This is a genomic window from Chelativorans sp. AA-79 (assembly GCF_029457495.1).
Lineage (GTDB): Bacteria > Pseudomonadota > Alphaproteobacteria > Rhizobiales > Rhizobiaceae > Chelativorans.
In genome coordinates this window covers 4907418-5134815 of the sequence record NZ_CP120361.1, presented here as the reverse complement: position 1 = coordinate 5134815, position 227398 = coordinate 4907418, and the positions used below count along the sequence as shown (strand labels likewise).

General features: G+C 63.0%; 206 protein-coding genes, 3 tRNA genes, 10 pseudogenes and 1 riboswitch (1 of these 220 running past the window's edge). Of the genes and pseudogenes, 106 read left to right on the top strand and 113 right to left on the bottom strand.

The genetic code is table 11. The features are described 5' to 3' along the window. The 4 genes from PVE73_RS24975 to PVE73_RS24960 all read left to right on the top strand — a co-directional run bounded on the left by PVE73_RS24975 (position 1) and on the right by PVE73_RS24960 (position 3984). Positions 1-537, top strand: a complete 537-nt coding sequence (locus tag PVE73_RS24975; RefSeq protein ID WP_277364820.1) for a thioredoxin family protein — start codon at positions 1-3, stop codon at positions 535-537. A gap of 184 nt (positions 538-721) precedes the next feature. Continuing rightward, positions 722-1330, top strand: coding sequence for a DsbA family protein (locus PVE73_RS24970; protein ID WP_277367572.1), 609 nt, complete (start codon positions 722-724; stop codon positions 1328-1330). Positions 1331-1364: 34 nt separating this feature from the next. Further along, positions 1365-3182 (top strand): protein-disulfide reductase DsbD, encoded by a 1818-nt coding sequence (gene dsbD / locus PVE73_RS24965; RefSeq protein WP_277364819.1) that lies wholly within the window; start codon positions 1365-1367, stop codon positions 3180-3182. A 1-nt stretch (position 3183) separates the two neighbouring features. Further along, complete coding sequence (locus PVE73_RS24960; protein ID WP_277364818.1) at positions 3184-3984, top strand: TlpA disulfide reductase family protein; 801 nt, start codon at positions 3184-3186, stop codon at positions 3982-3984. Between the two features lie 1374 nt (positions 3985-5358). Here the strand turns inward: PVE73_RS24960 and PVE73_RS24955 are convergent. From PVE73_RS24955 to PVE73_RS24945, 3 genes are read right to left on the bottom strand one after another with little or no spacing between them, the layout of a single operon-like run. Beyond that, positions 5359-5853 carry a DUF305 domain-containing protein gene (locus PVE73_RS24955; protein WP_277364817.1) on the bottom strand — a complete coding sequence of 165 codons (495 nt, stop codon included), beginning with the start codon at positions 5851-5853 and terminating at the stop codon, positions 5359-5361. Between the two features lie 22 nt (positions 5854-5875). Beyond that, positions 5876-6643 carry a glutaredoxin family protein gene (locus PVE73_RS24950; protein ID WP_277364816.1) on the bottom strand — a complete coding sequence of 256 codons (768 nt, stop codon included), beginning with the start codon at positions 6641-6643 and terminating at the stop codon, positions 5876-5878. Positions 6644-6660: 17 nt separating this feature from the next. Next, the gene (locus PVE73_RS24945; RefSeq protein WP_346772388.1) at positions 6661-6861 is read right to left on the bottom strand and encodes a metal-sensitive transcriptional regulator; all 201 of its coding nucleotides are present in this window, start codon (positions 6859-6861) and stop codon (positions 6661-6663) included. Positions 6862-7121: 260 nt separating this feature from the next. Here PVE73_RS24945 and PVE73_RS24940 point away from each other — a divergent pair, with 260 nt between their 5' ends. Continuing rightward, positions 7122-7385, top strand: a complete 264-nt coding sequence (locus PVE73_RS24940; protein ID WP_277364814.1) for a hypothetical protein — start codon at positions 7122-7124, stop codon at positions 7383-7385. 16 nt (positions 7386-7401) lie between these two features. Here the strand turns inward: PVE73_RS24940 and PVE73_RS24935 are convergent, their stop codons facing one another. Together PVE73_RS24935 and PVE73_RS24930 are read right to left on the bottom strand one after the other, a co-directional pair. Then, complete coding sequence (locus tag PVE73_RS24935) at positions 7402-7806, bottom strand: DUF305 domain-containing protein (RefSeq protein ID WP_277364813.1); 405 nt, start codon at positions 7804-7806, stop codon at positions 7402-7404. 14 nt (positions 7807-7820) lie between these two features. Next, complete coding sequence (locus tag PVE73_RS24930; protein ID WP_198475906.1) at positions 7821-8015, bottom strand: heavy-metal-associated domain-containing protein; 195 nt, start codon at positions 8013-8015, stop codon at positions 7821-7823. Positions 8016-8175: 160 nt separating this feature from the next. Between PVE73_RS24930 and PVE73_RS24925 the strand changes: the two genes are divergently transcribed. Genes PVE73_RS24925 through PVE73_RS24905 form a run of 5 tightly spaced genes read left to right on the top strand, consistent with a single transcriptional unit; the run spans position 8176 to position 12825 of the window. Continuing rightward, the gene (locus PVE73_RS24925) at positions 8176-10734 is read left to right on the top strand and encodes a heavy metal translocating P-type ATPase (protein WP_277364812.1); all 2559 of its coding nucleotides are present in this window, start codon (positions 8176-8178) and stop codon (positions 10732-10734) included. A 54-nt stretch (positions 10735-10788) separates the two neighbouring features. Beyond that, complete coding sequence (locus PVE73_RS24920; protein ID WP_277364811.1) at positions 10789-11052, top strand: glutaredoxin family protein; 264 nt, start codon at positions 10789-10791, stop codon at positions 11050-11052. 12 nt (positions 11053-11064) lie between these two features. Then, positions 11065-12081, top strand: coding sequence for a 2Fe-2S iron-sulfur cluster-binding protein (locus PVE73_RS24915; RefSeq protein ID WP_277364810.1), 1017 nt, complete (start codon positions 11065-11067; stop codon positions 12079-12081). Positions 12082-12100: 19 nt separating this feature from the next. Further along, entirely contained in the window at positions 12101-12616 is a 516-nt protein-coding gene (gene cueR, locus PVE73_RS24910) for a Cu(I)-responsive transcriptional regulator (protein ID WP_277364809.1), read from the top strand. 2 nt (positions 12617-12618) lie between these two features. After that, a complete protein-coding gene (locus PVE73_RS24905) occupies positions 12619-12825 on the top strand; it encodes a hypothetical protein (RefSeq protein ID WP_277364808.1) in 207 nt (68 codons plus the stop codon). A 114-nt stretch (positions 12826-12939) separates the two neighbouring features. On the opposite strand, the gene PVE73_RS24900 is transcribed toward PVE73_RS24905, so the two are convergent. Then, the gene (locus PVE73_RS24900; protein ID WP_277367571.1) at positions 12940-13335 is read right to left on the bottom strand and encodes a cytochrome c; all 396 of its coding nucleotides are present in this window, start codon (positions 13333-13335) and stop codon (positions 12940-12942) included. Between the two features lie 64 nt (positions 13336-13399). Between PVE73_RS24900 and PVE73_RS24895 the strand changes: the two genes are divergently transcribed. From PVE73_RS24895 to PVE73_RS24860, 8 genes are all read left to right on the top strand, one after another. Beyond that, positions 13400-13876 (top strand): hypothetical protein, encoded by a 477-nt coding sequence (locus PVE73_RS24895; RefSeq protein WP_277364807.1) that lies wholly within the window; start codon positions 13400-13402, stop codon positions 13874-13876. Positions 13877-13948: 72 nt separating this feature from the next. Then, a complete protein-coding gene (locus PVE73_RS24890; protein WP_277364806.1) occupies positions 13949-15460 on the top strand; it encodes a multicopper oxidase domain-containing protein in 1512 nt (503 codons plus the stop codon). Between the two features lie 62 nt (positions 15461-15522). Further along, positions 15523-16494, top strand: a complete 972-nt coding sequence (locus PVE73_RS24885) for a cation diffusion facilitator family transporter (protein ID WP_277364805.1) — start codon at positions 15523-15525, stop codon at positions 16492-16494. Positions 16495-16599: 105 nt separating this feature from the next. Next, positions 16600-19005, top strand: a complete 2406-nt coding sequence (locus tag PVE73_RS24880) for a heavy metal translocating P-type ATPase (RefSeq protein ID WP_277367570.1) — start codon at positions 16600-16602, stop codon at positions 19003-19005. Positions 19006-19106: 101 nt separating this feature from the next. Further along, the gene (locus PVE73_RS24875; protein WP_277364804.1) at positions 19107-19592 is read left to right on the top strand and encodes a DUF411 domain-containing protein; all 486 of its coding nucleotides are present in this window, start codon (positions 19107-19109) and stop codon (positions 19590-19592) included. A gap of 262 nt (positions 19593-19854) precedes the next feature. Further along, on the top strand, positions 19855-21357 hold the full coding sequence (locus PVE73_RS24870) for an MFS transporter (protein ID WP_277364803.1): 1503 nt from the start codon (positions 19855-19857) through the stop codon (positions 21355-21357). Between the two features lie 139 nt (positions 21358-21496). Next, positions 21497-21781, top strand: coding sequence for a hypothetical protein (locus PVE73_RS24865; RefSeq protein ID WP_277364802.1), 285 nt, complete (start codon positions 21497-21499; stop codon positions 21779-21781). 56 nt (positions 21782-21837) lie between these two features. Beyond that, on the top strand, positions 21838-22728 hold the full coding sequence (locus PVE73_RS24860; protein WP_346772387.1) for a LysR family transcriptional regulator: 891 nt from the start codon (positions 21838-21840) through the stop codon (positions 22726-22728). Here PVE73_RS24860 and PVE73_RS24855 read toward each other — a convergent pair. From PVE73_RS24855 to trbB, 11 genes are read right to left on the bottom strand one after another with little or no spacing between them, the layout of a single operon-like run. Continuing rightward, a complete protein-coding gene (locus PVE73_RS24855; protein ID WP_277364800.1) occupies positions 22682-22921 on the bottom strand; it encodes a DUF2274 domain-containing protein in 240 nt (79 codons plus the stop codon). The two genes, PVE73_RS24860 and PVE73_RS24855, sit on opposite strands and share 47 nt — an antisense overlap. A 2-nt stretch (positions 22922-22923) precedes the next feature. Continuing rightward, positions 22924-24051, bottom strand: coding sequence for a TrbI/VirB10 family protein (locus PVE73_RS24850; RefSeq protein WP_277364799.1), 1128 nt, complete (start codon positions 24049-24051; stop codon positions 22924-22926). Then, entirely contained in the window at positions 24048-25079 is a 1032-nt protein-coding gene (trbG, locus tag PVE73_RS24845) for a P-type conjugative transfer protein TrbG (protein ID WP_277364798.1), read from the bottom strand. The genes PVE73_RS24850 and trbG overlap by 4 nt, the downstream gene beginning before the upstream one ends. Then, a complete protein-coding gene (gene trbF / locus PVE73_RS24840) occupies positions 25076-25765 on the bottom strand; it encodes a conjugal transfer protein TrbF (RefSeq protein ID WP_277364797.1) in 690 nt (229 codons plus the stop codon). The genes trbG and trbF overlap by 4 nt, the downstream gene beginning before the upstream one ends. Continuing rightward, positions 25762-27120 carry a P-type conjugative transfer protein TrbL gene (gene trbL, locus PVE73_RS24835; protein ID WP_277364796.1) on the bottom strand — a complete coding sequence of 453 codons (1359 nt, stop codon included), beginning with the start codon at positions 27118-27120 and terminating at the stop codon, positions 25762-25764. The genes trbF and trbL overlap by 4 nt, the downstream gene beginning before the upstream one ends. A gap of 3 nt (positions 27121-27123) precedes the next feature. After that, positions 27124-27411 carry a putative entry exclusion protein TrbK-alt gene (gene trbK-alt / locus PVE73_RS24830; protein WP_277364795.1) on the bottom strand — a complete coding sequence of 96 codons (288 nt, stop codon included), beginning with the start codon at positions 27409-27411 and terminating at the stop codon, positions 27124-27126. 17 nt (positions 27412-27428) lie between these two features. Next, positions 27429-28211 (bottom strand): P-type conjugative transfer protein TrbJ, encoded by a 783-nt coding sequence (gene trbJ, locus PVE73_RS24825; RefSeq protein WP_277364794.1) that lies wholly within the window; start codon positions 28209-28211, stop codon positions 27429-27431. After that, positions 28208-30718, bottom strand: coding sequence for a conjugal transfer protein TrbE (gene trbE / locus PVE73_RS24820; protein ID WP_277364793.1), 2511 nt, complete (start codon positions 30716-30718; stop codon positions 28208-28210). Before trbE ends, trbJ begins: the two co-directional genes overlap by 4 nt. A gap of 10 nt (positions 30719-30728) precedes the next feature. Beyond that, positions 30729-31010, bottom strand: coding sequence for a VirB3 family type IV secretion system protein (locus PVE73_RS24815; protein WP_277364792.1), 282 nt, complete (start codon positions 31008-31010; stop codon positions 30729-30731). Beyond that, positions 31010-31339: a TrbC/VirB2 family protein gene (locus PVE73_RS24810; protein WP_277364791.1), complete on the bottom strand. Its 330-nt coding sequence runs from the start codon at positions 31337-31339 to the stop codon at positions 31010-31012. The genes PVE73_RS24815 and PVE73_RS24810 overlap by 1 nt, the downstream gene beginning before the upstream one ends. Further along, entirely contained in the window at positions 31336-32334 is a 999-nt protein-coding gene (gene trbB / locus PVE73_RS24805) for a P-type conjugative transfer ATPase TrbB (RefSeq protein ID WP_277364790.1), read from the bottom strand. Before trbB ends, PVE73_RS24810 begins: the two co-directional genes overlap by 4 nt. Before the next feature lie 207 nt (positions 32335-32541). Here trbB and PVE73_RS24800 point away from each other — a divergent pair, with 207 nt between their 5' ends. After that, positions 32542-33723 (top strand): IS110 family transposase, encoded by a 1182-nt coding sequence (locus tag PVE73_RS24800; RefSeq protein ID WP_277364789.1) that lies wholly within the window; start codon positions 32542-32544, stop codon positions 33721-33723. 503 nt (positions 33724-34226) lie between these two features. After that, positions 34227-35259: pseudogene (locus PVE73_RS24795) on the top strand (IS110 family transposase). A gap of 483 nt (positions 35260-35742) precedes the next feature. Here the strand turns inward: PVE73_RS24795 and PVE73_RS24790 are convergent. The 3 genes and pseudogenes from PVE73_RS24790 to PVE73_RS24780 form a co-directional block, all read right to left on the bottom strand. Then, positions 35743-36159: a helix-turn-helix domain-containing protein gene (locus tag PVE73_RS24790; protein WP_277364788.1), complete on the bottom strand. Its 417-nt coding sequence runs from the start codon at positions 36157-36159 to the stop codon at positions 35743-35745. A 70-nt stretch (positions 36160-36229) separates the two neighbouring features. Then, complete coding sequence (locus PVE73_RS24785; RefSeq protein ID WP_277364787.1) at positions 36230-36643, bottom strand: thioredoxin domain-containing protein; 414 nt, start codon at positions 36641-36643, stop codon at positions 36230-36232. 156 nt (positions 36644-36799) lie between these two features. Continuing rightward, positions 36800-37386: pseudogene (locus PVE73_RS24780) on the bottom strand (transposase); the annotation flags it as partial. A 251-nt stretch (positions 37387-37637) separates the two neighbouring features. Here PVE73_RS24780 and PVE73_RS24775 point away from each other — a divergent pair. The 7 genes from PVE73_RS24775 (at position 37638) to PVE73_RS24745 (ending at position 44112) form a co-directional block, all read left to right on the top strand. Continuing rightward, positions 37638-39770, top strand: a complete 2133-nt coding sequence (locus PVE73_RS24775; RefSeq protein ID WP_277367569.1) for a heavy metal translocating P-type ATPase — start codon at positions 37638-37640, stop codon at positions 39768-39770. Between the two features lie 66 nt (positions 39771-39836). Beyond that, positions 39837-40451, top strand: coding sequence for a cation transporter (locus tag PVE73_RS24770; RefSeq protein WP_277364786.1), 615 nt, complete (start codon positions 39837-39839; stop codon positions 40449-40451). Beyond that, entirely contained in the window at positions 40444-40947 is a 504-nt protein-coding gene (locus tag PVE73_RS24765) for a copper chaperone PCu(A)C (protein WP_277364785.1), read from the top strand. Before PVE73_RS24770 ends, PVE73_RS24765 begins: the two co-directional genes overlap by 8 nt. Further along, entirely contained in the window at positions 40944-41564 is a 621-nt protein-coding gene (locus tag PVE73_RS24760; protein WP_277364784.1) for an SCO family protein, read from the top strand. Before PVE73_RS24765 ends, PVE73_RS24760 begins: the two co-directional genes overlap by 4 nt. 107 nt (positions 41565-41671) lie before the next feature. Then, a complete protein-coding gene (locus tag PVE73_RS24755; RefSeq protein ID WP_277364783.1) occupies positions 41672-42415 on the top strand; it encodes a cytochrome c biogenesis protein CcdA in 744 nt (247 codons plus the stop codon). A gap of 2 nt (positions 42416-42417) precedes the next feature. Beyond that, complete coding sequence (lspA, locus tag PVE73_RS24750) at positions 42418-42891, top strand: signal peptidase II (RefSeq protein ID WP_127071609.1); 474 nt, start codon at positions 42418-42420, stop codon at positions 42889-42891. 105 nt (positions 42892-42996) lie between these two features. Then, positions 42997-44112: an NAD(P)-binding domain-containing protein gene (locus PVE73_RS24745; protein WP_277364782.1), complete on the top strand. Its 1116-nt coding sequence runs from the start codon at positions 42997-42999 to the stop codon at positions 44110-44112. 114 nt (positions 44113-44226) lie between these two features. Here the strand turns inward: PVE73_RS24745 and PVE73_RS24740 are convergent, their stop codons facing one another. From PVE73_RS24740 to PVE73_RS24500, 49 genes are all read right to left on the bottom strand, one after another. Continuing rightward, positions 44227-45420, bottom strand: coding sequence for an MFS transporter (locus PVE73_RS24740; RefSeq protein ID WP_277364781.1), 1194 nt, complete (start codon positions 45418-45420; stop codon positions 44227-44229). A 3-nt stretch (positions 45421-45423) separates the two neighbouring features. Then, positions 45424-46176: an arsenical resistance protein ArsH gene (arsH, locus tag PVE73_RS24735; RefSeq protein WP_277364780.1), complete on the bottom strand. Its 753-nt coding sequence runs from the start codon at positions 46174-46176 to the stop codon at positions 45424-45426. 11 nt (positions 46177-46187) lie between these two features. Next, positions 46188-47258 carry an ACR3 family arsenite efflux transporter gene (gene arsB, locus PVE73_RS24730; protein WP_277364779.1) on the bottom strand — a complete coding sequence of 357 codons (1071 nt, stop codon included), beginning with the start codon at positions 47256-47258 and terminating at the stop codon, positions 46188-46190. Positions 47259-47289: 31 nt separating this feature from the next. Beyond that, positions 47290-47715, bottom strand: a complete 426-nt coding sequence (gene arsC, locus PVE73_RS24725) for an arsenate reductase (glutaredoxin) (protein ID WP_277364778.1) — start codon at positions 47713-47715, stop codon at positions 47290-47292. A gap of 8 nt (positions 47716-47723) precedes the next feature. Next, positions 47724-48248 carry an arsenate reductase ArsC gene (locus PVE73_RS24720; RefSeq protein ID WP_277364777.1) on the bottom strand — a complete coding sequence of 175 codons (525 nt, stop codon included), beginning with the start codon at positions 48246-48248 and terminating at the stop codon, positions 47724-47726. After that, complete coding sequence (locus PVE73_RS24715; protein WP_277364776.1) at positions 48241-48597, bottom strand: metalloregulator ArsR/SmtB family transcription factor; 357 nt, start codon at positions 48595-48597, stop codon at positions 48241-48243. The genes PVE73_RS24720 and PVE73_RS24715 overlap by 8 nt, the downstream gene beginning before the upstream one ends. 189 nt (positions 48598-48786) lie before the next feature. Continuing rightward, positions 48787-49230 carry a CopG family transcriptional regulator gene (locus tag PVE73_RS24710; protein ID WP_277364775.1) on the bottom strand — a complete coding sequence of 148 codons (444 nt, stop codon included), beginning with the start codon at positions 49228-49230 and terminating at the stop codon, positions 48787-48789. A 4-nt stretch (positions 49231-49234) separates the two neighbouring features. Further along, entirely contained in the window at positions 49235-51220 is a 1986-nt protein-coding gene (locus PVE73_RS24705) for a conjugal transfer protein TraG (protein ID WP_277364774.1), read from the bottom strand. Between the two features lie 24 nt (positions 51221-51244). Further along, the gene (locus tag PVE73_RS24700) at positions 51245-52984 is read right to left on the bottom strand and encodes a VirD2 family relaxase/mobilization nuclease (protein ID WP_277364773.1); all 1740 of its coding nucleotides are present in this window, start codon (positions 52982-52984) and stop codon (positions 51245-51247) included. Between the two features lie 243 nt (positions 52985-53227). Then, a complete protein-coding gene (locus PVE73_RS24695; RefSeq protein WP_277364772.1) occupies positions 53228-53992 on the bottom strand; it encodes a lytic transglycosylase domain-containing protein in 765 nt (254 codons plus the stop codon). A gap of 2 nt (positions 53993-53994) precedes the next feature. Then, on the bottom strand, positions 53995-54330 hold the full coding sequence (locus PVE73_RS24690) for a DUF736 domain-containing protein (RefSeq protein WP_277364771.1): 336 nt from the start codon (positions 54328-54330) through the stop codon (positions 53995-53997). Between the two features lie 67 nt (positions 54331-54397). After that, positions 54398-54943 carry a S26 family signal peptidase gene (locus PVE73_RS24685; RefSeq protein WP_277364770.1) on the bottom strand — a complete coding sequence of 182 codons (546 nt, stop codon included), beginning with the start codon at positions 54941-54943 and terminating at the stop codon, positions 54398-54400. Next, a complete protein-coding gene (locus tag PVE73_RS24680) occupies positions 54940-55425 on the bottom strand; it encodes a DUF2840 domain-containing protein (RefSeq protein ID WP_277364769.1) in 486 nt (161 codons plus the stop codon). The genes PVE73_RS24685 and PVE73_RS24680 overlap by 4 nt, the downstream gene beginning before the upstream one ends. Continuing rightward, on the bottom strand, positions 55422-55676 hold the full coding sequence (locus PVE73_RS24675; protein ID WP_277364768.1) for a hypothetical protein: 255 nt from the start codon (positions 55674-55676) through the stop codon (positions 55422-55424). The genes PVE73_RS24680 and PVE73_RS24675 overlap by 4 nt, the downstream gene beginning before the upstream one ends. Next, a complete protein-coding gene (locus tag PVE73_RS24670; RefSeq protein WP_277364767.1) occupies positions 55673-56416 on the bottom strand; it encodes a site-specific DNA-methyltransferase in 744 nt (247 codons plus the stop codon). The genes PVE73_RS24675 and PVE73_RS24670 overlap by 4 nt, the downstream gene beginning before the upstream one ends. Next, positions 56413-57066 (bottom strand): ParA family partition ATPase, encoded by a 654-nt coding sequence (gene parA / locus PVE73_RS24665; RefSeq protein ID WP_277364766.1) that lies wholly within the window; start codon positions 57064-57066, stop codon positions 56413-56415. Before parA ends, PVE73_RS24670 begins: the two co-directional genes overlap by 4 nt. Further along, positions 57063-58238, bottom strand: coding sequence for a replication initiator protein A (locus PVE73_RS24660; protein ID WP_277364765.1), 1176 nt, complete (start codon positions 58236-58238; stop codon positions 57063-57065). The genes parA and PVE73_RS24660 overlap by 4 nt, the downstream gene beginning before the upstream one ends. A gap of 18 nt (positions 58239-58256) precedes the next feature. Beyond that, on the bottom strand, positions 58257-58541 hold the full coding sequence (locus PVE73_RS24655) for a helix-turn-helix domain-containing protein (protein ID WP_277364764.1): 285 nt from the start codon (positions 58539-58541) through the stop codon (positions 58257-58259). Positions 58542-58681: 140 nt separating this feature from the next. Then, positions 58682-58978 (bottom strand): DUF2285 domain-containing protein, encoded by a 297-nt coding sequence (locus tag PVE73_RS24650; protein WP_277367568.1) that lies wholly within the window; start codon positions 58976-58978, stop codon positions 58682-58684. A gap of 247 nt (positions 58979-59225) precedes the next feature. Beyond that, the gene (locus tag PVE73_RS24645) at positions 59226-59447 is read right to left on the bottom strand and encodes a DUF6499 domain-containing protein (protein WP_277364763.1); all 222 of its coding nucleotides are present in this window, start codon (positions 59445-59447) and stop codon (positions 59226-59228) included. 111 nt (positions 59448-59558) lie between these two features. Then, positions 59559-59834, bottom strand: coding sequence for a DUF2285 domain-containing protein (locus tag PVE73_RS24640; protein ID WP_277364762.1), 276 nt, complete (start codon positions 59832-59834; stop codon positions 59559-59561). Between the two features lie 96 nt (positions 59835-59930). Next, positions 59931-60179 (bottom strand): helix-turn-helix domain-containing protein, encoded by a 249-nt coding sequence (locus PVE73_RS24635; RefSeq protein ID WP_198475948.1) that lies wholly within the window; start codon positions 60177-60179, stop codon positions 59931-59933. Positions 60180-60632: 453 nt separating this feature from the next. Further along, positions 60633-61007 carry a hypothetical protein gene (locus PVE73_RS24630; protein WP_277364761.1) on the bottom strand — a complete coding sequence of 125 codons (375 nt, stop codon included), beginning with the start codon at positions 61005-61007 and terminating at the stop codon, positions 60633-60635. 421 nt (positions 61008-61428) lie between these two features. Further along, the gene (locus PVE73_RS24625; protein WP_277364760.1) at positions 61429-61830 is read right to left on the bottom strand and encodes a single-stranded DNA-binding protein; all 402 of its coding nucleotides are present in this window, start codon (positions 61828-61830) and stop codon (positions 61429-61431) included. Positions 61831-62540: 710 nt separating this feature from the next. Continuing rightward, entirely contained in the window at positions 62541-62957 is a 417-nt protein-coding gene (locus tag PVE73_RS24620; RefSeq protein ID WP_277364759.1) for a hypothetical protein, read from the bottom strand. A 161-nt stretch (positions 62958-63118) separates the two neighbouring features. Beyond that, positions 63119-64054, bottom strand: a complete 936-nt coding sequence (locus PVE73_RS24615; protein ID WP_277364758.1) for a DUF2493 domain-containing protein — start codon at positions 64052-64054, stop codon at positions 63119-63121. 338 nt (positions 64055-64392) lie between these two features. Further along, complete coding sequence (locus PVE73_RS24610) at positions 64393-65436, bottom strand: toprim domain-containing protein (RefSeq protein WP_277364757.1); 1044 nt, start codon at positions 65434-65436, stop codon at positions 64393-64395. Beyond that, entirely contained in the window at positions 65436-69785 is a 4350-nt protein-coding gene (locus PVE73_RS24605) for a strawberry notch-like NTP hydrolase domain-containing protein (protein WP_277364756.1), read from the bottom strand. Before PVE73_RS24605 ends, PVE73_RS24610 begins: the two co-directional genes overlap by 1 nt. 159 nt (positions 69786-69944) lie before the next feature. Next, positions 69945-70589: an antitoxin of toxin-antitoxin stability system gene (locus PVE73_RS24600; protein WP_277364755.1), complete on the bottom strand. Its 645-nt coding sequence runs from the start codon at positions 70587-70589 to the stop codon at positions 69945-69947. Then, positions 70582-70998 carry a hypothetical protein gene (locus tag PVE73_RS24595; protein ID WP_277364754.1) on the bottom strand — a complete coding sequence of 139 codons (417 nt, stop codon included), beginning with the start codon at positions 70996-70998 and terminating at the stop codon, positions 70582-70584. The genes PVE73_RS24600 and PVE73_RS24595 overlap by 8 nt, the downstream gene beginning before the upstream one ends. Positions 70999-71067: 69 nt before the next feature. Then, positions 71068-71625: a hypothetical protein gene (locus PVE73_RS24590; RefSeq protein ID WP_277364753.1), complete on the bottom strand. Its 558-nt coding sequence runs from the start codon at positions 71623-71625 to the stop codon at positions 71068-71070. 130 nt (positions 71626-71755) lie between these two features. Further along, positions 71756-72124, bottom strand: a complete 369-nt coding sequence (locus PVE73_RS24585; protein ID WP_277364752.1) for a thermonuclease family protein — start codon at positions 72122-72124, stop codon at positions 71756-71758. 176 nt (positions 72125-72300) lie between these two features. Further along, positions 72301-72465 (bottom strand): hypothetical protein, encoded by a 165-nt coding sequence (locus PVE73_RS24580; protein WP_254691898.1) that lies wholly within the window; start codon positions 72463-72465, stop codon positions 72301-72303. A gap of 421 nt (positions 72466-72886) precedes the next feature. Then, a complete protein-coding gene (locus PVE73_RS24575) occupies positions 72887-73183 on the bottom strand; it encodes a hypothetical protein (RefSeq protein WP_277364751.1) in 297 nt (98 codons plus the stop codon). Further along, positions 73180-73506: a hypothetical protein gene (locus tag PVE73_RS24570; RefSeq protein ID WP_277364750.1), complete on the bottom strand. Its 327-nt coding sequence runs from the start codon at positions 73504-73506 to the stop codon at positions 73180-73182. The genes PVE73_RS24575 and PVE73_RS24570 overlap by 4 nt, the downstream gene beginning before the upstream one ends. A 71-nt stretch (positions 73507-73577) precedes the next feature. After that, a complete protein-coding gene (locus PVE73_RS24565; protein WP_277364749.1) occupies positions 73578-74054 on the bottom strand; it encodes a hypothetical protein in 477 nt (158 codons plus the stop codon). Between the two features lie 101 nt (positions 74055-74155). Beyond that, positions 74156-76288 (bottom strand): chromosome partitioning protein ParB, encoded by a 2133-nt coding sequence (locus tag PVE73_RS24560; RefSeq protein WP_277364748.1) that lies wholly within the window; start codon positions 76286-76288, stop codon positions 74156-74158. Between the two features lie 106 nt (positions 76289-76394). Next, positions 76395-76736 carry a hypothetical protein gene (locus tag PVE73_RS24555; protein ID WP_277364747.1) on the bottom strand — a complete coding sequence of 114 codons (342 nt, stop codon included), beginning with the start codon at positions 76734-76736 and terminating at the stop codon, positions 76395-76397. Positions 76737-76813: 77 nt separating this feature from the next. Then, a complete protein-coding gene (locus PVE73_RS24550; RefSeq protein WP_277364746.1) occupies positions 76814-77212 on the bottom strand; it encodes a hypothetical protein in 399 nt (132 codons plus the stop codon). Beyond that, positions 77205-77603 carry a hypothetical protein gene (locus PVE73_RS24545; protein WP_277364745.1) on the bottom strand — a complete coding sequence of 133 codons (399 nt, stop codon included), beginning with the start codon at positions 77601-77603 and terminating at the stop codon, positions 77205-77207. The genes PVE73_RS24550 and PVE73_RS24545 overlap by 8 nt, the downstream gene beginning before the upstream one ends. A 203-nt stretch (positions 77604-77806) precedes the next feature. Further along, complete coding sequence (locus PVE73_RS24540; RefSeq protein ID WP_277364744.1) at positions 77807-78583, bottom strand: hypothetical protein; 777 nt, start codon at positions 78581-78583, stop codon at positions 77807-77809. After that, positions 78583-78954 (bottom strand): DUF2958 domain-containing protein, encoded by a 372-nt coding sequence (locus PVE73_RS24535; RefSeq protein ID WP_277364743.1) that lies wholly within the window; start codon positions 78952-78954, stop codon positions 78583-78585. Before PVE73_RS24535 ends, PVE73_RS24540 begins: the two co-directional genes overlap by 1 nt. After that, positions 78951-79910: a zincin-like metallopeptidase domain-containing protein gene (locus PVE73_RS24530; protein ID WP_277364742.1), complete on the bottom strand. Its 960-nt coding sequence runs from the start codon at positions 79908-79910 to the stop codon at positions 78951-78953. The genes PVE73_RS24535 and PVE73_RS24530 overlap by 4 nt, the downstream gene beginning before the upstream one ends. Positions 79911-80093: 183 nt before the next feature. Then, complete coding sequence (locus PVE73_RS24525) at positions 80094-80516, bottom strand: DUF5615 family PIN-like protein (protein ID WP_277364741.1); 423 nt, start codon at positions 80514-80516, stop codon at positions 80094-80096. After that, positions 80513-81163, bottom strand: a complete 651-nt coding sequence (locus PVE73_RS24520; protein WP_277364740.1) for a DUF433 domain-containing protein — start codon at positions 81161-81163, stop codon at positions 80513-80515. The genes PVE73_RS24525 and PVE73_RS24520 overlap by 4 nt, the downstream gene beginning before the upstream one ends. Before the next feature lie 103 nt (positions 81164-81266). Then, a complete protein-coding gene (locus tag PVE73_RS24515) occupies positions 81267-82622 on the bottom strand; it encodes a site-specific integrase (protein WP_277364739.1) in 1356 nt (451 codons plus the stop codon). Positions 82623-83482: 860 nt separating this feature from the next. After that, positions 83483-83764 carry an antibiotic biosynthesis monooxygenase gene (locus PVE73_RS24510; protein WP_277364738.1) on the bottom strand — a complete coding sequence of 94 codons (282 nt, stop codon included), beginning with the start codon at positions 83762-83764 and terminating at the stop codon, positions 83483-83485. A gap of 98 nt (positions 83765-83862) precedes the next feature. Further along, positions 83863-84228, bottom strand: coding sequence for a nuclear transport factor 2 family protein (locus PVE73_RS24505; protein WP_277364737.1), 366 nt, complete (start codon positions 84226-84228; stop codon positions 83863-83865). After that, positions 84218-84721, bottom strand: a complete 504-nt coding sequence (locus tag PVE73_RS24500) for a nuclear transport factor 2 family protein (RefSeq protein ID WP_346772386.1) — start codon at positions 84719-84721, stop codon at positions 84218-84220. Before PVE73_RS24500 ends, PVE73_RS24505 begins: the two co-directional genes overlap by 11 nt. A 65-nt stretch (positions 84722-84786) precedes the next feature. On the opposite strand from PVE73_RS24500, the gene PVE73_RS24495 reads away from it, so the two are divergent. Beyond that, positions 84787-85365 carry a TetR/AcrR family transcriptional regulator gene (locus PVE73_RS24495; RefSeq protein ID WP_277364736.1) on the top strand — a complete coding sequence of 193 codons (579 nt, stop codon included), beginning with the start codon at positions 84787-84789 and terminating at the stop codon, positions 85363-85365. Next, entirely contained in the window at positions 85362-86036 is a 675-nt protein-coding gene (locus tag PVE73_RS24490; RefSeq protein WP_277364735.1) for a hypothetical protein, read from the top strand. Before PVE73_RS24495 ends, PVE73_RS24490 begins: the two co-directional genes overlap by 4 nt. Positions 86037-86252: 216 nt before the next feature. Here PVE73_RS24490 and PVE73_RS24485 read toward each other — a convergent pair whose 3' ends face one another. After that, on the bottom strand, positions 86253-87170 hold the full coding sequence (locus tag PVE73_RS24485; RefSeq protein WP_277364734.1) for a LysR family transcriptional regulator: 918 nt from the start codon (positions 87168-87170) through the stop codon (positions 86253-86255). A 78-nt stretch (positions 87171-87248) separates the two neighbouring features. On the opposite strand from PVE73_RS24485, the gene PVE73_RS24480 reads away from it, so the two are divergent. Further along, positions 87249-88139: an NmrA family NAD(P)-binding protein gene (locus PVE73_RS24480; protein WP_277364733.1), complete on the top strand. Its 891-nt coding sequence runs from the start codon at positions 87249-87251 to the stop codon at positions 88137-88139. A 176-nt stretch (positions 88140-88315) separates the two neighbouring features. Here the strand turns inward: PVE73_RS24480 and PVE73_RS24475 are convergent. Together PVE73_RS24475 and PVE73_RS24470 are read right to left on the bottom strand one after the other, a co-directional pair. After that, positions 88316-88470, bottom strand: a pseudogene (locus PVE73_RS24475) (alpha/beta hydrolase); the annotation flags it as partial. A 648-nt stretch (positions 88471-89118) separates the two neighbouring features. Continuing rightward, positions 89119-90215 (bottom strand): IS3 family transposase gene (locus PVE73_RS24470; protein ID WP_277364732.1). Its coding sequence is split into 2 segments (ribosomal slippage): positions 89119-89954 and positions 89954-90215, totalling 1098 coding nucleotides; the frame shifts between segments, so codons are not numbered across the junction. A gap of 429 nt (positions 90216-90644) precedes the next feature. Here PVE73_RS24470 and PVE73_RS24465 point away from each other — a divergent pair. From PVE73_RS24465 to PVE73_RS24350, 23 genes and pseudogenes are all read left to right on the top strand, one after another. Further along, positions 90645-91424, top strand: a complete 780-nt coding sequence (locus PVE73_RS24465; protein ID WP_277364731.1) for an IclR family transcriptional regulator — start codon at positions 90645-90647, stop codon at positions 91422-91424. Then, positions 91424-93478, top strand: a complete 2055-nt coding sequence (locus tag PVE73_RS24460) for a hydantoinase/oxoprolinase family protein (RefSeq protein WP_277364730.1) — start codon at positions 91424-91426, stop codon at positions 93476-93478. Before PVE73_RS24465 ends, PVE73_RS24460 begins: the two co-directional genes overlap by 1 nt. Then, positions 93468-95477, top strand: coding sequence for a hydantoinase B/oxoprolinase family protein (locus PVE73_RS24455; RefSeq protein ID WP_277364729.1), 2010 nt, complete (start codon positions 93468-93470; stop codon positions 95475-95477). The genes PVE73_RS24460 and PVE73_RS24455 overlap by 11 nt, the downstream gene beginning before the upstream one ends. Continuing rightward, positions 95477-96229, top strand: coding sequence for an SDR family NAD(P)-dependent oxidoreductase (locus PVE73_RS24450; protein WP_277367567.1), 753 nt, complete (start codon positions 95477-95479; stop codon positions 96227-96229). Before PVE73_RS24455 ends, PVE73_RS24450 begins: the two co-directional genes overlap by 1 nt. A 25-nt stretch (positions 96230-96254) precedes the next feature. Then, entirely contained in the window at positions 96255-97148 is an 894-nt protein-coding gene (locus PVE73_RS24445) for a polysaccharide deacetylase (protein WP_277364728.1), read from the top strand. A gap of 67 nt (positions 97149-97215) precedes the next feature. Next, positions 97216-98772, top strand: a complete 1557-nt coding sequence (locus PVE73_RS24440) for an ABC transporter substrate-binding protein (protein ID WP_277364727.1) — start codon at positions 97216-97218, stop codon at positions 98770-98772. Between the two features lie 64 nt (positions 98773-98836). Then, positions 98837-99841: an ABC transporter permease gene (locus PVE73_RS24435; protein ID WP_277364726.1), complete on the top strand. Its 1005-nt coding sequence runs from the start codon at positions 98837-98839 to the stop codon at positions 99839-99841. Next, entirely contained in the window at positions 99838-100680 is an 843-nt protein-coding gene (locus PVE73_RS24430) for an ABC transporter permease (protein ID WP_277364725.1), read from the top strand. Before PVE73_RS24435 ends, PVE73_RS24430 begins: the two co-directional genes overlap by 4 nt. Then, the gene (locus tag PVE73_RS24425; RefSeq protein WP_277364724.1) at positions 100677-101735 is read left to right on the top strand and encodes an ABC transporter ATP-binding protein; all 1059 of its coding nucleotides are present in this window, start codon (positions 100677-100679) and stop codon (positions 101733-101735) included. Before PVE73_RS24430 ends, PVE73_RS24425 begins: the two co-directional genes overlap by 4 nt. After that, complete coding sequence (locus PVE73_RS24420; RefSeq protein WP_277364723.1) at positions 101732-102724, top strand: oligopeptide/dipeptide ABC transporter ATP-binding protein; 993 nt, start codon at positions 101732-101734, stop codon at positions 102722-102724. The genes PVE73_RS24425 and PVE73_RS24420 overlap by 4 nt, the downstream gene beginning before the upstream one ends. Then, positions 102721-103464: an SDR family NAD(P)-dependent oxidoreductase gene (locus PVE73_RS24415; protein WP_277364722.1), complete on the top strand. Its 744-nt coding sequence runs from the start codon at positions 102721-102723 to the stop codon at positions 103462-103464. The genes PVE73_RS24420 and PVE73_RS24415 overlap by 4 nt, the downstream gene beginning before the upstream one ends. A gap of 5 nt (positions 103465-103469) precedes the next feature. Further along, positions 103470-104717 carry an MFS transporter gene (locus tag PVE73_RS24410; protein ID WP_277364721.1) on the top strand — a complete coding sequence of 416 codons (1248 nt, stop codon included), beginning with the start codon at positions 103470-103472 and terminating at the stop codon, positions 104715-104717. Then, positions 104717-106288 (top strand): gamma-glutamyltransferase, encoded by a 1572-nt coding sequence (locus PVE73_RS24405; RefSeq protein WP_277364720.1) that lies wholly within the window; start codon positions 104717-104719, stop codon positions 106286-106288. Before PVE73_RS24410 ends, PVE73_RS24405 begins: the two co-directional genes overlap by 1 nt. Positions 106289-106398: 110 nt before the next feature. Then, positions 106399-106890 (top strand): DUF3363 domain-containing protein, encoded by a 492-nt coding sequence (locus PVE73_RS24400; RefSeq protein ID WP_277364719.1) that lies wholly within the window; start codon positions 106399-106401, stop codon positions 106888-106890. Between the two features lie 54 nt (positions 106891-106944). Then, positions 106945-107853 (top strand): annotated as a pseudogene (locus PVE73_RS28275) (tyrosine-type recombinase/integrase). 41 nt (positions 107854-107894) lie between these two features. Beyond that, positions 107895-108542, top strand: a pseudogene (locus PVE73_RS24385) (transposase); the annotation flags it as partial. Positions 108543-109647: 1105 nt separating this feature from the next. After that, entirely contained in the window at positions 109648-111066 is a 1419-nt protein-coding gene (locus tag PVE73_RS24380; protein ID WP_277364718.1) for a Xaa-Pro peptidase family protein, read from the top strand. A gap of 43 nt (positions 111067-111109) precedes the next feature. Next, a complete protein-coding gene (locus tag PVE73_RS24375; protein ID WP_277364717.1) occupies positions 111110-112342 on the top strand; it encodes an extracellular solute-binding protein in 1233 nt (410 codons plus the stop codon). Positions 112343-112372: 30 nt separating this feature from the next. Next, a complete protein-coding gene (locus PVE73_RS24370; RefSeq protein WP_277364716.1) occupies positions 112373-113317 on the top strand; it encodes a sugar ABC transporter permease in 945 nt (314 codons plus the stop codon). After that, positions 113314-114150 carry a carbohydrate ABC transporter permease gene (locus tag PVE73_RS24365; RefSeq protein ID WP_277364715.1) on the top strand — a complete coding sequence of 279 codons (837 nt, stop codon included), beginning with the start codon at positions 113314-113316 and terminating at the stop codon, positions 114148-114150. The genes PVE73_RS24370 and PVE73_RS24365 overlap by 4 nt, the downstream gene beginning before the upstream one ends. A 4-nt stretch (positions 114151-114154) precedes the next feature. After that, positions 114155-115336 carry an ABC transporter ATP-binding protein gene (locus tag PVE73_RS24360; protein ID WP_277364714.1) on the top strand — a complete coding sequence of 394 codons (1182 nt, stop codon included), beginning with the start codon at positions 114155-114157 and terminating at the stop codon, positions 115334-115336. Between the two features lie 3 nt (positions 115337-115339). Further along, positions 115340-116239 (top strand): ABC transporter substrate-binding protein, encoded by a 900-nt coding sequence (locus tag PVE73_RS24355; RefSeq protein ID WP_277364713.1) that lies wholly within the window; start codon positions 115340-115342, stop codon positions 116237-116239. 8 nt (positions 116240-116247) lie between these two features. Continuing rightward, positions 116248-116955 carry an aspartate/glutamate racemase family protein gene (locus PVE73_RS24350; RefSeq protein ID WP_277364712.1) on the top strand — a complete coding sequence of 236 codons (708 nt, stop codon included), beginning with the start codon at positions 116248-116250 and terminating at the stop codon, positions 116953-116955. Here PVE73_RS24350 and PVE73_RS24345 read toward each other — a convergent pair. From PVE73_RS24345 to PVE73_RS24330, 4 genes and pseudogenes are all read right to left on the bottom strand, one after another. Next, complete coding sequence (locus PVE73_RS24345; RefSeq protein WP_277364711.1) at positions 116952-117836, bottom strand: MurR/RpiR family transcriptional regulator; 885 nt, start codon at positions 117834-117836, stop codon at positions 116952-116954. The genes PVE73_RS24350 and PVE73_RS24345 overlap by 4 nt on opposite strands. 136 nt (positions 117837-117972) lie before the next feature. Then, a pseudogene (locus tag PVE73_RS24340) lies at positions 117973-118372 on the bottom strand (tyrosine-type recombinase/integrase); the annotation flags it as partial. Positions 118373-118379: 7 nt separating this feature from the next. Continuing rightward, entirely contained in the window at positions 118380-119138 is a 759-nt protein-coding gene (locus PVE73_RS24335; protein WP_277364710.1) for an IS5 family transposase, read from the bottom strand. Between the two features lie 667 nt (positions 119139-119805). Beyond that, positions 119806-119879, bottom strand: a tRNA-Gln gene (locus PVE73_RS24330). 417 nt (positions 119880-120296) lie between these two features. On the opposite strand from PVE73_RS24330, the gene PVE73_RS24325 reads away from it, so the two are divergent. Together PVE73_RS24325 and PVE73_RS24320 are read left to right on the top strand one after the other, a co-directional pair. Continuing rightward, positions 120297-121502: a Ppx/GppA phosphatase family protein gene (locus PVE73_RS24325; RefSeq protein WP_277367565.1), complete on the top strand. Its 1206-nt coding sequence runs from the start codon at positions 120297-120299 to the stop codon at positions 121500-121502. A 32-nt stretch (positions 121503-121534) separates the two neighbouring features. Beyond that, on the top strand, positions 121535-122218 hold the full coding sequence (locus tag PVE73_RS24320) for an RlmE family RNA methyltransferase (RefSeq protein WP_277367564.1): 684 nt from the start codon (positions 121535-121537) through the stop codon (positions 122216-122218). Positions 122219-122249: 31 nt separating this feature from the next. On the opposite strand, the gene PVE73_RS24315 is transcribed toward PVE73_RS24320, so the two are convergent. Continuing rightward, the gene (locus tag PVE73_RS24315; RefSeq protein ID WP_277364709.1) at positions 122250-123674 is read right to left on the bottom strand and encodes an MFS transporter; all 1425 of its coding nucleotides are present in this window, start codon (positions 123672-123674) and stop codon (positions 122250-122252) included. A gap of 174 nt (positions 123675-123848) precedes the next feature. On the opposite strand from PVE73_RS24315, the gene PVE73_RS24310 reads away from it, so the two are divergent. Together PVE73_RS24310 and guaB are read left to right on the top strand one after the other, a co-directional pair. After that, the gene (locus PVE73_RS24310) at positions 123849-124640 is read left to right on the top strand and encodes a DUF2243 domain-containing protein (protein ID WP_277364708.1); all 792 of its coding nucleotides are present in this window, start codon (positions 123849-123851) and stop codon (positions 124638-124640) included. A gap of 158 nt (positions 124641-124798) precedes the next feature. Further along, positions 124799-126301, top strand: coding sequence for an IMP dehydrogenase (guaB, locus tag PVE73_RS24305; protein ID WP_277364707.1), 1503 nt, complete (start codon positions 124799-124801; stop codon positions 126299-126301). A 63-nt stretch (positions 126302-126364) separates the two neighbouring features. Here guaB and PVE73_RS24300 read toward each other — a convergent pair whose 3' ends face one another. Both PVE73_RS24300 and PVE73_RS24295 read right to left on the bottom strand, forming a co-directional pair. Beyond that, positions 126365-127069: an MIP family channel protein gene (locus PVE73_RS24300; protein WP_277364706.1), complete on the bottom strand. Its 705-nt coding sequence runs from the start codon at positions 127067-127069 to the stop codon at positions 126365-126367. Positions 127070-127169: 100 nt separating this feature from the next. Further along, positions 127170-128072 (bottom strand): hydrogen peroxide-inducible genes activator, encoded by a 903-nt coding sequence (locus PVE73_RS24295; protein ID WP_277364705.1) that lies wholly within the window; start codon positions 128070-128072, stop codon positions 127170-127172. Between the two features lie 138 nt (positions 128073-128210). On the opposite strand from PVE73_RS24295, the gene katA reads away from it, so the two are divergent. The 4 genes from katA (at position 128211) to PVE73_RS24275 (ending at position 132362) form a co-directional block, all read left to right on the top strand. Further along, the gene (gene katA / locus PVE73_RS24290; protein WP_277364704.1) at positions 128211-129716 is read left to right on the top strand and encodes a catalase KatA; all 1506 of its coding nucleotides are present in this window, start codon (positions 128211-128213) and stop codon (positions 129714-129716) included. A gap of 116 nt (positions 129717-129832) precedes the next feature. Next, on the top strand, positions 129833-131116 hold the full coding sequence (locus PVE73_RS24285; RefSeq protein ID WP_277364703.1) for an RsmB/NOP family class I SAM-dependent RNA methyltransferase: 1284 nt from the start codon (positions 129833-129835) through the stop codon (positions 131114-131116). A 146-nt stretch (positions 131117-131262) separates the two neighbouring features. Beyond that, positions 131263-131724, top strand: a complete 462-nt coding sequence (locus PVE73_RS24280) for a PaaI family thioesterase (RefSeq protein ID WP_277364702.1) — start codon at positions 131263-131265, stop codon at positions 131722-131724. Next, positions 131721-132362 carry a 5'-methylthioadenosine/S-adenosylhomocysteine nucleosidase gene (locus PVE73_RS24275; protein ID WP_277364701.1) on the top strand — a complete coding sequence of 214 codons (642 nt, stop codon included), beginning with the start codon at positions 131721-131723 and terminating at the stop codon, positions 132360-132362. Before PVE73_RS24280 ends, PVE73_RS24275 begins: the two co-directional genes overlap by 4 nt. A 42-nt stretch (positions 132363-132404) precedes the next feature. On the opposite strand, the gene PVE73_RS24270 is transcribed toward PVE73_RS24275, so the two are convergent. After that, positions 132405-132896 carry a TetR/AcrR family transcriptional regulator gene (locus tag PVE73_RS24270; protein WP_346772385.1) on the bottom strand — a complete coding sequence of 164 codons (492 nt, stop codon included), beginning with the start codon at positions 132894-132896 and terminating at the stop codon, positions 132405-132407. Between the two features lie 258 nt (positions 132897-133154). Here PVE73_RS24270 and PVE73_RS24265 point away from each other — a divergent pair, with 258 nt between their 5' ends. Together PVE73_RS24265 and PVE73_RS24260 are read left to right on the top strand one after the other, a co-directional pair. Beyond that, positions 133155-133991: an NAD(P)H-binding protein gene (locus tag PVE73_RS24265; RefSeq protein ID WP_277364699.1), complete on the top strand. Its 837-nt coding sequence runs from the start codon at positions 133155-133157 to the stop codon at positions 133989-133991. A gap of 3 nt (positions 133992-133994) precedes the next feature. Continuing rightward, entirely contained in the window at positions 133995-134480 is a 486-nt protein-coding gene (locus PVE73_RS24260) for an anthrone oxygenase family protein (RefSeq protein ID WP_277364698.1), read from the top strand. A 56-nt stretch (positions 134481-134536) separates the two neighbouring features. Here PVE73_RS24260 and PVE73_RS24255 read toward each other — a convergent pair whose 3' ends face one another. Continuing rightward, positions 134537-135430 carry a LysR family transcriptional regulator gene (locus PVE73_RS24255; protein ID WP_277364697.1) on the bottom strand — a complete coding sequence of 298 codons (894 nt, stop codon included), beginning with the start codon at positions 135428-135430 and terminating at the stop codon, positions 134537-134539. 103 nt (positions 135431-135533) lie between these two features. Here PVE73_RS24255 and PVE73_RS24250 point away from each other — a divergent pair, with 103 nt between their 5' ends. Further along, positions 135534-135950, top strand: a complete 417-nt coding sequence (locus PVE73_RS24250; protein WP_277364696.1) for a VOC family protein — start codon at positions 135534-135536, stop codon at positions 135948-135950. 460 nt (positions 135951-136410) lie between these two features. Then, complete coding sequence (locus tag PVE73_RS24245; protein WP_277367563.1) at positions 136411-136512, top strand: epoxide hydrolase N-terminal domain-containing protein; 102 nt, start codon at positions 136411-136413, stop codon at positions 136510-136512. Positions 136513-136728: 216 nt separating this feature from the next. Here the strand turns inward: PVE73_RS24245 and PVE73_RS24240 are convergent, their stop codons facing one another. The 9 genes from PVE73_RS24240 to PVE73_RS24200 form a co-directional block, all read right to left on the bottom strand. Continuing rightward, positions 136729-137751 carry a dipeptide ABC transporter ATP-binding protein gene (locus tag PVE73_RS24240; protein ID WP_277364695.1) on the bottom strand — a complete coding sequence of 341 codons (1023 nt, stop codon included), beginning with the start codon at positions 137749-137751 and terminating at the stop codon, positions 136729-136731. Beyond that, positions 137748-138752 carry an ABC transporter ATP-binding protein gene (locus PVE73_RS24235; protein ID WP_277364694.1) on the bottom strand — a complete coding sequence of 335 codons (1005 nt, stop codon included), beginning with the start codon at positions 138750-138752 and terminating at the stop codon, positions 137748-137750. The genes PVE73_RS24240 and PVE73_RS24235 overlap by 4 nt, the downstream gene beginning before the upstream one ends. Then, positions 138752-139624 (bottom strand): ABC transporter permease, encoded by an 873-nt coding sequence (locus PVE73_RS24230; protein ID WP_277364693.1) that lies wholly within the window; start codon positions 139622-139624, stop codon positions 138752-138754. Before PVE73_RS24230 ends, PVE73_RS24235 begins: the two co-directional genes overlap by 1 nt. Continuing rightward, positions 139624-140559, bottom strand: a complete 936-nt coding sequence (locus PVE73_RS24225) for an ABC transporter permease (protein ID WP_277364692.1) — start codon at positions 140557-140559, stop codon at positions 139624-139626. The genes PVE73_RS24230 and PVE73_RS24225 overlap by 1 nt, the downstream gene beginning before the upstream one ends. Before the next feature lie 12 nt (positions 140560-140571). Continuing rightward, positions 140572-142101 carry an ABC transporter substrate-binding protein gene (locus PVE73_RS24220; RefSeq protein WP_277364691.1) on the bottom strand — a complete coding sequence of 510 codons (1530 nt, stop codon included), beginning with the start codon at positions 142099-142101 and terminating at the stop codon, positions 140572-140574. A gap of 87 nt (positions 142102-142188) precedes the next feature. Continuing rightward, positions 142189-143307, bottom strand: a complete 1119-nt coding sequence (locus PVE73_RS24215) for a mandelate racemase/muconate lactonizing enzyme family protein (RefSeq protein ID WP_277364690.1) — start codon at positions 143305-143307, stop codon at positions 142189-142191. 261 nt (positions 143308-143568) lie between these two features. Continuing rightward, positions 143569-144381 carry a MaoC family dehydratase gene (locus tag PVE73_RS24210; protein ID WP_277364689.1) on the bottom strand — a complete coding sequence of 271 codons (813 nt, stop codon included), beginning with the start codon at positions 144379-144381 and terminating at the stop codon, positions 143569-143571. Position 144382: 1 nt separating this feature from the next. After that, positions 144383-145639 carry a CoA transferase gene (locus PVE73_RS24205; protein WP_277367562.1) on the bottom strand — a complete coding sequence of 419 codons (1257 nt, stop codon included), beginning with the start codon at positions 145637-145639 and terminating at the stop codon, positions 144383-144385. Positions 145640-145641: 2 nt separating this feature from the next. After that, positions 145642-146703 carry a CoA transferase gene (locus PVE73_RS24200; RefSeq protein ID WP_277364688.1) on the bottom strand — a complete coding sequence of 354 codons (1062 nt, stop codon included), beginning with the start codon at positions 146701-146703 and terminating at the stop codon, positions 145642-145644. Between the two features lie 148 nt (positions 146704-146851). Here PVE73_RS24200 and PVE73_RS24195 point away from each other — a divergent pair, with 148 nt between their 5' ends. From PVE73_RS24195 to PVE73_RS24175, 5 genes are all read left to right on the top strand, one after another. Continuing rightward, entirely contained in the window at positions 146852-147856 is a 1005-nt protein-coding gene (locus PVE73_RS24195) for a LacI family DNA-binding transcriptional regulator (protein ID WP_277364687.1), read from the top strand. Between the two features lie 807 nt (positions 147857-148663). After that, positions 148664-150268, top strand: a complete 1605-nt coding sequence (locus PVE73_RS24190) for a peptide ABC transporter substrate-binding protein (RefSeq protein WP_277364686.1) — start codon at positions 148664-148666, stop codon at positions 150266-150268. A gap of 60 nt (positions 150269-150328) precedes the next feature. Next, positions 150329-151252: an oligopeptide ABC transporter permease OppB gene (oppB, locus tag PVE73_RS24185; protein ID WP_277364685.1), complete on the top strand. Its 924-nt coding sequence runs from the start codon at positions 150329-150331 to the stop codon at positions 151250-151252. Further along, positions 151245-152384, top strand: coding sequence for an ABC transporter permease subunit (locus PVE73_RS24180; protein WP_277364684.1), 1140 nt, complete (start codon positions 151245-151247; stop codon positions 152382-152384). Before oppB ends, PVE73_RS24180 begins: the two co-directional genes overlap by 8 nt. A 1-nt stretch (position 152385) precedes the next feature. Beyond that, positions 152386-154020, top strand: a complete 1635-nt coding sequence (locus tag PVE73_RS24175) for an ABC transporter ATP-binding protein (RefSeq protein ID WP_277364683.1) — start codon at positions 152386-152388, stop codon at positions 154018-154020. Between the two features lie 6 nt (positions 154021-154026). Here PVE73_RS24175 and PVE73_RS24170 read toward each other — a convergent pair. After that, positions 154027-154973 (bottom strand): IS630 family transposase gene (locus PVE73_RS24170; RefSeq protein ID WP_277364682.1). Its coding sequence is split into 2 segments (ribosomal slippage): positions 154027-154637 and positions 154637-154973, totalling 948 coding nucleotides; the frame shifts between segments, so codons are not numbered across the junction. A 115-nt stretch (positions 154974-155088) separates the two neighbouring features. Then, on the bottom strand, positions 155089-156087 hold the full coding sequence (dgcN, locus tag PVE73_RS24165) for an N-acetyltransferase DgcN (protein ID WP_277364681.1): 999 nt from the start codon (positions 156085-156087) through the stop codon (positions 155089-155091). A gap of 142 nt (positions 156088-156229) precedes the next feature. Here dgcN and PVE73_RS24160 point away from each other — a divergent pair, with 142 nt between their 5' ends. Beyond that, positions 156230-157246, top strand: a complete 1017-nt coding sequence (locus PVE73_RS24160; protein WP_277364680.1) for a hypothetical protein — start codon at positions 156230-156232, stop codon at positions 157244-157246. Between the two features lie 36 nt (positions 157247-157282). Here the strand turns inward: PVE73_RS24160 and PVE73_RS24155 are convergent, their stop codons facing one another. Then, the gene (locus PVE73_RS24155) at positions 157283-158920 is read right to left on the bottom strand and encodes a cisplatin damage response ATP-dependent DNA ligase (RefSeq protein ID WP_277364679.1); all 1638 of its coding nucleotides are present in this window, start codon (positions 158918-158920) and stop codon (positions 157283-157285) included. Beyond that, a complete protein-coding gene (locus tag PVE73_RS24150) occupies positions 158920-159924 on the bottom strand; it encodes a ligase-associated DNA damage response exonuclease (protein ID WP_277364678.1) in 1005 nt (334 codons plus the stop codon). Before PVE73_RS24150 ends, PVE73_RS24155 begins: the two co-directional genes overlap by 1 nt. A gap of 93 nt (positions 159925-160017) precedes the next feature. On the opposite strand from PVE73_RS24150, the pseudogene PVE73_RS24145 reads away from it, so the two are divergent. The 3 genes and pseudogenes from PVE73_RS24145 to pdeM all read left to right on the top strand — a co-directional run bounded on the left by PVE73_RS24145 (position 160018) and on the right by pdeM (position 164348). Then, a pseudogene (locus tag PVE73_RS24145) lies at positions 160018-160984 on the top strand (methyltransferase domain-containing protein). Positions 160985-161124: 140 nt separating this feature from the next. Continuing rightward, a complete protein-coding gene (locus PVE73_RS24140; RefSeq protein WP_277364677.1) occupies positions 161125-163647 on the top strand; it encodes a ligase-associated DNA damage response DEXH box helicase in 2523 nt (840 codons plus the stop codon). Beyond that, entirely contained in the window at positions 163644-164348 is a 705-nt protein-coding gene (gene pdeM / locus PVE73_RS24135; RefSeq protein ID WP_277364676.1) for a ligase-associated DNA damage response endonuclease PdeM, read from the top strand. The genes PVE73_RS24140 and pdeM overlap by 4 nt, the downstream gene beginning before the upstream one ends. 19 nt (positions 164349-164367) lie before the next feature. Here pdeM and PVE73_RS24130 read toward each other — a convergent pair whose 3' ends face one another. The 3 genes from PVE73_RS24130 to PVE73_RS24120 form a co-directional block, all read right to left on the bottom strand. Next, the gene (locus PVE73_RS24130) at positions 164368-165159 is read right to left on the bottom strand and encodes a TIGR02186 family protein (RefSeq protein WP_277364675.1); all 792 of its coding nucleotides are present in this window, start codon (positions 165157-165159) and stop codon (positions 164368-164370) included. Continuing rightward, positions 165159-166076 (bottom strand): sulfite exporter TauE/SafE family protein, encoded by a 918-nt coding sequence (locus PVE73_RS24125; RefSeq protein ID WP_277364674.1) that lies wholly within the window; start codon positions 166074-166076, stop codon positions 165159-165161. Before PVE73_RS24125 ends, PVE73_RS24130 begins: the two co-directional genes overlap by 1 nt. A 243-nt stretch (positions 166077-166319) precedes the next feature. After that, on the bottom strand, positions 166320-169979 hold the full coding sequence (locus tag PVE73_RS24120) for a peptidoglycan-binding protein (protein ID WP_277364673.1): 3660 nt from the start codon (positions 169977-169979) through the stop codon (positions 166320-166322). 348 nt (positions 169980-170327) lie between these two features. Between PVE73_RS24120 and PVE73_RS24115 the strand changes: the two genes are divergently transcribed. From PVE73_RS24115 to PVE73_RS24085, 7 genes are all read left to right on the top strand, one after another. Further along, complete coding sequence (locus PVE73_RS24115) at positions 170328-170813, top strand: MerR family DNA-binding transcriptional regulator (RefSeq protein ID WP_277364672.1); 486 nt, start codon at positions 170328-170330, stop codon at positions 170811-170813. A gap of 283 nt (positions 170814-171096) precedes the next feature. After that, positions 171097-172893 carry an acyl-CoA dehydrogenase C-terminal domain-containing protein gene (locus PVE73_RS24110; protein WP_277364671.1) on the top strand — a complete coding sequence of 599 codons (1797 nt, stop codon included), beginning with the start codon at positions 171097-171099 and terminating at the stop codon, positions 172891-172893. Between the two features lie 107 nt (positions 172894-173000). Further along, positions 173001-174209, top strand: a complete 1209-nt coding sequence (locus PVE73_RS24105; RefSeq protein ID WP_277364670.1) for an acetyl-CoA C-acetyltransferase — start codon at positions 173001-173003, stop codon at positions 174207-174209. Between the two features lie 18 nt (positions 174210-174227). Further along, entirely contained in the window at positions 174228-176450 is a 2223-nt protein-coding gene (locus PVE73_RS24100) for a 3-hydroxyacyl-CoA dehydrogenase NAD-binding domain-containing protein (RefSeq protein WP_277364669.1), read from the top strand. A gap of 60 nt (positions 176451-176510) precedes the next feature. Further along, complete coding sequence (locus tag PVE73_RS24095; RefSeq protein ID WP_277364668.1) at positions 176511-177056, top strand: thioesterase family protein; 546 nt, start codon at positions 176511-176513, stop codon at positions 177054-177056. Positions 177057-177115: 59 nt separating this feature from the next. Beyond that, a complete protein-coding gene (locus tag PVE73_RS24090; RefSeq protein WP_277364667.1) occupies positions 177116-177733 on the top strand; it encodes a 2-hydroxychromene-2-carboxylate isomerase in 618 nt (205 codons plus the stop codon). A gap of 100 nt (positions 177734-177833) precedes the next feature. Continuing rightward, positions 177834-178478, top strand: a complete 645-nt coding sequence (locus PVE73_RS24085; protein WP_277364666.1) for a helix-turn-helix transcriptional regulator — start codon at positions 177834-177836, stop codon at positions 178476-178478. Between the two features lie 31 nt (positions 178479-178509). On the opposite strand, the gene PVE73_RS24080 is transcribed toward PVE73_RS24085, so the two are convergent. Next, positions 178510-180171 carry a lysine--tRNA ligase gene (locus tag PVE73_RS24080; RefSeq protein ID WP_277364665.1) on the bottom strand — a complete coding sequence of 554 codons (1662 nt, stop codon included), beginning with the start codon at positions 180169-180171 and terminating at the stop codon, positions 178510-178512. Between the two features lie 181 nt (positions 180172-180352). Between PVE73_RS24080 and PVE73_RS24075 the strand changes: the two genes are divergently transcribed. Then, entirely contained in the window at positions 180353-180766 is a 414-nt protein-coding gene (locus PVE73_RS24075) for a tellurite resistance TerB family protein (protein WP_277364664.1), read from the top strand. Positions 180767-180773: 7 nt separating this feature from the next. Here PVE73_RS24075 and PVE73_RS24070 read toward each other — a convergent pair whose 3' ends face one another. Continuing rightward, complete coding sequence (locus tag PVE73_RS24070; RefSeq protein WP_277364663.1) at positions 180774-181607, bottom strand: transporter substrate-binding domain-containing protein; 834 nt, start codon at positions 181605-181607, stop codon at positions 180774-180776. Between the two features lie 404 nt (positions 181608-182011). Here PVE73_RS24070 and PVE73_RS24065 point away from each other — a divergent pair, with 404 nt between their 5' ends. Further along, positions 182012-183943 carry a glycosyltransferase gene (locus PVE73_RS24065; protein ID WP_277364662.1) on the top strand — a complete coding sequence of 644 codons (1932 nt, stop codon included), beginning with the start codon at positions 182012-182014 and terminating at the stop codon, positions 183941-183943. On the opposite strand, the gene ppk2 is transcribed toward PVE73_RS24065, so the two are convergent. Beyond that, on the bottom strand, positions 183940-184839 hold the full coding sequence (gene ppk2, locus PVE73_RS24060; protein WP_277364661.1) for a polyphosphate kinase 2: 900 nt from the start codon (positions 184837-184839) through the stop codon (positions 183940-183942). The genes PVE73_RS24065 and ppk2 overlap by 4 nt on opposite strands. Before the next feature lie 77 nt (positions 184840-184916). On the opposite strand from ppk2, the gene PVE73_RS24055 reads away from it, so the two are divergent. Then, positions 184917-186185, top strand: a complete 1269-nt coding sequence (locus PVE73_RS24055; protein ID WP_277364660.1) for an ATP-binding protein — start codon at positions 184917-184919, stop codon at positions 186183-186185. A 137-nt stretch (positions 186186-186322) separates the two neighbouring features. Continuing rightward, the gene (phoU, locus tag PVE73_RS24050; protein WP_277364659.1) at positions 186323-187054 is read left to right on the top strand and encodes a phosphate signaling complex protein PhoU; all 732 of its coding nucleotides are present in this window, start codon (positions 186323-186325) and stop codon (positions 187052-187054) included. A gap of 183 nt (positions 187055-187237) precedes the next feature. Here phoU and PVE73_RS24045 read toward each other — a convergent pair whose 3' ends face one another. Continuing rightward, entirely contained in the window at positions 187238-187783 is a 546-nt protein-coding gene (locus PVE73_RS24045) for a GcrA family cell cycle regulator (RefSeq protein ID WP_277364658.1), read from the bottom strand. A gap of 375 nt (positions 187784-188158) precedes the next feature. On the opposite strand from PVE73_RS24045, the gene PVE73_RS24040 reads away from it, so the two are divergent. Genes PVE73_RS24040 through PVE73_RS24030 form a run of 3 tightly spaced genes read left to right on the top strand, consistent with a single transcriptional unit; the run spans position 188159 to position 191261 of the window. Next, complete coding sequence (locus tag PVE73_RS24040; RefSeq protein ID WP_277364657.1) at positions 188159-189364, top strand: aspartate aminotransferase family protein; 1206 nt, start codon at positions 188159-188161, stop codon at positions 189362-189364. Beyond that, complete coding sequence (argF, locus tag PVE73_RS24035) at positions 189361-190278, top strand: ornithine carbamoyltransferase (protein ID WP_277364656.1); 918 nt, start codon at positions 189361-189363, stop codon at positions 190276-190278. The genes PVE73_RS24040 and argF overlap by 4 nt, the downstream gene beginning before the upstream one ends. Beyond that, on the top strand, positions 190275-191261 hold the full coding sequence (locus PVE73_RS24030; RefSeq protein WP_277364655.1) for an Hsp33 family molecular chaperone: 987 nt from the start codon (positions 190275-190277) through the stop codon (positions 191259-191261). The genes argF and PVE73_RS24030 overlap by 4 nt, the downstream gene beginning before the upstream one ends. Before the next feature lie 127 nt (positions 191262-191388). On the opposite strand, the gene apaG is transcribed toward PVE73_RS24030, so the two are convergent. Next, a complete protein-coding gene (gene apaG, locus PVE73_RS24025; protein WP_277364654.1) occupies positions 191389-191781 on the bottom strand; it encodes a Co2+/Mg2+ efflux protein ApaG in 393 nt (130 codons plus the stop codon). A 114-nt stretch (positions 191782-191895) separates the two neighbouring features. Between apaG and PVE73_RS24020 the strand changes: the two genes are divergently transcribed. After that, complete coding sequence (locus tag PVE73_RS24020) at positions 191896-192501, top strand: CDP-alcohol phosphatidyltransferase family protein (RefSeq protein ID WP_277367561.1); 606 nt, start codon at positions 191896-191898, stop codon at positions 192499-192501. Positions 192502-192600: 99 nt separating this feature from the next. On the opposite strand, the gene PVE73_RS24015 is transcribed toward PVE73_RS24020, so the two are convergent. Next, positions 192601-192675, bottom strand: a tRNA-Gly gene (locus PVE73_RS24015). A gap of 191 nt (positions 192676-192866) precedes the next feature. On the opposite strand from PVE73_RS24015, the gene PVE73_RS24010 reads away from it, so the two are divergent. Next, positions 192867-193667, top strand: coding sequence for a DUF2189 domain-containing protein (locus tag PVE73_RS24010; protein WP_277364653.1), 801 nt, complete (start codon positions 192867-192869; stop codon positions 193665-193667). Positions 193668-193684: 17 nt separating this feature from the next. Here the strand turns inward: PVE73_RS24010 and PVE73_RS24005 are convergent, their stop codons facing one another. Further along, on the bottom strand, positions 193685-194770 hold the full coding sequence (locus PVE73_RS24005; protein WP_277364652.1) for a 2'-deoxycytidine 5'-triphosphate deaminase: 1086 nt from the start codon (positions 194768-194770) through the stop codon (positions 193685-193687). A 77-nt stretch (positions 194771-194847) separates the two neighbouring features. Further along, a riboswitch (SAM riboswitch) is annotated at positions 194848-194925 on the top strand. Between the two features lie 38 nt (positions 194926-194963). Between PVE73_RS24005 and PVE73_RS24000 the strand changes: the two genes are divergently transcribed. Then, on the top strand, positions 194964-196154 hold the full coding sequence (locus PVE73_RS24000; protein ID WP_277364651.1) for an O-succinylhomoserine sulfhydrylase: 1191 nt from the start codon (positions 194964-194966) through the stop codon (positions 196152-196154). Positions 196155-196275: 121 nt separating this feature from the next. On the opposite strand, the gene PVE73_RS23995 is transcribed toward PVE73_RS24000, so the two are convergent. Further along, complete coding sequence (locus PVE73_RS23995) at positions 196276-197178, bottom strand: LysR family transcriptional regulator (RefSeq protein ID WP_277364650.1); 903 nt, start codon at positions 197176-197178, stop codon at positions 196276-196278. Between the two features lie 99 nt (positions 197179-197277). Here PVE73_RS23995 and PVE73_RS23990 point away from each other — a divergent pair, with 99 nt between their 5' ends. Beyond that, positions 197278-198126, top strand: coding sequence for an SDR family oxidoreductase (locus tag PVE73_RS23990; RefSeq protein WP_277364649.1), 849 nt, complete (start codon positions 197278-197280; stop codon positions 198124-198126). A gap of 117 nt (positions 198127-198243) precedes the next feature. Beyond that, complete coding sequence (locus PVE73_RS23985; protein WP_277364648.1) at positions 198244-198648, top strand: RidA family protein; 405 nt, start codon at positions 198244-198246, stop codon at positions 198646-198648. Positions 198649-198849: 201 nt separating this feature from the next. Here PVE73_RS23985 and PVE73_RS23980 read toward each other — a convergent pair whose 3' ends face one another. Then, the gene (locus tag PVE73_RS23980; protein WP_277364647.1) at positions 198850-200172 is read right to left on the bottom strand and encodes a DUF2254 domain-containing protein; all 1323 of its coding nucleotides are present in this window, start codon (positions 200170-200172) and stop codon (positions 198850-198852) included. Between the two features lie 447 nt (positions 200173-200619). Here PVE73_RS23980 and PVE73_RS23975 point away from each other — a divergent pair, with 447 nt between their 5' ends. The 3 genes from PVE73_RS23975 to PVE73_RS23965 all read left to right on the top strand — a co-directional run bounded on the left by PVE73_RS23975 (position 200620) and on the right by PVE73_RS23965 (position 205801). After that, positions 200620-201780: an efflux RND transporter periplasmic adaptor subunit gene (locus PVE73_RS23975; protein WP_277364646.1), complete on the top strand. Its 1161-nt coding sequence runs from the start codon at positions 200620-200622 to the stop codon at positions 201778-201780. Beyond that, entirely contained in the window at positions 201777-204839 is a 3063-nt protein-coding gene (locus tag PVE73_RS23970) for an efflux RND transporter permease subunit (RefSeq protein WP_277364645.1), read from the top strand. The genes PVE73_RS23975 and PVE73_RS23970 overlap by 4 nt, the downstream gene beginning before the upstream one ends. Positions 204840-205078: 239 nt before the next feature. Then, positions 205079-205801, top strand: a complete 723-nt coding sequence (locus tag PVE73_RS23965) for a response regulator transcription factor (RefSeq protein ID WP_277364644.1) — start codon at positions 205079-205081, stop codon at positions 205799-205801. 376 nt (positions 205802-206177) lie between these two features. Here the strand turns inward: PVE73_RS23965 and PVE73_RS23960 are convergent, their stop codons facing one another. Then, positions 206178-206975: a MipA/OmpV family protein gene (locus PVE73_RS23960; RefSeq protein ID WP_277364643.1), complete on the bottom strand. Its 798-nt coding sequence runs from the start codon at positions 206973-206975 to the stop codon at positions 206178-206180. A gap of 333 nt (positions 206976-207308) precedes the next feature. Between PVE73_RS23960 and PVE73_RS23955 the strand changes: the two genes are divergently transcribed. The 7 genes from PVE73_RS23955 to PVE73_RS23925 all read left to right on the top strand — a co-directional run bounded on the left by PVE73_RS23955 (position 207309) and on the right by PVE73_RS23925 (position 217010). Continuing rightward, on the top strand, positions 207309-208616 hold the full coding sequence (locus tag PVE73_RS23955) for an ATP-binding protein (RefSeq protein ID WP_277364642.1): 1308 nt from the start codon (positions 207309-207311) through the stop codon (positions 208614-208616). Positions 208617-209216: 600 nt separating this feature from the next. After that, a complete protein-coding gene (locus tag PVE73_RS23950; protein ID WP_277364641.1) occupies positions 209217-210614 on the top strand; it encodes a hypothetical protein in 1398 nt (465 codons plus the stop codon). After that, the gene (locus PVE73_RS23945; RefSeq protein WP_277364640.1) at positions 210614-211879 is read left to right on the top strand and encodes a glycosyltransferase; all 1266 of its coding nucleotides are present in this window, start codon (positions 210614-210616) and stop codon (positions 211877-211879) included. Before PVE73_RS23950 ends, PVE73_RS23945 begins: the two co-directional genes overlap by 1 nt. A 64-nt stretch (positions 211880-211943) precedes the next feature. Then, positions 211944-213194, top strand: a complete 1251-nt coding sequence (locus PVE73_RS23940) for a glycosyltransferase (RefSeq protein ID WP_277364639.1) — start codon at positions 211944-211946, stop codon at positions 213192-213194. Further along, positions 213194-214372: an HlyD family efflux transporter periplasmic adaptor subunit gene (locus PVE73_RS23935; RefSeq protein ID WP_277364638.1), complete on the top strand. Its 1179-nt coding sequence runs from the start codon at positions 213194-213196 to the stop codon at positions 214370-214372. The genes PVE73_RS23940 and PVE73_RS23935 overlap by 1 nt, the downstream gene beginning before the upstream one ends. Continuing rightward, entirely contained in the window at positions 214369-215370 is a 1002-nt protein-coding gene (locus tag PVE73_RS23930; RefSeq protein WP_277364637.1) for an NAD-dependent epimerase/dehydratase family protein, read from the top strand. Before PVE73_RS23935 ends, PVE73_RS23930 begins: the two co-directional genes overlap by 4 nt. Before the next feature lie 260 nt (positions 215371-215630). Beyond that, on the top strand, positions 215631-217010 hold the full coding sequence (locus PVE73_RS23925) for a nucleotide sugar dehydrogenase (protein WP_277364636.1): 1380 nt from the start codon (positions 215631-215633) through the stop codon (positions 217008-217010). A gap of 511 nt (positions 217011-217521) precedes the next feature. Here the strand turns inward: PVE73_RS23925 and PVE73_RS23920 are convergent. The 4 genes and pseudogenes from PVE73_RS23920 to PVE73_RS23905 all read right to left on the bottom strand — a co-directional run. Next, positions 217522-217620: pseudogene (locus PVE73_RS23920) on the bottom strand (peptidoglycan-binding domain-containing protein); the annotation flags it as partial. 799 nt (positions 217621-218419) lie between these two features. Beyond that, positions 218420-218976: pseudogene (locus tag PVE73_RS28270) on the bottom strand (ankyrin repeat domain-containing protein); the annotation flags it as partial. Between the two features lie 261 nt (positions 218977-219237). Further along, positions 219238-220470 carry a hypothetical protein gene (locus PVE73_RS23910; RefSeq protein WP_277364635.1) on the bottom strand — a complete coding sequence of 411 codons (1233 nt, stop codon included), beginning with the start codon at positions 220468-220470 and terminating at the stop codon, positions 219238-219240. Between the two features lie 251 nt (positions 220471-220721). Next, positions 220722-221507, bottom strand: coding sequence for a hypothetical protein (locus tag PVE73_RS23905; protein ID WP_277364634.1), 786 nt, complete (start codon positions 221505-221507; stop codon positions 220722-220724). A gap of 317 nt (positions 221508-221824) precedes the next feature. On the opposite strand from PVE73_RS23905, the pseudogene PVE73_RS23900 reads away from it, so the two are divergent. Continuing rightward, positions 221825-221995 (top strand): annotated as a pseudogene (locus PVE73_RS23900) (arsenate reductase (azurin) small subunit); the annotation flags it as partial. Positions 221996-222069: 74 nt separating this feature from the next. Here PVE73_RS23900 and PVE73_RS23895 read toward each other — a convergent pair. Continuing rightward, positions 222070-224400 (bottom strand): mechanosensitive ion channel domain-containing protein, encoded by a 2331-nt coding sequence (locus PVE73_RS23895; protein WP_277364633.1) that lies wholly within the window; start codon positions 224398-224400, stop codon positions 222070-222072. A 434-nt stretch (positions 224401-224834) separates the two neighbouring features. Here PVE73_RS23895 and PVE73_RS23890 point away from each other — a divergent pair, with 434 nt between their 5' ends. After that, positions 224835-226490 (top strand): alpha/beta-hydrolase family protein, encoded by a 1656-nt coding sequence (locus PVE73_RS23890; protein ID WP_277364632.1) that lies wholly within the window; start codon positions 224835-224837, stop codon positions 226488-226490. Between the two features lie 625 nt (positions 226491-227115). Beyond that, positions 227116-227202, top strand: a tRNA-Leu gene (locus tag PVE73_RS23885). Positions 227203-227360: 158 nt separating this feature from the next. Here the strand turns inward: PVE73_RS23885 and PVE73_RS23880 are convergent. After that, positions 227361-227398 carry the final stretch of a class I SAM-dependent methyltransferase gene (locus tag PVE73_RS23880; protein WP_277364631.1) on the bottom strand. It continues 1045 nt past the right edge of the window, so the window shows 38 of its 1083 coding nt (coding positions 1046-1083); the start codon falls outside the window, past its right edge; it ends in the stop codon at positions 227361-227363.

Sequence of the window (227398 nt, the reverse complement as noted above, 5' to 3'; positions counted from 1 at the left end):
ATGCGGACGCGACTTCCAACGAACGCGGTAGCGTCTACGGCCGATGTCGGATGCGGCATCGATGGTGATGCTCAACGGATGAATGGCCAATGGACCCGCCGCGGGCTTCTGCTGGGGGGGCTGGTGGGGCCGGTAGGATTGCTGACGGCTCCCATCGGAATGGCCATTGCCAATCCGGCTGCGATGGCCACTGACGTCGCCTCCTACCGGGAAAGGCTGGAGCAGGTCGCGCGAACGCACAGATTTGCGCTCATCGACATCCGTGCGGACTGGTGCGCGGTGTGTCACCGCATTGAGCGGGAAATCCTCGCCCATCCAGCCGTATTGCAACGTCTCCAGGCGGTCCCTCTCGTGAAGGTGGACGTGACCGTCATGGACGAGGGAAACCGCCAGCTCCTGTCCCACCTTCGAGCGAGCGGCCCGCCGACATTCTTCGTCGTGGAAGCGGTCACCGGCCGCGAGTATGATGGCACCCGTTCGGTCGGATCGTTCAGCAGGCGCGATCTCATGCGGCGGTTGCGACCGTTCATCCGATAATCCGGAGTCCAGGATAACCTGCCATCGATCTTCGGCTCGATGCGGTCCTTAAGGCTGCCTTAAGCTCGGGAGAGTGCGCTCGCTCCAATATCTACGACCTGGAGCTTTGACCATGCACGATCGGCGCCGCTGCACATCCACACCTCTTCCTTTTGCCATCGGTGGGCCGCCACTCCGCAGTGCAGTGAACCGGCGGACCTTGCTTTCGGGGTTGGCGGCGCTCGCTGCCGCCGGCCTTGCCATGCCCGTGCGTGCCGACGACATGTCAGCCGAGATGATCCTGAACGACCCTGAAGCGCCGGTCGGCGGCAATCCGAACGGCGACCTGATAATCGTCTCGTTCTTTGACTACAACTGCCCGTTCTGCAAGCGCACCGTCGAGCCGCTGAATATGGTGCTGGAATCGGACGGCAATGTGCGTCACGTCTACAAGGACTGGCCGATTCTCGCGCCGTCGTCGGTCTATGGCGCAAAGCTGGCGTTAGCGGCCAGGTATCAGAACCGCTACGAGGACGCCTATCTGGCGCTGATGGGTATCGAAGGCTCGCGGGTGCCGGAAGAGCGGATGCGGCAGGCACTGGAAGGCGCCGGCTTCGACACGGCAGATCTTGAGACCGAAGCCAATCGCCGCGACGCCGAGATCACCGCCTTGCTCCGGCGCAACAACGCGCAGGCTGAGGGGCTCGGCCTGCGCGGCACGCCCGTGTTTCTGATCGGTCGGTTTCTCGTCGCCTCCGCCCTCGACGAAGACGGCTTCCGCCAGGTTGTCGCCGACGCCCGCGAAGCGTCCTGATACATCCCCCGATCGCGACAATCCGAGCAATTTCATGTCCCCAACGCCCATCCTTCGCCTCCTTGCCGGCCTGTTCTTCGTCTTCCTGTCGCTGCCCGCCGCGGCGCAACAGAAGGATCTCCTGCAAGCCGAGGAAGCCTTCCGTTTCTCGGTTGAGCGGAATGCGGATCAGCAGATTCAGCTCCGTTGGGAGATCGAGGAAGGCTATTATCTCTATCGCGATCATCTGGAAGCGAAGGACGTCGCGACTGGCGAGGCGGTCCCGCTTTCGACTGGATCGGGCGTCGTGGAGACAGAGGATGCCAACTTCGGTCCTTCGGAGGTGTATTATCTCGAAGCGGTGGCACGTCTCGGCGCCGAAGCGCCCCGGCAGGTCGCAGTCACCTATCAGGGCTGCAAAAAGGATTCGATCTGTTATCCGCCGCTGACCCTGACGGTGAACACGGAAAACCTTCAGGTTTCCGAACCCGTCGTCGGCTTTGGCGTCGCTCCAGCTCCAGCCGCCCCTGCCGGAGGGACGGGAAGCGGCAGCTTCAACCTGGCCGAGGACACGCAGGGCGGCGGAATGGTCGGCTCGCTTCTCGCCAGCGGCGGTGCGACCTGGGTGATTGTGAGTTTCCTCGCCTTCGGGCTGCTGCTCGCCTTCACGCCCTGCGTGCTGCCCATGTATCCGATCCTCAGCGCGACCCTGGCGCGCGAGGGCGAGGCATTGACGGCGCGGCGCGGCTTCATCCTGTCTTCGGCCTATGTGCTGGCGATGGCCGCAGCGTTTGGCATGCTTGGCGTCGTCGCGGCATGGTCCGGCCAAAACCTCCAGATGGTGCTGCAATCGCCATACGCCATTGGCGCCGTCGCGGCGCTGTTCGTGGTGCTCGCGACGTCGATGTTCGGTTTCTTCGAGTTACAACTGCCAACCGTCTGGGTCAGCCGGATGTCGGGCGTACAAGCCGGCACGCGCGGCTCGGTGGGGGGAGCCGCCGGAATGGGTTTCCTTTCGGCACTGATCGTCGGCCCCTGTGTCACCGCACCGCTCGCGGCAGCACTTCTCTATATCGCACATACGGGCGATGCCTGGCTCGGCGCGGGTGCGCTGTTCGCCCTCGGGCTCGGCCAAGGCATTCCGCTGATCGCCTTTGGGACGATGGGCAGCCGCGCCCTGCCGCGGGCGGGGGCGTGGATGGTGCAGGTCAAATACGCGTTCGGCTTCGTCTTTCTCGGCGCGGCGATTTGGATGGCCTCCCGAATCCTGCCGCCGCAAGTGACGCTGGCGCTTTGGGCGGGTCTCCTCTTGATTGTTGCGGTCTTCATCGGCGTCGCTGATCGGCTCGTGGCCGATGCTGGCGCTTGGCTGCGCTTCCGTAAGGCCGCCGGCCTTGGGGTTTTCCTCGGCGGCGTCATCCTGGCAATCGGGGCGGCATCGGGCGGAACCGACCCGCTGCGCCCGCTCGCCCATTTCGTCACGCACGGTTCAGGCCAGCAGATCGCCCAGGCCGAGATGACATTCGTCGAGGCAAACTCGACGCCGCAGGTGGAGCAGGCAATTGCCTCTGCCAACGGACGTCCGACATTGGTCTATTTCACGGCCGACTGGTGCGTCATCTGTAAGACGATCGAACGCGATGTCTTTTCGAGCACGAACGTCATCGCCGCACTGGGCGATTTCCAGCGTGTCAAGGTGGACTTGACCGCACTGGATGCGGCCAGTCAGGGCCTGATGCGCGATCTTGCCGTGGTTGGTCCGCCGACCATGATCTTCTTCGACCGAAATGCCGCAGAGGCAAACGGCTCGCGCCTCATCGGAGATGTGACAACCGATACGCTGCTGACATCGGTCTCGCAGGCGAGGCAGTAAGATGAACGCAGTCGCCATCGGGCCTTTCGTCTTCGCGCCCGACCGCTTCGCCGCGATCCTCGCCATCGCCGCCTTCCTCCTGCTGAGCGAGGTCCTCACCCGCAAGGTCGATCAGCGGTTTTCGTCCTGGGCCTGGGGTGCGACCGTCGCCTTCGTGGTCGGCGCGCGCGCCGGGCATGTCGTCCAGCATGCGAGCAGTTTCCTCGCCGAGCCGTTGCGCGCATTCTACATCTGGCAGGGAGGCTTCATGATCGAAGCCGGCATTGCGCTGGCACTTGCCTACACGGTCTTTCGTTTCCGGCGTCAACTGAGGCTCACGCTGTGGACGGCCCTGCCGAGCGCGGCTGCGGCCTATGTGGCCTTTTTCGTGCTGCAGCTCACCGCCGGCGCGCCGGCGACCCCGCTGCCAACCGGCGGCATCTACCGCACGGTGGCCGGTGAACAATTCAACCCGGCCGACCTCGAAGGCCAACCTGTGGTCATCAACCTGTGGGCAACATGGTGCCCGCCCTGCCGCCGCGAAATGCCGATGATGGCGGACGTGGCCGCAAACACGGACAATGCCAAACTTGTCTTCGTCAACCAAGGTGAAGGCCAGGAGATCATTCAGCGCTACCTGACAGCCGAGAATCTTGAGCTTGAGCACGTCGTGCTCGACGGGCTCGGTGAGTTCGGTCGTCATTACGAGGTGCCGGGCCTGCCGGCTACGTTATTCCTCAAGAGCGACGGGACGCTGCAATCGGTACATATGGGCGAGATCTCAAGAGAGGCCCTCATGAGCGGCATTCAAAACCTCGAATAGCCGCCGCAGGTCTGGCACGGCAGGTATTCCCTGCGACTGAGACGAAGCTGCGACCATCGTCATGATGGCTGTCATGCAATCCTCATTGAACCTGCCAGTCGGAGAAGGCATTGAAAGGCCAGTAGACCTGTCGAACGATGTCACATTATCCAGAAATCTGCTGGTCTTCGTTGGCTCCATTCTTGACGCGCTATTGAGCAAGGCGAGAGATATTAGGACCTTTGATCAAGGCGAGCCTTAATTTGTCTCCATCTATCGATCTCGCTGCGCGGGGCCGCGATGATTTCTTCGCAAAGAGGCAGCAATTCAGCATCTCAGGCGTCGTCCTCGAAACCGGGGTAGTCATGCTCATCAAATATCTGTTTTCGCGCCGAACTGGCCTACGGAGCCGGTCAGGGCACATCCATCCGACTTGCCGCTAAGTCTGCCATGTAGTCTCCTGCTGGAACCCAACCTTGCCAATGCCGAGGACCACGAGCCGTATCATGCGGCGCTTATAATTGATTGTCACGCAAGGCTTATCTTGGTCGGAGTCGGCATCCAATGCTTTTCGGATCGGCCGAACGACGTCTCATTTTCGACCGATCCGTAAGCCGGGCGACATTCTGCTGAGTACGCCATCGCGCCTGATGCCATGCCCCAGGGCTGCGGCTAGGTGAAGACCGACAAGGACAAGTGTCACGTACCAGAGAGCTTTGTGACTCCATTCGGCCGGTGCCCAGAAATAGGCCACGATCACGCCGGTTACCGCTTGGGCTGCGAGGCTCCCGTAAAGGCCCCAGTGAATGGTCGCTGCGGCAAGGTCGCTAAAGTGGTTGATCCGACGCCGTTGCCGGAGCCGGAGGGCTATGCGCAAGAACACCAGCGCACCGATGCCCATGCCGCAGTAGTTATGGACCATATGCAGGAAAAGGTCCCATTCCCTGGCCGGGAGAAGTGGGTTATGGGTCCTCGGGATCGCGTCGGCAGTAGACCATTGGATAATGATCATGGCGACAACGACCCAATGGATTACTATCTGAAGGCTGGAATACTTGGGCATTGTCGACCACCGCAGGGTAATATATCTACTTTCGTCGCCTTCTTCCTCCCGAAATGAACAATATAAATTGTCGCTCCGCTTCGAATTCTGAGCCTCGATGGAAGAGGCGCACTTTCGTCGCAGTTCTCATGTTCGGTCCTGAGGTGGAACGCCGTAATTGCAGCACGGCTTAGGAACTTTTTTGCTTTAATTCGTCTCTATGAATCGGTCTGTCAATGGCACGTCTTGCGTCATTCGAGCTTTGGTTCGCTAAGCGGCATCTACGCCCATTATGGGTCGATCCATTGCGCGCCGCTTGCCCGTGCTTGATGCGTTTACAGCGAGGTCCCAGATTAGGGTCTTTGATCGAGGCGAGCCTTAATTGTCTCCATCTGCTCGATCTCGCTGCGCTGGGCCGCGACGATTTCTTCGCAGAGAGTTAGTAGTTCCGCATCGCGCAGATCCGCTTCCCTGCACATGAGGATCGCGCCCGAGTGGTGGGGGATCATCGAATCGATGAACTGCCTGTCACCGATCAGGGTTTGGCTGCGTGTGGCTGCGAATGAGGCGATTGTCAGGACGACGAACATAGCGTAAAGCGCAATGTTCAAGCTCTTTCTCGGGAACATGCCCGGCATTGTCCCCAGCATGAAGATTCCCATTGGCGCCCACATGGTCACGGCCATGTAGAACATGTTGAGATTGTTCCGGAAGTCGTGCAGGCCGTCGATCATCGTGAACATCACGACGTACATGACTATCAGGCCGAGCGCCATGTTGATCCAGAACATCAAATAGGGACGGCCTGCGCCGTGTTCGTGATGGCCGGTGTCGGAAGAATGGTCCATGTCGTGTCTCCGCAATGCAGGTTCAGTGACCCAACCCGATGCCCATCGGCTTGAGCATCATCCAGATCGCCATGCCGACCATCATCAGGTTCTCGGTCAGGGAGACGAAGCCGAGCGGCACATTGCTGTCGCCGCCGACGCAGGCGCATTTGAGTTCGCGCTTGTCGATATAGACCGCCTTGAAAACCGAGATGGCTCCGACGGTGCCGATAAAGAGGGCGACAGGGACCGACAGCCACATCAGCGCGCCGGCCATCATCAGGACGCCCGCCAGCGCTTCGCCGAATGGATAAATGTAGGAGTAGCGCACCCAACGCTGCGCCAAAAGGTCGTAGTTCAGGAACATGGTAGCGAAGCCCTCCACGTCCTTGAGCTTCTGCAGGGCAAGCAGACACATCGCAATCGCGATGAACCACTCCACCGTCGCGACGGTGAGAAGGTTCCCGAACGCGGCCCAACTCGCAGCCAGCGCCATCAGCGCCGCCATCGCGAAAAGCGCGATCACCGGCGTATAGGTGGTGGCGTCCTTGTCTTTCACCTCCTTGCCGAAGAAGGCGAGAAGATCGTCGTAGCCGCCGATGCGCTTGCCGCCGATGAAGGTCTGCGGCGTAGTGTCGACGCCGTGCTTATCCTTAAAGGCATCAACCTCGGCGCGCGACGTCAGCTTGTGGTCCTCGACCTGGTATCCCTCCCGTTGCAGGAGATCGAGCGATTTCAGTCCCCAGGGACAGGTATGCTCTGTCATGACCATTCGATGCAGTTCGGCATGTTTTGCGGTGGCGGCAGCCATTGCGGTTTCCTCCAGGTTCAAAGCTTGGCCTTGGCGAAGATCTCGACCAGCTCGTTGAACTTCTTGCGCTGCTCGGTGGCGTTGCCGGACGCGATCGCGTCTTCGACGCAGCAGGCGGCGTGGGATTTCAGGATTTCGGTCTCAACGATTGCCAGCGCGGCCTTGATGGCGTGGATCTGATGCAGGATGTCGATGCAATAGCGGCCGTCAGCGACCATCTGGCCGACGCCTCGGACTTGACCTTCGATCCGACTGAGCCTTGAGCGGAGAGCCTTGGTATTCTTCTGATCCATGAGCTGCCGATACCCTATACGGGTATATCCAACACTTCAGCGTGGGCTTGGTTCCTTTCGTTCGTCAGGATCTCTTTCCACTGTTGCGATTTCCCGAGGTTTCATCATCTTGAGATCATTTGTGTCGAGGTTGACCTTCCAACGGTTGGAACCCTCATCTTCGAGGCCAAGCGAAGGAGATCGACATGAAGATTAGAGCGGAAAACGTAGTCGCGGCAGTTGGAGAGCTTCGAATTGGGTTGCTTGCGGTCAGGGACCTGGCCGATACGCTACTGACCCTGGTCGACGCAGCGGGCTCATCACCATTGTCGAAACAGGATTCCGGACGTCGTTCAGCGTCCACGCGAGCCGTTTGCCTTGATCGAAGGCGCACCGACGGGGCGCTTGTCGCCTTCGCGGTGACAACGGCCATAGTGCTGATGACCGGCAAAGGAAAAGGGCGGAATTGATCCGCCCTTTTCCATGTCATTGACCACGCTTGGCCAACCATTCCTGCATCTGCGCGATTTCTGCCTCTTGAGCGGAGATGACCTCCTCAGCAAGCGCTCGCACCTCGGGGTCCGATCCGTGTTCGAGAACGACACGAGCCATGTCGATGGCGCCCTGGTGATGTGGGATCATGCCGCGCATGAAATCCTCGTCCGCATCGCCCGTAAATTCGATCGCCATATCGGCGTGCATCTTGTCGTTGACTTGCCTGTAGGCCCGAATGACAGGGTTGTCCGAAGGCGTGCTGGTGCCGTGCCCTACGTGTTCACCGTGATTCATGGTCGCTCCCTGTCCTTGCTCGTCCATCTGCGACTGCGCGTAGGCGAGTCCGCCGGCAACGACGAACGCGCTGGCAATGAAGATCGGGGTGAGCCTGTTCATGACGCAGCTCCTTATCAGTTTACGGTTGCAGGATAGCCGGCTTCTTCGAGAACCTCCTGAAGAGCCTCCGCGGTAGCCGTCGTCTCGACCTTGACCGCGCGTGCCTCCGGATTCGTTTCCACCCTGGCGCTGGGGTCGACTGACTGGATCGCCTTGGTCACGGATTTCGCGCAGCCGCCGCAGGTCATGTTCTCGATTCTGAGTTCCATGAGAATTCTCCTTGTTTCGGTCTCACACCGCCGAATGTGGGGCTTCCAACCATAGGAAGGTCAATAGCGATTTTTCGCTTTTCGACCTCTTGACCTTCCTATGGTTGGAAGCCCCATCTTCTGTCCGAACTGGAATTTCGGGACAAGAAAGGAGGCGGCTATGAATGCCCCCGTTCAAGCAACAGATTTGCATGGGACGATATCGCTCCCCATTGAAGGAATGACCTGCGCATCCTGCGTTGGTCGCGTCGAAAGAGCCCTCAAGGCCGTGCCTGGCGTCGCCGATGCCGTCGTCAACCTGGCGACGGAAAAGGCGAGCATCACCACGAAGGCTCCGGTCGATACCTCCACGCTCGTCAAGGCCGTGGAGGATGTGGGCTATGAGGTTTCGGCAAGTTTCTCCCCGCCGGCGGCTGCCACACTTGAACTGGCGGTCGAGGGCATGACCTGCGCGTCCTGCGTCGGTCGCGTCGAAAAGGCGCTCAAGGCCGTGCCCGGCGTCACCGATGCCGTCGTCAACCTCGCCACCGAAAAGGCCACGATCCAGGGCAGCGCCGATGCGGCAGCCCTGGTGGCGGCCATCGGGAACGCGGGATACGACGCCAGGGTGATCGCGGCAGCAACCGGGGCCAGCCAGGCCGAGACGGATGACCGTGCCGAGAAGAAGGAAGCGGAACGTCGTGAACTGACCCGCGATTTCACCGTCGCGGCGCTGCTGACGCTGCCGGTCTTCATCCTGGAAATGGGCTCGCACGTCATTCCGGGCATGCATGACCTCATCGCTTCAACCATCGGCATGCAGACCAACTGGTATCTCCAGTTCGTGTTGACGACCATCGTCCTGTTCGTTCCGGGCATCCGCTTTTACGACAAGGGGTTTCCGGCTCTGTGGCGGCTCGCCCCCGACATGAATTCGCTGGTCGCGGTCGGCACGATGGCGGCCTATGGCTACTCGCTGGTGGCGACCTTCGCGCCCGGTTTCCTGCCTGCCGGAACCGTGAACGTCTATTTCGAGGCCGCCGCCGTCATCGTAACGCTGATCCTGCTCGGCCGCCTGCTGGAGGCGCGCGCTAAGGGGCGCACCTCCGAGGCGATCAAGCGTCTTGTCGGCCTTCAAGCAAAAATGGCGCGCGTGCGCAGGGACGGCAAAACGGTCGAACTGCCGATCGATTCCGTGCTGGCCGGAGACATCGTCGAGGTTCGGCCCGGCGATCGCATCCCGGTGGATGGCGAGGTCATCGAAGGCGAAAGCTATGTCGACGAATCGATGATCACGGGAGAGCCGATCCCGGTCTCTAAGGCAAACGGCAGCGAGGTGGTGGCCGGAACGGTGAACCAGAAGGGCGCCTTCGCGATCCGTGCGACGGCTGTCGGCGGCAACACCGTGCTGTCGCAGATCATCCGCATGGTCGAGGAGGCCCAGGGATCGAAGCTGCCGATCCAGGCGCTGGTCGACAAGGTCACCATGTGGTTCGTGCCGGCGGTCTTCGTCGTCGCGGCCCTGACCTTTGCGGCGTGGCTCTGGTTCGGCCCCTCGCCGGCGCTGACCTTCGCTCTGGTCAATGCCGTCGCGGTTCTGATCATCGCCTGCCCGTGCGCCATGGGTCTGGCGACGCCGACCTCGATCATGGTGGGCACCGGCCGGGGTGCGGAACTGGGCGTGCTGTTCCGCAAGGGCGAGGCGCTGCAACTGCTCAAGGACGCCAGGGTCGTCGCCGTCGACAAGACGGGCACGCTGACCGAAGGAAAGCCCGCGCTCACCGATCTGGAACTGGCCATCGGTTTCGACCGGGCGGATGTCCTCGGTCTGGTGGCGGCCGTCGAGGCGAAGTCGGAGCATCCGATCGCCCGTGCGATCGTGGATGCGGCCGCTGGGGAGGACATCTCGCTGCCGGCCGTGTCGGACTTCGAATCGGTGACGGGTTTGGGCGTCAAGGCCCTGGCCGGCGGCAGCCAAGTCGAGATCGGTGCTGACCGCTACATGGCCGAACTCGGCCATGACGTGGCAGGCTTCGCCGAGGTTGCCGAACGCCTCGGCGACGAGGGTAAGTCGCCGCTTTATGCGGCGATCGACGGCAAGCTCGCGGCGATCATCGCCGTGGCCGATCCGATCAAGGAGACGACGCCTGCGGCGATCGAGGCGCTGCACGATCTCGGCCTCAAGGTCGCGATGATCACCGGCGACAACAAGCGTACGGCCGAAGCTATCGCCAAGCGCCTGGGGATCGACGAGGTGGTGGCCGAAGTGCTGCCTGACGGCAAGGTCGACGCGGTGCGCCGCCTCAAGACCGAGCATGGCAAGGTCGCCTTTGTCGGCGACGGCATCAACGACGCCCCGGCACTGGCCGAAGCGGATGTGGGCCTTGCCATCGGCACCGGCACGGACATTGCCATCGAGGCCGCCGACGTGGTGCTGATGTCGGGCAGCCTGCAAGGCGTGCCGAACGCGATCGCACTGTCCAAGGCGACGATCGGCAACATAAGGCAGAACCTGTTCTGGGCCTTTGCCTACAACACGGCTCTGATCCCCGTTGCCGCCGGTCTGCTCTATCCGGCCTACGGTATCCTGCTGTCGCCCGTCTTCGCCGCCGGCGCCATGGCTCTCTCGAGCGTATTCGTGCTCGGCAATGCGCTGAGGCTCAAGACCTTCCGCGCCCCCGCACAGGCTGAAAGCGGCGCCATCCGGCACCGTCAGCCGGAACTCGCCCCCGCGGAATGAGAACAGGCGAGCCTGCTGCGGCAGGCTCGCCACATCTGCAGAAGGAATGAAGCAATGACCAATACGGGAACTCCGTCGGTGGTGCTGTATACCACGCCAACCTGCCCCGATTGCCATGCCGTCAAGCGGTGGCTTGCAGATCAGGGTGTTCCGTTCGAAGAGCGGGACCTGTCAGATCCGCAGATCGCCGAAGAGGCGAAAGCGCGGACCGGCGTACGCGTTGCCCCGATCACCATCATCAATGAACAGGTCTTCTATGGAACCTTCGCCGACCAGAAACCCCGCCTCGCGGAGGCTCTGTCGTCGAACACCGCCTGAGGGGAGATTGCCATGGCAGGACGAATCGAAATCCGGCAGGCGGCGCGTACCATCGACGTGCCGGACGGCCGAACTATTCTGGAGACGGCGCTGGAAGAAGGGATCGCATACCCTCATGGATGCCGCTCGGGCCGTTGTGGCTCCTGCAAGTCCCGACTGCTAAGCGGCGAGGTTGACCTTCTGCCGCACACGCGCTTTTCCCTGACGGACGATGAACGAGCTCAGGGGTTGATCCTCGCATGCCGCGCGCAGCCGCTTACGGACTGCACGGTCGCATGGCTCGACGATGAGGAGGAACAGCTTGATCTTCCCGTCCGCACCTATCGGGCGCGGGTCGTCGCGATCGGCGACGCGACCCATGACATCCGGCAAATCAGACTGGAGGTCGAAACGGGAGAGGCCGTCGCGTTCAAGGCGGGCCAGTATGCGCAGGTGACGTTCGATGGTGTTCCGGCGCGCGACTATTCGATGGCGAACCAGCCGGGCCGAACCCATCTCGAATTCCACATAAGGCATGTGCCCGGCGGAGCGACGAGCGAACACGTCGCCAGGTCGCTCAAGGTCGGTGACGGGGTTTCGGTTCGCGGGCCGCTCGGCAACTCGTTTCTGCGCGAAGGGCATACGGGTCCGATTCTGGCGGTCGCCGGCGGATCGGGACTGGCGCCGATCAAGTCGATTGTCGAAACGGCGCTGATAAGTGGCCTGCGGCAGCCGATCCGACTCTATTTCGGGGCGCGGACAGAACGCGATCTCTATCTCGTCGACCATTTCAGTCTTCTGGCGGGCATCTACGACAACCTCACCTTCATACCCGTGCTTTCGGAGGTGAGCCGATCCGATCACTTCAGAACCGGCCTGGTAACGGATGCGATCGTGAGTGACGTGCAGGACCTCGATGGCTGGAAGGCATATATGGCCGGACCGCCTGCCATGATCGATGCTGCCGGCACCATGCTTCGCGAGCTGGGCTTGCGCGGCGAGGACATACATGCGGACGTATTTTTTACGCCCGAGGACGCGCCTATATAAGTAGATGAAAGGAACAGCAATGAACATCGGAAAAGCAGCGGCGGCATCGGGCGTTTCGGCCAAGATGATCCGCTACTACGAATCGATCGGATTGATCCCGGAAGCGTCGCGAACGGATAGCGGTTTCCGCGATTACTCCGACAAGGATGTGCATACGCTGCGCTTTATCAGGCGCGCGCGCGATCTCGGCTTCTCGGTTGAGAAAATGTCCGAACTGCTTGCCCTGTGGCGAGACAGGAGCCGGGCGAGTGCGGACGTCAAGCGCGTTGCGCTGGAGCATGTCGAGGAACTCGAACGGAAGTCGCGCGAACTCAGGGAGATGAGCATGACGCTCAAGCACCTGGCAGAAAACTGCCGGGGCAATGCCCGGCCGGACTGCCCAATCATCGACGAACTGTCGGCGACTGATGGCCCTGAGGCCAGCCCTGCGCGCACCCGCCGTCGTTCCGGGGCGACAGGAAACAGGTTCGAACATACAAGGCCCGTCGTGTCGGCGCAGACGAAACGGAGCGACCACGGCGCCAGGGAGCAATAGCCATGACTCTTGCCGGCGAAATTCTGCACCTGTTCAAACGAGCGTGTTCGGACGGCGACATGGAAGTTGCCGAGAAGCTGTTGCAGGCCCTTGAACTGATTGATGCGCGGGAGCCTGGCGCCACGGCTTCTCACAAGCCGTTTGCTCAAGCTTATCGGGCTATCGGCGAGCTTCCCGCGCCTCCGAGAAAGTTTCACCGGCCTCATTAAGATATCATCTGTTGAGTGGTCCAAGGACGGATGAGCCACCAATGCCGACTTCGCAGCACAATAACTGCGCGCCTAAGCGGCGGATCAACGATGCGGAGGCGGTGGACTCCGAACTCAGCGGCGTCGGGAAACCTCCTCCTGAAATCCGCGTTCTCGTTCCGGCCATGTACTCTTGATAAAGGCAAGGACAGCCCGGATCTCGGCGTCGCTCAGAGTATCGGCAAAACCAGGCATGTCGCTCTCATAGCTCCCCCCGACGATGGCGGCTGTACCCTCCTTGACGATGCGGAACAGCATCTCATCGGCATGGTGCCAGGTGTGGCCGCTCTCGTCGTGCGGCGGTGCGGGCAGCCGGCCAGAGGCGAGCGGCGTGCGCCAGTCCGGCTGTCCCTCCAGGTTCGCGCCATGGCACGACGCGCACTGAATCGCATAGACTTGTCGGCCCAGCTCTAGGACCTCCGTTGATGCCGCAACACTCGATCCGGAACGAACGTAATGCCATCCAGCCAATGTTGCCACGATCGCACCTCCAAGGAGCGACCCTAACCAGAAAGTATTTCGGAGATTCTTTCGCATGGCACACATGTTCAGCAGCCAGGAATTGCAACCTACGAGATGGTCAAGAAGATTTGCCAGAGGTGCGACGCCATCTGCAATAGACATTCCGGTGAGCAGTGCCTATCTTTCCAGCATGTTTGCGCGCGTTGTCTCCATACTTGCCATAGTCGGGGTCGCCGTCATGATGATGGCGTTCTCCGCGCACGCGGCACGCATGAGCATAACGTCGGATCACGCTGCGCATTTGAACGAGATGATGAACTCCGCAGCCGGCATCGAGCCTGCATGTAGCAGCGAACACTGCGGATCGGCAGGCATGGATGCGGGAACCTGTGAGGTGGTTTGTGCAGGTTTTTCGCTCTTTCTCATATCGCCGAGCGGCGATTCTGGAAACCAATACACGCCAGCCCGCCATGTCCTGCCGCCTGATGCAAGCACTGCCGGTCGGGCACCTGGACTGAACGAGCGTCCTCCGAAGATCCGTCTCCTCTGATCGCGCCCGGGCTTCGGCCCGCGGTCTTCCGACAGCTTTGAGGAACGGGACTGCTGTCCCGAGGAGACGACCATGAATACCCTTTCACGACGCGGCTTTCTCGCCGCAAGCGCGGCCATGCTGGCCTACGCTCATGTGCCCCGGATGGCGGCAGCGCAGGACGCCACGCCGCTGTCGCTTCGCGCCACCAGCCGGACGCTCGACATCGACGGACGCGCCGCCACTGTCTGGGGTCTTGCCGGGCCATCCGGACAGGGCCTGACCCTCGATCCCGGCATGCCGTTCAGGGTTGATCTAACAAACGAACTCGATACCGCCACACTGATTCATTGGCACGGACAGATTCCGCCCAATGCGCAGGATGGCGTGCCCGACATGCCCGCGCCGATGCTCGCCCCCGGTGAAACACGCGCCTATGACTTCGCACCGCTGTCCGGCACCTACTGGATGCACGCGCATGTACCGTTGCACGAGATGCGCCTTCTGGCCGCGCCACTGATCGTGCGCAGCGCCGAGGATGTCGCCGCCGATCGGCAGGAGGTGGTGCTGTTTCTGCATGACTTCTCGTTCAGGGCGCCTGAGGAGGTGATGGCCGAGATCAAGTCCGGCCATGGCGCGGGTGGTCACGGAAGCGGCGCAGGCGCAGGCGCAGACATGGGTGGAATGTCGGGTATGGACCACGGCGCGATGGGAAACATGCCGATGAATGGCATGGATCACGGTGCCATGGGTGGCATGATGGGAATGGGATCCATGGACGGTATGGCGATGGACCTCAACGACTACGATTGGGACGCCTATCTTGCCAACGATCGCACGCTCTCGGACCCGGAAGTGGTGCAGGTCGAGCGCGGCGGGCGTATCCGCCTACGCGTCATCAACGCCGCTGCGGCGACGGTGTTCTGGCTCGACACCGGCGAAGCGCAGGCCCGGCTCGTCGCGGTTGATGGCCATGCCGTTCAACCGCTCTCTGGCACGCGGTTCGGCCTGGCCATGGGCCAACGGCTTGACCTTGAGATCGATCTGCCGTCGCAGGGTGGTGCCTGGCCGATCCTCGCGCTGCGAGAAGGCGCGCGGGAGCGCACTGGTCTGATCCTTGCCACTCCGGGCGCCGAGATACGGCCCATCGATGTTTTGGCAGAGACCGACACACCGGCCTTTGACACCGACCTAGCACAAGAGACGCGCTTGATCGCCTCCGAAACCTTGCCGGATCGGCCGGTGGACCGCAGCCATATGCTAATGCTGGGCGGCTCGATGCAGCCCTATGTGTGGACGATCAACGGTGCCGTCTGGGGCCAGCATCGTCCAGTTGCCGCGAGGCGCGGCGAACGGATCGTGCTGTCCTTCCACAATATGTCGATGATGGGCCACCCGATGCATCTGCACGGGCATGTGTTCCAGGTTGTCGGGCTGAACGGACGTGCGGTCACGGGCGCGCGGCGGGACACGGTGTATGTGCCGCCAATGTCGATGGTCGACATCGCACTCGATGCCGGAGAAGCCGCGCGCTGGATGCTGCATTGCCATCACATGCCGCATCTTGAAACAGGCATGATGACCGAATTCGCGGTCAGCGCATAGGCGCGGGCTGGCAGGAGGACGCCGGCACCGGCGTCCTCCTGTGGCAACGAGGAGGTGAACCTATGTCAATGTCTCACGGCGGCCATGCCGGCCACATGCCCGCGAGTGGTGATCGCAAAGCGCTCGTCATTTCGGGGTGGCTCACTGGCCTTTATTTCATCGTGGAACTCGGGATCGGCATCTGGACGGGCTCGGTCGCCGTCATGTCGGATGCCTTCCACACCTTCTCGGCCGTAGGCGGCGTGCTCATTGCGCTGGTCGCCATGCGTCTGGGGGAGCGAAAGTCCAGCCCCGCGCGCACCTTCGGCTACATTCGGGCGGAGATCCTGGGAGCCCTCTTCAACGGCCTCTTCCTCGTCGCCATGGCCCTTTACGTACTGTGGATGGGCGCGATGCGCCTTATGGAGCCCATCGAACTGGCCACGACGCCGATGTTGATCGCGGCAGCGGGCGGCATCGCCACCGAGCTTGTCGCGCTCTGGCTCATGTATGAGCGCCAGAAGGGTAACCTGAACATGCGGGGTGCATACTGGCACATCCTGCAGACCTTCGTCGGCAGCTTCCTCATCATCGTCTCGGCGCTGGTAATCCGGTTCACGGGCTTTATGGCCATCGACCCGCTGCTTGGCATGGCCTTCGGGCTGGTGCTGCTCTGGGCCTCCTGGGGTATCCTGCGTGAGGCATTGCACATCCTGCTGCAGGGCACGCCCGAAGACCTCGATCTGGAGGCTGCCATCAAGGCCATCCGACAGCTAGAGGGGGTTACCGACGTGCATCACGTCCATGCCTGGAGTCTGACATCCGGGCGCAATGTATTTTCGAGCCACGTCTGCGTTGAGGACTGGCAGGAGGGCGAAAGGGTGCTGCGACAGGCAAGCAATCTCCTGCGCGAGCGTTTCAACATCTACTTCTCGACGATACAAATCGAGGAATACTGCCTCCACGGCGAGGACTCTGCGGCCGAGATTGACATCATGCAATCTCAGACGGGGTCAGAATGGTCCCGAGGCGGAAAGGCCCACGACAATCATTGACAGGCAGGATCTCGGGATTCCGATCACCACTTGACCTTCCAGCGGTTGGAAGGCGCAAAAAAGGCGAAACGCAAAATCAGGATCAAGCGCTGGGGAGGCGTGCAAATGACCAACAAACCCGAACACGATCATCAGAGTCATACTCACGATCATTCAGCCCACGGCCACGGCCACGGCCACGGCCACGGCCACGAGGCGGATGCCCCGGACGATGCCCACAAGGTCAAGGATCCGGTCTGCGGCATGATGGTCGATCCCCACACGACCGAGCACAAGGCCGAGCACGGCGGGCGGCCCTACTACTTCTGCTCGGCGGGATGTCGCTCGAAGTTTCTGGCCGACCCCGACCGCTACCTCGATCCGGCTACATCGGCCGCCGAGGCCGAGCCGGTTCCCGAGGGAACAACCTACACCTGCCCAATGCATCCGGAGATCCGGCAGATCGGCCCCGGATCATGCCCGATCTGCGGCATGGCGCTGGAGCCGGTGCTGGTCAGTCTTGAGGCAGAACCCAATGTCGAACTGATCGACATGACGCGCCGGTTTTGGATCGGCCTTGTTCTGACGATCCCGGTGTTCATTCTCGAGATGGGGGGGCATCTGTTCGGGCTGACCCACGCCATCGGCCAGCAGGTCTCGAACTGGCTGCAACTGACCCTCGCAACGCCGGTTGTTCTCTGGGCGGGCTGGCCGTTCTTCCAGCGTGGCTGGCAGTCGCTCGTCAACCGCAGCCTCAACATGTTCACACTGATCGCCATGGGCACCGGGACGGCGTGGATCTACAGTGTCGTTGCTACCCTTGCACCCGGCATCTTCCCGGACGCCTTCCGCCAGCACGACGGCTCGGTCGCGGTCTATTTCGAGGCGGCGGCGGTCATAACAGTGCTGGTGCTGCTGGGACAGGTGCTGGAGCTGCGGGCGCGAGAGAGCACCAGCGGCGCGATCCGGGCGCTGCTCGACCTCGCCCCCAAGACTGCCCGGATCATTCGGGACGATGGCACCGAGGAGGAGGTTCAACTCGACACCGTTCATGTCGGCGACCGTCTGCGGGTGCGTCCCGGCGAGAAGGTGCCTGTCGATGGCAAAGTTCTGGAAGGGCGCAGTGCTGTCGATGAATCGATGGTGACCGGCGAGTCGATGCCGGTCACCAAGGAGGCCGGCTCCAAAGCCATCGGCGGCACCATGAACCAGTCTGGCGCGCTGGTGATTGAGGCACGCAAGGTCGGGCGCGACACCTTGTTGTCGCAGATTGTCCAGCTCGTCGCCGAGGCGCAGCGCAGCCGTGCTCCGATCCAGCGGCTGGCCGACCAGGTTTCGGGATGGTTCGTGCCGGCGGTGATCGTCGTCGCGGTCCTTGCCTTCGTCGCCTGGTCGGTCTGGGGACCGGAGCCACGCTTCTCCTTCGGTCTGATCGCGGCGGTTTCGGTCCTGATCATCGCCTGTCCCTGTGCGCTGGGGCTTGCAACGCCGATGTCGATCATGGTCGGCGTCGGGCGTGGCGCACAGGCAGGCGTGCTGATCAAGAATGCCGAGGCGCTGGAGCACATGGAGAAGGTCAATACCATCATCGTCGACAAGACCGGTACCCTGACCGAGGGCCGGCCCGCGGTCACAGCGATCGTGCCGGCGCCTAGCTTTACCGAGGAGGAGGCTTTGCGGCTTGCCGCCAGTGTGGAGCGAGCCAGCGAGCATCCGCTGGCGCTCGCCATCGTGCGCGCGGCCGAGGAGCGCGGGATCGTGACCACACCAGTCGCGGATTTCGACTCGCCAACCGGCAAAGGCGCCTATGGCACGGTCGAGGGCAAGCGCATCCCCCTCGGCAATGCAAAGTTCCTGGCCGAGCAAGGCGTTGATGTCGCGCCGCTTGCCGATGAGGCCGACCGGCTCCGCGAGGACGGGGCAACCGCGATCTTCATGGGAGTTGAGGGTCAGGTTGCTGCCGTCTTCGCCATCGCCGATCCGGTCAAACCCTCGACGCCCGAGGCGCTTGCCGCGCTGAAGACGCACGGAATCCGCGTAGTCATGCTTACAGGTGACAACTGGACCACGGCCAAAGCGGTCGCCCGCCAGCTCGGCATCGACGAGGTCGAGGCCGAGGTCCTGCCCGATCAGAAAAGCGCGGTCGTGCAGCGCCACAAGGCGGCGGGCGAGGTTGTCGCGATGGCGGGCGACGGGGTGAACGACGCGCCGGCCCTGGCGGCCGCCGATGTCGGCATTGCCATGGGCACCGGTACCGATGTGGCGATGGAAAGCGCGGGGGTCACGTTGCTGAAGGGCGATCTGACCGGCATCGTCCGCGCCCGCCGGCTTTCGGAGGCGGTCATGGGGAACATCCGCCAGAACCTTTTCTTCGCCTTCATATACAACGCTCTGGGAGTGCCGGTCGCGGCGGGCGTATTGTACCCGTTCTTCGGCATCCTGCTGTCGCCAATCATCGCAGCGGCCGCAATGGCATTGTCGTCGGTCAGCGTCATCGCCAATGCCGCGCGTCTGCGGAGGGTGAAGCTGTGACGACGGGAACGCCGGGGACTGCGATTTGCTGCTCACCCCCTTCGTGCGCCGCACGCCAACCGTGACGGCGAGGCAATGAATCCATGAAACGAGGTTAGACGATGAGAAACGATCACCGCATCAGCCGGCGCGCCATTCTGACGGCTGCCGGCGCAATCCCACTGCTGATGCTCATTCCAGGGTGGGGACATGCCGAAGCGCTGCCTCTGGTGAGCGTCACCAAGGATCCGTCCTGCGGCTGCTGCGATGGCTGGGTCGCGCATATCGAGGCAGCGGGGTTCCCGGTGCGGGTTGTGGAATCCGTCGATATGGACGGCCTCAAGCGGCGACTCGGTGTGCCGGCCGAACTGGCGTCGTGCCACACCGCCGAGGTGGGCGGCTATGTGGTCGAGGGCCACGTGCCTGCCCCGGCAATCCGCCGCCTGCTGGCCGAACGACCTGACGCGAGGGGGCTTGCTGTCCCCGACATGCCTGCCGGGTCACCCGGCATGGATTTTCCCGGAGTCGATCCCGAACCATATGAAGCGTTCCTGTTCGGCCCGACCACCCGCACCTTCGGGCGCTTCATCGGGCCACGGGAAATCTAGGTCTGAGGCTCCGCATGACCGCTCGCCTCGCCAATGATCCGGGATCGTGTCAGCCGAGGTGACCTACCCTTGTCAATGAGGCTGTCGCCATTGCCTGATCGGCACTTCTCACATGCAAATGAGGGCGATGTGCAGGTTATTGGCACATTGATCGCGCTTCAGCGGATTTGAGAATCATTTTGTTCTTGACCTTCCCACGGTTGGAACGATTAGGGGTCTGCGACATCTGAACGACTCATTCCAAAATATCAGGAAAATCCGGATGTCTACGGCCTCTCAAATCCCGAAGCCCCCAGTGACTTCTTCACCTGCAAGCACGACTTTGCCGCTGGCCGTCATTGCGACGGCCCAGCTCATGGTGGTGCTTGACGATACCGTTGCGAACGTCGCCCTGCCAACACTCCAGAACGATCTCGGAATGTCGGTTGCTAACCTGCCCTGGGTAATCAACGCTTACATTCTCGCCTTTGGCGGGTTGCTGCTGTTCGGCGGCAGGCTCGGCGATCTTTATGGCCGCCGACGCATGTTGCAACTCGGCATGGCGATCTTCACCGTCGCCTCCCTGTTCGTCGGGCTGGCTCAGGACGGCGTGAGTGTGATCGCTTCGCGCGGCCTGCAGGGGATAGGCGCGGCACTGACCGCGCCGAATGCCCTGGCGCTGATCGCCACGACATTTCCCGAGGGCAAGGCCCGCAATGGGGCGATGGCCGTTTACGGGGCAATGTCGGGTCTTGGCATCATCGCCGGGCTGATCCTCGGCGGGTTGCTCACAGGGCTGCTCGGCTGGCGCTGGGCGTTTTTCATCAACATTCCCATCGGCCTCGCTGTACTGGCCGGATCGAGAACGCTTGTCGAGGCGGAACTGCACAAGGGTCGCCCTGATCTAGCGGGCGCGCTCACCAGCATCGTCGGCATGGCCGCGCTCGTCTACGGGATCACCCGTGGCGGCGAGCATGGTTGGACCGACAGCATCACGCTCGCCGCATTCGTCACCGCCGCGGTGCTATTGCCGCTGTTCCTGATCCTGCAGTCGCGCAGCAAGGATCCGCTTCTGCCGCCGCGCCTGTTCAAGGATCGCAACCGAGCCGGTTCTTACTTTGCCATGCTGCTGCTCGGCTTCGGTCCGATGGGCATGCTGTATCTGTTGACGCTCTATTTGCAGCATATCCTTGGCTACAGTCCGATTCTAACCGCTCTGGCGTTTCTGCCCTTCGGTGCGGGTATTATCCTTGGGGCCGTTGTCAGTTCCAAGCTCGTCACGCGGTTTGCGCCGCGTGAGGTGGCGGCACCGGCCGCACTGATCGGTGGTGCTGCCTTGTACTGGCTCTCCACGATCGGACAGGAACTCGACTATATCTGGCATTTCATGCCGGCTGCCTTTCTCACCGCTTTCGGTTTCGTGGGGGCGGTGATCGCGCTGGCGCTGACCGCCGTGAAGGGTGTGCAGGCACAGGAGACCGGCATCGCATCGGCGCTCTTCAATGCCTCGCAACAGATCGGCGTCGCCTTGGGGCTAGCCGTCCTTTCGACCATCGCTGTTTCGGTCACGGCCGGCCGATTTCCGGATGCTCTCGCCGCGCTCTATCGCGCACGGGAAGCCGGCGACGCCGAAATGGTGCAATCGGCCAGCGATGCACTGATCCATGGGTATGGTCTTGCGCTTGTGGGAGCTGGAGTCGCTCTCGTCGTCGCCGCCGTCATCGCGGCGGTGCTGGTAAATGCCAGGAGGGGAAAGGTCTCAACAGGCAGTATGCCTGTGCATTGAGCGGTTCCTCGCCCAAACTTCGGCGCGGTTCGTCTGGCCCGTTCCGCGCCGCCTGGCTTGAGGGGCGTCTTGACCTTCCAATGGTTGGAGGCCGCACGATCTCGCTTGATATCGGTTCCGTGAATGCAAGGTGGCAATAATGAAAGTTTCCACGAAAAACAGTTCGTCGGCCAAGATGCCATTCAGCCCGCTGATCTTGGAAGGGCGCGTTCATGCCGAAAATGCCTCCCTCCTCAAAGTTGGTGCCGATTGTGCGCATCTCCCCGAGGCGCAAATCGATGATGATCGCACCTTTCTCAGGGCCGTGTTAGCCCAGGCACTCGTTTTCGCCGTCGTTAGGCAATTTGTGAGTTACCTGTTAGCCGTCGCTAGCCTCTTCAAGCTCCTCCTCGTGTTGGCAACCAGAAGCAGGGTGGCCGTGTAATGCGGAAAGGGGGGACGCGTTGCGATTCAATTGAGCTTCGCCATCTCCGCTATTTCGTGGCTGTGGTCGAGCACGGCAGTTTTCGTAAAGCCGGAGTTGCGCTTGGGCGGTCGCAATCTGCGGTCAGTCGGTGCATTGCCAGGCTGGAAGACGAGATTGGCGCCTCCCTGTTTCACCGGCACACATGGGGCGTATCACCAACCTATGCCGCCCAGCGATTCCTAAAACACGCTCGCAGGGTCATCAGGACCGTGGGAGAGGGCGCTCAAGAGGCTGCCTCCGCAGGTCGTTCGGAAGAAGGAAGTGTCCGGATCGGTATCTATTCGTCAATCGCTTCAGGCTTTTTGGCGGAACTGCTGGCGAGGTACGGAAGACGCCACAGCGGGGTCAGGATCGAGATGGTTGACGGCAATCCCGTCGAGCATGTCGCGGCGATCCGGCAACTCGGTCTCGACGTCGCCTTCATCACGGGAACGCGGGATTGGCCGGACTGCGAGAGCGTCCTCTTGTGGTCGGAGCGTGTGTTCGTGGTCTTGCCTGACGATCATACCTTGGCCAATAAGGAGGAAGTCGTCTGGCGCGATCTGGCCGACGAGACTTTTATCGTCAGCGAGACCGCCCCAGGACAGGAAATCTATGATCATCTGGTGCGCCGGCTCGCAGATCTCGGCAGGCATCCCGAGATCCAGGTGCAATATGTCAGCCGAGATAATCTCGTACCGATGGTAGCCCTCGGCCAAGGTCTGACGCTGGTGAGCGAAGCCATGACCGTCGCGCAGTTTCCAGGTGTGGTTTACCGGCCGATCCTCGGCGAGATACTGCCGTTTTCGGCTGTCTGGTCGGCGAGTAACGACAATCCCGCCTTCCGTCGCTTTCTCAGTCTGGCGAAAGCAATGGCCATCAGACCTTCGACTTCGGAGGCTGGACGGAGCGCCGTGCTTTCGTGAACCCCCTGTCGGTGGCGATGAAGCGCTCCAGCATCGGCACGATCAGCCTGACCGGATCAGCGGCGAGCTGGCCCGTCTCGCGGGCCAGCACCTCGGCATAGGCAGCTAGATCGCGATGGAGCGGCCCCGGCAGCTCCACCGTGACCTTGACGGGCTTGTCCTCGACGATGGGACCGAGTTTCAGCTTGGTCATGTTCAACCTCCTGCGGATTCGAATACAAGGTCGCGGGTTACAATGATTCTGACCGGGAAGCCGGGCCGGATGGTCAGCGTCGGCGCGACCTGCAACTGGCGCTGAACGATCTGCTGCCCGGCCTGATTGACGGTATCCTGCGCACCGTCGCGGATCGCGCGGATCAGCCGGTCTTCGTCGCTGGTGGCCAGCTCTGTGCCTACCGCGAGCAGCGTGGAAAGCCCAGCCGCCTTCATCAGATCCCACCAGTGATAATCGACGCCATCCTCAAGCCCGGCATAGCCGGAAGCATCCGCTCCCGGCAGGCGCTCCAGAACGATGGAACGGCCGCCCGGCAGGATCAGGCGATTCCAGACAAGCAGGACGCGGCGCTGGCCGAAGGTCACGCCGTCGTCGTATTGGCCGATGATGCGGGTGCCCTGTGGGATCAGCAACAGCGAGCCGGTCGGGCTGTCATAGACGTTCTCCGTCACCTGCGCGGTGATCTGGCCCGGAAGGTCGGAGCGGATGCCGGTGATGAGCGCGGCCGGGATCACGGCCCCGGCCTGAAGGATGTAGGGCGATGCCGGCGGCGTGACGCGATCCGGCGCGACGGTCTGCCGGTCGACCGGGCCATTGAGGAAAGCCGTGTGCCTGTTCTGTCCTGTGCCGTCCGGCTGCAAGCCTATCCCGGCCATTCCGGGCATGGCAGTTTCCGCTGTACCGCCGGAACGAGGTCCGGTTTGGAAGAACACGTTGCTAAGCCGCGCGGCCTCTTCCTCGGCGCGGCGGCGTTCTTCCTCGGGATCGACGGCGGGCGTTGCGATGGCGGGCGCTGCAACCGGCTGGCCCCTTGTCTGCGCATCGAGGATCGGACGACCGAGGTCGCCGGGCAATGCCGGCCCCAGAATGGGGCCGCTATAGTCGCTCGGTAGGCCCGCCAGCCCATCGGCGGTTTGCCGGTTGCTGGTCGAATAGAGTTCTTCGCCGCCCGGTCCTGCGTCGCGGGTCTGGAGCGCGTATATCAGCGCGCCGCCGATGCCGAGCAAGGCGACAGCGCCGACGCCTGCCAGCATCTTGCGCGACAGGCGCGTGACACGGGGCGTTTCGGCGCGCAAGCGCATGGGGGCTGCGGTTTCGGTATCGCTCATGAGGACGATCCTTTCGCGGTCGCGCTGACCGGCTGCGCAGCGGCGGCCTGCGTCGGGTTGGTACGGACGATCCTGACGACCTGCTGGCGGTCGCCGCTGCCAAGGCGCAGCTCCGCCGCGCCGAACAGGCGGTCCACGATCAGGACATTCTGGTGGACGCGGCTGTTGACGATCTGCGTTTCTCCGTCCGACCCGATGACGAACAAGGGCGGCATTTCGCCCTGCACGATGCCGCGCGGGAAAACGACATAGACGCGCCGACCATCATCGAAGACGGAAACCGGCCGCCATGGCGGACTGTCGCCCCGCACCTGCAATCCGTAGCGATAGTTTCGGGCCGCCTCGGCCGGAATGATGGGCGCGGCGGGCGTGGTGACGCGGCTCCCTGCAGGCGGCGCGGGATAGGCCCATGCCACGGAAGGCATGTAGAGGGCTTCTCGTGCACGAAGCTCGATCATGTAAACACGCCGGTCGGTGGTGACGACGAGGTTGGTAGAGATGTCGTCGCGCGTCGGCTTGACAAGGATATGGACACGCCGGTTTGCACCCGAGCCGGATTCGGTGTCGCCGATGATCCATCGTGTCGTGTCACCGGCCGCAATCGGTCCCGCGCCGGTCAGGCTTTCGCCCGGCTCCAGCGCAATATTGGTGATCTGGCCGGGGGCGGCATAGACCTGATAGAGCGCGCCTTCCGACCACGGATATATCTGGATGGCGTTGTAGTAGCCCTCGCGGCGCGGCTCGACGCGGGCGGCGGCATTGGCGTTCTCGACGCGGCCGGTCGGTGTGCCGGCTGCGGTGCCGCCGCGTGCGACGGTCCATGCCGGGGGCACATGCAACGGACGGGGCGTGTCGTTGGTGACAGATGCCTGCACGGTCGGCAGCGGCGGCACATCGGCATCGTAGCTGAATTGCGGCGTCCGGTTGGTGGCGCAGCCTGCGAGCACGGTCGCGGAAAGCAGCAAAGCCGTAAAGCCAGGTTTACGGAAAACCGGAAGCCCGGCTTTACGGAAATTCGTGCGGGTCATTGGCTCATCTCCCGCGACCAGTTGATCGCGTTGACATAGATTCCCAACGGGTTGGCGCGCAGACGCTCGGCGTCGCGCGGGGGCTGGATCACGACGGTCAGGATCGCGGTCCATCGCTCGGTGGTGGAAAGCTGGCCGTTCTCGTAGTGCCGTTCGGTCCACGCGACACGGAAGCTGTCGGGCGAGGCCCGGATGACGCTGGACACCTCGACGGCGACCTGTTGGCGGCCGACCTTCGTGAAGGGATCGTTGGCGCGGGCATAGTCGTTGAGCGCCGTTGCGCCGCGATCCGTCGTGAACTCATAGGCGCGAAGCCAGTTCTGCCGGACGATGATGGCGTCGGCCGGGATCGCGCGGACCTGCTCGATGAAGCGGCCAAGGTGGAATGCGACCTGCGGATCGGTGGGGCGATAGTCGGCAACGGCCGGCGCAAGGGCCTGCGCTTGGCCGAGATTATCGACTTGCACCACCCAGGGCACCACGGTCCCGCGTGCCGATTGCCAGACGAGGGCGGCGGCAAAGCCGGCCGAGAGGATCAGGCAGCCGAAGGCCATATAGCGCCAGTTCCTCGCCTGCATGCGGGCCGAGCCGATGCGTTCGTCCCAGACCTGCGCGGCGCGCTGATAGGGCGTTTCGGGTTCCGGCACCTTGCCGTAATGGGTCGTCGGTCTCTTGAAGATATTCATATACGGTCACTTTCGGAAAGGCTGACGGAGGAGCCGCCGCCGTGGCTGTCGCCGGAACGGACGGCATGAGCGGCGGCAGTAACGCCGCGGCTCATGGCCCGGCCACGCCGCATCTGCTGCGCCCAGGCGGGCGGACTCTCGGTGGACGGCGGAACTGATGGGGCCGGAAATGCGCTTGCGCCGATCGTACCCATCGAGGAGCTGCCGCCGGACGCAGCGAACCCAGCTCTTGCACCGTCGGAATAGCTGGATTTCAGGCTGTCGGTGGCGCGGGAGGCGGCGCGTTTCAGGGGCGAGACGGTCGCGGCAGCACCTGCGCGGGCCACGCCGCCGAGGCCGGAAGCGACCCCTCCTGCGCCGGACTCGCCCATCGAGCCAAGGGTATAGGCCGACGAGGCCGCACCGGCGGCCGAGGCGCCGCCGCGAGCAAGGGCGGCCCCGCCCGAGAGTGCGGCTGCTCCACCGCGCGCGGCGAGCATGGTCGCGCCACCGGCTGCCATCGCTGCGCCCCCGACGGCGAGACCCGTGCCGACGGCGGCACCTGCGCTGAGCTGCGGGCCGCCCGAGACGAGGCCGGTGGCGATGCCTGGGCCGAAGATGCCGAGGCCGAGAAGAGAAAGGGCTGCCAGCACGACCGCCATGGCGTCGTCGATGGTCGGCGTCGCGCCGCCGAAGCCGGCGGTAAACTGGCCGAAGAGCGTGGAGCCAATGCCGATGATGACGGCGAGGACCAGCACCTTGATACCGCTGGAGATCACGTTGCCCAGAACCCGCTCGGCCATAAAGGCGGTCTTGCCGAAGAGGCCGAATGGGATGAGAACGAAACCGGCGAGCGTGGTGAGCTTGAACTCGATCAGGGTAACGAAAAGCTGGACCGCCAGAATGAAGAAGGCGAGGATGACCAGCACCCAGGCGAAGAACAGGCAGAGGATCTGCACGAGGTTCTCGAAGACCGCGATCCAGCCCATGAGGTCGGAGATGGATTCCAGAAGCGGCCGTCCTGCCTCCAGGCCGGTCTGGGCGACACGTCCTGGGCGCAGAAGATCGGCGGCGGAGAAGCCGGTGCCCGAGGCCATCAGGCCAAGGCCAGCGAAGCTTTCGAAGACGATCCGTGCGAGATTGTTCCAGTTCGAGATGATGTAGGCGAAGACGCCGACGAACAGGGTTTTCTTCACCAATCGCGCGATGATGTCGTCGTCCGCGCCCCAGGCCCAGAACAGGGCGGCGAGCGTCACGTCGATAACGATCAGGGTCGTGGCGATGAAGGCGACCTCGCCGCCGAGCAGGCCGAAACCGCTGTCGATATAAGAGGTGAATACCCCGAGAAAGTTGTCGATAACCCCCGTTCCGCCCATGGCTCATGGCCTCCCGGTCTGTTCGGGTGTCGCTGGCGCGGGTGTGCGGCCGAGGAACCGGTCGCGGGTCTCAGCCCAGGTGCGGAGGCAGTCGGCATCATTGGCCGCCGCCTCGCCCAATGCCTGGCAACGCCGCTGTTCCAGACGCAGCGGATCGGCCGGCGGTTGAAGCGAGGGGGCGGTGCCGACCGGCACGGGATCATCCTCGCGCGTCATCTCGATCACCGTTGCGGTGATGGCGATGGCAACGAACACGATGGCCGCGATCCGGGCCAGCACCTTTCCTTCCATGATCTTCCCTCCCGGCCTCAGTTGAACATCTGCGCGTTGCCGGGCTGGTAGCCGGAGCCGGGCGTCAGGAACCGTTCGCGCTGGATGCGGCCCTGCTCAGCGGCGGTGGCGCGCTCAGCCTCGGTCAGCGCATCGGCACGACCGTTCGCCGCGATGACCGCGATCAGATCGGAAAGCTGCTGCGACTGGAGGGCGAGAAGCTGATTGCCGGCCTGCGTGGCTTGCAGAGCGCCGGTCGCGCCCTGACTCTGGCCGACCAGCTCCGACATTTGCGTGCGATTGCTGTCGATGTTGCCGACGACGCCGGCCTGCACGCGCATGGCGTCCTGCAAGCCGCCGACCGTGTTTTCCCAGCGGTCGCGGGCATCGGCGATCATCTGGGTGTCGGTCGCGGTCAAGGAGAGCTTGCCGTAATCCTGCTGGAACATCTGATCGATGTTCTGGACGTCGAAGGCGATGTTCTGGGCCTGCCCGAGAAGCTGCTGGGTCCGCTGGACGTTCTGCTGGAGCTGCTGAAGCGATGAATGCGGCAGGCTGGCCAGATTACGGGCCTGGTTGATCAGCATCTGCGCCTCGTTCTGAAGCGAGGTGATCTGGTTGTTGATCTGCTCCAGCGTGCGGGCGGCGGTCAGCAGGTTCTCGGCGTGGTTGGTCGGGTCATAGACGATCCGACCGAACCCGCCGAGGAAGGCGTGGGCCGGGTTGGTGAAGACCGGCGCGAGCGCCAGCGGTGCGGCGAGCGCAAGGGCGAGCGCCGAAGCGCCGGCCATGCGGGACATCCGGGTCTTTGTGCGCGTCATGGGGTAATCTCCTCTTCTTCCAGGGTGAACTCGAATGCGTCCTCATCGAAGATGAAGGCCGGCAGGTCCTCGGTGTCGGTCGCGAGATTGCCGAGGTCCGGGATGAGGTCGGCAGCCCATTCGACGCCACGCGCCTTCAGCCAGGCGGCGAGGAATCCCTCGCGGCCATGCTCAATGAGGATTTCGCTGATCAGGGCCTGATCGGATTTGGCCGAGGCGGCGCAAAGCGCCAGCCCGACTTCCGACAAGCCGAGGTCGAACAGGCGGTTGCCGCGCCGCGACTGGCAGTAGTAGTCCCGCTTGGGCGTCGCCCGTGCGAGGATCTCGATCTGCCTGTCGTTGAGGCCGAAGCGGCGATAGATGTCCGTGATCTGCGGCTCGATGGCGCGCTCGTTCGGCAGCAACAGCCGCGTCGGGCAGCTTTCGATGATCGCCGGCGCGATGGCGGAATTGTCGATGTCACTGAGCGACTGGGTGGCAAAGATGACGCTGGCGTTCTTCTTGCGCAGGGTCTTGAGCCATTCCCGAAGCTGGTCTGCAAAGCCTTCGTCATCGAGCGCCAGCCAGCCCTCGTCGATGATGAGCAGCGTCGGCCGCCCGTCCAGCCGGTCGCCGATGCGATGAAACAGATAGGAGAGGACGGCGGGCGCCGCGCCGGTCCCGACCAGGCCCTCGATCTCGAACGCCTGCACGTCGGCCGATCCCAAATGCTCTGTCTCCGCATCGAGAAGGCGTCCGTAGGGACCACCGACGCAATAGGAACGCAGCGCCTGTTTCAGGTCATTGGACTGCAGCAGCACGGCAAGGCCGGTGATGGTGCGCTCCCCGACCGGAGCCGAAGCGAGCGAGGTCAGGGCCGTCCAGATGTGCTCCTTTACCTCCGGGGTGATCTGGATGTTCTCGCGCGTCAGGATCGCCACGATCCAGTCGGCGGCCCAGGCCCGTTCGGCCGTCTCGTGGATGCGCGCCAGGGGTTGCAGCGAAACGGACGTTTCGGAAGCGTCGGTCAACTCGCCGCCGAGATCGTGCCAGTCGCCACCCATGGCGAGCGCTGCCGCACGGATACTGCCGCCGAAGTCGAAGGCGAAGACCTGTGAGCGCGCGTAGCGCCGGAACTGCAAGGCCATCAGCGCCAGCAGCACCGACTTGCCGGCGCCGGTAGGACCGACCACGAGGGTATGGCCCACATCGCCGATATGAAGGGACAGCCGGAACGGGGTCGATCCTTCGGTCCTGCCGTAAAGCAGCGGGGGTGCGCCGAAGTGATCGTCCCGTTCCGGCCCCGCCCACACGGCGGACGAGGGGACCATGTGGGCAAGGTTGAGCGTCGAGACCGGCGGTTGCCGGACATTCGCATAGGCATGTCCGGGCAAGCTGCCGAGCCAGGCGTCGACGGCATTGACCGTCTCGACCATGACGCTGAAATCGCGGGACTGGATGATCTTTTCGACCAGCCGCAGCTTTTCGTCGGCGTGGCGGGCGTCTTCGTCCCAGACGGTGACGGTCGCGGTGACATAGGCCATTCCTGCCATGTCGGCGCCGAGTTCCTGCAAGGCCATATCGGCGTCGGCCGCCTTGTTCGCGGCATCGGTGTCCACCAGCGCGGATTGCTCGTTGGTCATCACCTCCTTGATGATCGCGGCGATGCTCTTGCGCTTGGCGAACCATTGCCGCCTGATCTTCGTCAGCAGCCGGGTCGCGTCGGTCTTGTCCATGAGGATGGCGCGGGTGGACCAGCGATAGGGAAAGGCCAGCCGGTTCATCTCATCGAGCAGGCCCGGCGTGGTCGTGCCGGGAAAGCCGGTGATCGTCAAGACGCGAAGGTGTTGATTACCGAGGCGCGGCTCCAGCCCGCCGGTCAGCGGCTGATCGGCCAGCAGCGCATCGAGATAGATCGGGGTTTCCGGCATGCAGACGCGGTGCTGGTTGGTCGAAATCGTTGAATGCAGGTAGGTCAGCGTGCCTGCGTCATCGAGCCAACGGCATTCCGGCATGAAGCCGTCGAGCAGCGCCAGCACGCGGTCGGTGCGGTCGATGAAGCCGCGCACCAGTTCCCATGGGTTCACGCCCGAGGTCTCGCGGCCCTCGTAAAGCCAGGACTCCGAGCGCGCGGCATCTTCTGCGGGCGGAAGCCACAGGAAGGTGAGAAAGTAGCCGGAGACGAAATGGCTGCCTTCCTCCTCGAAAGCGGCCTTGCGTTCGGCATCGACCAGCGCCGAGGCCGGATCGGGGAACTGGCTGTCGGGATAGGTCGCGGCTTCCGACCGCTGCGCCTCGACGAAGATGGCCCAGCCGGAGCCGAGACGGCGGAAGGCGTTGTTCAGCCGTCCGGCCACGGCGACCAGTTCGGCCGCGACGGCGGAATCCAGATCCGGCCCGCGAAACTTCGCCGTGCGTTGGAACGAGCCGTCCTTGTTGAGGACGACGCCCTCTCCGACCAGCGCCACCCAGGGCAGATAATCGGCGAGGCGCGATGCGGTGCGGCGGTATTCCGAAAGATTCATCATGGTTCTTGCCTCACACCGAAAGATGACCGGGAATGCGCAGATGGCGGCGCGCGACCTCGACGAAGAGCGGATCGCGCTTGGCGGCCCAGACGGCGGCGATGTGGCCGACCGCCCAGATCAGGATGCCAGCCAGCCAGAGCTGGAGGCCGAGGCCGACGGCACCGGCGAGCGTCCCGTTGAGGATCGCGACGGAGCGCGGTGCGCCGCCGAGCAGGATCGGCTCGGTCAGGGCGCGGTGAACGGGCACGCTGAAGCCGGGCACGGTATCGAGGGCCTCGAAGCTCACGGCCATCAGACCAGCGCCCCGCCGCCGAAGGAGAAGAACGACAGGAAGAAGCTCGACGCCGCGAAGGCGATTGAGATGCCGAAAACGATCTGGATCAGCCGGCGGAAGCCGCCGCCGGTATCGCCGAAGGCCAGCGTCAGCCCGGTGACGATGATGATGATCACCGCGACGATCTTGGCCACCGGGCCTTCGACGGATTGCAGAATGGATTCGAGCGGAGCCTCCCATGGCATGGAGGAGCCGGAGGCCCATGCCGGGGACGTCGCCAAGCTCAACCAGCCGAAGGCCGATGCGGTTGCGATATGGTGGCGGATGCGGAAGGCACGACGGATCATGCAGGTTCTCCAGTGTTGAGAGTGGCGTCGGTTTCTGAAAAGGCGGGAGAAATCCGGTAGTCGCCGTCCGGCCCAAGCCCTTCGACGCGGGCGAGTTCGGCAAGGCGGCGTGCGGAACCGCGACCGGCCAGGACAGCAACGAGGTCGATGGTTTCCGCGATCATCGCGCGCGGCACGGTGACGACGGCCTCCTGGATGAGCTGTTCGAGGCGGCGCAGCGCGCCGATGCCGGTTCCGGCGTGGATCGTGCCGATGCCGCCGGGATGGCCGGTACCCCAGGCTTTCAAAAGGTCGAGCGCTTCGGCGCCGCGTACCTCGCCGATGGGGATACGGTCGGGGCGCAGGCGCAGGGAGGAGCGGACGAGATCGGAGAGCGTGGCGACGCCATCCTTCGTGCGCATGGCGACGAGGTTGGGTGCCGCACATTGGAGTTCGCGGGTGTCTTCGATGATGACGACGCGATCGGCGGTCTTCGCCACCTCGGCGAGGAGCGCATTGGTCAGCGTGGTCTTGCCGGTCGAGGTGCCGCCAGCGACGAGGATATTGGCGCGGGCCGCGACGGCTTCGCGCAGCGTCACGGCCTGATCGGCGGTCATGATGCCGGCGCGCACATAGTCGTCGAGCGTGAAGACGGCGACGGCGGGTTTGCGGATGGCGAAGGCCGGTGCGGCCACGACCGGAGGAAGCAGCCCCTCGAAGCGCTCGCCGGTCTCGGGCAGTTCGGCCGAGACGCGGGGACTGCGGGTGTGGACTTCGACGCCGACATGATGGGCGACCAGGCGCACGATGCGCTCGCCGTCAGCGGCGGAAAGCATCTCGCCCGTGTCGGCCAGTCCTTCAGATAGCCGGTCGACCCAGATCCGACCGTCCGGGTTCAGCATGACCTCGACCACGGAAGAATCTTGCAACAGGGTTGAGATGGCAGGCCCGAGCGCCGTCCGGAGCATGCGCGCGCCGCGATCCACCGTTGCCTGTGTGTGGTTGATGCCTGCCATCTCGTCCCGTTCCACCGGGGCGGTGAGAGATGATCCCCGGATGGGGATGACTAAAAGAGACCCAAATCAGGTCGTTTCAACAAGTTTCGACCGTCGTAGTAGTGTGGGATAAAAATACAGATTCCATGGGGAAAATGTCGTGCTCTGGAAACAGCAGCGTGCTTTTGAGAACGTTTGCGAAGTTTATGCAGAAATAGGACTACCACTATGGAGAAGATTGCCAATTTTGTTTTCCCCAGGAGCGTTCCCGAGGCTGTTCTCGTTTCACTGGAATTGTCCCGATCCAAATGGTTGGTAACGGTGATTCGCCCCACTAACCACGCCCGAATGTCACGCTATTTGGTTGCCGGCGGAGATCTTGAAGACTTGTTGGTGAAGCTCTCGGAATTCCGCATGAAGGCCAGCCGGGAACTGGGGCACGATGTCCCGGTCATCTCCATTCAGGAAGCTGGATACGAAGGGTTTTGGCTCCACCGGGCATTGGAAGCTGCCGGAGTGCAAAGCCACATCGTCGATCCGGCGTCGATCGCCCAACCTCGACGGGCACGGAACGCGAAGACCGACAAGATCGACGGTGAGATGTTGCTCAGAACGCTGATGGCTTGGCTCCGCGGCGATCCGCGCGTCTGCTCGATGGTCAGGCCGATCAATCCCGGAGATGAGGATCGCCGCCGCCTGACCCGCGAGCGCCGCGAACTGATCGCCGAGCGCGTACGGCCCGTGAACCGGATGAAGGGCCTTCTGCTATCGCAGGGAATTCGTGACTATGAACCCATGCGGCCGAACAGACGTGAGCGTCTCACCGAACTGCGGACGGGAGACGGCCGTGCCCTTGGGCACAACCTGAAGCATCAGCTTGAACGCATGCTGGATCGTTTGGAACTGCTCCTCGCCCAGATGAAGGCGATCGAGGAAGCCCGGCTCGAGTTGGCCGAGCAGTGTGTCGCTCCAAGCGCCAGCGAAAATGCTACGGTTAGCACCGTAAACGCAGGTTCTTTGCTCATGAAGATCAGAGGGATCGGACCCGAGTTCGCCTCTGTCATGGTGGCCGAAGGCCTTTTCCGCAGATATGAGAACCGACGGCAGATTGCGTCGTATGCGGGACTGGCCCCGACCCCGTGGCGAAGTGGATCGATCAATCGGGAACAAGGCATCTCGCAGGCGGGCAACCCGCGCCTGCGCACGGCAATGATCGAACTCGCCTGGCTGTGGTTACGACATCAGCCCGAAAGCCGTCTTGCACGATGGTTCCACGCACGAACCGGCCCGCAAGGTGGTAGGCTGAAGAAGGTCATGATCGCCGCGCTGGCGCGAAAACTCCTCGTGGCGCTGTGGAAATACGTCACCCAAGGCGTGCTCCCCGACGGCGTCGTAATGAAAGCCGCGTGATTTTCCCTTTCTTCGTGGCCTGATCAGCGACGAAGAAATCGGGCTGACGGACCGTCCGTTCTCCTGGCCTGTATGCCGCAATGCAGAATGGTTCCGTCTCCCGAGCCCTGCCGCTGAAAGCGGAATGTTGGTGCAGCCGTTGATGACGGCGACCGGGATGTGAGGTTTGCGCGTGGAGCAAATGCGCGCATGACGATAAAGGCTCGCCCGAAATCCCGATGATCAGAGGCTACGAATGACCGCCATGAAGCAACGACCAAAACCACCTTGACCTACCTTTCCCCATGTGACGAGAACGGCGGTGGCGGTCCTCCCCGCCAAGTCCGAGCACGGACGACTGCCCCGATCCCATCTGACTGATTCGATGAGCGTGGCGACTTTATGGGACTTACTACCGTTCGCTAGGATGGCGACCGACGTCTGCTTTGGGGTGATGGGGTGAACGCCCCCCCGACGGCATCGATGTGCCAAAGTGGAGGTGTTGAACACTTGAGGAGGCGCCCATGTCGGAAGTTAGCACAATCGGTCTGGATATTGCGAAGAACGTGTTCCATGCGCATGGCGCAGACGCGAGCGGTCGAGCGCTGTTCAGCCGGAAGATCGGTCGCACAAAGTTGCTGGAGTTTTTCACTCGGCAGCCACGGTGCCTGGTAGCGTTGGAGGCCTGCGGCGGTGCGCATCACTGGGCCCGCGAACTCACCCAGATAGGTCACGAAGTGAAGCTGATCCCGCCTGCCTACGTGAAGCCCTTTGTGAAGCGGAACAAGAACGATGCGGTCGATGCCGAGGCCATCTGCGAGGCTGCCCAGCGCCCCAGCATGCGGTTCGTGGCGATCAAGAGCGAGGAGCAGCAGGCATCAGCCTTGGTGTTCCGAACCCGCGATCTTCTGGTGCGGCAGCGAACCCAGTTGATCAACGCCATCCGCGGGCATCTGACAGAGTATGGCTGGGTCGCACCAAAAGGTCCCTCGCATGTGGCAATGCTCAGCGACCTGCTCGAGGGCGCAATAGGCTCATCGCTTCCAGAGGCAGCCAGGCCCATGTTCCGCACGATGCTCGGCCTGCTGGAGGAGTTGAACTCAAAGATCGATGAACTGGACAAGGAGATCGCCCGGCGCGCCCGCGAGGACACGATCGCCAGACGGCTCATGACCATACCTGGCGTGGGTCCGATCACGGCCACCGCGATTGCCGCCCTGGCTCCGCCGGCCGAGACGTTCACCAGAGGAAGAGACTTCGCCGCCTGGTTGGGCCTGGCGCCACGGCAGCTCTCGACGGGAGGCAAGCAAAAGCTGGGGATCGATCACCAAGATGGGCGAACGAACGTTGCGGCGCCTTCTCATCATCGGCTGCAGTGCTGTCGTGCTTCAGGCGAGCAAACGAGGCGCGCCGGCCAGTTCATGGCTTGAGTAGATGATGGCTCGCAAGCCGCGTATGCTGGTCACGGTCGCACTGGCCAACAAGACGGCGCGGATCGTCTGGGCGCTGCTCATCAAGCAAGAGGATTACAAAGCTCCGGTCGCTGCTACGGCGTAAGCCAAGGCAGGCCAGAGGTCGTCGGAGACGGAGTCGGTCGAAAGAAGGTATGGCGCAACAGTCGGCGAGACCGGGCCGGAAAACCAGGGATTCCCACTGTGCCTTGAGCACGCTGTGGGTGATATGGATCCGGTCCGCGAACTCCCATACGGGCCCGCAGCCTCTGGTGCTGCATCAGAGGCCGGACAGATGGCAGCATCCGACTACGCAAACCTTCAAGAAACCGCTTGCGTCTTACGGGGTGTCCACAGATGGGAAGCTGACTGTCGGCTTGCAAGATGGATTAGCGAAGAGCCGACATTCTCTGCTCCGCGAAGGCGGGATGCACTTGCATGCGCCCAAGATGTTCGTGGCGGCACCCGGCCTGCTATCGGAAATTGCCGTGCCTGCCGCCTTCTCCGCCGTGATCCAGATGATTACGTCACCGATAGCCGCGAAGATCTTGGCAGCGAGAAGCCCGACTGCTGCAGGGAGCACAGGTCATTAGGTTCTCGCTGGCAGCGGAGACAGGCTCTCTATTATCTTGCAATCTGCGACCAGGCCGCATCCACACTGGTCAATCATCCTGTCCAGTTCGGACTTGAGCGCAACCAGGTCTTCGATTTTTCGCTCGACCTCCTTCCGATGTGCCTTAGCGATCGCATCGACGGCGGCGCAGGATTGCGAACGATCGTCAGCGAGGTTGAGGAATTCCCTGATCTGATCGAGCGAGAAGCCGAGCTCTCGTGCACGCCGGATGAAGCTCAGCCGATTAAGGTGATCCTGCTCGTAAGAGCGGTAGTTTCCCCCCGTGCGGGAAGGTTGCGGTAGGAGGCCATTTTTCTCGTAGAACCGGATCGTCTCTACTTTGGTGCCGGTTTGCCTTGCAAGGTGGCCTATCGTCAGAATGGATGAGTTCATGGTGTGACCCTGTAGCGAATACAGGGTCAACGTAGATTCGATGTGGGTGTTTGTCGATCTTGATCGCTCGCTATTGCGTTGCTCTGGCGGTCTCCACCTCTTCACGCACCAGATCGAAGAGTTGTTGCGGGCCGAAGGATTCCAGCGGTCTGCCATTAACGAAAAAAGTTGGCGTCTGGCGGACGTTGTTGCTTTGGACGTCGGCCAGGTCCTGCTCAAGAACGGCGTCGATCTCGGCCGAGGACATCTCACGCCGTGCCTGGTCGACGTCCAGTCCTGCCGCCCCTGCAATCTCCCAGGCTTTTTCGAGATCTGGCGCACCATGCACGGCCCATTCCGGCTGTTGCGCCAGCAGCGCTTCCAGAACGGGTTCGTAGCGGTCCTGAAGACGGGCCGCTTCCAGTATCCTGACGGCTTCCTCCGATCCCTCATGGAAGGGCGTGTATCGGATGACAAGGCGCGTTTCGTCAGGGAAATTCGCCATGATCTGCTTAACGGCTGGCTAGAAAGCCCTGCATGCTTCGCAGGACGGGTCAAGAAATTCCACGATCGTCACGGGAGCATTTGCTGGGCCGATGATCGGCGAATGTGCCCTGACCAACGCATCGCCTTGCGCCGCTGCAACCGGCTGTGCCGAATTGCCGCGGCGCCTGGGCCGCGCCCGTAAGGCATTGAGCCGCATCAACCGTTCGATCCGGTGAAGCCCGCAGGCCAGCCCTTCTTCCAGGACATCACGCCAGACGCGGCGCGCGCCATAGGTCCGGTCACTGGCCTTGAAGCTCGTCTCGATCGCTGTGACGAGCTTCGCGTCATGGATCTCGCGGGTGCTGGGAGGACGGCTGAGCCAGGCATGGAAGCCGGACCGCGAGACCTCCAGAACCTCGCAGAGCCAGCTGACCGGCCAGATGTGGCGGTGTTTGGCGATGAAGGCGAATCTCATATCGCCTCGCGCGCGAAAAAAGCCGCAGCTTTCTTCAGAATGTCACGCTCCGCACGCAGCCGCGCGACCTCTTTCTTCAAAGCTGCAATCTCGGACAGATCGGCCCGCATCTGCCCGTTCCCGGGGAATGCTGCGGCAGGGGTAGCGGTCAGTTCCCACATCCAGCGGCGCAGCACGCTATCCGCAACATCGAGATCACGGGCCGCCTGCGCTACCGCAACGCCACGGTCCGTTACCAGCCTGACCGCCTCGACTTTGAACTCACGGCTGAACTTTCGTCTCGTCATATCTGCACTCCAGTTCCTTGGTCACAATCTTATCTTCGTGTCCACGAAACCGGCAGCAGCTCACCAATCAACCTTGCGTGTGGAGCATTTCTGCACCCTATACCCACTACAGGGTCAAGTCTCTTTGCTTGAAGCTGTGCGGCGAATTCGCACACGGATCGTACGCAAGCGGAATAACAGGGTCGGCCCTTGACCCTGTAGTTGCTACAGGGTCTATCTGCGGTGTCACATCTAACGGTCGAGGTGACACCATGACGGCAGCGAGCCCTTATAGACTGCGTGTAGATGGCATGGACTGTGCATCTTGCGCGTTGAAAATCGAAACGGCCATGCAACGCCTGCCGGGCGTTAGCGACATCAATGTCAGCTACGCCAACGAGACGCTTGCATTGCGTCTTGACGAGGACCGCACGCCCCTCGCCGCTATTGAGCAAAAGATCCGGGCGCTCGGCTATACCCCAGTGATTGAGCAGGCCGAGCCAAAGGCGAGTCCGCCTCGGAAGCGCATCACAGAGGCATGGTGGAAAGGCAGCAAGAGTCGGCTTGTGCTCCTTACCGGCGCGCTGTTCGTCCTTGCCTTCGCTCTCGCACGTCTCCTGCCGGAATGGGAGCAATGGCTCTATTCAGGCGCGGCGTTGATCAGCGTCATCCCGTTCGCGAGGCGGGCGATCGCCGGCGCGATGTCTGGCTCGCCCTTCACCATCGAGACACTGATGACGGTGGCAGCACTGGGCGCGGTCGGCATCGGCGAGGCCGAAGAAGCGGCTGTCGTAATCTTCCTGTTCGCAGTGGGCGAACTGCTTGAAACCGTAGCGGCTGGCCGCGCGCGGGCAGGCATTGAGGCGCTGATCGATCTCGTGCCCCGAGTCGCTTTCCGCGAGCGTGATGGTGCCGTTGAGAAGGTCGCTGCCGAAGAGCTGGCCATCGGTGATGTCGTCGTTGTTCGGCCTGGAGACCGTGTGCCGTCTGACGGCACGGTGATCGACGGTGTATCGGAGGTCGATGAGGCTCCCGTGACAGGCGAATCCGTGCCCGTGCTGAAAGAATCCGGCGCAACTGTCTATGCCGGCAGCATCAATGCCAATGGCGAGCTGCGGGTGTCGATCAGCCATGTCGCGGCCGATAACACCATAGCCCGCATAATCCACATGGTGGAGGAAGCCCAGGAATCAAAGGCCCCCACGGCGCGCATGATCGACCGTTTCAGCCGGTGGTATACGCCAGGTGCGATGGTCGTGGCGGCTCTGATCGTTATCGTGCCGCCGCTCGCCTTCGATGGTGACTGGATGACATGGGTGTATCGCGGCCTCGCCACGCTGCTGATTGCGTGCCCCTGCGCGCTCGTGATCTCCACGCCCGCGGCCATCGCCTCCGGTCTTGCCGCCGGCGCGCGGCAGGGCCTGCTGATCAAGGGCGGCGCGGCGCTGGAAACACTTGGCAAGGTCATAACCGTTGCCTTCGACAAGACGGGAACGCTGACGCGCGGCCGTCCCCAGGTGACAGACATTGTGCCGATCACAGGTGACGAGAACTCCGTCCTTGCCATCGCGGCGGCTGTCGAGCGCAGCACCAGCCATCCGCTCGGGGTCGCAATCGTGGAGGCGGCAGAGGCGCGCGGGCTCGAATTGCCCGCCACCTTCGGAGGCGGCATGGCCACACCCGGCAAAGCCGTCACAGCGCGGTTGAAGGACGGATTCGCTTCGGTCGGGTCTCCCCGTCACGCCGCCGAACAGGCTGCCCTTGAAGAGAGCACCGCCAAGACGATCACCACGCTGGAAAGCCAGGGCAAGACGGTTGTCGTGCTTACAAAGGGCAAGACCGTCGAGGGATTGATCGGGTTGCGCGACGAGCCACGCGATGACTCTATCGAAGGTGTGAAGCGGCTGACGGATCGCGGTGTGCGCCCTCTGATGCTGACCGGCGACAACAAGCGCACGGCCGACGCCATCGCGGCTCATCTCGGTCTTGAGGCGAGAGCCGAACTACTGCCCGATGCCAAGCTTGCCGAAATCGGGCGATTAAAGGCTGAAGGGCCGATTGCCATGGTTGGAGACGGTATCAATGACGCGCCGGCGCTTGCTGCCGCTTCTGTTGGCGTTGCCATGGGCGCGGGCACCGACGTAGCGCTGGAAACCGCCGATGCGGCGCTGCTCAAAAACCGGGTGACGGGTATCGCCGATCTCATCGGGTTGTCGCAGGCGACGCTCGGCAATATCTGGCAGAACATCGCATTAGCCCTTGGACTGAAGGCGGTTTTCCTCGTGACGACTCTGTTGGGCGTTACCACGCTCTGGATGGCCATCCTTGCCGATACGGGCGCTACGGTCCTCGTCACGGCCAATGCGCTGCGCCTTCTCACGTGGCGCGGCACCCGCGACAAATGAGCTTAAACAATGAGCGCGTGCAGGTTGCGGCTTCTGCTTCCTGCCGAGAAAGCCGATGTGTAAATTATGAGTAGTCAGCCCCGGAAAGCAAAATCATCTGAGAAGAGCGAACAATGGGCGCTCGCATGGGTGCTTGCGATCAATACTGCCCAAGCGGCCATTGTAGGAGGCCTGGGTTGGTGGGCCCAGTCAACAGGACTGATGGGTTCCGCGCTCGATAATCTTGGCGACGCAGGTGTCTACGCCATCAGCCTTTTCGTTGTGGGGCGGGGATTGGCGGCGAAAGTTCGAGTTGCCCGGTTGTCGGGTGTCCTTCTGATGGTATTCGCCGGCCTCCTTCTGCTTGAAGTCGGCAGACGCTTCTTTACTGGCTCAGATCCAATAGGGCCGATCATGATTGCCGTGGCGATCGCGAGCGCTCTGACGAATATGGTCTGCATGTGGTTCCTGAAATCGCATCGCGAAGGCGGCGTGCATTTGCAGGCCTCATGGATTTTCACGACAAACGACATGCTCGTGAACTCGGCGATCGCTGTTTCGGGTCTTGCCGTGATCCTTTTCAGCTCGCCCTACCCGGATCTGATCATTGGCTTGGGCGTGGTTGTTGTCGTCGTCAGAAGCGGCCTCGAAATTCTTGAGAAAGCCGGGGAAGCTGGAGAAAAAGGAAAACAATATGATTAGTGCACGAGCCCTGTCCGCCGCCTTCCTTGCCCTGGCAGTAACGATCTCTCCTGCCGTGGGCCACGACTTCCAAGCCGGTTCGATCACCATCAATCATCCGTGGTCGCGCGCGACTCCGCCGGTCACGCCGGTAGCCGGTGGCTATCTGACGCTGACGAACGATGGCGACATAGCCGACCGCCTGGTGTCGATCTCATCACCCCTGTCAGAACGGGTGGAGATCCACGAGTCGGCCGTAAGCAATGGCGTTGCCAGCATGAGGCCTGTGCAAAATGGCGTCGTGATCGGGGCAGGCGAGACGGTCGAGCTCCAGCCTGGCGGAATGCACATCATGTTTATGAAGCCATCGCACCCTTTGAAGGAAGGGGAGCGGTTTGCCGCTAAACTTACGTTCGAGCGGGCCGGAACCGTCGAGGTCGAGTTTGTCGTGCAGGGCATGGGTGCAGGTCCGGCGACAACGAACGAGCATGACGGGCACGAGGAGCCGGCGCAATGAGCGGCATCAAACTCTTCCGTCTCGTTACCTGGATTGCCGTCGCCGTTGTCGGCGGGCTTGTCATCGGCCTGTCTGTGTCAAAGCCATGGCAACAGCAAACCGTGGCGATCGCGTCCTCGACAGGCACCGCAGCCATCGGCGGCCCGTTCCGTCTTACATCGCATCGAGGCGAGACGATTGACAATGCCGCGCTGGCGGGCAAGCCCTATCTCGCCTTCTTCGGTTTCACCCATTGTCCCGACGTGTGCCCGACGACGCTCTATGAACTGAGCGATCTCATGAACGAGCTCGGGCCTGTGGCGGACCAATTCAACGTACTGTTCTTCACCGTCGATCCCGAGCGGGACACCCAGGAACTGCTGGCTCAATACATGACAGCCTTTGATGATCGCATTTTCGCACTGCGGGGAAATCGACAAGAAACGGACGCCGTGGTGAAGGCCTTCGCGGCCTATGCGCGCAAAGTCCCTCTGGAAGGGGGCGAATATACGATGGATCACACCGCAGGCGTTTACATGATGGATTCCGAAGGCAAATTCGTCGGTACGCTCGACATGCACGAGCCACGCGAGATCAGATTGCAGAAGCTCCGGCGTCTGGCGGGGGGTAGCGCATGAACGATCATGTGATGATAACGCCCACTGTCAGAGGTGCCTTTGTGGCTTTTGCGATGCTCATCTCGGCGAACGCCGCGACAGCGGCGCAGCTAGACGCCCCGGAGTAGATGGATTTGGATTTCACGCTTGTCGGCCTACTAACGGTGTTTGCTGCGGGGGCGATCTCCTTTCTTTCGCCGTGCGTTTTGCCCCTTGTTCCCGGCTATATTTCGTTCGTCACAGGTGGCGCGCGCTTGGAGCCTGCTGTTCAAAATCGTCTGGGGGCAAACTGGCAGGCTCTCGTCAACAGTCTTTATTTTGTCCTCGGATTCACAACGATCTTCGTGTTGCTGGGGGCTACTGCAACTGCATTGGGGGCGTTATTCCGCTCCTACCTATACGAAGCCAACCTAATCGGTGGCGCGATCGTTATCATTTTCGGTGTGGTAACAACGGGTTTGGTGCCAATCCCGTGGTTCGATCGTGAAATGCGTTTTCATCCTCGGCCGCACGTTGCTGGCCCTTGGACGAGCTACCTGCTTGGATTGGCGTTCGCCTTTGGCTGGACCCCGTGCATTGGGCCGGTACTCGGCTCTATTCTAACTCTTTCAGCCGCAAATGCGACTGTCGGAGCCGGCGCAATCCTGTTGACTGTGTATTCTTTGGGGCTGGGAGTGCCCTTTATCTTGGCGGCTCTTTTCATGCAGCGTTTCATTGCCGGCATGCCAACCTTACGTTGGGCTGGCCGATACTTGCGAGTGTTAGCAGGTGTGATCATGATCATAATGGGATTGGCCATGATGACCGGTCAACTCTCGCGCTTCGCTATCTGGCTCCTGATAACTTTCCCCGCGTTGGGTCAGATAGGCTGACGATGCGCGGAGTTCTAAAATATACATCGCTCGCGGCCGCCGTCGCCTTCGGAGCTGACCAGCTATCCAAATGGTGGGTAATCCAAGTGATGAAAGACCATACGGAAATATCCGTAACGGGCTTCTTCAACTTGGTCCTAGGGCGCAACACGGGTGTCAGTTTCGGACTTTTCAACGAAGCGCCGGCATGGCTCCTTGTCGGAATCACCTTAGCAATCGTTCTTATGCTTTTGGTATGGGCGAGCCGGGAAAGACAATCGATAACGGGGGTCGCTCTGGGCCTCATAATTGGAGGTGCCTTGGGCAATATGCTCGACCGGCTACGTCATAGCGGCGTTACCGACTTCCTCGACTTTCATATCGGAGGAATTCATTGGCCTGCCTTCAACCTTGCTGACACGGCGATCGTGCTCGGGGTTTTGCTCTTATTATTCGATACATTCAGGAGAGAAATGCGGTTCCTGACACGCCCATAGTGGCTATGGCCGCCTAAAGTCATAGGCTCCGCGTCTGGCAGGCAACAAATAACCCGGAAGGTGCTCTGATGGTCCCGGCCACCAGGAGCGTGATTACAGGTATCCGTGACCCAAGCTTTGCAGGAAATAGACGTTCTGGTGATCGGCGCTGGTCAAGCGGGGCTCGCTGCCGGCTACCATCTTGCCAGAACAAAGCTTTCATACCTGATCGTAGATCGCCATGCCCGCATCGGCGACAGTTGGCGCTGTCGCTACGATTCCCTGACCCTGTTTACCCCGCGCGCATTTAGTACGCTGCCCGGTCTTACGCTCGACGGCGATCCGCAAGGCTATCCCGCGCGAGATGAGTTTGCGGACTATCTCGAAGCCTATGCCAGCCATTTCGACCTGCCCGTCCTCTCCGGAAATGGCGTGGTTCAGCTCGAACGTCGGACTGATGAGCGGTTCGTCGCGCAAATCGATGATGGCAGGCACATAGTCGCCAAGGCGGTGATCGTCGCGACGGGAGCGTTTCAGATACCCATTATCCCAACAATCGGTGCCGGCTTTGACAGTGCGGTTGCGCAACTGACGCCGGAGAGCTATCACAATTCCGGCGATGTCCGACCTGGAACGGTCCTTGTTGTCGGAGATGGAGCAAGCGGACGCGACATCGCAGCCGAATTGGTTTCGACCCATGAAGTGCTGCTTGCGGTTGGGCGCGGCCGCCGACTGTTTCCAGAACGCATTCTCGGCAGGAGCACATGGTGGTGGCTGCGCGCCCTGGGCTTGATGAAAGCAAGGCCTGGCTCGGCGATCGGATATCTGATGCGACGCGCCGACCCGTTTCCTGACAGGGGTCGCAGCCTTGGCGACCTGCAACGGATGGGCATGGCCATCTCAGGACGCTTGGTGTCAGCAAACGGCCGAACCGTTACCTTTTCCGATGGATCTAAACGGGTGGTCGATTCCGTCGTTTGGTGCATCGGATACAGAGACGACAGCGCGTGGCTCCAGATTCCAGGTAGCACGCATTCCAACGGAAGCTTTGTGCAAGAGGGCGGGGTTGCTCCAGTACCAGGACTTTTTCACCTAGGACGTCCATGGCAGCGGAATCGTGCTTCAGCTCTCGTCATGGGTGCCGGCGAAGATGCTTCCGTAGTTGTCACCTTATGCCTGCAATACTGCTTCGCGGCGATAGGGCCGAGGACGATGCCAGCTGAAAGGTCGCTTCAGGAGTGACGACTGACCACACGAGCGACTGGATGGGGTCGTGAGTCTACCTGACTGTCCCTCGGCGGCCGCTTCGTCTCTTTCGAACGGCGATGTTGGGGTGGAAAGCGGGAAAGACAGCTTTCAGCAATCAATCCTTCCAAGCGGACGTTGTCGAACGACCTGCCAAAGCATGCCGGCGATCAAGACGTTGAGCGTCGCCAATGCGGCTATGACGTGAAGCAGAGCGTCATAGCCGAGCCTGGAAATCAAAATCGCGCCGATCATGGGCGCAGCAGCTTGAGCAATAAGGCCGGGTCGGGCGAGCCGTCCCATGATTGGCGCATACTGCCCAGGACCGAAGAGACTCAGCGGAAGCGCCCCCCGCGCGATCGAAAAGATGCCGTTCCCTGCGCCGTAGAGGATCAACGCCAACCCGATAATTGGCAGCCCTGCCGCTAGCACGATCAATCCGCCAGCGCATAAAACAACCGCTGCACTTAGCGTCCACATTGGATGATGGCGACCGCGACCGAGCATTTCCAGAACCCGCGCGCCGACCTGAGCTGGCCCGATCAGCGCGCCGAGTGTGACCGCCTCGGTCAGGGATATGCCTCTGGCTTGCAGGAGCGTGAGCAGATGTACCGAGACGATCGTGACGAACAGGCCCGCGATGATCTGGATTGAGGCAAACAGCCAGAACATGGCTCGTTCGCGAGGGGGGAGCACGAGCGCAGCATTGGCGTAGTCGGCACTCGACTGTTTGGGCCGCCTTGGGGATTGCGGCACGATGGCGAGGATCAAGGGTAGACAAACACCAGCGAGGACAGCCGCATAAGCGAAGCACGCACCGCGCCAGCCGATTGCTTCGACCAGGGCGGCTGAAAGCGGCCAGCAAACCGTGCTTGCAAAGCCTCCCCACAGTGTCAGCGTCGTGATCGAGGGGCGGGCTTTCTCGCCATAGATCCCGCCGAGGGTCGAGAACGCAGCGTCGTAAAGCCCGGCGGCCATGCCAATGCCGAGAACCGCCCACCCGGCCATGAATATCGCAAGGTTGGGCGCGGCCGCAATCATCGCCAGGCCTAGCGCCATGATAAGACATCCGAGCGCCAGGATCGGCCGCCCGCCGTGTCTCGATATCGCATCCCCGATCGTTGGAGCGGAAAGCCCTGCGACCAGTAACCCGAGCGAAAGAGAACCGACCACCCATTCAAGAGGCCAACCCGTATCGGCGACGATCGGCGCGGCAAGAACGGCGATCAGATAGTAAGTGCTGCCCCAGGTGAAGATCATCACCACGCCAAGAGCGTGGACCGTCAGCCGATTCGCTCTGGCCATCGTCTATGCGGGCTGCTTTTGAGGTGCGCTGATTGCGCTTTTGTCGGTCGTTGGATCGTGCTTTAGCGCTGCCGCCTTTCGCTCCGAGTAGCGGTCGACGAGCTGACCGGCATGCGGTCGCGTCAGTATGGTGAACCGGACCAGTTCCTCCATAACGTCCACGATCCGGTCGTAATAGCTCGACGGCTTCATGCGGTCGTTTTCGTCGAATTCCTGATAAGCCTTGGCGACGCTCGACTGGTTCGGGATCGTAAACATGCGCATCCAGCGGCCGAGAAGCCGGAGCGTGTTGACGGCGTTGAAGCTCTGAGAGCCGCCCGATACCTGCATGACCGCGAGCGTCCGACCTTGCGTCGGCCGAACACTGCCGATCGAGAGCGGCAAATGATCGATCTGCGCTTTCATCAGGCCCGTGACCTGACCATGGCGTTCCGGCGAACACCAAACCATGCCTTCCGACCAAAGCGCATGCTTGCGCAGCTCATGGACGGCGGGGTGATCGTCCTTCGTCACCTGATCGGGAAATGGCAATTCGCTCGGATCGAAAATTCGGGTTTCCGCGCCGAAGAATTGCAGCAGTCGCGCGGCTTCTTCCGTCGCCAGCCGGGAGAAGGACCGAGGCCGGAGCGATCCGTAGAGCAGAAGGATGCGCGGCGGGTGATCCGCCGGACCCAAGCCAATTCCAGGCCGCTCGATTGCGAAACGCGGATCGAGAGCAGGCAGGTAATCGGGATCGATGAGTGTTCGTAGTGGCATGATGAGCTCTCCTATCGGACTGTCGCCGGTGCGGTCGCCGGAAACCAGCGACGGCCGAGACGCAGCGCGACGTGAACGAGCAGCACCAGCACAGGCACTTCGACCAGAGGACCGATGACGGCTGCAAAAGCGACCGGTGAAGCCAGGCCGAACGCGGCAATGGCAACGGCAATCGCCAGCTCGAAATTGTTACCGGCAGCGGTGAAGGCAATCGCGGTCGTACGGGGGTAGTCGGCTTCGATCAGCTTGCCCATGGCGAAGCTGATGACGAACTGGACCACGAAATAGATGGTCAGCGGGATCGCGATCATCACGGCGTCGAATGGCAGGCGCACCACGTCGCCGCCTTTCAGGCTGAACATTGCTACGATGGTGAAGAGCAGAGCGGCAAGCGTGATCGGGCCGATGCGCGGCAGGAACTCGCGTTCATACCAACCTTCCCCCTTGCGAGCGATCAGGATGCGCCGCGTCAGGAACCCGGCAAGAAAGGGGATGCCGAGATAGATCAACACCGCTTCGGTGATGGTCCAGAAGCCAACATCGACTATGCTGCCCTCTAAGCCAAAGAGCGGCGGCAGAACCGTTAGGAACAGCCATGCGTAGGTCGAGAAGAACAGGATCTGGAAAATCGAGTTGAAGGCGACGAGGCCGGCGACATACTGGTTGTCACCGCGCGCGAGCTGGTTCCAGACGAGTACCATGGCGATGCAGCGGGCCAGCCCGATCAGGATCAGCCCCGTCATGTATTCGGGGTAGTCGCGAAGGAAGATCACGGCCAGGACGAACATCAGGGTTGGGCCGATCAACCAATTCTGGATGAGCGAGAGGACCAGCACGCGCTTGTCTGCGAAGACCTGGTGCAGCTCTTCGTACTTCACCTTGGCAAGCGGCGGATACATCATGAGGATGAGGCCGATCGCGATCGGAATGTTGGTCGATCCGACCGACATGGCGTTGAGCGCCTGGGGCAGACCGGTGAACACCGTGCCGAGGACGACACCGAGGGCCATTGCCGCGAAAATCCAGACCGTCAAATAGCGGTCGAGAAACGACAGCCGGGATGCTGGCTCAGGGGAAGCCATGGGAACTCTCCAATACAATCGGGTATGAGGATCAGGCAGACGCGACCCGGCGGCCGTGCTGATCCACGACGCGCTCGCCGTCTTCTTTGACGAACTCCCCGCACTGGAGGGGCAAGAGGTCGAGCACGGCTTCGGACGGGCGGCAGAGTCGAACCCCGGCTGGCGTTACGACGATGGGCCGGTTGATGAGGATCGGGTGGGCCATCATCGCGTCGATGATGACATCGTCGCTCAGGCTAGGATCGCCTAACCCCAACTCGGCATAAGGTGTCCCCTTTTCCCGTAGAAGATCCCGGGGCGAGATACCCATGCGGTAAATGAGATCCGCGAGCCGCGCCCGTGTTGGCGGGCATTTGAGGTATTCGATGATATGAGGCTCGCTGCCCGAATTGCGTATCAAGCCGAGCGTGTTGCGGGAGGTCCCGCAGTCAGGGTTGTGGTAGATGATAATGTCCATTCTACCCCTCACGCCGCGCTGTTTCGGGGCTTGCTCGCGCCTTCGGCCTGCCCGATTTCGTTGAGCCGCACTTTGAGGGACGACTTATCGAGAGAAGCAACAGGTAGGGCAGTGAACGCCGAAATCCGGTTTTTGAGGTAGCGTAGAGCGGTGACGAAGGCCGTCCGTTGCTCGACCGGGTCGGCGATCGCCGCAGGGTCTTCAATACCCCAATGCGCCGTCATTGGGTGGCCCGGCCATATCGGGCACGCTTCACCGGCGGCGTTGTCGCAGACCGTAAAGACGAAATCCATGACTGGTGCCGATGGACCGGAAAATTCGTCCCAACTCTTTGATCGAAGCCCATCGATCGGAAAGTCGAAGTGTTGAAGCGTCTCGATCGCCATCGGGTGAACCCGTCCTTTGGGCTGGCTACCGGCTGAATAGGCCCGGAAACGGCCATTTCCCATGTGGTTCAAGATCGCTTCGGCAAGGATCGAGCGAGCGGAGTTGCCAGTGCAGAGAAACAGCACATTATAAATCGGGTCAGACATGGGCATCACTCTTGATTGGGTCACAGCAGGTCAGAGCTGCAACGGCTGGCTGGCACACTTCGGGATGACCTTGGCAGCAATCCCGCATCAGAAATTCGACGAGGCCAGATAGCGCCGGATAAGTGGCGCTATAGATGATCGATCGTCCCTCGCGGCGTGATTCAATCAGCCCCGCGTGCTCAAGGTGGCTCAGGTGAAACGACATGCGGGAGGATGAGGCATCCATCGCCTCGCCGATCGCGCCCGCGGCCATGCCATCGGGTCCGGCCGTCACTAGCAGCCGAACGATCCGAAGCCGCGTTTCCTGGGAAAGTGCAGCAAATCCACTGAGGGCTTGTTGTTCGTTCATCGTTATCTCAATGACTCAATGACCATTGAAATATAAAGCAGGTCTGAATGACTTGGCAACCTTAGGCGTCGCTCATGGCCGCTTTCGAATCCGCGCCGGTTGGTTCGGAACGTCCGCGAAGAAGTCGCAAGCGGACATCAGGAGGGAAACAGCCGCGTGGCAACAAAGGGGTTCAAACTTACGGCGCGTTCAGTTTGACCCTGCTGGCTGGTCTGACCCATCAACATCCTCAGAAACCTCCTGCCGTAGCTTCGGCCCCTGCGCGAGACGTCGGCCGAGTGCTGTGATGAATGATTCATAGCGCTCATTGGCTTTGGCCCGTGCCGCCTGTGCTGCGGGCTCGGGCAATGCCGGTGTCGTGTTGACCCAGAAGCGGATGAACACCGCCAGGCTTTCGACGGCGATACCGACGTCACGCTCCATCCGGGTGATGCGCCGGTCGATCTGATCGAGCCGCTTGGCGACGATCGCCTCTCGACGTTCGGCATCGTCGGGAGACAGGAATGAGGCGATGGCTGCCTCGCCGATCATCGACTGCGACTGATCCCGCCGCGCGGCAAACTCTGTCAGGGCTTTTTCGACATCGGGGTCCAGATAGACGGTGAGTTTTTTCTTCTTCCGACGATTGGCCATGGCGCTACAACTCCATGCCGTCGTTCGGGTCCATGGCAACCTGCCGGGCAATGCCCTGTACTTGCCGGACCATGCGCCGATTTTGCGTGGCTTCTTCCTCAACTTCGTCGGGCAGCGCGATCTCGAACTCGTTCTCGATGGGCTTTTTCTTCTGCACCGGCTTCACGCGGCTGAGTTCCGGCTGCAACCGGCGTTCGGATTCGGTCGGATCTTCGCTATCGGTTGCCTGGTCATCGTGGTCCGCAGCGGCTTCCGGTCGGGCCGGGATCGGAAGCGCAGTCCAGTCGTCGGCCCGCGTGTCTTCGGGACCTTTCAATTCAGGCGGTGACAGAACGCGCTCCCGAAACCGGGCATCCTCGTAATAGCGCGCCTTCGTCGCCCGGATCGGGGGGATGCCCGCCACCATGACGATCTCCTCGTGCGGCGGAAGCTGCATGATCTCGCCCGGCGTCAGCAACTGGCGAGCCGTCTCCGAGCGTGAGACCATGAGGTGCCCGAGCCAGGGCGACAGGCGGTGACCGGCGTAGTTTTTCATCGCTTTCATCTCGGTGGCGGTGCCGAGCGCGTCCGACACCCGTTTCGCGGTGCGCTCGTCGTTGGTGGCGAAGCTGACCCGCACATGGCAGTTGTCGAGGATCGAGTTGTTCGGCCCGTAGGCTTTCTCGATCTGGTTCAGCGACTGCGCGATCAGGAATGATTTCAGGCCGTAGCCGGCCATAAAGGCCAGCGCGGTCTCGAAGAAATCGAGCCTGCCCAACGCCGGAAACTCGTCGAGCATCAGGAGCAGCCGATGCCGCCCGGCATTCGCTTGCAGGTCCTCGGTCAAGCGGCGGCCGATCTGATTGAGCAGCAACCGCATCAGCGGCTTGGTGCGGTTGATGTCGGAAGGCGGCACGACGAGGTAAAGCGTGACCGGCTGATCGCCGCCCACGATATCGCTGATGCGCCAGTCGGAGCGCCGTGTGACCTCGGCCACGACCGGATCGCGATAGAGGCCGAGGAAGGACATCGCCGTCGACAACACGCCGCTGCGTTCGTTCTCGGACTTGTTGCGCAGCTCACGCGCGGCACTGGCGACGACGGGATGCGGCCCCGCTTCGCCGAGATGCGCGGTCTTCATCATGGCGCGCAACGTGGAATCCACGGGACGCTTGGGATCGGACAGGAACTTGGCGACGCCGGCCAGGGTCTTGTCCGGTTCGGCGTAAAGCACATGCAGGATGGCGCCGACGAGGAGGCTGTGGGAGGTCTTTTCCCAATGGTTGCGCTTGTCGAGACTGCCTTCCGGATCGACGAGGATGTCGGCGATGTTCTGGACGTCGCGCACCTCCCATTCACCACGGCGCACCTCGAGCAGCGGATTGTAGGCCGACGACTTTGGATTGGTCGGGTCGAAGAGCAGCACACGGCCGTGCTGCGAGCGGAAGCCGGAGGTGAGCTGCCAGTTCTCGCCCTTGATGTCGTGGACGATGGCTGACCCCGGCCAGGTCAGGAGCGAGGGCACGACCAGGCCGACGCCTTTACCGGAACGCGTCGGGGCAAAGCACAGCACATGCTCCGGGCCATCGTGCCGCAGATAGTCGCGCTCATAGCGGCCGAGCACGACCCCATCGGGATCGAGCAGGCCCGCCGCCCTGATCTCTCCTTTTCCGGCCCATCGCGCCGAGCCATAGGTGGCGACGTTTTTTGCCTCGCGCGCCCGCCAGACCGACATGCCGATGGCGACCGCGATGGCGATAAAGCCGCCTGACGCCGCGATGATCCCGCCCTTGGCGAAGATCGGCGGCGCATAGGCTTCATAGAAATACCACCACCAGAAGATCGCAGGCGGATAATAGATCGGGGTGCCGAACAACACGAACCAGGGCGGCCCGAGTTGCGCCTGATAGCCGAGGCTCCAGGCAACATACTGGGTCGCGCCCCAGGTGGTGGCGAGGACGATGAGGAAGACGATGGTGATCTGTCCCCAGAGAATCTTGGTGGCGGACATGGTGGTGGTCCTTTCCGATGGCGGTCAGAGGCCGAGGGAGCGCTTGCGCCCGAAGTCCCAATCGACGCCGCCATCGTCGCGGGCGACGCCGGAGACGTGACGGCCGATCTGCTTTTCGAGAGAGGGCGACCAGGGCACGAGCTGGAAGCCGAGGCCGTCGTCGATCATGGCGAAGCGGCCGGAGGCGAGCGCAAAACGCTGGCGATAGGAGCCGGCGACATATTCGCCGCTGGCGGCGCGCTCGAAGGACAAGCCGGTCTCAGCCGCCAGCTTCTCGCCGAGACTGTCGAGTTCGCGTTGGCGCAACGTGCCGAGCAGCCGGCGCGCGAAGACGACACGTCCGCCCTGCCGCTCGGCAAAGCCCTCGCCGATCAGATGCTCCGCGCGTTCGTCCAGGGCCTGACGGACCTCGGCGCCGAAGCCGCTGTCCGAAAGGGAGATGGGTTCGCGCGCCACGGCCTGCCGGTCGAGCCAGGTCGCGCCGGTGGCGCCGACCTGCGCACTGAGATCGAGATCGGCGCGGACGGCGAGCGCCACGCGGCGCTGCCCTTGCGGGTCCCCCCAGGATCGCAACTCGACGATCGAGCCGGGCGGACTGTCGCCGGCGGCATCGAGATGCGGCAGCTTGATATGATGGGTGCGACCGTCGACGCCGTCGACCACGGCATAGGCCGTGCCCTTCAGCTCGTCATCGAGGCCGCGCTCGACCAGGCGACCGATGACGGGAACGTCGAGGCTTTCCCCCGCAAGAACGTAGCTCGCCGAGCCGTGCTCGATGCCGCGCTCGGTGAGCGCGCGGTGCATGCGCTTGATGATGTCGCCGCGCTCGCCCATCTCGCGCAGCACAGTCTCGGCTTCGGGCTTGATGAACCATTGCGCGTGTCCGATCTGGCCTGCCAGCCCACGGATTTCCAGGGTGCGCAGCCGGCCAACCTTCAGCGCATGAAACTCGTCCGGCTGGCGGTCGGGAAGCGGGGCAAGGTCGATGATGCCGGACTTGCCGGCGTCGCGAACAAGCTGCCGGTCGAGTTGCGTCCAGCGTTCCGCCTCGACCTGCCGCTCCAGATTGCGGTGGATTTCCAGATCGGTGCGCAGGCCGAGTTCCTGCGTGACCAGATCCTGGGCACGGGCGCGCATGCCTTCCTTGATGTAATCGCGGGAAATCACCAGGTCCCGGCCGTCGTCGGCGCGGCCGCGCAGGATGATATGGATATGCGGATTGTCGGTGTTCCAATGATCGACCGCCACCCAGTCGAGGCGGGTGCCGAGATCCTTCTCCATCTGCCCCATCAGCTCGCGGGCGTGATCCTTGAGATCGGCCATGTCCACCGCGTCTTCGGGCGAGACGATGAAGCGGAAATGATGCCGGTCGTCCTGGCAGCGCTCGGCGAAGGCACGCACGTCCATGTCCTCGCCTTCCGGGCCGAACATCCGCGCCTTTTCCCCGTCGCGGGTCACGCCATCGCGACGCAGATAATTGAGGTGTGCGCCGAGCGGAGCGGAGCGCGCGGTGTGACGCACCACGCGGGTCTTGATGACGACGATGCGCGAGCGTCCAGTGAGGAGACGGTTGGCCTGGATGCTGGCGCGCTGACCGCGCCCGAAGCGTGAGCGGTTGCCCGATGTGATCTTGCCGGAGCGCGAGACACGCCCGCCGGCCTTCTGGGCGGCGGCGAGCGCCTGGGCCACGAAGGGTCGGGCCTGCTGCGCACGGGTCGAGCGGATGCGGCCCGGACGGATGCGGAACTCGCGCTCATCGGACATGGCGTTGCTCCGCACGGTGCAAATCATCATGGAAAATCAGGAAGAAGGGCGCGCAGCGCACGGTGCGCGCCAGCGCCGCACGGTGCGGAGCGCGCCGGAAAACCCCGCAAAAACAACCGCCCTCTTGAGCCGCACCGTGCGGCCTTTTATCTCGCCATCCTTCGGTCGTGGTGCCTGCCGCCACCCCCGGCACTCTCCATGACACGCCAGCGCACGATGGGATGCGAATTGCGTTGCCCCCGCTCATGGCCGGTCCCCACCGGCATTGCGGGCGACGAAGAGGCCCTCCGGTTGCAAGGCCGTGAGGGCGTCAGATGTCGCCGGAAGGGGTGAAGGGACGTCATCCGGCGCGTGATCGGGCAACGCCGGATCGGCGGCGGAAACATCGTCTTCGCGGACCACGAAGATCGCCGCCTCGCGCCAGTCGAGCGGGCGGGAAGCAACGGATGCGGAGCCCGAAGGCGCTTCTCCGAGCAAAACGGGCGCAAGCGAAGCGACATAGGCGCGCGTCTCGGCCGGCAGCGGGCGAGCCGCCGCGCGGTATTCGTCGTAGCGGCCGGGACCGGCATTGTAGGCGGCGAGCATCGCGGCCACATTGCCGTAGCGGTCCCACATCTCGCGCAGATAGGCGGTGCCTGCGAGGATGTTGTCGCGTGGATCATAGGGGTCGCGCCCGAGACGGTGGCGGATGCGCAGCTCCGCCCAGGTGTCGGGCATGACCTGCATCAGCCCCATTGCGCCCGCCGAAGAAACGGCGCGCACATCGCCCGCGCTTTCGGCCCGCATCACGGCGGCGATCCATGTCACCGGGATGCCGAAGCGCTGCGCCGCTTCGGCGATGTGGGCGGCGTGCGGATGCGCTGCGGCCGCGTGCGCCGGCACGATGGTCTGCGCCGGAACGGGTGGCGTGGCGATGGCCGGGATGAACAGGCCGGAAAGAAGGAGAAGGACGATGCGGCGGCGGACGCCGCATCTCCCCGAGGCGGGACGCGTGCAGGACATGATCATGATCAGTCCTGCTCGTCGCGCTTCTTCTGACGGGTCCAGTGCAGGCCCCAGTCGCGGCCGTCTTCGTCCGACTGGAACAAGCGGGCGCGGATCGGCTGCTCGAAGGCGGGATCGTCGAGCAGCACGGAGATGTAGGTGCCCGCGCGTTCGCCGGAGTGTTTCCAGCCCGCGCCGACCTCCGGCCCGTCATCATCGCCGAGATGAATGCGATAGGCGGGCGCCTTCTCGGCATCCGTGTTCTCGGTGGGAACGAATGTTAGTTCGATGTCCAGCGAGAGCGTGCGGACACGCCCGGAATAGCCGGACGGGGTGCGCGTGAATTGTCCGATCTGTGGCATTGAAGGTTCCTTCCTCAAGCGGTGGAGAAGACGCGGGCCGTTCGCACGCCCCGCTATGGACGCGCCGTCACCGCACCGGCGCGCGCCAGACGAAGCGGCCATCGCCGTCCTCGTCGGTGAAAAGCGGGGTGGCCCGGCCGATCACCGCCGATGCGGGGAACGGGCCGAAGTAGCGGCCGTCGAGGCTGTCGCCGACGTCGAGGTTCATCAGAAAGATTTCGCCCTCGGCGATGACCCGGCAGCCCTGCCAGACCGGCAGGTCGCGGCCCCGGCTGTCGCGGTCGCGGGCCTCGCCAAGCGGAATGGTATCGACCGTGATCGCAGGGCCATCGCGGCACAGCCGCTGTCCGGGCAGACCGAGGACATGCTTGAGGAGCGGCACGTCGCGGGCGACGTAGCCGCGTTCGACCATGAAGGAAGCGATGGGCTCGGGCGGCTGGACTGCGACCAGATCGGGCACCTCAAGCCGGTCCGCCGGCGCGATGGTGTAGAACCCGACCGGCACGCTGGCCGAAGCGTTCCAGACCAGCCTGGGCGCGGTCGGAACCAGTCCGGCAATGGCGATCCCGAGCGTGGCCGCCGCCGTCACGATGACATAGCCGGCGCGGTTCATTGCCCGATCTCCCGCCGCCGGAGCCATGCCTGATGGCGCTCAGTGGTATAGGGACGCGGCGTCTCGCCTGCGTTCATCCAGTGCGCGACATGGCGCCAGTGATCGGGATCGGCCTCGGCGGGATCGACGCCGAGGGCTTCGACCGCATCGACATGGCGCAGGACATCCTCGACCTTCGGCCAACTTTGTAGCTTCAGCAGGATTTCGCCGCCGGGACGCACGAAGGGCAGCGTCTGATAGGCGTTGCCCGGTGCGACGGTTCGCACGATGTCGATCCGCGAGATCACGGTGCCGTAGTCGTTCGCCGCCCAGCGGACGAATGCGAAGACAGCGCCGGGACGGAAAGAAACGATGCGGCGGTTGCGGTCAAGAATCTGCTCGCCAGTCGTGTGGCCGAACCTGATCCAGTATTCGATCTTCTTTTCCACCCACCTCAGCTCCACGCGGGTCAGATCGTCTTCATGGGCTGCGGCGCCGATCATGAGCGCTCTCCTGATGTGTCGGGAAATTCGCGCGCGAGCAGCTCGCGCAGCATGTCGGATACGGTGCCGCCGCGCCGGATCGCGGCGATCTTGATCCGCCCGCGAAGCTCGGGCGTGATGTCGATCGTCAGGCGGGCGGAATAGACCGCGGCATCGCCGCCGCACTCCGGCGGCGTGTCACCGGCCTTGATCCAGCCGTCGGGATCGGCAGGGCGCTGCGCGAAACCGCGCTTCTGCGCGCGCGCCGTCATGACGGGCCTCCGTCATGGAACGGCAGCACGGTGGCGATGCGCGTCCGCGCACGCTCGGCCATGTCGGGGTCGATCTCGCAGCCGAGATAGCGCCGGCCGGAAAGCCGGCAGGCTTCCCCGGCCGCGCCGGAACCGGCGAACCAGTCGCCGACCAGACCGCCTAGCGGGCAGCTCGTGCGGATCAGGATTTCCAGCAGCGCCGACGGCTTCTCGGTCGGATGGATGGCGCGGCCATGGCAGTTGCGCAGATAGATGACCGAGCGCATGAGGCGCGGCCCGCCGTCATGGCTGACATAGTGGCCGGCGTCGATCTGGCCGGTATGGGGCGGACGCTGCTTGCGCCGAACCGTCCGTGCCGTGGCATCCGGCGTGGTCTGGACGTCGTTGTAGATGTCGCGCCAGGCCGTCTCGGCCGGATAGAACTGGACGGCCAGTTCATGCACCCGCTTGAAGCGATCGGCATGAAAGCCGGTGCCATTCTGCTTCTCCCAGACGATCTCCTGCGCGATCCGCAAGCCGGCGTCGGCGAAGCGGTCGGCGGTTGCCATGAAGCTGCGCAATGAGCCGAAGACCCAGAGCGAGCCGGACGGTTTGAGGGCGGTCCGCGCCAGCGAAACCCAGCCCTCGACACGCCGATCCCAGGCAAGCGAAGTATCGCCGTAAGGCGGATCGGCGAGGATCATGTCGTAGGGTGCGTGCCAGGGCATTTCTTCACGGCAGTCGCCGGTGAGGACGCTCATCGTGCGGCCCTCCCGATGCTCAGCTCTTCGATCTCGGCGGTGAGCGCAGCGATCTCACGGGCGGCAGGAGATTGGCGGTCGATCTCGCTGGCGAGCCGCCCGGACTGCGCGGCGTCGGCAAAGACGACGCGCTGGCCGATGGCGCTGGCGAGAACTGGAGGATCGTGGTCCGCCAGCGTCTCGGCCGTCTCACGGGCGATGACGGTGCGCGCGCCGCAGCGGTTGAGCACGAAACGGGCGACAAGCTGGGGCCGGTAGATGCGGGCCTCCGACAGGAGGGACAGCATCTCGACCGAGGCCCAGCCGTCGAGCGGCGACGGCTGCACCGGGATCAGCACCAGGTCGGCGGCGAGGAGCGCGGAGCGCATGAGCCCGGCGACGCGTGGCGGGCCGTCGATGACGACGTGATCGACGTCGCGGGCGATCTCCGGCGCTTCACGATGCAGCGTATCGCGTGCCAGGCCGACGATGCCGAACAGGCGCGGCAGGCCCTCACGCGCGCGTTGCTGCGACCAGTCCAGTGCCGAGCCTTGTGGGTCGGCATCGATCAGGGTGACGCGCTGTCCTTCTCGCGCCAGTTCTCCGGCGAGATGCAGCGCCAGCGTCGTCTTGCCGACGCCGCCCTTCTGGTTGAGGAGCGCGATGATCATCGCCGGCCTCCCGGCGGATCGAGCGGAAGGCGGGGCGCATGGGAATCGTCGGCGGCCGACACCCCGTTCCGAGCGAAGGCTGATCGGGACGCCGGCGGGGCGGCAGATTCCCTCTTCTTCCCGGCTATGCTGAGGCTTTTCGCGGTGTCGCGGATGAGGTTTTCCACATCGCGCGCGCGCTCTTCAAGGTTAGAGTCTAGGTTAGACTCTAAGTTAGGGGCGCGATTTCGTGTTTCTGTGTCGGATGTTAGGGCCGGTTTCGGTTCCCCATAGCACGCGACCCCGGTTCCCGATGGCACGCCTTTGCGGGTTCCGGATGGCACGACGCCTTGCACAGCTTTTCCACAGGGCAGGATCGGCTCGAAGGCGAGCAGCGCGCGGCCGCCGAGTTCGATCTCCAGAAACAGGGTGTAGCCGGGCAGCGGCTGGCGGCGGATGATGTCGCGCAGTTCAAAGGCGAAGCGCTTGAACGGCGACAGGCTGCCGGATTTCTGGTGCAGGTGGCGGAAGTCGAAGCGCCAGCCTCTGCGCTGGCGTCCGCCATGCTTGCGGACGATCCGGTAGAGCCAGCGTTCAAGGCCGCCGGTCAGATCGAAATAGGTCCGGTCGATGGTGAGCACCAGCGCGTCATCGAGAACGGCCTGATAGAACCAGTCCGGCACGATCATCTCGATGCCGTCGGTCTTGCCGCAGCGATCGGTGCGCTCCTTCCATTCGTTGATCCAGGAGAAGCGGTGGCGGCGACCTTCCGCCGGCTGACGGATCGAGGTTGAAACGGTGGTGGACTGGAGCCGGTCAAGCGCGGCTTTCAGGCGTTTGTAATCGCGTACCGATGTGCCGCGCCCGATGAAGCGGAGGATTTCGTAAGGTGTGGCGACCATGAGCCGCGAGGTGCGAAGCCCGGCGTCGCGCGCCTCGACGATCTGGCTCGCCGCCCAGATCAGGATGTCGGCATCCCAGATCGTGGCCATGCCATGATCGGGAACGGCCTCGACGCGGATCGCGATATCACCGGCCGAGAAATCGATCGGTGCAATGCGATGGGTCTTGGAAAGGGAGAAAAAGGGATAGGCCATGAGATCCTGCGCGTCTCGTGGCGCGAAATCGCCGGGGAGCGCCCTGAACAGGTCGAGTTGCCCGCGCTCGGAAGGAGATCGATGTCGCACCGCCATGAAGGGAGCTGGCCGCGCTCAGCGCGCATAACGTCCGGCCCGCGGGCCGGACGGAAGAGACGCATGGCGCTTGGCGGGCAGAACGGAGCCACGCGGATCGGAGGTGGACGTCACAGCGCCGCGATCGGCCCAGCTTTCGAGATCGTCGATGGCGTAGACGACACGGCCGCCGAGCTTGCGATAGGCGGGTCCGGTTCCGTAGGTGCGGTGCTTTTCGAGGGTGCGTGCCGAGAGGCTGAGAAACTCGGCGGCTTCCTTGGTGCGCAGGAAGCGCGGCGGCAAAACGACGGGTTCGTGCGGCATGGAACGGGCCTCCGTGGTGTTGGGACGGCCGCTGCGGATCAGCGGCGGGCAACGACCACGGTGGCGAAGAAAAACCGGAGAGATGCAGGGCGAAGTTGGGGGGTATCGAAATCGCCCACCAACGGGAGCGCGGAATCGCGTTAACGTGGGTGGCGATGACGCAGGAGTTTTCGATAGCCGCCCGCGACCATGGCACGAGCGTCGCGCAGGAGCGTCTTGATGCGATGACGCGCCGACGAAGCCTGCCATTCGTCGCGGCCGAGATGCCCTATGTTGAAAAGGACTTCGGCGATTTCCTGCTGCGTCGCGCCAGTCCGTTCACCGTCGAAGGCGCGAACCATTCTGCGCTGACGGGCGCGCTGCTGACGCGTCAGGCGCGTGTCCGGCGGGATGGCGCGGCGGTGCAAGGCCGAGAGAAATCGATAGACCGATTCGATCCGGTCAAAGCCTTCGATGCCGAGAGGGATGACGGCAACCGCCTGCCCATCGATGGCGCAGTCGATGATCTGGAGACGTTGTCCGTTCCCGAGGGCGAAGCGGAATGCTGCCTCGTCATCGCCGATTGGCGTATCGTCTCGCCATGGCTCTACCGGCTCAGGAACAGGGCTTGTGTCGAGTTCCGGCGGGGCTTCCGTCAGGATGACGACGCTGGTGTCCTCTCGCGGGAGCCAGAAGACGGGCGCATCAGGAGGCGAGATCAGTGGATCGACGGGGAAATCGCAACCCCCACCGCTGCCGGATTTGTTCGGTCAGCGGTTCGGGGTCTCCATGGCCAGAGGCCACAGCTTCAAAATCTGCGTCATAGGCGTCGTTGCGACGGAGCCATTCCCAGGCCAGATCGGATGCGGTCAACGTATCCAGATGGTCATATTCCGAAGAACGCCAGGTCGATGCGTCGGGGGTCATCGCAGTCTCCCAAGTTTCAGCCCAGGAAGTTGGGATGTCTACGATTCCCGCTCGGGTTGAATTGGGGAAGTCAGGTGGAGGTCAACAGGCGATGCGTGCCGCGCATCACGATCACGCCTTCCGCTGGCTGTCGCGGACCAGTTCGCGATAGCCGTACTCCGTCATCCAATGCGCGCGGGAAAGATGCGCGTCATGGACGGAACGACAACGCTCGGGGTCCCGAGCGGGATCGAGGCCGAAGAGGATTCGCACCGCCTCACGCCAGTCAGCGCCGTCGCGCTCGGCATCAAGCAGCCGCATGTAGAGTTTCATGTGCTCGCGATCATAGGACGTCAGCGTCTGGCTGGACGGTGGTGCATCAAGAAATGTCTGTGTCGCGTGTCCCATCACTCGCTCACGTTCGGGTAACGTGTTTGTTAACCATCTCCGGTGAGAGATAGCCATTCTTTTTGACGAGAGCAGGTCAACGCCCAGGCCGCGACGCTACCTTTGGGCATCGATCCTGTCATGCAGGAGCAACACCCCTTCGCCCTTGTCCGTCGACAGGAGAACGATCCCGGCGGCCTCGAGTGCGCGGCGCACTTCATCGCGAGTGGACTCAAACACCTCAAGCCGGTTCTCGGATTCGAGGCGTTTAAGCGCGGTCAGCGATACTCGGGCCTTGTCAGCGAGCGTCTCCTGTGTCCAACCCAGCAACGCACGCGCGGCCCGTGATTGTCGGGCGGTGATCATACATGATCACCTCCCACCGAGACCTGCACGCACTCCAGAACTACGACTATTTTAGTCGTTCTTGGATCGAGCGCCACCCGGAATCGGGGCAGAACTGCCTTTTACAGCGAGATTTCCTCTCCTTGCCCGACATCTGATTCGGTCGCCGAAGATCCGCACATATTTCGCGCGGAGAAAGCGACACCGCAGGCTCAGGGAGAGGAGGATGGGTTTGGGAAGGAGGGCGAGGGAACCGTCGCCTCCTTCCCATGGGAGGGTTCAAGGGAGGGGCCTCGGCCCTTCCCTTGGGGAGGATGTTTGAAGGAGGGGCTTTGCCCTTCCTTCATGGGGAGAGTTTGAGAGGGGTGGCTTGCCCCCCTTTCATCAGCCCTGGTGGCCGGTCGATCCGGCCGCCAGGGCTGTTGCCAACGAAGCAAAGACGAGAGGCGGCTTTCGCCGCCTCTCGTCGCAGGCTCAGTCGGTATCCGGTCCCCAGAGCGGATTGCTCTCCGGGTCCTCGATGCCTCCCCAGTCTGGTTCCAGTGCCCGGATCACCGCCCCGATCTTATGTCCGCCAATGTGCGTGCGGCCTTGTGCGAGGAGGATGCTCACCGCGGTCGGGTCGGCCTCGATGGCCCGGATCGCGTCATCCATGTCATCGTGCGGACCGAGGTTCTCGATAGGGATCACATCGCCGTCCTCGTCGTAGCCTCCATGCAGATACATCGGTGCCTCGGCCAGTTCCTTCGCCACCAACTCGGCTTCGCGGATAAGCCCGAAGGCATGTCTGCGCTCACGCCAGTAAGCCGCGCTGCCGCCGTCGATGCTGATGTATTTGTATTTATTCATGTCATGCTCCTTTCTCTCGCTGACGAGAGGAGCGGACACCGTAGCCGCGAGGGGTCAGGGATCGCGGAGCGACCGCCAACGGCGGCGAGCGGGGGAGCCGATTTTCTGGCGACGCCCTATGGGCGGCGGCTGAAAATTGGGGGAACCGCGATGTCCTTGACGCCGGAGTGGCTGGTGTATGATCCGAAGTCAGTGAGAGAAGAGCCCGCGGCCCCGACCAGGGGCCGCGTCAATATCGGAATGGGGATGGTTTGGAAGGGGGTGTAACACCCCCTTCCATGGGAGGATGTTTGAAGGAGGGGCTTTGCCCTTCCTTCATGGGGAGAGTTTGAGAGGGGCGGCTTGCCCCCCTTCATCAAGCGATTCGGCGCGAACATGGGAAAACCCGGCGGCTTGCGCCGCCGGGTTCCGGACTTCCCGCTCAGAACGGGATGTCTTCGTCGTCGATGAACTTGCCGTCATCGTTCTCGGTCTGCTTCGCCCGGCTCAGGAAATCCACCGTCTCGGCGATGATCTCGCAGCCATAGCGGTCAACGCCCTGCTGATCGGTCCATTTCGTGTAGTGGATGCGGCCGCGAACCAGAACCTTCATGCCCTTGTCGCAATGCTGCTGGATCGTCTTGCCGAGGCCGTTGAAGCAGGTGATGCGGTGCCATTCCGTGTCCTGGACCCGATAGCCGTTCTCATCGCGGACGACACGGCCTTCCGAGTAGCGGGGGCGCGAGGTGGCCAGGGTGAAGTGGGTGATGCCGGTGCCGCCCTGGGTGGTGCGGGTTTCGGGGGCCTGACCGATGTTGCCGGCGAGGATGACGATGTTCTGCATTGTAAGTCTCCGTTGCTTCTCGGAGGGACCATCCCTCCGACGAGACCCGGCCAAGGCCGTCGGGAGACTCCCGCAACTGCCGCCCTGGCGGCAGCTTGCCCCTAAGGCCCCAGGTGGGGCGGGCAGCCGCGCTCCGCGCGGCAACACGGCTGGGAGCCGCGGGGGTTGCTGGTGGAAAGCGAACGGACTTAGGGGATCAGTCAGGCGGAGGGATTGGTGCCTTCGAGAGCAAAATGGGGATGCACAGCAGAGCCATCGTCCTTGCTGGCGACAGCGACCAGACAGCCCCCGAGACCCGGACCATTCGGCACAGCACCGGCCCACCCGCCTTCGCGTTCCGGGCCGCCCTCGCGCTTGCCGCAGGAAGGCGCGTCGTCCGGGATGAGAACGAAGCAGCTATCGGATTTCCGGGCGCGGCAGGGCATTGCCCCGGCTTCGACAGCGGAGGCCGGTCCCGCTGGATTGCGAGAGCGGCAATGAAGGTGTTCGTGGCTGAACTCCCGGAACGAAGCACCGATGCTGCGGGAGTCGAGCGCTACGGGTGTGGGATTCATGCTGCTGACCGATTTCCAAACCGGGCGAAGCAGACCGAGAACGATGGGGCCAGGACAGCGATGACATGGACGCCCGACGTTCGAGCGGACAGCCGGAACCTTGCGGCGCAAGCCGCCGGGTTTTCCCCACTGGAATCGACGATCACGGCCGCCGTTTCAGCGCGAGAACACGGACTCGCCGAGGGCGTTCAGATTGACGATGGCCGAGATGCCGATGACGAGGCCGCCCATGCCGCCGAGCAGATTGAGCAAAACAGTCGAGTCGATGGCGTTCTTCGTGATGCCATAGACCAGCGCATAGCCAGCGATGACGGCAGGCACGGCGAAAAGAGCAAGTGCGATCAGCCGCAGAACCGGATTCTTCGCGAAGCCGAGAACGACGATCACGAGAGCCACCGATAGCAATGCCGCTCCTATGGCGGCGAAGCCGGACATTAGAACGCCCGCTCCGGCACCCCAGGCATATTGCGCAGCGGTGATCGCGGCCATGACGGGCAAGGCATAGATCGCGAGATTCCAGGCGATCACGCAGGCCGTGATGGTCAAGGAGATGGCAAGCAGAATCAACGTCATGGAAACCTCCAGCAGAACGGTTGAGGATCACAACAGGCTACCGGGAGATACGCTCTGCCTGCGACTATGCTGCTTCGCCGGTTCTTCAAGGATGCTCCATCAAATGCCCGGCGTAGTTTTCTGTCAAGGTTCGGCGGCTGAAAGCCGCCGAACGGCGGGGCTTACGCCCCGCCGTCAAACTTCATGACCGGGATGCCGAGCTTGCGGGCCTTGTCCGCGAAGTTCTCTTGAATTCCGGTGCCGGGGAAGACGAGGACGCCGACCGGCAGCACGTCCAGCATGGCATCGTTGCGCTTGAAGGGCGCGGCCTTGCCATGCTTCGTCCAGTCGGGCCGGAAGGCGACCTGCGGCACCTTACGGTGATCGGCCCAGCGGGAGGCGATCAATTCCGCGCCCTTCGGCGAGCCGCCGTGCAGCAGCACCATCTCGGGGTGCTTGGCATGGACCTGATCGAGCTTCGCCCAGATCAGCCGGTGGTCGTTGAAGTCCGCGCCGCCGGTCACGGCCACCTTCGGGCCGGCGGGCAGCATCACCTCGGTCTCGGCCCGGCGCTTCGCCGCGAGGAAGTCGCGGCTGTCGATCATCGCGGCGGTCAGGTTGCGATGGTTGACCATCGAGCCGCTGCGCGGCCGCCAGGCACTGCCGGTGTGGTGCTCGAAAGCCTCGGCGGCGAGGTCGCGGAAGAGTTCCATGCTGGCGCGCCGCTCGATCAGGGTCTGCCCCTCGGCCGTGAGGCGTTCGAGTTCGACCGACTTCACCTCACTGCCGTCCTGTTCCCGCTGCATCCGGCGCTGCGCCTGCTCGTTATCGTCGAGATCGCGCTCCACCCGGCTGGTGGCGCGGTGGAAGAGATTGACGGTCCCCCAGAGCAGCTCTTCGAGATCGGGCTCGAGGCGGGTGTCACTGAGGGTCGCGACCAGGGCGTCGAAGATGTCTGTGACGGCCGCGGCGACGGTATTGCCCTCGGGCAGCGGCCGGGGATCGGGTTCGTCCTGGAAGGGACGCCAGCCGTAGAGCTGGAGCTCGGTGAGGGCGTGATCGGTCTGGGAGGAGGTGTGGACCGGCTCGGCCCCTGCATATTCGGTTTCGTTTTCCATCGGGAGCGTCCTTCGTCTGGAGACCGCGCCCATCGCGGCCTTCGCAGGCGTCGAAGCGCACGGGCGGGACGGGTTGGCAGCCCTCGCCCGCTCCGCGAGGGCCTTGATGGCCGGGGGTGGACTATTTTGACTTTCGCGATGCAAAGGCGGGGCTCGTCCCCGCCGGCGGAAAATAGTCCAAACCCGGCCATTGCCTGCCCGGCCCGTTTGTGCGCCGATCGCCCTCTCAGAAGGCCGTGGGCGCGGGACTCTCCGACGAAGGATGCTCCTGGCGATGACCTGAGACCGAAACCGGCAGGGGGCGAAGCTGGGCCGCGCCTCCGGGACCGATCATGGTGTCACCCCTCCATGAAACGGCGGACGTCTTCGGGATGAAGCTGGTTCTTCAGGGCCGCCCTGAGGGCATCGGCGCCGTGGCGTCGCAGATCATCGTTGAAATCGCCGTTGAGCGGCGTGAGCGATATCGCCTCGATCCCGAAGCTCGCTGCTCTGGCAACCAGGCCGTCTCTTGCACCGTCCCCGGCCGGGTCGCGGTCCCTGACGACATAGAGCCGGCGCAGGCTCAGTGGGAACAGGATGGCGGCGAGGTGAGCGGCCGAAAGCGCCGCCAGCATCGGCATATGGGGGAGAACCTGACGGGGCGACAGCACGGTCTCGATGCCCTCGCCGGCGGCGAGCACCTCAGCGGCGGTGCCGAAGCGGACAGCGTGGCCGAGAAGGTCGCCCATCGCCCGCCGCGGTGTTTCGACTGCCGCCTTGCCGGACCCGTCCGGGGCGAGCCAGGTGCGGTGCGCGCCGGTCTGACGGCCGGAGAGATCGGTGACGGCGGCAACGAGCGCCGGCCTGATCTCGGTGGGCGAATGCTCGTCGGGCCTGTAATAGCACCGGGGATGGTAACGCAGCGCGGCGGCGTCCGAGAGGGAGGTGATCCCCCGCCCGCGTAGGTAGATCTCCGCAAGGGTGCCGTGGATCGGCTGCGCCATGGCGAAGAGGCGGCGCGACGCTTCAGGCGAACCGGGCGCGCTGCTGGATGTGTTGCCGGTCGGCGTTCTCGTCTTTTCCGGTTCGGGATGCGGGAGGGCGAGGAAACGGCGCGCTTCCTCGGCCACGTCTCTGAAGTCGACCAGACCGAGCGCCTCGCGGATGACGTCGAGCAGATCGCCATGTTCCCCGGTGGCCATATCGGTCCATTTTCCTGCTGCGCCCTTGCCAGCTTCCGGTCCGGCGAGGCGGACGAACATGGAGCGCCCTGGCGTATTCTGCACATCGCCGACCAGCCAGTACCGCCCGGCGCGGTGGCCGGACGACAGATAGTGGCGGCAGACCGCCTCGGCCTCTCGGCCGAGACGGGTCGCCAGTTCAGATGCGTCGTGACGCGGCATCAGGCTGCCTCCCGCTCGCCGATGCGTTCGACCGGCCAGCGATCAAGCAGCTTGCCGAGGATCGCCGGGCCGCTGGCATCGACGGGCACGAACATGCGCAGCTTCCAGGAGATGATCTCGTGGAACAGGCCATAGGCCGTGAGCCGCTGGCGCATGGTGTCGGTGAAGCCGGAAAGCTCGATGCGGTTCACCCCCATGACGCGGACCCGGCGAAGCTGGAGGCCCTCAGCGAGATCGAGGATCGTCCTGCCTTCCATCAGCGCCGCGAAGGCATCCTCCGGCGTAACCTTGGTGATCCCGGTCGTGGTCGCGTTCGCGGCCCAGGCCGGGGAGACCTTGCGGCCAATGATGCGCTCGCCCGCGTCTGTCTGGAGCCGGTAGACGCGGGTGGAGTCGTTGGGCAGCCGCTTCCAGATCGGCAGCAAAAGGCCCGTCACCATATGCAGGGTGGAGTCGGCAAACTCGGGCACTTCTGCAACCTCGGCCTCCCAGGCCGCAGCGAAAGCGTCCCGGTCGGCCTCGACCCAATGGGTTTCGCCCATCATCCTGACCGGGACGTTCTGCGCCTCCATCGGCCGGATGAGGCGAACGCGGCGCTCGATCTCGCCATCGTCCAGCATCACGCTGGTCGTGGGGATCTGCACCGCCGCCCGGCCCGAGCGCTCGTTGATCAGCAGCTTCGCGCGCGGGTCATCGAGTTCGGCCAGGGCCGCATCGAGCGTCACCGGCCGGTTGCGCCTGCGCTCGGTAATGGTCAGCAGGCTGGTCTCGGCCCCGGTGCGGGGATGGGTGTAGATCACCTGCCGGTCGGTGACGACAAACGATTCTGCCCGCAAAGTCTCCAGCCCGGCGTCATAGGTGCCGGAGGCAATGGCGCCCTCGATCCGCGCCGTCAGAAGCTGCTCGAAGGCGGAGAAGAGCACGCCCTGAAGCTCGATGGTCAGCGCCAGCAGCCGGTTGAGGAAGGTCGTGATGGCGGGCAGATCGTCCTTAATGCCATTGCTGTCCATCAGCTTCAGGCCGGTGGCAGCCTCGAACCGCTCCAACGAGCATCCCTCGACCTTGCCGCGCACGAGCAGCAGGTAGAGTTGGCGCAGGGCGTCGCGCGCGTAGTGCGATTCCAGATTGTCCTCAGGCCGGAACAGGCCCTGGCCGCCGGTCTGGCGCTGGCCGCGCGTGATCGCGCCCAGCGTGTCGAGGCGGCGGGCGATGGTCGAGAGGAAACGCTTCTCGGCTTTCACGTTGGTCGAGATCGGCCTGAATAGCGGCGGCTGCGCCTGGTTGGTGCGGTGCGTCCGGCCGAGCCCCTGGATGGCGGCATCGGCCTTCCAGCCCGCTTCAAGCAGGTAATGGACGCGCAACCGGGTGTTCTTCGCCGACATTTCGGCGTGATACGACCGGCCCGTGCCGCCGGCGTCACTGAACACCAGCACGCGCTTGGCATCGTCCATGAAGGCTTGGGTTTCCGCGAGGTTCGCCGAACCCGCGCGGTTCTCCACCACCAAGCGGTCGATGGTGACGCTGCGCTTGCGTACGACGCGCCGCGAGCGCCCCGTCACCTCGGCCACCGTGTCGGTCCCGAAATGCTGGATGATCTGGTCCAGCGCGCCGGGGACCGGCGGCAGGCTGGCAAGGCTGGCGATCATCTCGTCCCGCCGGGCCACGGCCTCGCGGCTCTCGACCGGCTGGCCGTCGCGATAAACCGGGCGCGAGGACAGATTGCCCTCCGAATCCGTGAACGGCTCGTAGAGCTGGACCGGGAAGGAATGGGCGAGATAGTCCAGGACGTATTCGCGCGGCGACAGGTCCATTTTCAGATCGCTCCATTCCTCGGTGGGGATCTCCGCCAGCCGCCGTTCCATCAGCGCCTCGCCGGTCGAGACGATCTGGATGACGGAGGAATGTCCCGTCTCCAGATCGCTGGTGATCGAGCGGATCAGCGTCGGGGTTTTCATGGACGTGAGCAAATGGCCGAAAAACCGTTGCTTCGCGCTCTCGAAGGCCGAGCGCGCCGCAGATTTGGCCTGCCGGTTCAACGTGCCGGAACCGCCGTCGCTGCCGGTGATATTGGCGGCCTGCATCGCCGCATCGAGATTGTTGTGGATGACGCTGAAGGCATCGGCATAGCTGTCGTAGATGCGGACCTGCTCCGGCGTCAGTTCATGGTCGAGCAACTCGTATTCGACGCCTTTGAAGGACAGCGAGCGGGCGGTGTAGAGGCCAAGCGCGCGCAGGTCGCGGGCCAGAACCTCCATGGCCGCGACGCCGCCGGCCTCGATCGCCTCGACGAACTCGGCGCGGGTCGAGAACGGAAAATCCTCGCCGCCCCAGAGGCCGAGCCGCTGCGCATAGGCGAGGTTGTGGACGGTGGTGGCGCCGGTGGCCGAGACATAGACCACGCGGGCCTGCGGCAGGGCGTGCTGGAGGCGCAGCCCGGCACGGCCCTGCTGGCTGGCGGCGACATCGCCGCGTTCTCCCTTGCCGCCTGCCGCGTTGGCCATGGCATGCGCCTCGTCGAAAATGATCACTCCATCGAAATCGGAGCCTAACCATTCGACGATCTGCCTGACCCTGGAAACCCTTTCTCCGCGGTCGTCGGAGCGCAGCGTGGCATAGGTTAGAAATAGGATGCCTTCGTTCAGGGTGATCGGCTTGCCCTGCGGGAAACGCGACAGCGGCGTGACCAGCAGGCGCTCCATGCCGAGGGCCGACCAGTCGCGCTGCGCATCCTCCAGCAGCTTGTCGGATTTCGAGATCCAGACCGCCTTGCGCCGCCCCTGCATCCAGTTATCGAGGATGATGGCGGCGGATTCCCGGCCCTTGCCGACGCCGGTGCCGTCCCCGATCATGAACCCTTGGCGGAAACGGATGGCATTCGTGGCGTCCTCCGGCGCGGCGGAGAGATTGTCGAGCGTGTCATCGACCGTCCAGCCCCCGGCGAGGTATCCCGCATGGGCCTCGCCGGCATAGATCACGGTTTCCAACTGCGCCTCGGACAGCTTGCCGAGAATGTCCTTCGGCAGCATCGGCCGGTAGTTCGGCTTCGGCGGCGCGATGCTCGCCATCGAGGCCGACTGCACGAGCTGGGTCGGATGCGCCTGCGCCCCAGCGATGCGGATGGTCTGGAGACCGTATTCCTCATAGATCGCGTCGGAGAGGCGACCGTCCTCAGCCGGTTCCCAATCCACGGTCTCAAAGGCGAGCGGAACACCCTCCGGCTCGGACAGCGGCGCGGCGGGCGCGGATCGCGCGGCGCGGTTGACATAGCCGCGCACGGTGCGGGGCGCGGCAGGCCGTGCGGCCGGCACGGCCAGGCCGGGATCGACGGGAAGCCGGGCCGGAAGCTGCTCCGCCAGCCAGCCCACCAGGGTGGCGACATCCGACGCCACACCGGGCGCGGTCGGGAACACCGCCGCATCTTCGGCGGGCAGCTTGTCGATGACGGTCAGCCGTGTGTCGATGGTGGTGCCGTGCTTGGCATAGACCGAACCATCGACGGCAGCGGAGAAGACCACGCGGCCCCGTTCCTGCAACCGGGTCCAGGAGGCGGTCCATGCCGAATTATCGGAGGCAAAGCTCGCGCCCGTGATGGTCACGAGCCGCCCGCCGGGTGCGAGGCGCGCCAGCGCCGAGGCGACATGGCGGAAGGCGGCATCGGCCATCCGGCCCTCGACATTGGCCACGACCGAGAACGGCGGGTTCATCAGCACCACGGTCGGGACAAGGCCGGGATCGAGATGATCGTCGATCTGGGCCGCGTCGAAGCGGGTGACGGAAAGGGCCGGAAAGAGGGAAGACAAGAGACCGGCGCGGGTCTCCGCGAGTTCGTTGAGCAGCAAGGAGCCGCCGGCGATCTCGGCCAGGATGGCGAGGAGCCCGGTGCCGGCCGAGGGTTCCAGCACCCGGTCGGCGGGGGTGATCGCCGCCGCCGTCACTGCCGCGAAGCCGAGCGGGATCGGGGTGGAGAACTGCTGAAAGGTCTGGGCTTCCTCGGAACGCCGGGTGTGGGTCGGCAGGAGCCCGGCAATCTTGTCGAGCTGCGGCAGGATCGTGGCCGGAGATCCGGCTTTGCGGAAAAGCACGTTGCCGTATTTGCGCAGGAACAGGACCGTCGCAGCCTCGCAGGCGTCATAGGCGGTCTTCCAGGTCCATGCGCCGGTGGCATCGGACACGCCGAAACCCGCTTCCATGGCGCCGCGCAACGTGGCGGCATCGACGCGCTGGCCGCGTTCGAGATGCGGCAGCAGCAGACCGGCGGCGGCGAAGATGCAGGCTGCGGTCTCGGCGTCCTGGTCGCGCGAAAGCGGCGCGGTAGCGGATGCCGCCGCGGATGCGGAAATCATGTTCATCGGGGATTCCTCGGGAGAGCGGAAAGAGATCGAGCCTAAGCGGCGCTCTCTCTCGACCGCACCGGCTCAATTCCCTTCCGGCCCCACTCTCCCTCTCAATCCGAGGCGACAGCAGGCATGAAACAAGCGCCCGGCCGTCAGGCGGGGCGCTTGTCGAAATCAGCCGAAACGGCGTCCTGTCTCGGTGAAGGTGTAGTCGTTGGCGGCGATCGTCTCATCGACCGCCTCATCCGAGGTCAGGTATTCGTATTCGCGCTCAAGCTGGCGATAGAGCCAGCGGGCCAGATCGCGCAGCGCCTCGATGACGACTTCCTCGGCATCGGCGGTCATGTCCTGCCACGTCGGGCTGTCGCGCTCGACCGAGATCGCCATGCAATATTCGTGGTGGTAATGGCCGCGATGCGTAGCCTCGGCGCGAAGCTGGTAGAAATTGCGCCGCTGGACGCTCCGAAGGGCATCGGCGATGCCATGCAGAATCCTGTCCTGCGGCGCATAGGATCGGATCTCGGCCGTGGCGTTTTTCCGGTAAGAATAGTAGCCCTCGAAGCAGGCGCCATCGCCTTGCGACCAGAAGCCCGAGAAGAAGATGCGCGGCTCCTGACGCGACCCACCGCCCATAAGGCGAACGGTGCGGGTCTTGAAGCGGACACCCAGGATTTCCGCGATCTGCTGGAAATCCTCATAGACCGCATCATACCAGTCGTAGTCGAAGCCTCCCTCGCGATACCAAGCACGGGCCTTGTCCTTCGCCTCGTCGGAAAGCTCGTTGAGCCGATAGACGGTGGTTTCGATGATCTCAGGCATAGGGATCGCCTCCGTCCAGAACGATCTCCAGCCAACTGCCGCTGAAAATCCAGTCCACGGTCTCGCCGGTGGCGAGATCGAGGGCGTGCGCGCCGCCGCCGAAGGCGTTCACCCGCGCCTGCGAACAGGTGGTTGCGTATTGAAACCCCCAGAGTCCGGTCAACCCGAACGCGGCGGCGCAGCGTTTGACGAACTGGATGACATGCTCGGGATCGCCGGTTTCGTCGTCGCGCATCCAGAGTTGCGTGCCGCCGTGCTCGGGCTGGATTGAGAGCAGGAAACCTTCGGACGGAGGGTCTTCGGCGGCGTTTTGCTCGGACAGCGCGTTGTAGAGTTCGAGCGCGCGGGCGGCGTTCTCGGGCGTGCCCACATCGAGCAGGCAGGAGAAATGGGTGAAATAGTTGGCCATGTCAGGCTCCTGAAACGACAAAGCCCGGCGTGAGGCCGGGCGAGGATGGGTGGAAACTGGTTGGTGTGATCAGGCGGCTTGCGGCAGCCGCTGAAGTTCGGTGGCGGTCTCGCGCCAGAAGGGATCGACCAGTCGCGCCTCGAGCAGGCCGGCGCGGTAGCGGTAATCGCGCGCGGATACCGTGTCGCCGCGCCCGGATGCCGCGAAGGCCGTGCCGCGTAACCGGCTGGCTTCGGTGACGACACGGCGGGCCTCGGCATCGGACGCGACAGGTTGCTGCCAGAGAATGATCCGGGCGCGGACCTCTCCAGCAAGAACGAGGCCCCGGTCGCTGTCTTGAATGATCATGATGCGCGGGCGAAAGCGCAGCGTATCGTCCGAGCCGACGCGGACGTCGCCGCGCGCGACGCACTGGCTGGCGACGGTCATGGCGTCGTCGGGAGACGGGCACTCGCCGATGACGACCGTGCGGTCGAAACCATCGGCATCACTGAGACCATCGTAACGAGCCGTGCCGATGCAGGAGATACGCAGAGGCAGCCTCCGGGCGCGGTGCAGCCGGGGCAGCACCTGCCGCGCGACAATTTCACGAATAGGAGCGAACGTAGTTTGGCGGGATAGGGTCATGGGGAATACTCCGCGACGGGCGGCGGAAGCCTCTCTCCCGCCTGCAACCCGTCACGGCCAACCGGCCCGCACTCTCACTCTTCCTTCGCGATTGAGGATTGTTCCGGTCTGCGCCGGAATGATCCGACGCTCAGCACCAGGGCTCGCGCCGTCCAGCCCAGGTTCTCGCCAGCCCTTCGCCGACGAGAATATCGCCGACGTCGTGGCCTTCGACGCGGATCGCCGCCAGGGTCCGGCCATAGCGGTCCGTGCTCTGACGCAGGATTTCAACGCGCCGCCCATGCAGGAGATCGGCGAGCCTGGTCTTCGCTTGCAGCGCGAGATCGGATTCAGAGGCGCATTGCCCCTCGATCTCGGGGGCATCGATGTTGAAGATCCGAACCGCTTCCGCTTGCCGCGTTGGGCCCACGCGGATGGAATCTCCATCCCAGACCCGGACTTCGGCCGGTTCGCAGGTTGCCGTGCAGAGCAGGACGGAAACGACGATGTGGCTGAGCATGGCAAAAGGCTTTCATCTTGAAGGAGCGAAATCGGCGTGGTCGCCGCCCGTTCTTTCCGATGCGAGCCGGGATCGCAATGCGGACCGGCACGCAAGCGGCAATCGGCGGCGATTGACGGGAAGAAGGCCCGGCTGCGCCTGGGCAGCGGGCCGTCGGGGCGAGGTGCTTTCGCGCCTCAGCTCCATGGATCGAGTTCCAGCTCCACCATATCCTCGTCGCCGTCGAACTCGGCGGCGGGGCAAGCGCCGTGGGTTCCGTCCCCGGCCTGAAACACGACGATCTCGACCATCAGGGTGGTAGCGAGGCTGGCGGCGAAGGCGGTGGCATCTGCATAGGACATGGGTTCCGGCTCCTGTCTCTGGAGGCGGGGGACCATCCCCCGCGCGACAGGCGCCCGAAGTGTCCGGCCGGATCTGCAATCACCCTCGCGCGTTCGGGCATTTCCCGAATCCGCGAGGGCGGCACGCTTGCGTAAGCCGACCCCTCGTGGGTTGATTGACGAAGAGACGGACGGACCAAGGTTTGCGAATGGAAGCGGGGGTGGTGCCTTACCTCTGACAGGTGCCGGATACCCGCTGCGGATGCCTCGCCGCACCAGCCTGTTGCCGGGTGGATTTCCAGGACGTGATTCAGGCCGGGGACGGAACCCTTTCCTCCGCAACGACAAGCGGACTGCGCTATGGTGAAGCTGGAACTCAATCCATCGCTGCATGTGCAGCGATACCCGACGGCTCGGTGCTAGGTGCTGCTTTCAGAGCCGGTCAGTCCCAGAAACCATCGGCGATTTCGCGGGCGATCATGGTGCGGGCCTTCAGCATCATACCGTCGCCGGAGGTATCGATGTGACTGTAAAACCGCGTGCGGGGGCCATGGGCGCTCCAGTCGGCATAGCGGCAATATTCACGGGCATCGAGCCGGAAGGCGCGCATGTCCTCGGCCCAATGCGGCTTCGGTTCCACGACGACGGTGACGCCGCCGCGCGTTTCCTCCCACGGAAGCGAACGCTCCGAGGGAGGATTGCGGCGGTCGTCGGCGAAGATTTCATCGACCGTCATCATGCCGACCTTTCTGTGCCGGAGATCGAACCGAGATCCGCCGGATCGGTCGGGCGGTGATCGCCGGCTTCGACCTCGCACTGCATCGTCGAAAAGAACTCGTCGCGCTCCAGCATCCGCTCGAAATATGCCTCGCCGATTGCATCATCGGGCGGAGGATCGTCCTCGAAGGCATCGCTCCACCATTCCTTGGCCAAGCCTGTACGCCAGCACATGGCCTGGGCCTCATCGGCGAACACACGAACATCCGTGCCATGACGGTGCTCATAAATGGCAACATAAACCCTTTGCGGGGCTGGTCGGATGACTTTGGGTTCGGTCGGCATGGTCTTCTCCTGAAATGAAAATGGCCCGCAGTCCTTCGACGGCGGGCCAGGTGAATGAGAAAAGCGACAAGTCACGCGGCGGCGCGACCCTCGATGGCATCGGCGCCTACCTCGTCGGCGGTGATCTCCTCGAGACGCGCGCGGCTATGGCCGCTCCTGGCCAGCCAGAGCTCCGCGGCCTCGCGGTTCTCGGCGAGATGCAGCAACTCGGTGTTCTCGCCGACATCCTGCAGGACGCGGACCTGACCGATCTTCGGGCGTTCGATCACCCGGAACCGCAGATCGCTGTCGATGCCGTAGCTGCGCATGACGGTGATCAGGATGATGCCACCTCCGCCGAAATCACCCTCATGCAGGGTGAAGGATGGCGGGGTCGTATAGGTCGGACGCTCGCGGCCCGGCGTCTTGCGGACAAGACGGCCGACGCCATTGCGGGATTTCCACGCGGCCAGCTTTTTGGTGAAGCGCGCAGGCGGCTTCGGCTGGCCGTCGCTATAGGCGACAAGCGAGCCGAGTGGCGCGATGTCGAAGATGAGGGAAGCGGACATGAATCTGGTCTCCTGAAACGAAAACGGCCCGGCGAGATGTCGGGCCTTGAGGTGGAAGGGGATGGAAAGCGGGGCGACCGAGGCCGCCCCGCCGGTGCGGATTACTCGGCAGCGACGAGTGCGGCCGTCTCGGGGGCGGCCTCCTCGTCATCGGCGGCGAGAAAGTCCGGCAGCGCCACATCGTCCTCGTCCTGATCGACCGCGCCGTCCACGGCCTGCGCATCCGTGGCAGGGCGCAGAGGCTCCGGCAGCCAGCCAGTGTCGGCCAGAAGCCGTTCGGCCTCCTTCGCCATGTCGCCCTTCTTCAGATGCGCGATGAGATCGGCGGCCCGATCACCGGCGCCTTCGCGGACCGCTTCGAGGATGCGGGTCTTGGTCACGCGGCCCAGATAGTTCTCGACCGTGGGCCTCCAGCCCGCTTCGACGAGATCGAGGCCCGTGGCCTGCGCCAGCCGTTCGGTCTCGGCCATGCGGCGGTCGAGACCGTGCTGCGAGATACCGTTGCCCGAGTAGGGGTTCGGCCGCTCGTAAAGCGCGTTGACGCCGAAGCTGACGCAATGGGCCAGCAATGCGAGACGACTCGCATCGTCGAGGCCGTCGATCCAGTGCCAGAGGCGATCGTCATCGCCGGTGGGTATGTCGCCCCGCCAGGCATCCCCGCGTTCGTCGATCATCTTTGCCGCGGCGCTGTCGGCGAGCCCGGTCGCATCCGTGGGAAGATAGATATGACGCACGGCGGCATAGAGGCTCGTTCCCGAGGTGGCGGTGCGCTCGAAAGTATCGAGAACCAGCTTGTGCAGCAGGGCGGTCATGGCGACGTGCGGATTTTCGGCGAGCGCATTGCGCAATGCCAGCGTGCGCCAGGCGGTCAGATCCGTCACCAACCGCTCGGGCAGCGGCTTGACGGTATCTTCGTCCTCCTCCTCGCCATCGGGGACCGGCTCGCCGCCGACGGTGATGACCGCGCGCTGCACGGCATCGGGATCGGACGGGTCCGCATCCTCGCCGTCGACGGCCTCCGGCTGCTCGTCCTCGGGACGCACGTAGCCGCTGCTGACGATCAGCCCGCCCTCGCGGTCGAGGCTGACGAACACCCCGGCACGGGCGATATCCTCCGGCGCGAAGGTGACGGGCCGGTTCTCGAAAGCTTCCAGCTCAGCCTCGATCTCGGCAAGCCGCTGATCGACCTCATCGGGCAGATCGTCAGCTTCGGCATACTGCGATTCGAGTTCATCATACTCGTCGCGCAGGGCCTCGCGGGTGGCGCGCTCCTCGTCGGTCAGCTCCTGGGTCACGCCGACCAGCCTGCGCAGGCCGTTGGTGTGGCCGTAAGGAAGCTCGACCGCCGCGTCGATCCATTTCCAGCCCTGACCGGCGATCTCGTCGGCGACGGTGCGCAACTTCTCGTCGACCAGCCGGTCGAGAAGCGTGACGTCCTGCAACCAGCCGCCGTTCTCCTCGGAGAAGAGATCGCGCAGCACCGGGCCGCCCGCTGCCTCATAGGCGTCAATGCCGATGAAGCGGGCGCGCTTGTCGGCGGCCGGAACCGTGGTCTCGGTCAGCATGCTGCGGATCTGCCAGGGTTCCTTCTGCCAGGAATTGCTGACGCGCTCCCAGACCTGCTGCTGACGCTCGTGATCGGGGTTGACGGTGAAGGCTTCCAGCATCGCCAGCGTCATCTCGTTCTTCGCATAGGCGTCGAGCAGGGATGGCGCGACGGTCGCGAGGCGAAGACGCTGCATGATGTAGCGCGGCGTGGTCCGCCAGGCGTCGGCGATCTCCTCCTTCGACATGCCCATATCGAACATCCGCTTGAACGCCTTGAACTGGTCGAGCGGATGTAGGGCGAGGCGCAGCAGGTTCTCGGCCAGCGAGTCGTCGATGGCTGAGGTCTTGGCATCGGTCTTCTTGACGATGCAGGGAACGAGGCCGTCCTCGGGGAAGCGCCCAGCCTTGATCAGACGGCTGATCACCCGGAAGCGGCGACCGCCGGCCGGAGTCTCGAAATCGCCGGTCTCGTTGCCGTCCTCGTCGAGGATGGCGCGGACATTGATGCCCTGGATCAGATCCTCACGGCGCTCAATGTCATGGGCGAGATCGTCAAGGCCCGCCTCGATGTCGGTTTCGCGCACGTTGTCTGCGGACAGCCTGATCCGGTTGAACGGAATGTCCCGCGCCCGCGAGAATTCGATCATCGGGAGGGCGGGTTTCTTTTTCTTGGCAGCTCTTGCCATCGTGGTATCTCCGCGACGGACGCCGAAAGCCTCTCTCTCGACCCTAAATCCGTCACGAAAACTCCACCCCCTCTCTTCCTCTGAACCGCCGGCGGCAGGCACCGCGTCACCAGTCGAGGCGCCGCGGCCGCTCCTCGTTGACGCCATACTTCCGGCGCAGCGACTGGATGGCCGCCTCCTGCCGGTCGATCTTTCGCCGCAGCCTTTCGAGGTCAGGACCGACGGCGACCAGCAGGAAGTCGAGAATGCGCAGGTATTCCGCCTCGTCCGCGCCGGTCCAGCGGCTCATCCGGCGATGATAATATCGCGCCTTCGGCCGACGCTGGATCGTCGCTGTCTCGGCGCGCTTGCGAACGGCATGCTCTGCGCAGGCCAGGTTGCGTCGTGTCTCGGCAAGACCAGCCTCCATACGCGCGAGGGAGGCACGCAGCGTTTCGCGAGTCATCATGGTGATCTCCATGTCGATGGGACATCGGCCCGCTGAGCGGGCGCGGTATGGTTGCGGGAAAAGCGGCGTCCGCCCCGTCAGGATTCGGCGGGATCGTCGTCGTCGCGGAAGCGCGGCGGTATCTCGCCCTCCGGGCCTTGCCAGAGGACGCGATTGCCTCGCCAGATCGTGACGAAGCCGCCACCCTTTGGAGCTGGCTTCGGCGGCGCGGGCTCGAAGTTGCGGCAACTGAAATTCCCGGCCGTCGCCGAGAAGGCGGGGATCTTGGCATGGCCGAGCAGCACGCGGTCGCAGAAGCCCGCCGGCCGCTTGACGCGGCGGCGCGAAAGGCCGAGCCGGAACGCCTCGTAATCGCGTTCGAGGTTCTCCGGCGGCGGCTGCCAATGGCGGCAGTCGCGGCATCGGCCCGGCCGGTCGGGCGCGGGATCGTCGAGCGGCGGCCCGCCATTGTGGCCGGGCGGCGGGCGGTCAGCCATGGCGAACCTCCCCGGACGAAGCCGACAGCACCACGCGGAAGGCGTCTGGCAGGAACACGTTGGCGGGCGCTCCCGCGAACATCGGCGCGATCTGGTCCGGGCGATAGCCGGCCAGGCCGCAACCGATCGGCGTGACCTCGAAACGAAGGTCCGGCCGGTGGCGTGCATAGCCGAGGAAGTCCGCGACATGGCTGCGGATCACCGGCAGGGGCAAGACGCGCAGATGGCGATCCTTGGTCGGGATCGCGTAGGCATCGCCCTGCGGGCCGACGCCTCGGCCATAGATCGCGCCACGGTGGTGGCGCGCCCAGAGGGCCGCGCCCTTGCCGTGCCGGCCGGCGAGGTTGGACCCGAAGACGAAGACGGATGTGGGGGATGAGGGAACAGGCATGGAAACCTCCTGGCTGTTGCCGCTCGTCGTGAGCGGTAGGGTTCGCAAGGACCGCCGGAACCCCGGACAGTCACCGACCAGGGCGCCTGCGGGCGGCTGCGAAGGGGAACGGCTCGCCCGTTGACGGTTCGGGGGTAGCGGCGGCACGTCGGGAGAACACCGCGCATGGCGGGCGGGGACGGCCGATAGATGTGCCGGTTCCATCACACCGCCCTCCCGGTCTTGGTCCGGCCCGGTCGCGCGGCGCGTCTGTCCACGACGGGCCGCGTGTCGGCCGCCTGGGCGATGCGCTGGACCGTGGCGAGGTCCGCGTCCGGGCAATCGCCCGTCACCTCGATCTCGACGAAATGGCCGCCGCTGCCGACCTTGGAGTCGCGCAGGCGGTGGTTGGACGAGGTGTAGAAGCTCTCGTGCCGCTCGATGAGACGGACGCGCGAGCGCAGGAAGAGGATGCCGGAGCCGAGATTACCGCAGAACAGCAGCTCGTCGGCCTCGGTGGTCTTCGGCCCGCCGCCGATCTTGCGCTGGCCGATCTGGTGAAACGCCGCGTCGAAGCTCGTCGGGTCCGGCGTGATCCGCGCCTTCAGCGCCGGATGGAATTTCCAGGGCGGCCGGTGCGGATCGACGCGGCCGACGTCGATCTGATGCAGCAGGTCCGCGAAATAGGCCGGATCGGCCGGATAGGGACAGGTCCGCCAGATCTCGCGCACCGTGCGCCGCAAGGTGTCGGGCAGCGCGAAGAGACGGGCGCGGGCTTTGCGCCAGGTGGCCGCCCGCATCCGGCGGCGTTCGCGCTCGGCCTCGTCCCACCACACGGCACGGCGGGCCATTTCCTCGTCGACGCCGTGCTGTCGGGCGGCGATCTGCTCGGCGAAGAGGGGCAGCGCCTCGCGTTCGAGGCGCTGCTTACGATGGAACGCCGCGCGTTTGCGCGAAGTGTCGCGATAGGGTTCGGGCCGGTGCCAGCGACGGAAGCGCATCACACGCCCTCCCACAGGGACTGTCGGGCCGTGCGGATGATCCGTTCGGCCCGGCGGATGCTGCCGGTCTCCCGCGCGGCTTCGGCCCAGACCGAGATCGGGAAGTCGCCGGTAAAGAGGATGTCGCGTTCGATGCCGAGCCCGAAGGGCAAGCGCACCGAGGTCATTTCCTCCAGCGAGAAATAGCCCAGCTCCGGCTCGCCGAGATCGGCCAGCCCGAACAGCGTGTCGCCGTCGGCGGCCAACTCGGTCGCGAGCCACGCGCCCTCGCCAAGCGGGTTGAAGAATTTCACCACCGGCACATGGTCGGCATCGCTTTGGCGGCCATTGGCCAGAAGCTGCGCGCGCAACTCGTCGGTCAGGAGGATCATGCCGCCGTCCTGTCGATTGTGTCGGTGCTGGCGTCCGAAGGTTCGGCCTTTGGCAGATGGGCCAAAATCCAGTCGGCCGCCTTGCTCGCCTGCGAGGCGGCGCGCACGATGGCGCGGTTGTCCTCGCGCAGCACCTCCAGCCAGGAGCCGATGTAGTCGGCATGGCGCACTGTCGGCACGATGCCGAGCGAGGCGCAGCAGAACGCGGCGCTCATCTCGGCAACCAGTTCCTCGAAAGCGTATTTCCTGGTGCCGAAGCTGCCGGAGAAATCCCGGTTCAGCCGGGACGCATGGCCAGTGGCATGACCCAGTTCGTGCAGGGCCGTCCGATGCCAGTTGATCGGCTCGAAATAGGCTTGCGGCGGCGGCACGACCACATGGTCGAGGGCCGGGACATAGAAGGCGCGATCCCCGCCGATGCGGAAGTCGATGCCGGTGGCTTTGATAATGGCCTCGACCCTCGGCTCGATCAGGCCGGGCGGCGGGGGAGGCATGGCGACGGCAATGCCCTCGGGCAGCCCCTCGCATTGGGCAGCATTGAACACGGTGAACCGCTTCAAGAACGGGATCGTGCCCGGTTCCTCGCCGGTCTCTCTCGCCCGCCGCTTCTCGTCCTCGGGCGTGAAGCGATCGGCATAGACGACGGTGGTGCCGTGTTCGCCCTTGCGGACATTGCCGCCAAGGGCAGCCGCCTGGCGATAGGTGAGCCAGCCCTGTCCGGGGAAACCGTGCTGAACCACGGCGCCCCAAAGGATCAGGATATTGATGCCGCCGTAGGCGCGGCCGGTACTGGCGTTCTGCGGCAGGCCGAGCGGGGCCTTGGCGGTGGCCTTGCCCCATGGCTGGACCCAGGGAAAGCGCCCGGCCTCGAGTTCGGCGATGATCTTGCCGGTGATCTCGTCATAGAGGTTCGTCCGGTCCGAGCCGGAGCGTGGGGTGTGGTCATATCTCGACATCGCGGTTCTCCGCGACGGGCGCCGGAGACCTGCTCTCCAGCCCTCAACCCGTCACGGCAAACCCGGCCCGCGCTCTCACTCTAAAGGGGGAGTTGCGGGGGTGTCCCCCGCAGAAGGGGGTGCGCCGGCAACGCAGTGCCGGCCAGGGGGAAGGCTTTCCCCCAACAGAACCGAGCAGAAAATTCAATGATTCTCCGCAGGAAGCGCGTATCGAATGACGCGCAAATGGTCATCGTCATCCAGCGTGACTTCCAGAACCTGGTTCACGAGATCCGGATCAGCTTCAAGTTCACGCAGGGCCTGCTCGAACAGCTCCAACTGGAGACTGCGCATCATGGTATCGGGACCATTGAGGCAGATCAGGCCGGCATGCAGGTCGACGCGGGCATATTGCCCTTTCTCTCCGGGGCGCGAAGCGGCACCCCGGAAATCGACGGAATTGCGGGTGACGAATGTCCAGTCCCCGTCGATGATAAGGGGAAGCAGATCCCAGTCTTTCGCCCCGGAGCGGCCCAGCCAGACGACATGGGACGATTCCCCGTATCCTTTTTCATGCGCCAACTCGGTCAGCTTCGGGCTGAGGCACTCATCGACCAGAAACTTCATCCGGCCCGCCTGCGGGGGACACGGTGATCCGAGATGACGCGCGCTCCTCTGGGCAAGCTGGCGATGATCGGCTTCGGCCGCCCGCGAAGGGGATTGGCCTCAGCGTAGAGCATCGCAAGCTCCAGCTTGTCCTCGGTCAGGGACGGATAGTCCTCAAGGATCTCCCGCACCGGGACGCCTGCCGCCATCGCGGCCGCAACGTCATGAACGGGAATGCGCGTGCCGCCGATGACGGGGGTGCCACCCATGACGTCATCGGAGACCGTCACCACCTCACGGGCCGCATCCAGCCGCTCCAGCCGCTCGACGGAACGCTCGAAGAATGGCAGGAGGTCGATCGTCAGAAAGTCGTCGCGAACGGTCCAGTCAGCCTTCAGCATGGCCGCGGTCGCCGCACGGTTCCAGTGCCGCAAGCGCGGTTCGGCGGAACGGATGGCAAACAGGCGTTCCTCCGAGGTCAGCCGCCTAGCGCTCTCGAAATAGAAGGAGATCAGGGTGCAGGCGGCACCCAGCACGAAGCGGCCGTTATCGACCGAGATCAGCGTTTCCGGCAGGATGCGTTCGTCGATGACGCGATTGACGTCGCGCAGGCTCACGCGGGCGACCACGGCCGCTTCGGTCGCTTTCAGCATCTCGGTCGCGGACATGGGTGCCTCCAACATCAACAATTCATCCGATGCGTCGGAATATATATTGGAGGCGCTCCGGTTTCAAGGTTGAGCAACACTCGCCCGCCTGTGTCCGCCATGGTCAGGCGGCCAGGGGTTGCGCGACTTCGGAGGGGTTGTCGTTGCCGGTCGCCTTCTGAATGAAGCGCGCGAGCGATGTCTTCCGGGAGTCCCGATCCAGCGCATAAGCGGTCTGCTTGAACTCGATACCGTCCAGAAGGCCCTGAATGTAGCCCGCGATCGTGTCGGCCGCCATGATGAGAGCCGTATCGACCGTATGTATGTAATTGCTCGTGACGGATCCTTTTGCGTGTCCGACGAGGGCGGCGATGGTGATCTCGGTGAACCCGAGATCATTGGCCACGCTCGCGAAACTGTGGCGGAGAACGTGAGGGGTGATGTCGGCGAGAGGGGAGTCCGCGAAGATCTTCTTCCAGTGATTGGGGAAGGAGCCGAATGCCTTGTCGCCGTCTCGGCCGGGAAACACAAACTCGCCATCCGCGTCGGTCCGCCGCTTTTCGAGATACTCGACGACCGGCAATCCGACCGGACGGATGGAGCGACCCTCTTTGCTGTCCTTCAGCCGCAGGCAACTATATTCGGTGTCCGCTTCATCCCATTGCAATCCGACCATCTCGGCACGTCGGCATCCCGTGAGCGCGATCTGCCGGATGATGTCCGCCGTCATGCGGTAGGTTTCGTTCTCGGCAGCAGCCTGGAGCATTTCCCCGAGGACACGGTATTCCGCCTCGCTCAGCCGTCGGGCACGGACATTATCCTTCGGCCGCCGAACGCCGTGAGCGGGGTTCGCGTCAATGAGGCCGGCTTCCACGGCATAGGTGAGGATGCCACCGAAGAGCCCGATGGTTCGAGTCGCCGTGCCAACGCCACCTTTCACGATGGACTTGCCCCGGAGCTTTTCGGTCTTCGCGACCAAGCGCGTCTTGCCGGCCATGATGTCCTTCATGGCTTTGGTGATGTCGGCCTTGGTCAGGTCTTTCACCCGGCGCGTGCCGAGCAGGGGGATGATGTGGCGTTGAATCCGTCCGACGTCGGAAATGATGGTGCTGGGCTTTTTCGGCCTCCCGCCTTTCCCGAGGATCAGACCGGCTTGCAAATCCTTCTGGTAGAGAGTGCAGAGTTCCTTGACCGACATGGACTTGTGATCAAGCTGCTTTTCCTCGGCGGGATCTTCGCCGCGCGCGATCCTGCCGAGCTGCACCTTGGCCTCCTGGCGGGCAGTTTCTGGCGTCCAGATACCATGCAGGCCGATGGTGTAGCGCCGCGACCGTCCTCCCTGGCGATACTGGATCACATAGCTGCGCTTGCCTGATGTGAAGACACGGAGCCCAAAACCGGGTAGCTCATCGTCCCAGATCACGTAATCACTGCGACGGCTTTCCGCCGCATCGACGATTCGTTTTGTCAGTTTAGCCATGGACTTCCTCCGTCACATGCCCGAAAACTCGCGTAAGCACCACGTAAGCAGCAGGGCGAAAACCGTGGCGAATAGAAGGATAAGTCTGTCGGCGAAGGAAATCAAATTCCTTTTTATTTACAGTAACATAGCGCATCACGGCGTGCCCCTTTCGGTAATCGACGGAGCTAGTCGTAATCCCTCCGAAGGCAGAGGTCACAGGTTCGAATCCTGTCGGGTGCGCCATTTTCCAATGAAGATATCCCATGATTGAGCCGCCGCGGTTGTCGCATCGGCGTGCGACAATGCCCGAAAACATCTGGGATCGGGCTTGGCACCAATTGGCGGACTGCCTCGGCGAATTTCTCGACCTGGCGCACCATCTTGCTTCCAGAGAACGTAACGTCGATCGACCGCCGACTGGCGGTATTGGACGCGCCTGAAGGTGTAGGCAGGTTCAAATCAGGAGGGCGCGCCCATCATAACTTGCTGCCGGATGGCCAGCCCATGTTGCCGAAGTTGCCAAGCAAGTAAAGGTGGTTGCGGGGACATGCACAGATATTCACTTGCTGTTTGGAGTCAGCGGCATACCACCGAGCCTGTTAGATCCCGGTTTGGTTGTGAGCAGGGTCCTGACACTTCGGCAGCGGGCCGTTGTCGACGAACTCTCTCGAGCGAGCGGCCAGGATGTTCGTCGTGACTCCATCCTCGAACGATACGAAAGGTCGCGAAGCCGCCGTTTGGGGCCGGAAAATAATATGAGGGGCAACGATCAGATTCCGTCGATCGGAGACGATGGGAATCATTGGATTCCCCCTTGGCGGCTTCCGACACTTCGCGCCCGGTCGTCAGATCGGGCGGTGGGTCCGCGGGTCTCGTCCTCAGAAAGGCTTTTCGGCCTTCTCGCTGCGATAGAGGCTTACGGCGACCACTCGAGGTTTCACGCGCGGCCCCTTCGCGACCTTGCGCCAGGCGTTCAGCGCGATCTGGTCACGCCAGCATTCGAACAGATTGATACGCTCCGGATCGACCGCATCCGCGCTTATAGAGAAGTCGAGACAGCCGTCGTACGCCCTCGCGCGTTCGACCATGCCTCTGAAGGCTGCCACAGTGCCGTCCCGCCTCTCAGCGTCGGTGCGGGTGTAGCCGGCTATGATGATCATGGGTCTGCTCCTTCGGGCTGGTGCCCTGTTCCGGCGGCACACCGCCGTGCATGGTCTGGGATAGCGACCCGCGAGGATCGCCGGTTTGGATCGGAACGTCAGCCGCCCTTCACGTACCCCAAACCCTCGATGATCTTTCCGTCCCGAATGCGCATGATGTTGACGCCTCGAACCCGGTCTGCTTCGCGCTCGCTCCAGCGAAGCTGCCACCGGATGATCCCGCGGTCGTCCATCGCGGAGATTTCCTCAGCTTTGAAGACAAGGTTGGCCGACGACGCGACGCCCTTCCAGAAAGCGAGACACGCCTCACGCCCTTCGTAGCGCGCTCCATCTGGGACCGGCGCGGTATTTTCGAGAACACAGCCCACGCCGATGAGATCATCGAGGTCCTCCGGGCGATGCTTCTCAAATGCGTTGTGGAAACGTTCCATGATGTCACGGGTAACTTTGCTGTCACTGGTCATTTTCCCACCTCATTGAACGATGGAGCCGATTCCGCGTCTGGCCGGTTACTGACGAGGCTCCGGTTAAACAAGAAAGACGATGCTCGCGCCTCCCACTTGGCTTGTCTTCCTTGCCGCATTCAGGCAGAGGCGCCGACTCACCGGGTGTTTTGGCATAGGCTAAGGCTTCCACGATCCGGCCGTCGCGGACACGGATCAGGCTGACCCCGCGCACCGAGCCACCGTCGCCGAAATGGAAACGCCAGCGGACGTTGGCGCGGTCGCCCATCACAAAAGTCTCTTCCACCTCGAAGCGGTTGACGCGGTCAGCCGCCATAGCCTGCCAGAACGCCAGGTTGACCTCGTAGCCTTTGTAACGCGTGCCGTTCGGCGCCGGCTGGATCGTCTCCATGACGCAATCCGGCGCGACCAAGTCCTCGAAAATCGCAGGATCGTGTTTCTCGAACGCTTGGTTGAACCGGCGGATGACTTCGGCTGTGTCTCTCGCTTGCATGACGCACTCCACAGACAGGTCTGTCTTGGCTTGTAATAGACAGACCTGTCTGTTAGAGTCAAGCGATGAAGCAACAAAAGTCCGAAAGCCAGCCTGAAGCAGGTTCCGCACGCCGCCGTTTGCTCGATACCGCGACGCGGCTTTTCTACGAAGGTGGCATCCATGCTGTCGGCATCGACCGCATCATCGCGGAAGCCGGCGTGGCCAAAGCGACCTTCTACAATCACTTTCCCTCGAAGGACGACCTCGTCGTCACCTATCTCGAAGAGATAGACCGGCTCGGCCGGGCGGCAGTGGCCGCGCTTCCGAAGCAGCCTCCTCGGAAAATGATCTCGGCTATCATGGAGCGTATCAGCGAGGCTGTGACCGCGGGAGGCTGGCGGGGGTGTCCGTTCCTGAACGCGGCGGCCGAATATCCCGATCCAGCCAGCCCTGTGCGGCAGGCGATCAATGCGCGCCGCGTGTGGTACCACGAAAGCCTCGAGAACCTTCTCGCAGAGGACGGCGACCCAGCTCCGTCCGTTACCGCTTCCCTCCTCGTCGCGCTTTCGGACGGCCTGCTGGAAAGCGCCTATCTGGACGATGCCGACAGCGTCCCCGCCCTTGTCCACGAGGCCGTGACGAGGCTGCTGGACCGCCGATGAGCGCCGCTCGCCGACCAAGCAGCACCGGTCTGCGCCAATTCCTGGATCTCCAGCAGCAGCGCGGTTGGATGGAGGGCAAGACGATCCTGCGCGACGCCGACGAGCGCTCAGAGTCGCTTGAACTGCGTTTCAAATATGTCGCGCGGTTCGAGAAGCTGCTGCGCCGGCCGCAGGCGCGAGAGGTTCTGGAAATTCTCAGGCGCTACGGCCGCGACTGTATCCCGATCCCTCGCCGGACCGAGCGGCACTACTGGTCGGTTTCCTGTCTACCGTCGACCCCGGGCAAGGCGCTCGTTCGCGTCAATGCGAGTTGGATGGAGCTTTTCTCGCTCTATGCGGACGGCGACGGTATCCGCGCGCTCTTCGTGACGCATCTTTCCGATTTCACCACCGACCATTCACTCGATCACGGGCAGGTAGACGATGCTTTTCTTGAGCGCTGTGTCGTGAAGCCGAAAGACGTCAGTTACTTTGTTCCCCGAGGCGAGGACATTTTCGGCATCAAGGTTCGCGACTGCTCCTCGATCCGCAAATTCCTCGCGGTTCCCCGAGCGTTGTGGGCTATCCGGGCGTTCAACCTGACGCACATGAACCGGGGCCGGAACGCCTATCGGGCGAGCCACTGCTACAACCTTGCGGATCACATGCTAAGTGGTGGGAATGCTGAATAAGACCCAGGCGGAAGATGGCCGCGCGGGTCCATCTACACATACGAGATGTGAGCTGGGTCACCCTGGCCCAGGTGATTCGTGAGCGATGCATGCCTGTTGGGAACGCTTGCTCTTGAGCCGACGAACGGCTGTTCTCGCAATCTTCCAACTGAAAGCCGCCAATTGCCATAACAATATTGATGCGCTGGTCCCGCTTGTCAGCGGTGGCGGCAGGGATCACGACAGGCCAATGTCGGCAACGGCCGCGACGATCGTTCTGCGCAGCCAGACATGTTTTGGGGCATCCTGATGGCGGGCATGCCAGGCGAGGCTCATCACCACGCTGCCCAGGTCGAGCGGCGGCTGCGCCATCACGAAGCGCCGCATGTCAGCGGTCGTTCGGGCAAGGCTGGACGGCAGCGTCATGACCAGGTCGGAACGCGCGGCGATTTCGACTGCCGCGAAGAAGCTCGGGACCCGTACCTTCACCCGGCGTTGCCTGCCCAAACGAGCGAGGATTTCATCGACCCACGCTCGGCCGATCCCGGTGACGCTGACGACGACATGATCCAGCTCAAGGAACCGTTCCAACGTCAGCTTCCTGCCTGCGGCAGGATGCTCGGCGCGCATCAGTGTTACGAAGTGATCCTGGTAGAGTTTGCGTTTCCGGATCCCGGCAGGCGCCTCGTCGACGACGCCGATGAGGGCGTCGACCGCGTCGGCTTCAAGCGCCTCGATGGGCCGCAGCCCTGGCGGCACCATCTCGAGATCGATGGCCGGCGCTTGCTCCGCGAAACTGGCGATCAGCCGCGGGCCGAGTACTGCGGCTTCAAGATCCAGCATCAGCAGGCGCACGGAGCCGCCCGCCTGCATCGGATCGAATGCTCTGCCGGCGAGAAGTTCGCTGATGCCTGCCAGGGTGTTGCGCAGCAAAGGCCGCATCTCCTCCGCGCGCGCGGTAAGCAGGTAACCGCCCGGTCCGTCCACCAGAAGCGCATCCGAGAAAAGCACCCGCAGCCGCGCAAGCGCCCGACTGGCAGCGGGTTGGCTCATGCCGAGCCGCGTTGCGGCTCGGGTCACGCTCCGCTCGTCCAGCAACGCATCAAGCACAACCAACAGATTGAGATCGGCATTTCTCAAATCCACTTCACGCATGATTGGAATATAGTCCATGCATTGGACGCATGGCAACGCACGACTTAGTCTCCAAGACGTTAGCTAAGGAGAACTGACATGTACGTAGTGCTTGGAGCAAACGGGCGAGCCGGCAGCGAGACCGCCCACGCCTTGATTGAATCGGGTAAACCTGTCCGCGTCGTGCTGAGGCGACCGGAGCAGGCCGAAAAGTGGACGAAGCTGGGGGCTGATGTAGCGATAAGCAGCATTGAGGATGTGCCGAGCCTCGCCGCAGCATTGAGCGACGCATCGGGCGCCTTCCTGCTCTCTCCTCCGCCTGTCAGCGGCGATCCCTATAGACGCGCGGACGAGGTCGGCAGCGCACTTGCAGAAGCGGTGCGACAGGCCGGGCTGCCAAAGGTTGTCGCCCTTTCCTCCGTCGGTGCCCAGCACGAGACGGGCACAGGCGTCATCGCAACACTCAACAGGCTGGAGAAGCATCTTGAGACGGCAGCGCCGTCAACCACCTTCCTGCGACCGGGTTATTTCGTCGAGACTTGGGGCGAGGTAGCACCGGCAGTGATCGCCGACGGCGTGCTTCCGAGCTTTCTCGAACCCTCAAAGAAGATCCCGATGGTGAGCACAATCGACGTAGGGCGTACCGCCTCCCGGCTGCTCAGCGACGACTTCAGCGGCAAGCGGATCGTTGAACTGCGGGGTCCGCAGGACTGGAGCGCGAACGATGTCGCGACCGCATTCAGCAGTGTCCTCGGCCGCCCTGTGGAGACGGCATTCGTTCCTCCCGAGGCTCGTGCTGTGGTTCTCGCCCAGGAAGGAGTGCCCCCGGAGGTCGCCGATGCGCTGCTCGGGATGTATGATGGCATCGTCAGCGGCAGGGTCGAGTACGAAGAAGGAACTGAACAGGGCCGCGGCTCCGTTGCGTTGGCTGACGCGGTCGAACGAATTGTGCGGAGAATGGGAGGGGATGCTGGCGGTCTGGCTGCCTGAGGCGAATAACGCCCAAGCGAGAGATGGCCGCGCGGCCGACCTACACATACGAGATGATGCTTCTGTTTTGAAATAGTCCGAGGGAAGCATCATGACCAATCGCAGATCACGCGCAATTTAGTGGATCCACATATTCTGCGCCGGATTGGCATCGATGTGTCGGGGGGTGACGGCACGAGGAAGCCGCGGATCAGCGATATGACCTCATCAAGGTTGGTCTCGAGCAGCCGAGCAGCCGATGGCCGCAGTCGAGCAAGTGAAGCTCGGCGGCGGGCAAATCGCGCAGGTCGGCTCGCGCCGATTGCTCGGGCTTGTAGCGGTCGCGCGCCCCCTGTCTGAATGCATTCGCGTGCGGCGCGATGGCGATCGTTCCGCTAGGCGCCGATGATCCGCAGCCATATGCAAGCCTTGCAGGATTCGCGAATCCGAATTTAACGGGAATGGCACAGCATTGACCGCAGCGGCACGCCAGACGACCGCCAAGGGCCGCCGACCGGCGCCTACCCTGCAAGCGGTGCGAAGTTGACGTGGTCTTGCGGTGTGAGATCGTGCGCCCTGCGGGTGCATTACATGAATAGATCATGAGTCCGCGCCGCCGGTAGCGCAGCCGCGCAGAAAGAAACGCACGTTGGCCGTAAGAGCCTTTATCAATTCATCCTCATCCAGCCCATGCATGTCGTAGGTAACGAGCGCCAGGAACTGGCGTGCGGCGCGGTCGGGGTCTTCAAGCTTCCGAGTGAGCAGGCGCTATTTAAACAATCCCGCCAACACGTAAATAACTGTGATGCTAACCTAAGCTAGCTTAAATAGGCCCGTCGCTCTCGGTCAGTGCCGTTCGCACCTGACACCACAAGCTTGGCCTCGGTTCCAACCGCCATGACGTGCTCCCCGCTTTGTCCCGCCTATAGGTTAGCCCTGTTCACGTTTTGGGCCGCTCCCCAATGCGCCCTCGGCTGGCGCTAGAGTTTTCCGGCCTTGGTCAGCAACACGGGCTGGCTGCGTGTGCCGATTTCATGAGCGCGGCCGGGACATTGTTCCCGATCGCGCCGTGTGGCCGTTGCTCATTATAGTCTCTGCGCCAAGCCTCCAACTTTTCCGCCGCATCCGCAAGGCTCAAGAACCAGTGGGCGTTCAAACATTCCGCCCGCAACCGCGCATTGAATGCCTCGATGAAGGCGTTGTCGATGGGCTTCCCCGGCCGCGAGAAGTCGAGCGTGACGCCGCGCTGGTAAGCCCACAGGTCCAGGTCGCGGGAGATGAACTCGGAGCCCTGATCAACACGGATCGTCTTCGGATAGCCGGTTCGTGCGCACACCCGCTCCAGCGTGGCAACGACGTCCTCGCCGCGATAGCTGAACCTGGCATCCAGCGCCGGCGCGTAGCGCGAGAACGTGTCGACCACCGTCAGCACCCGTAGCTTGCGACCGGTCGCAAGCTGGTCGTGCACGACGTCCATGGCCCACACATCGTTCGGGCCGACGGCGCGGTCCTCGCGCAGCTTCGCTTTCACCCGTCGCTTCGGCGTCTTGTTCCTCAGCTGCATGCCCAATTCCTTGTAAAGCCTGTAGGTCTTCTTCTGATTGATCGCCCATCCCTCCCGCCGCAGCAGGACATGCACGCGCCGGTAGCCGAAGCGCACACGGGTCTGGCAAATCTCCTTGATCCGCTGTTCCAGAGCGGCCTGGCCGGGCCGGCGCGACTTGTACCGGCAGGTCTTCGGGTCGAACCGGATCGCCGCACAGGCGCGGCGGATCGAGATCGCCCATTCGACACGCATCGCGTCCACCAGCGCTCTCTTCCGGCCAGGCCTCAGAGCTTTCGCTTGATGACGTCCTGCAGCATCTCCCGATCGAGCGTCAGGTCCGCCACGATCTTCTTCAGCCGGGCATTCTCCTGCTCAAGCTCGCGCAGCCGCTTCATCTCCGACGGCATCATGCCGGAATACTTCTTCTTCCAGTTGAAGTAGGTCGCCTGGCTGATCCCCGCCTTCCGGCAGATCTCCGCCACCGGCGTCCCGTCCTCGCCCTGCTTGATGATGAACGCCTTCTGCGCGTCCGTGAACTGCGATGCCTTCATCGCTTCCGCTCCCTCTCCCAGCCAGGAAAATGGCGCGGAAAACTCTAACCCCATTCGAGGGCATTTAACGGAAGCTGACCACTGCGATACGGCAATCCGGTTAGCAGGTTGGAGCCCGCCGGTGCGGAGCGGGGAAAACACGGTGCTTGTCAAGGTCATGCTCCTGTCGTGGCTGCAAGTAGCTTTGGGAACAGCGTCGCCAACTTCTCTAAGCTCGCGCTGGTACATCGGCGCTACTCCGAAGAGCATCCGCAGGCCGTAGGCCCTGGAAGTCTTCAAGGACATCGCTCGCTGATCGCACCTGCGCCTACACGGCGTGATGGAACCAAACACTCTCCTGGCCGCCATGAACACAAAGTTGCTCAAGGCCGGTTGACATAAGCTACCGATACGTCATGCTAAACACAAATATGAATCGAGTTCACATACATGAACAATGTCAAGTCTGCGGAGCGGGTGTTGGACCTCTTGGAATTGCTGTCGATGAACCAGCGGCCAATGCGCTTCAACGAGATTGCTGTGTCGCTCGGCTACCCAAAGAGCAGCCTCCATGGCTTATTGGCTACGCTCGTGAACAGAAGCTATGTCGTGCGCGATGATGGTGATCGATATGCCTTGGTCGACTCCTTCCGAGACGGCTTCAACTGGATCGGAGGGTTCGAAGCTGTACTTCGGCGTCATGCGATTCCCATCATGACCGCTGCTCGTGATGCGAGCGGTGAAACGGTGTTCTTGTCGATACGTGACGCTAACCACGATGCTAGGCTGGTCCACAAAGTGGTTAGCCGACAACCTATTCGGTATGACTCGGGAAATGAGGCCCTTCCAGGCTATGCCTCTGTGATGGGGCGTGTACTTCTGGCCTATGCGTCGCCAGAGGAAGTAGATGCCTACTTTGAACGGACCGAACTTCGCCGGTTTACGGATAAGACTCTGACTGAGGAGTCTGCAATTCGCCTCGTCTTGGAGGATATCCGGCAACGGGGCTACGGCATCATCGAAGAAGAGTACACGATCGGTGGTTGTGGCATAGCTGCGCCTGTGCGCGATCGTGCCGGGAGGGTCGTCGCCGTTCTGGATATTGCGACGGTTACACAGCGCTATGAGCTACGCAAGTCCGAGATGCTCGCATGCGTGCTAGCGGCAGCAACAGAGCTTAGCGCCAAACTGGGATACGCGCCCGACACGAACATAGGGGCTAAGAAATAATGGGGTATCGTGTTGGTGTGGATATTGGCGGCACCTTCGCTGACTTCTGTGCATTCCACGAAGAAAGTGGGCGGATTGAAACCGTCAAGGTACTTTCGACACCTGCGACGCCGGGCCGAGAAGTGGTCGAGGGGCTGCGCGTCCTGAAAGAGCGTCACGGCATCGCGCCCGGCGACATCAGCTATTTCACGCATGGCACGACCGTCGGCATCAACTCCATCATCATGCGCAGGGGCATCCGGCTGTGCCTTTTGACGACCGAGAACTTCATCGACGTTCTGGAACTCGCCAGACTGAAGATGCCTGATCCCTACCACCTGCTGTCGGCCAGGCAAGAGCCTCTGGTTACGCGCGATCGCGTCTTCGGCGTCCGCGAGCGTCTCCGCACCGATGGTAGCGTCGACACGCCGCTCGATCACGAGAGCCTGAAATCTGCGATCGACAAGGTGCGGGCCGTTGGCGGCGAGGGCGTCGTGATCTCCTTTCTCCATTCCTACCGCAATCCTGTTCACGAGGCCGAAGCCGCCGAAGCCGTGCAGCGCATGGCGCCCGACCTTCACGTCTACTGCTCGCACCGGGTCCGACCGATCATCCGCGAATACGAGCGCACCTCCACTGCCGTTATCCACGGCTACGTCCAGCCGCGCGTCGCGCGCTATCTCGGCGCGCTGCAGGAGGCGCTGCGAGGGATTGGCGTCGCGCCGGAGGCGATGGTCACCAAGTCGAACGGCGGCGTGATGTCGGCCGAACTCGGTAAGTCGGCGTGCGTCGACATGCTTCTTTCGGGAACGGCCGCCGGGGTGATGGGCGCGGCCTATGTGGCCAAGGCCGCCGGGGCGCAGAGGGTCCTCAGCCTCGATATCGGCGGGACGAGCGCTGACGTTGCCATCATCGAGGACGGCGAGCCCGGGTTCGGCGCCGCCGAGATCATCGGCGACTTTCCGCTTTTCGTGCCCACGGTTTCTGTCACCTCGATCGGCGAGGGCGGCGGCTCGATTGCGCGCGTCGACGGCGCGGGCATGTTGCGGGTTGGGCCGGAAAGTGCAGGCTCCACGCCCGGGCCGGCTGCATATGGCCGCGGCGGCAGCGAGCCGACCATCACCGACGCCTTTGTCGCCATGGGCTTGGTCGACCTCGGCTCGGTCGGCTACGGAATGGTGCAGATCGACCGCGAAAAAGCGGTCGCGGCGATCGCGCCGCTCGCTGCGGAACTCGACCGCAGCGTCGAAGAGACGGCCGAAGGTATCGTCGGCATCGCGGTCTCGGGCATGTATCGCGAGGTCAGCAAGCTGTGTTCGCGCCGCGGCGTCGGCGAATCTGAATTCAGCCTGCTCGCCTTCGGCGGGGGCGGGCCGATGATGGCCTGCTTCCTGGCTAGGCAACTGGGTATCAACGAGGTCATCGTGCCGCCGGCGCCGGGCGTGCTGTCCGCGCTTGGGGGACTGACCGCGGACGTCCGCAACGACTTCACCTCGACGGCCTACTACGACCTGGCAGAAGAGAACATCGAACGCATGCAGGCCGAGCTCGCCCAACTCGAGGAGCGCGCACGCTGCTGGATCGAGGAGGAGCAACGCTATCGCGGCGAGCCATCCTTCCTGCCCTCCGCCGAGATGCGCTATCGCGGCCAGAGCTTCGAGATCGAGGTCGCGCTCGATCCCGCGTCGATAGCATTGGGCGATCTCGCCGCGATCAGGGCGGCCTTCGACGCGGAGCACCTGCGTCTTTACGGGCATGCCGACGAGAAGGCCGCTATCCAGATCATCGCGCTTAACATGGTCGTCAAGGGACAGTCGGCCAAGCCGGTCCTACCGGTGGCGCCTCTCGATGAGCGGCAGGTCGCGCCGGAGAGAATGATCCAGGTTCATCTCGACGGGCAAAGCCGACAGATCGCCCTTTATCACCGGGAGCAGTTGACCGCGGGCGCCCGCTTCGAGTGCCCCTGCGTCATCGCCCAAAACGACACGACCACCATCGTGCCGGAGGGGTTCGCCGGCCGCGTGGACGCTTTCGCGAACCTGATCCTGACCCGCGGAGCCTGGAATGCGCATTGACCCCGTCACGCTCAAGGTTCTGGAGAACCATGCGCAGGCGGTCGCCGAAAGCATGGCCTACACGCTGTTCCGCACGGCCCATTCGACCTTCGTCAAGGAAACGGAGGACTTCACGACCGGGCTCGTCACTCCGCAGGGGACGACCTTTGCCAGCCCGCGCGATCTCGGTGCGACCTGGTTCATCGGCCTCGACTATGCCGGGGCTCTGTCGCTGATCGATGAATATGAGGAGGGCGACATCTGCGTGACCAACGATCCCTATAGCGGGTTCGTCTGCACGCATACGCCCGACCTGCACATCTGGAAGCCGATCTTCTGGGCGGGCGAGATCGTCGCCTTTGCGGTCGGCCACATTCACAATACCGACATGGGTGGCGCCGTCCCCGCCTCGTTGTCACGCGCCAATACCGAGGTCCATCAGGAGGGGATCCGGTTCAGGCCGACGAAGCTCTATAGCCACGGCGTCCTCAATCAGCAGCTTGTGGACACGATGATGCTGAATGTCCGGATGCCCGATCAGAACTGGGGTGACCTCAAGGCGCAGATCGCGGCCGTCAATACCGGCGAGCGCAAGATGCACGAGATGATCCGCAAGTTCGGGATCGATGTCGTGCGCGACGGCATTCAGGATTTGCTCGACGTCGGTGAGGCCCGTGCCCGCCAGGTGATCTCCGGCCTCGAGAACGGCGACTACCGCTTTGTCGACTATCTCGACGAGGACGGACCGTCCGGAATCCCAGCCCGGCTGGAACTCACCCTGCGTATCCGTGGGGATCGGGTGATTATGGACTTCACCGGGTCCGATCCGCAACTGCAGTCGGCGCTCAACATGCCGACGGGAGGCAACCCGCGGCACATCCTCTTGATGGTGGGCTACAATTACTGCCTCTACACGCTCGACCCCAGCATCCCGCTAAATGGCGGCATCCTGCGTGCGGCCGAATGCGTCGTGCCTACCGGCACCATCCTCAACCCGCAGGAGCCCGCGGCGGTCGGGATGCGCTCGCTGACCTGCAACCGTCTGCAGGGCGTCATCATGGGCGCCTTCCACGCAGCCGCGCCTGATCGTCTGCCGGTCGGCCCGGCCGGCGGCGGCGGCATCGTCAACGTCAAGACCGTCGACAACAGGACCGGCAAGATCGCCATGGCCTCGATCAACCCCGTAGTCGGCGGGGCCGGCGGCTCGGCGCTCGGCGACGGGTCGGACGGGTCGGGTGCCAATAGCGCCTTCCTGAAGAACACGCCGGTGGAGATCAACGAAGCCGAAGTGCCGATCAAGATACACCGATACGGGCTGGTGCGCGACAGTGGCGGCGCCGGACTTGCCCGGGGCGGCCTGGCGACCGTCCTGGAATTCGAGGTCTTCGCGCCGGATTCGGTGGTGACTGCACGCAACCGGGATCGGTCGATCTTCGCGGCCTGGGGCGGCAGCGGCGGCAAGGCCGGACAGACCTCCAGTTTCACGCGCTATACGGCAGACGGCGAGACCGTCGACCTCGGCAACACCGATGTCGTGGTTGTCCAGCCGGGCGATCTCGTCAATCTGACCTCTGGCGGTGGCGCCGGTTTCGGCGATCCGCTGTCGCGGCCGCCGGAGATCGTCCTGCGCGACGTGTGCCGGGGCACGGTCTCGGCCGAGGCGGCGGCGACCGAATATGGCGTGGTGATCTCGAACGGAGAGGTCGACGACGTCGCGACGCGGTCGTTGCGGGCGTCGCGCCGCCAGGCGGAAACGTCCGCAGTTTATTCCTACAATGAGAGCCGCATGGCCTTCGAGCGCATCTGGACGGATGCGAACTATGCGGAACTCAATCGTGCCTTGTCGCAGATTCCCCTCAACTGGCGGCATTTCGTCAAGCGCGGTGTCTTCAAGCAGGTGGCCGGCATGGCGCCCGAGCAACGCCGTGGCGATGGATCGGAAGTGCGAGTCGCGCTCGACCACCTGACCGGCCAGCTTCCCCAACTCGCGAGCTACTACGCCAGGGAGGCGGCTGAGTGATGCGGATCGCCTTCGACGATCAGGTCGTGTTCGTCACCGGTGCCGCCAGGGGCATCGGCGCGGCGATCGTTGCCGGCTTCCTCGATGCCGGAGCGAAGGTGACGGCGGCGGACATTCTAGAAGAGGAACTCGAGGCGTTGGCACGGCTCCATCCAGACAAGCCGCTGATCACCGCGGCGCTGGACCTTGCCGACGACAGGGCGGTGCGGAAAGCCGTCGGCAGCCTTGCGCCCGATGTCGTGATCCATGTCGCCGGCGGAGTCCGCGGCCAGTCGCCGCGCCCGATCGAAGAGGTCACCGACGACGACTGGATGGCGATCTACGACAGCAACGTCATGAGCGCCCTGCATGTGGTGCGAGCTGTCGTTCCCTCGATGAAGGCCAGGGGATCAGGTCGCATCGTCACCATATCGTCCGGCGCGGGCCTGCGTCCCAGCTTGACCGGTATCCAGTCCTATTGTTCGGCCAAGCACGGGCTGATCGGCCTCACGCGCCAACTCGCGCTCGAATTGGGCCCGCACGGTATCACCTGCAATTCGGTCGCCCCGGGTTTCCTGCGCACGAGTCCCGACTACGAGCGGCAGTGGCAGTCCTACGGCTCGGAGCGGCAGAAACGCATGCTCGAAGGAATCGCCATGCGCCGCCTCGGCGAGCCGGAGGACATCGCATCGGCAGTGCTGTTTCTCTCCTCCAGTCAGGCGAGCTGGATAACGGGTCAGGTTCTCCCGGTAACGGGGCACCCCTTCCCCTGAGATCCCTGAAGCAATCGAGGAAGTCATGTCGGACGAGAAAAATCCTTGGGAGTGGAGCGAGGCCGAATGGCGGAGCAAGGTCGACCGTGTGAGGGCAGGGCGAAGCTATCGCCCGGCTTCTTGGCCCGGCGGTGCGCGCTGCGCGGTGGCGCTTTCCTTTGATGTCGATCATGAGACCAACGAGCTTCGCGACGGGGGCAAGTCGATCGGCGCCATGAGCCGCGGCCAGTACGGCAACCGCCAGGGCATTCCGCGTATCATGTCGCTGCTTGGCCGTCACGACATCAAGGCGAGCTTCTACGTGCCGGCCGTCGTTGCCCAGCTCTATCCCGATGAGACACGCTGCTTTGCAGATAACGGTCATGAGGTCGGCATCCACGGCTGGATCCACGAGCGCAACTCGATCCTGCCGGCCGATGTCGAGCGGGACCTGCAGATGCGGTCGGCCGATTGTCTGGAGAAGATCGCCGGGGTGCGCCCGGTCGGCATCCGCACGCCCTCGTGGGATTTCTCGCATGTGACGCTCGAGATCACGCGCGACATGGGTCTGATCTACGACAGCTCGCTGATGGCCGATATCGACTGTCACGCATTGCTGCTCGACGGGGAGGACACCGGCGTCGTGGAACTCCCCGTCGAGTGGATCCGCGACGACGCTGTCTACTTCAACATAAACCGCTTCAGCGCCTTGCGGCCCTACACGCCGCCCGAAGCCGTGCTCGACATTTTCCGGCGGGAATTTGACGCGGCCCATGCCGAGGGCGGGATTTTCCAGCTGACCATGCACCCGCATGTCATCGGCTACCGCTCGCGCATGTGGATTCTGGAGGTGCTGATCGACCACATCCGGGACAGGGGCGGTGCGTGGTTCGCCACCCATGCCGACATTGTCAGGCACGCCCGCACCGCATCGCAGTGAACTGGCACAGCGGCTGAGCTGCGCCCAACAAGAAGAAACTACAATCAACATCCAGAGGAGGATTACGATGAGATTATCAGTGATGGCCCTGATAGCGGCGTTGGCCTTCGGCACGGCGTCAGTTGCACTGGCGCAGGATCGATATGTGCGTGCCAACAACAGCGCGTATGACACGCTTGATCCCCACACGGTCAACGACGTGGCGCGGGTCGCCACGCGTCTGAATTTCTATGACGGGCTCTACCGCTGGGTCGACAATCCGCCCGAGCTCATCCCTTGGCTGGCCACGAGCCACAAGATTTCCGAGGACGGATTGACCTGGACGTTCAAGCTGCGCGACGATGTCCCGTTCCACGACGGTTCCATGATGACGGCCGACGACGTCGTCTATTCGGTCGAGCGTATGCTGGCGCTTGGCCGCGGCGCCGGCGCGCTGTTCCTGCCGGTCCTGGAGCCAGGCTCCACGAAGGCAATTGATGAGCATACGGTCGAATTCACGCTGAAGGAGCCTTCGGCAATCTTCGGCGCGATGGTCTCCGACATCTACGTCGTCAATTCCGACGTGGTGAAAGAGAACGAGGTCGACGGCGACTGGGGCCAAGCCTACCTAATCGACCACATTGCCGGCACGGGCTCGTTCACGTTGAAGCGCTATGATCCCGCGATCGGATTCGTCGGCGAGCGTTTCGAGGACCACTTCGCCGGCTGGGGTGAAAAGTATTTCGACGAGATCGAATTCCGCACGGTCGTGGAGACCAACACCCGCATCCAAGGCCTGCTGCGCGGCGACTATCACGGGCTCGACGGGTATCTCGCGCCCGACCAGGTGAAGCGCCTGCGCGAGGCAGACAATGTGAAGATCATAGAAGAGGAATCGATGCGCGTCTTCCACTTCGCCATGCACAACGGGCGCGCACCGTTCGACGACATCAAATTCCGCAAGGCGATGGCCCACGCCTTCGACTATGACGGCTATATCAGCGCCATCATGCAGGACACGGTGTCGCGCAATCCGACCATCGTGCCCAACAATATGTGGGGCGCGCCTGATGTCCCAGGCTACAGCTATGATCTGGCGAAGGCTAAGGAATATCTGGATGCCTACAAGGCCGCGCATCCGGGCGAAGAGATCCGCACGCTGAAGATCGGCACCTTGGCGGGCTTCAGCGAGACCGAGCAGGCGGCCGCTCTCCTGCAGAACTCGCTCAACCAGCTTGGATTGAAAGTCGAAATTCAGAACGACCCGTGGCCGGTCGTCAGCAGCAACATGCAGAACCCCGACACCATGTACGACATGGTGCCGTACTGGAAGAGCACCTACTACGCTGATCCCAACAACTGGATTGGCGAGCAGTACGGCTCGCGCTACGCCCCGACCCGCAACGTCTCCAGCTACCACAATCCAGAGGCGGACGCGCTGATTGAGGAGGCACTCAAGACCACCGATCAGGAGAAGCGCAAAGAGCTCTACGAGGAGGCGACACGCATCGTCTATGAGGATGCCGCCGGCATCTGGATCTACAATACGAAGTGGTACGGACCGTACTCGAATAGGGTCGAAGGGGTTCGCTTCAGCCCGATCGGCAACGGTCAGGACATGCGCTGGGCGTATTTCGCCGACTGAACCTGGTTCGACAACGCCAACCGGTCTGCGGCTTTGACGCCGCAGACCAAGCCTGAGGTGTGTCATGCGACGACTGGAGATAGTCGTATCCCGGCTCGTCTGGTTTGTGCCGACTTTGCTCGGTCTGATCGTCGTGGTCTTTCTGATCGCCAATGTCGTTCCGACCGATCCCGCACGCATCATCGCCGGAGAGAACGCGACGGAGGCCCAACTCGCCCAGTTACGGGCGCAACTCGGCCTGGATGAGCCACTTTATGTGCAGTTCGCCATCTATCTGGGCGATCTGGTGACGGGCGACATGGGCCGGAGCCTCTACACGCAGCGCGAGATTTCCGATGATCTCATGCGCCGCCTTCCCGCTACGCTCGAATTGACCCTGGGTTCGATCCTGCTGGCTATCGTGATCGGCGTTCCGCTGGGTGTAGTCTCGGCCGTGCGGGCCAATAGCTGGGTCGATCAGCTCCTGCGCGTTCTGTCCGTCTCCGGTCTCGCCGTGGCCAGCTTCTGGTTCGCCATGGAGCTGCAGATGTTCTTCGCGACCCGGCTCGGCTGGATGCCGCTCAACGGTCGCATCTCAGGGTTCGGTCCCGAGCACGTCACCGGCTTCTTCGTGATCGACAGTATCCTGACGGGCGACTGGGAGAGTCTGCGCCTCACCCTGTGGCACATGACCCTGCCGGCCCTGACGCTCGCACTGCCCGCCGCGGCGACGCTGCTGCGCTTCACGCGGGCCGGCGTGCTGGAGGTGATCAACAGCAATTACGTCCTCTACGAGACAGCGATGGGCTTCCCGCGAGCGGTGGTGATCTGGAAATATGTTCTGCGCAATGCGTTGATATCGACGGTCACCCAGATCGGCCTGATCTTCGGCGCACTCTTTGCCGGCGCCGTGGTGGTGGAGGCGGTCTTTGACTGGCCGGGCCTCGGCAGTTACGCCGTCCAGTCGATCCTCCAGTCCGACACCAAGGCCATCCTGGGCTTCAGCCTGCTGGTCGGCATCGTCTTCATCGGCATCAACCTGATCGTCGACGTCGTCCATACCTTCATCGATCCGAGGATCGTCAAATGAAAGTCGTCCGGATACTCCTGTCGGACCGGGCCGCGACCTTCGGTTCCGCGATCATCTTGTTCCTGGTGTTGGTGGCCATCTTTGCGCCATGGCTGGCGCCCCATCCGGAGGACGTCAGCCAGTTTCACCTTACCAACAGACTTCAGCCGCCGAGCGCGGAGAACCTGTTCGGCACCGACCGGATGGGCAGCGACATCTTCAGCAGACTCATGTTCGGGGCGCGCATCACGATCATGATCGCGGTCGTTGCGGTGGGAACGGCCGTGATCATCGGCGTGCCGATCGGCCTGATAGCCGGCTACTACGGCGGCTTTCTCGGCGGTCTCCTGATGCGCAGCTCGGATGTGTTCCTGGCGGTGCCGCAGATCGTTCTGGCGATCGCCATCGCGCAGACGCTCGGGCCTTCGATCGAGAATGTGATCCTGGCCTTATCGCTCACCTACTGGCCGTTCTGGGCGCGGCTTGTCTATGCCGAGACGCGTGCCCTGAAGGCCCAGACCTTCGTCGAGGCGGCCCAGGCGCTCGGTGCCTCCGATTTCCGTGTGATGGTGATGCACATCCTGCCGAACACGGCCTCGGCGATCATCGTGCGAACATCGATCGGCATGGGCGCGACCATCCTGACGGCCGCCGCGCTCGGCTTTCTGGGCCTGGGGGCGCCGCCGCCTACCCCCGAATGGGGCAGGACCATCGCGGAATCGCGTGAGTTCCTACCGGACGCCTGGTGGTATGCCACCGCACCGGGCCTGGCCATCTTCATGGTCGTGATGGGCTTCAACCTTCTCGGCGACGGCCTGCGCGACATTCTCGACCCCAAGACGAGGCGAGGAACGAAATGACCGCAGACCTGCTATCTGTCGACGATCTCAGCCTCGGATTTCACGGCGACGACGGTTTCGCTCATGTCCTGGACGGCGTCAAGCTGTCGATGGCCGAGGGCGAGATCATGGGCCTGGTCGGCGAGAGCGGCTGCGGCAAGACGACTCTTGCCCAGTCAATCTTGGGCGTCCTTCCGCGCAACACGCTGGAGGTGCGTTCGGGCACGATCCGGTTCGGCGATGCCGACATGCTGTCCTCGGGCAAGGCGTACCGGAGGCGACAGGACAATGTCCGCGGCAGGGCGATCACCTTTGTCCCGCAGGACCCTTTCACTAGCCTCAATCCTGTGCTGTCGATCGGCGAGCAGATCGACGACCTGATGAAGTGGAAATCGCCGCTCATCGAGGAGGAGGTTCCTGGTGCCTGGCCATCGCTGTTGATGCCCTATTCGCGGTCGCGCAGGCGCCGGGACCGCGAGCTTGTCATGGAAATGTTGACGGCCGTCCAGCTTCCACAGCCGGCCCAGATCCTCAAGAAGTATCCGCACGAGGTCTCCGGCGGGCAGCGACAGCGCCTGATGATCGCCATGGCGCTGCTGCCGCAGCCGCAGCTCATCATAGCCGACGAGCCGACCACTGCGCTCGACGTCACTATCCAGGCACAGATTCTCGGCCTCATTCGACGGCTTGCCAACGAACGCGGCGTGGCCATCCTCCTTACGACGCACGATCTCGGTTCCGCCTATGAGATCTGTGACAGCATCACGGTCATGTATGCCGGCCAGGATGTCGAGACCGCGCCCGTCGACAGCTTCTTCAACGCGCCCGCGCATCCCTATACAGGTAAGCTGCTGGCCAGCCGCCCCGACAGGTCGGGAAGCATGACCGGCATACCTGGCGAACTGCCGAGCTTCTACGCGCCACCGCCGGGCTGCCGTTTTGCCCCGCGATGCGACCGCGCCACATCCGAATGCCAGACACGGCCGGCTCGTGAGCCGTTCGCGCCCGGGCATCTCGCGCGCTGCTATCACCCCTTGGTCGAACCTCGGCTCGAACCGTCGGAGGCCCGGCAATGACGGATCCCATCCTGTCCATCAGCGATCTCAATGTTCGCTTCCCGGTTCGCGGCGCATTCGGCCGCACGCGGGGCGAAATCAGGGCGCTCGACGACGTGTCCTTCGATGTGAAAAAGGGCGAAATCTTCAGCCTAGTCGGCGAAAGTGGCTGCGGCAAGTCCACGCTCGGCAAAACAGTCATGGGCATCCAGAACCCGACGTCCGGCGACATCGTTTTCGAAGGCAACAATGTCGCCGGTCAAAGCCCAAGCGCGGCCAGAGCGCAGCGCAGCCGCCTGCAATACGCCTACCAGGATCCGGGTGCCTCTCTCGATCCGCGTTGGCGGATCGGTCGCTCTCTCGAGGAACCGTGGGTCATCCATACGAAGCTCGGCCGAGACGAACGCCGCGCCAAGGTCAAGGAGATCCTGGCGGCCGTCGGCCTGCCGGCAGGACACCTCAATTTGTTTCCGCACGAGATCTCCGGCGGCCAGCAACGTCGCGTCGGCTTGGCCCGGATATTGATGCTTAATCCGAGGGTCGTCATCCTCGACGAGCCGACCGCGGGGCTCGACGTCTCGGTGCAGGCTACGGTGCTGGCGCTATTCCTCAGCCTGCGTGAGCAGTTCGACCTGACCTACATCTTCATCAGCCACGATCTCTCGGTCGTGCAGTCGATGTGCCACCGGGTCGCGGTCATGTATCTCGGCCGCATCGTCGAGATCGGCGAGACGGACGCATTGTTCCGCAATCCGCTCCACCCCTACACGCAGTCGCTGCTCGCGGCGATACCCCGCATCAACGGCCCGCGTGTGACGGAGAGCTTCTGGCTCGAGGGCGAGCCGCCCGATGCCAGTAAGCTTCCTAAGGGCTGCCGGTTCCAGGGCCGGTGTCCTTATGCGCAACCGATATGCCGCAAGGACGACCCCATGCTCAACGAGGACGGCGGACATCCGGCGGCATGTCATTTCGCCGGAAACCTGCCGGCTCGAAAGGAAATGGCGGAATGACCAAGACCGCGTTGATTACCGGTGGTGGAAGAGGCATCGGCAGAGGTTGTGCCCTCGAACTCGCAGCGCGCGGCGTCGACGTTGTACTCGTTGACCTGATCGCTGAAGATCTCGAGACCACCAAAGGTGAGATTGAGGCGCTTGGCCGGCGTGCCCTCGTGTTCGAGGCTGATGTCGCAGAGCACCGTCTCGCCGGGGAAATCGTCTCGCGGGTGATTAACGAATGGGGTCGGATCGACATCCTCTTTAACAATGCTGGTAAGTCGAATGCAAAATCGATCCTTGAGATCACGGAGAACGAATTTGATCGCACCATTGCGATCAACTTGAAAGGTGCGTTCAATTATATCCATGCTGCGGCACCTCACATGAAGCAGGCTGGTGGCGGACGCATAATTATCATGTCCTCCCTCAACGCCCATACGGGCGGGGTGACGAGCGCAGTCAGTCATTTCTCTTACACAGCCGCCAAAGCTGGCCTTCTCGGCATGACGCGAGCTCTGGCCAAGGAGTTGGCACCCGATATTTTGGTCAACGCCATCTGTCCGGGTGTTATCAAGACCGAACGCAGCAACGACATGATCCGGGCCAGAGAGGCTGAACTAGTGCGCGGAATTGCTGCAGGTCGCGTCGGCACCCCAGCCGATGTGGCGCAAGTAGTCGCATTTCTTGCGCTATCCGAGCCCTGCTTTCTTACAGGACAAGACATAAAGATTGACGGCTTCCAGTGGGTCACCTGACGTCGATGGAGCCGACCGGGATAGGCGCTGACACTCAGCGGCCCTGGCGATCGATCCTTATTGCGATTACCTGCATTCAAGCCATTCTTGCGCTGACGACTCGAGTGTTGCCACTTTTCGCCATACCACTGACAACGGCGGCAGGAGTCTCGGCAACGTCTGCCGGACAGATGGCCGCTGCGACCAGCTTTGGAAGCATGATCTTCTTCTTGTGGGGCCCCCGACTTGTTTCACGTCTGTCCTCCCTGAGACAACTGCAGGTCGGAGCATTGTTGAGCGGCTTAGCGGTGCTGCTTTGCCTCAATGGTGAATGGACAATCATACTAGTGGCAGCCTTTTTCATTGGATTGGGCTACGGGCCTTCGGCTCCTGCTGGTAGCGACATCCTTATGAGAGCAACGCCTGAACGTCGGCGTGGGCTGGCGTTCTCGATCAAGCAGGCGGGTGTGCCACTTGGAGGGCTTGTCGCTGGCCTTGCGCTGCCCATGATCGCAATAAATTTCGGACTCCCATTGGCGCTTTGGATCGCCGCGGGAACTGCGGCCGCCGGTGCGCTCGGCCTCGCCTTGTGGCGAGGAAATTTCGAAGAAGCGATGACCTATCAGAACGCAACTGGTCGCAGAAAGCTGGTGCCGTTGATCATGGCTCCTGCCGCAATGCTTGAGCTTGTTGCGACCGATGCCAAGGTGCGGAGGCTTGTGGCTGTGAGTTTTGGTCTCGGTTCTGCTCAAGGCATCCTTCTAGCGTATTTCCCGGTCCTGCTCGGTGAACAGAAGGGCTACTCGGTCGCTTCGGCCGGTGCTGCCTTCGCTGTGCTACAGATCGGCGGCATTGTCGGGCGCGTCTTCGCAGGTTGGTTGGCCGACTGGCTGCGTGGGGGGATCGCCATGCTCCTATGGCTATGCATCTCTTCGGGCTTCGCCATGCTTGCCCTCTCCGCGATCGGTCCGACCACGTCGGCAGTCGTCATCATCGCGATCTCTGCAATTGCGGGCGCTACCGTTATTTCCTGGAATGGCGTCTTCATGTCTGAGCTCGCACGGATATCGCCGGTCGGCAGAGTTGTCGAAATGACGTCGGCAGCCACATTCGTACTGTTCGCCGGATATGTCGCCAGCCCCTTGATTGCCCAGTGGATTTTTTCGGTTGCCGGCTATGGATTCGGTCTGGCTGTCGCAGCCGCTATGCCATTTGCCGCCGCGCTTTTGCTGATCGTCGCTTCACCATTCACTAATTCTGAGAGGAAGGCTTGATGAACAATTTTTCCACCACCCAGATGGTGCGTAAGGAAGTAATTCCGACTGCTGGTGGGGTCGTAGCAGCTCAGCACAAGCTCGCCGCGATCGCAGGCGCTGAAGTTCTGCGAGCTGGCGGTGATGCAGTAGATGCCGCAATCGCAACTTCTTTTGCCATCGGTGTCGTTGAGCCATGGATGAGCGGGCCCCTGGGTGGTGGTATGATGATGGTCTGGCGGGCGAACGAAGGCCAGGCACATACAGTGCAATTCGGTATGCGCGCTCCATCAGGTCTGAGACTGGAGGACTATCCTCTGGATCCCAGTGGGAAGGCGTCGGACCTTTTCCCTTGGACGAAAGTCAAAGATGACTGCAACATTTTCGGTGGCACGGCTGTTGCGGTGCCGGGGACCGTCGATGGTATGTCTGTAGCACATGCGCACTTCGGCAGAATGCCTTGGCGCGAGCTTCTTCAGCCTGGCATTGCTCTTGCTCGAAAAGGCATGTTGATCGATTGGTACGCGTCGCTCATCATTGCATCAGCAACACGCCAACTCTCACGCGACCCAGATGCGGCCGACCTCTTCCTCATCGACGGGAAGTGGCCAAACGTTTCTGGCTGGACCACCCTGTCGCAGGCGAGGCTCAATCAGGAAAGGATGGCTGATACGCTAGACCGACTTGCTCAAGCTGGCGGCCGTGACTTCTATGATGGCGATGTCGCAGCTGCTATGGTGAAAGACCTCAACGCCAAAGGCAGCCGCATCGAACGCGATGATTTCGCACGGTATCGTGCTGGCTTTATCCCAACGATCTCCTCCACTTACCGGGGTGGGACGGTGCATGCGCCAGGCGGTCTTTCGGCGGGTCCAGACCTTGCTTATACGCTTAGCCTAATGGAAAATGGTTTCTCGCCCGGCGGTGAGCCGGATGCGAAAAGCTATTCGGTGTTGGCAGATAGTCTGACGAAGGCTTATCGAAGACGTTTCGCAAATGCCGGAGATACAGCTCATCCCGCAAACGCACCGACGTCGACTACCCATTTCAGCGTTGTCGATCGGCACGGAAACATGGTGGCGGTCACGCAGACTTTGCTCTCGATCTTTGGCTCGCACATCGTGTCTCCATCGACGGGGTTCCTCGCTAACAACGGCATCATGTGGTTTGACCCGGAGCCTGGCAAAGTCAATTCTCTGATGCCGGGCAAGCAGTGTCTCATGAATGTCTGCCCCACTATCGGCGAGAAGAACGGACGACGTTTTGCGATCGGTGCGTCGGGGGGGCGGAAGATCATGCCTGCCGTCGCCAACTTGCTGTCGTTCCTCATGGACTACGATATGAGCCTCGAAGATGCCTTCCACCATCCACGGATTGACAACTCGGGTGCAGGATTAGTTGTTGCCGACGAAAATCTGCCCGTCGATGTGCTGGAAGAGTTGGCGCGCCAATGTCCGATGCAGACTGCAAAGCGGAGCGTCTTTCCGTACGCTTTTGCGGTACCGGCGGGCGTGATGCGAGAAGGCGTCTCGAATAGCGGCTGTACAGAGATCATGACACCTTGGGGCGATGCTGCCCATGAGATGTCTTAACGGGTAAGGATCGTCACCAGGATGCGGGTTTCCACAGTGTCCAGACTGTCACCGCTTTCTCTGGAAGACAGTCACCATACTACGTCTCCGGCACGAACACGCTGCCGGAGGTGGGATTCGGCCGCAAGGTCAAGGAGGCGATCGACCGGCGCGGACAGAGCCTCGCGGACATGAGCTACGCCACCCGGCTGCCCGACGGCTCTGTGCGCGCGCCGCGCGACATTCTCCAGCGCCTGGAGCGGACCGAGACCGTGCGCGTGGGTCGTGCGATGGCGGCCGAGCGGGGCCTCACCTTCATCGAAGCCAAACCGGGCGAGTATGTCAGCGGCCGGCTCGCCGGCGCTGCCAACCTCGCCTCCGGTCGCTTTGCTATGCTCGACAACGGTCTCGGGTTCCAGCTCGTGCCCTGGCAGCCTGTGCTGAACCGCATCGGGCGGCATATCGGGTGTCATGTGCGACGGGGGTGGGATCGAGTGGAGCTTCGGCAGAAAGCGCGGGCTTGGTCTGTAGATTCCAAATCGGCCTATACCCGAGGAGCCTGCGCGGGAGGGCGCCTGCGGTTGGAGGTAGAGAGCACAGGCCGGTCGTCGCGCTTGCATTGAGCGTCGTGCGGCGGGGGCAGAGCATGACAGGCTTCTTCAACAAGGAGCCCGACCATGCCCCATCCCGTTCTTGATGCCCCTGTCAGCCGCTGCGCCAGCGGCTGATCGACGACATGAACATGCGGCGTTTCTCAGAGGAGACGCAGCGCAACTATCTCCGCGATATCGGACGCCTGGCGACATTCCTTGGGCGCCCACCGGATACGGCGACTGCCGACGACCTGCGCCGGTTCCAGATCGAGCAGCAGGAAGACGGCGTTCCCGTTCCGACCATGAACAGCATCGTGTCGGTGCTGCGCTTCTTCTTCACGCATACGGTCGATCGTCCCGATCTGGCGCGCAGGCTGGTCCGGCTCGCGCACCCGCGCAAGCTGCCCGTGGTCTTGAGCCGCGACGAGGTCGTCCGCCTCCTCAACGCCACCACCTGCTTGAAGCACCAGGCGGCGCTGTCGGTCGCCTATGGCGCGGGGTTACGCGTCGCCGAGGTGTCGACGCTGAAGGTCGCCGACGTTGACAGCGAGCGCATGCTGCTCAGGGTCGAGCGCGGCAAGGGCGGGCGCTATCGCAACGCCATGCTGTCGCCGGACCTGCTGACGCTTCTGCGTGAGTGGTGGAAGGTCGGACGGTCAGCAAGGCGTGATGCACCGCGACGGCTGGCTGTTCCCTGGTCAGCATCCGATGAAGCCGATCAGCACGCGGCAGCTCCATCGGATCGTCGTCGAGGCGGCGCAGGCCGCCGACATCGCCAAACGGGTCGGGCCGCACACGCTGCGCCACAGCTTCGCGACCCACCTGCTGGAGGACGGCACCGATATCCGGATCATCCAGGTCCTGCTCGGGCACGCCAAGCTGAACAGCACCGCCTTCTACGCCAAGGTCGCGACCCGGACGGTGCGCACGGTAACGAGCCAGTTCGACAAGCTCGGCCTGTTCAAGCCGGGAGAGAACTCGCCCGACGGCTGAGCCGTGCGCGCCTCGATCGAGGTCGCCGACATTGCCTTCCACACAAGGCGCTCGTCTACGACCTGCTGTTCAAGGCGGCGTCGCAGACGATGCTGACGATCGCCGCCGATCCCAGGCACCTCGGAGCCAGGTTTGGTATCACCGCCGTGCTTCACACCTGGGGCTCGGCGATGACGCACCATCCGCACGTGCACATGATCGTGCCGGGCGGCGGCATCACCCCCGACGGAAGCCGCTGGATATCTTCGCGGCCGGCTTTCCTGCTTCCGGTGCGCGTGCTCGGCAAGCTGTTCCGCCGCCTGTTCCTCACCCGGCTGCTCGCGCTGCACGATGCGGGGCGGCTCGCCTTCTTCGGATCAATGGCGCATCTGGCCGAACGCCGGGCATTCCTGCGCCACCTGCCGCCCGTCAGGAAGAAGCGCTGGGTGGTCTACGCCAAGGCACCGTTTGCCGGGCCGGAAGCGGTGCTGGCTTATCTGTCGCGCTACACACATCGGGTCGCGATCTCGAGCAGCCGCCTGATCGCCTTCGACGCGAGCGGCGTCACCTTCCGCTACAAGGACTACCGCCGCGACGGCGCCGACCGGCGGCAAGTGATGACGCTCGCCACCGACGAGTTCATCCGCCGCTTCCTGCTGCATGTCCTGCCGCACGGCTTCCATCGCATCCGGCACTACGGCCTGCTCGCCGGCTCCGCCCCGCAAGGCCAGCCTCGCGCTGGCGCGCGAACTGCTGAGCGTCGCCGCGCCGACAGGGGGGTGTCCGGAGCAGCACCGGGCCGACACCATCGCGCGGAGGCGCAACGAAGCGGCCTGTCCGCATTCATACCGGTGCTTGCCGCTGGCGGCTACGCCATCCCCGACATCAGCCGCAGATCGAAATCTCCATAGCCGTCGACGGTGGCCCGCGGGTTCCTTCCTCGGGGACTTTCGTACGCCTGCCGGCGCCCGAAACTCTTCACGGATGCAGACTGGCCGCTTTCGGCATCTTAGATTGGCAAGCGGCCATTCGGCTGAGCGGGGCACGGTCGTCAGCCCCCCGGCAAGTCGAACCGCGGTGGAGACGGTTGATCTACCTTGACAGCCCGCCACTTGCGTGGCGTGCAGCAGCGACCGATTGGAAGAGGTGGCCGACTGAGCCATCGCAAGGTTACCGGTCCATTGCGAGAGGTTGAGCGGTCATCCGGCTGGACAACATGTTGCTGGGCCTTCGCCAGCTCAACCATAGGCTGAACCACCCATCCGAAGATACGGGCAAGACAGGTCAGCATTGCCGCCGCCATTCTCTGGCTTCGCTGGTGGCGGATCTCCGAAATTCGCGATTTTGATTTACGACGTGATCGCGGTCTGAAACTCCATGCCGCCCTCTACCCTTCGCGAACACACTTGCTGAAGTCGCGATGCAGTCTGTTGCGAGAAAACCGGTCGTCGCGCGTGGCACTCGCCAAGCCCAGTCGCGTTTGCAGAGATTGTGTCATCACAAGAACTCGTCCGTCATGCTCCATCTGCTTTTGGAGGCGTTTCCCCAGGCTATGGCAGAATCAAGCGAATGTCTTGAAAAAAAAGTTTCATATGGTTCCTCATTTTTCCTACAACTGGAAAGCAGATCGGGAATCAGAAAAAGAGCAAGCTTTGCATATCCATATTGCCAATCCATGGTGCTTTGCACATGTAGAGAAAAGTAGCAGTCCCCCTTATAAATTTTCATGTCGATTGCCTCGTCCTGCCCATGAGTGAAATTTTTATTGCAGAGACGGTGGATTGTCGCCTTAATTGCGCAAAATCGGAGCTAATGATGCTGACGAAATCCAACAGCCTGGATCTCAACTCCTCTCCAGAGGCTTTGCTCGACGGCTTCCGACCGAGCTTCGAGTTCGAGCCGGTCAATCCGCTGCCGGAGGACGAGTTCACCGAAAGGCTGCGCCGCATCCGCCGTGAAGCGACCGTCGCCGGGCACGACCTCATACTTGTTCACGCCGATTCCATTGGTTCCTATCGCGTCTCCAACTCTTACCTGCGCTATATATGCGACTGGATGCGGGAAGGCGTGCTGGTCATTCCGACCGACGACGACAAGTCGCTCGCCCTTTTCTCCTTCTTCAGCAGTTCGGTCTTGTTGCCGCCGGCGGGCGAGCCGGTGCTGGTGGACGAAATATGGCAGGTCGGCACCTGGGGCCGCGAGACATACAATCGGCCGGGGCGCGGCGTGGACCGCGTGGTGGAGGCAGTCGCGGCGCATCTCGAGCGCAACGGCATGGCAAGCAGCCAGATCGGGCTCTTCGGCGATGCGACATCCGCGCCTTACTGGGATGGGTTGAAGACCCGCCTTGGCCGCAGCCGCTTTGTGGCGGATGCCGGCATCATCGAGCGCATGCAGCGCCGGCGGACCAAGCGCGAGCAGGCGATCGTGCGCGCGGCGGCGCAGCTGGCCGACATCGGCATCCAGGCCGCCTATCACGTGACCCGTCCTGGCGTCACCGATCACGAGATCTATGCGGCCTTCACCTACGCCCAGATGTCGCGCGGCGGCGAGTGGGGCGACGGCTACCAGATCGGCATCAACCGCTACGGCACGCATTGCGGCAAGCCTTACGGCCATGTCGTGCGGGCGGGCGACCTGATCAACCTCTACATTTCGAGTGTCAGCTACCACGGCTACTCGGCGCAGATTGCGCGGATGATCGCGGTCGGGGACATCACCGATACCCAGGAAGAAGTCCTTCAGATGTGTGTGGAGGGTGTAGAGGCTGCCGCGGCGCTCGTCCGCCCGGGCGAGTTCGTCTCGAATGTCGCAAACGCTTCCTTTGAGCCCTACATCCGCCGCGGCTACCTGTCGTCCGCCGATAGCCGCACGATGCCCTACAATTGGGAGGCGAATGAGGACGGCTCTCCACGCCTCCTCCAGCGACGCCATGTCCCCGACGAGGACTGGGAGCGGCAGGGCCGGAAGCTGATGCACGTCTATCCCGCCGCCAAAGGGCCGCATAACCCGAATGTCGGGCATTCAGTATCGATGGCGAAGTTCATTCCCTACAACATCGCCTCCAACAACCACGACCGACTTGAGGAGGGCATGACCTTTGTTCTGCACTCGCAGTGGCTGGAGCCGATGGTGGCCGGCTGCAATGTCGGCAACTGCTATCTCGTGACCGACAACGGCTGCGAGAACTTGAGCTGCAACACTCCCTTGGAGCCGTATCGGGTCAAGGCTTGAAAACAAGAAGAAAGTATTGGTCAAACAACAGAGGTGAACAGATATGAAACGGATTTCGATTTTGCCCGGCTTCGTCGCCGTAGCGCTCGCCTGCGCCGCCACGATTTCGGCCCATGCGCAAGACAAGGTGACACTGGTCATCTCCAATTCGCAATGGTTGGACGCTCTGCGCGGCGAGGCCTTGTGGAACGCGGTGAAGGCTTATGAAAAGCAGGCTCCCAATGTGGAGTTGAAGGCGCTTGGTATTCCTTCGAAGGATTATGGCGACCGCCTGATGACCGAGATCGGAGCGGGCGCGGGCCCGGACGTCGCCATCATACAGGAAGGCGTGTTCTATGCGCTGGCCGATGCCGGCCGGCTGGTGGATGTCAGCACCGCGACCGAAGGCGTGACGATGAACGTGACCAAGGACAATGGCATCGTCGGTGGCCAAACGCTTGGCGTGCCGTGGCAGCGTGCCGCCTATGCGCTCATCTACAACGGCAAGATCACCGAAGCTGCCGGTGCCAAGGTTCCCGCATCTGTCGACGAGCTGATCGCCAGCGCCAAGGCTGTGCAGGAAAAGTCTCCGGGCGCCATCGGCTTCACCTCGCGCCACCAGATCAGCGACTTCTCCGGCTTCTACATGGATTTCCAGAGCTGGGCCTACGGCTACGGCGTCAACTGGGTCGATTCCGCTGGCGAGCTTACCATCAACACGCCTGAGGCGGTCGCCGCCGTCACCGCATTCAAGAAAGTGTACGATGCCGAGATCATCCCGACCGGCGACGACATGCCCACCCAGCGTACACGTTTCAAGGAAGGGCAGGTTGGCTACAGCATCGATAATTCCGGCGGTACGCTGAACATCGCGTCCGGCGGCGCCCTCAAGGGATCCGACATCTACGCCGCACCCCTTCCGTTCCCAAATCCTGGCGCGCATCAACAGATCTACGCCGCGGTCAACGCCAACAGCGAACATCCGGACGAGGCGATCGCCTTCTTGAAGTGGCTGGTCAGTCCAGAGGGGCAGGCGCAGTTGCGCAAGGCATCCGGGCCGGACATGCTGGCGACCGACGTGCCGCTCGACCCTGACTTCGTGAAGGCAAATCCGTGGGGCAAGATCTTCGCGGATGTCGCGACCGAGAGCCGGTCGGTGCTCATCCCGGGCTATGAGATGGAAACAACCCAAATCATGAGGCCGGTCATGGAAGCTGTCGAGGAAGTGCTCATCAGCGGAATCGATCCCGCCGCCGCACTTGCCAAGGCGCAGGAACGCGTGGACGGGATGTTCTGAGGAGCGTTCGCTCTCGCCAGGGGACTACCGATGTTCGATCAAGCGCTGCTGCAACGGTTTCCAACCGTTGCAGCGACAGGCAAGAAGGCCAGATCCAGCAAGCTCGCGCGTCTGCTGCCATATGCCTTCGTCATACCGCCCGCCGCCTACCTGCTGGTGTTCATGTTCTGGCCGCTCGCCCGGCAGGTTTATCTCAGCCTGACACGGACGCGGCTGGCGAACCCCAATCGCAGCACATTCATCGGCACCGGCAACTATGAGCGGCTCTTCGGCAATCCAGAATTTTACACCGTTCTGAAGATCACCCTGACCTATTCCATCATGGCGGTGGTGCTCGGCGTTGCGGTGGGGCTCGTCGCGGCGCTCGCCCTCAACCGGCCGTTCCGCGGCCGTACCTTGGTGCGTAGCATACTCCTGTTCGGCTGGGCAGTGCCGAGCGTGGCGGCCGCGCTCGTCTGGCTCTGGATCTTCAACGAACGCTCCGGCGTCCTCAATACGATTGTGACGAGCCTCGGCCTGGAGCGCGTCTCCTGGCTCACCAGCACCGAGATGGCGCTGCCCTCCATCTTGTTGGTAACGGTTTGGCAGGTAGCTCCCTTCGTCATGCTGGTGATGCTGGCCGCGCTGCAGTCCGTTCCCGAAGAGGTCAAGGAAGCCGCCGTTGTCGATGGTGCGGACAAGCTCAGTGTTTTTCGCGCCGTCACCCTGCCGCACATCCTGCCAACACTACAGCTTGTTTCGCTGCTCGTGATGGTCTGGTCGATCCGCCGGTTCGATATCATCTACTTGCTCACCGGCGGCGGCCCTGTCGGCAGCACGAGCACGCTCATCGTCAAACTGCGGCAGGTGGCGTTCGAGAACCACGATCTCGGCATGTCCAGCGCCTACGGCGTCGTTGGCCTGATGCTTGCTCTCATGGTCGCCGCGATCCACGCCCTGTTCAACGTCCGTCGTCAGAGGCAAAACTCAAGATGACACCGTTCCCGAAAGTTGTGACGCATCTCCTGCGTCTTCTGCTGATACTGGCGCTGGTGGTGTTTGGCGGCTTTCCGATCTACTGGATGGCCACAACAGCGTTGTCGCTCAACTCGGAACTCTACAATACCGGACAGGTACCGTGGCCGCAGATTGGCAACCTGCCGGGGATGATCGCTGGCCTCGGCAAACTGCCGCTGCTGCGCTGGCTGGTGAACACCGGCATTGTCGCGGTCGGCACCACGACCCTCAGCCTGATGCTTGGTGCGCTGGCCGGCTATGCACTGAGCCGCTTCCGCTTTCATGGCAAGGGCATATTGGGCTTCCTGATGTTCATGACACAGGTCGTGCCCGAGGCGCTCATCCTGGTGCCGCTCTATGCGATGTTCATTACGTTCGGACTGCTCAACAGCCTGTTCGGACTGGTGCTTGCAAATGTTGGCTTCTCGCTGCCCGTGGCCGCCTTCATCATCAAGGGCGCGATTGACGCGGTGCCCTACGAGATAGAAGAATCCGCCGTCATCGACAATTGCCCGCGCATCAGCGTACTGACCATGATCGTGCTTCCGATCATCGCTCCGTCGCTGGCCGCGGCTGCCGTCATCTCCTTCTTCGCCGGCTGGAACGAGTACCTTTTCGCGGCGACATTCCTGATGGACCGGGAATTGTGGCCCGCGAGCGTCGGTCTCGCCTCCTTCATCGGTCAGTACGAGACCCCGCTTTCCGCTGTCATGGGCGCGGCGCTGATCTTCAGCCTGCCGGCGGTGGCCTTCTTCCTGCTGATCCAACGCAAGATCGTCGCCGGCATCACGGCCGGCGCAGTCAAGGGATAAACCCATGCCCGATATCGAACTCAAGAGCGTGAGCAAGCGTTTCGGCGACACCACGGTCATCCCGCGCTTCGACGCCTCCATCGCCGACGGCGAGTTCCTCGTCCTGCTCGGTCCGTCCGGCTGCGGCAAGTCGACCTTGCTGCGCATGATCGCCGGCCTGACGGAGATCAGCAGCGGCGCGGTGACTTTCGACGGACAGGAAGTCAACGACTGGTCGCCCAGCCGGCGCGGCGTCGCCTTCGTGTTCCAGTCCTATGCGCTTTACCCGCACATGACGGTGCGCGAGAATATCGCCTTCCCTCTGCTGATGGATGCATTCCGCAAATGGCATCATATACCGATCGTGAGCAGCATCGTCCGCTGGAAGCTGATGCGTCGCCCCGACATCGCCTCGCGCGTGAATGAGATCGCCGAGCAGCTGGAGCTCACGCCCCTGATGGATCGGCGCCCCGCCAGCCTTTCGGGCGGCCAGCGGCAGCGCGTGGCGCTTGGGCGCTCGCTGGTCCGCAATCCCTCGCTCTACCTGTTGGACGAGCCGCTCTCCAATCTCGATGCCAAGCTGCGGACGCAGATGCGCTCGGAAATCTCCACGTTGCATCAGCGCGTCCGCAAGACCTTCATCTATGTGACGCATGATCAGGTCGAGGCCATGACGATGGCCACCAAGATCATCGTCATGAACAGGGGCGAGATCCAGCAGATCGGAACACCCGACGAGATCTATGAGCGGCCCGAAAACACCTTCGTGGCCCGCTTCGTCGGCGCGCCGCCGATGAACCTGCTTAACGTCCGGCACTCCGGCTCGCAGCTGACGCTCGAAGAGGGTGCCAGCTGGCAGCATCCCGGTCCGGTTCCGGCTAAGGAGAGGTTGATCCTCGGCCTGCGCCCGGAACGGCTGAAGCTGCAGCCGGAGGGGCAGCCGGGCATCCCGGCGGAAGTTGTCGTCGTCGAAAGGCTTGGCGCCGAGGTTGTGCTTGGCTGTGGCATCGTATCGCAGCACGGGCGGACCGCTGGCGACCTCGTGCGCCAGGACCTTGTTTTCGTCCGCATGGCCGGCAATCCGCGCGTCGCGTCGGGCGCCAGGGTCTCGCTCGGATATGATGCGGATGCGGCGATCTGGTATTCGGCCGAGACCGAGCAAGCCTTGCCGGAGCCCCGGCCCGCCGCGCTCGCCGCCGGAGCTTGAGAGATGATCAGCTTTCACATCTCCGCGACGGGCCACAGCCTGAACTACCTGCCGGAATATGTGGCCGTGTGGCAGGGCTATTTTGAAGAGGAGGGTCTCAAGGTAACGGCCGATGTGCCCAGGCCTTGGGACCTGGTGCTCACCGCGCTGCGGGAAGGGACAGCGCAGGCCGCCCTGGGTGGTATCTGGGTGCCGTCCATGTATCTCGGCCGAAGCACGCGCTTCACCCCCTTTGCGCAAGTCGCCGCGCGCGCCCCGCTGGCAATCGTCGGGCGCGAGGACCCAGTGGCTTTCCGCTGGGACACATTGCCCGGCAAGGTAGTTCTGATGAAGGGCAGCAACGGCGCCAGCGTCGGCCTGTTCTTCAAGCTCTGCCTGCGCGAGCAGGGTGTGGATCCCCAGGCTGCCCGTTACATCCAAGACCTCGACGGCGCCATGCTATCGGAACTCTTTTCGGGCGGCATGGGTGACTATCTCGTCATCGACTATCCGAACGCCCTGCGCATGGAAGCCGATGGCAGGGGGCAGGTCGTCCAGGCACTTCCCGTCACCGGTGGCAATGTGCCGTGGAGCGTCTACTATGCCGAAGGCGAAAGCGATCCGGACCGTCGGAAGGTTCAGTCACGCTTCGCGGCCGCGCTGAATCGCGCGATGCAATGGGTCCGGGGAAGGGACCCCGAAGACTATGCGGATTTCCTTGCCGCCACCTTTCCCGGCCTTCCGATTGAAATATCGATCGCCGCCGTGCGCACCTATGTCGCCCACGGCATGTGGACGACGCCCCGTATCGATCCGGAAGCCTATACGCGCTGGCAGCGAGGCATCGCCGACGGGCACCTCGTGACCGCTCCCATTCCCTATGACCGGCTGATCGATCCCGTTCCGACCAGCGGCTGGCAATAGGCCCGGCTATGAAAATCTCCATCGTCAATCCCAACACCTCCGTCGCGATGACCGGCGAGATAGGCGCGGCGGCCACGCGGTCCGCATCGCCCGACACGGAATTGCTGGTGCGCCGGTCACTGCATGGTCCAGAGGCGATCGAAGGGCCGTTCGACGGAGCCCTCTGCGTGCCCGGCCTCTTGAAAGCGATCCGGCAAGCCGAAGAGGATGGTGCGATGGCACATGTCATCGCCTGCTTCGATGATACCGGCCTTGATGCCGCGCGCGCCTTGTCGCGCCGTCCGGTGGTTGGCGTCGGCGAAGCGGCGCTGCACATGGCGAGCCTCGTTGCGCAGGAATTCTGTGTCGTAACGACGCTTTCCCGCTCCGTCCCGACGCTCAGGATGAACATCCTGCGTTGTGGCTTCGAGCGTCGCTGCCCTCAGGTATTGGCGAGCGATATCCCGGTGCTGGAGCTGCACCGTCCTGAAAGCGGTGCTTGGGAGAAACTTTCGACGCTTATTGTGCGGGCGTTGGAAAACGGCGCAGAAGCCGCGGTTCTGGGCTGTGCCGGCATGGCGGATTTCTCCGCAGAACTGCAGGCTCGGCTCGGCGTTCCGGTAATCGACGGCGTGGATGCCGCCGTCCGAATGGCGGAAATGCTGGCCAGATCCGGCCTTTCGCCGTCAAAGCGCGGCGGCTGGGCCTATCCCTCACGGGCAAATCTCTTGGGCTAACTCTTGTCGCGCTTCGGCGTGGCGACGTCGTCCATCAGTTCGACCATGCGGTCAATGCGGCGGAAGCGTTCCATGCTCGTTTCCCCAAGCCGTGCGGCGGCATTCCATGAAAGATAGTCGATGATGGTCGCCGCCGCGGTGAAGGAATTGAAGGGAGCCAGCGAGTGGCAGCGGCATCGCACCACATGGTCCGCCGCCCTCGCGCTCTCGGAAGCGCTGATGTCGGTGATGAGCGTGGCGATAGCCCCCGCGGCCCGGATCTCCGTCAGCAACAGAGGCAATTTGCGCGGCCTGCGCCGGAACGCGAAACAGATGACGTGATCGCCTTTGCCGATGGCCGACAATTCGTGCGCCATGGAGGTGCCGGTCGCCGGCAATACCCGGACATCATCCTTAATCAGGCCGAAAAAATGCGCGGCATAGTGCGCAAGGCCGAAGCCGTTGCGCAGGCCGACCAGGAAGATGCGGTCGGCCGCAACGCAGGCATCGACGATCGCCGCCAGCGTCTGCGGCGGGATGCCATCGGCGGTCGCCCGGATGTTGTCGATATTGGTCTGGACGACGGAAGCGAGTGTCGGCGTTGTTACCGGATCCTGCGGTTTGTCGATCGCGCCGCCCTGCGGCGAGCCCCAATGGCTGGCCTCGCGGATCTGGCGTTTGGCCTCTGGATAAGAAGGATAGCCCAGCGTCCTGATCAGGCGTGCCGCCGTCGCCGTGGAGACACCGGCCTCGCGTGCCAATTCGCTTGCCGTATAAAGTGCCAAATCCATCTGGTGCTGCAACATCACGTCGGCTAGCCGTCGCTCTGACGGTGCCAATTGCGCGTAAACTGCATAGATGCGCGATTCTAGTGATCGCGCGGATGAGGGAGAGGCATTCATATCCAGCGTTTCCCTGTGGCCCGTATAGCCTTATAATTGTGCGAGCGAATCTAACCCTCACGTAAGGGATCACATCGAACGGGCGCCCGTCACCACCACGAGCGCTTATGTGATGATTTTTTATCACCGATTGTTCAATCGCATCGCGTCGCGTCTGTCGATCCAGCGTGTAGGTGTTGCGCCTGAACTCGGCCCCTTCAAGCAAGGCCTTCACGTAGCCGGACACGGTGTCCGCGACCATGATCAGCGTGGAGTCGAGCATGTGGACATACTTGCTGGTCACAGACCCCTTCGCATGTCCAATCAGCGCGGCGATCGTGATTTCGGTGAACCCCAGATCGTTGGCTATGCTCGCGAAGCTGTACCGCAGTACGTGAGGCGTCACGTCCCAGAGCTGCGTGTCCTGAACAGTTTTTTCCAACTCTGCGGGAAGTTGCCGACTGCGTTGTCGATGCCCTGGCCGGGAAAGACGTACGTTCCGGTTCTGTGCGGTCGTTCCTTCTCCAGATATTCACGACCGGAAGGCCTAGGATGGGGGCTCATTCATATCCAGGTGCTGATTGCCGCGACGAGAGCGAGGGCGGATAGGTAGTTGGCTGCGAGGCGGTCGTATCTGGTTGCAATGCGCCGCCAGTTCTTGAGCTTGCAAAAGAGGCGCTCGATGACGTTTCGCCGTCTGTAAGCCTTGCGGTCTAGGGGATAGGGCGTTCTTCGCGCTGCCGAGGATGGGATGACGGCCTTGATCTTCGCTCCTGAAAGCCACTGTCGCAAACTGTCGGCGTCATAGGCCTTGTCGGCGATCAGCCGTTTGGTCGGGCGCGCTATTTCCAGCAGCGGGATCGCCATCCTGATGTCGGCGATGTTGCCAGGTGTCAGGGCAAAGGCGACCGGTCGGCCGCGATCATCGGCCAGACAATGGATTTTGCTTGTTCTTCCGCCACGCGACGTGCCAATCGCTTGCGCCCACGCCCCCTTTTGAGCCTTGGGCGGAGCGGTGCGCCTTGACGTGGGTACTGTCGATGGAAAGCTCTTCCGGCACAGGGCCAACTGCCGCCATCTTCTCGAAGATGCGATGCCAGATGCGGCGCTGGGACCAGCGGTGGTAGCGGTTATAGATGGTCTTTGCGGGGCCGTACTCAGGGGGAACGTCCGCCAGCGGCACCCAACCTTCAGCACATGGAGAATGCCGGATATGACCCTGCGGTCATCGACACGAGGCTTGCCGGGCTGTCCGTGTGGCAGATGAGGCTCAAGCGCAGCCCATGCCTCATCCGACAGCCAAAACAAGGACTGCTTTGCCATTCTTCGCCTCCGATCCTCAAATCGCAGACGAAGAACCTAATAATTTCAAGCAAATCTATAGGTCCCCTTCCTAGCCTTTTAGGTCTGGCCGGCTTCATGGGTATGCGCGTCTTAAGCTGATGACCATATCTCGACACGAAGCATCGAAAGCTGAAACCGCTCAGCTTACTACGACTTCTGGCGAGATGGTTCTATCAACCAATCCTCTCCGCAACTGCGCGAATGTCTCGTTGAGGCTAGCCATGTTGTTTCGATAGCGCGTGACACGCAATAGCCGTATAGTCCCCGAAATGTCATTGAACTCGCCGCATTTTGGCAGTTGAAGCGGGTCTCTTGAGACACCGAAGCATAGTAAAAATCGAGCCTGTTCTCACACTCGCCAGACTTTGCTATTGATGGTTATCATAGCCATCGGTGTCGGGCTTCTTGGTCCTCGAACCGGCAGCGATGCTTATTCGGCCTTCTTGATCACATCGGACAGCAAACGTCGCCTGCCCTCCGCAATGAGCTATCTTTGTGAAATCATCGCTATAGGCTGCCATCGCGCTCCCTCAACCGGCGGCAATTATCCCGGTGAGTCGCAATGTGCCGGTTCCGTGCACCGAAAAAGTGTTCCGGTTGCGATTTTGGCTTTAGGCTAAAATGATTGTTTTTGGCAAAAGGGAATTGGCTGGGGAACCTGGATTCGAACCAGGACTAACGGAGTCAGAGTCCGCTGGTCTACCGTTAACCTATTCCCCAGCATGGTCACGGGCCGGCAGGCGGTGCGCGTCACCGCTATTTAACCATGCCTCCTTAATAGTCAACCCCGGCGCCGGTTTCAAACCCCAGATGCTTTTTGCCGCTTCGGAACAGGCCGCGCGTAAATACCGGTATCGCGCGGCGCGCGCGCGGCCGTTCGCGCCGAATGCTATCCTTACGGAAGATTTCATGCCGTCTGCTCTTGGTGGTTTTGCCCTTGGCTGCTAATCTGTTCTCAACATGACGGATCAAGCGCCTGATGCGCGCCTTCGGGTGCTGCGCGGCGCGGAAGGATAGACGGTGGACGACCACGGAGAAGGTGACGCGCCACCGGTCGCGGAGTTCCTTCGCGATCACGCGTCGGCCGAAGGCGGCGTGGGCACCGGGCGGGAGCCGGGTTTCGCTCCCGCAGCGGATATGGCCGATGCTGCTCCGCCGAAGCGCAGGCGCAGAAGAAGACGCCGGCGCGGCGTGTTCGTGCGTGATTCCGAGCCGCGCCCCGTGCGGAAGGATCTGCCGCCAGGGCCGGTTTCCCTCACCCCGCCGCCTTTGTCGACCGAACTCCTTTTGCGCCGCGGCAGAGCCTATGCGGCAAGGATCGCCCGCGCCCACGAATCGGAGTCGTTCTACGCCGCGCTTGATCTCGGCACCAACAATTGCCGGCTACTGGTGGCCGCGCCCGGCCGGCCCGGCCGTTTCCGCGTCGTCGACGCGTTCTCCCGCATCGTGCGGCTGGGCGAGGGGCTGGCGACCAGCGGACGCCTGAGCGAGGCTGCCATGGAGCGCGCCGTCGAAGCGCTTGCCGTCTGCGCGCAGAAGCTCGATGGCCGGAGGCTCGCGGGCGCACGCATGATTGCCACCGAGGCCTGCCGCGCCGCCGAAAATGGCGCCCACTTCCTCGAACGGGTGCGACGGGAAACGGGACTGGAGCTTGAGATCATCGACCGGCAGACGGAGGCGCGTCTCGCCGTCTCCGGCTGCGGCTCGCTCGTCTCGCGCGAGACCGATGGCGTCGTGCTCTTCGATATCGGCGGCGGCTCTTCCGAGATCGCGCTCATCGATCTTTCCCGCCATCGCACGCCCAAGCTCGCCGATCACATCGTTTCCTGGACCTCGCTTCCTACGGGCGTCGTCTCGCTTGCCGAGCGTTTCGGCGGCCGCCATGTCACACCGGAAAGCTTCGAGGCGATGGTGGTCCACGTTGGAGAGATGCTCGCCCGCTTCGACGGTGGCGGGCTGCTTGCCCATGTGGCCGGCACCGGCCGGTTCCATCTCCTCGGCACGTCAGGTACGGTGACCACGCTTGCGGGCGTGCATCTCGGGCTCAAGCGTTACGACCGCCGGCGCGTCGACGGCCTGTGGATGGATCGCGAGAGCGTGGATCGCATCATGGATATGATCCTCGGCTGGAGCTTCGACGAGCGCAAGGCCAATCCCTGCATCGGCTCGGAGCGGGCCGACCTCGTTCTCGCAGGCTGCGCCATCCTGGAAGCCATCCGCCGCCACTGGCCGGCAGAGCGCCTGCGCGTCGCCGACCGCGGCCTGCGCGAAGGCATGCTCAACGAGATGATGGCGCGCGACGGGGTCTGGCGGCGCAGGAGAAGCGGAGCCTGCCCGGCGTGACAAGGGAGAAGAAGACCGGCGGCAGCCCGCGCATGCTGAAGACGCGGGTGAAGAAGAAGAGCGGGCTCAAGAACTCCTCCCGCCGCTGGCTCGAGCGCCATCTCAACGATCCCTATGTCCGCCGTGCCACCGCCGAAGGCATGCGTTCGCGTGCCGCCTACAAGCTGATCGAGATCGACGACCGCCGCCGCATCCTCGCTCCGGGCATGAAGGTGATCGATCTTGGGGCGGCACCCGGCGGCTGGTGCCAGGTGGCCGCGGAGCGCGTGAAGTCCGACCCCGGGCATCCGAGCGTGGTCGGCATCGACTATCTGGAAATGGACCCGGTGCCCGGTGCCGCCGTCCTTCAGATGGATTTCCTGGACAATGCCGCGCCCGGCCGCCTGCTGGAAGTGCTGGGCGGGCCACCCGATGTGGTGCTGTCCGACATGGCCGCGCCGACCACCGGCCATCGCCGCACGGACCATCTGCGCACCATGCAGCTCTGCGAGACGGCGGCCGATTTCGCAATCTCGGTGTTGAAACCGGGTGGGCATTTCCTGGCAAAGACCTTCCAAGGCGGCACGGAGGCCGAGCTGCTGACGCGGCTCAAGCGGAACTTCCGCTCCATCCATCACGTCAAGCCGCCCGCCTCGCGCGACGAATCCGTGGAGCTCTATCTCCTCGCAAAGGGCTTCAAGGGCCGCGATGAGTGGGATGGTGGTTCCGGCGCTTGAGCGCCGTCTTCCTGCTCACCCGTAATGGCGTTCAGGTGCTGCGTTCCGCCGCCATCGCCTGCTCCTGTTCCTCCGCGCGCTTCTGTCGGTGGCCGGACACCGCGCTGCCGGTGTCGGCGGGCAGCCTCAGGAAAGGCACGATGGCGAGCGCGGAGACGAAGGCCACAATCAGGAAGGCGCTGACGAAGGCGCCGGGGCCGAGGACGGTCCCCGTGATATAGCCCGCCGCCTCCAGAATGCCGCCGCCGACCGCCACCCCCATCGCGATGCTGATCTGCTGACCGGCGGCGGAGATGGCTGTCGCCTGCGCCGCTTCGCGGTTGCCGATCTCCGCGAAGACGAGCGCGTTGTTCGAGGTGAAGAAGAGCGAGCGGAAGAACCCCGCCGCCACCAGCACGACAAAGATGGTTCCGTGCGGCGTGGCCGGCGTGAAGAACGCGTTGGCCGCGATCAGCATGCTGCCCAGGACGGCCGCACAGATAAGCGTGTAGCGGAAGCCCACAGCGCGCAGGGCGGTGCTGGCGGCGAACTTCATGGCGATCGCTCCGAGCGCCGAGGCGAAAGTGAGCAGGCCCGATTGGAAAGGCGTCATCCCGAAGCGGAGTTGAAGCATCAGCGGCAGCAGAAACGGCACCGCGCCCACGCCGATACGGAACAGCGAGCCGCCGATGATCGCGGCGCGAAAGGCCTGGTTGGAGAAAAGCCGCAGATCGAGCACCGGGGCCGCGGCGGCGCGTGCATGGCGCACATAGAGCCATCCAATCAGCACGCCGAAAACAGCGGTGGCAACGCCGACCGAGGGCGGCAGCGCGGGAAGGCTGATGACCGAGAGGCCGAAGACGAGGCCGGAGGCCGCCAGTCCCGAAAGCACGAAGCCCTTGAGGTCGAGCTTCGTGCCCGGCTCCGGTTCGATCTCGGGCAGAACGCGGCCGGATAGCAGGATACCGGCAAGCCCGATGGGCAGGTTGATCAGGAAGATCCAGTGCCAGGAGAAATAGGTGGTGATGAAGCCGCCGAGGGGCGGTCCGGCGACCGGGCCGACGAGAGCCGGCACGGTCAGCCACGCCATGGCGGAAATGAGCTGGTTCTTCGGGGTTGCCCGTACAAGCACCAGGCGGGCGACCGGCGTCATCATTGCGCCGCCCATCCCCTGCAGGAAGCGGGCCAGCACGAACGCCAGGAGCGAGTCCGAGGCGGCGCAGGCCACCGAACCGAGCACGAACACGCCGATGGCGATGCGGAAAAGGCGTTTGGCGCCGAACCGGTCCGCCATCCAACCGCTCACGGGAATGAAGACGGCAAGCGCCACCAGGTAAGTGGTGAGCGCCAGTTTCAGGGTCACGGGACTGGTGCCGATGTCCTCCGCGATCGCCGGCAGCGAGGTGGCGATCACGGTGGAATCCATGTGCTCCATGAAAAGAGCGACGGCGAGGACGAGCGGCAGGGTACGGTTCAAGGCGGACTCTGTAGCGGTAGAGCGGCACGGGCGCCGCATGCCGGATTGGTATGGTGGACTTATCACTTTCGGCGCCCGTTGTGCAGAGGGCTGGCAGTGAAGCTCGCCCTCCCGCGATGAAGATGGAACCTAGGGAAGCGGTCCTTGTTCGGCAATGACGGAGGAGGAGCGGGATTGAGCAGCCAGTCAGAAAAGGGATCGATCGGATTCCCCGCCGAATATCACTGGGCGGGCTACCTGCTTGGTTTTGCAATCGGTGGCTTCTTCGATGGCATTCTGCTTCATCAAGTCCTGCAGTGGCACCACTTGCTCTCAGGGCTTCAGGGCGGGCGCTTTGGCGATCTCCGTTTCCAGATCCTTTCCGACGGCCTTTTCCATCTGATGATGTATCTGATGGCTCTGGCCGGGCTCTTTCTCCTCTGGTGGTCGCGCGGTGTCTTCGCCCGCCCGAACGCGGACAGGCTGATCATCGCCGATGCGCTGATCGGCTTTGGTGCCTGGCACATGCTCGACGGCGTGGTCTCGCACTGGCTTCTGGGAATCCATCGTATCCGGATGGATTCCGGGATTCCGCTCTTTTGGGACCTGTCTTGGTTCTTGCTGTTCGGCGTAGCCTTTGTGGCCGCGGGATTGTTTCTGCGGTCGCGCGGTGGCTCCGGCGACGGCGTGCGCGCGGGGCCGGCTGCGTTGACCCTGCTCGCCCTTGTCATGGGCGGCGGCGCGGCCTTGCCGCCGCCCCGCGATGCAGAGCTCCTGGTCGTCTTCCGGCCAGGGCTCTCTCCTGCCGATGCACTGTCTGCGGTGGCCAGGGTGGAGGGGCGCCTGGTCTGGACCGATCCTTCCGACCAGGTTTGGGCTATCGTCTTGCCGGAACAAGCCCGCCTGCTCGATCTTTACCGGAACGGCGCGCTTCTCGTGAGCGGCTCTCCGGTGGTGGCCGGTTGCCTCAACTGGGTCCGGCGATAGCTCGATCGACAAAGCCTTGCATCTCGCTTCGACCTGCCATCTTTTCAACCTCGGCCAGACGTGGTACCAGCCACCGCCAATCCTGAAAGGGAATCACATCCGGGACCGTCCTCCAGCCGGGAGGGAGGGCCGGGCATTTCTATTCCAAAGGATCGGCCATGGCGAAGATCATCGAGACCCCCACCGGCGCGGAAGCGCTCACCTTCGACGACGTGCTCCTGCAGCCCGGCCATTCGGAGGTCATGCCCGGCCAGACCGATGTGAGCACGCGGATCGCGGGCGATATCGAGCTCAACATCCCCATCCTTTCCGCCGCCATGGACACGGTCACCGAGGCGCGGTTGGCGATCGCCGTGGCGCAGGCCGGCGGCATCGGCGTCATCCATCGCAACCTGTCTCCTTCCGAACAGGCTGAGGAGGTGCGGCAAGTCAAGAAGTTCGAGTCGGGCATGGTGGTCAACCCGGTCACGATCGGCCCGAACGCCACACTCGCCGACGCCCACGCGCTGATGAGCGCGCATCGCATCTCCGGCATTCCGGTCGTGGAGAACGGCGGTATTGGCGGCCACACGGTCGGCAAGCTCGTCGGCATCCTCACCAACCGCGACGTGCGTTTCGCCTCTGATCCGGCGCAGCCGGTGCGTGAGTTGATGACGGATGATCGGCTGATCACGGTCAGGGAGGGCGTCAGCCAGGACGAGGCGAAGCGTATTCTCCACCAGCACCGCATCGAGAAGCTGCTCGTGGTGGATGACGCGGGCAACTGCGTGGGCCTGATCACCGTCAAGGACATCGAGAAGTCGCAACTCAATCCCCATGCCTGCAAGGATGCGCAGGGCCGCCTGCGCGTTGCTGCGGCGACCAGCGTCGGCGAGGACGGATTCGAGCGGGCCGAGCGGCTGATCGATGCCGGCGTTGACCTTCTGGTGATCGACACCGCCCACGGCCATTCCCAGCGCGTGCTCGATGCGGTTGCCCGCGCCAAGACGCTGTCCAATGCCGTGCGCATCGTCGCCGGCAATGTGGCGACGAGCGACGGCACCAAGGCGCTGATCGACGCCGGTGCGGATGCGGTGAAGGTGGGCATTGGCCCAGGCTCCATTTGCACCACCCGCGTGGTGGCGGGCGTCGGCATGCCGCAGCTCTCCGCGATCATGTCCGCAGTCGAGGCGGCGCAGAAGGCGGGCGTCTCGGTGATCGCCGACGGCGGCATCAAATATTCCGGCGACCTCGCCAAGGCGCTCGCCGCCGGCGCCACCGCCGCCATGATAGGCTCGCTGCTCGCCGGCACCGATGAAAGCCCCGGCGAGGTATTCCTCTATCAGGGCCGCTCCTTCAAGGCCTATCGCGGCATGGGCTCGGTTGGCGCGATGGCGCGCGGCTCCGCGGATCGCTATTTCCAGGCGGAGGTGCGCGATACGCTGAAGCTCGTGCCCGAGGGCATCGAAGGCCAGGTGCCCTACAAAGGGCCGGCCGCAGGCGTCCTGCACCAGCTCACCGGAGGCTTGAGGGCGGCTATGGGCTATGTGGGTGCGCGCAATCTGTCGGAGTTTCAGGAGAGGGCCGCCTTTGTGCGGATCTCCAGTGCCGGGCTGCGCGAAAGCCACCCGCACGATGTCACGATCACGCGAGAAAGCCCCAACTATCCCGGCGCGTCCTGATCGCCCAAAGGAAAAGCGCCCAGCTAGGCCGGGCGCTTTTCCTATCCAGCGAAATATCTCTGTTCAAGCTTGGGCCTTCTTCAGAAGGTCGGTCTCGGTGTTCTCGAGTGCGCGCGATTTGTAGACCAGCCCCGCCAGCGCGCCGCCGATGAGCGGAGCGACGATGAAGAGCCAGAGCTGCGAGATCGCCGCCCCGCCGGAGAACAGCGCCGGGCCGATCGAGCGGGCGGGGTTCACTGACGTGCCGGTGACGGCGATAAAGACGATGTGGATGGCGGTGAGCGTCAAGCCGATGACGAGGCCTGCGACTACCGTGCTATGCCGCTCGGAGGTGACGCCCAGGATGACCATCACAAAGATGAAGGTCGCCACCACCTCGCCGATGAAGGCAGCACTCGTGGAATAGGTGCTCCACCCGTTTGCCCCCAGGCTGGACGGCGCGCCGGCGGTCGAGCCAGAGGCAATGATCCACAGCACCAGGGCGCCCAGGATGCCGCCCGCCACCTGCGCGATCATGTAGGGTGCGACCTCCTTGGCCGGCAGGCGCCCGGCAAGGAAGGCACCCAGCGTGACGGCAGGGTTGAGATGGGCGCCCGAGACTGGCCCCACGGCATAGGCCATCGCCACCACGGCGACGCCGAAGGCGAGCGCGATGCCAAGCGCTCCCCCCGTTGGGATGAGCGGGCCGAAGCCGCCGAGCACGACGCTCCCGCAACCGATGAACACAAGACAAAATGTTCCGAATACTTCCGCGATATAGGCTTTCATGGCCGAATCATCCCCACAATTGCGATGCTGGAGAATCATCCTACAACTTATTGATGAAGGCAAGAATCCGCCGCAATTTGACCGGGGGATAAGCCGGGTTCTACTGATTTTTTTGATATAGATCCTTGATGGTTTTACTTAGGGCAGAGAAGTCTGTGCCCCGCGGGTTTGTCTTGCGCCAGGCGAGGCAGATCGTGCGCGAGGGCGCGGGCGCCCGGAAGGGAAGGACGCGCACCCCGTGCTGCATCTCCGCCGATTCGCGCGCCATCTCGGGGATCAGCGTTACGCCGAAGCCATGCGCGACCAGTTGCAGGAGCGTCATGAGGCTGGTCGCTCCGAAGCTCGCCATGGTGACGGGCTTGACCATGCCGCAGACGGCGAGCGCCTGGGCGCGCATGCAGTGGCCGTCCTCCAGCAGCATCAGCCGCTCCAGCGCCACGCTCTCCTGGGTGACCGGGGGCGCGATGCGCCGCGCATCCGCCTCAGGCACGGCGAGGTAGAACGGATCGTCGAAGAGCGTCTCGCATTTGAGCTGCGGCGCGTCGATCGGGGCGGCGGCGATCATCCCGTCGAGCCGTCCGCCGTTCGTCTCCTCGATCAGCGCGGCCGTCACGGCCTCGCGGATCTCCAGCCTCAGGGCCGGGAAGTCCAGTTTTAGCCTTGGCAGAAGGCGCGGCAGCAGGAATGGCGCCACCGTGGGGATGACGCCGAGCCGGAACCGGTCCTCCAGAGCATTCCTGTCGCGCCTTGCGACCTGCTCCAGGTCCTCCACCTCGGCGAGGATGCGCTCGATCCGCGGGCGCAGTTCCTGGGCCTCCTGCGTCAGCCGCACCGTGCCGCCGCCACGCTCGAACAGCCGGAAGCCGAGTTGCGCCTCCATTTCGGAGATTTGTGCCGAGAGTGCCGGCTGGGTGACGCCACACGCTGACGCAGCCCGGCCGAAATGCAGGAGTTCGGCCAAGCGCTGGAAATACTGCATCTGGCGAAGTGTGAGGCGCGTCATAAGAAGAATTTATCGTCGCGACTAGCAAAGGCAATTAGCCTTTATCACGAACCGCGGATAGTTTGGAATTGTTCCAATCACCCAGCCGACGGCCCGCGCGGACAGGTCGCAGTCCCGTGCGCAAGCAAGGAGAGCAACATGGTCGATAAACCGAAACTGACGACGACCGCCGGTGCACCCATCCCCGACAACCAGAATTCGCTCACGGCGGGTGAGCGCGGCCCGGTCCTGCTGCAGGACTACCAGCTCATCGAGAAGCTGGCGCACCAGAACCGTGAGCGCATTCCCGAGCGGGTGGTCCACGCCAAGGGCTGGGGCGCCTACGGCACGCTCAAGATCACCGGCGACATCTCCAAATACACACGCGCCAAGGCCTTGCAGCCGGGTGCGGAGACGCCGCTCATCCTGCGCTTTTCCACCGTGGCGGGCGAGCTCGGCGCTGCGGACGCCGAGCGCGATGTGCGCGGCTTCGCCATCAAGTTCTATACGGAAGAGGGCAACTGGGACCTCGTCGGCAACAACACGCCGGTCTTCTTCGTGCGTGATCCCTACAAGTTCCCGGACTTCATCCACACGCAGAAGCGCCATCCCAAGACCAATCTGCGCTCGCCCACAGCGATGTGGGATTTCTGGTCGCTGAGCCCCGAATCGCTGCACCAGGTCACCATCCTGATGTCCGACCGCGGCCTGCCGGTGGCGCCCATGTTCATGAACGGCTATGGCTCCCACACCTACTCCTTCTGGAACGATGCCGGCGAGCGCTTCTGGGTGAAGTTCCATTTCAAGACCATGCAGGGCCACAAGTTCCACACCAACGAAGAGGCCGAGCAGGTCGTCGGCAAGACCCGTGAAAGCTATCAGGAGGCGCTTTTCGGCGCCATCGAGCGCGGCGAGGGCCCCAAGTGGAAGGTGCAGGTGCAGATCATGCCCGAACTCGATGCGGAGAAGACGCCCTACAACCCCTTCGACTTGACCAAGGTCTGGCCGCATGGCGACTATCCGCCGGTCGACATCGGCGTTCTGGAACTGAACCGCAACCCCGAGAACTACTTCGCCGAGATCGAGCAGGTGGCCTTCTCGCCGTCCAACATCGTGCCCGGCATTGGTTATTCGCCCGACAAGATGCTGCAGGCCCGCGTCTTCTCCTATGCGGATGCGCATCGCTACCGCCTCGGCACCCATTACGAGGCGCTGCCTGTCAACGCGCCGCGCTGTCCCGTTCACCACTACCATAAGGACGGACAGATGAACTTCTTCGGCCAGCGGACCGGTCATGTGGACGCCTATTACGAGCCGAACAGCGTTGCCGGCGCGGCCGTGGAGCAGCCCTCGGCCAAGGAGCCGCCGCTCCGCATCTCCGGTGATGCCGACCGCTACAATCATCGCATCGGCAATGACGACTATTCGCAGCCGCGTGCCCTCTTCAACCTGTTCGATGCGGAGCAGAAGGCACGGCTCTTCAACAACATCGCCGCCGCCATGGCCGGCGTGCCTGGCGAGATCATCGAGCGTCAGCTCGTCCATTTCGACCGTATCCACCCGGATTACGGCAACGGCGTGCGCGCTGCGCTGAAGGAGCAGCACGGCTACGAGGCGAATGCGATCCCGGTGACGGGCGCGACGCCGCAGGCCGCCGCCGAGTAAGCGCCCGGAAAAGGGGCGGCAGGCGGGCGCGGAGCGATCCGTGCCCGTTTTGCTTGCGTGCAGCACCGCAAGCGCCTAGCAAGAAGCCCAGACGGGTTTACCGGAAGGACTTCACCATGCGCCTCGGCGGGCGGCTCGCAGCAGCCATCGAGATTCTCCAGGACATCGAAACGCGCCATCGCCCCGCGGCGGATGCCATGCGGGACTGGGGCCTTTCGCACCGTTTCGCCGGCGCCGGCGACCGCGCGGCCATCGGCAATTTCGTCTATGACGGGCTGCGTCGCCGCCGCGCCGCCAGCTTCATCTTCGATGCCGATACGCCCCGCGCCCTGGTCTTGGGCGGCTACCTCATGGAGAACGGCGCCCTCCCTGAAGCGCTCAACCGCGCCATCGCCGACGATCATTTCGCGCCGCCCGCGCTCGGCGAGGCGGATCTGTCAATCCTCGAGGCGCGGCTCTCGCAAGGGTTGCCCCCATCCGCGCGCGCCAACGCGCCGGAATGGTGCGAGCCTTTGATGCAGGCGGCCTTCGGCGACGCCTGGGCAGAGGAGGGTGCTGCGCTCGCCGCCCGCCCGCCGCTCGACATGCGCGCCAACCGGCTGAAGGCATCGCGCGAAAAGGTGCTTGCAAGCCTCGCTCGTGCGGGTGCCGAGCCGACCGCCCTTGCGCCCAGCGGCCTGCGCATCGCGCCGATCTCGGGCGATGGCCGCCATCCGAACGTGCAGTCGGAGCCCGCCTTCCACAAGGGCTGGTTCGAGGTGCAGGACGAAGGCTCCCAGATCGTCGCCGAACTCGCGTCCGCCGCGCCCGGCGAACAGGTGCTCGATTTCTGCGCCGGCGCGGGCGGCAAGACGCTTGCTTTTTCCGCCATGATGGACAATCGCGGCCAAGTCCACGCCTATGATACGGACAGGCAGCGCCTTGCCCCCATCTTCGAGCGGCTCAAGCGGGCGGGTTGCCGCAATGTGCAGGTGGTGGCGGAGGAGCAGCAACTTGGCCGCTTGGAAGGCCAGATGGACCTTGTCGTGGTTGATGCGCCCTGCACGGGCTCGGGCACGTGGCGCCGGCGCCCCGACGCAAAATGGCGCCTGACGCCGCAGCAGCTCGAAGTTCGCCGGGCCGAGCAGACGGCGATCCTCGACGCGGCGAGCCTTTATGTCAGGCCGGGCGGCCGGCTCGCCTACATCACCTGCTCGATCTTTCATGAGGAGAACGCCGAGCAGGCCGCCGCCTTCCTCGCCCGGTCCCCGCAATTCAGCTCCGTGGATTTCGACGCTCTCTGGCGGCAGCGCTTTCCTGCGGTAGATGCAGAACCGCGCCTGAATGGCGGCATCACGCTCACGCCTGCCACGACGGGCACCGACGGTTTCTACTTCGCCTGCTTTGAGCGAATGGGATAGGGTTTGGCGATTTGCAAAAGCGCGGGGGGCAGGCTTCTCCTGCGTTGGCCGGTCTGAAGAGCCCCACGGCTCATGAGCCTCTACAATCTGCCGATTGCCCTGCCGGTGGCGCTTTGCCATAACGGGCAAAAGCAGGGAAAGAGCGAATGGCGGATCGACGGGTCGTGGCGGAGGGGGATTTCGAGGCGCGGGTGCGCGCGAGCTTCGCCCGCCAGAAGGCGATGGCCACCATCGGCGCCGAGCTGACCCTGGTCACACCGGGCACCGTCGAGATCGAGATGCCCCATTCCGAAAGCTTCACGCAGCAGCATGGTTTCCTCCACGCAGGCGTGATCTCCATGGCGCTGGACGCCGCCTGCGGCTACGCCGCCTATTCCCTGATGCCCGCCGATGCGGGCGTGCTCACCATCGAGTTCAAGGTCAATCTTCTGGCGCCGGGCCGGGGCGAGCGCTTCCTGTTCCGTGGCTCGGTCACCAAGCCCGGCCGCACCATCATCGTCGCCGACGGCCAAGCCTATGCCTATGACCGGGAGGGAGAGGCGAAGCTGATTGCCACCATGACCGGCACCATGATGACCGTCGTCGGCCGCCAGGGGATCGCAGGATGAGGGAGACCCCGCTCTCGCGCCTTGCCGGCCGGACCGTGCTCTTCGTCATGGCCGCGGAGGCGGAGTACGGCCTGCATCTGAGAGAGCGCTTCCGGCCGTTCATGACGGGCGTCGGACCCGTCGAGGCGGCGGTGGAGCTCACGGCGGCGCTGTCGCATCTGAAGAGCCGGGGGACGCCTCCCCAGTTGGTGGTCTCGCTCGGCTCCGCCGGCAGCCGCACGCTCGAGCAGACGGAGGTCTATCAGGCGGTTTCGGTGTCCTACCGCGACATGGATGCCTCGCCGCTCGGTTTCGAGAAGGGCGTCACCCCCTTCCTCGATTTGCCGAGAGAAGTGCCGCTGCCCGTCCGCATTCCCGGAATTGCGGAGGCCACGCTCTCCACCGGGGGCAGCATCGTCAGCGGCACTGCCTATGACGGCATCATCGCCGACATGGTGGATATGGAAACCTATGCATGCCTTCGCGCATGCCAGCGCCTCGACGTGCCTCTCGTTGCCCTCCGCGGCATCTCGGATGGCGCCGCAGACCTGCGTCACGGGGGCGACTGGATGCAGTATCTTCACGTCATAGACCAAAAACTTGCCGCAGCCGTCGACCGTCTGGAGGCGGCGATCGGAGACGGTGCGATCGCGTTATAGCGGCCGCGGCAGGTCCCTATGGACACGGCTCCGACTGCCGAGCTACTTGGACGTGAGCTCTTTCAGCGCCATGCGCTTATAGGTTTCCACGATCAGGCGGCCTTCTTCAGGCGTGACGGAAATCGCCAGACGCATGGTGGCCTCGCCCAATGACATGACAAGGAAAGCCCTGGTGGCGAGTGCTTTTTTATCCGCTGCGGGCATCAGCCTGGCCAACGTGTCGGCGACGAGGTCGCCGTTTTCCCTGCTGTTCAGGAGCTCGATATCCAGCAAGGTCTTGTCGGCTTGTGTGCCGGACCACACGTCCCGCATGGCGGGCTCGCCGAGGAAGAGCCGGAAATAGATCTCTATCAGCTCGGCAAAGGCCTGCCGGAACTCATCGAGGGTTTCCACTTCCGACAGCGCCTCGCCTATGCACGCCCGGCTGGTCTCGTGGTAGCGGTCTGCCAATGCGGCGATGATCGCCCGCTTGTCGGGAAAATACTGATACAGCGACCCGATCGAGATGCCGCTACGTTCGGCCACCTCGCTCATCCGCATGGCGTCGCTTCCGGTCGCGGCGATGAGTTCCGTAGCCACACCCAGGATGCGCTCCATCCGCTCGCGGCTGCGCTTTTGCGTGGGCGTGACACGCGAGCGCCTGTTCGTGTCTTGATGCTCCGCGCCGGCTTTTGAACTCGATTGCCGCCTGGTCATTTATGAGAAACCCTCACATTTTCCTTGACAACAATAATATGAGGATTTATCGCTTTTGTAAATATGAGATAGACTCACATTTGTAGGGAGAACCAAATGAGCATCACCGTTCATGACCCCGTTCTTGTCATCGGCGGCAAAGGAAAGGTCGGGCGCCGCGTCGCAGACCGCCTCACTTCGCGGGCTTTCAACGTTCGCATCGGATCGCGTTCGGCAAACCCGCGCTTCGACTGGAACGACGCCGATACCTGGGGCGCGGCGATCGACGGCGTGCAAGCCGCCTACATCTCATACTATCCGGATCTCGCTCTGCCGGGTGCGGACGAGGCAATCCGCGCCTTCACCTCTCTTGCCGTGCAAAAGGGCCTGAAGCGCCTGGTGCTGCTTTCAGGCCGCGGCGAGGACGAGGCGCAGGAGGCCGAACAGGTCCTCGTGGCTTCGGGTGCGGACTGGACCGTGGTCCGCCCCAGCTGGTTCGCCCAGAACTTCTCCGAGAGTTTCTTCCTTGATGGCATCCTGGCCGGGGAGGTGGCCTTCCCACGCGATGGCGTTCTGGAGCCGTTCATCGATGCGGAAGACATTGCCGACGTAGTGGTCGCGGCGCTGACGGATGACCGCCACATCGGACAACTCTACGAACTGACGGGTCCGCGCCTGCTGACCTTCCGCGAGGCCATTGCCGAGATTGCTGCAGCCGCCGGCCGTGACATCCGCTTCATTCCGCTATCGGTCGAGGACTACGCGGTTGAACTCGATAAGCAGGAAAATATTCCGGCGGAATTTGTCGGGCTTTTGAAGCGCTTGACCCGCGAAGTGCTGGACGGGCGGAATGAACACGTCACGGACGGCGTCCAAAAGGCGCTGGGCCGCGCACCGCGCGATTTCTCGGACTATGTTCGCGCGGCGGTGGAAACCGGCGTGTGGAGGACCTGAGTCATGAGCCAGCACCTCATATCGGCCCTGCTGTGGTTTACCGTCGTCGGTTGTGGATTGCTTGCGGGTGTCTACTTCGCATTCTCGGCGTTCATCATGGCGGCGCTTGGCCGCGTCGACCAGGTGGCGGGTGTCGCTGTCATGAACACTATTAATGTGGTGATCTATCGTTCACTGTTCATGCCGTTCTTCTTCGGCACCACTCTCGCGGCTGCCGCACTCGTCTTTCTCGCCCTGTTCCGGCTTGGCGAGCCCGGTGCGATCGCGACGCTCGCCGGTGGCGTCATGTACGTGCTCGGCATGTTCGTCGTCACGATCGCCTTCAATGTGCCGCTTAACGACGCGCTGGCGCGCGTCGATACGGTCTCCGCGCAGGCGGCCGATGTCTGGGCGCGCTTTCTTCAGGACTGGACGTTCTGGAACCACGTCCGGACGATCTCGTCGGCCGCGGCGCTGACATGTTTCGTCATGGCTCTCGCCGCCGAGTGAGCAGAGCTGTGGCAAGGTGGTGGGTACGCCTCGCTGGCGCCGCTGTCGTGGAGCGTTTAGAGCCGCGCGTTCTTCAAACGACGGGCGAGGACATCGATGAAGAGCCTCGTTTTCGCCGGCATCAGCTTGCCGCCTTGCCAGACGACGTGGATCGGAACAGGAGGGGGCTCATTGTCAACGAGAATGAGTTCTACCCGCCCTTCGTCGACGAGCTGACGTATCTGCCACAACGGCGTGAAGCCGATCCCCAGGCCGGCAGCCACCGCTGCATACATGGACGCGCCGTGATCCGCCCGGAAGCGGCCCGACACCCGGACGGATTTGATTGTATCTCCATCCTTGTACGGCCATCGGGAATCGCTGGGCGATACGGACCGCACGACGCATTGATGCTCGATGAGCGCGGCGGGGTGATCCGGCCGGCCATGCGCCTCGAAATAGGCTGGCGCACCGAAGAAAACGCGGCGCAGCGCGCCGAACCGCCTCGCCTTCAACTCGGCGTCAGGGAGATCCCCTATTCTGATCGCCAGATCGAGCTGCTCTTCGACAATATCGACAAACTTGTCGGACAGTTTCAGGTCCAATTCGACCCGAGGGTGACGCGCCATGTATTCGACGGCGGCGGGCACGATATAGGCGGGAGCGAAGAACACCGGGGCGCCGATGCGCAAAAGGCCCGTGGCTTCGATGCGGCGATTGCCCGCCTGATGCCGCGCCTCTTCTATTTCCGCCACCGCGGGTTTCACACGGTTGTAGAAGGTAAGCCCGGCTTCTGTCGGGCTCATCCGGCGCGTCGTCCGGCGCGCGAGTTCGACGCCGAGATCCCGCTCCAACACGGAGAGCGACCGGCTCACCGACTGGAGCGGACGCCGCAGCCGCTTCGCGGCGGCCGTCAGGCTGCCGCTTTCGACGATCGCGATGAACGTCTCCAGATCTTCAAGCCGGGCCATTCCATTATCCCAATTTCCTGGAGAGTATATAGCGTATTGGAGGGATTATTCGCAATATTGAGAAATGCTATGCGAGAGGGGCCAAACTCAAAGGAGACCGACAATGCCCAAGATGATTTTCGTGAACCTGCCGGTGAAGGATCTCGCCGCTTCGATCCGCTTCTACGAGGCGATCGGGTGCAGGAAGAACGAGCAGTTCAGCGACGAGAACGCAGCCTCGATGGTCTGGTCCGACACGATCACCTTCCAGCTGCTGACGCACGACTACTTCAAGACCTTCACGGCGAAGCCAATCGCGAACCCGCGGGAGGCGACCGGCATGCTGTTCGCCCTCTCGCGCGACAGCCGTGAAGAGGTGGACGCCATCACCGAGGCCGCGGCGGCCGCCGGCGGCAAGGTTGACATCCGCGACAGGCAGGACATGGGCTTCATGTATGTCCGCACCTTCGAGGATCCCGACGGTCATGTCTTCGAGCCCATGTGGATGGACATGGAAGCGGCATCCGGCATGGACGAATAGCCGCCATGCAGGCCGACGAAAATCGCCATCGCCGGCGGGCTGTGCGCCTGCCGGCCAACGGAGGCGCAGATCGCTTCTCAGGACGAGGACAACCGGCTGAAGAATATCCTCGCCGATCGGAGCTTCGACAAGATTGAGTAGGCCGCCGAGACGCGCGTGCGCTACGGCTATCGGCACGTGCATGTATTGTTGCGGGCTGGAACGTGAATGCCAAACGGATCTGCTGCCTGTACAAGGAGATGGCCTTCAGCCAGGAACAAGGCGCTGAAGCGAAGGGTGAAAGCCGCGCGAGGACCGATCGGCCGCCATGCCTATCGATCAGAGGACCAGGCTGCATGCGCCCATTTAGAATCCATATCTCAAACGATCAAATCAATGATCTGCAGCGGCGACTGCGCGGTGCCAGGCTCCCGGCGCCATTTTCCGAAGCGATGCCGAGGACGGGATCAGCTTGCCGTTCATGCACCGCCTGCTCGATTACTGGCGCGACGGGTTCGACTGGCGCGCACAGGAACGCCGGCTGAACCGGCTTCCACAGGTCACCGCGACCGTCGGTGGTTAGGAAATCCATTTTATCCACGCCGGGGGTAAGGGGTCCAAAGACATCGGCGCCGCGTTCGAGCCGGGAAACCGTGGCTAACGAAATATGCGGAGGGCGGCATGGAACAGGGCCAGATCGAAGGCTTACGTTTTGGTGGGAAACCGGAACGTCTCGCTTGTTTCGTAGCGTCCCGCGTCTTTTCCCCACTTTGTAGGTGATCGGGCACGCTCCTGGCGGCTATTGTGCCGCCGTTCTTTCCGGCAGGGTTTCGACCGGAATCGGATTGGGCGTTGCAAAATGGCAGGCGGCGGCCTGCCCTCCCGCCACATCCCGGAGCGGTGGCCGCTCGCGCCGGCAGATGTCCTGGGCGATGGGACAGCGGGTATGGAAGCTGCAGCCTGGTGGCACCTTGCGCGGGCTGGGAACGTCGCCTTGCAATACAATACGCCGGCGCGGCTTGTTCAGCGTCGCCTCGGGCGCCGCCGAAAGCAGCGCCTGCGTATAGGGATGCTGCGGCGCCTCGTAGATCTGCTTCTTGCTTCCGAGCTCGACGATGCGCCCAAGATACATGACGGCAACGCGGTGTGCAATGTGCCGCACGACGGCAAGGTCGTGGGCGATGAACATGAAGGAAAACTGCTTCTCCTTCTGGAGATCCTGCATCAGGTTGATGACCTGCGCCTGGATCGACACGTCCAGCGCCGACACGGGCTCGTCGGCTACGATGAAGCTCGGGTCGACCGAGATGGCGCGCGCGATGCATATGCGCTGGCGCTGCCCGCCGGAAAACTGGCGCGGATGCCGGTCCATCACGCCGGTGGGCAATCCTACCTGCGTGAGAAGATCGGCGACCTTCTCCCGCCTCTCTCTGCGGCTCCTGACGAGACCGAAGACCTCCAAGGGTTCGGCGATGATCTGCGCGACGCTCCTACGCGGGCTAAGCGAACCATAAGGGTCCTGGAACACGATCTGCGCCTTGCGGCGAAACTGCCGCATCTCGGCCACCGAAAGCCCGGTGATCTCGGTGCCCTCGAGAAAGACCTGCCCCTCCGACGGCTCGATAAGGCGGAGGAGGAGCCGGCCCAGGGTGGATTTACCGCAACCCGATTCGCCCACAACCGCAAGCGTTTCGCCACGGGCGATCTCTAGGCTGACGCCGTCCACCGCCTTGACCCCGCCTTCGGGCTTTCCGAACAAAAGCCCTCCACGGTCGGCGAAGAGCTTGCCCAGATTGTCCGCGCGAATGATGGGCGTCTTCATGAAGCCGCTTCCCTCGCTGGTGCCGGTGTATCGGTCTCTTGCGTGACCCAGCACGCCGCGCTGTGCCGCGGCGAACGTCTGGTCATAGGCGGCATCTTCTCCGCGCAGATATCGCGGCGCAGCCCGCAGCGCGGATGGAAGGGGCAGCCCTTGCGGATGGTGCCGGCCTGGGGAACAGAACCGGGGATCTGGTAGAGCCGGTCGCGCTCGTCCGTGAGCGAGGGCACCGCCGCCAGCAGCCCACGCGTATAGGGGTGCTGCGGCCGCTCGAACAGCGAAGCGAGGTCCGCATCCTCCACGACATGGCCCGCATACATCACCACCACACGTTCGCAGAGTTCGGCCACGACACCGAGATCGTGGGAAATCAACAGCACGGCCGTATTCAGCTTGCTGCGGAGCTGGCGCATCAGGTCGAGAACCTGGGCCTGGATCGTCACGTCGAGGGCCGTGGTCGGCTCGTCCGCGATCAGAAGCTTGGGATCGCAGGCAAGCGCCATGGCGATCATCACGCGCTGGCGCATACCACCGGAGAACTGGTGCGGATAGTCCCTCAGCCGCTCCTCCGCGTCGGGAATGCCGACCAGGCTCATCAGCTCTATGGCTCGTGCCCGGCGCTCGGCCTTGCTCATGGGCTGGTGCAGCATCAGGGCTTCCGAGATCTGCGCCTCGACGGTCATGACGGGATTGAGCGAGCTCATCGGCTCCTGGAATATCATTGCGATGTCGCGCCCACGGATCGCCGGCATGGCGGACTTCGGCAAGGCCAGGAGATCCCTGCCCTGGAATTCGATCCGCCCGCCGGTGATCCGCGCCGGTGGCTCCGACAGAAGGCGGAGCACGGATAGCGACGTGATCGATTTTCCCGATCCCGATTCGCCAACGAGCCCCACCGCCTCGCCGACGCCGACGGTCATGTTCACCCCGTTCAGCACCTGAATCGGGCCACTGCGTTGGCCGAACTCGACTGTCAGGTTCTCGATCTTGAGCAGTGGCTGCATCAGTTGATCTCTGGGTCGAGGATGTCGCGCATCGTATCGCCGATCACGCTGATCGCCATGACCACAATGGTTATGGCGAGGCCCGCCGACAGGATCGGCCAGGATGTCGCGAACAGGTTGGATAGGCCCTCCCGGATGATGTTGCCCCAGCTCGGCGCAGGCGGCTGGGTGCCGATGCCCAGGAAGCTGAGCGTCGCTTCCAGGCGAATAGCGGAAGCCGTCCAGAGCGTCAGGAGCACGACGATCGGTGCGGCAATGTTTGGAACGACATGCCTGACGATGATCAGGGGTGTGCGTACGCCGGAGGCGATCGCCGCCTCCACATATGGCTCTTCCTTCACCGAAAGCGTGGAGGCGCGCGCCACGCGGGCGAACCCCGGGGTGAAGGCGACTGTCAGCACAGCGACGACGTTCCAGAACCCGCCGCCGAGGGCGGCGGCGATGAGTATCGCCAGAAGCAGTTCGGGGAATGCCATCAGCATGTCGATCACGCGCGTGACCACGCGGTCGAGGATGCCTCCGAAATAGCCGGCCGTCACGCCCAGTGTCGCACCGATCAGTGCGGCGAAGACCGGAGAAAGGAAGCCGATGATCAGCGAATTGCGCGAGCCGTATATCATGCGCGACAGCACGTCCCGGCCGAACTGGTCGGTACCCAGAAGATGTTCCGCCGAAGGCTGGGCGTTGATGGCAAGGAAGCTCTGCGCCATCGGATCGTGCGGCGCAAGCCACGGCGCGAAGATCGCCACCAGCACGAAGAACAGCACCACAATCGCCGAGATCAGACCCGCCGGCTGCAGCAGAACCGATTGCAGGAAGGTGGAGAGAAACCCCGGTTCGTCGGGGATCTTTACTGGATCTGCAATCGACATCACTTCACCCGGATTCGTGGATCGACGACGACATAGACCAGTTCCATCAGCAGATTGATGATCACCACGATAGAGGCGAAGATCACAACCCCTGCCTGGATCACCGGATAGTCGCGCTCGGAAATGGCATCGATCAGGAGTCGCCCGATGCCGGGGCGGTTGAAGACCAGCTCAACCGCAACCGATCCCGACAAGGTGGTGAGCACGGACAGTCCCAGACCGGTGGACAGAGGCAATAGTGCATTTCGCAGGCCGTGCCTGTAGATCACGCGCGGTTCCCGCGCGCCCTTCGCCCGCGCCGTGCGCACATAGTCCTTGCCGAGAACCTCGAGCAGCGAGGTTCGTGAGAGTCGCCCCAGAAAGGCGATCTTCAGCATCGCCAAGGTTACGGCCGGCAGGATGATGTGATGGATACGATCCAGGATTCCGTCCCCCGCCCCGTTGATCGGGAACCAGCCGAGGTTGAGGGCGAAGACGATGAGCAGCACCGCTCCGAGGTAGAAATCCGGAACGGCGTAGCCGACGAGCGAAAAGACCCGGAAACCGGCATCAGGCGCCTTGTTGCGGTTGATCGCCGCCCACACGCCCAGCGGAATTCCGCCGGTGATGCCGATCAGCATCGCAGCGATCGTCAGTTCGATCGTATAGGGCAGGTTGTTCTTGATCAGCGTGAGAACCGGCACGTCCTTGACCAGGGAACTGCCGAAATCCAGCGTGACCATGTCGCCCAGGAATTTGACATATTGCAGCCAGAGCGGATCGTTCAGACCGAAGCGCTCGCGGAAGCGGGCGATGGTGTCGGGCCGGGCGTTCTCGCCCAGCACTGCGATGGCCGGATCGCCCGGCAGGATGCGCATGGCGAGAAATACCAGCGACAGGACCAGGAAGATGGTCGGTATGGAGTCCAGAATCCTTAAGGAAATATATCTCGCCATGCGACAGTCTGCCTAGGACTTGGTGGCCTTGTGAAAGCGCCAGCGGGCATAGCCGCCATTGACCTCGTAGCCGAGATCGACCCTGGGGCTGCGCACCGTCGTATAGCCCAACGTGTTCACTCCGAGCACGGGAAGATCGTCCTGGAGCTTGAGTTCGATCTTCCGGCCTATCTCGACATACTCGTCGAAGCTCTTGGCAAGCTGCATGCCTTCCAGCATGTCGTCCACGCCGGGCATTGCCACTCCGTAATGGGAGTAGTTGCCGCCGCCCGTCCCGTCGGCTTTCACCTCCGCCCCACTCGATAGATACCGCATCATGTAGTCCAGCGGTACGGGCGGATAGCTCGCCGAATGCAGGGCAAGCGTGTTCTGATCCTGCCGGTTGGAGCCGTGATACGCCGAGTGGTCCATGATATTGAGTTGCATGTCGATGCCGGCAGGGCGCATCAACTCCTGCACGATCAGCATCGTGGAGCGGTAGTCCTCGCGCTGGCTCGTATTCGCCTCGAACTGGATGCCGTTCGGGTGGCCTGCCTCCGCCAGGAGCTCGCGCGCACGATCCGGGTTGTAGTCGTAACGCAGCTCTTCGGGCAAATCCTCGTGCGCCCATCCGGTCGGGTAGTGCGGCGGGGAAAGCGTGTAGGTCGGCCGGCCCATCGGCGCCAGCGCATTGGCGACGACTTCCGTATCGATCGCGGTGGCGATCGCCTTGCGCACCAGCGGGTTGTCGAACGGCTCGGCGGTAAGGTTGATGTGGATCGTCATGAACGAGCCCGGGTTGGTCATATCGACCAGCAGCGAGGAATCGCGCTGCTTGATCTGGTCGATCCAGCCCGGCGCACGCACCGCCTCGATGATGTCGACCTCCCCGGAGATCAGGGCCAGCGTGCGTGCCGTGGTGTCCGCGATGTAGACGCACTCGATGCGCGGGACCTTGGCAGGCTCTCCCCAATAATCCTCATGCCGGCTCATATAGACACCGTTTTCGATGTCGAACCGGTCGAGGTGATAAGGACCGGTGCCGATCGAATCGGTGTGGAAACTTTCGCCTTTCTCCTCATCCGCCTTCTTCGAAACGATGGACGCAGCATTCTGAAACACGGTCGATCCGAGAAACAGCGGGTCGGGGCCCTTGAGCTTGAAAGTGACCTCATGGGCCCCGGTTGCCTGGACATCCTCGATGTTGGTGAAAACCGCCGTGGACACGCCGTCGAAGCGGGCACGGTTGAAGCTGTGCACCACGTCTTCGGCGGTCATCTCGCCGTAGCCCTTGTGGAACTGCACTCCCTGACGGATTTGGAAGACCCAGGTCCTGCCGTCGTCAGAGGTCTCCCAGCTCGTGGCGAGCGTGGGAACATACTCGTCATCGGTGGCCGCAAACAAGCCGTCCGGCGGCCGTACCAGCTGCTCGAACATCTGCTCGGTCGACCAGTTGTCCGCACCTTGCGTCGTCTGATTGGGATCGACCTTGCGTGGCCCGCCGGCGGAAAGGGCGATCCGGATCACGTCGTTCGAGTTTTGCGCACGCAAGATCCCGGGCATTGCGATTGAACCCGCAAGGCCAGCGGCACCCGCCTGCAAGAGTGCTCGTCTTGATATTCCCATCGGTTCTCCTCCCGAGTTGCGGTTTTAGGGTCTAGCGAGCCGCCCCTCCAGTTCGGCGGCATTCACTTCAAGTCCGAGGCCCGCTGCCTCGCGAAGCGTGAAGTGCCCGTCCTCGGGCCGCAGCGGCTCAACGAAACCGCCGTCCATGCGGCCCGACGGGTCGGCATATTCGGCAGGCTTGGTCATGTGCATGATTGTAGCAAGCACATGTAGATTGGCCATGTGGCCGAGAGTGGGCTGCGTCTGATGCGGCACCAGTTCGACTCCATGCGCCTGACACAGGGCGGCGCACTTCATCAGCCCGGTGATGCCCCCCATCTTGACGATATCCGGCTGAACCATGCGTACGCCGGCACGGATCAGATCGAGCACCGCCTGGGTGGTGTAGGACTGCTCGCCGGCCGAGACGGTGATGTCGAGCTTTCGAGCGACCTCGCCCATACCTTGGATATCATAGTGCTGGACTGGCTCCTCGAACCAGATATAGCCGAGGTCTTCCAGCGCACGTCCCACCCGGACCGCACTGCCCACGCTGTAGAGATTGTTGGCATCGAATGCCAAGGGAAAGTCCCCGCCGACCAGCTTGCGGACCGCCTTCGCCTTGGCGATGTCTCCGGCTACGTCGGCGTCCTGCGTCGTGCGGTCGCCGTCCCACCGGATCTTGATCGCCGCCGGGTTCTCGGCCCTAAGCCGCGCTTCCACCACCCGAAGCGTTTCATCGACCGTGCGCCGGGCGTTGCCGCCGATTGAGGAGTAGAAAGGTATCCTGGTGCGCCAGGCTCCGCCGAGAAGCTTGTAGACGGGGAGCCCGAGCGCCTTGCCCTTGAGATCCCACAAGGCGATGTCGATCGCGGCCAGGGCCCCGGTAACGGCACCTTCAGGGCCGAGCTTGACGCATTTGTGCAGGAGTCGGTCGTAGAGGACGGCATTGTCGTGGAAGTCCTCCCCAATAAGCTCCGGCGCGAGATCGCGATCGACGATGCCTAGGGAATGTTCGCCGCCCAGCATGGGGGAGGCTTCACCGTAGCCCGTCAGACCGTCCTCTGTGATGACGCGGACAAAGGCGCTGCGGAGGCCCGGCGGGTCCTCCGGGCGCCATTTCACCCTCAGTGTTTCGACTGTCTTGATCACCAGGCCGCTCATGCCGCAACACCCACATGCTTGATGGCTTCGAATCCGGCGCGGATTGCATCGGGAATAGGCACGGGCCGCCGGGCCTCGCGGTCGGCGAACGACCGCTCTGTTCGCGACATCTGTTGTCCTCCCACCAGACTGCCTCCTCGATTTCAGCCTATTCTTATATGCATCCGGATGCAATAGTGGCGACTGCTTTTCTGCCTCGAGCCATTCAATTGGCAACGGCCTTCCAGGCGGCGTCGCATTCGCCGCAGTGCTCAGGAGACTTCAATCGCTGGCAAAAAGGTTGGTACGCACGTGCCGCGCCACCACCTCCCGTCTGTCGGCGACGAGATATTCCTCGCTCTCGAAATAGCGCCTCCCGTTGCGCGTGAAAACCTTTGTAACCCGCGCCGATGTGCTTATCCGCCGCCCCGCCCGCAAAGGTGCCAGGTTCCGTGTCTCCACTGCCGTGAATACCGGCGCCAAGGGAAATTTGTAGCTGCTCAGCACATCGCCCATGGTCAGCCGGACCATGCAGCCGGAGTGGGCAATTCCGTTCTCGGAATAGATCGGCTCATGGTTCGCCATGGCGGCGCGGGAGGCTGCGACATCCTCCTCCGTCAGGACCCGTTCGACGGTGCCGAAGCGCAGCCCCGGCATCACGTCCTCGGCACCGGCCGACGGGCGCGGCTCCGGCGACGGCAGGAATTCCAACTGCGATATGTCGGGCACGTCTGTCAGCATCTGCGGGAGTCCTATCGTTCCCACAAGAACGGTCTCGCCATCCTGGTTGCTGACGCCCACCTCCGCGGAGGGCCCGCCATGGACCACAGGCCCAGGGACAGCCGAGACTGTCAGCACGTCGCCGTCATAGGCCGGACGGCGGAACCGCGCGGTTACGGCGCCGCGTGCGATCCAATCCATCCCCCATGCGCGGACCGCTAGGCGGGTCACATAGTCGTAGACGAATGCTCCTGGGATTAGGGCCGCGCGAAACCCTTGCGCGCGCGCGACCTCGTCATCATGGACACTGCCCTTGTATCTGGGGTTGTCGTCCAGCTTCGCCGTGACCATCATGCTTGCCGGAAAGAAGCTCATCTCAGGCCTCCGCATCAGGCGCAGTGGCAATGACCCGAGTCTTTTCCATTTCCGCGACTTTCTCCGCAGGCAGGCCCAGGACTTCCCGCAGGAGATGGGTGTTGTCCGCACCAAAGCCGGGCGCTGCCGATCGGTAGGCGCCGGGGGTGCGGGACAGGTGAAACGGCAGGCCTGGATGCGGGTGCTGGCCTGCCACCGGGTGATCGAGTTCGGCAAAGAAGCCCCGGCAGGCCAGATATTCGGAGGCCGCAATATCCCGTGGCGTGTTCACCGGGGCCGCGATGACCCCGGCAGCCTGGAGACGGCCGGCTAGGTCGCGCTTGTCCAGCCCCTTGGTCCAACTCGCGATCAGCGAGTCCAGCGCGTCCTCGTTCTGCTTGCGTGCTGCCAGCGTCGCGAACCGCGCGTCCGTGGCGAATTCTTCATCTCCCATGACGCGGCAAAGTGCGCGCCATTGCTCTTCGTCTTCAGCCGCGATGGCGATCCATTCGTCCTCGCCCCTTGCCGGATAGGCACCATGCGGGGCAGCGAAGTCGACCCGGTTGCCGTCAGCCAGCGCATCCCTGCCGTGCGCGGCGGCAGCGAGAATCTCGGGCCCGATGAACTGCATGGCAGCCTCCACCTGCGCGACCTCGATGTGCTGTCCCTCGCCCGTGGCCTGCCGGTGAAGCAGGGCAGTCAAAATGGCGGCGGCGGCGTTAAAGCCGCCGATCGGGTCGAGGTAGGAGGGGCCCGTCACGGTGGGTTTCCCGTCCTTATAGGCAATCATCGCCGACATGCCCGCGGCCATCTCCATGGTGGGTCCCAGCGCGGCGTAGGAGGAGTGTGGCCCCTCCAGGCCGAATGCTGGCATCTCCGCAACGATGATGTCGGGCCGTGTCCGGGACAGAGTGTCATAATCCAGGTCCAGCCGCTGCAGCATGCCGGGCCGGAAATTGCAGATGAGCACGTCGCTCTTCATGATGAGCCCGCGGACAGCCTCGAGTCCGTCCCCGGTTTTGATGTCGATGGCGAGCGACCGTTTGTTGACGTTCTGCGAATTGAACAGAAATGCCCGATCCCAGCGCCGCTCGCCGGGATCGAAATCCGGATAGTTCACGCCGGATGGATTCCCCTTGTTCATCCGCCAGGTATTGGTACGCGTGGGCGATTCCACATGCGTGACGTCTGCACCGAGATACGCCAGCACACGACCCGCCATGGGCCCGGCCCAGGCCGTGGTCAGTTCGAGAACGCGGATATTATCGAGGGGAAGCATCGTCACTCCGCGGCTCCCGCGATTGCATTCCCTGCACTTCTCCGCCTCGGCGTTCGCGACATGCGGAAAGGCGGGCCAAGAATGAGGTGATCGCCCGCCTCGTCGCTGAAGCCCTCCCAATAGGAACGCGCGGCAAGATGGGGGCTGTTCAACAGTTCGGTCGGCCGATAGGCGCACGCCGCGATGACCTGCGCTTCCTGCAGGCGGCGGACCACGTCTTCCGCATCCTCGTTGCGCAGATGCTCCTGAATGATGTCGAAGAGTGCCGACCAGTTCCGAGCGCGCGCCGCGGGGTTCGCAAATCGCGGGTCGTCCGGCAGGCTCTCAAGCCTCAGCGTCTCGCATAACGCCCTGAAACGATGAGGATAGATCCAGATGCAAACCCACGTGCCACGGCAAAGAACCTGCCCGGCGGGGATCTCCTGATCGCCCCGGCGGCGATCCGTGCCGTTATAGGCATATTGCAGCACGTAGGGAAAACACATGGCGGCGGCCGTCTCGGCCACGTCCGCGCGCGCGACCTGCCCGCCGGCCCCCCTCGCTCGCGCATAGAGCGCTGTCGCTGCGCTGATATAGGCCGCGACACCGGCAGCGTATGACGCACGGTTTCCAACGCCGTAAAGCGGCTCGCGACCCCCTTCGCCATTGTTGGCCATCATACCGGATATGGCCTGATAAACCAGCTCGGACCCCTTCCAGTCTCGGTAAGGCCCGTCTGCGCCAAAGGAGGACACCTCGACACAGATGCAATCGTCTGCGGCGACTGCCTGAATCTCTCCGGCCACCCCAGCCGGCACGACGACGACGTCCGCATTCTCCAGGAGTTGCGAAAGCGCATCGCTGGATGGGGGCAGGTCGACAATCTCCTTGCCAAAATTGAGGTGAAAGAAGGTCAGGGAGCGGCCAGCTTCGTCGAAAGGCCCGATCCGCCGTACCGGCGAGCCTCCCGCCGGCTCCGCCAGAACTACATTCGCCCCGAAATCAGCGAACAATCTGCTGCAATATTGGCCGGCGATGGATCCCGACAAATCGATGACACGAAATGCGCCCAGTGCTGCTGCCATGGCATTCTCCTGCGCGCACCATAGACAGCCTTGCATCCGGATGCAATAGCGCACATACCAGGGTCAAGCGCAAGGCCCGCAATTGACAGGGGTATGCTTCGCGGTGTCTTGAAATTTGCGGTGAGGGCGAGTGGGAAGAGGCACGATAATGGAAAAGAAACCGCTGACGTCCCGGCAATTGGCGAAGATGATCGGTGTCAGCCAATCGACGATCTCTCGCACGTTCTCGAAACAGGACAGCGTTTCGCCGGAAACGCGGGCGAAAGTCATCGCAGCCGCGCGCCAGCTCGGCTACCGGCCGAATGCGATCGCGAGAATCCTGTCGAAGCACACGTCCGATATCGTCGGATTGGTGACCGCGGATATCCAGAGCCCGCTCTATCTCGATCTTCTCGACCAGCTATCGTCGCGCATGCAGGCCGTTGGACTTCACCCGCTGCTTTTCAACTTGCCCGCCGGCGCCGACGGGGCCGACCAGCTCGATGTCCTGCGGCAGTACAATGTAAGGAACGTCGTCGTCATTTCCGGCCGCATCTCACATGCGGCAGTCGCCGAGTGGGCGGAAGACGGCCGCTCGGTCATCCTGGTCAACCGGAACATTCCCGACGCGCAGATCGGCAGTGTCCGCTGCGACAACATCGAAAGCTCGAGAATGATCGCAGATCATTTTTACGAGCTCGGCCACCGACGCGTTGCCTTCGTCGGCGGACCGAAAGGCACTCCGACCAGCACCGAGCGCGAGGCCGCGTTCACCCAACGGGTCGCCGAATTGGGCATGACGCTGTGCGCCGTTGGTGGAGGTCGGGAGTATCTCCACGAAGCAGGGGTGGAGGCGGCGAAGGCGGTCATGGATCGCGCGCCCGACGGCATATTTTTCGCGAACGACCGGCTTGCGATCGGTGGCCTGTTCGCCTTGCGCGGAGAACTGGGACTCAGGGTGCCGGGCGATGTATCGATCGTAGGCTTTGACGACATCGCCATGGCCGCATGGACCGGGATCGAGCTGACCACCGTGCGCCAGGATGTCGTCCGAATCGCAGAAGCGACCATGGACTTGCTCGAAGCTGCGCTGGGCGGCGAAGGAAGAGATAGCCAGAATGTCCTTCTTCCCTGCGAACTGATCATCCGAAGAACGACCGGACCAGCAATCTGAGGCCCGGGATCGCGGGCCACTGCTACGTCGCGCTGCACAGCTTAGGTTTGTCAACGAAAGCCGACCCTGTCAGTGACGGCGGCGGGGAGACACCCAGGCGCCCAGTTCGGTATGCGGACAATGCAAACATGCCGGTCGGTGGCAATGGACGTTATAAAGCGCCAATCAGCCGATCAGATCGCGAGAAAGGCCTCCGGCGAATTTGGTTGCACTTGGGCGTGCATGCGAGCGCGATTTGATCCTACAGGAGATCGCGGAAGAGCCAAGCGCAGCAAGAGAACGCCTGCGGGCTGAGGCCGGCCCGGACGACGGACACTGCCATTTTCGCTCGCACCAACTTTCGCAGAAGCGGTCTGGGTCCATGTTTGACGTTTTTGCTCGGCGGGGGGAGGCCGCGCAATATTGTTTCGCGGATGGGCGTTTTCCAGACTTCTCCTTGCTACCTTTGCAGCGGCTTTAAATCCATTTGACGTACGCGTCATTTCTATGCCTAATCGGACCTTCAATCGGGTTGCCCGTGCGTACGGCCTGTGCCGTGCAGCGGGCGAACACCAACAAGCCGGAGGGGAAAAGAAGGGCATGCAATCGGCGTTTTCGACCGACGAAAGTGGCGAAAGCAACAGCTCCTTCCCGCAACTCCCCTGCCGCAGCGCCGGATGGCGATCTCTTTCTGCAAACCACGTATGCTCAGGCGCCGCATGGTCGGCGTCTCCACGCTGACGGAGGGGATGGCAGCAAGCAGCCGAAGGCGCGTTCGCAGCAAAGCAACAAAAACGCATGAACGCGAAGAGTGATGGGAGTCCAACTATGTTGAGAATGGCAGGAATCCGGCCGCTCATGGCCGGCGCTTTGGTGATGGCCGGCGTTTTCGCCGGCGCGAGCACTGCACTCGCCCAGGTCATCTATGTCCGCGGCAACGATGCCAACCCCGAGACGCTCGACCAGCACAAGACCTCGACGATCGCGGAGGCCAACATACTGCGCGACCTCTATGAGGGCCTTGTGATCTACAGCGCGAAAGCGGAGGTTATCCCCGGCGCCGCCGAGAGCTGGGAGACGTCCGATGACGGCCTGACCTGGACGTTCAAGATCCGCGACGACGCAACCTGGTCGAACGGCGATCCGGTGACCGCCGAGGATTTCGTCTTCTCCTACCAGCGGATCATGAATCCGGAGACCGGCGCGAAATACGCCAACATGCTCTATCCCATCAAGAATGCGGAGAAGATAAACAAGGGCGAGATGGAGCCGGGCGAGTTGGGCGTACATGCCGTGGACGACAAGACGCTGGAGATCACGCTCGAGCAGCCGACCCCTTATTTCCTGCAGCTTCTCACCCACCAGACGAGCTACCCGGTTCACGAGGCGAGCGTGGAGGAACACGGCTCTGATTTCGTGAAGCCGGAGAACATGGTCACCAACGGCCCTTACAAGCTCGTCTCCTTTGTGCCTAACGACAAGGTGGTGCTTGAGAAGAACCCCGAATTCCGCGAAGCGGACAAGGTGGCGATCGATCGCGTCGAGTTCATCCCCTTCGAGGAGCGCGCTACCTGCGTGCGCCGCTTCGAGGCGGGTGAGGTGCTGAGCTGTTCCGACCTTCCGGCCGAGCAGCTTCAGTCACTGAAGGAGCGGCTGGGTGATCAGGTGCACGTGGTCCCCTATCTCGGCACCTATTATTACGCGCTCAACAATAAGACGGAGAAGCTCAAGGACGCGCGGGTTCGCCAGGCGCTCTCCATGATGGTTGACCGCGAATTCATCGCCGACGAGATTTGGTCGGGCGCCATGCTTCCCGCCTACACCTTCGTGCCGCCGGGCATCGGCAACTATCCGGGCGGCGGCCCCGAGGTGGAATGGGCCGACCTCGACCCGCTCGACAAGGAAGACCAGGCGATCGCGCTCATGAAGGAGGCCGGCTACGGTCCCGACAATCCGCTGGAGCTGGAAATTTCCTACAGTGCCGGTGAGAACCACAAGAACACGGCGACCGCCATCGCCGACATGTGGAAGCCGCTCGGCGTGAACGTGACGTTCAACGTTCGCGACGGCTCGGCACACTACTCGCACCTGCGCGACAGCGACGACTACGAAGTGGCGCGCGCCGGCTGGATCGGTGATTATTCCGACCCGCAGAATTTCCTGTTCCTCTGGGAGAGCGACAACACCGGCTTCAACTATTCCAAGTACGACAACCCGGAATACGACAAGCTGATGGACCAGGCGGCCGCGGAAGGCGATATCGAGAAACGCGCCGAGATCCTTCGCCAGGCGGAAGCCCTGCTCGTGGAAGACGCAGCCGTCATTTCGATGCTTTATTATTCCTCCCTCTCGCTCGTCTCGCCCAGGCTGAAGGGCTGGGAAGACAATCTTCAGAATGCTCACGCCTCGCGCTGGATGAGCATCTCCGAATAATTCCTGCGTCCCGGGGCCGTACCGTGTGCGGCCCCGGGCAACAGCGAGAGTGACGAGCCGATGTTTGGCTATGTTTTGCGGCGCCTTTTCGGGGCGATCCCGACGCTATTTATCATCATCACGCTTTCCTTCTTCCTGATGCGCATCGCGCCCGGCGGCCCGTTCGACCGCGAGCGCGCCCTGGAAGCAAAGGTGCTCGAAAACCTGAACCGCGTGTTCCATCTCGACCGCCCCCTGTGGGAGCAGTATCTCTATTATCTCGGCAATCTCGCGCGTGGCGATCTCGGGCCGAGCTTCATCTACCGCGACTTTTCCGTTCAGCAGCTCCTGGGCAGCGGTCTGCCGATCTCGATCCAGCTCGGCGCGTCGGCGCTGCTGCTGGCGCTGTTTGTCGGCTCCGTGCTGGGCACGATCGCCGCTCTGCGCCAGAACTCCTGGGTCGATTACGCCGTGACCGGGGTTGCCACCTTCGGCATCACCGTTCCGAACTTCGTCGTGGCCCCGCTGCTTTCGCTGATCTTCGGCGTCTGGCTCAGCCTGCTTCCGGCGGGTGGCTGGAACGGCGGCGGGTTGGCCAATATGACGCTTCCCGTCATCACGCTCGCTCTGCCGCAGGTCGCCATTATCGCCCGCCTGATCCGCGGCTCCATGATCGAGGCGCTGCGGTCCGACCATGTGCGCACCGCCCGCGCCTACGGGCTGCCGGCCAGGATGGTCGTGATCGTGCACGCGCTGCGCGCGGCCTGCCTGCCGGTGGTCTCCTATCTCGGCCCGGCCGCGGCCGCGCTGCTCACCGGTTCCGTCGTGGTGGAAACCATCTTTGGCCTTCCCGGCATCGGCCGCTATTTCGTGCAGGGCGCGCTCAACCGTGACTACACGCTGGTGATGGGCACGGTGATCATCGTCGCGGTCTTCGTGGTCGTCTTCAACCTGATCGTGGATCTCCTCTACGCCGCTTTGGATCCGAGGGTGCGCTATGACTGATGTTGCAACCAACACACCGGAACTCGCCGCCGGCAAGCCGGTAGCAGGCCGCTCACTCTGGGCCACCGCGCTGATGCGGCTGCGCCGCAACAAGGCGGCCATGGCGAGTCTCGTCATCCTCTGCGTCTTCATCCTCGCGGGCATCTTCGGGCCGATGCTGGCCCCGCACCACTATTCCACTGTCTATCCAAACTATGTGCGGGTGCCGGCAAGTCTCGAAGCCTATCCGAGTGAAGACGATCTCATCCCTCAGGCGGAGAGCGTGCTTGCCCGCACGCGGCTCGATATCAATTCGGTCGTGGTCGATGGGAATACGCTGCGCGTGGAGGCGTCTTCCGAACGCGAGATCGATCCGCGCGTGACGCGCTATCTCGACCGCTCGGACATCTTCTCGAACGCCCGCATCACCGAAACGAGCGCCGACGGCCGCTCTGTCGTGATGGAGGCCAATGTCGACCGCTTGCGCTTCATCTTCGGCACGGACGGCAACGGCCGCGATCTCTTCGCCCGTATCCTGATCTCGATCCGGATATCGCTGATGATCGGGGCGCTCGCCACCGGCGTGGCGCTGATCATCGGCGTGATCTACGGAGCAACGGCGGGCTTCCTCGGCGGCCGGGTCGACAACATGATGATGCGCGTGGTCGACATCCTCTACGCGCTGCCCTTCACCTTCTTCGCCATCCTGCTGGTGGTCTTCTTCGGCCGCAACGTCGTGCTCATGTTCATCGCCGTCGGCGCGGTCGAGTGGCTCGACATGGCGCGCATCGTGCGCGGCCAGACCATATCGCTTCGCAGACGCGAATTCGTGCAGGCGGCGGAGGCGCTGGGCGTGAGCTCGGGCGGCATCCTGCGCCGTCACATCATTCCCAACACGCTCGGGCCTGTGATCATCTACATGACGCTGCTCATCCCGAAGGTGATCCTGCTTGAAAGCTTTCTGTCCTTCCTCGGCCTCGGCGTTCAGGAGCCGTTGACGAGCCTCGGCGTGCTGATCTCCGAGGGTGCGCGCAACATGCGCGCGGCACCTTACATGCTGCTTTACCCATCGCTGGCGCTGACGCTGCTCCTGTTCACCCTGAACTTCCTGGGAGACGGCCTGCGCGACGCGCTCGACCCGAAGGATCGCTGACATGAGCAGGAGCGAACGCATTTTCGACATCCGCGACATCCGTGTAACCTTCGATACGCCGGACGGCCCAGTCGAGGCCGTGCGCGGCGTAGACATGCATGTGAATGCCGGGGAGACCGTTGCCGTGGTGGGCGAATCGGGATCCGGCAAGAGCCAGATCATGATGGCGGCGATGGGACTGCTCGCCTCCAACGGGCGGGCAGAAGGGTCGGTCGCCTATCGCGGGCAGGAGCTGATCGGCCTCTCCCGCGAAAGGCTCAATCGCATCCGCGGTGCCAAAATCACCATGATCTTCCAGGAGCCGATGACATCGCTCGACCCGCTCTACACGATTGAGCGGCAGATCTGCGAACCCATCATCGTGCATGGCGGTCTGTCGACTTCGGCTGCGCGCAAGAGAGCGCTGGAGCTTCTGAAGCTGGTGCACATCCCCGATCCCGAGCGCCGCCTCAAATCCTATCCGCACGAGCTTTCGGGCGGGCAGCGCCAGCGCGTCATGATCGCCATGGCGCTGGCCAATGACCCGGACCTTCTGATCGCCGACGAGCCGACCACCGCGCTCGACGTGACGATCCAGGCGGAAATCCTGCGGCTGTTGGCCGAACTACAGAAGAAGCTCGGCATGGCGATCCTCTTCATCACCCATGACCTCACCATCGTCGAAGCTTTCGCCGATCGCGTCTATGTGATGCAGAAAGGGGAGGTGGTGGAGGAAGGCGCTACGGAGGCCATCTTGCAGCGCCCCGCCAAGGCCTACACCAAGATGCTGCTTGCGGCCGAGCCGGAAGGCTCCAAGCCTCCGGTCCCGGAGGGGACACCCGTCCTGCTCGACGCGAACAAGGTCTCGGTCACTTTTTCCTCCGGCAGCGGCTTCTTCTCGCGCAACAAATTCGAGCTCAAGGCCGTGCAGGATGTGACGCTGTCGCTGCGGGCGGGACAAACGATCGGCATCGTGGGCGAGTCGGGTTCCGGCAAATCCACGCTCGGCCGCGCCTTGCTGCAGCTCCTGCCTTCGGAAGGGCGGGTCGTCTATCAGAGCACGCCGATCCAGGGTCTCGATCGCGGGGGCATGCGGCCCTATCGGAAGAACCTGCAGATGGTCTTTCAGGATCCTTACGGCAGCTTGAGTCCGCGCATGACGGTAGGCGAGATCATCACGGAGGGGCTCTTGGTCCACGAGCCTCAGCTTACGGCACGCGAACGTGAAGATGCTGCAACGGAGGCGCTGAAGGAGGTCGGGCTCGATCCCGCTACGCGCAACCGCTTCCCGCATGAATTCTCGGGCGGCCAGCGCCAGCGCATCGCCATCGCGCGCGCTGTGGTGCTGAAGCCCACAGTCATCGTGCTCGACGAGCCGACCTCCGCGCTCGACCGCTCCGTGCAGAAGCAGATCATCACGCTGCTCCGCCGCATCCAGCAGAGCCACGGCCTTTCCTACATCTTCATCAGCCACGACCTTGCGGTCGTGCGCGCGCTCGCCGACTACACGATCGTGATGAAGTCGGGCCGCGTGGTGGAGGAGGGGCCGACGGAAGAGGTCTTCCGGCAACCTTCAAGCGATTACACCCGTGCCTTGATGCAGGCGGCCTTCCATCTCAGGGAGGTGTTGGAACGGCAGGCGGTGGTCCCCGCCTAGAGCCTTTCAGGTTTTGGCGGAAGCGTATCCTGCATTGACGAAGTAGTTGCTGCATTCACTGGGCTGGATTGAGGAGACGAGGCCGCCGATATGACGCCATGTCTCCTCATGGTTCACTTTTTGGGCCGCGCGCATCCAGTGCTTGATCTTGGCGAAAGCCTGCTCGATGGGGTTAAGGTCTGGGGAATAAGGCGGCAGGTACCAGAGCCTTGCGCCGGCGGCTTTGATCATCTGCCGGACGGCGGCCGACTTGTGCGAGCCGAGATTGTCCATGACGACGATGTCGCCCGGTTCAAGCACCGGCACGAGCTGCTGCTCGACATAGGCGCGGAAGCACTGGCCGTTGATCGGTCCATCGAAGACGCAAGGCGCCGTCAGCCGGTCATGGCGCAAAGCGCCGAGGAAGGTCAGCGTGCGCCAGTGGCCGTGCGGGGCAAAGCCGCGCAGGCGCTTGCCGCGTGGTCCCCAGCCCCGCAGCGGCGCCATGTTGGTCTTGATCCAGGTCTCGTCGATGAACACCAGCCGTGTCGGATCGAGACCGGACTGCCAAGAACGCCAGCGTTGCCGCCGGCGGGCGATGTCGGCACGAGCCTGCTCAAGGGCGAACAGCGTTTTTTGAACCGAAGCCCCTCGCGGCGCAGGAACCGCCACACCGTATCGTGCGACACCTTCACGCCGCGCGCCGCCAGCTCTTCCTTCAGCTTGTGCAGCGACAGATGCGGCGTCTGGCTGATCCGCTCGGCGATGAAGGCACGGTGCGGCTCCAGCACGCGCTTGCGGTGCCCGCCCATCTTGCCCGGCGCCACAGACCCGCTCGCACGGTAGCGCTGAGACCACTTCACCGCCGACGAGACGGCAACGCCGAAACGAGCCGCCACCGACCGGCAGCTCTCGCCGGCCTCGACCGCCCCAACAACACGTTCACGCAGATCATTCGAAAGAGGTCGCGTCATCCCATGCTGGCCTCCACTCCAGCCAGCATCTTGAATCACAAAACCTCCGAAATCGGAATCCCCTCCGATTCAGACACAACCTGAACCGCTCTAAGCGGGCGCCCTGCCCGAAAGACTACACCTCAAGTGTGTCCACCAGACGGCCAGCGCCATGGCGGAACGGGTCGGTCGTGGGCAGGCCCACACGGTCTTCGATCTCCCGCAGACACGTCTCTGCTTCAGTGTCGGAAAGCGCCGCGGTGTTGACCGAGATTCCGGCCACGCGGACGTCCGGGTTCACGATGCGCGCGGTCTCCAGTGCAAGTTCCTGCAGCGCCTCGAGCGAGGGCAGCTTGTAATGCGGCAGGCCGCGCATATGGGTGCGCGTCGGCTCATGGCAGAGCACCAGTGCATCCGGCTGACCGCCGTGGACTAGCGCCATCGTGACGCCGGAGAAGGAAGGATGGAACAGGCTGCCCTGGCCTTCGATCAGGTCCCAGTGGCCGGCTTCATTGTCGGGCGTCAGCCACTCGACTGCGCCCGCCATGAAGTCCGCCACCACGGCGTCGAGCGGAATGCCCGAACCGGTGATCAGGATGCCTGTCTGGCCTGTGGCCCGGAAGGTGGCTTTCATGCCGCGCGTGCGCATCTCTCGCTCCATGGCGAGTGCCGTGTACATCTTGCCCACCGAGCAATCCGTGCCGACGGCGAGGCAGCGCCTGCCGCTGCGTTTCCTGCCGTCGGCGATCGGATAGTCGTGCTGCGGCACGCGCACGTCGAAAAGCGTTGTGCCCGCGCGTTCGGCGGCCTGGACAAGATGGGGAAGGGCTGTCAGCCGGTTGTGAAGGCCCGCGGCGATGTCCATGCCCGCTTCCGCCGCGGCGGTGAGCGTGGACAGCCAGCTTGACGAGATGACGCCGCCGCGATTGGCCGCACCCACCACCATGGTCTGCGCGCCGGCTGCCCGTGCCTCCTCCACCGTCATCTCGGGCAAACCGAGATCGGCCTTGCAGCCGGGCAGCCGCAGCTGGCCTACGCAGAATTCCGGCCGCCAATCCTTGATACCTTGAGCCACCTTGGCGGCAAGCTGGTCCGCCGCGTCGCCGAGGAACAGAAGGTACGGGGTCTTCAGCATCGCATCTCTCCTTTTGTGCCGCGATTGCTGCCGGGAGCCGCCCGTTCTGTCAAGGAAGCTTTCGGTGCGCAGTCGTGCAATCCCGTTGATTGCGCAGGCGGGTAAGGTTAACGATGGGTTACGACGAAACGGGGGGCCCGGTTTGGACGCGGTAAAGAAGGCGATCAGAAGCGCCCTGCAGAAGGGCGACGCGAATGACCGGGCGTTCCGCGAGAAGGTCTATCGGCAAGCATTTGCCGCCCTCGAGCGTTCGATGCAGGCGCGCCCGGACTTGGCCGCAGAAGAGGTCCAGCAGCGCCGCGAGCAGATCAAAGCCGCGATCATCGAAATCGAGCGGGAATATATCCCCCGCGAAGCCCCGCAGCCTTCCGCGCCCACGCCCCCTCCGCCTGGAGAGCCTTCCCCCTCCTCCGCAGAGGAAGTGGTTCCGGAGCGACGCGAACCCGATTTCATGCCGCGCATCGAGCGCGCGGAGCGCCTCCAGCTCCGTGATGAGCCGACACCCGACTATTCCCCCTTGGGCGAGGTTCGCAGACCCGTGGCTGCGCGGCGGCGACGGCCGATCGCGTTGCTTGTTGCAATCCTGGCTCTGGTTGCCGTGATCGGACTCGGCCTGTGGTGGATTGTCGGCGGGATTCCCAGGCCGGCGGAACAGGGTGGCGTGGGGGCTGGCGGCGAGATTGCCGGCACGCCGCCGCCCATGGCCGAAGGCGCCGCGTCGGATCGTGATTGGATAACCGTGTTCTCGCCTACCGACCCCACGACGGCCAGCACCGCTGCAGGCGCGAGCGCGGAAGCAATGAGCGAAGCCGGCGAGTCCTTTCTGAGGATCGGGGCACGGGATCCGGATGGCGCGGTGACCTTCGACGTCGGGCAGGGCGTGCTTGAGCAGCTTGCGGGAGGGCGCGCCGTCTTCAGCCTCAACGCACGCGCGAGCGAGGGGGAAACGCAAATCTCGATTTCCTGCGATTTCGCGGCGCTTGGCGGATGCGGGCGTACACGTTACGAAGTGGGTGACGCGCCTTCCGAATACCTTTTTGAAATCCAGTTGCCGGACCGGCAGCCGACGGGCGGCGGAAGGATTTCGATCGCGCCGGACGTCGCTGGCCAGGGTCGCCTGCTCGATGTGTTTTCGCTGCGGGTGAGCATAGCGGAGTAGCGATGGCCGGGCGACGGCCGGAGATTTCGCGCTGCGCTATGCGCTTTCCTCACTCCGTGTCCGGCTGGCTCTGGCTTGTTCCTCCAGAAGGGCTTCAAGCGTCTCGATGCGGTCGGCCTCGCCCGAGGGCTTGTCCCATCGGAGGCGCGAGACGCGCGGGAATCGCATGGCAATGCCCGATTTGTGGCGCGTGGAGCGCGCAAGGCCTTCGAAGGCGACCTCGATCACAAGGCCGTGATTGCGATCGGCCCTGACGGCGCGCACGGGGCCGAAACGCTCGACCGTGTTGTCGCGCACATATTTGTCGATCTGCTTCAGTTCCTCGTCGGTAAAGCCGAAATAGGCCTTTCCCACGGGCACCAGCATCGGATCCTCCTCCGGTCCTGCCCAGACGCCGAATGTATAGTCGGAATAGAAGCTCGATCGCTTGCCATGGCCCCGCTGGGCATACATCAGCACGGCATCCACGGTGAAAGGATCGCGTTTCCATTTGAACCAGGGGCCCTTTGGTCGGCCCGGCAGATAGTGGGAGTCCTTCCGCTTCAGCATCAGCCCTTCTATGATGGGATGCGGCGGATTCATTCGCTTCACGTCGAGTTCCTGCCAGGTCTCGAAGGGGATTGTCGGCGAAACGTCGAACCGGTCGGCCAGCAGGTGCCGCAGGAACTCCTGCAGCAGCGCTCGCCGCCCTTCATAGGGCAAGGCGCGCGTGTCGCGGCCGCCGAGGGCGAGGATGTCGTAGCAGCGCATGAAGACCGGATAATCCCGCAGCATTTTCTGCGACACGGCCTTCCGGTTCAGCCGTTGCTGCAGGTCGGAGAAGGTGCCGGTCCGTTCCCGCGGATCACCTACCAGAAGCTCGCCGTCCAGTGCCGCATCGAAATCCATGGCTTCGGCGAGATCCGGAAAGGTGTTGGAGATCTCGTCGCCCGTGCGCGAATAGAGCTTCCTCACGCCGCCTTCGGCCACGGCCTGCACGCGAATGCCGTCCCACTTCCATTCGGCGGCATAGTCCGCGGGCGTGAGGCCGGCGAAATCCGTCTCCTCCATTGCATGCGCCAGCATCACGGGCCGGAACGGCGCCTTGGCCGCGTTCTCCGGCTTCGGCCCGCGCTTCTCGAGCCAGGCGAAAAGCGCGGTATAAGGCGGCCAGAGCCCGTGCCAGAGCTCCTCGATCTCCTGCACGTCCACCTGGCCGAATTCGGCCAGCGCCTGCTTGGTGAGCCGGGCGGAGACGCCGACGCGCAAACCCCCTGTCGCAAGCTTGATCGCCGCGAAACGCCCGGAAGGCGAAAGCTCGTCGAGGACGCGCGCCACGACCGCCGGCGCGTCGGAGCGGCTCGCCTGCGCCAGCCTCTCGACCACCTCAGAAAGGGCTGGCGTCTCCGCTTCCTTGTTCTCGCCGGCGGGCCAGATGAGCGAGACGGTCTCGGCGAGGTCGCCTACATAATCGTAGGAATAGCCGAAGAGCACCGGGTCCACCCGTTCCATCACCAGCGCACGCAGCATCGCGGGCTTCACCGCCGGGAAGCCGATGCCGCCAGTGAGCGCCGCCAGCCCAAATCCACGGTCGGGGTCGGAAACGGTCTCGAAATAGTCGGTTAGAAGCCGCAGTTTGCCGTTACGCGACGGCGTCAGCACCAGCCGATCGAGAAGCTCCGCGAAGCGCTCCATTATTCGGCCTCGTCTTCGTAGCCGGCGATGTGCAGCGGCTTGGCGGCGATGCCGTTCAGCTCGCACCAGCGCACCAGTGCCTCTTCGCGCCCATGCGTCGCCCACACCTCGCCAGCGCCCGTCTCACGGATCGTCTGCGTCAGCTCCTCCCAGTCCGCATGGTCGGAGATGATGAGCGGCAATTCGACACCGCGCTGGCGCACCCGCTGGCGGATGCGCATCCAGCCGGATGCGAAGCAGGCGAGCGGATCGGCGAAGCGGCGTGACCAGCGGTCGTCGATGGCCGCCGGCGGCGCCACGACGATGGCGCCCGCCGGCGGGGCCGCCCCGCGCTCTTCCACCGTCGCCGGCTGCAGTATGCCGAGCGGGACGCCGGCGCTCTCGTAATAATCGCAGAGCTTCACCAACGCGCCATGGATGAAGATGGTATCGTTGTAGCCGGCATCGCGAAGGAGCGCGATCACTCTCTGCGCCTTACCCAGCGTATAGGCGCCGACGATATGCGTGCGCTCGGGAAACTGCCGCACCGATTTCAGCAGTTGTGCGATCTCGTGCGAGGCGTCCGGATGGGTGAAGACCGGCAAGGCAAAGGTCGCCTCGGTGATGAAGATGTCGCAGGGGATGGGCTCGAAAGAGGCACAAGTGGGATCGGGGCTGCGCTTATAGTCGCCCGATGCCACGATGCGTGTGCCGCCCCCCTCCACGCAGATCTGTGCGGAGCCCAGCACGTGGCCGGCGGGGTGGAAGGTCACCTCGACGCCGTCGATGGTGATCCTCTCGCCAAGCTGCACCTCCTGGACGGAGCCCGCGAAGCCGGGGCCGTAGCGCAGTTCCATGATGTCCAGCGTTTCCCGCGTGGCGAGCACCGCGCCGTGGCCCGCCCGCGCATGGTCCGAATGGCCGTGCGTGATCAACGCACGCTCGACCGGCCGCACGGGGTCGATGAAGAAGTTTCCCTCGGGACAGCAGAGGCCCTCGGGCCGGGAGCGGAGAAGTTGCGCCATAGGTTGAAGATAGGTGTTTTTCCGTCGAGCGGAAGACGCTTGCAAATCCCGTGTTTCTCCATCATAAGCGCGCGCTCGCGCCGGAACTGTTCGATGATCCCCCTTTCATTCTCTTCGGGCAACCTGCTTGCCGACCGACGCGCCGATTATGCAGAGATGCTGTTTTCAACCGGCGACCACAAAGCCGCCACAGACTTGATGGCGGAAGCCCTCGCGCTTGTCCCCGGATGGGTGGCCGGCCATTTTCGCCATGGCGAAATGCTGGCGGAGGCAGGTGAGCTCGCCGCCGCCGTGGAGGCTTGGCGCAACGCGCTCCGCCTCGATCCCGAAGATCGCTTGGGTGCCGCGCTAAAGCTGGAACTCCACGGTGCCCTTTCCGGCCTTGAGGCTGCCCCCAGCGCCTTTGTGGAACGACCAATACGCGGATGCATTTGACGGGGCCCTCGTCGAAAAGCTTGCCTACCGCGTGCCCGAACTGCTGTGGGACGCGCTGCAGAAGCTGGCACGCGAGCGCTTCGCCCATGCGGTCGACCTCGGCTGTGGCACTGGCCTCATGGGCGAGCGGCTAAGGGCCGCGGCGAGCTTCCTGGAAGGCATGGATATTTCGGGCGAGATGTTGAAGCGCGCCGAGGCCAAGCGCATCTACGACAGGCTCCGGCGCGAAGACCTCCTGAAGCTCGGCGCCCTCCCGCGCGAGGCCGATCTCGTCATGGCTGCCGACGTCTTCATGTATCTCGGCGCGCTTGCCCGCGTCTTCGAAATGGTTGCCGCGAGCCTGCAGCCGGGGGCCGTCTTCGCCTTCTCGGTCGAAAGCCATGACGGGCCGGAGGAGATGGTGCTGCGCCCCTCGCGCCGCTACGCCCATTCGTCCGCCCATATCCGTGCACTGCTCGCTGCCGCCGGTTTCGATATTGCCTTCTTCGAAGCGGCCACGATCCGCATGGATCGCGGCGAGCCGGTGCAGGGCCTGATCGTGGTGGCGGTGAGGAGGGGAGCTTCTGTGGTGGCGGGGGATATGATGATGCCTGACGAAGCAGCCGAGCGGACCGAGTTGCAGTAGAAATACGGAAGGCTGGTTACCTTTCGCCCCCTCTCTGGCCGGCAGGCCAGGGAGGTGCGCGAAAGGGAGCCGGCCTGATGCAATAGAAAAGGAAGGCCCCCACTTGGCCGTCGCTCTGTTCTGCATTAGTTCTAGCCATCTTGGAACAGACGGATATCACCGCCGGCGACCGCGCCACCCTTCTGCCCGCGTTGTTCCGCGAGTGGTTCGACGCGCGCGGATGGTCGCCGCGTCCGCACCAGCTTGAACTTCTGGGCCGTACGCGTGTGGGCCGCTCGGTGCTCCTGATCGCTCCCACAGGCGCGGGCAAGACGCTGGCCGGCTTTCTCCCCTCCCTTACGGATCTTGCCGAAGGGCCGAAACGCAAGCCGGGCGAAGCCCATCGCGGAATCCACACGCTCTACATCTCCCCCCTCAAGGCGCTCGCCGTCGACATTCAGCGCAACCTGACGAAGCCGGTGGAGGAGATCGGACTTCCCATCCGCATCGAGACCCGAACGGGCGACACGCCCGCCCACAAGCGCCAGCGTCAGAAATACGCCCCGCCGGATATTCTGCTCACCACCCCCGAGCAGCTCGCCCTGCTGATCGCCTCGGCGGACGCGGAGCGCTTCTTTGCCGGCTTGCAATATGTCGTGCTGGACGAACTGCACTCGCTCGTCACCTCCAAACGCGGCCATCTCCTGTCGCTGGGCCTGGCGCGGCTTCGGCGGCTGGCGCCCGGCACCATCGGCATCGGCCTTTCGGCCACCGTTGCGGACCCGGACGGCCTGCGTCGATGGCTCGTGGATCAGAACCTTCCGGGCGCGATGGCCGATATCGTGACGGTGGCGGGCGGTGCCAAGCCGGAGATCGCCATTCTGGAGACGGAGGAACGCGTCCCCTGGTCCGGGCATTCGGCGCGTTATGCCATTCCCGCGATCTATCAGGCCATCAAGCGTCATAGGACCACCCTGCTCTTCGTCAACACACGCAGCCAGGCGGAGCTCCTTTTCCGCGAGCTCTGGCACATCAACGAGGAGAACCTGCCGATCGCGCTCCACCATGGCTCGCTCGATGTGGCGCAGCGGCGCAAAGTCGAGAAGGCGATGGAGACGAACAGCCTGCGCGCCATCGTCGCCACCTCGACACTCGATCTCGGTATAGACTGGGGCGACGTGGACCTCGTCGTCCATGTGGGCGCGCCGAAGGGCGCGAGCCGGCTCGCCCAGCGCATCGGCCGTTCCAATCACCGCATGGACGAGCCGAGCCAGGCGATCCTCGTGCCGGCAAATCGTTTCGAGGTGATGGAGTGCCGGGCGGCCCTCGAAGCCAACTATCTGGGCGCGCAGGATACGCCGCCCTTGGGTGAGGGTTCACTCGATGTATTGGCGCAGCACGTGTGGGGCCGCGCCTGCGCAAGCCCTTTCGACGAGGATGCGTTCTATGAGGAGGTGCGGAGTGCTGCGCCCTATGCCGAACTGCACCGCGCCACCTTCACCCGCGTGGTCGAGTTCGTCGCCACGGGCGGCTATGCGCTGAAGACCTATGAGCGCTACGCCAGGATCCGCCGCATGAAGGACGGCCGCTGGCGCATCTCCCATCCCAGTGTGGCGCAACAGTACCGCCTCAACGTCGGCACCATCGTCGAGGCGCCGATGCTCAATGTGCGGCTTACGCGCCGGCAGGGTGCGGGCGGCGGTGTCCGTGGCGGGCTGCTCCTCGGCCATGTGGAGGAATATTTCCTCGAAACGCTGGCGCCGGGGGACACCTTTATCTTCTCCGGAAGGACTCTGCGTTTCGAAGGCATCCGCGAGAACGAGGCTTTCGTGAGCAATGCCGCTGGCAGCGACGCGATGGTGCCCTCCTATGCCGGCGGCAAATTTCCGCTCTCCACCTATCTCGCCGGCGAGGTGCGTGCGATGCTCGCCGACCCCGCGCGGTGGAAAACGCTTCCCGACCAGGTTTCGGACTGGCTGCGCATCCAGCAGGAGAAGTCCGCTCTGCCCCGCAGGGAAGATCTTCTCGTCGAGACCTTTCCGCGCGGCGACCGCCATTATCTGGTGACTTATCCCTTCGAGGGCAGGCTGGCGCATCAGACGCTGGGCATGCTGCTCACAAGAAGGCTGGAGCGCCTCGGCGCGCGTCCACTGGGGTTTGTGGCGACGGATTACTCACTCGCCGTCTGGGCACTCGAGGATATGGGGCGAATGATCCGCCGTGGCGAGCTGTCGCTGGCCCGCCTCTTCGAGGAGGACATGCTCGGTGATGATCTGGAAAGCTGGCTGGCGGACAGCTGGCTGTTGAAGCGCACGTTCCGAAACTGCGCGGTCATCTCGGGGCTGGTGGAGCGCAACCATCCCGGCAAGGAGAAGACCGGGCGTCAGATTACGGTCTCCGCCGACCTCATTTACGATGTCTTGCGCGCCCATGAGCCCGACCACGTCCTGCTTCAAGCCACGTGGAAGGATGCCGCCACGGGCCTGCTTGATATCGGGCGGCTCGCCGAGATGCTGTCGCGCATCCACGGCCGAATCATGCATAAGGATCTGGAGCGGATTTCGCCGCTCGCCGTGCCGGTGATGCTGGAGATCGGCAGGGAGTCGGTAGCAGGCAGCGCGAACGAATCCCTGCTGGGCGAGGCCGCCGAAAGCCTGATCGAGGAGGCCATGGGCAGCGTATGAATATCGTGGAGCGGGTTTCATGGGAGGCGGTGGAGATCGCGGTCGCCGGCGAGCGCGCCGTTTGCGACCGCTCGGGCGCGCTCTATCTCCCCGCTGACCGGCTGCTCGTCGTCTCGGACCTGCATCTGGAGAAAGGCTCCTCCTATGCCCGGCGCGGCAGCTTCCTGCCGCCCTATGACACGCTCGCCACGCTCCGCCGCCTCTCCGCTATCATCGCGCGCTGGCAGCCCTCTGCCGTCATCAGCCTGGGCGACAGTTTTCACGATGCGGGCGGCTCCGGCCGCATGCCCGAGGCCTTCCGCGACCATTTGCTCGGCCTGATGGCGGGGCGCGACTGGTACTGGATCGCTGGCAATCACGATCCCGTTCCGCCAAAAGGTCTGCCCGGCGATTGGGTGAACGAGCTGGCGCTCGGCGGCCTCGTCTTCCGCCACGAGCCGACGCAAGGCGAAGAAGGTGAGATCGCCGGCCATCTCCACCCCGGCGCGCGCATCGTGCAGCGCGGCCGCTCCGTCCGCCGCGCCTGCTTCGCCTGCGACGGCCTGCGCATGGTCATGCCCGCTTTCGGCAGTCTCACGGGATCGCTCAACGTGCTCGACCGCGCCTTTGCCGGGCTGTTTCGCCGCGAGGCGCTTACGGCTTACATGCTGGGCCGCGACCGTGTCTATCCGATCGCCGGTGCTTTGCTGAGGCCAGCGTAGCTCGGAAAGCCCGTCCGCCTCAGTCCCTCCTGAACACGAGCCTGCCCAGCCAGCCGGTCGCAATGGCGAGCAGCACGGCGGAGAGGCCGTAGAGAAGGCTCTGCCGGTGCGCGAACTCGAAGATGCGCTGCTCCATGCCGGCCTTGCGGATTGTAAGTGGTGCCGACGTCTCGCGCAGGAACACGCCGTTGCGGAAGAGGAAGGCGCGCGCATTGTGTGTGCCGACCGGCACGTGCGGCGCCAGGTAGAGCGTTGCGCGGAAGAGAGTGCGCGAGAGGAACTGCACGCCCCCCACATTCTCCACATAGAGGTCCGCCGCCTCCTTGCGCTCCACCAGTGCCGCGGCGAATTCCTCGATCGTCCGCGGGTTGCCGTCGGCATCGAGCGGTTGCAGGTGGATGTTGTCCACTCGCAAAGCCAGCCTGCCGTAGCTGCCTGGATCGGTGATGTCTTGCGGCTGACGCGTCATGGCGACGGAATAGGAGGCCGGCACGTCCTTGAACACCACCGAATCGGTGTTGATCCACATGCCGAGCACCCGCGTCTTCTTGCGCACGACGGTTGTGCGTGGCGGGCCCTCGAGCACCACGATGACGTCGTATCGTCCCTGCCGGCTCACCAGCGGGTCGGCGTTGTCGAGCGCCCCGAAAATCGTGAGATTGGTTCCCGCGAAATCCGACGTTATGGCCACGCTGTCTGTGGAGAGCCCAATCTGAATCCCTTCGGGTGGCACTTCCTCCTGCTGCGCCGCCCCCTGGCCAATCGTGGCCAAAGAGAGTGCGGCGAGGAGGGCGAGCCGTGGCAGGAGCATCAAACCGCTCCCGCGAGCGAGTAGACGCTGGCCGGCCGCACAAAAAGGTCGAAGGCGAGCCTGAGCGCCACCGCGAGCACCAGAAGCGCCAGCAGCGCCCGAAGCTGCTCGCCGCGGAGCCTCTGCCCGACCCGTGCGCCATATTGGGCGCCAGCCACTCCGCCCACCATGAGCAGGAAAGCGAGCACGACGTCGACCGTCTGGTTCGCGGTGGCGTGCACGACCGTCGTGTAGGCGGCCACGAAGATGATCTGGAACAGCGAGGTGCCGACGACCACATTTGTCGGCACCTTCAGGAGATAGATGAGCGCCGGCACCATGATAAAGCCGCCGCCGACGCCCATCACTGAGGCAAGAAAGCCGATTATGACGCCGATGCCCAGCACCGGGATCACGCTGACGAAGAGTTTCGAGGCGCGGAAGCGCATCTTGAGCGGCAGCCGATGGATCCAGTTGTGCTGGCCGGGCCGGCGCAACGAAGCCGCCTGGCCGCCGCGTGCGCGCCGGATGGCCCGCACGCTTTCCACCAGCATCAGTCCGCCGACCGAGCCGAGCAGCACCACATAGAGGAGCGAGACCATGAGGTCGAGCTGGCCCAGGCTGCGCAGATAGGCGAAGACATAGATACCCATGCTCGAGCCCGCGAGGCCGCCAGCGAGCAGGACGGTGCCGAGCTTCACGTCGAGCGTGCCGCGCTTGAAGTGGGCGAGCGCACCGGAGAAGGAGGAGGCGATGACTTGGTTGGCACCCGTGGCGACGGCGATCGCCGGCGGTACGTTGTAGAAGATCAGGAGCGGCGTGATGAGAAAGCCGCCGCCCACGCCGAACATGCCCGAAAGGAAACCCACGGCGGCGCCCATGGAAAGTAGCACCACCATGTTGACGGACATTTCCGCAATCGGGAGATAGATGCCCACCCCGTCACACCAAGAAATTTAGCTGTGCACCCGGCACATGGCGGAACCGCCACGCATGATCAGTCGATCAGTTCGTTCTTGCGCCCACAATGCGGCGAAGTCAAACGCGCTGACCAGAAAACCTTGAAAACTCGCAGGAAATGGGGCAGCGGACGGTGGAAACCGGTCACATGGTTACCGCGCGATTGCGCGGTGGCGGTCGAGGTGCGAAACGGCCCGCCGGATGGGCATGGGCAACTGACTTTAGCCGTTCTGCTTCAGAAGGGCTCGAACGAGCGATTCGTCGATCTCGCCCGTTTCGGCCATGCCGTTCTGCCGCTGGAAAGCACGGATCGCGGCACGCGTCTTCTCCCCCATCACGCCGTCGGCCGGGCCGGCTTCGAAGCCCGCGTTGTTGAGGATGAGCTGCACGTTGGAGATCGCCTTCTTCATGTCCACGCCGGCCGTGATCTCCTGACCCTGCTGCCACTCTGCGGGAATCGTGACCGAATTGGCCGCAGGCTTGGGTTGCCGCGCGGTCCAGAGCTTCGCCTTGCCCTGCGCCTGGGCCAGATCCGCAGGCGCCATCGTCTTGGCGATCTCATCGCGTTTGGCCGCAGCGTCGTCGTCGCCCGTCCGGGCGACGATGTCGAACCATTTGTAGGCTTCGACGAGGTCGACGGGTATGCCCACGCCCTTCGTGGCGAGGATGCCGAGATTGAACTGGCTGTCGGTCACGCCGAGATCAGCCGCCTCCTGGAACCAGCGCGCGGCGGAGGTGTTGTCCGGAGAGCCGTCCGCGCCCATGGCGAAGAGCACACCCAGATTGTGCATGGCGCTGGCATTGCCCTGTTCGGCGGCGCGCTGGTACCATGTCTTCGCCTCGGCGAAGTTGCGCTCCACGCCGATGCCCTTTTCGTAGAGATTGCCGATGCGGTATTGCGCGGGCGCCAGCCCCTTTTCGGCGGCAAGCTCGTACCATTGAGCCGCCTTGGTCATATCGGCGGCGACCCCGCGGCCTTCCGCGAAGCGGCTGGCGATCTCGTAAAGAGCATCCGCCTTGCCGTCGGCGGCTGCTTCCCGCAGGGCCGAAGGCCCGATTTCCGGAGGAATCGCGGGCAGCTCGGCGGCAACGGCGGGCGCCGGTTCCGCTTGAGGAGTCTGTGTCGCTTCGGGGTTGCTTGGAAGCTCTGCCGGCAGCGCAGGGGCGGTCTGCTCCGATGTCTGCCCGGCGGTAGTGTCGTCCTCATGCGCGCTGCGATCGGCGTCGATCTGCGTAACCTCCGGGGGCTCGGGGAGCGCGGATGCCGTCTCCTCATCATCCGGCTGAGACGGTGTCTCCGCCGGTTCGGGAGTCGTCCGAGTCTGCACCGGATCCAGATCGGCCGCGGCCGATTGCGTGAGCGTCTCCGTTTCGCCCTCGCTCGCGCTGTTCTTGCCGAGCAGCATTACGTCCTCCGGCTTCTGGATGAAGCTGCCTCCGACATAGACCCCTCCAGCGATCAGAACGGCAGCCGCCATGGTCAGCAGGAGCTGCTTGCGGCGCCGGCGCAGCACGCCCTCCTGTTTGCGACTCTTTTTCCGCGGCTGGTTGGCGCCTTCTGTCTCCGCTTCTGCGGCGGCCTGGGCCGCCCGGCGCGCGGCGGCGATGAAATCGGCCTTTCCGGTTTCCTCCGCCGGGCGTTCGCGCGCTTCCTGCTGCTCGCGTACGCGCCGAATGATGGAATGGATGTCGGGGACACCCGATCCCGGCTCGAGGGGCTCGTTCGCCTGAAAGGCGCCGATCTCCAGTTCTTCGGTTGAGAGAACCGGCTCCTCGCGCGGAGCTCCTTGGCTGTTGCGTCGTGCCGAGAAGGCTCGTGAAAGGCCGGCGAGCAGCTTGCGCGGCTCCTGATTCGCCTCCTGATCGTCGTTTTCCCGAAGCGCCGCTTCAGCGGCCGCCGTGGCGGCTTCCGAGGGCGTGCGCGATGACTCGGGCAGGTCGATGGGGGGTGTTTCGCCCTTCTCCGCCAGATGTGCCGGCAACTCCTGCGAAGGGACGGGCAGCGCGGCGCGTCTCTCTGTGCCCTCCTCGAGGGAGCTCAGGCGGTCGACGATCTTGATGAGCGTGTCGTGAATGGCCTCGAAGGTCTTCGTGTTGCGCTCGTCGGACTTCCGCGTAAGCGTCTGCAGCTTCTCCAGCTCCGCCCTCAGGTGGTCATCGACCGCGTGCGTGTGGCCGGTCGCAAGGCGCTCGGCCACCTCCTCGGCGGCATGGCGGGCGGCCTCCAGAACCGCGGCGCGGTTTTCCTCGATGGTGCGTTCGATCTTTTCCAGGCGAGGATTCATATCCTCGAACGGGGGGAATTCGCGGCCGGGTTGCGACAGGTGCTCGGCAAGGCTCGCCACCTGCTTTTCGAGATTGCGGATCACCTCGGAATCGACCGGTACTGCCGAAGCCGAGCTCTGGAGCCGTTGGGCAATATCGTCGAGCCGCGCTTCGAGCGCGTGGAAGGCGCTCTCGTCTCTTGCCGCATGGTGCGAACCGCCGAGCTGGGCCGCCAATCCCGCGAAGCGGTCGTCGAGTGCTGCCATCAGCTCGCTTTCGGCATCATGGATGCCGGTTCTGCGGTCGAACCGTTCCGCGATATTCTCCAGTCGACGCTCGAGATCGTGGAAGTGCCCGCGCTCCTGCTGGAGTGCTTCCTGCGCCCGCCGCGCGACCAGCTCGGAAAAATGCGCGAACCTGTCTTCAAGGCCGCGGAAAAACCGGTCGGCTTGGCGCTCCTGAGGCGCCGCATTCAGCTTTTCACTGATCTGCGCGGCAAGACCGTTCATGTGGTCCATCGCGTGTTCCGGCGTATCGATGCGGCGCGCGATCTCGTCCACTTGCTCCGAAAGAGCGCCGAGCCGTTCAACGATCAGGCCCTCCGGCCTGTTCTGGACCAGTTCGTCCAGCTGGCCGGCGAGGGAGGCGATGCGCGCTTCGATCCGCTCGAACTGGCTTGCATCGAAGGCCGGCGTGTGCGCGAGGGCGGCGGAGGCCGTGATGGCGCGCGAGATTTCGTCGAGACGCTCTTCCACCATGGCGTAGAGATCGGGCCCATTCCTGTCGCTCCGCTCTGCGAACCTGTCGAGCGCGATCGCGAGCGTGCGCACCGATTGTTCCAGCGAATGCAGCGATAGGGAATCCGGCAGGCTGTTGACTGCTGCGGCGATCTCCTCGATCCGCACGGCAAGCCGCTCCATTGCGGGGTCGGCGCCACGCGCACGGCCTTCCGGCGCGCGCACCGTATCGTCCCGCGCCACATTGGCGAGGGCTGTCTTCACCTGTTCGATATCGAGGCGCAGGAGCTTGCTGTTCTTGTCGTCGCTCTGCTCTGCAAGTTGCTCGATCGCACGGGAAAGTCGCTCGAACTGGACATTGAGCTCGCCGGGAACGGAAGGGGTGGGCACGGTACTTTTAGTGCGCTCGAGTTCCGCGCGCGGCGTTTGGGGCTCACCGCGCGGGCCGGAATTCACCGCGCCCCGCATATCCTCGCGCAAAGCCTTCAGTTCAGCGGCGATGCCGCCGATGGAGGCAAGCTGGTCCTCCTGGAGCCGGGATTGTTCGATTTCGCGTGCGATCCTTTCCAGATTGGCTCGCGGGGATGGTTCCGGAGCGCCGGCCGGCGGCATTTCGGGGCGGTTCAGGAGACCGGCACGGTCGGAAAGGCGCTCCATACGCCGTATGATGTCGTCCTCTTCGTCCTCAGGGCGATTGTCTTTGTCGAGGGCGCGTCCCAGCCGGTCCTCCAGTTGGTTCAGCGTGCGGCTGATCTCATCGAGCGTGTGTTCGGGCCGGCGTTGCCGCCCGGTATTGAGATTCTCCAGGTACGACCGCTTGCTGTTCATCAATATGCCCGCTTCTTCGCGGCTGTCGGTCGCCGCAGTTGGAACGCCCACGCGCAGGGTACCTGGGCTGCGATGCTTGGCACTGCTGTTTGCAGGCAGGCATCCTCGAGACAATTCCCCCACGACCGGAACGCCGCGAATCGGCGCGAAGCACACCGGCATTCCGATGGGCGGACTTTCGCCAATCGTGGTAAACAAGACGTTAACTCTGCCTCTCCGTACACCGCATTGTGAGCCCTCCGTCACGCACCAGGGCTTGAAATGACGCGGGCATCGGCGAATATCTGCGTTGCGCGCGGTGTATGCCGCCCGCGTTTTTGAAGATCGGCCCCGGGGAGTTTTCCCACCCGCGGATATCGCGGGCAGAAAGGCGGCCTGGTAACCCGGAAGGGAAAAGTTATGGAAGTGGGTATTGTAGGAATGGCGGGTGGCGCGGCTGCCCGCAAAGTCGTCCGCGACAAGCGGGATCATTACTTTCGCATCGGCGAACTGGCCCGGGAATTCGGCGTGACGCTGCGCACGCTGCGCTTCTACGAGGACAAGGGACTGCTGCACCCCAGGAGAGACGGCCTCACGCGCCTCTACAGCGAAGCCGACAGGAGGCGGCTGAAGCTCGTGCTGCGCTGCCGGAAGATCGGCTTTCCGTTGCGTGATATGAAGCAGATCCTGGAGCTCTACGGCTCTGGCGGCGCTACCGTTCAACAGCTCAAGCTGTTCCTCGGAAAGGCCGAGAAACAGATGGAGCATCTGGAGAACCGGCATAACGAGATCGAGGAGGCCGCGGGCGAATTGGCCAGCATGATCCGCGATATCCGCACTCGGTTGGATCACGGAACGCCGGGGCTTTCCACGTCTTCCCATGGCGGGCTAGAGCGTTTTCCGTAGGCAAGTGGAAACACTTGCCGTCGCGCAAATGCGGCTGAAACAAAGAAATGGAGCGGAACGCGCCAGCGGATGCGAACGCAATCCGCTCCAGCCCCACCGCCGAACAGGGACGTATCCGAAGGGGAGAGAAGCCCTCTTCGCATCCTCCTTCGCGTTCGCAGCGCATTCCCCTCCGCTTGCGTAAATATTTACGTTTACGCGAACGTCAAAATTTGTTAGAGAGCCCGGGTCTTTCGTGGCCATTTCCGACTGCGGCCAGGAACGCATTCTGGGAGAGATATCGATGCCGATCTATCGCGCGCCTGTGCGGGACACCGCCTTCGTCATCCGCGATGTGCTCAACTACCAACGCCTCGACAATATAGCGGGATTTGCCGACCTCTCTCCGGACGTGCTGGAAGCAATTCTGGATGAGGGCGCGAAGCTCGCCGAAAACGTGATGCAGCCGCTCAATCGCGCGGGCGATATGGAAGGTTGCGTGCGTCACGAGGACGGCTCCGTTTCCACGCCCAAGGGTTTTGCGGAGGCCTACCGGCAATATTGCGAGGGTGGATGGATGGGGCTTTCCTCGCCCGCCGAATATGGCGGTCAAGGCCTGCCCTATCTGGTCCACACGGCCGTCGGCGAGTTCCTTTCCTCGGCCAATATGGCGCTGATGATGTATCCGGGCCTCACCCAGGGCGCCATCGCAGCCATTCTCACCCACGGCACGGATGAGCAGAAGCAAACCTTCCTACCCAAGATGGTGGAAGGGGGCTGGACCGGCACAATGAACCTGACGGAGCCGCATTGCGGCACCGACCTGGGCCTGCTCCGCACCAAGGCGGTTCCCAACGGCGACGGCAGCTACAAGATTTCCGGCCAGAAGATCTTCATCTCCGCCGGCGAACATGACATGGCGGAAAACATAATCCATCTGGTGCTTGCCCGCATCGAGGGCGCGCCGGAAGGCACCAAGGGAATCTCGCTTTTCATCGTGCCGAAGCTCAAGCTCGACAAGGCCGGCAATCTTGGCGGGCCGAACGGCGTCTCCTGCGGCTCGATCGAGGAGAAGATGGGCATCCACGGCAATGCCACCTGTGTGATGAACTATGACGAGGCGGAGGGTTTCCTCCTCGGCGCGGAGAATGGTGGGCTGAAGGCCATGTTCACCATGATGAACGAGGCCCGGCTTGGCGTTGCCTTACAGGGCCTCGCCGTTTCCGAAGCCGCCTATCAGAACGCCGCCGACTATGCCCGCGAGCGCCTCCAGGGCCGCTCCCTCTCCGGGCCCAAGGCGCCGGACAAAAAGGCGGATCCCATTATCGTCCACCCGGACATCCGCCGCAATCTGATGACGATCCGCGCCTTCAACGAGGCGGGCCGCGCGGCTCTGCTCTGGATTGCGCTGCAATCCGACATCGCCAATCGCAGCGAGGATGAGAAGGCGCGGCAGGAGGCGGAAGACCATCTCGCCCTCATGACGCCGGTGCTGAAGGGCGTGCTCACCGACAAGGGCTTCGAGCATGCGGTGATGGCCCAGCAGGTCTTCGGCGGCCACGGCTATATCGAAGAGCACGGCATGAGCCAGTTCGTGCGCGATGCCCGCATCGCCATGATCTACGAGGGGGCCAACGGCATCCAGGCGCTCGATCTCGTCGGTCGCAAGCTCGCCCAGAATGGCGGGCGCGCGGTGCAGACCTTCTTCAAGACGGTCGGAGACTTCTGCGAGGAGCATCGCTCGGACGAGAAGATGGCGCCCTATACCAAGGCGCTGAAGAAGGGACTGAGCGATCTTCAGGCCGCAACCCTCTGGCTGATGCAGAATGCGATGCAGAAGCCGGACAATGCGGGTGCCGCCTCCTATGACTACATGCACCTCTTCGGCCTCGTGGCCTTTGGTTTCATGTGGGCTCGCATGGTGAAGGTGGCGCAGGACAGCCTCGCGCAGGGCGCCGGCGGCGGCGCCGGTTTCATGGAACGGAAGCTCACTCTTGGCCGCTTCTTCATGGAGCGCGCGATGCCGGAAACATCGGCTCATCTGGTGCGGATCTCCTCCGGTGCCGACACGGTGATGGCGCTGCCGGCGGAAGCGTTTTGAGTTGGCATTTCGCTGACATTCCTGTTCCATAGCCCCCGCTTGCGGGCGTTTCGATGAAATCCAGGCCGACCGGGCCGAGCCCAGGTTGGAACTGACGGGAGAACCAAATGGCTGACGCATATGTCTATGATGCCGTGCGCACGCCGCGCGGCCGCGGCAAGAAGGACGGCGCGCTGCATGAAGTGCCGGCCGTGCGCCTTGCGGCTAAGATGCTGGAGGCGGTGCGCGACCGAAATCAGCTCGACACGCGGTTGGTGGACGACATCATCTTCGGCTGCGTCGATCCGGTGGGCGAGGCCGGTTCGGTGATCCCGCGGTCAGCCGCGTTCGAAGCGGGCTATGACAATAGCGCGCCGGGCATGCAGATCTCGCGCTTCTGCGCCTCAGGCCTGGACGCCGTCAACCTGGGTGCGGCCAAGATCGCCGGCGGCTCGGACGAGATCGTGATTGCCGGTGGCGTGGAGTCCATGTCGCGTGTCGGCATGGGCATGTCGGGCGGCGCATGGTTCATGGACCCGTCGGTTGGTCTTCCCGCCTACTTCATGCCGCAGGGAGTCTCGGCCGATCTCATTGCCACGAAATACGGCTTCTCCCGTGACGACGTGGATGCCTATGCCGTGGAAAGCCAGAAGCGTGCAAAGAAGGCCTGGGAGAAGGGTTACTTCAAAAACTCGGTCATTCCCGTCAAGGATCAGAACGGCCTCGCCATCCTCGACCGCGACGAGCACATGCGCCCGGACACGGATATGCAGGCATTGGCCTCCCTAAATCCCTCTTTCGTCATGCCCGGCGAGATGGGCGGCTTCGATGCGGTAGCCGTTCAGCGCTACCCGGAGATCGAAAGCGTTAACCACGTCCACCACGCCGGCAATTCGTCGGGTATCGTCGATGGGGCCGCTGCAGTCCTCCTCGGCTCCAAAAGTGCCGGCAAATCCATGGGGCTGAAGCCCCGTGCGAAGATCCGCGCCTTCACCAATATCGGCTCGGAGCCGGCCATCATGCTCACAGGACCGGTGGACGTGACGGAGAAGCTTCTGAAGAAGGCGAAGATGAAGATCTCCGACGTCGATCTCTTCGAGTTGAACGAGGCCTTCGCTTCTGTCGTACTGCGCTACATCCAGGCCTTCGATATCGACGGCGACAAGATCAACGTGAATGGCGGCGCCATCGCCATGGGCCACCCGCTCGGCGCCACCGGCGCCATGATCTTCGGCACGGTGCTCGACGAGTTGGAGCGGCGTGACCTGAACACAGCGCTGGTCACCCTCTGCATCGGCGCCGGCATGGGTACGGCCACCATCATCGAGCGGGTCTAGGCGGGAGAGGAAAGCATCATGGCCGACTATAAGAACTTCACCGTCGAAACCGACGCCGACGGCATCGTGCTCGTCACCTGGAACATGCCGGACCGCTCCATGAACGTCTTCACCGAAGAGGTAATGGGAGAGCTGGAGACGATCATCGATCGGGTATCCGGCGAGCAAGGCATCAAGGGCGCAGTCTTCACGTCAGGCAAGGACAGCTTCTCCGGCGGCGCGGATCTCACCATGCTGCAGAAGATGCTGGGCCAGTTCCACAAGGAGAGGGCGAAAAACCCCGATAAAGCGACCAGAGAACTCTTCGACAATGCCGGCCGCATGAGCAAGCTGTGGCGTAAGCTCGAAACCTCTGGCAAACCCTGGGTCTCCGCCATCAACGGCACCTGCATGGGCGGCGCGTTCGAGCTTTCGCTTGCCTGCCACGGGCGCGTGGCGATGGACGATGATAGCGTGAAGCTGGCCTTGCCCGAGGTGAAGGTCGGCATCTTCCCGGGCGCGGGCGGCACCCAGCGCGTGCCGCGGCTCGCCAACACGCAGGAGGCTCTGCAGATGCTCACCTCCGGCCAGAACCTGAGCCCCAAGAAAGCGAAGGCCATGGGGCTGGTGCATGAGATCGTCCCGCGCCGAAAACTGATCGACACGGCGAAAAAGATGATCAAGGACGGGCTGAAGCCGGCTCAGCCTTGGGACGAAAAGGGCTTCAAACTGCCGGGCGGGCCGGTCTATTCGGCCGCGGGCGCCAATCTCTGGCCGCCGGCGATCGCCATCCTGCGCCGCGAGACCTACGGCAACTACCCTGCCGCGACCGCCATCTTGAAGTGCGTCTACGAGGGTCTTCTGGTGCCGTTCGATACAGCACTCCGCATCGAGCAGCGCTATTTCACGGAAATCATGCAGTCGAAGGAGGCGGCGGCGATGATCCGCTCGCTCTTCGTCTCGCTGCAGGAACTCAACAAGGGAGCGCGCCGACCAAAAGATGTGCCGGCTAAAAAAATCCGCAAGGTCGGTGTCCTCGGCGCGGGCTTCATGGGCGCCGGCATCGCCTATGTCACTGCGAAGGCTGGAATCCCTGTGGTACTGATCGACCGTGATCAGGAAGCGGCCGACAAGGGCAAGGCCCATTCCGCTAACCTTCTGGACGGCCTCATCAAGAAGGGCCGCGCCGCGGCGGAGGAGAAGGAAAAACTCCTCTCCCTCATCACCGCTACATCGGATTACGCCGCGCTCGAAGGCGCCGATCTCGTGATCGAGGCGGTGTTCGAGGATTCGAACGTGAAGAGGGAGGTCACGGAAAAGGCCGAAGCCGTCCTGAAATCCTCCGCCGTCTTTGCCTCCAACACGTCCACAATCCCGATCACGAGTCTTGCCAGGAACGCGAGGCGGCCCAAGAACTTCGTCGGCATCCACTTCTTCTCGCCTGTCGACAGGATGATGCTGGTCGAGATCATCCTCGGCAAGAAGACGGGCGACAAGGCGCTGGCGCTCGCCATCGATTACGTCCGCGCCATCAGGAAGACGCCGATCGTGGTCAACGACACGCGTGGTTTTTACGTGAACCGCTGCGTGCTTCGTTACATGCAGGAGGCATACTCCATGCTGATCGAGGGCGTACCCGCGCCCATGATCGAGAACGCGGCCCGTATGGCCGGAATGCCGGTAGGGCCGCTCGCGCTGACGGACGAGACGGCGATCGATCTCGCCCAGAAGATCATGAAGCAGACTGTCCGCGACCTGGGCGAAAAGGCGGTCGACCCCCGCCACATGGACCTGATCGACACGATGGTCGACAAGCACGGCCGCCACGGTCGCAAGAACGGCAAGGGCTTCTACGAATATCCGCAGAAGCCGGCTAAGAAGTTCCTGTGGCCGGGCCTCAAGGACCTTTGCCGCCAGCAGGACCCCGATGGGATTGACGTGGAGGAGCTGAAGGCCCGCTTCCTCTATGTCATCGCACTCGAGGCCGCCCGCGTGATGGAGGAAGGGATCGTCACCGACCCGCGCGAGGCGGATGTGGGGTCCATCCTGGCCTTCGGCTTTGCGCCCTATACGGGCGGCGTCCTGTCGCTTATCGACGGGGTGGGGGCCGCCGAATTTGCCAAGCGCGCGCAGCGCCTGCAGAAAAAGTACGGCAAGCAGTTCAAGCCGCCCAAGCTGCTCCTCGACATGGCTGAGAAGGGGGAGACCTTCTATACCCGTTTTGCGCCGGAAGGCGCTGGCGCGTTGAAGAAGGCCGCCTGATCGGGCGCCGGCCCTTCAGCCGCGAAGGGCCGGCGCTTTTTACAATGCGGAGCAACTGTCATGTATGTCTGGTTCAGGCTCCTGCGCGTGGCGGTCACCGGCCGCCGCCGGGGGCGCTTCAAGATGGGCGAAGAGAGCAGGATACCGCTCCGCTGCCTGCCTTCCGACATCGACATGAATTTCCACCTGAACAATGCCCGCTACATGATGCTGGCGGATCTCGGGCGCATGGACATCTTCTTCCGCAGCGGGCTGCTCACCACCGCCCGCAAACGCGGCTGGGGGCCGCTGCTCGGCGGGCTGCAGGTAAGCTATGTCCGGGAAATCCGTCTATGGCAGCGCTTCGAGCTCGTCACCACCATCGAGACGTGGGAGGGCACGCAGATCATCGGCCGGCACCGTTTCGTGCTTGCGGACGGACGCACGGCCGCCATCATCCTGACCACCGGCGGGGTCTATGATTTCCGCAACCGCTGCTTTCTCGAGGTGGGCGAAGTGATGGCCGCCATGGACAACGACCATCCTCCGCGACCGCCGAGTGAGGAGGAAAAGGCCTTCATGGCCTCGCATCAGGGGCTGCGGACGCTGGCGAAAACTTTCGACTGAGGCCTTTTCCGCTACATCATCGCCCTCTACGTTCCTCCCTGAATCGCACAGGAGGCCCCATGCCTGCGACCATCGACTACTACATGACGTCCGTTTCGCCCTTCACCTATCTTGGACACCAGACATTCCGCGCCATCGCGCACAAGCACGGTGCCGCGGTTAACGTGAAGCCCGTGAATCTCGGGCCCGTCTTCGACAATTCCGGTGCGCTGCCGCTGGCGCAACGTCCGCCTGTCCGCCAGCGCTACCGAAGGATCGAGTTGCAGCGCGTTGGCGACTATCGCGGCCTGCCGATCCACGTGAAGCCGAAATTCTGGCCGGTTGATCCTGCGCTGGCCGATCACACCATCGTCGCGCTGGTGGAAGCGGGCCACGATCCGCTGAGCTATATGGAGCGTGTGCTGGCGTCGGTCTGGGCCAACGAGGAAGACATCGCCGATCCCGCCACCCTTGCCGTGCATCTCGAGGCCGAAGGGTTCGACGCGGATGCCATCCTGGAAGCTGCAGGCAAGCCCAAGACTGCCGCGATCCGCGACCGCAATTCACAGGATGCCATAGCCGCCGATGCCGTGGGCGTACCCTGCTGGATCCTTGATGGCGAGCCCTTCTGGGGGCAGGACAGGCTCGAATATCTCGATCAGGCGCTCGCCAGCGGCCGAAAAGCGTTCTCCGCTTGAACCATCGGTTTGTGGACAAGCGATTCGGCAGGGTTTAGAACAGCTTTTCCCACAGGCGCTTCCTGCCTGAGGAGCAGCGGACTGGTGGAGGAAGAGGGGCGTGCTTTCGCACGAAAAGGTCTGGGCGGCTATCGACGCGCTCGCAGCGCGCCATTCGCTGTCCGCCTCTGGCCTCGCCAGGAAAGCCGGGCTCGATTCCACCGCCTTCAACCGCTCCAAGCGCTATTCCCCCGATGGGCGGCCGCGCTGGCCGTCGACGGAATCGCTCGCCAAGATCATCGATGCTACCGGTGCCTCGCTCGGCGAGTTTGTGGCGCTGATCGACGCGACAGGCGAATCCGCGCGGCGGAGGCCGGACCGCATCAGCGTTCCGCTCATCGGCTTTGCCCAGGCTGGTGCCGGCGGCTTCTTCACCGATGCGGGCTTTCCCGTCGGGCAGGGCTGGGAAGAGGTGGAACTGCCCGGCCAGGTAAGCGAGGCAGCCTATGCGCTGGCAGTGCAGGGCGATTCCATGCTGCCGCTCTACCGCAATGGTGATATGCTCGTGGTCGAGCCATCCGCTGCCGTGCGGCGCGGCGACCGTGTTGTCGTCAGGACAATGGAGGGCGAGGTGATGGCAAAGATTCTCCTGCGCCAGACGCCGCGCCAGATCGAGCTCCTGTCCCTCAACCCCGATCACCCGAACCGCGTTTTCGGCAATGATGAAGTGGAGTGGATCGCCCGCATCGTGTGGGCGAGCCAGTAGCCACCCTCCCCGCATGGGAAGGGTGGAAGCTCTAACCGGCGATCAATTCCCCTTTCAGGGCTTTTTTGATCAGCGCCCGCGTCTCCGTGAGGCCGTAAAGTGCGGCGAAGGAGCCGAAGCGTGGCCCGCGCTCCTGGCCCAGAAGCACCTGGTACAGCATCTGGAAGAAGGCGACGGAAACGCCGGGGCCGCCGCTCGGGCTCTGCTTGGAATGATCCTGGTAGCGCTCGATCCCGCGCGCAACGTCCAGGGCCGCGCTCTGGATCTCCTCGCCATCAGCCCCTTCGGGCAGGCTGGCGAGCTTCGCTTCGAGCGCCTCCAGCGCCTGGCGCTCGACCTCGTCCGGCCCGCGAAACGTTTTCGCGGGCTTCACGAAATCGTCGAAATAGCGGATCGCGTACTCCGTCAGCCGGTCGAGCTCGGGATGCGTCTGCGGTGTCACACCCGGCGCGTAGCGCGAGATAAAACCCCAGAGGACGCCCTTCTCGTGCGCATTGGAAGCGCTCACGAGGTTGAGCAGCAGCGCAAAGGGCACCGGCAGGTCGATATCCGGCGGGTTGCCGTCGTGGATGTGCCAGACGGGATTACCGAGCCGGTTCTGCCATTCCTGGCGCGGATAGGCCGAGAGGAACGCGTAGTAATCGTCAACCGCCCTCGGGATGACGTCGAAATAGAGCTTCTTTGCCGCCTTCGGCTTCTGGAACATGTAGAGCGACAGGCTCTCCGTCGGCGCGTAGGTCAGCCACTCGTCGATGGTGAGCCCGTTGCCCTTCGATTTCGAGATCTTCTGGCCCTGCTCGTCGAGGAAGAGCTCGTAGATGAAGTGCTCCGGTGGCTGGCCGCCGAGGATGGTGCAGATGCGGTCGTAGAGCGCCGCGTTCGGGCCGTGATCCTTGCCGAACATCTCGAAATCGATGCCGAGCGCGGCCCAGCGCATCCCGAAATCCGGCTTCCATTGCATCTTCACATGCCCGCCGGTGACAGGCAGCGTCACCTCGGTGCCGTCCTCGTCGTCGAAGGTGATGGTGCCATTCTGCGCGTCCACATGCTTCATCGGCACGTATAGCACACGGCCCGTCCTGGGCGAGACCGGCAGGAAGGGGCTGTAGGTCGCCTGCCGCTCCTCGCCGAGCGTCGGCAGCATGGCGGCCATGATCTCGTCGTAGCGCTCCACCGCGCGCAACAGCACCTCGTCGAACCGGCCGGACGTATAATAGTCGGTAGCGCTGGCGAATTCGTAGTCGAAGCCGAACCGGTCGAGGAAGGCCCTGAGCCGCGCATTATTGGCCGCCCCGAAGGAGGGATACTCGTTCGAGAACGGGTCCGGCACGCGCGTCAGCGGCTTGCCCAGATGCGCGCGCAGCATGTCCTGGTTGGGCACGTTGTCCGGAATCTTACGCATCCCGTCCATGTCGTCCGAGAAGCAGATGAGCTTGGTCTTCACCTTGTCCCCGGTGATCACGCGGAAGGCGTGCCGCACCATCGAGGTGCGTGCCACCTCGCCGAAAGTGCCGATATGCGGCAGGCCCGAGGGCCCGTAGCCGGTCTCGAAAATCACCGTCTCTGGGAAGCTGCGCCCCTCGTAGCGTTTGACGATTTTCCGCGCCTCCTCGAAGGGCCAGGCTTTGCTGTCCGCGGCCGCCTGCAGCACTTCCGGGGTAAGTTCAAGCGCGTGTTGAAGCGTCGTCGTCATATTGCTGTCCGGTGACTGTGATGTTTTCAGCGCTCCGCGGTAGCCGTAGGGCCGTTTTCAGGCCGGGCGCCGTGTGGCGTGTAAGCCCACCTGCGCCGTGCGTCAATCGCAACGCGATTCTTCGTTGCAGACGGCGCGGAGCACTCCTACCTTCGGCACGTGAACAATTGAAGGAATGCGCATGAGCGACACGCCGTCACCCCAGGAAGCTTTGATCTATCTGATGGTCGTCACCTCGGCCGCCGATCGCGACATGACCGACGCGGAACTCGGCAGCATCGGCCGGCTCGTCCGTACGCTACCCGTCTTCGACGGGTTCGATGAGGAGCACATCATCCAGACCGCGAAGAAGTGCCAAAGGCTCTTACAGACGGAGAACGGGCCCGAACGTGTTCTCGACCTCGTGCGCGACGCGATTCCGTCCGATCTTTACGATACGGCCTATGCGGTTGCAGTCGACGTCGTCGCCGCGGATCTTTATGTCGAACCTGAGGAGATGCGCATGCTCCAGATCGTTCGCAGGCGCCTGAAGCTGGAGCCCATCGTGGCGGCTGCGATCGAGCGTGCCGCCCGGGCGCGCCATCGGTCGCTGTGAACCCCGGTTAGTAGAAGCTGATCGGAAAGTAGCGCAAATAGAGTTCGGCGAAAGTGCCGTCCGCATCGATCTGCTGCAGCGCGTAATCGAGCGCCTGCGCGAGTGCGGGCTGGTCTTGGGGAACCGCGATGGCGAGGCCCTGGCCCAGATATTCGGGCGCGAGATAGGGCCCGCCGGCGAACGCGCAGCATTTCTTGCCCTCCTGAGCGAGCCAGAATGCGAAGCGCATGCCATCACCGAATGCGGCATCGATCTTTCCCTCGGCGAGCGCAGTCGTAAGCTGTGCTTCACCGGAAAAGGCAACCGCTTGCGCGCCGGCGAAGAGATCCCCCAGCATCCGCTCGTGCGCGGTGCCTTCCACCACGCCCACCTTCTTCGCCTTGACCGCCTCATGGATCGGCTCCTCTAGCTCGATTTCCCTGCGTGCGACGAAACGCGCCGGAAACGCCAGATAGGGGTGGGAAAAAAGAAATGTCTCGCGGCTTTCGCGCGTGATCGCCAGCCCGGCGATGACGGCTTCACCGTCTCCGTGCTCGAGCGCGCCTTCGAGCTCGTCGAACGGGATGGCCTGGATCTGGCACCGGCTGAGCATATCCAGTTCGCGGCATATGGCGCGCGCGAGATCGACGTGAAACCCGTTGAGCCGCCCGTCTTCGTCAAGGAAATTGAACGGGAAGAAATCGGTGGTGGTGAGAAAGCGCAGCCGCTGCAAGGTGGAAACGTCTGGTTTTGCCAGCCGCTGTTTGGCATCCCAGAAGCTCGGAATGGCCTGCGCGAGGCCGGGCTGCGCCACAGCTGCGCTCAGCACGATTGCCAGAATGATGCTTTTCCAGTTGCTCAAGGGATAGCCTCCATCCGCCTGCCTCCGTACAGCGTTGAGGCGCTTTTCGTCAAACGCTCGAAAGAAGCGGATCGCTGCCGGGTAACCACCCGTGCGAGCTGAAAGAATCTTGATGGGAATACTTTTGCGTGTGTCGCCCATTGACTGGGAGAAGCAAGTTTAACAATATGTGAACGGCAGGCGCCGTGGGACAGCAAGTGTGTCGGTGCCGCATAGGGGGCGATATGAAAGCGGAACCTTTGGGGAGCCGGCGACGCTTTTGCGTCTGTGCCGTGTTTGACTGGCCGCGTCTTTGGCGAAGAGGTGCTAAATCCTCTCGCGAAGGAGTGCACATCGGCATGTCCGGGCACTTCTGAGGCGACTTCCCGCACCAATTCCTATCCTGCTGAGAAAGTGAGGGGCTCATGTATGTGAGTAGCTCCGGCGGCACGTTTGAAAAGATTGACCGTCCCGTCGACCTGCCGAAAAGTATGATGGGGCTGGAGAATGTGGCGCCGTCCGGCCTCGCCGAATGGCAACCGATTCTGGAACGGCTCGGCATGTCCTTGCGGGAGATGCGCGATATCGATTTGCGGGCGCGTTTGGCAGGCGTGTACTTCCAGGGCGAGTTGCTGGCATCGGGCAGCGTCAGCGAGGTCGATCTTTTCCATGCGCTCGCTTTGTATCTGGGCCTCCCCTTCGATGGCGAGGTCTCCCCCGAAAGCCTCCTGCTCTTGGAGCGGCAGAATCTCCGGGCGCTCCGCCTTCCCTACGGAACCGGGCCGGTCATTGCGATGCGGGGTCTCGACAGGACAACATACCTGATTGCTCCCGAGCGCCTCGACATAGTGGCGATGCAATCCTTTCTGCACCGTCGGCCCAGCCTTGGCGCTTGTCTGCGCATCGTTACCCCTTCCGCGCTCCGCCGCGCCATCCGCGACCGCTCGAAGAAGGATCTGGCGCACATCGCCGTCCATGGCCTGTTCGAAAAGGCGCCCGACCTGTCGGCGCGTCATGTGCTCAATGCCTGGCAGGGAATCGCGATGGGGGCGGTCACGACGCTCGCTGTCACGGGCCTGGCCCTCGCTCCTTCCGCTGCGCTGGTCACGCTTCATGTCGTGCTTTCGCTCTTCTTCTTCATATGCGTGGCGCTGCGTGTGGCGGTCAGCCAAGGGGCGCGCAATCCCACTCCGCCGGCAGTGCTGAGGACGATGCGCGCCGAGCAGATGCCGGTCTACACCGTGCTGGTGGCACTCTATAAAGAGGCGGAGGTGGTGCCGGAACTGCTTGTGTCCCTGGGGCGGCTCGTTTGGCCGCGCAGCAAACTAGAGATCAAGCTGGTCTGTGAAAGCGACGATCTGGAGACACTTGCCGCCATTCGAGCGCAGGAGCTTCGGCCGTGGGTCGAGGTGATCGAGGTGCCCCCGCGTGGGCCGCGCACGAAGCCCAAGGCGCTCTCCTATGCATTGCCTATGACCACGGGCGAATTCGTGGTTCTCTTCGACGCGGAGGATCGGCCCCATCCGTTTCAGCTCGCCGCGGCCTGGGAACGCTTTCGCACGTCCGCCGAGGATCTGGCCTGCCTTCAGGCGCCCCTCGTGATTACCAACAGGCGCGAGGGCTGGATCGCTTCCATGTTTGCCCTCGAATATTCGGCCCTGTTCCAGGGCATGCTTCCGTGGCTTGCGCGGCGCAATCTCGTCCTGCCCCTCGGCGGCACCTCGAATCATTTCCGCCGCTCCGTGCTTGAGGAAATTGGCGGCTGGGATCCGTATAACGTCACGGAGGATGCTGACCTTGGTCTGCGCTTGGCACGCCGGGGCTACAGGACGGGCACGATCGGTTCCCCCACCTATGAGGATGCGCCCACGGCCGCACGCGTGTGGCTGCCGCAGCGCACGCGCTGGTTCAAGGGCTGGGCGCAGACCTGGCTCGTGCATATGCGGGATGTACCGCGGCTTTATCGCGAGCTCGGTGGAGCATCCTTTGCGGTTGTGCAGATACTGACGCTGGGCATGTGGCTCTCGGCTCTCGCTTATGCGGGGTTTGTCCTGAGCGCGCTCGTCCTGATCTCCCTGATGTTGGCCGGTGGGCCGCAGGTCGAGCACTACGCCGCGCTGCTGGCGCTCGACGCGACCAATGTCATATTTGGCCATGGCGCCTTCCTTGCGCTCGGCTGGCGCACCATGCCGAAGACGGAGCAGCGCGGCTTTTGGCGGCATGTGCTCCTGGTCCCTCTTTACTGGCTTCTGCTCTCGGCCGCCGCCTGGCGCGCCTTGTGGCAGCTCTATCGCTGCCCCCACGCCTGGGAGAAGACCCCGCATCGGGCGCGCCGGCGAAGAGGGCAGGAAAGCTAGCGCAGGAAGTCCAGTCCAGACCCGATCACTTTGGAGTCCTCCTCCCCGATCGCGTCCTCGTCCCGCCCCGCATAGGGCAGGGAAAGCAGGATACGGCGCATGACGGCAAGCCGCGCGCGGCGTTTGTCGTTCGCCAGGACGATCGTCCAGGGGGCGTGGTCGGAATGGGTGCGCTCGATCATGAGGTCGCGCATGCGTGTGTAGTCGTCCCACTTTTCCATGCCCTTCACATCCATCGGCGAGAACTTCCAGCATTTCAGCGGACTGTGCCGGCGATCATGGAAGCGCTTGAGCTGCGTCTCCCTGCCGATGTTCAGCCAGAATTTGAAGAAATGGGTGCCGTCTTTCACGATGGCGTGTTCGAAATTCGGCGTCTCCTCCAGAAACAGCGCATGCTCGGCCGGAGTGCAGAAACCCATCACTGGCTCGACTGTGCCGCGGTTGTACCAGGAGCGGTCGAAGGTCACGAACTCGCCGGCCGTCGGGAAATGAGCGATGTATCGCTGATAATACCACTGGCCGCGTTCTGTTTCCGTGGGCTTCGGCAATGCCACATTGCGAGCGAGGCGCGGATTCATGTTCTGGCGGATGCGGTGGATTGCGCCGCCCTTGCCGGCCGCATCTCGCCCTTCGAACAGCGCCATGACGCGGCTGCCTGTCGCCTGCAGCCAGCTCTGGAGCTTGACCAGCTCGATCTGAAGCGCCTCCAGTTGCTCGTCATATTTTTCCCGCTTGAGCTTTTGCTTGTGAGGATAGCCGCCCGCCGTCAGCACCCGATTCTTGATCCAGCGCGGCAGCTTCGGATCATCGATGTCGAATTCGCGCTCGACGCCGTCGCTCACGAATTGCAGCGGTTTTGTGTCGGGAATGGAGAACTTATCCAGAGCTTTGTTCATAAACTTTATCCCTTGCGGCAATAGGTTGGATGCTATCTGCGGCATCACGTAGGGTCTAGAGGCTGTTGGGGCTTGGAATGGAAGAGAAGAAGAGGAGCTCTCTGCAGGATTTTGCGGTGCGGGTCGGCGAAAGGCTGGCCGGCAACGCGGTCCTGCTTGCGGCCGCTGCCCTGGCATGCCTTGCGCTCGACCTCTGGTTCGGGGGCAGCGGGCTGGCGGCGGCATTGGCGGTCGCCTTCCTCCTGGTTGTGGCCGCACTTTTCCCCGCACAATCGAATGAACTGCGAGCGGAAGAGCGGGCTGATCACGGCACGCGACGCATGGAACTCCTTCCTGCGACCGATCTGGCCGCCGCGGTCCAGGACCCGCTCTATATCTTCGACACGCGCGGCGATGTGGTTTTTGCCAACGAAGCGGCCTCCGCCGCCTTCGGCGCGATCGCACCCGGCATGACGCTTCAGCTCAAATTTCGCGCGCCCGAAATGCATGATTTCATCGCCCGGGTAATGGAGAACGGCAAAGGCCCGTTTGCGATCGATTATGCCGAGCGCGTACCCTTCGAACGCGCCTATCGTGTTTCAGCCATGGCGATCGGCGACGATTCTGGCCTCTTTGTCATGCTTTTCAAGGACCAGAGCGAGGCACGACGGATCGATCGTATGCGGGCCGATTTCATCGCCAATGCCAGCCACGAGCTGCGCACTCCGCTCGCCTCCATTGCCGGCTTCATCGAGACGCTGCGTGGCCCTGCCCGGGATGATGCCAAGGCACGCGACGCCTTCCTGGAGATCATGCAGGACCAGACCTCGCGCATGGCACGGCTGATTGACGATCTGCTCTCCTTGTCGCGCCTGGAGGTGAAGCCATACGGGAAGCCCGGCGGCCGGCTGGACCTGCGCCCCCTCATCGGCGGTGTGCGCGATGCTCTTGCGCATCTGGCTGGCGAGTCGGGCGTGACGATCGAGCTCGACGTGCCGGAGCAGCCGGTCGAGGTGGCCGGCCATCGCGACGAACTGGTACAGGTCTTCGAGAATCTCCTCGAGAATGCCTGCAAATATGGCAGCTCTGGCGGCCGTGTCGTCATTTCCGCCAGCGGCACGGAACCGGATGTCGAACGGACGGTCACGGTGACGGATTTCGGCCCGGGAATCGCGGAGGAGCACATCCCGCGCATCACGGAACGTTTCTACCGCGTCGATGTGGAAACGAGCCGCGCCCAGAAGGGCACCGGGCTGGGCCTGGCGATCGTCAAGCACATCCTCACCCGTCACGGCGCGCGGCTTTCCGTGCGCTCCAAGGTGGGCGAAGGCTCGTCCTTTATCGTGCATTTCCCCCCGCCCGATTAGACTCTGACCCAAAGCGCGGAAGGGCGGAGCCCGTTATTCGGTGGCTGGCAAATCTTCTCTCCTATCCTATTTCTTTTTTCCGTCACGTAGATAGCGTACCAATGGCACAGGGGTGATTTGCTCCAGGAGGCCCCGGAATGCAAAGCGATCACATCATGCGCTCCTTTGACGAGGAATTGCGCTATCTCACCAACCAGATCGGCGGGATGGGCGGCTATGCCGAGCGCATGGTTGATGAGGCCGTGGCCGCGCTTGTCACCGGCGATACTGATCTTGCGCGAAAAGTGATCGAGGATGATGCCTTTCTCGACACCAAGGAACGCGAGATCGGTGAGAAGGCGGTGGTCATCATCGCCAAGCGTCAGCCCGTCGCTGCGGATCTTAGGGAGATCGTCGGCGCGATCCGCATCTCCGGTGATCTCGAGCGCATCGGCGATCTCGGCAAGAACATCGCCAAGCGCGTGGTCGCCGTCACCGAGACGCGCCAGCCTGCCCGCCTCTTCCGCGGCATCTCCGCCTTGTCGGACCTGGCGCTGGCACAGCTCAAGGAAGTTCTCGACGCCTATGCCTCCCGCTCGGCCGAGAAGATCGGCGTTGTGCGCGACCGTGACGAAGAGATTGACGCCATGTACACGTCTCTCTTCCGTGAACTCCTGACCTACATGATGGAAGATCCGCGCAACATCACCGCCTGCACGCATCTGATCTTCTGCGCCAAGAACATCGAGCGCATCGGTGACCACGCGACGAACATCGCCGAGACGGTCTACCACATCATCACCGGCACCACGATGCCACCGGAACGGCCGAAAGAAGACAAGAGCCACAAGGTCGTCGCGCCGCAGGACGCCATGGAAGCCGGCAGATAAGGAATTCTGCAGGCAAGCGGAATCCCTTGGCCTTCACAAGTGCAGCCGAGGCAAGGGACTGGGCGGTTCGCCGCTCGATTGACGGGAGCCGCTCCGGGTGCGGGCGCTGTCCCTGCAAAGCCTGAAAAAAGAGGGCGGCTTGCGCCGCCCAGGCCATCGGTCCGCTCGTTGTTGCCCCGTCCCTTATCTGCTCCGGCGGCGTTCCGATACCGGCTGGTAAGCCAGCCTTGAGTGATAGGTGCAATACGGCCCGGTATCGCCGGTGTCACTCCCACAGAAGCTGAAATCTTCCGCCAGGGGATCTCCGTTCGGCCATTTGCAGGTGCGCTCTGTCAGCTCGACGAGCTTCAGATTGCGCGAGATCGGAATCACCACGTCCGCGGCTGGGCGCATATACTGATAGGCGACCGCGTCTTCCTCGAACTGCACCTTCAATGCAGTCGCTCCGATCGATGTGGCTACCGGACGGCTGCCGCCGCTGCCGGTGCTACGCTGCCGGCGCTGGCCGGCGGCGGCATTGGCGCTGCTCGCCGAGGCGGCGGTCGCCGCCTTCTTCCGCCGCGCCGGCGCCGCCGCCGCCCGTCCCCGGGCCGACAGCTTCAGCCGGTGCACCTTGCCGATGACGGCGTTGCGGCTCACGCCGCCCAACTGCGCTGCGATCTGGCTCGCACTCAGGCCCTCGGACCAGAGCTTCTTCAACAGTTCGACGCGTTCGTCTGTCCAGTTCATCAGGACACGCTCCTGTGCAAGCGTGCGGAATCCGGTGCCTCTCTACCTGGCAAAAGCCCGGTAGACACCACATCTGCATGGGTCTGAAGGTCCGCCGCACGAAATCTAGTCGTTACGCGGTCAAACTACCTTATCGGTTGACTCGGTGACAAGAGTCCGCCTCGGCTCGCGAATCGGTTTTTGCGGTTTTCCCCAACTTGGGGGAACCCATGCACATTTCCTTCACAGTGGAGCTCGGGGCGTGAAACCAGTCTTTTCGTTGACTTCCCGGGGGAAAACGCTGATAAAAAGCCCGCGTGCCGCCCTCGGGGCGGCATTTTGGTTTCATCGGCCTGCGGCTTCATACGGTCGCGCAATATCCCGGAGAAGGTGTCCATGAGCGGTTCGGCGCTTTTCGATACATTTGCCAGGCTTCCCCTTTCCTTCGAGCGTGGGGAAGGGGTCTGGCTGATCACTTCCGACGGGAACCGATATCTCGATTTCGCCGCCGGCATCGCAGTGAACTCGCTCGGTCACGCTCATCCGCATCTGGTGTCCGCGCTCGCCGAGCAGGCCAGCAAACTGTGGCATGTCTCCAATCTCTACGAGATTCCCGGGCAACGTCGCCTTGGCGAGCGCTTGGCCGAGGCGAGTTTCGCCGACAAGGTCTTCTTCACCAATTCCGGCGCCGAGGCGCTCGAATGCGCCATCAAGACGGCGCGTCGCCATCACTATGTGAACGGCGAGGAGAACCGCTTCCGCATCATCACCTTCGAAGGCGCCTTCCACGGCCGCACGCTGGCGACGATCGCCGCCGGCGGGCAGGAGAAATACCTCGAAGGTTTCGGGCCCAAGGTCGAAGGTTTCGATCAGGTTGCCTTCGGCGATCTGAAGGCGGCGGAAAAGGCCATCACGCAGGAGACGGCTGCCGTCCTCGTAGAGCCCATCCAGGGCGAAGGCGGCATCCGCATGGCGCCCGCCCAGTTCCTCCGCGGGCTGCGTGAACTCTGTGACAAACACGGCCTGCTCCTGATCCTCGACGAGGTACAGACCGGCGTCGGCCGTACCGGCAAGCTCTTCGCCTATGAATGGTCGGGCATCACGCCGGACATTGTCGCCATCGCCAAGGGCATCGGAGGCGGCTTTCCGCTCGGCGCCTGCCTTGCGACCGACGAAGCCGCCAAGGGCATGACGCCGGGCGTGCACGGCACCACCTTCGGCGGCAATCCGCTCGCCATGGCGGTGGGCAACGCCGTGCTTGACGTGGTGCTGGAGCCGGGCTTCCTCGACGAGGTGGCGCGCAAGGGCCTGCTCTTGAAGCAGGGCCTCGCCGCGATCGCCGACTCCTTCCCCGACGTCGTGGAGGAGATCCGTGGCGAAGGCCTTTTGCTCGGCATCCGCTGCAAGGTGCCCAATTCCGCTCTCCAGCAGTCCATGCGGGAGGAAAAGATGCTGGGTGCACCGGCGGGCGAGAACGTGCTGCGCCTGCTTCCGCCCCTCACTGTCACCGACGAGGAGATTCAGGACGGGCTGGAGCGCATCCACCGTGCGGCGCAAGCCCTGGCACCGTCTCCGGCGGTGGCTTCGGCAGGCAGGGGATGAACGGCATGCCGCGTCATTTCATCGATCTTTCAGCCGTTTCATCGGCCGATCTGCGTTTCATGATGGACGATGCGCTGAGCCGCAAGCAGCGGCTGAAAGCCGGCCAGGGCGATAAGCCCTATGAGGGCAAGGTGCTTGCGATGATTTTCGACAAGCCCTCCACCCGCACTCGCGTCTCCTTCGATGTCGCCATGCGCCAGCTCGGCGGCGAGACCATCATGTTGACGGGCGCGGAAATGCAGCTCGGCCGCAGCGAGACCATCGCCGACACCGCCAAGGTGCTGTCGCGCTATGTGGACGCGATCATGATCCGCACCACCGCCCATGAGCGGCTTCTGGAGCTTGCCGACAACGCCACCGTGCCGGTCATCAACGGGCTTACGGACGACACGCATCCCTGCCAAATCATGGCCGACATCATGACCTTCGAGGAGCACCGCGGCAGCGTGAAGGATCGCCTCTTCGCCTGGTCCGGCGACGGTAACAACGTGTTGCACTCGCTTGTCGAGGCTTCCGCCCGCTTCGGCTTCCGGCTCAATGTCGCCACGCCGGTTGGCAGCGAGCCTGCCACACACTATCTGGAGTGGGCGCAGGCCAATGGCGGCCGTATCACGCTGACGAACGATCCGGAAGCGGCGGTCAGGGATGCGGACTGCGTGGTCACCGATACCTGGGTCTCCATGGGCCAGGAGCACCGCGCTCGCGGGCACAACGTGTTCCAGCCCTATCAAGTGAACGAGAGGTTGATGAGCTTCGCCAAGAAGGATGCTCTTTTCATGCACTGCCTGCCCGCCCATCGCGGCGAGGAGGTGACGGATGCCGTGATCGACGGGCCGCACTCGGTGGTGTTCGACGAGGCGGAAAACCGCCTGCATGCACAGAAAGCCGTTCTCGCCTGGTGCCTCGCCTCGTGAGTGAGGACAACGTAAAGCTTGGCGATTTCGGCTTCGCCGGCGACGACCATGTCGTTCCCTTCGACGTGGAGGCCCTGGACGTGCGCGGCCGTGCCGTTCAGGTCGGGCCGATGCTCGACCAGATCCTGGCGCGCCATGCCTATCCGGAGCCGGTCTCCCGCCTGCTCGCGGAGGTCATCGTGCTCACGATCCTGCTCGGCAGCTCGCTGAAATTCGACGGCAAGTTCATTGTCCAGACACGCTCCGACGGGCCGGTCGACATGCTGGTGGCGGATTTCTCCACGCCCGGCTCCGTGCGCGCCTATGCTCGCTTCGACGAGGAGCGGCTCGCCGAGGCCGTCGCCCGCGGTGAGGCCTCGCCCGAGGCGCTTCTCGGTGAAGGCGTGCTGGCGCTTACCATTGATCAGGGCCCCTACACCCAGCGCTATCAGGGCATTGTCCAACTCGACGGGTCGACGCTGGAAGACGTCGCACGCACCTATTTCCGCCAATCGGAGCAGATTCCTACCGAGGTTCGGCTGGGCGTGGCGCGCATCGTCACGCCCGGTGAGGGTGCTGAAGAGCGCTGGCGCGCTGGCGGCGTCCTGATCCAGTTCCTGCCTTCCGCGCCAGAGCGCGCTCGCATGGCGGATCTTCCAGGCGGGGATGGCGACGAGGACGATCCCGGCAACGGCCATCCCGAGGACAATGCCTGGCAGGAGGCGCTGGCGCTCCTCGACACAGTGGAGATCGATGAACTGCTCGATCCCACCGTGGGCGCGGAACGGCTGCTCTACCGCCTGTTCCACGAGCAGGGCGTGCGCGTTTTCGGGGGCGTGGACGTGATCGACAACTGCTCCTGCTCGCGCGAGAAGATCAAGTCGATCCTCGACGGCTTTACCGCCGAGGAGATCGAGGAGAGCACGCAGGAGGGCGTCATCCGCGTCAACTGTGAATTTTGTTCCAAGGAATATCTTTTCGATCCCAAGGAGTTCGAGGAGTAGGAGCGGCTATTGCTTCGACCGCACCTTGTCACCGGCCTTGATGCGAATGGGACCCCCCAAGCTTGATCCTACGTCTCACCGGCGGGCAAGAATGAGGCGGCGATCGCCCCTATTCACCCGACGTCTTTCAATTCACCGACACCTCGTCGCCCGGAAAATCGAGTGAGAAGGCGGGGATGTCCACCTCCAGCATCTCGCCGTCGTCGGTCTCCATCGTGTAGTGCCCTACCATGATGCCGGAGGAGGTGGAGAGCGGGCAGCCCGACGTGTAGCGGAAGCTGTTACCCGGCTCGATCTCCGGCTGTTCACCGACCACGCCTTCGCCGCGCACTTCCTGCACGCGACCCATGGCGTCGGTGATGTGCCAGTAACGCGCAAGCACCTTGACGCTCTCCCTTGAATGATTGGCGATCGTCACCTGATAGGCCCAGACATAGCGGTTCTCCTCCGGCTCGGAGTGATCCGGCAGGAAGAACGGCTCTACGGACACCTCGATATCGTGAGTAACGGCCCTGTACATGGTCCACCTCAGGCTGGCTTCCGGCCCCCGGCAGCGCATGACGACATTGTGACAGGTGATATGTATCCCGCAAGGCTATAGATCAATGCCGATGGTATGAGCGGGGAATTGCGCGTGATCGACGGCTGGGGACGACGGAAACTGGAGCCTCTTCTCATGGCAATCGGCGCGCGACTGGCCAACGAGGGGATCTCTGCGAATGCGGTCACCATCGCAAGTCTTCTGGTCGGTCTTTGCGCCGGCGCCGCGGTGGTCGTCGGGTGGTTCTGGCTGGCGATCGCGCTCATCCTCCTGAGCCGTCTGGGCGACGGGCTCGACGGTGCGGTAGCCCATCTCAAAGGCCGTACGGATTTGGGCGGATATCTCGATATCGTGCTCGACTTCGTCTTCTACGGGGCGATTCCCCTGGCCTTCGTCATCCATGATCCCGCCGCCAACGCCGTTTCTGGCGCCGTACTGCTTTTTTCCTTCTACGTGAACGGTGCAAGCTTCCTCGCCTACGCGACCATCGCGGAAAAGCGGCGCCTGATGACCCTCATCCGCGGTGAGAAGAGTTTCTTTTTCACGGTCGGACTTGCGGAGGCGGGCGAAACGCTGATCTTCTTCCTGCTCGTCTGCCTGCTGCCCGCCTGGTTCCCGATACTCGCCTATCTCTTCGCCGCGCTCACGCTTTACACCGCCGTCGCACGCATCGTGCTGGCAGCGAGGGCGTTTCGTTAGGTTCCGGTTCCGCAGCGCTTCGAATTCGCGAAGCAGGCCTCCCATTGCGGTATACGAGACACCGCAATGCAGCGAGTTGAGCAGTTGCTTGAAATTGTCTGGAGCGGGCGATGGGGATCGAACCCACGACATCAAGCTTGGGAAGCTTGCGTTCTACCACTGAACTACACCCGCGCGCTCCTGTAGATTGCCTTTCGCCCGCGCCCTGTCAAGCCGCTGCTCAAACCTTTGTGTGGACCCGAAGGGGCGACAAGGGCGGCTGAAGGCGTTATATCTTCGGGACAGGCGGATAGCGGCCTCGCAGCTTCCGTTCGACTTCACGCCGGGAACCGCTTCCGCCCCAACTAGCGTGGAGGAAATGGACAATGGCCGAGTTCCACGTCATCGCCGGCGCCAGCGAGAGGCTGGTCTATCCCGCCGTGCGCAAGATTCGGATGAGCGACCTTTCCGACTGCCTGAGGAGGGGCGCCGAGGACTTTTGGGAAAAACCCTCCCATTATGCCTTCGTGGCGCTGATCTATCCGGTCGCAGGCATCATCTTTGCCTACTGGACCTCAGGCAACAACGCACTACCGCTCCTCTATCCGCTGATGGCGGGTTTCGCACTGGTGGGCCCCTTCGCCGCGATCGGCCTCTACGAGATCAGCCGAAGGCGCGAAATGGGGATCGAGACCTCATGGCGGCATGCGCTGGAAGTACGCCGCTCCCCCGCCCGTTACTCGATTGCGGTGGTAGGGATGCTGCTCGCCGTCATCTTCCTTCTCTGGCTCTACGCCGCAAGCGCGCTCTACAATGTGCTCTTCGGGTCTGTTCCACCGGAAACGGGCGCGTTCGTGCGCGACGTCTTCACGACGCGGGAAGGCTGGATACTGATCATTCTTGGCAATGCCGTCGGCCTCGTCTTCGCCGTGATCGCGCTGGCGGCGAGTGTCGTCGCCTTTCCGCTACTGCTCGATCGCGACGTGGGAGCCTATGCGGCGGTCCACAGCTCGGTCAGGGCTTTCATGCGCAACCCCTTGGAAATCCTGGCTTGGGGACTGATCGTGGCCGTGCTGCTCGTGATCGGCATGGTGCCGCTCTTTGCCGGGCTCGCGGTCGTCCTGCCCATCCTGGGGCATGCGAGCTGGCATCTCTACCGCAAGCTGATCGCCCGGCCCCTCTCCTGAGGCCGGTCGGCGCTGCTTTAGCGGAAGTGCTTGGAGAGCTTCAGCGCCTGGCCCTGATAGTTTGACTTGAGATCCGCCCCGTAAAGCGAGCTTGGAAGTGCGCTCATGCGTTCATAGACCAGCCGCCCGACGATTTGCCCGTGCTCCAGGATGAACGGCACTTCGTGGCTGCGCACTTCGAGAACCGCGCGGCTGCCCGTGCCCCCGGCAGCGGAATGCCCGAATCCGGGATCGAAGAAGCCGGCATAGTGGACCCGGAATTCACCCACCAACGGGTCAAACGGCGTCATTTCGGCGGCGTATGCCGGGGGCACGTGCACAGCTTCGCGCGAGACGAGGATATAGAACTCGTCCGGGTCGAGAATGAGATCCTTCGAGCCGTGATTGTAGAGCGGTTCCCAAAAGTCGTGGATCTCGTGAGCTGCCTTGCGGTCAACGTCGATCAGGCTCGTGTGGTGCTTGGCGCGGTAGCCGACGAGCCCGTCGGGCCCGCCTTCGAGGTCGATGGAGAGTGCTATTCCTCCGCCTGAGATACTGGGCCGTTCGGCCGCCACCAGCGTCTCCCGCTCATGAAGATCGGCGAGATCGCTCTCGGTGAGCAGCGCATTGCCGCGGCGGAAGCGGATCTGCGACAGGCGCGAGCCGGGGCGCACGACGATCGGGAAAGTGCGCGGGCTCACCTCCAGATAAAGCGGGCCGGAATAGCCGGCGGCGATCTTGTCGAACTCCTGCCCGTGATCCGTCATCACGCGGGTGAAGATGTCGAGCCGCCCCGTGGAGCTTTTCGGGTTGGCCGAGGCGGAGACATCGGCGGGAAGGACGAGGCTTTCCGTGAGCGGCACGATGTAGACGCAGCCGGTCTCCAGCACCGCGCCGTCATCCAGGGGAATTTCGTGCAGCCTCAGCCGCTCCAGCTTTTCGGCCACGCGGGAACCGGGGCCGGGCAGAAAGCTCGCGCGCACGCGATAAGCCACCGCGCCCAGGCGCAGATCGAGGCTCGCGGGCTGCACCTGGTCCGGATCGAGCGGGCGTGGCGCGGTAAGCGCACCGCTCTCGAACAGTGCCGCGATCTCCTTATCCGGCAGGATGCCTGTGCTTGCCAATCCTTCCCCCTTGAGAAACTTGACCGGACCTTTACTGTGCACCGCGATTGACGCAAGCGAAAGCCGGGGCTAAAGGACATTTATCCCGTGGTGATTTGGCCGGTCGGCTTGCAGCCACGTTAAAGAAGTCGCTAAAAGGCCGCGCTCGATGCTCGACCGGCTTTCCGCGGCCGGTTTTTTGTTGAGCAGAGCGATGACGAAGAGATTCAACGACGACTGGAAGCCTCAAACCCGCCTCGTTCATGGCGGCACGCTGCGTTCGCCCTTCGGTGAGACCTCGGAAGCTCTCTATCTGACCCAGGGTTTCGTCTATGAGACCGCCGAGGCGGCCGAAGCCCGCTTCAAGGGCGAGGATCCGGGCTTCATCTATTCCCGCTATGCCAATCCCACTGTGGACATGTTCGAGAGCCGCATGTGCGCGCTCGAAGGCGCCGAGGATGCCCGCGCCACCGCCTCCGGCATGGCCGCGGTCGCCGCCGCGCTTCTCTGCTCGGTGAAGGTCGGCGACCACGTCGTGGCGGCCCGCGCGCTCTTTGGCTCCTGCCGCTGGGTGGTGGAGACGCTGATGCCGCGCTACGGCATCGAGACGACGCTTGTCGACGGATCGAAGCTCGATGCGTGGGAAGAGGCCGTACGCCCGAACACGAAGCTCTTTTTCCTTGAAAGCCCGACCAACCCGACGCTCGAGGTCTGCGACATCGCGGGTATCGCGAAGCTCGCCGACAGCACTGGCGCGCGGCTGGTGGTGGACAATGTCTTCGCCACGCCGCTGCTGCAGAAGCCGCTGGAGCTCGGCGCCCACGTGGTGGTCTATTCCGCCACCAAGCATATCGACGGCCAGGGGCGGTGTCTCGGCGGCATCGTGCTTTCCGACAAGGAATGGATCGACGAGAACCTGCACGACTATTTCCGCCACACCGGGCCCAGCCTTTCGCCCTTCAACGCCTGGACGCTGCTGAAAGGGCTGGAGACCCTCCCCGTGCGCGTGCGCCAGCAGATGGAAAGCGCGGGACGCGTGGCCGATTACCTGGCCGAGCATCCGAAAGTCTCCCGCGTGATCTATCCCGGCCGGCCCGACCACCCGCAGGCGGATCTCGTGCGACGCCAGATGAAGGGCGGCTCGACGCTCGTCTGCCTTGATCTCAAGGGCGGAAAGCAGGCGGCCTTCGCCTTCTCCAACGCATTGGAAATCATCCGCATCTCCAACAATCTCGGCGATGCCAAGAGCCTGATCACCCATCCCGCGACCACCACGCACAAGAACCTTTCGGAGGAAGCGCGGCTCGAAGCGGGCATCCGGCAGGGAACACTCCGTTTGTCGCTCGGGCTTGAGGACGCGGACGACCTGCTCAAGGACATCGAACAGGCGCTCGCGAGGGTCTGACCGTCTCTTCCTCGCTTCGATGGAGTTCGCGGATGTCAGAGGCCTGGAGGCAACGGTGCGGGAAACCCCACCCGCGGAACATGCCGTCGGTATTGCCCGGATGCTGCTTCGTTGATCCAGTTTAAGGTTCTTCCTTCCGCAGGTCCTTCACCACATCGAGAAAAGCCCGCAGTGCCGGTGGCACGGCACGATGTCCGGGGTAGTAGACCGCAACCTCTTCCGCAGCGGGCATCCACGCGGTCAGGATCTTGCGCAGCCGGCCGTCGGACAGGGCCGCTTCTGCGGCCCAATCCGCCACATAGGCGATGCCCAGCCCTTTAATTGCGGCTTCGACCATCAGTTCCTCGTCATCGAGGACGATGGGGCCGTTTGCGTCCATCACCAGTTCCTGGCCGGCGCGTTCGAACTCCCATCGATAGAATTTGCCGCTGGGCATGCGGTGGCCGATGCAATGGTGGCGTGGCAATTCCTCGGGGGTTCCTGGCTCGCCGAAGCGATCGAGATAGGCGGGCGAGGCGACACAGATGAACGTCAACGGGCGTGCAAACGGCACGGCGATCATGTCCTTGGCGACCGATCCGAGGAGGCGCACGCCGGCATCGAACCCGCCGGACACGATATCGATGAGCCGCCCCTCGACGACGATGTCCACTGTCACGTCCGGATGGCGCTCCGCCATCTGCGGAAGCACCTCGCGCACGAGAAGCCCCGCCACCAATCGCGGCGCATTGATGCGGACGGTTCCTGCGACATTGCCCCGGAATCCTGCGACGCTGTCGAGCGCCTCGTCCAGCGTGGCGAGCGCCGGCTGCAGGCGGCCGAGCAACCGGAACCCGGCTTCCGTCGGCGAGACGCTGCGTGTGGTGCGGTTCAGAAGGCGCACGCCCATGCGTTCCTCGAGCGCGCGCATCGCGTGGCTCAATGTGGAAGGTGCCGTGCCGATCTCGTCCGCCGCGCGGCGGAAGCTGCGATGCGTGGCCACCGCCACGAAGGCGGTGAGGTCGTTGAGCGTCGGGCGAGGCATTGGTGGGGTTTTTGCATCATCTCATACCGATTTCAATGTCTAATGTGCGTAATGCAATTGCCCTATCTCCGGCCTGTGTCCAATTCGGAGGTATGAAAGATGGAAAAGATCTGGCTCATAACGGGCGTGTCGTCCGGCCTAGGCCGGCTGCTGGCGGAGAAGGCCCTGACCAGGGGCGACCGCGTCGTCGGCACCAGCCGCAGCGAGAATGCGCTTGCCGACCTGCGTTCCCGCTACCCTGAGCGGCTTGGCATCGTCGCGATGGACCTCAAGGACCAGAGCTCGGTCCGTGCCGCAGTCGACAGGGCCTTCGCCGCGTCCGCACGCATCGACATCATCGTCAGCAATGCCGGCTACGGCTTGTTCGGCGCGGCGGAAGAGGCTGATGATGTGCAGGTGCGGGATATCATCGACACCAATCTCATCGGCTCGATCACGCTCATCCAGGCAGCGTTGCCGCATCTGCGCAATCAGGGTGGCGGCCGGATTCTGCAGGTGTCGAGCGAAGGAGGCCAGATCGCCTATCCGGCGTTCAGTCTCTATCACGCGACCAAGTGGGGTATCGAGGGGTTCGTCGAGTCCGTGGCGCAGGAGACCGCTCCCTTCAAGATCGAGTTCACCCTGGTGGAACCCGGGCCGGCGCGGACCGGGTTCGGCGGCAATCTCGCGCGAACCGAGCCGCTCGCGGCCTATGAGGGAACCCCCGCCGATCAGATCCGCGAGGCGCTCGGTAGCTCCTGGGTGATCAAAGGCGACCCTGACCGCATGACGGACGCAATGATCAGACTTGCCGATCAGGATGGTCCACTTCCGAAGCGGCTGGTGCTCGGTGCCGAAGCCTATGCCGGCATCCGCAGGGCACTCGTCGGGCGCATCGAGGAACTCGACAGGCAGAAGGACATCGCAGTGGCGGCGGATTTCACCGAGGAGGAACTGGCGCGGCTGTGATCCATTCTGCCTCGCTGATCCAGGGCTGCACGACGCCGTCATGCAGCTCCACCCCTCGATCCCGATACATGTCCCCGCCTCTGCACCACTCCCTTTTCAGGAAAGAAAGGAACGAAAATGCCCGCACGTGACGCCGTCTATCCGGCAAGCCGCCACGCGCTGTACGACATTCATCGCTATTCCGCGGCCATTCGCTCCGGTGATCTTCTCTTCGTGTCGGGTCAGGTCGGGAGCCGTGAAGACGGCTCGCCCGAACCCCTATTCGAGGATCAGGTTCGTCGCGCCTTCGCCAATCTGCGCGCGGTCCTGGCCGCCGCCGGATGTAGCTTCGACGACGTTGTCGACGTCACCACATTCCACACCAATCCGGATGAGCAGATCGAATCGGTGCTGGCCGTCCGCGCGGAAGAGATCGGCGAACCGCCCTATCCGAACTGGACCGCGGTGGGTGTCAATTGGCTTGCCGGCTTCGATTTCGAGATCAAGGTCATCGCCCGGATTCCTTCGACGACCAGTGGCTAGCCGGTTGACAAGCGCCGACGCACTTGGCGATCTCTATGGTGGCGCGAGGGTTGCTTTCAGGCTTTCATGCAAGCGGCTTCAGGCTGCAATCGCGTCCGCCAAGACGCTCGGCGGCTACTTGGCTGGGCTTTCTGGTTGAAGCCCGTACGCGCTTTCTCCCCTTTGCGGCGGAGAAAGCGTTTTCCTGCTGGCGCCCGGTATTCAGAAGCCATTTTTGCCCGGCGGCTGGAGACGCCCCCTTGTCAGGGCTTGCTTGGCATGCTCGATCCTCGCCAGGATGTCCTGCCGGTCCTGTTGAGCGGACTGTCCAAGTGCGGCCGTTTCAGCAAGCCGTTGAAGCTGACCCAACAGGGCCTCGCGGTGAACCGCGTTCCTGGTGCCGCAGGCAAGGTCGGCCATAACATCCGCCATCCGGATCAGGATCGCGGGATGGGCCTTGCCGGCCTGCCTTATCGGATGAAATGCTGCAGCAAGCAGGCCGGCGATGTCGCTGCGGTCGGCCACGACCCGGATCTCACCGCTGCCGTCGCGCATTGCGTGGGGCTGCACGTGGCGCGCAAAGATCTCCTCGAAAGCCGCTCCCAGCCTGTCGATCACCGCGATCGCGGTGAACGGGTCGTTTGTGCCAGGGGAGAGCGCTCTCGTGGCGATCTCGACCAGCTGTCGAATCCCTTGCTCCGGATCCTGGGCAGGCGTGCGCTCGGTTCCGACTGTGAAGGCCGATCGGATCCGCTCCTGCAGTGCCTCGTCGGGAGCGGCCTCGCCGTAGATGTCGAGGTGCTCGCCCTCTAGCAGCAAAAAATGTCCGGCCCGGACATTCACCGCAATCCAGATATCGGCCTCGCAGGCGAGGGAAAGGAGGCGGCCATAGTCCACCACCTGCACGTAACCGATCCTCCGGATGCCGAGTGGCCAGCGCCGCCCGCGAAACGGTTGCTTCACAGCGCTCTCGTCGCTGTCGCGGTCGGGCAAGATTTCGCGCAGCGTTTCGCGGAATTCTTGCGAAACCGCCTCCACCACATTGTCCGCGATGATGGAACGGGCGATCTTGTGAATGTAGAAGAGGAGCGCCAGCAGGCAAAGAATCGTCAGTACGCTCGCCATTGTGACGGCGAGATGGGGCACGCCCTGCGAACCGAGGGTGTCGTCGAGTGTCCTGAGCACCAGAATGACATAGAGGATCGTGCCGATGAACAGCCCCAGGACAGACTGGATCTGTCGATCGCCCATGAAAATGGAGATGAGACGGGGGCCGAGCTGGTTGGCCGCGAGCGTAAGGATGACGAAGGTCACCGACACGACGAGCGATGTCATCGTCATCAGCCCGGACAGGAGGCTGCCGAGAAGATCGCGCGCCGTCCCTGCATCCCCGCTGTAGACCCACCAGATCCGGCCGCCGGAACTGAGGAGGTCGCCGTAGTTTAGCAGCACATAGGCCAGCCCGACGGCAGCGAGCGCGAAGAGCGCAGGGACCGCCCAAAGCTGGCCCCGCAGCAATGCCAGGAAATTGCGGATGCGGTCCATGCACCCTCAACTCGGAAAGGCCGTTCGCGATCCATCGCCAACGGCACGACGGATCGCACGGGGGAGTTCGGCGCACAATTCGCCACGGCATACCCGATCGCTGAATGCCAACCTGCTTGTTGAAAGCTGAAAGAACTTTTCCGGTCAAAAAGCTGCTCTTGTCAGTCGAGCCTCAAGAGAAGAGCGCCTTCGGCCCCCTTGGCCGCACTTCAGCCGAGGACGCATTGAGCCGGTCCCATTTCAAGCGCAATAAATCTTAACCCGATACAATACCGCGATCTTCCATGATCGCTAGGGTGCGACCGAGCTCGCCTGAGGGCTCATCTCGCCTGGAGGCAGGAGAAGAGAGGTCGCTTCATGAATATAAAGGCGTGGTTCAAACCATTTTGTCAGCCGCGGCTGTCTATCAGATGCGCGATCATTGCCTCGCTTGCATTTGCTGCCTTGATGCCCATTGCGCAGGCCCAGCAGCAGATGCCCGTCACGGTCGTTGTCGCCAAGCGAGGCGACGTCACGCAGCGTGTATCGGTCGTGGGAACGCTTGCGGCGCGTGAGGAGGCGCAGGTGCATCCCTCGGCTACGGGCCAGGAAATTCAGCAGATATTGGTGGAGGTTGGGCAAAGGGTCGAACAGGGCCAGCCCCTTGCCCAGTTCGACAAGACCGATGCGCTTCTCGCCCTCGACAAGAATGCGGTGAGCGCTCTACGCGCCAAAGCTGCCGTGGCCGTCGAGGCCAGCAAGGTCGAAATTGCGCTCGTTGCCGAGCGCGAAGCCCGCGAGAAGCTGGAGCGCAGCCAAGCGCTCCAGTCGAAGGGGGTCGTTTCCGAGCAGATTCTGGACGACACTCAGAACGCCTATGACCGCGCGGTCGCGGAAACCGCCCTTGCACGACAATCATTGGCACTGGCGCAAGCCGAAGAACAGTTGATCGTCCAGGAAAGAAAAGAGATCGAGTTGACGCTCGAGAGGAGCACGTTGCGCGCCCCTGCGTCCGGCCTCATTCTGGAGCGAAACGCCCGCATCGGCGTCATGACCTCGAATTCGGGTGCTCCTCTCTTTCGTATCGCGAAGGACGGCAGGATAGAGTTCGTCGCGGAAGTGACGGAAGTGAGCTTCGTTCGGCTGCGCGAAGGGATGCGTGCGCAAGTTACTCTTCCCGGCCGCGACACGCCTGTCACCGGCACGGTGCGGCTCAACGCCGCCCAACTGGACCCGAAGACGCGGAGCGGGACCGTTCATATCGAGCTCGACGAGAGCGGAGGCCTCGTTCCGGGTGTGTTTGCACGCGGCGTCATCGACACGTCGACGCGGACGAATGTTCTCCTGCCGGAAACGGCAGTCAGAAGCACGCGCGGTTCCCACAGCGTCTATGTCGTCAGGGACAATGTCGTGGAAATCCGGAACGTCAGGATCGGCTCGCGCCAAGGCGATCTCGTCGAGATTGTCGAGGGTGTCGAGGACGATGAAATGATCGTTCTGAAGGCGGGCGGCTTCCTGAAAGATCAGGATCGCGTCGAGCCCGTCGTCGTATCGGCACAAGGCGACGTGCAACGGAATGTGTCCCAAGCCGCCTCACTGAACCAGCCCGAAGGGATGGCCCGTCGATGAACGCGAACATTTCGGCGTGGGCCATCCGCAATCCTCTGCCGTCGAACCTGCTCTTCGTGATTTTGACGATCGTGGGGCTCTACAGCTTTTCCCGGCTGCCCATCACCCACTTCCCGACCATCATAACCCCGCTCGTGAACGTCACGATCGAACAATCCGGCGCGACGCCCGCGGAGCTTGAGACCGAGGTGACGCGGAGGGTCGAGGATGCCGTCGCATCGCTCGCCGGCATCAAGAAGATCACGTCGACCATTGGCCAGGCCCGGTCCGTGACCAGCGTCGAGTTCGAATTGGGCCTGGTTTCGCCGGACCGGGCGATGACGGACGTCCGCGATGCCGTTGCAAAAATCCGCTCCGACCTGCCCGCGACCATCGATGAGCCGGTTGTCGAACGGGTCGAGGAGGAGGCTCAATCCGTCGTCACCTATGCCGTCAGCAGTCCGGACATGACGGTAGCCGAACTGTCCTGGTACGTGGACGACGTGGTGAACCGTAGTCTGCAAGGCTTGCCGGGCGTGGGGCGGATCGAACGCGTCGGCGGGGCGGATCGGGAAATACGCGTCGAGCTCGATCCCGACCGGCTGCAGGCGCTTTCGCTGACCGCAAGCGCCATCAACGAAAGCCTGTTGCGGACCCAGATCGAGAATTCCGGTGGGAGAAGCGATCTGGGCGGCCGTGAACAGGCCGTCACGACCGTAGCGGCGGCAAAGACGGTGCCCGATCTTGCCGATCAGCGCATTGCGCTTTCTCCCCATGCGGCCATCCGGCTGGGGGATTTGGCAAGCGTTCGCGATAGCGTGGCGGAAGCGCGTTCCTTCGCTACGCTCGATGGTTCGGATGTCGTGGGCTTTGCGGTTTATCCCTCTCAAGGTGCAAGCCAGGTTTCCGTCGCGGATGCGGTCTCCAGGGCGCTGGCGGAGCTCAGTGCGCGCGACACGGATGTGCGTTTCAGCCTCGTGGACGACAATTCCGCCTATACGGCCGGCAATTTCAGTTCGGCCATGAGCACATTGCTCGAGGGGGCCGCGCTTGCCGTCGTCATTGTTTTTCTGTTTTTGCGCGATTGGCGGGCGACGATCATCGCCGCGGTGGCGCTGCCCCTGTCCATCATCCCGACGTTTTTCGCGATCGAGCTCCTGGGCTTTTCCCTCAATATCCTGAGCCTGCTGGCCATCACATTGGTGACGGGAATACTCGTGGACGATGCGATCGTCGAAATCGAGAATGTCGTGCGCCATCGCGACATGGGCAAGACCGCCTTGCGGGCGGCGCTGGACGCCTCCGACGAAATCGGCCTGGCCGTCATCGCCATCTCCGCCACCATCATCGCCGTCTTCGCGCCTGTCGGGTTCATGAGCGGCGAGGTGGGCCTGTACTTCCGGGAATTCGGCCTGACCGTCGCCATTGCCGTCTTCTTCTCGCTATTGGTAGCGCGGCTCATAACACCGATCATGGCAGCCTATCTAATGACCGGAAGCTCGCCCGTTGAGGAGAAAAAGGGGCGCTTCACCCTGGCCTACGAGCGGCTGTTGCGCATGAGCCTGCGCTGGCGGTGGGCGACGGTGGGGCTTGCCGCCGGCTCCTTTGCCTTGGCCATGGTCGCCCTGTTGTCGGTACCGACCACCTTTCTGCCGGAGGAAGACACCGGGCGCCTGACCCTCTCGGTCGAGTTGCCGCCTGGTTCCACCTTGGAGGATACGCGCGCGGTGTCCGATGAGATCGCAAGCCGTATCGGCAAGTTCCAGGAAGTGGAGGGCGTGTTCGCCCGTGCCGGGTCGAGCATCACGGGGCTGGAGGATGTGCGCTACGCCGTCATCCTCATCGATCTTCTCCACAAGACGCAGCGGGGCCGTTCATCCTTTGCGATTGAAGCCGATATCGAAAGAAGCCTCGCATCCATCCCCGACGTGAAGTTGAGGTTCCTCAACACGCGCGGCGGGCGCGACCTGTCGTTTGCCGTGCTGGGCACCGACGGGGAACTGGCTCTGGAAGCAGCGAACGCCATCGTGGAGGAGCTTTCAGCCGATCGGGCCTTCGTCGATCCCGCCATCGACAACACCGCCATGCGTCCGGAACTCAAGCTGCAGGTCCAGACGGACAAGGCCTCGATGCTCGGCGTATCGCCGGCCGCGATTGCCCAGACGATACGCGTGTCCACCGTCGGCGATGTCGACAGCCGCTTGCCCAGCTTCACCGATGGCGCCAGGCAGATCCCTGTGCGCGTGGTCATCGACCAAGATGCTCGAAACGATCTTCCGACGCTGGAAATGCTGACCGTGCCCTCCGACGATGGAACTCACGTCCCGCTATCGGCGATCGTCGACATCAGCTTCGACGAAACGATGTCCGCCATCGAGCGGCTCGATCGCGAACGTCGGATCGAGCTCGGCGCGGACTTGGCCGACGGTCTGACATCCGGACAGGGCATGGAGCGGCTGCTTCGGCTGGAGAGCGTGAAGAACCTGCCGGAAGGCGTTCGCCTTCAGGCGACAGGAGACTCCGATACGGAAGGCACCGTCTTCGAAAGCTTCGCGGTGGCAATGGGATCGGGCATCATGCTGGTTTTCGTCGTCCTGATCCTGTTGTTCGGCAGCGTGCTGGCGCCGTGGACGATCCTGGCTTCTCTTCCCTTGTCGATCGGCGGTGTCGCCGTGGGGCTGTGGTTGAGCGGCAACGCCATATCGCTGCCCGTCGTCATCGGTATCCTGATGCTGATGGGCATCGTTACGAAGAACGCCATCATGCTCCTGGACTTCGCAATCGAGCGGGAGGCGCATGGGCTGCCGCGGTTTGAGGCCATCATCGAGGCCTGCTCCGAAAGGGTTCGCCCGATCGTCATGACGACCCTTGCCATGACCGGCGGCATGATCCCTTCCGCCCTCGGCATGGGGGATGGCGGCGAATTCCGCTCTCCCATGGCCATTGCCGTCATCGGCGGGCTGCTGGCTTCCACGCTTCTTTCCCTGATCGTGATCCCCTCCCTCCACCTCATCGTTTCAGGTTTCGGCGATCGGATCGCTCGGATCTTCAAGCCTTTCCTCCAGTCGGCGGAGATCTGATCATACCGGACGCCGCGTGGCGCTACCGCTGGGAAGTGGCGTGGAATGGAAGGCCGGGCGGCCCATGCACTATCCGGCCTTCTCACCGTCGCCGGTGACATGTTCAGGGCGCCGAAACTCACAATCGCCCGAATCCTGGAGGAGCGTGGCATGTTGAAACGCTGCAACAAAATTTAACAAACCGAAATATCCTGACTTTCTCCGGCGTGCATTTTACGCCAACAGGGGCAAGAGGCTTCATGCAACCGAATACGGCAAATGCGCAGATCCTGATCGTTGAGGACGATTCGGAAATCGCAAATCTGCTTGCCCTGACCATGCAGGACAACGGGATGATCCCGACCGTTGCGGAAGATGGCCGCGTGATGCAGTCGCTTCTGCGCAACAATTCATTCGATCTCATCATCCTCGATGTCATGCTGCCGGGCGAGGACGGACTGAGCCTCTGCAGGAAAATCCGTTCCGAGAAGACCATCCCGATCATTTTGCTGACGGCGCTTGGCGAGGAGGTCGACAGGATCGTCGGGCTGGAGGTCGGCGCTGACGATTACGTGACGAAGCCATTCAGCCCCCGGGAGGTCGTCGCGCGTGTGCGCAGTCTTTTGCGGAGGGCCTCTTATGGAATGGTCAAGAACACCGCGCAACGAAAGCTTCGGTTCGATGGGTGGCAGATCGATCCCGTGCGTCGTCAACTTCACGACCCGAGCAATGCGCGCATCGCTTTGACGACGACGGAATTCGATCTCTTGCTGGCTTTTTGCCGGAACCCGGGTCGCGTGATCACGCGCGAAGAGCTACTCTCGACGACGCATTCCGGACTTGCCGGGCCGATCGAGCGCAGCATCGACGTCCACATCAGCCGCCTTCGCCAGAAGATCGAGGCCGATCCCAAGGAGCCTGCCTTACTGCAGACGGTGCGGCTGGGCGGATACGTGTTTACCGCCATCGTCGAGGAAGCGTAGGCAGACCGTCTGCCGCCCGATGTCCGACGGGCATCACTGCCATTGCCACCGTTCACGGACCAGCTTACTACGCCTATCGCCGCTCGGTCCCCCGCTTTCTTCCGCGGCCGGGGCTGTGGCGGGATGTCGATGCGCTAACCGTTGATCCGGGCATTTGGCGGCGGACCGTCCTGAACGGAATGATCTTCGTCCTGCTGATCCCTCTGGTCAGAGTTCTTGCGCAGGAGCAGACAGTACTACTTCTCTGCCTGCCGCGGGTGACTTTGTACTGAAGGCGGCGGGCGCGCACGACAAAGAGCCGAGGGCGACACCCTCGGCTCTCCTATCCGCAAACACGTGTTTTGCAGTGTCTTAAACCAGCTTTCGGCCAGCGGACCTAAAACTTGTAGCCCACGAAAAGGGAGATCGAGGGTTGCAGCTTCTCCTCCACGATCGGGCTGTCGGCAGCATCCCCGGTCAATATCCCAAAGCCTGCCTCGCCGCGCACAAGCCAGTGCTCATTCAGCAGGTAGGTCGCGGACGCCGAAATGTCGACGCGCTTGAGGCCCGCCTCGGCCTTGTATTCCGACAGGCCGGAGGCTGCGGATTGCTCGGAACTGACGCCGAAATAGGCCTCCATATGCTTGTCATTCGCCACGATTGCCTCGGCACTGGCGCCGAGGATAAGCCTTTCGGTTACAGGTGTGGAATACCCGATACCGAACGTGCCGATGAGGCTTTCGCTGCCATCTATCGTTTGCTCGACTTCGGCATAAAGCTCGACCGGCCCCCACTCATATGCCGCCTTGGCGCCCACCGTGGCAGCGAAATCGATGTCGCCCAGGCCGCGAAGCCGATCGTGATCATCGGCGTCTCTGCCCGTTTCGTAACCGACCTTCCCGGAAAGCGAGAAGCCCTTGTGCCGGAGAGGTGTGACGGTGATTCCCGAGGGATCGATCGCTAGCCATTCGCCATAGGTGAACAGAACGAGAGGAATCGGGCTGATCTCGAAGTCGCCACTACCTTCATAAACAGGCCCGTACTCACCGCCGCCGCCGACGATCAGGCTCCAGTTCCGTTCGGGCTGGTTGAATCGTTGGTCGAACTGCTCTTGATCAAATGCTGGTTCGGGTGGCTTCTGTGCAGCAGCAAGGTCGGCCGCGACTGCGCTGGATACCGTTCCCATGACACCCATTGCGGCGCCGAAGGCGCAGGACGAAGCACGCCTGCTGTTGTGCTTAGTGAAAAACATGAGGGCTCCAAACGAGTTGTCGCCGCCGCCCAACTCGATCGAACGGCGGGACGTTGACGACCCTAGGTGTCACAGGGGAGCCGCGTCGAGCATGTCATTATGTTAAGCTTTGTTGCAGGCGGAAGGCACCGAGGCATGTGATCCGTACCGGCGACTGTTGCTGGAATAAAACTTAACAATCACCCTTGGGCAGGCCGGTTCTCGTCATGTTATCAAGCATCAACCTCAGATCGTTCGGCGACATCGGCGCCCTGATGTAGGGATATGAGATTGCGCATGCCTCTTGGTCTAAGGACCATTCATGGACAGATCACCGCTATAATCGTGCTCGCACTGTTGATCGTCGTCACGGGGGGGCCCGTGCTTGAGCGCTGGGTCAGGGATTATGAGGGACTCGATATCGAGCAGGTTGCTGAACGCGCTCAGGCGATTGGCGAGCTATTGGCAGCGGCAACTCCCGGTGAGAGAGCAATTATCCTTCACGCCGCTCAGCGATCTGGTTGGAATTCGACATTGCAGCCCGTCGCCTTGAGCGAGCAGTTCACAACGACATCCAGCAAGGAGACATTCTGGGATCGAGCTATCGATTGGTTGTTCCCGCCTGACAATTTGGTTCCCCCGTTGGGTGGCTGGAGGACATTTCTGGACGACAACCGTGTCGTTGCCTTCAGGGTGGATGACGCGACGATGCTGGTCACCCCGATTTCCTCCGACTCCTTCCTGTGGGACAATTTCGCCGTACGCGGGTCATATTACCTGATCGCGCTGATCACCCTGATTTTCCTGCTGTCCGCCTTTGCCATCTGGGCCATTACGTTGCCTCTCAGGCGAATATCCCGCGCAGCGGCCAACGCGGATATTTCGACGCATGCGGAGGTTTTTGAAGAACGCGGCAGCGTCGAGATCGTCGCTCTCGCCAGAGCATTGAACGGCATGCGCAACCGGATCGCGACCATGGTGGAGTCGCGAACACGCATGCTGCGCGGCATCAGCCACGACCTGCGCACTCCGCTGACGCGATTGCGGCTCAGGGCAGAGCGTTTGCCCGAGGGGCCGACCCGGGACACGATGTTGTCCGACATCAAGCATCTCGACACATTGCTGAGCGAGAGCCTCGGTTATTTGCGCGACAACCACAATCAGGAAGCTGTTGAGCGCACGGATATCGCCAGCACACTTCAGACGATCTGCAACGAATTTTCCGATGTCGGCTTCGACGTGACCTATCGGGGGGCGAACAGACTGATCACGAACTGCAAGCCTCTTGCGATCACCCGTGCCGTTACGAATCTTTGCGACAACGCCACAAAATTCGGCAACTCGGTGATCGTCGAGCTGCGGGAAAATGCCGGCACGGTGACCATCGATGTCATCGATGACGGTCCGGGAATTCCGGAACCGGACAGGACGCGCGTTCTGGAGCCGTTTTTCAAGATCGATACTGCCCGCGGCGGCGCCAATGCCGGCTTTGGATTGGGGCTTTCGATCGTTGCCGAAATCGCGCAAGCGCACGGAGGTAGGCTGGAGTTCCTCGACCGGCAGCCGAACGGTCTCATTGCCAGGCTGTCGTTTCCCATCCACTGAGTTGCAGCAGCGGATTTCAACCCGCTCTTCGAAAGGGTGGAGGCGGTCCTCAGCTTCGACGCTGTCCACGCGGGGTTAACGACGGCGGCCGAACCACTTTAGCCATTTGCTCCCAGCCGCCTGGATGGTGTCGTCGCGGCAGCACCGAATAGGAAGGCAGCATAGCTGGAAAATTCCAGCTCAGAACGGTCCAATATCGGTAGGGCACGCCAGCGCAGCGCGAACGATCGCGTAGTTGCAGGATCTCATCTGACCAGACGGGCCATCAACTTTGAGGATCCTATATACCCCATCTTTCGACCAAAAGAGGTGTGAATCGGCACTGTACGTGTTATGCATTACTTCAAATACAACTATTTTCTCGTACATGAAGAATTGCTTAAATATTTTTTCTCTCGTTATCTTGAGTGTTCCATAGGAATGCTGGAGAGATGACAACGCCAACTGGGTCTATGGGCATGCTGCCGCTGCGATAGCTGCTGCCTCGTTATCAGATACAGATCCCTGGCGAAATGAAACGCCGCTACCCGGCACGTTCGTAGTATTCGCCGAAGGACCAGAGCAATTGTCCGGAACGGCCGAAAACGCCGAGGACCACCATTGACGATTTGGAAAGCAGATTTCGCATCTGATCAGGTGGGTGTCGTCCGAGAGTCCGGAACAACCCTGCTTTTGCACAGGCAGAAGGCCGCGCCAGACAAGCATTGGCGCATCCTGTGTCTCGTTGAAGATCAATACCGGAAGAATCTGCGATCGAGCGACAAGATCGAGTTCGTCTCCGATCCCGAGGACGATTTCGATCTGTTCGTCGCGCCGAACCCATCGGCAAAGGGTGTTTTCGAAAACATCCTGGCCCGTTGCAGCAATCCCGCAGCACCGCTCGTGACGACGTCCAGCGTGTTTGGTGCACGCGCCGATATTGTCGTGGCGCAGCCGACAGCAGCGTCCGTTGCGGCGGCCATCGCTTCGTTGGAACCGCTTGTGGCGCGGGTGTCGGCGCTGCCACGCATTCCTCAGGGGGCAGACCGAAACGGGCTGCTCGCCCTTGCGCTTGCCTACACGCGCAACAGCGTCATCGAGGGGCAATGGGAGCCATGCTCTCCGCAAATGATCGGCTATCCTCTTCTGCTCGGCATCGCAAACGCCCGCTCGGTGCTCGAAAACTTGGCGGAGGCGGGTCTTGTCAGACGCCGTTTCTATGAGCGGCTTCACGTTTGCGACCATTGCGATTCCTCGCAGCTGCATGCTCGGGAAAGCTGCATCAACTGCCATTCGAGCCATTTGACCGAGCACTCGCTTGTGCACCACTATTCATGCGGCTTCCAGGCAGCCCAGCGGACATTCGAGCATCGCGACGGCTATGTCTGCCCCAAATGCCACAAGCTGCTGCGCCACTATGGCGTCGACTACGACAAGCCGGGCATGGTGGTTGAATGCCAGGCATGCGGCGAATCCATGACCGAGCCGGAAGTGGGGTTCATCTGTGCCAGTTGCGGTAGGTACACCTCTGGTGACGACGCCGGCCGGCGGGACTGGTATCATTACGAATTTCTCGCCGACGGTCTGTCGGCTCTACGTGCGTCTGCGCTGCCGCATGCCGACTCGGCCGAAGTTCGAAACGGCTGCTCCCTTCGCGACTTTCGTCTTATCCTTGGCCACAGCCTGTCGGTCGCTCAGCAACATCGACGGCCGATTACCGCGTGGCGACTGACCATCGATGCCGACGGGCTGGCAAAGCAGGTTGGCCGGCGCGGGGCCGTCGAAGTCTGCCAGTTGATGCGCGAGCTGGTCGTCGAAAACATGCGCTCTGGTGATGTTGTGGCAGGTCTTCCAGCCGGCATCGTCGCCTGCTTGAGCGAGACCGACGCTGCCAGCGCCGAAGCCGAACTCGAGCGGATACGCGGTGCAATCGCCCGCACGATACAGCCGCATCTCGAGATCAATATCGAGATATTCGAGAACGAGCGCATAGGCGTTCTCCTGCAGGATCTGCAGTGATGTTCAGCGACAGCATTCATCTTGCCGATCAACTCGACCTGCCGGCGTTCGTTACGATGTTCTGGCACATGCTGGTCTTCGAGGTGCCCCGTTTTCTCATTGCGATCTTCGTCATCGGAGCAACGGAGGCGTTTCGGCGAGCTGAGCCGCAGCCTGATCCCGTCCGCCCTCTTTCCTTGAGTGTTCTGATGCCTGGGCACAACGAGGGCGCGTCGCTCCGACAGACGGTGATCGGATTGCGCGACCAAACGCGCAGCATCACTCAGGTCGTCGTCGTCGACGACGGCTCGACCGACGACATGATGTCCGTTGGGCAGCAGCTTAAATCCGAGGGCCTGATCGACGTCTTTGTCGCGACTGGCTTGCGCGGAGGCAAGAGCGCGGCCGCGAATCTTGGCCTGACTTACTGCACCGGCGATATAGTGATCATCGCGGACATCGACACCAGTTTCGATCGCGACGCGCTCGAAAAGGTAACTGAGCCATTCCAGGATCCGAGGGTGGGCGCCGTCGCCGGCAACTTGGCCGTACGCAATCCCAACGCCTCGGTCATCGCAAAATTCCAGGCAATCCAGTACCTGCTTTCTATATCCCTTGGCCGACGCGTCACCGACATGCTGGACATCGTCTTCATCGTCTCGGGAGCCTTCGGTGCGTTCCGGCGCGAGGCTCTCATGTCGGTCGGCGGTTGGGAGGTTGGCCCCGGCGAGGACGCCGACATCACGGTGAAGCTGCGCCGGACCGGTTGGAAAATCCGTTTCCAGCCAAACGCCTGGGCGCTGACCGATGTACCTGACACGGTGCTGGCACTGGTCCGCCAACGCTTGCGTTGGAACCGGACCCTGGTCCGGGTACGTGTACGCAAATTCGCCCGCATGTTCGACACGTCGCGGCACAACTTCTCAGCCGCCGATGCGCTCGGCACTCTGGACATCATCTATTTCCAAGCCATCCTGCCGGCCAGCTTCTTTGTCTACATTGTCTGGCTGTTCGCACATTTCGGCACCTTCGCGTGGGTCATTCTGGGCGTTGTCACCATCGTCTACATGACAAGCGCGCTGATCTCGTTCTTGATTGCCGCATCGGTCTCAGACCACTACGGCCGCCTGGGTCTGCTGCTGTATGTGCCGGGCTACGCCCTGTTTAATGCTTATGTGCTGCGCGCGATTGCCGTGTACGCCTACCTGGACGAGCTGATTTTCCGCCGCTCCTACAAGGACACCTACGTGCCAAGCCGGGTCCTCAATCAGGCGGAGGATTTCTGATGTCGGGAGAAAGTCTTGCTGCATACGCCTTGCGCGGGAACGGCGCGGAACGGGAGAAATAGCGATGCTATCGTTCCTGACGAGCCTCGATGGGGCAAGCCTTGTCGCGATGTTCTGGTACCTGATTTTCTTCGAGGGGCCGCGATTCCTGATCGCGAACTTCACTGCCGGTTTTCTCCGCAAGGATTCGGCGAAGGCGACCGGCTGGCCCTGCAAGATATCTTCCGTCAGCATTGTTCTGCCTTGCCACAACGGCGCCAGTGGCATCGTGAAGACCGTGACCTCTTTGCGCGAACAGACCTTCCGCAACTTGCAGATCGTGGTGGTGGACGACGGCTCTACCGACAACAGCGCGAGCATTGCGCGACAGATGAAGGAGCAGGGCCGAATCGACGTCTTGGTTTCGACAACTCTGCGCGGCGGGAAGAGCGCCGCCCTTAATCTCGGCCTGCGCTTCTGCACCGGCGACGTGATCGTCTCCGCCGACGTGGACACAACCTTCGATCGAGACGCAATCGAGGCGATCGTCGCTGCCTTTGACGACCCCAGTACTGGCGCCGTCGGCGGCAATATCGGAGTGCGAAACGCAGGCGCATCTGTCCTCGCCAACATGCAGGCGATCGAGTACGCAGTTGGAATCTCGCTCGGCCGTCGAGTCAGTGTAATGCTTGGGATACTCCCGGTGGTATCCGGCGCTTTTGCTGCTTTCCGGCGTGAAGCGCTCGACTCGGTAGGTGGATGGGATGCCGGTCCCGGCGAGGACACTGACCTCACCATGAAGCTCCGGCGTGCTGGATGGAGGCTGGCCTTTGCGGCCGAGGCGTGGGCCCTCACAGACGCGCCATCGACAATGCAGGCACTCATTCAACAGCGATTGCGCTGGGAAAGCGATCTGGCCCGGCTCAATCTGCGCAAGTTCCGGATGCTGCTCAGCCCATGGGCGCCTCATGTGTCGTTGCGTGACACGACCAATACGCTGGACGTGTTGATATTCTCCATCGTCTTGCCCTTCGCCTTCGTCCTTTATGTGGTGTGGCTCCTGGCTGCATACGGCGCGTTCGCGGTCGTCATCCTGATGATGACGGGATTCGCCTATTCGCTGATCGGGACCTTTTCGTTCCTGGTCGCGATCACGCTCTCGGAGCGCGCGTCTACCGCTCGGCTGCTGCCTTACGCGCTCGGCTACGGATTTTACTGCACGTGCGTCCTGCATCCGATCCGCGTGTGGGCATTCGTCCAAGAACTTGCTTTCGACCGCTCCTATCATTCGACCTTCGTGCCCACAAAGGTTCTCAGCCAGATGTGGAGGTTCTGATGCGGCTACGCCGTCGACCACGTTACGATACCTTGCAGAACGAGGTTCGCCGCCGAGGACGGTCGTGGGGACGCTGGATCTATCTTGGCCTCCTTTGCGGTTTGGTTCTCTGGATTGCCGACATGTTCGTTGGTGATCTCCTCTACTTTCGCGCCGAGGGGCTCGTCATGCGCAACCGCGTCGTGCTGGCCACGCAGTACCCCGCCGAGGTGAAGAGCCTCAATGTCGAGGAGGGCTTCTCGATCAGCAAGGGTGACGTCCTCGTGCAGGTACGGTCGCAGAAGATCGAGGAGACGCTGGCCCAACTCTATTCCGACATGGTCGACGGCATCGGCCGTGCCACCGATTTGGAAGTCCGCAATCAAGTATACGAAGCGATTTACCCTATGACGCAGCGCCTCTACAGCGAAGCACGGGAGGCACGGCTTTCAAGCGATACATTGCGCGGTGAGGGGCTGATCAGCAACGTTCGGCGGGCGGATCTGCTTCAGAGCGAGATGGAGAGCGCACTTGAGCAGACGAGAATCGAGGTGGAACAGAAGACCATCGAGAAGAACATGCCCGAGCTTAGAGCTGCTGTCTCCGCGTCCAGAGAGGCGATCATGCGACTGCGGGAGGTTTATGCCGACGGCATTTTGAAAGCCCCCAGTGACGGCGTGGTTGGATATCTGCACGTTGCCCAGGGCAGCGTGATTCAGCCTGGCGAACCGTTGATGGAACTCTTCACGGGCGACCCTTTTGTTCTCGCCTATGTTCCTCAAGGCGCACTTTATACGCTTCATCCCGGCGATCCGATCAAGATTAGCGTCGGATTGAACACATATTATAGCCGGGTCAGCCGGATCTACCCGGTCGCGGGCCAACTGCCGCAGGAATTTCAGAACACATTTCAACCTGTGTCGCGTGCCCAGATCGTACGCCTCGAGTTCGATCCCGGCCAAGACTTTCCAGCCCTCTTTGCCAAGACGAAGCTCAGCGCAGTCGGTTGGCCCCCGGCGTGGCTAAAGCGCCTGTTTGCGTCGGCCTATGGCAGGCTGGCCGGAAAGGCTCCCGATCCGCTGACGGGAAAAGGGGACCGCCTTGATGCATCGCACGCACATTCCGCCGGACCGGACTTTGGACCGATCGCTCGTTCGCATCTCGTGCAGCAACTGCAGACAGGAGTGCAGTCAAGATGACCATCATTGTGACGGGAGCGGCCGGTTTCATCGGTTCACACGTGGCACGAGCGTTGATGGCTCGTGGTCAGCGCGTCGTCGGAATCGACAACCTCAATCACTACTACGACCCCGCCTTGAAGCAGGCTCGGCTTGACCTCCTGGTGAAAAACCCGCTGTTTACATTCATCAAGCTGGACATTTCCGACCACGGTTCCGTAACCGCGCTTGGGGAAACGTTTCGGGACACTGAAGACATTGTTCACCTCGCCGCGCAGGCGGGCGTGCGTCATTCGCTGACGGCGCCTTTCACCTATACGGCCAGCAATGTTACCGGCCATGTCGCAATCCTTGAACTCTGTCGCCAATTGCCCCGGCTGAGACACTTGGTCTATGCGAGCTCGAGCTCGGTCTACGGCGGCAACTCGAAACTGCCGTTTGCCGTCGAGGATCGTGTCGATGCGCCAGCTTCGCTGTATGCGGCTACCAAGCGGGCTGGCGAACTGATGTCGTACACCTACAGCCACCTTTATCGAATCCCCACCTCCGGCCTACGCTTCTTTACCGTTTATGGACCGTGGGGGCGGCCGGACATGGCCGCGTATCTGTTCACCCAGGCGATCCTCGCCGGCCGGCCGATACGCGTTTTCAACAACGGCGATATGCGCCGCGACTTCACCTACATCGACGATATCGTGCGCGGAGTCTTGGGGGTGCTGGACAACCCGCCGCCGAATGTGAGTCGGGAGGTTCCGGCACGGATTTTCAACATCGGCAACAACCGGGCCGAACCGTTGCTGCGATTCATATCCGTCCTTGAGGCCGCCATCGGACGCAAGGCCGAGCTGGTCTTCGAGCCCATGCAGCTCGGGGATGTCAAGGAAACCTTTGCCGATATCGACGCGATACGTCGCCTGTGTGGTTTCGAGCCGCGGGTCTCAATCGACGACGGCTTGCCCCAGTTCGTTTCGTGGTTCCGATCCTATCACGGAGCGGAGGCGGCGACCTTCGCGGCTTAGACAAGTGCTCACCCCTCAGGCCCAATTCTCCAGGGAAGTTCGTCGATGCGCAGAGCAACAGAGGATGAAGGAAAGAGAAAGAATCCCGCCGAACAGGCCGGAATCGCTTGCTCCGCGGTCTCGGAACGCCTCGCCCGGAAGAACCTGTTCTTGGGCCGCCCGGCGCGACCAATCTCGCCAGTGAGCGCCACCCGCAGGCTTCGTGAACGAACGGGCGGACCGGTGACGGTCACGCTCTCCCAGCCGAAGGAACTCCACCGATGAACATAGTTGGCAACCTGGCCTTCCCTGACTTTGGCGTTCTCCATGTAAGCTTGGCCGACCAGCTGCGCCGGCGACTTGAGAGTTGCGAAGCGTGCATCGGTATTCTCGGCCTTGGCTATGTCGGCCTGCCGCTTGTTCCAGCGATAGCGCGGGTCGGTTACAACGTGGTCGGTTTCGATATCGATGGGCACAAGATCACTGAGCTTTCGGAAGGGCGATCCTATATTCGGCACATCTCAAATGAGACTGTGGCAACACTGGTTTCTGACGGACGCTTCACGCCGACTTCCGACTTCAGCCGCCTTTGTGACGTCGATGTCCTGCTGATTTGCGTGCCGACCCCCCTCACGCGCAACCGCGACCCGGACCTCTCCTTCGTTATATCGACCACCGAGGCAATCGCACAGAATTTCCGACCCGGGCAGCTGATCGTATTGGAATCGACCACATATCCGGGCACCACCCGTGAAGTGATGCGCCCAATTCTGGAACGGACAGGGCTTCTTTCGGGCTCGGATTTCTTCTTGGCCTATTCCCCCGAGCGGGAGGACCCCGGCAACTCCCTGTTCAACACGGCTCAAATTCCAAAAGTCATCGGAGGCGACGGCGATGCGGCTCTCGAACTTGCCTGTCTATTCTATTCCCGGATTGTCGCGGGAACGGTGCCAGTGTCCTCGGTGGAAACGGCAGAGGCCGTCAAACTCACGGAGAACATCTTCCGCACGGTGAACATCGCGCTGGTCAACGAGCTCAAGCTGCTTTTCGAGCGGATGGGGATAGACATCTGGGAAGTGATCGACGCCGCCAAGACCAAGCCATTCGGTTACATGGCATTCTACCCCGGTCCCGGACTCGGTGGACACTGCTTGCCGATTGATCCCTTTTACCTAACGTGGAAAGCACGAGAATACGGCATCGCAACCCGATTCATCGAACTCGCCGGTGAGATCAACACCGCAATGCCGGGACATGTCGTAGACCGGCTTGCAAACGCTATCAACGAACAGTCGGGGAAGGGGCTGAAGGGCGCGAAAATCCTGATTCTCGGCGTTGCCTACAAGAAAGACGTAGACGATACGCGCGAAAGTCCGGCCCTCCGGATTATCGAATTGCTTCAGCAACGCGGCGCGGTGGTCGACTATCACGATCCCTATGTGCAAGTCATTCCCAACAGCCGCGACCATCCGGAACTCTCCGGGAAATCATCCGTGGCTCTGGAGCCGGAGACATTGGCGAACTACGCCGCCGCGATGATCTGCACCGATCACTCGAATGTCGACTACAACCTGGTGCTCAATCACACCCCGATTGTCATCGATACCCGCAATGCATGCCGCTCTCCGGTTCCGGGAGCCCACCGTCTCGTGAGGGCGTGATAAGCGAGGCCGCAAGCGAAAGTAGACACACAATATTGAAGAGTACGCCGCGCGTCGGCCACGGCGTGAACTGCGCTCGCATTTTGTTGTCGTTCCCTAGCCAGACGGAATCATCTGGGGTCTCACAAATGCGGCAAAAACAATCAGATAGATCGGATCGGCGTTTCAATGAAACGATGAACCGGTCTAGCTGTGTCGTCAGCCATCAGAACGGTGCACTTTGCTCCCGCCCATCTGGTCCAAGAAGGAGCAGCTCGTTTCGCCGGTCACTGTACTCGATATAGCCAAAGCCGTTTGCGTCCCAAGTGGAGGAGGTTGGATTTACGCATCCCACGAACTTGGTGCGATCAGCCGATTTTCCCGGCACCCAATGCTTGACCGTCCAAACGCAATTCCCCTGGTCGTACGCCAACTCCAGTGAAGTATCCGCAGTTCGCGGTTTCTTCCGCACGTCGACGCCTCCTCCGGAAAGGCCGGCCATCGCTACAAGTTCTCTTTCCCGCTCCTTCAGAAAAGCGGTCAATGCGGCTCGGGACCCCGGGCCGAAATTGCCATCGATCGGCCCCTTGTAGTAGCCCCAGTCGATGAGCCGCTCCTGAAGCTCCTCCTTGGCGCCTTCGTTTTGCAATGTCGGGACCACCGACAACTTACGATCATCTGGCAGTTCGGCCAAAACATCCCACGCGCTCCGGCTCCTGGCCAGATCTTGCAGCGAGATGCCCTCGCTTATCGGATGCGGCTTCGCCCCCGCCTGCACGAAAGCTCGTACGGCTACAGAATTGTTGGCCAGGACTGCCGCCGCAAAAGGAGTGATGCCGTCACGATCGGGCCTGTTGATGGCGTCTACAAGAGCTTGGCTCCGACCGATCTTTGTTACAGCCCATGTGAGCGCGTTCGCCGGACCTTTTTCGTTGGCATGCACAGCAAGAGTTACCAGCACCGAACGCCCCTCGGCATCGGTGGAGTCGAGCAACTGATGAAGCTGTCCGTTGGAGAGCTTTTCGACCAGTAGCCGGGCAATTATGTTACGTTCCTTGTGAATCGGATTGGCGAATGCCGCCTGGATCGGGACAGCTTGGAAGGGCCCCCTCGCGAAGACATCAGCACCGCCATCGACAAGTCGGGACACGACACTGGACGTGCTGAATGCCGCAGCGAAGACCAATATGGGTGAGCCTCCAGGCACCTCCTGGTTGGGATCGGCTCCTTGCCGTAAAGCTGCTGCGACCCCTTCTGCATCATTGATGCGGACCGCGGCCAAGAGATTCACGCGGGGTTCGATTTCGGGCGTGCCACCAAGCCGGTCAGCCAGATCATCCTGTCCAAGCAGCTTCGCGATAAGGGCCGGGCGGGCTCCTTCGTCACTTTTCAATTGAGGCTCGGCACCGGAAGAGAGCAACAAGTCGATAATCTCTTCCTGGCCGCCAATCACCGCCAGTATCAGAGGGGGGATGCCGTTCGACTTCCTGTTTGGGTCGGCATCGGCGTCCAGCAGAAGCCTCGTGATCTCGGCATTGCCGCTGCCTATTGCCGCGGCCAGCGCCGTCAGGCCATCGGAGCTGCTTGAATCGGTGTTTGCTCCGTACTCGATCAACCGCCTTACGCAACCGGAACAACCCGACAAGATCGCCTCCAGAAGCGCGGTGACACCCTGCTCGTCAGCCGCATTGGCGTCTACACCGGCGTTCATGAGCGCATGCACGCGCGCCCTATCTCCCGCTCGTGCGGCCGCACGAAGCTCCTCTGCCGGCCCGATCACTCCTCCCGACAGAATTGTCCGGGCCTCCGGTGACCCCGCCAAGTCCGCGATCTGTCTTGCGCTGCCCCATGACGTAGCCGCGTCAATGTCCGCGCCTCCTTCGACGAGAGCGACCGCGGCTCCCAGACTGTCGGTTGTAATGGCGGCGATCAGCGCGTTGGCACCATTGGAATTGGTCGAGTCCGGCGAAATGCCTGCCGAGATCATCTCGCGCACAAGCGCGGCATCATCCTTTTGTGCGAAGTAAGTCAACACATCGCCGGAAATATGAGGCGACAGTTTACGGATGCCCTCGGCCGAAAGCAGGTTTGAAGCTATCGCGTCTATCGCTTGGGTGAGGCTCTCGATATCTTCGCCGGCCTCTATTGAGGTCGGCTCCGCCTGCGCAAGTGGAGAGCGCACGACCAGCAACAGAAGTGTTCCGAGCGCCATGAAGGCAAGAACAGGAAAGCGAAGGACGTTCATGGGTTAGCAACCCCCGTTGTATTCGGCTCTCTTTGTCCGAAGCCCCCATTCGACCAGTGATCCGAAGCCTTGAGCTCTGTAGGCCTCATGCAGGCGTTCAAATTTGGCGATTTGAGCCAGCAGTTGTTCACATCGGTTTGGCGCGCGGCGTTCCCTGGGCCGCGCATCTGCTCTGGGAGCCGGTGCGGATTGTCGAACCTGTCGAGATCGTTTAGGAGCCGCACGGGTGGCCGCTGCTTCTTTCGGCGCGGCCTCTCTCGTCGCAGGCTCTTTGGTCGCCGCCTTCCTCGTCGGGGGAGGTCGCATGGCAATCTCTGATGCATTCCCGCGGCTGGAGATTAGATCCTCCGCCGCGATCAGGGAGTCCTGCAGGGTGGAGAGAAGATCGGGATCCCGCGACGCTTTCCGGATCACATCGTCCATGTCGTAACGAAAAGCGCCTCCTCGAAGCATGGCCGCCTCTTCCTGCCTGGCATGCCTCAAGAGTTCTTCAACACCGGAGCCAAGCGTCTGGCCCGAGCTAAACCGCTGTGAGGAACCAAGATGGACAAGAGCGCTCGCGTGCAGGCCCTTCATCACCGAGAGCGAAGCGCGGACCCCGAATGCTCTCGCTGCTTCCCAAGCGCTGCTTGTTCCGAAAAGGCCCGAACCGATGTCCGCGTCGACGCCCGAGAATATTCCGCCGCGGGCAGCGATACGCTCCATTCGGTCGACCACGCCAGCGCTTTTCCGCAGCGTCTTCATCCCTTGGGCTGCTTCCGCTGATGCACTGCCCGTTTTCTCGTACCGCTGAAGAGGGGCGTCGACAGCCTCCAACGTTCTGTCTCCCAGATCCGCGGGCAAGCCGCCCGTCATGTCTTGCGTTCGCTCTATCTCCTGGTGATCGGATTGAGATATTTGATAGGCCCGCACCTGCCTTAGACATCGAACCCTCGCGCGGCTCGCCTCCATCAGGATTTTGAGCGCCTCCTCCTGAAGCAGACCTGCTTCCTTGTAGAGGGTCTCAGAAATGCCGAACCGACGATCATTGGCATGCTGCCGCGCCTGGTCCTCTTTCGTGTCCGCCACCTCTGCGATTTGATCACGCACGGCCATAAACTGCGCATTGATTTCGTGACATTCGGTCGCAAGCGTGGGCGCGATGGGCTCGATTGGCAGCGTATAGTGAGCAGGGGCGGCGCTCGGAAACAGAAGCGTCGCTGGAAAAATCAGGCAAGCAGGATATCCTTTCCCCATTGCCGGTGGCTCCCATCGGAAAAGATGTCGATGCCGCAGGTTATCTTCTGTCTGCGCCTCGAGTTTGATACGCCCCCATCTGCCGGGTCAATTTGCAGATTCGGTTAGTCGCGCAGCTGAATGCAGACCAGTGGGCGGAAGTTCATCCGCTAGACTTAGTGGTTCCTAAGCCGTACAGCTTGTTCCATTTCTCCCATTCTGCGTCTCGGGTTGAAGCCGAACCTCCCTGGAAGCTCAATTCATCACGAATACTATCGGGCGGCAGCCTGAAGAAGCGTGCAAAGTTCAATGAGAGGACGCTCATACTTGTTCGGATCGGCAAGAATCCCGCGGCACTTGCGCATATTACGAACGAACTCGGCATCAGGTAACCTGGCGACTAGGGCCTGAAGATCCGGGCTGTCGCCCGCACTACCGCTGCAACGTCCGCTCACGCCATCAGGGCAATCAGGTTTGCCTGCGAGTCTCAGATATCCGGCATTTGGCTTGTTTTCCGGAGTGTTGTGGTTCCCCGGGTTTGCAGGATTCGGCTTTTTCCCAGGCTCATTGGGTTTGCTGGGATTTCCGGCGTTGCGGGGAGTTGTTGGGCGCGCGCCACCATGGCTCAAATCCACATTGGCGTCCGGGATCGCGCGGGTGCTGACACTGGCATCAACGCCCGCATTGATACTGCCGACCGAAGCCCTCGTGCTGCTGTCCAGCACGCTATTTTTCCCGCCAACGGTTGTGCTGTTGCTCGCTTTGACGCCGTTGTTGCTGCCAATGGATGCGGAAGTGTTGGAGTCCACGAGAGAGCCGCCGCTCAGAACGCCACCTCCCCCAAAGAGCGACCCGCCTCCCACAGAGGTTTTGCTGTCGGCCTGTATGCCGGCCTTGCCGCCCAGGCTGACCTCAAGGCCGATATCCAGGCCGCCCCTGCCATTCCCACCGACGCTGGCGCCGGCGATTCCACCGACATCGAGATCGAGTGCTGCTGCTGGCGTCGCAAGGACAACTGCAAGCACGCTGCCTGCGACCATAGATCCAATGAACGGCACGGTTGCGCCCCCTTATCGGCCGAACGTCAAGGGTGAGCGAAGAAATTAATCAAAACGCGCCCAAACGATAAGTAGCCACTTAGCATTAAGGCGCACCGGATAGGCTATGGCATCCGGTGTAGGCGGATGGCCATTGACATCCTCCAGTTGTGGAGGGGCAGAGCTACGCCGAGCCGCCTTGTAAAACGCTTGTGCCGTGCAAGCGTCGATATCAGCGCCCGGTCGTGTTTCGCATGACATACGCTAGTGTTTCCCGGTCGGCATGCTTGGGAGGAACTGATGGGCGTTGTGGGCAAGCGCGGAAAAGACCCGCCCTTCCCGGCGTGCTCCTGAAGCTCGGAACGCGGGTTGAAGGCGGAGCGGGTCCGGACGGCGATATCGTCGGCTTCTCGCCAGGACTGGACGCTGAATTGCCCCGGCCACTATTCCCGATTCGACTGCGATGCCGGCGGCCAGCAGGCCTGGGGCAGGCGACCCAGAACCTGCCGCCTCGCCGGCTGTGACACATCGCGCCGGGCACCCGACGAAGGATCGGTTCTCGTCTAAACCAATTGCAGAGCAGCTATGTCTCGCTGTCGGACGGAAGGTCGGGGTTGCTGTCCTGTGCGGATTGCGCCGGGTGCTTCCGTGAGGCTTTCCTGCGCCGGGGCTTTTCCAGCGTTGCGTCATCCGGTTTTCCATCCACATCCGCAGACGAGGATTGAATGACCTTGATCGGCGCGGCGGGCGCGGAGCCTTTCTTGTCCTCGCCGAAATAGAGCGTGACGTGCGGAAACGGGATCTCGATTCCGGCCGCGTCGAAGTGCTTCTTGATGATGGCGTTATAGGCGCGGCCGATAGCCCATTGCTGGCCAGGCAGCGTCTTGATGCGTATACGCACATTCACGCTGGAATCGGCAAGCGCCGTTACACCGTGCACATCGAGATCGCCGATAATGCCGGCCGCGTGCTCGGGGTTGGCGCGCAGCTCCTCAAAAGCCTGCTTCATCACCTCGATCACCTCGTCGATGTTCTCTCTGTATGCGACCCCGTATTCCCCCACGTGGTAGGAGAAGCCGCGCATGAAATTCGAAACGGTATCGACGGAGGAAAACGGGACGACGTGGTAGGTGCCCGAAAGATCGCGGATCCCGAGCGAGCGTATGGTCAGCTTTTCAACCACGCCCGTGGTTCCGGCAGCCGTGACGACATCGCCGGTGTAGATGGCGTTCTCGAGCTGGATAAAGACGCCCGTGATCACATCCTGCACGAGCTTCTGCGCCCCGAAACCGATTGCCAGACCGAGCACGCCGGCCCCGGCCAGCAATGGTCCGATGTCAATGCCGAGTTCGGATAGCGTGATCATCAGGGCCATGACGACAAGGACGACGGTGAAGGCGTTGCGGAAGATCGTCAGAAGTGTGTTCTGGCGCGCCCTGGAAGCTGCCGCGGCGCCGTCGGCTTGCAGGTTCAAACGGTATTCGATCCAGGATGAAACGAGCAGCCATATGACGAAAGCAGCAGCCAAAACCAGGGCAATCGTCACAATCCTGCCAATGACAAAGAGGCCGCTCTCCGAGCTTATCCAGGCGAAGAAGTCGAAGACCTGCCAAGCATCCAGCACCACGGCGGCTACGACGAGCGTGATGACGATGCGCACGATCTTCAGTGTCGTGGGCACGAAGGCATTCAGCCGCTCCTCCAGCATCGGGAATTGCGAACGCATCTCCGGTTTGAGCCGAATGCCAAGGGCGATCGCCCTGTCGATGAGTGCCGACAGAAGAATCCCCGCTGCGATCGCCGCGACCGTCTGGATCGTGGCGCCGATCATGAAGGAAAGGGCCGTCTCCGGTTGCAGGAGCAAGAGCAGCGCCAGCACCGCGACATAGGCGATCATGACGATATGCCAGATGCGGGCGAGCATGCCCAGAAGCATGCTCGCGAAGCCGATCTGGCTTCTCTCGGCCATCATCTGGAGCCGCATCCTCACCGGCTCGCGATTCTGACGGATCACGACGACCGCGAGGATGAGCGCCACACCATAGACAAAAGCCGCAACGACAGATCCCAGGACCGTGCCGAGATTTATGTTGACGATCGGCACGACGACGAGAACCCCGTAACCCACGAAACTCGTGAGGCGGGAGAGCCACGTGTTCCAGTAGGCAGCGTCCTCGCCTCTGATCGGGAGCAGGCGCAATCCGTCGTAGCGCGTCGCGAAAAAGAGGCGGATCACCACCTTGGCGGTCTCGATCGCAAGAAAGGCGTTGAGGAAGAGCGATTGGCTCGTGTCCATGCGCCCGGTCTCGTTCACGAGGAGGAAAATGGCCACGGCATAGCCGGCCACCCATCCGATTGCGACAATGAGAAGATCGAGCATCCCGCAGCCAAGAGCTGCCAGATACCGCTTCAGCCAAGGGCTCGGCCCTCCCCCCGGTGCCAGCACCCAGTCGGAGGCCCGCCGGTAGACGGGACGCACCAGCATTCTCGACAGCCAGAGGATTCCGAGGACGACCAGGATGACCACGCCGAGATCGAACGCGGCCCTCGCGAGATTCGCCATCCCCTGAGAGGAGATCGAGCCTATGTCGAGGCGCATGATGCTGTCATAGGCGATACCGACCTCGGACACGATCTCCTCGGAGATATCGTTCGTGGTATTCGCGATCTGCCGGGCCAGGGAGAGATCCTGTGTCTCCGGTGCTGCCGGCGAGACTTCTCCGGCAGCGAGCCTTCGCAATTCCGAAATCAGTGCGTTCCGCGCTGCCTCGTCTTCGAGAATATCTGCAATCGCGCCATAGCCGGGCTGCGGATCGGCCTCGACCGGCTCCTGTGCAGTCTGCGGGGAGGCCGGACCCGTGATCAAGAACAGGACGAGAAACGGAAGCAGCACGTGGCGAAGAAAGGTCGGCAATTGTCGGCCTCGACTCTGGAAATGATCGAGATGCTGGCGATCTCGTGGTCGAGAATAGACGCAGAACCTCTCATTTCAAAGCGCCGGCTTTGCTTTGCAAAGCGTCGGTTCCGCCGCCTCCAAAAGTTCAAAATCGTCTTTCGTTCGGCAGAACCGGACGCGTTCGCGGGGCAATGCCGCGATAGGCGAGGTATGACTGAATTGCCGCCGGCAGTATTTTCGAAACGAGCCGAGGGCTATAGTGCGACGGGAATATCCGAGTGAGGGTTTTATATGAACGAGATGGCAATCGGTATTGCCGATCCCGGTGTAATGCTTGGAGCGCGTGCGCCGGAAGCACTGGCTGACGATATTCGCAGACGACGCATCCGTCCATGCCTGCAAAGGTCCCACGGCGCAGCGGTCCATCCTTCCTCCGGAACCACATCCCGTAAATGACGTCGCGCCGGCACCTCCGCCTCTCTGTTCTGCCCCTGATGCTGGGGCTTGTGTTCTTCGCCGCGTCGTTGACGCCGTCGCTCATCCCGCGCAACTGGATCGTGCAGGGGCTGCTTGGCGGCGTGGTCATGGCGCTCGGCTATATGATCGGCCGGTTCATCCTCACCCTCTGGCGGCAGATGGATCTGCCGGTTCTACGCGGCCGGTTCGCCACGGCGGCCCATGTCTCCATCGCCCTCCCTGTGCTGTTCATCGTTGCGCTGTCGCTTGCCAAGGTGGATGGATGGCAGAACGGCATCCGGGCGCGAATGGGCATGCCCCTGCTCGACAATACCCATGCGCTGCGGATGATCCTGCTGGCCGTAGCGGTCTTCGCCGTCTGCTTTATCATCGGATGGCTTGTGCAAGTCGCCTTTGACCGGCTGCGCCACCTGCTCTATCGCGTCATGCCGCAGCGAGCGGCGAATGTCGCGGGGCTGATCTTGGTCGCTTTCAGCTTGTTCGTCATCACCCGCGATGGGCTGGTGGATCTCGCCATGGGGGCACTGGACCAGTCCTACAAAACGGCTCAGGAACTTTTCGACACTGCGCCGCCAGCGCCGCAAAACCCGCGTATTCCGGGGAGCGACGCCTCATTCGTCGATTGGGGAGCCATGGGCCAGCCGGGCCGGAATTTCGTCACTGGTGGCCCCGATGCCGAAGCCATCGCGGCCTTCACGGGGCGACCGGCACTGGACCCCATCCGCGTCTATGTCGGGCGTGCCGAGGACGATGACCCGCAGGTGCGGGCGGACCGCGCGCTTGCCGAATTGAAGCGCCTCGGAGCCTTCGAACGCAGGGTCCTGATCGTCGCCTCGCCCACGGGCACCGGCTGGCTCGACCCCGGTTCGCACGACGTGGTGGAATACATGCATGGCGGCGACATCGCCACGGTCGCCGTCCAGTATTCCTATCTTCAATCGCCGCTTGCGCTGATCTTCGAGACCGAGGCGGGCCTGGACCAAGCCACCGCGACCATCCGCACGGTTCACGATCACTGGAAGACCCTGCCCGAGGGCGATCGGCCCCGGCTCTATATTCACGGGCTGAGCCTGGGCGCCTGGTCCTCCATGTACGGCACCGATCTCTTCCGGCTGCTGGACGAGCCGATCGACGGCGCGTTCTGGACTGGTCCGCCCTTCCCCTCCGCCCTCTGGAGGAGCGCCATGCGAGAGCGCAACCCCGGCACGCCCTATGTCGTGCCAAAGGTTGCCCAGGGCGAGCTGATCCGCTTCGCCTCCCATTTCGACAGCCCTGGCGATCCCGCGGGATGGGGCAGAATGCGCATTCTCTACCTCCAGTACAGCAGCGACCCGATTGTCTTCTACGAACCCTCCTCGCTCTGGCGCGCGCCGCAGTGGATGCGCGAGCCGCCGGCGCCGGATGTCTCGCCGGATCTGCGCTTCATGCCCATCGTGACACAATTCCAATTGGTGATGGACATGGCGTTGGCAACAACCGCCCCGGCCGGCCACGGCCACTCCTATTACGCGAAGGATTACATCGCGCCCTGGGTCGCCGTCACGAATCCTGCGAACTGGAGCGACGCCGACAGCGCGCGGCTCGCCGATCATTGTGACAATGGCTTCAAAAAGGGATGCGACAATGATTGATCCCGCCAAGGATCCCGGAGCTCCACGCAACACGCCGCCGGCTCGGCCGCCACGCCTGGCCCAAGCACCGCAGGGGCGGCGCGACAATGGCGAAGGACACTCCGCTTACGCAGGCCAGCCGGCCCGATGAGCTGTGGTACGCCGACGACAAGGCGAGTTCACGCCTGCCGACCGGCGCCATTGTCACCGCTGACGGGTAGCGACTTCTGCCAGCCGCTATCTCCTGGCTTCAGGTGCTGCACACCACAAAGAAGGTCTATGACTTCACCGGGACCGACAACGGCGTGCCCTCGCAAGCCCCAATGCGCTCCTTAACCCCTCCGGGCTGTGGTTTAGGAGGCATAGTCCGCTATCTGGCATTTCTTCGGCAGGTGCGATATAGGAGCCGCGGGCGACCCTCGAGGGGTACGGCACGCGGGGTCGCGCCATGCGGGCGTGGCGGAATGGATAGACGCAACGGGCTTAAAAATGGTTTGCCCACTATGCGACAGGATGCCGCAAATAGGCGAAAAGCTGTTTGATTTTCGTAGGTTGAGGAAGTAAGCCAAAAGCAGCCGAGACGTGCCCAAGGAGCGCTGGGTACAGAATAGATGTAAAGAGCGCGGGCTGGAATCGGCGGCGATATGCGGGTGTGGCGGAATTGGTAGACGCGACGGACTCAAAATCCGTTTCTGGTGACAGAGTGTCGGTTCGAGTCCGACCACCCGCACCAAGATTCCGAACCTTCCAGGCTTAATGTCGTAGGTTCGATCCCATCGCCCGTTCCAGTAGAGATTTCATCGGGTTGGCGTGGCGATCTTCGGGTCGTCACATTGATTGGTTTTCCATATTGCGATCTGTCTCTTTTTGCTTGCGGAGCGTGTGGGTCCCTCAGACCCGCGCGACAAACCAGACGTTCATCGGATCAT

What these genes read in the sequence shown, in the direction of transcription:
- PVE73_RS24975 (WP_277364820.1), top strand. Translation starts at nt 1, where the DNA reads ATGCGGACGCGACTTCCAACGAACGCGGTAGCGTCTACGGCCGATGTC.
- dsbD (WP_277364819.1), top strand. Translation starts at nt 1,365, where the DNA reads ATGTCCCCAACGCCCATCCTTCGCCTCCTTGCCGGCCTGTTCTTCGTC.
- PVE73_RS24960 (WP_277364818.1), top strand. Translation starts at nt 3,184, where the DNA reads ATGAACGCAGTCGCCATCGGGCCTTTCGTCTTCGCGCCCGACCGCTTC.
- PVE73_RS24955 (WP_277364817.1), bottom strand. Translation starts at nt 5,853, where the DNA reads ATGGACCATTCTTCCGACACCGGCCATCACGAACACGGCGCAGGCCGT.
- PVE73_RS24950 (WP_277364816.1), bottom strand. Translation starts at nt 6,643, where the DNA reads ATGGCTGCCGCCACCGCAAAACATGCCGAACTGCATCGAATGGTCATG.
- PVE73_RS24945 (WP_346772388.1), bottom strand. Translation starts at nt 6,861, where the DNA reads ATGGTCGCTGACGGCCGCTATTGCATCGACATCCTGCATCAGATCCAC.
- PVE73_RS24940 (WP_277364814.1), top strand. Translation starts at nt 7,122, where the DNA reads ATGAAGATTAGAGCGGAAAACGTAGTCGCGGCAGTTGGAGAGCTTCGA.
- PVE73_RS24935 (WP_277364813.1), bottom strand. Translation starts at nt 7,806, where the DNA reads ATGAACAGGCTCACCCCGATCTTCATTGCCAGCGCGTTCGTCGTTGCC.
- PVE73_RS24930 (WP_198475906.1), bottom strand. Translation starts at nt 8,015, where the DNA reads ATGGAACTCAGAATCGAGAACATGACCTGCGGCGGCTGCGCGAAATCC.
- PVE73_RS24925 (WP_277364812.1), top strand. Translation starts at nt 8,176, where the DNA reads ATGAATGCCCCCGTTCAAGCAACAGATTTGCATGGGACGATATCGCTC.
- PVE73_RS24920 (WP_277364811.1), top strand. Translation starts at nt 10,789, where the DNA reads ATGACCAATACGGGAACTCCGTCGGTGGTGCTGTATACCACGCCAACC.
- PVE73_RS24915 (WP_277364810.1), top strand. Translation starts at nt 11,065, where the DNA reads ATGGCAGGACGAATCGAAATCCGGCAGGCGGCGCGTACCATCGACGTG.
- cueR (WP_277364809.1), top strand. Translation starts at nt 12,101, where the DNA reads ATGAACATCGGAAAAGCAGCGGCGGCATCGGGCGTTTCGGCCAAGATG.
- PVE73_RS24905 (WP_277364808.1), top strand. Translation starts at nt 12,619, where the DNA reads ATGACTCTTGCCGGCGAAATTCTGCACCTGTTCAAACGAGCGTGTTCG.
- PVE73_RS24895 (WP_277364807.1), top strand. Translation starts at nt 13,400, where the DNA reads ATGGCACACATGTTCAGCAGCCAGGAATTGCAACCTACGAGATGGTCA.
- PVE73_RS24890 (WP_277364806.1), top strand. Translation starts at nt 13,949, where the DNA reads ATGAATACCCTTTCACGACGCGGCTTTCTCGCCGCAAGCGCGGCCATG.
- PVE73_RS24885 (WP_277364805.1), top strand. Translation starts at nt 15,523, where the DNA reads ATGTCAATGTCTCACGGCGGCCATGCCGGCCACATGCCCGCGAGTGGT.
- PVE73_RS24880 (WP_277367570.1), top strand. Translation starts at nt 16,600, where the DNA reads ATGACCAACAAACCCGAACACGATCATCAGAGTCATACTCACGATCAT.
- PVE73_RS24875 (WP_277364804.1), top strand. Translation starts at nt 19,107, where the DNA reads ATGAGAAACGATCACCGCATCAGCCGGCGCGCCATTCTGACGGCTGCC.
- PVE73_RS24870 (WP_277364803.1), top strand. Translation starts at nt 19,855, where the DNA reads ATGTCTACGGCCTCTCAAATCCCGAAGCCCCCAGTGACTTCTTCACCT.
- PVE73_RS24865 (WP_277364802.1), top strand. Translation starts at nt 21,497, where the DNA reads ATGAAAGTTTCCACGAAAAACAGTTCGTCGGCCAAGATGCCATTCAGC.
- PVE73_RS24855 (WP_277364800.1), bottom strand. Translation starts at nt 22,921, where the DNA reads ATGACCAAGCTGAAACTCGGTCCCATCGTCGAGGACAAGCCCGTCAAG.
- PVE73_RS24850 (WP_277364799.1), bottom strand. Translation starts at nt 24,051, where the DNA reads ATGAGCGATACCGAAACCGCAGCCCCCATGCGCTTGCGCGCCGAAACG.
- trbG (WP_277364798.1), bottom strand. Translation starts at nt 25,079, where the DNA reads ATGACCCGCACGAATTTCCGTAAAGCCGGGCTTCCGGTTTTCCGTAAA.
- trbF (WP_277364797.1), bottom strand. Translation starts at nt 25,765, where the DNA reads ATGAATATCTTCAAGAGACCGACGACCCATTACGGCAAGGTGCCGGAA.
- trbL (WP_277364796.1), bottom strand. Translation starts at nt 27,120, where the DNA reads ATGGGCGGAACGGGGGTTATCGACAACTTTCTCGGGGTATTCACCTCT.
- trbK-alt (WP_277364795.1), bottom strand. Translation starts at nt 27,411, where the DNA reads ATGGAAGGAAAGGTGCTGGCCCGGATCGCGGCCATCGTGTTCGTTGCC.
- trbJ (WP_277364794.1), bottom strand. Translation starts at nt 28,211, where the DNA reads ATGACGCGCACAAAGACCCGGATGTCCCGCATGGCCGGCGCTTCGGCG.
- trbE (WP_277364793.1), bottom strand. Translation starts at nt 30,718, where the DNA reads ATGATGAATCTTTCGGAATACCGCCGCACCGCATCGCGCCTCGCCGAT.
- PVE73_RS24815 (WP_277364792.1), bottom strand. Translation starts at nt 31,010, where the DNA reads ATGGCCGTGAGCTTCGAGGCCCTCGATACCGTGCCCGGCTTCAGCGTG.
- PVE73_RS24810 (WP_277364791.1), bottom strand. Translation starts at nt 31,339, where the DNA reads ATGATCCGTCGTGCCTTCCGCATCCGCCACCATATCGCAACCGCATCG.
- trbB (WP_277364790.1), bottom strand. Translation starts at nt 32,334, where the DNA reads ATGGCAGGCATCAACCACACACAGGCAACGGTGGATCGCGGCGCGCGC.
- PVE73_RS24800 (WP_277364789.1), top strand. Translation starts at nt 32,542, where the DNA reads ATGGAGAAGATTGCCAATTTTGTTTTCCCCAGGAGCGTTCCCGAGGCT.
- PVE73_RS24790 (WP_277364788.1), bottom strand. Translation starts at nt 36,159, where the DNA reads ATGAACTCATCCATTCTGACGATAGGCCACCTTGCAAGGCAAACCGGC.
- PVE73_RS24785 (WP_277364787.1), bottom strand. Translation starts at nt 36,643, where the DNA reads ATGGCGAATTTCCCTGACGAAACGCGCCTTGTCATCCGATACACGCCC.
- PVE73_RS24775 (WP_277367569.1), top strand. Translation starts at nt 37,638, where the DNA reads ATGACGGCAGCGAGCCCTTATAGACTGCGTGTAGATGGCATGGACTGT.
- PVE73_RS24770 (WP_277364786.1), top strand. Translation starts at nt 39,837, where the DNA reads ATGAGTAGTCAGCCCCGGAAAGCAAAATCATCTGAGAAGAGCGAACAA.
- PVE73_RS24765 (WP_277364785.1), top strand. Translation starts at nt 40,444, where the DNA reads ATGATTAGTGCACGAGCCCTGTCCGCCGCCTTCCTTGCCCTGGCAGTA.
- PVE73_RS24760 (WP_277364784.1), top strand. Translation starts at nt 40,944, where the DNA reads ATGAGCGGCATCAAACTCTTCCGTCTCGTTACCTGGATTGCCGTCGCC.
- PVE73_RS24755 (WP_277364783.1), top strand. Translation starts at nt 41,672, where the DNA reads ATGGATTTGGATTTCACGCTTGTCGGCCTACTAACGGTGTTTGCTGCG.
- lspA (WP_127071609.1), top strand. Translation starts at nt 42,418, where the DNA reads ATGCGCGGAGTTCTAAAATATACATCGCTCGCGGCCGCCGTCGCCTTC.
- PVE73_RS24740 (WP_277364781.1), bottom strand. Translation starts at nt 45,420, where the DNA reads ATGGCCAGAGCGAATCGGCTGACGGTCCACGCTCTTGGCGTGGTGATG.
- arsH (WP_277364780.1), bottom strand. Translation starts at nt 46,176, where the DNA reads ATGCCACTACGAACACTCATCGATCCCGATTACCTGCCTGCTCTCGAT.
- arsB (WP_277364779.1), bottom strand. Translation starts at nt 47,258, where the DNA reads ATGGCTTCCCCTGAGCCAGCATCCCGGCTGTCGTTTCTCGACCGCTAT.
- arsC (WP_277364778.1), bottom strand. Translation starts at nt 47,715, where the DNA reads ATGGACATTATCATCTACCACAACCCTGACTGCGGGACCTCCCGCAAC.
- PVE73_RS24720 (WP_277364777.1), bottom strand. Translation starts at nt 48,248, where the DNA reads ATGTCTGACCCGATTTATAATGTGCTGTTTCTCTGCACTGGCAACTCC.
- PVE73_RS24715 (WP_277364776.1), bottom strand. Translation starts at nt 48,597, where the DNA reads ATGAACGAACAACAAGCCCTCAGTGGATTTGCTGCACTTTCCCAGGAA.
- PVE73_RS24710 (WP_277364775.1), bottom strand. Translation starts at nt 49,230, where the DNA reads ATGGCCAATCGTCGGAAGAAGAAAAAACTCACCGTCTATCTGGACCCC.
- PVE73_RS24705 (WP_277364774.1), bottom strand. Translation starts at nt 51,220, where the DNA reads ATGTCCGCCACCAAGATTCTCTGGGGACAGATCACCATCGTCTTCCTC.
- PVE73_RS24700 (WP_277364773.1), bottom strand. Translation starts at nt 52,984, where the DNA reads ATGTCCGATGAGCGCGAGTTCCGCATCCGTCCGGGCCGCATCCGCTCG.
- PVE73_RS24695 (WP_277364772.1), bottom strand. Translation starts at nt 53,992, where the DNA reads ATGATCATGTCCTGCACGCGTCCCGCCTCGGGGAGATGCGGCGTCCGC.
- PVE73_RS24690 (WP_277364771.1), bottom strand. Translation starts at nt 54,330, where the DNA reads ATGCCACAGATCGGACAATTCACGCGCACCCCGTCCGGCTATTCCGGG.
- PVE73_RS24685 (WP_277364770.1), bottom strand. Translation starts at nt 54,943, where the DNA reads ATGAACCGCGCCGGCTATGTCATCGTGACGGCGGCGGCCACGCTCGGG.
- PVE73_RS24680 (WP_277364769.1), bottom strand. Translation starts at nt 55,425, where the DNA reads ATGATCGGCGCCGCAGCCCATGAAGACGATCTGACCCGCGTGGAGCTG.
- PVE73_RS24675 (WP_277364768.1), bottom strand. Translation starts at nt 55,676, where the DNA reads ATGACGGCGCGCGCGCAGAAGCGCGGTTTCGCGCAGCGCCCTGCCGAT.
- PVE73_RS24670 (WP_277364767.1), bottom strand. Translation starts at nt 56,416, where the DNA reads ATGAGCGTCCTCACCGGCGACTGCCGTGAAGAAATGCCCTGGCACGCA.
- parA (WP_277364766.1), bottom strand. Translation starts at nt 57,066, where the DNA reads ATGATCATCGCGCTCCTCAACCAGAAGGGCGGCGTCGGCAAGACGACG.
- PVE73_RS24660 (WP_277364765.1), bottom strand. Translation starts at nt 58,238, where the DNA reads ATGGCGGTGCGACATCGATCTCCTTCCGAGCGCGGGCAACTCGACCTG.
- PVE73_RS24655 (WP_277364764.1), bottom strand. Translation starts at nt 58,541, where the DNA reads ATGCCGCACGAACCCGTCGTTTTGCCGCCGCGCTTCCTGCGCACCAAG.
- PVE73_RS24645 (WP_277364763.1), bottom strand. Translation starts at nt 59,447, where the DNA reads ATGACCCCCGACGCATCGACCTGGCGTTCTTCGGAATATGACCATCTG.
- PVE73_RS24640 (WP_277364762.1), bottom strand. Translation starts at nt 59,834, where the DNA reads ATGGGACACGCGACACAGACATTTCTTGATGCACCACCGTCCAGCCAG.
- PVE73_RS24635 (WP_198475948.1), bottom strand. Translation starts at nt 60,179, where the DNA reads ATGATCACCGCCCGACAATCACGGGCCGCGCGTGCGTTGCTGGGTTGG.
- PVE73_RS24630 (WP_277364761.1), bottom strand. Translation starts at nt 61,007, where the DNA reads ATGAATAAATACAAATACATCAGCATCGACGGCGGCAGCGCGGCTTAC.
- PVE73_RS24625 (WP_277364760.1), bottom strand. Translation starts at nt 61,830, where the DNA reads ATGCAGAACATCGTCATCCTCGCCGGCAACATCGGTCAGGCCCCCGAA.
- PVE73_RS24620 (WP_277364759.1), bottom strand. Translation starts at nt 62,957, where the DNA reads ATGACGTTGATTCTGCTTGCCATCTCCTTGACCATCACGGCCTGCGTG.
- PVE73_RS24615 (WP_277364758.1), bottom strand. Translation starts at nt 64,054, where the DNA reads ATGGAAAACGAAACCGAATATGCAGGGGCCGAGCCGGTCCACACCTCC.
- PVE73_RS24610 (WP_277364757.1), bottom strand. Translation starts at nt 65,436, where the DNA reads ATGCCGCGTCACGACGCATCTGAACTGGCGACCCGTCTCGGCCGAGAG.
- PVE73_RS24605 (WP_277364756.1), bottom strand. Translation starts at nt 69,785, where the DNA reads ATGAACATGATTTCCGCATCCGCGGCGGCATCCGCTACCGCGCCGCTT.
- PVE73_RS24600 (WP_277364755.1), bottom strand. Translation starts at nt 70,589, where the DNA reads ATGCCTGAGATCATCGAAACCACCGTCTATCGGCTCAACGAGCTTTCC.
- PVE73_RS24595 (WP_277364754.1), bottom strand. Translation starts at nt 70,998, where the DNA reads ATGGCCAACTATTTCACCCATTTCTCCTGCCTGCTCGATGTGGGCACG.
- PVE73_RS24590 (WP_277364753.1), bottom strand. Translation starts at nt 71,625, where the DNA reads ATGACCCTATCCCGCCAAACTACGTTCGCTCCTATTCGTGAAATTGTC.
- PVE73_RS24585 (WP_277364752.1), bottom strand. Translation starts at nt 72,124, where the DNA reads ATGCTCAGCCACATCGTCGTTTCCGTCCTGCTCTGCACGGCAACCTGC.
- PVE73_RS24580 (WP_254691898.1), bottom strand. Translation starts at nt 72,465, where the DNA reads ATGTCCTATGCAGATGCCACCGCCTTCGCCGCCAGCCTCGCTACCACC.
- PVE73_RS24575 (WP_277364751.1), bottom strand. Translation starts at nt 73,183, where the DNA reads ATGATGACGGTCGATGAAATCTTCGCCGACGACCGCCGCAATCCTCCC.
- PVE73_RS24570 (WP_277364750.1), bottom strand. Translation starts at nt 73,506, where the DNA reads ATGCCGACCGAACCCAAAGTCATCCGACCAGCCCCGCAAAGGGTTTAT.
- PVE73_RS24565 (WP_277364749.1), bottom strand. Translation starts at nt 74,054, where the DNA reads ATGTCCGCTTCCCTCATCTTCGACATCGCGCCACTCGGCTCGCTTGTC.
- PVE73_RS24560 (WP_277364748.1), bottom strand. Translation starts at nt 76,288, where the DNA reads ATGGCAAGAGCTGCCAAGAAAAAGAAACCCGCCCTCCCGATGATCGAA.
- PVE73_RS24555 (WP_277364747.1), bottom strand. Translation starts at nt 76,736, where the DNA reads ATGATGACTCGCGAAACGCTGCGTGCCTCCCTCGCGCGTATGGAGGCT.
- PVE73_RS24550 (WP_277364746.1), bottom strand. Translation starts at nt 77,212, where the DNA reads ATGGCTGACCGCCCGCCGCCCGGCCACAATGGCGGGCCGCCGCTCGAC.
- PVE73_RS24545 (WP_277364745.1), bottom strand. Translation starts at nt 77,603, where the DNA reads ATGCCTGTTCCCTCATCCCCCACATCCGTCTTCGTCTTCGGGTCCAAC.
- PVE73_RS24540 (WP_277364744.1), bottom strand. Translation starts at nt 78,583, where the DNA reads ATGCGCTTCCGTCGCTGGCACCGGCCCGAACCCTATCGCGACACTTCG.
- PVE73_RS24535 (WP_277364743.1), bottom strand. Translation starts at nt 78,954, where the DNA reads ATGATCCTCCTGACCGACGAGTTGCGCGCGCAGCTTCTGGCCAATGGC.
- PVE73_RS24530 (WP_277364742.1), bottom strand. Translation starts at nt 79,910, where the DNA reads ATGTCGAGATATGACCACACCCCACGCTCCGGCTCGGACCGGACGAAC.
- PVE73_RS24525 (WP_277364741.1), bottom strand. Translation starts at nt 80,516, where the DNA reads ATGAAGTTTCTGGTCGATGAGTGCCTCAGCCCGAAGCTGACCGAGTTG.
- PVE73_RS24520 (WP_277364740.1), bottom strand. Translation starts at nt 81,163, where the DNA reads ATGTCCGCGACCGAGATGCTGAAAGCGACCGAAGCGGCCGTGGTCGCC.
- PVE73_RS24515 (WP_277364739.1), bottom strand. Translation starts at nt 82,622, where the DNA reads ATGGCTAAACTGACAAAACGAATCGTCGATGCGGCGGAAAGCCGTCGC.
- PVE73_RS24510 (WP_277364738.1), bottom strand. Translation starts at nt 83,764, where the DNA reads ATGATCATCATAGCCGGCTACACCCGCACCGACGCTGAGAGGCGGGAC.
- PVE73_RS24505 (WP_277364737.1), bottom strand. Translation starts at nt 84,228, where the DNA reads ATGACCAGTGACAGCAAAGTTACCCGTGACATCATGGAACGTTTCCAC.
- PVE73_RS24500 (WP_346772386.1), bottom strand. Translation starts at nt 84,721, where the DNA reads ATGCAAGCGAGAGACACAGCCGAAGTCATCCGCCGGTTCAACCAAGCG.
- PVE73_RS24495 (WP_277364736.1), top strand. Translation starts at nt 84,787, where the DNA reads ATGAAGCAACAAAAGTCCGAAAGCCAGCCTGAAGCAGGTTCCGCACGC.
- PVE73_RS24490 (WP_277364735.1), top strand. Translation starts at nt 85,362, where the DNA reads ATGAGCGCCGCTCGCCGACCAAGCAGCACCGGTCTGCGCCAATTCCTG.
- PVE73_RS24485 (WP_277364734.1), bottom strand. Translation starts at nt 87,170, where the DNA reads ATGCGTGAAGTGGATTTGAGAAATGCCGATCTCAATCTGTTGGTTGTG.
- PVE73_RS24480 (WP_277364733.1), top strand. Translation starts at nt 87,249, where the DNA reads ATGTACGTAGTGCTTGGAGCAAACGGGCGAGCCGGCAGCGAGACCGCC.
- PVE73_RS24465 (WP_277364731.1), top strand. Translation starts at nt 90,645, where the DNA reads ATGAACAATGTCAAGTCTGCGGAGCGGGTGTTGGACCTCTTGGAATTG.
- PVE73_RS24460 (WP_277364730.1), top strand. Translation starts at nt 91,424, where the DNA reads ATGGGGTATCGTGTTGGTGTGGATATTGGCGGCACCTTCGCTGACTTC.
- PVE73_RS24455 (WP_277364729.1), top strand. Translation starts at nt 93,468, where the DNA reads ATGCGCATTGACCCCGTCACGCTCAAGGTTCTGGAGAACCATGCGCAG.
- PVE73_RS24450 (WP_277367567.1), top strand. Translation starts at nt 95,477, where the DNA reads ATGCGGATCGCCTTCGACGATCAGGTCGTGTTCGTCACCGGTGCCGCC.
- PVE73_RS24445 (WP_277364728.1), top strand. Translation starts at nt 96,255, where the DNA reads ATGTCGGACGAGAAAAATCCTTGGGAGTGGAGCGAGGCCGAATGGCGG.
- PVE73_RS24440 (WP_277364727.1), top strand. Translation starts at nt 97,216, where the DNA reads ATGAGATTATCAGTGATGGCCCTGATAGCGGCGTTGGCCTTCGGCACG.
- PVE73_RS24435 (WP_277364726.1), top strand. Translation starts at nt 98,837, where the DNA reads ATGCGACGACTGGAGATAGTCGTATCCCGGCTCGTCTGGTTTGTGCCG.
- PVE73_RS24430 (WP_277364725.1), top strand. Translation starts at nt 99,838, where the DNA reads ATGAAAGTCGTCCGGATACTCCTGTCGGACCGGGCCGCGACCTTCGGT.
- PVE73_RS24425 (WP_277364724.1), top strand. Translation starts at nt 100,677, where the DNA reads ATGACCGCAGACCTGCTATCTGTCGACGATCTCAGCCTCGGATTTCAC.
- PVE73_RS24420 (WP_277364723.1), top strand. Translation starts at nt 101,732, where the DNA reads ATGACGGATCCCATCCTGTCCATCAGCGATCTCAATGTTCGCTTCCCG.
- PVE73_RS24415 (WP_277364722.1), top strand. Translation starts at nt 102,721, where the DNA reads ATGACCAAGACCGCGTTGATTACCGGTGGTGGAAGAGGCATCGGCAGA.
- PVE73_RS24410 (WP_277364721.1), top strand. Translation starts at nt 103,470, where the DNA reads ATGGAGCCGACCGGGATAGGCGCTGACACTCAGCGGCCCTGGCGATCG.
- PVE73_RS24405 (WP_277364720.1), top strand. Translation starts at nt 104,717, where the DNA reads ATGAACAATTTTTCCACCACCCAGATGGTGCGTAAGGAAGTAATTCCG.
- PVE73_RS24380 (WP_277364718.1), top strand. Translation starts at nt 109,648, where the DNA reads ATGCTGACGAAATCCAACAGCCTGGATCTCAACTCCTCTCCAGAGGCT.
- PVE73_RS24375 (WP_277364717.1), top strand. Translation starts at nt 111,110, where the DNA reads ATGAAACGGATTTCGATTTTGCCCGGCTTCGTCGCCGTAGCGCTCGCC.
- PVE73_RS24370 (WP_277364716.1), top strand. Translation starts at nt 112,373, where the DNA reads ATGTTCGATCAAGCGCTGCTGCAACGGTTTCCAACCGTTGCAGCGACA.
- PVE73_RS24365 (WP_277364715.1), top strand. Translation starts at nt 113,314, where the DNA reads ATGACACCGTTCCCGAAAGTTGTGACGCATCTCCTGCGTCTTCTGCTG.
- PVE73_RS24360 (WP_277364714.1), top strand. Translation starts at nt 114,155, where the DNA reads ATGCCCGATATCGAACTCAAGAGCGTGAGCAAGCGTTTCGGCGACACC.
- PVE73_RS24355 (WP_277364713.1), top strand. Translation starts at nt 115,340, where the DNA reads ATGATCAGCTTTCACATCTCCGCGACGGGCCACAGCCTGAACTACCTG.
- PVE73_RS24350 (WP_277364712.1), top strand. Translation starts at nt 116,248, where the DNA reads ATGAAAATCTCCATCGTCAATCCCAACACCTCCGTCGCGATGACCGGC.
- PVE73_RS24345 (WP_277364711.1), bottom strand. Translation starts at nt 117,836, where the DNA reads ATGAATGCCTCTCCCTCATCCGCGCGATCACTAGAATCGCGCATCTAT.
- PVE73_RS24335 (WP_277364710.1), bottom strand. Translation starts at nt 119,138, where the DNA reads ATGGCAAAGCAGTCCTTGTTTTGGCTGTCGGATGAGGCATGGGCTGCG.
- PVE73_RS24325 (WP_277367565.1), top strand. Translation starts at nt 120,297, where the DNA reads ATGGCCGATGCTGCTCCGCCGAAGCGCAGGCGCAGAAGAAGACGCCGG.
- PVE73_RS24320 (WP_277367564.1), top strand. Translation starts at nt 121,535, where the DNA reads ATGCTGAAGACGCGGGTGAAGAAGAAGAGCGGGCTCAAGAACTCCTCC.
- guaB (WP_277364707.1), top strand. Translation starts at nt 124,799, where the DNA reads ATGGCGAAGATCATCGAGACCCCCACCGGCGCGGAAGCGCTCACCTTC.
- PVE73_RS24300 (WP_277364706.1), bottom strand. Translation starts at nt 127,069, where the DNA reads ATGAAAGCCTATATCGCGGAAGTATTCGGAACATTTTGTCTTGTGTTC.
- PVE73_RS24295 (WP_277364705.1), bottom strand. Translation starts at nt 128,072, where the DNA reads ATGACGCGCCTCACACTTCGCCAGATGCAGTATTTCCAGCGCTTGGCC.
- katA (WP_277364704.1), top strand. Translation starts at nt 128,211, where the DNA reads ATGGTCGATAAACCGAAACTGACGACGACCGCCGGTGCACCCATCCCC.
- PVE73_RS24285 (WP_277364703.1), top strand. Translation starts at nt 129,833, where the DNA reads ATGCGCCTCGGCGGGCGGCTCGCAGCAGCCATCGAGATTCTCCAGGAC.
- PVE73_RS24280 (WP_277364702.1), top strand. Translation starts at nt 131,263, where the DNA reads ATGGCGGATCGACGGGTCGTGGCGGAGGGGGATTTCGAGGCGCGGGTG.
- PVE73_RS24275 (WP_277364701.1), top strand. Translation starts at nt 131,721, where the DNA reads ATGAGGGAGACCCCGCTCTCGCGCCTTGCCGGCCGGACCGTGCTCTTC.
- PVE73_RS24270 (WP_346772385.1), bottom strand. Translation starts at nt 132,896, where the DNA reads ATGAGCGAGGTGGCCGAACGTAGCGGCATCTCGATCGGGTCGCTGTAT.
- PVE73_RS24265 (WP_277364699.1), top strand. Translation starts at nt 133,155, where the DNA reads ATGAGCATCACCGTTCATGACCCCGTTCTTGTCATCGGCGGCAAAGGA.
- PVE73_RS24260 (WP_277364698.1), top strand. Translation starts at nt 133,995, where the DNA reads ATGAGCCAGCACCTCATATCGGCCCTGCTGTGGTTTACCGTCGTCGGT.
- PVE73_RS24255 (WP_277364697.1), bottom strand. Translation starts at nt 135,430, where the DNA reads ATGGCCCGGCTTGAAGATCTGGAGACGTTCATCGCGATCGTCGAAAGC.
- PVE73_RS24250 (WP_277364696.1), top strand. Translation starts at nt 135,534, where the DNA reads ATGCCCAAGATGATTTTCGTGAACCTGCCGGTGAAGGATCTCGCCGCT.
- PVE73_RS24245 (WP_277367563.1), top strand. Translation starts at nt 136,411, where the DNA reads ATGCACCGCCTGCTCGATTACTGGCGCGACGGGTTCGACTGGCGCGCA.
- PVE73_RS24240 (WP_277364695.1), bottom strand. Translation starts at nt 137,751, where the DNA reads ATGAAGACGCCCATCATTCGCGCGGACAATCTGGGCAAGCTCTTCGCC.
- PVE73_RS24235 (WP_277364694.1), bottom strand. Translation starts at nt 138,752, where the DNA reads ATGCAGCCACTGCTCAAGATCGAGAACCTGACAGTCGAGTTCGGCCAA.
- PVE73_RS24230 (WP_277364693.1), bottom strand. Translation starts at nt 139,624, where the DNA reads ATGTCGATTGCAGATCCAGTAAAGATCCCCGACGAACCGGGGTTTCTC.
- PVE73_RS24225 (WP_277364692.1), bottom strand. Translation starts at nt 140,559, where the DNA reads ATGGCGAGATATATTTCCTTAAGGATTCTGGACTCCATACCGACCATC.
- PVE73_RS24220 (WP_277364691.1), bottom strand. Translation starts at nt 142,101, where the DNA reads ATGCCCGGGATCTTGCGTGCGCAAAACTCGAACGACGTGATCCGGATC.
- PVE73_RS24215 (WP_277364690.1), bottom strand. Translation starts at nt 143,307, where the DNA reads ATGAGCGGCCTGGTGATCAAGACAGTCGAAACACTGAGGGTGAAATGG.
- PVE73_RS24210 (WP_277364689.1), bottom strand. Translation starts at nt 144,381, where the DNA reads ATGAGCTTCTTTCCGGCAAGCATGATGGTCACGGCGAAGCTGGACGAC.
- PVE73_RS24205 (WP_277367562.1), bottom strand. Translation starts at nt 145,639, where the DNA reads ATGCTTCCCCTCGATAATATCCGCGTTCTCGAACTGACCACGGCCTGG.
- PVE73_RS24200 (WP_277364688.1), bottom strand. Translation starts at nt 146,703, where the DNA reads ATGGCAGCAGCACTGGGCGCATTTCGTGTCATCGATTTGTCGGGATCC.
- PVE73_RS24195 (WP_277364687.1), top strand. Translation starts at nt 146,852, where the DNA reads ATGGAAAAGAAACCGCTGACGTCCCGGCAATTGGCGAAGATGATCGGT.
- PVE73_RS24190 (WP_277364686.1), top strand. Translation starts at nt 148,664, where the DNA reads ATGTTGAGAATGGCAGGAATCCGGCCGCTCATGGCCGGCGCTTTGGTG.
- oppB (WP_277364685.1), top strand. Translation starts at nt 150,329, where the DNA reads ATGTTTGGCTATGTTTTGCGGCGCCTTTTCGGGGCGATCCCGACGCTA.
- PVE73_RS24180 (WP_277364684.1), top strand. Translation starts at nt 151,245, where the DNA reads ATGACTGATGTTGCAACCAACACACCGGAACTCGCCGCCGGCAAGCCG.
- PVE73_RS24175 (WP_277364683.1), top strand. Translation starts at nt 152,386, where the DNA reads ATGAGCAGGAGCGAACGCATTTTCGACATCCGCGACATCCGTGTAACC.
- dgcN (WP_277364681.1), bottom strand. Translation starts at nt 156,087, where the DNA reads ATGCTGAAGACCCCGTACCTTCTGTTCCTCGGCGACGCGGCGGACCAG.
- PVE73_RS24155 (WP_277364679.1), bottom strand. Translation starts at nt 158,920, where the DNA reads ATGGAGCGCTTCGCGGAGCTTCTCGATCGGCTGGTGCTGACGCCGTCG.
- PVE73_RS24150 (WP_277364678.1), bottom strand. Translation starts at nt 159,924, where the DNA reads ATGGCGCAACTTCTCCGCTCCCGGCCCGAGGGCCTCTGCTGTCCCGAG.
- pdeM (WP_277364676.1), top strand. Translation starts at nt 163,644, where the DNA reads ATGAATATCGTGGAGCGGGTTTCATGGGAGGCGGTGGAGATCGCGGTC.
- PVE73_RS24130 (WP_277364675.1), bottom strand. Translation starts at nt 165,159, where the DNA reads ATGCTCCTGCCACGGCTCGCCCTCCTCGCCGCACTCTCTTTGGCCACG.
- PVE73_RS24115 (WP_277364672.1), top strand. Translation starts at nt 170,328, where the DNA reads ATGGAAGTGGGTATTGTAGGAATGGCGGGTGGCGCGGCTGCCCGCAAA.
- PVE73_RS24110 (WP_277364671.1), top strand. Translation starts at nt 171,097, where the DNA reads ATGCCGATCTATCGCGCGCCTGTGCGGGACACCGCCTTCGTCATCCGC.
- PVE73_RS24105 (WP_277364670.1), top strand. Translation starts at nt 173,001, where the DNA reads ATGGCTGACGCATATGTCTATGATGCCGTGCGCACGCCGCGCGGCCGC.
- PVE73_RS24100 (WP_277364669.1), top strand. Translation starts at nt 174,228, where the DNA reads ATGGCCGACTATAAGAACTTCACCGTCGAAACCGACGCCGACGGCATC.
- PVE73_RS24095 (WP_277364668.1), top strand. Translation starts at nt 176,511, where the DNA reads ATGTATGTCTGGTTCAGGCTCCTGCGCGTGGCGGTCACCGGCCGCCGC.
- PVE73_RS24090 (WP_277364667.1), top strand. Translation starts at nt 177,116, where the DNA reads ATGCCTGCGACCATCGACTACTACATGACGTCCGTTTCGCCCTTCACC.
- PVE73_RS24080 (WP_277364665.1), bottom strand. Translation starts at nt 180,171, where the DNA reads ATGACGACGACGCTTCAACACGCGCTTGAACTTACCCCGGAAGTGCTG.
- PVE73_RS24075 (WP_277364664.1), top strand. Translation starts at nt 180,353, where the DNA reads ATGAGCGACACGCCGTCACCCCAGGAAGCTTTGATCTATCTGATGGTC.
- PVE73_RS24065 (WP_277364662.1), top strand. Translation starts at nt 182,012, where the DNA reads ATGTATGTGAGTAGCTCCGGCGGCACGTTTGAAAAGATTGACCGTCCC.
- ppk2 (WP_277364661.1), bottom strand. Translation starts at nt 184,839, where the DNA reads ATGAACAAAGCTCTGGATAAGTTCTCCATTCCCGACACAAAACCGCTG.
- PVE73_RS24055 (WP_277364660.1), top strand. Translation starts at nt 184,917, where the DNA reads ATGGAAGAGAAGAAGAGGAGCTCTCTGCAGGATTTTGCGGTGCGGGTC.
- phoU (WP_277364659.1), top strand. Translation starts at nt 186,323, where the DNA reads ATGCAAAGCGATCACATCATGCGCTCCTTTGACGAGGAATTGCGCTAT.
- PVE73_RS24045 (WP_277364658.1), bottom strand. Translation starts at nt 187,783, where the DNA reads ATGAACTGGACAGACGAACGCGTCGAACTGTTGAAGAAGCTCTGGTCC.
- PVE73_RS24040 (WP_277364657.1), top strand. Translation starts at nt 188,159, where the DNA reads ATGAGCGGTTCGGCGCTTTTCGATACATTTGCCAGGCTTCCCCTTTCC.
- argF (WP_277364656.1), top strand. Translation starts at nt 189,361, where the DNA reads ATGAACGGCATGCCGCGTCATTTCATCGATCTTTCAGCCGTTTCATCG.
- apaG (WP_277364654.1), bottom strand. Translation starts at nt 191,781, where the DNA reads ATGTACAGGGCCGTTACTCACGATATCGAGGTGTCCGTAGAGCCGTTC.
- PVE73_RS24010 (WP_277364653.1), top strand. Translation starts at nt 192,867, where the DNA reads ATGGCCGAGTTCCACGTCATCGCCGGCGCCAGCGAGAGGCTGGTCTAT.
- PVE73_RS24000 (WP_277364651.1), top strand. Translation starts at nt 194,964, where the DNA reads ATGACGAAGAGATTCAACGACGACTGGAAGCCTCAAACCCGCCTCGTT.
- PVE73_RS23995 (WP_277364650.1), bottom strand. Translation starts at nt 197,178, where the DNA reads ATGCCTCGCCCGACGCTCAACGACCTCACCGCCTTCGTGGCGGTGGCC.
- PVE73_RS23990 (WP_277364649.1), top strand. Translation starts at nt 197,278, where the DNA reads ATGGAAAAGATCTGGCTCATAACGGGCGTGTCGTCCGGCCTAGGCCGG.
- PVE73_RS23985 (WP_277364648.1), top strand. Translation starts at nt 198,244, where the DNA reads ATGCCCGCACGTGACGCCGTCTATCCGGCAAGCCGCCACGCGCTGTAC.
- PVE73_RS23980 (WP_277364647.1), bottom strand. Translation starts at nt 200,172, where the DNA reads ATGGACCGCATCCGCAATTTCCTGGCATTGCTGCGGGGCCAGCTTTGG.
- PVE73_RS23975 (WP_277364646.1), top strand. Translation starts at nt 200,620, where the DNA reads ATGCCCATTGCGCAGGCCCAGCAGCAGATGCCCGTCACGGTCGTTGTC.
- PVE73_RS23970 (WP_277364645.1), top strand. Translation starts at nt 201,777, where the DNA reads ATGAACGCGAACATTTCGGCGTGGGCCATCCGCAATCCTCTGCCGTCG.
- PVE73_RS23965 (WP_277364644.1), top strand. Translation starts at nt 205,079, where the DNA reads ATGCAACCGAATACGGCAAATGCGCAGATCCTGATCGTTGAGGACGAT.
- PVE73_RS23960 (WP_277364643.1), bottom strand. Translation starts at nt 206,975, where the DNA reads ATGGGTGTCATGGGAACGGTATCCAGCGCAGTCGCGGCCGACCTTGCT.
- PVE73_RS23955 (WP_277364642.1), top strand. Translation starts at nt 207,309, where the DNA reads ATGCCTCTTGGTCTAAGGACCATTCATGGACAGATCACCGCTATAATC.
- PVE73_RS23945 (WP_277364640.1), top strand. Translation starts at nt 210,614, where the DNA reads ATGTTCAGCGACAGCATTCATCTTGCCGATCAACTCGACCTGCCGGCG.
- PVE73_RS23940 (WP_277364639.1), top strand. Translation starts at nt 211,944, where the DNA reads ATGCTATCGTTCCTGACGAGCCTCGATGGGGCAAGCCTTGTCGCGATG.
- PVE73_RS23935 (WP_277364638.1), top strand. Translation starts at nt 213,194, where the DNA reads ATGCGGCTACGCCGTCGACCACGTTACGATACCTTGCAGAACGAGGTT.
- PVE73_RS23930 (WP_277364637.1), top strand. Translation starts at nt 214,369, where the DNA reads ATGACCATCATTGTGACGGGAGCGGCCGGTTTCATCGGTTCACACGTG.
- PVE73_RS23925 (WP_277364636.1), top strand. Translation starts at nt 215,631, where the DNA reads ATGAACATAGTTGGCAACCTGGCCTTCCCTGACTTTGGCGTTCTCCAT.
- PVE73_RS23910 (WP_277364635.1), bottom strand. Translation starts at nt 220,470, where the DNA reads ATGGGGAAAGGATATCCTGCTTGCCTGATTTTTCCAGCGACGCTTCTG.
- PVE73_RS23890 (WP_277364632.1), top strand. Translation starts at nt 224,835, where the DNA reads ATGACGTCGCGCCGGCACCTCCGCCTCTCTGTTCTGCCCCTGATGCTG.